The following is a 208,714-nucleotide window of genomic DNA, read 5'->3' on the forward strand; positions in this document are numbered from 1 at the left end:
CACGGCGGAACTTCAGGAGCGAGCCCCACAGCGAAATGTGATCGGGCACCTTGTCGGGCCAGCCGACCGCGCCGAAATAGATCGCGTCAAAACCCTTGAGCGTGGCGAACCAGTCGTCGGGCATCATCTTGCCGTGCTGCAGGTAGTAGTCGCAGCTTGCCCAGTCGAAATGGGTGATTTCGAGGTTCAGGCCGAACTTCGCGGCCGCCGCCTCGACGGCGCGCACGCCCTCGGGCATCACTTCCTGGCCGATACCGTCGCCGGCAATGGCGGCGATTTTTAATGTCTTGCTCATGTCGCGTTCTCCGTTTCTGTGCTGAATCTGTCCTGATGCGCCAGCATGCCTGAAAACCCGCCGGCGACCAGCCCCGCAGGCGTGGATAGATTCAACACGAAACGTGAATAATCGCACGAGGGCGCGCTACGGTCCATGGATGCGCCATATTCAGCGCCCGGCGATTTCCTGCCGATGCCCGATCTCGCCTACACTCCCGGTTGGCTCCACCGCGCCTTTCGCTGAAACGGCGTATATCCTGATCGACCGACTTATGTTCTCGCTTTCCGACACCCTTCCCTCCGACAAACCCGCCCTCTACGAATCGCTGGCGGCGCAGGCGCGCTCGCTGATCGAAGGCGAAACCGACGTCATCGCGAACGCCGCGAACTTCGCTTCGCTCGTGTTTCATTCGCTCGAAGGCCTGAACTGGGCGGGCTTCTATTCGTTCGACGGCACCGAGCTCGTGGTCGGTCCGTTCCAGGGCAAACCGGCGTGCGTGCGCATTCCCCTGGGCAAGGGCGTATGCGGCACGGCGGCGGCCACGCGGCAAACGCAGGTGGTGCCCGACGTGCATGCGTTCGCGGGCCACATTGCATGCGATTCGGCTTCGCAGTCGGAAATCGTCGTGCCCCTCGTCACGCCGGACGGCGAGCTGATCGGCGTATGGGACGTGGACAGCCCGCATCTCGCGCGCTTCGACGAAGAGGACGCGAAAGGCATGGAATTGCTGTGCCGCACGTTCATCGAGTACGGCATGAAGCGTCGCTAAGCGTTGGAAGGAGAAACGCCGCATCATCCTGAGTGGGCGACGTACATCGTTCGACACCTACTCAGGATGCCGAATCGTCTGACGCATTCGCCTTGACGAAGTCGACGAACGCGCGCAGCGGCGCCGGCAGGTGCCTCCGCCCAGGGTAGTAGAGAAACGGCCCCGGAAACGACACGTCCCAGTCGTCGAGCAGGCGCACGAGCGCGCCGCTGCGGATATGCGGCAGCAACATCTCTTCGAACAGATACACGATGCCGACGCCATCGAGCGCCATGTTGATCAGCAGGTCGAGTGCCGCGCCGGGACGCACGACGAGCGGCGTGGGCGGGTCGAGGCGCAGCACTTCGCCGTCGCGCTCGAAATGCCAGAGCGGCATCGCCCCGCCCGCGAACTGCACGCGCAGGCACGCGTGGTCGAGCAGCTCGCGTGGGTGGTCAGGCCGCCCGCGCGCCGCGAGATACGCGGGCGAAGCGACCGTCGCGAAGCGCTCCACGCGCGCACCGATGGGAATCGCGATCATGTCCTGCTCGAGCCGCTCGTCGTAGCGGATTCCGGCGTCGCAGCCGATCTGCAGCACGTCGACGAAGCCGTCCTCCACCACCACCTCGACGCGGATCTCGGGATACGCGCGGTGAAACGGCGCGAGCACGCGAGGCAGGATGGTGCGCGCCGCGCTCGCGGGCACGTTGAGCTTGAGCGTGCCCGCCGGCTTTTCGCGGTAGCCGTTGAGCACGTCGAGCGCCGCTTCCATCTCGCTGAAAAGCGGTGTGATCGATTCGAGCAGACGCTGCCCCGCCTCGGTCGGCGCGACGCTGCGCGTGGTGCGGTTCAACAGTCGCAGCCCGAGCTTCGCCTCCAGTCTGCGCACCGCGGCGCTCAGGCTCGACGCGGAAACGCCGCCCACGCGCGCCGCATCGCGAAAGCCGCCCGCGCGCGCCACCGAAACGAAAGCGGCCAGATCGTTCATTTCCATCGGCATGGTTAACCCCGCACTGTTCGATCAGATTGTTCGATTTTCCGCACAGCCTGTACTGATCAGATGGGATTATCGGACAATTCGAAGGCGCCCATACTGCGGGCATTCGTCAACCGAGGAGTACGCAATGCCGAACCGCAAGCCCACAAGCACCTATGAACTGGCCGGCCGCCAGGTAAGCCGCATGGGCTACGGCGCCATGCAACTGGCAGGCCCCGGCGTGTTCGGGCCCCCGAAGGACCGCGCGCAGGCCGTCGCGGTTTTGCGCGAGGCGCTGGAGCTGGGCGTCGATCACATCGACACGAGCGACTTCTACGGCCCGCACGTGACGAACCAGATCATCCGCGAGGCGCTGCATCCGTATGCGCCGAACCTCACGATCGTCACCAAGGTGGGCGCCGTGCGCGACGACAAGGGCGCCTGGCTGCCGGCACTGGAGCCCGCCGACATCGAGCGCGCCGTGCACGACAACCTGCGCAACCTGGGTCTCGACGCGCTCGATGTGGTCAACCTGCGCATCATGGGCGACGTCCACAAGCCGTCCGAAGGTCCCGTGGAAAAGCAGGTCGAGGCGCTCGCCCGCCTGCGCGAGCGCGGCCTCGTGCGCAACGTCGGCATGTCCAACGCCACCGCCGCGCAAATCGCGGCGGCGCAGCGCCTCGTGCCGATCGTGTGCGTGCAGAACCACTACAACCTCGTGCACCGCGACGACGACGCCCTGATCGACGCCCTGGCCGCGCAAGGCATTGCCTACGTGCCGTTCTTTCCGCTCGGCGGCTTTACGCCGATTCAGTCGTCGGCGCTTTCGTCGGTTGCCGCACGCCTCGAAGTCACGCCGATGGCGCTCGCGCTGGCGTGGCTCCTGCGGCGCTCGCCCAACATCCTGCTGATTCCGGGCACGTCCACGCTTTCGCATCTGCGCGAGAACGTGGCGGCCGCGCAGCTCGAGCTGGACGACGACGTGCTCGCCGAACTTGACGCCATCGGCAGCAGCGGCAGCAGCGGCAGCAACGGCGGCGGCGCCCACGCCTGAGCGCGAGGCACCGCGCCGTCATGCCACTTCGGCCATCTCCAGCTTGTTCGCCAGCGCGTCGCGGATCAGGGCGACCGGCCGCACGAGGCGCCCAGGCAGCGCCCCGTGCACGAGCCACACATTCAGGCCCGAGCGGAAATCGGTCGCGTCGATGATCTGCAGCTGGTCGCGCAGCGGGCTGCGTGCGAGCGCCTGCGGCGCGGCGAGCCCGACGCCCATGCCGCGCGCGACCAGCGAAAGCTGCAGTTCCGAGCCGAAGGCCTCGACCGCGACGTTGAACGGCAGACCCGCCATGCCCATCGCACGGCTCAGCGCCGAGCGCATCCCGCAGCCGTCCTGGTTCAGCACCCACGGATGGTGCGCGAGCGCAGCGAGCGTGGTGGGCTCGTCGGGCAAACCAAACGAGCGCGCCGCGACGACGAGGGTCGGCGTGTAGCCGAGCTGAGTCGCGACCACGCCCTGCGGCGGCGTGACCGCGGCGGGCAGCAGGATCACCGCCGCATCGAGTCGTGCGCGCTCGACCTCGTCGAGGAGCCCTGGCGACCAGCCCGCCCTCACGCGCAGCGTCAGCTTCGGAAACTCACCGCGCAATTGATCCACGGGCTGTTCGAGCGCAAGTTCCGAGAGAAACGGCGGCACGCCGAGCTTGAGTTCGCCGACCGGCTCGCTCTCCGGCGAGGCGACCGACATCAGGTCATCGACCGCACGCAGGACCGAGCGCGCGAGGCCATACACCTCGTTGCCCGCGGCCGTGGGCTTGAGGGGCTTGCTCTGACGGTCCAGAAGCTCGATGCCGAGCGTCGTCTCCAGGTTCTGCACGCGGCGCGTGAGGCCCGGCTGCGTCAGGAACAGCCGCTCCGACGCCCGCACTAGCGAGCCGCTTTCGACCACCGCCACGAAGGCTTCCAGATCTCGGGTGTTCACAATAACTCCGCATAAAGATTATCGCGATAATTCAATTGTCGCATAACGTGACGCTCCCTACGATACGTGAACCTGCCACGTTGCGGAGCCAATCGATGGAGCACCCTGCTGAAACCTGCACGCGCGTGATGGCGCGCGAAGCCACCCCCGCGAGCCACGCTAGTCACGCCACTCACGCCACGCTCACGCTGCCGATGACGCTGTTCTTCGCCGCCGCAGTCGGCGTGATCGTCGTCAATCTGTCCGCGGCCCAGCCGCTCGCCGGGCTCGTGAGCCAGTCACTGCAGTTGCGCCCGGAATTCGTCGGCGCGGTCGCCATGCTGCCGCAGCTCGGCTACGCAGCCGGCCTGCTGCTACTCGTGCCGCTCTGCGATCTGCTCGAAAACCGCCGCCTGATTTTCCGCACGCTGCTGGCGTGTTCTGTCTTTCTGGCCCTCGCGGCGCAGGCGCGCTCGGGCCCGCTCTTTCTCGCCGCGGCGTTCCTCGCGGGTGCGACCTCCAGCGTGATCCAGATGCTCGTGCCCATGGCCGCCTCGATGGCGCCCGAAAGCCAGCGCGGGCAGGCCGTAGGCAACGTGATGAGCGGCCTGATGCTGGGCATCCTGCTGTCACGGCCGCTCGCGAGCCTGATTGCGGGAACGCTGGGCTGGCGCGCCTTCTACGGTATCGAAGCGGTGGCGGATGCCCTGCTCGCGGTGATCCTCTTTCTGCGCACGCCGCGCCGCATGCCGAGCGTGACTGCGCGCTACGCCGATCTGCTTTATTCGCTCTGGACGTTGCTGCGCACCGAGCGCGTTCTGCGACGCAGCGCCCTCCTTGCGGCGCTAGCCCTGGGCGCCTTCTCGGCGTTCTGGACCGCGGTCGCCCTGCTGCTTTCGCAGCCGCCGTTTTCGCTCGGCATGCACGGCATTGCCGCGTTCGCGCTGGCGGGCGCGAGCGGCGCGATCGTCACGCCGCTCGCGGGCCGGCTGGGCGATCATGGCGCGGGGCGCGCGGTGCAATACGCCGCGCACGCGACGATGCCCGGCGCGGTCGTGCTCCTGGGCGTAGCGGGCGCGGGCTGGGGCGGCTTTTCGCCCGCCGCGCATCCCGCGCTGGCGCTCGGCCTGCTCGTTGTGGGCGCGGCTGCGCTCGATGCGGGCGTCATCGCCGACCAGACGCTCGGACGGCGCGCGATCAACCTGCTCAACCCAGCCGCGCGCGGCCGGCTCAACGCGATTTTCGTCGGGATGTTCTTCATCGGCGGCGCGGCCGGCGCGCTCATGGCCGGCGCGGCGTGGGCCACGGCACGCTGGAGCGGCGTGTGCCTGGTCGCCCTCGGCTTCACGGTAGCGGTCATCGCGCTCGGCTTCGTCTACCGCGCGTCGCCGGCTTCTAGCCGGTAACGCCCCGCCCGGCGAACCCATGAAAAAAGCCGCGGCTGATTCAGCCGCGGCTTTCCTGTATCTGCGTTGCCACTCGCGTATCGAACGATACGAAACGACACGAAGCCAAACGAAGCGAAGCGCGCCCGACTTCCCGGTCAACCTGTCATGCGCGCGTCGATGCGCTCACGTCTGCTGATCCGACCCTTCCGCGGGCTGCGCGGTGTTGTCGTCGGCGGGCTTTTCGTCTTCCTTCTTCTCGACTAGCTGCTCGACTTCCTTGGCGCCCTCGAAACCGGCAACCGCGGCGGCTGCCTTGGTCAGGAAGCCTGCATTCGGATCGAGCTTCTCGGCGCCTTCCACAGCAGCGACCGCACCGGCAATTTCACCCACCTTGTCCAGAATGCCCATTTCACCCCTCCAGTTGAAACCCGCTCCGGGCTGACGAGGCGATGTCTCGCCCCCCGTGCGCCGCACCTTCCATCCAGCGAGCGCGCCGCTTCATTGTGTGCCTGCTCGATGGCCGCATCAATCACTAACTCATTAATCTGACAATGATTAACGATGTTATATACGAACGCATATTGCGACGCGTCAATTGTTTGACTATAGTGAGGTTGTCTCCTCCATGTCTCCCTTGGCATGGTTCAAGCCCGCATTTGCTGCGGGCTTTTCTTTTTGCTGCCTCGCGTTTTCACCGGGCGCTGGCTCGCCCCTGGCCTGCGGGCCGCGGCCTGGCTCACGCCGTCCGCTGGCATAATCGTCCCTTCGCCGTTTTCCAGCCCTCTTTGATCTCGCCGCTGCAATGAATCTGCATACCTGGTGGCTGTTCCTCGTCACCGTCTTCGTCGTCTGCGCCATCCCCGGTCCTAACATGCTGCTCATCATGTCGCACGGCGCGCAGTACGGACTGCGCCGCACGAGCGCGACTATGGCCGGCTGCCTTTCCGCGCTGGTTCTGATGCTGGCCGTTTCGGCAGCCGGGCTCGGCGTGTTCCTGCAAGCGTGGCCGACCATGTTCAACGCGCTGCGCTTCATCGGCGCCGCGTACCTCGTGTACCTGGGCATCAAAGCCTGGGGCGCACCCGTGCCCGAGGCCGCCGCGGACGTTGCCGAACGTGTGGCCGCACGCCCCGTACGCTCGCCGCTCGCGCTCTATCGCAACGGCTTCTTCGTCGGTGGCAGCAACCCGAAGGCGATCCTTTTCGCGGCGGCGCTCCTGCCCCAGTTCATCGACGCGACCCGACCGGTGCTGCCGCAGTTCGGCGTGCTCGTTGCGACCTTCGCCGTGTGCGAAGTGAGCTGGTATCTCGTCTACGCGGGTTTCGGCACGCGCATCGGCGCGACGCTCAAGAGCCGCCGCGTGGCAAAAGCGTTCAACCGCGTGACGGGCGGGGTGTTCGTCGGGTTTGGCGCGATGATGGCTTTGATTCGGCAGTAAGGCTTGCCGGGCGGCGCGATGGACGTGGCACGGGAACCATAAAACTCTAACTTCAGAGTTCACTGCTTCCCTGTTTGCAGCCCAAGCGCCTGCCTGGGCCGGAATCGCAACATATCGGCGCGTAACGCCTTACCGATAGATTCCATTTCGCTCTCCCGGATGCACGCGCCAGGCCGGCCGGCCGGTAGTCGCCGGTCTGATCTGTGGAGATGAGAAATGCTTCCACCCACGCGCAAATTAATCTGGACTGCTACGGATATATCGTATCTGTGGCTACCCTGCTCCAGACCAAAGAGACTGGCATCGCACGTCGGCGAGACCAGGGTTTTCCCACGTTATGCGAGTCTCGCATAGGGACATGCCACCCCCGCATCGTCCTTTTTTTGACCGCTTCTACCATCCGGTCTGACTCTGGTGTGAGGTGTGAGGCGTGATCCATCCCGCAACCAATCGAATTCGGAGTCGAGGGATCGCCCGCTTTGTTCAGTTCATCAACGAGCCGGTGAGTTCGCCGTTCCTTCCGTCTAAGGTCTCTTCCATTTGCACACGATCATGAATAAATTCGCGCACCCCGTATCGGCTCATTTTCGTACGACCATTGCCGCCGCACTGGCCATATTCCTTGCCCTTCCGCTCTATTCCACGCCCGCCGCGGCCGCGGACACCAGCGCCGAACAACAAACGAATGCCTCCGGCCAGCCAAAACAACTTCCGCGCGTCATCGTGCTTGCAACCGGAGGCACGATCTCCGGAACGGCGGATGCCCGTTCCGCAATCGGATACAACTCGGGCGAGCGCACCGGGCAGCAGTTGATCAAGGATGTACCTGGCATCGAGAAATTCGCCACGATCTCGGCGGAGCAGATTTCGAATATCGGTTCGCAAGACATGAACGACAAGGTCTGGTTCCACCTCGCCAAACGCATCAATGAGGTTTTTGATCGCGGCGAGGCAGACGGTGTCGTGATCACGCATGGCACGGACACGATGGAGGAAACCGCGTTCTTTCTGAAGAACGTTATCCATTCCACCAAGCCTGTCGTGCTCGTAGGATCGATGCGACCGGGCGGTGTCACCAGTGCTGACGGCCCCAATAACCTCCTCGAAGCCGTTGAAGTTGCCGCAAGCCCTCAGTCGCAGGGGCGTGGTGTGATGGTGGTCATGAACGATACGATTCATGATCCGCGCTGGATCACCAAAACGAATACCACTTCCCTTCAGACGTTTCTGTCTCCCAACGCCGGGCCAATCGGCTACGTGGATCCGGCGTCGATCCGCTTCGTTGCGCCCGTCCTCGCGGCTCGCAAGTCCTCGTACACGCTGCCCGCTGACGGACAATTGCCCCGGGTCGAGATTGTCTTCGCGCACAGCAACATGGACGCGACACAAATCGACCATGCGATCGCAGACAAGGCGAAGGGGATCGTGATCGCGGGGGTCGGCGACGGCGACGTTTCCAACGCCGCCATGCTGGCCATGCAGCGCGCCGCAAAAATGGGCGTCGTTGTCGTTCGGTCTTCGCGGGTTGTGTCGGGTTTCGTGAACCGCAACGTCGAAGTCGACGATGACAAGAGCGGATTTGTCGCGTCCCTCGATCTCAATCCCGAGAAGGCCCGTTTGCTGACCCAACTGCTGATCGCCAATGGGATCACGTCCCCCGCGCAGGTCCAGGCCGCGTTTTCTGCGACTTACTGACCGAAGCCGGAGTGGATTGCGCCCGCAATGAGTCGGCGCGGGTGCAATTCGCATGGTTGCGATCACCGACTTTCAGCGGGTCAGTCGCGATAGCGAGCGTGACCTGGTGCAACGGTACCAGCGTAAGATCGGAGCTTCCTGAAAACGGTATTTCGCGTCTCGGAAGGCGGGCCATACATATGGAAATCAAGTGGGTCGAGGACTTCATCGCCCTTGCTCAATACCAGAGCTTTTCGCGCGCAGCGGAGTTCCGCAATGTCACGCAGTCTGGGTTCAGCCGGCGCATTCAATCGCTGGAGCAATGGGTCGGCGCGGAATTAATCGATCGCAGCAGCTTCCCTCCGGTGTTGACGCCCGCAGGTCAACTCTTCCGCGAAGTCGCTGAAGACATCCTGAATAAGCTCTTCGATACACGCGCCATCATCCGGACTGAAAAACGCATCGCAGGCAAGAGCCTCCAGATTGCCGCTGGCCACACGATCGCGCTGAATTTTCTGCCTGCGTGGCTCAAGGCGCTTTCCGCCCACTTCGGGGACGTGCGCGCGCGCGTGGTGCCGGCCAATGTGCACGACTCGATCCTGACGCTCGTGAACGGCAACTGCGAATTGATGTTCGCCTACCACCACCCTGAACTGCCCTTGCATCTCGATCCCGCGAAGTATGAGCATCTCACGGTGGGTATCGACACGCTCATGCCCGCCAGCCGGCCAAACCTGCGTTCCGCGCCGATGTATCGACTGCCAGGAACCGCAAAACAGCCGCTGCCTCACATTTCATACACGGAGACGAGCTATTTCGGCCGTTGCCTTGCAGTGCTGCTCGGTCGAGCCCCCTCTGCACCGTCCTTGTTGCTTCACTATGAATCGGACATGGCCGAGGTGCTCAAAAAAATGGTCATGGAAGGCGAAGGGATGGCGTGGCTGCCGAAGAGCGCGATAGCCGCGGAACTGGATGCGAGTGAACTGGTCCCCGCAGGGCCGACGCCCTGGAATCTGGATATCGAGCTTCGGGTCTACCGCGACGCATCGAATCGCAGTGAGTTTCTCGATACGCTCTGGCAGCATCTTCGCGCGGTTGTACAGTCTGGCGTCTAGGGTATTCCCGCGTTATGCAAAATTCGCATACGCGCATGCAACAACGGCATCATCGCTTCTTTTGGCACCCCTAATATGCCTCCCAACGCTTGGCCGAGGTCGCAGTCGATCTCGCTCCAGGCGTCTCTCAACGTACACCGGTCATGTCTTGACCACCTTGCGTCACTCAAGGACAGACGGAAATGAAAAATCGCCTCACCGTTTTTATTGCCGTTGGCATGATACTGGGCGTCATTGCGGGCTACGCATGTCACGCCAGCACATCCGACCCGGCGACACTCAAAGCCATTGCAGGATACTTCTCGATCATCACGGACATCTTCCTGCGTCTCATCAAGATGATCATCGCGCCACTGGTGTTCGTCACGCTGGTGTCGGGCCTCGCCGGCATGGACAGCGGCCAGGACGTCGGCCGCATCGGTTTGCGTTCGGTGGGCTGGTTCGTTTGCGCGTCGCTGATTTCGCTCACGGTGGGCCTCGTCTTCGCCAATCTCCTGCAGCCGGGGGCCGGCCTGCACATGGTGGCGGGTACCGGCGAGGTCGATACCGGCCTGAATACCTCGGCACTGAACTTCAGGGACGTCCTGACCCACGCCTTTCCGACCAGCCTGCTCGACGCCATGGCGCGTAACGACATCCTGCAGATCCTGGTCTTCTCCGTCTTCCTCGGCCTTGGACTGAGCGCAACGAAGCGCGACGCGCGCGTCAAGGTCGTGATCGAGATGATTGAAGGCATGGTGCCCGTCATGCTGCGGGTGACGAACTACGTCATGCGGGCGGCGCCCTTCGGCGTGTTCGGTGCGATCGCCTCGGCGGTGACGCTGCGCGGCCTCGACGTCATCTACACGTATGGCAAGTTGATTGGCTCCTTCTATCTGGGGCTGGTCGTGCTGTGGGCGATCCTGGTTTTCGTCGGCTATCTGTTCCTCGGCCGTCGCGTCGGCACCTTGCTCAAGGCGGTGCGCGAACCCGCCATGATCGCGTTTGCGACGGCGAGCAGCGAGGCGGCCTATCCGCGGCTGACCGAGCAGCTGGAGCGCTTTGGCGTCGACAAGAAAGTCGTCGGCTTCACGCTTCCGCTGGGCTATGCGTTCAATCTGGACGGCTCGATGATGTATCAGGCGTTCGCGGCCATCTTCATTGCCCAGGCGTTCGGGGTCAACATGCCGATCTCGCAGCAGTTCTTCATGCTGCTCGTGCTGATGCTAAGCAGCAAGGGCATCGCCAGCGTCCCGCGCGGCTCGGTGGTGGTGGTCGCGGCAGTGGCGCCGATGTTCCATTTGCCGGTCGAAGGCGTGGCCATGGTGCTTGCGATCGACCAGATCCTCGACATGGGCCGCACGATGACCAATGTGATCGGCAACAGCGTGGCGACCGCGGTGATCGCGAAGTGGGAAGGCGCGCGAGCGAGCAACGCCGCCGACTTCATCGAGGACGACGAACAGATTTTCGGCCCGGCGCATGGTGGAGCAAAATGACTTCCGATGTCGCCGGCCACAAGCGCAAGTTCGGTATTGTCGGCGGCCTGGGGCCGCTGGCAAGCGCAGATGTTTTCTTCAAACTGGTGAAGGCGACGCCCGCATCGACCGATGCCGAACACTTCGACGCAATCTTTCAGCAGTCGCCATTTCCCAACTCGGGCTCCGGAAGCACCGCGACGACGGAACGCAAGCTGTACATCTTCGAGATGATCCGGGACTTCGAGAAGCGCGGCGTGACCACGGTCGTGCTGCCGTGCTTTCTCAGTCACACCTTCATCGACGAACTGCGCGCGAACACGCGCTTGCAGATCGTGGACATGATCGAGGCGGTTCGCAGCCATGTGCGACGCAAGTTCCCGGGTGTAAGCCGCATCGGCATACTCGCCTCCGACTACACGCGGGAAAAGCGCCTGTTTGAACGGTACTTTGCGTCGCCCGAGTTCGAAATCATCCACCCTCGATGCGCTGAACGCTTCGATCCGGTTACGGAAGCGGTATATGGATCGGACGGCATCAAGAGCGGGAACCTGCGCGGGCGTCCGGTCGAGCTGTTGCGCGAGGCTTGCCGGGATCTGGTCGAGCAAGGTGCCCAGGTGATCGTGCCCGGCATGACAGAAATCGCCCTGGTTGCGGATGAAATCGGCCCGCTGGGCGTGCCGCTCGTCGATGCCAACCTCGCGTATGCGCAGTACGTCGTCTCTGGCGGCTACGGTTCGCCGTCTCACAACTTCAAGGTTGGGGTCGTGGGCGGTGTGGGGCCCGCGGCGACGGTCGATTTTCTGCAGAAGATTGTCCGCAATACGCCCGCCACGCGCGACCAGGATCACATCAAGCTGCTGGTCGAACAGAACCCGCAGATTCCGGACCGCACCGAGAATCTGATCGGCGACGGCGCGGACCCAACGGTCTCGCTGTACGCGACGTGCAAGCGGCTCGAAGACGGCGGCGCGGACATCATCGCCATTCCGTGCAACACTGCGCATGCATTCGTCGAGCGCATCCAGCCGTACCTCAACATCCCGATTGTGAACATGTTGACGGTCACGGTCGGCTATCTGCGCGAGACTTATCCGGCGCTTCGTGATGTCGGCGTGCTCGCGACATCGGGCACGATCGAGAGCGGGGTCTATCGAAAGGCGCTCGAATCGCAGGATCTTCATCAAGTCGTGCCCTCCCCGGCGCTACAGGAGCGCGTAATGGAAGCCATCTACGGCAAACATGGCGTCAAGGCGGGATTGACGACGGGGCAGTGTCAGGAAGACATCGCTGCCGCCATGGAAGGACTGATTGCCGAAGGCGTTGAAGTCGTCGTCCTTGGGTGCACCGAACTCCCGCTCCTTTTGACCGGGAGTGAATTCGTGGGCAGCGGCGGCGCGCGCGTCAGGCTGATTGATCCCACCGACGTTCTCGCTCGACAGTGCATCGCGTACGCATTGTCGGCAGACGCGACCCTCGGTTGACCCGAACACTCTCCAACGGAGCAAAGAGATGTCCAATCGTTCTGAACGCATCGAACACGATCTTCTTGGCGACCTCGCCGTGCCCAATGAAGCCTATTACGGAGTCCATACGCTTCGTGCGCTCGCCAATTTTCCGATTACCGGCATTCCGATCTCGACTTATCCGAATCTGGTCAACGCCCTGGCGTACGTGAAAGAGGCCGCGGCGATAGCGAACTACGAGTTGCGCCTGCTCCCCGAGCACAAGATGAAGGCCATCGTTCATGCGTGCCAGCAGATCCGTGAGGGGGTTGTCCACGACCAGTTCGTCGTCGACGTGATTCAGGGCGGGGCCGGCACGTCGACCAACATGAACGCGAACGAGGTGATTGCCAATCTCGCGCTCGAACATCTTGGTCACGAACGAGGGGACTACGCGGTACTGCACCCAAACGAAGATGTGAATCTGGGGCAAAGCACCAACGACGTTTATCCGACTGCGCTGAAAATCGCCACGTATATGGGCATTGCGCAACTGGTCGATGCGATGGGCGTCTTGCGCGAATCGTTCGAACGGAAGGCGGCGGAGTTTCGCGACGATCTGAAGATGGGGCGAACCCAGTTGCAGGACGCGGTCCCCATGACCCTGGGACAGGAGTTCAGCACCTTCGCAGTCATGCTCGAAGAAGATCAGGAACGTCTGCGGGAAGCGTCAAAACTGATTTGCGAAATCAACCTGGGCGCCACGGCGATCGGCACGGGCATCAACACGTCGCCCGACTATGCGCCGCTCGTCTGCCGCCATTTGGCCAGCGTCACGGGTATCCCGGTGACGACGTCGCCCAATCTCGTGGAGGCGACCCAGGACGTCGGCTCGTTCGTGCAACTGTCGGGCGTGCTCAAGCGCGTGGCGGTCAAGCTTTCAAAGACCTGCAATGACCTTCGCCTGCTATCGAGCGGCCCGCGCGCAGGCCTTGGCGAGATCAATCTGCCGCCGGTTCAGGCGGGCTCCAGCATCATGCCGGGCAAGGTCAACCCGGTCATTCCGGAGGTGGTGAACCAGATCGCTTTCGAAGTCATTGGCAATGACGTGACGGTAAGCTTTGCCGCGGAGGCCGGTCAATTGCAGTTGAATGCGTTCGAGCCGGTCATTGCGCACAGCCTGTTCAAGAGCGTGGCGCACCTGCGTGCGGGATGTCTCACCCTGGCGTCGAGGTGTGTCGACGGGATCACGGCCAATCGCGAGCGACTTCGTTCGCTCGTTGAAAATTCGATCGGCATCGTGACCGCACTGAATCCGTACATCGGCTATACGAATGCGACGCAGGTAGCCCAGGAAGCGCTCGTCTCGGGAAGGAGCGTCGCCGATATTGTCATTGAGAGAGGATTGCTCACGCGGGCGCAACTCGAGGACATTCTCAAGCCAACGATGCTGACGCAGCCGAGGCATCACCTGCCGCTTGCATAGTTGCCGTACGCCGCCAATCAAACACCGCCACATCCGGCTGAAGTCCAGCGCGTTCATGCAGCTGGACGGCCAGCCACCGTATGGCTAATTGCGACCTTGCATACGGTAGAGTTCGTTGGCGCGCGTAAGATGGGCGCGCATCGCCTCCTCGGCGGCGTCGCCGTCACGGGCGGCGATCGCATCGACGATGCGTTGATGCTCGGTGAGCGTCAGCTCCTCAACGCCTGGCGCGCGCACGAGCGGCTGGTAGTATTCGCCCGCCCACCGGAACAGCGACTCCACGATCGAGGGAAAAATCGGGTTGCCGCTGATCTTCGCAATTTCGCGGTGGAACGCCATGTCCCTCTCGATGAATTCCGCGAGATTGACCATGGACGCGCGATGCTGCGCCACGCTTAACTGAAGCCGTGCGACGTCCTCTTCAGTAGCCCGCTCGGCTGCCATGCGGGCAGTGCCGGTTTCCAGGAAGAGCCGCGCATGCTTGAGGTGCTCGAGCATGTCGGGCTGGGTGCGCAGCAGATGCAGCGCGCCACCGGCGATCTGGGCGATCAGGCGGTCGGCTGTCGGCACGACCACGCGGGCGCGCTCACCATGCACGATCTCGACGATGCCGGAACGCTCCAGCGCCTGCAGCGCTTCGCGCACCGCCGGCCGCCCGACGCCGTATATCTCCATCAGCTCGCGCTCGGACGGCAACTGTGCGCCGGGCGCGATCTCGCCCGCACGGATGCGTTCCATGAGCCGGTCGACGACTTCCTGGTATAGCTTGCGACGTGGAATGATCTCGCCCATTGCAGTGGTACTGTAAACGTCTGGTGTAATGACAATACCACACCGCGCCGCCGGCCACCACGTCACCGCCGGATCACTTCGTCTGCCCTTCGCGCACGGCGCCAAAGAAGTCGGCCTGGCCGATCTGTCCGCCCTTGAGCACGATTTCGAGGCCATCGCGCCCGGCAGCGCTCGACCACGCCCGGCACAGCGGCGCACCGGGCGCCACGCCCGCCGCCACACTCAGCGCGTCAATACCGAGCGCGCTGGCGACCTCGCCCGAACTGTCGCCGCCCGCAACGACCACACGCGAGACGCCGGTGCGATCGAGCATGCGCCGCATCAACTCAGCGAGCGCACGGCCCACCTCGCGGGCAGCGTCCTGGCGCGTGCGTCCGGAGCGCCGCGCAATCTCGTCGAAGCCGCGCACGACCGGGTCGTCCGGGCCTTCCGCGCTGTGGACCAAGGCGCTGCTTCCGCTGACGATGGCTTGCGTAGCCGCACCGGCCGCCCGTTCGATTTCAGCGGGTCCGGCCTGCGAATCGAGGGCACGCGCGAGGTCGAGCCGATCCACGTGAAAACCGTGCTGGCGTGCCCAGCCAATCTGTGCCGCGGTGACAGGCGAACAACTGCCGCTCACCACGCCAATCGCCTCGACCGGGCTCGCCGCGGGCAACGACGGCGCAGCAGGCAGCCAGCCTCGCGAGCGCCAGTACGCGGCAAGCGCGTACTGGAGGCCCGATGACGAGGCCGTGAACACCCCTTCTCCACGCGCTTCCCAAACGAGGCGGCCCGCTTCTGCCAACGTTTCGTCGTCGAGCACATCGATCAGCACGACGGGGGTATCGTCCGCGCATAGCATGCCCACGCGTGTGACGCCCTCCCCGGCGCGCAACTGAAGCATGTCGACGAGTTCGACGCGGCGCGCCGTCTGCCGCGCGAGATGGCGGCGCAGATCGGCTTCGTCCATCGGCGTCACGGGGTGGCGCGCCATCGTCGGATGACGGTCGAGGCGATAGCCGACGCCGTCGACGGCTGCGAAGAGATTGCCGAACACCTGGTAGCGTTTCAGGCGCGGTGCGCCGATCACCATGGGCGACCAGCGCCCCGGCATGTGCTGCGCGCCGATGTCGATCGCGGCGCCAATCGAACCGACCTCAGGCGACGAATCGAACGTGGAGCACACCTTGTACTGCAGCACCGGTGCGCCGAGCGCGGCGAGGCTCGAAAAAGCATGTGGCAGCGTCTCGCGCATCCACGCCGTGCTGCGCCCGCGCGACGATCCCGCAATGCCCACACAACGCGCCTCGGGAAAACGCGCGAGCGCCTCGGGTGTGGGCGTATCGAGAAAAAGGATGGTGGGGATGCCCGCGGCCGTCATGGCCTCCATCGCATCGGTCGACCCCGTGAAGTCGTCGCCGTAATACGCGAGCAGCAGGCCCTCGGGCAGGGACGCGTTGTTTGCTTCGGCCATCCCGCTGCTCACTTCCAGAAGCCGAGCGCCGCGCGCAAGGACGGATGCCTTTGCGCGTGCTGCTCCAGCGGTACGCCTTCGATGGCGGCGCACCAGGCTTCGCGCAATGCATCGACGCCCGCGGCCACGCCCTGCGGGTGTCCGAAGATGCCGCCGCCCGCCGTGTGGATGAGATCCGCGCAACCGAGTGCGGCGTAGGTATCGGCGGCCTGCAGGCCGGTCTGCCCCGAGCTGAAAACAGGCATGGCCGGCATTGGGGCGCTTGCCATCACGGGCGCGAGCACGGCGCGCGCAGCGGCGATCACGCTTTCGTCGGGCTCGCTGAACTTGTTGCGCAGGCCGTTCACGTGCACGTGGTCCGCTCCCGCGAGACGCCAGATCATCTGCCACGGCGCGTAGTCCCAACCGAGCGCCGGACTGCGCGAGAGGTAGCCCCACCCCGCCCGATGCGCGTGGATGGGCAACTGCGAATGCCGCCGCAACTCATGCAGTCCCACAATCCCTACCGAATTGAGCACGGCCATCACGCACGTCCCGCCATACGCGAGCACGAGATCGTGGCGCCGGCGCATCTGGTCGAGGTCGCCCGTGAGATTGAACGCCACCATCACCTTTTTACCGGTGCGTTCGGCGTGCTCGTCGACCACGCGCATCACCGCCTTCACGCGTTCGTCGAAAGGACAATGCGGGCCATCGGCCTGTAGTTCGTCATCCTTGATAAAGTCGATGCCGCCCTGCACGAGCTCGCGCACCTGCTGCGCGGTTTGCTCGGGCGAGAGCCCCACGCTCGGCTTGATGATCGTGCCGATCAGTGGACCTCGCGCCACGCCCGTGAGGCGACGCGTGCCTTCGATGCCGAACGCCGGCCCCGGATAGGCCGCCGCGAACGACTCTGGCAGTCGCAGCCCGGTGAGCCTCAGGCCCGACACCTGACGCAGCTCGAACAGGTTGCCCGCAATGGTCGACATCAGATTCGGCAGCGACGCGCCGAAATTCCCGATCGGCCACGAGAGTTCGAGCGTACAGCGCGTGTAGGTGTCTGAGCGCATGCCGCCGGGCAGGCTCGGCGCATCCGCGGTTTCGAGCACGTCGAGGCGCTCGACCCGCGCGCCCGAGCGCGCCTTCAGCTCGGGGGTTTCGTTTGGCAGTGCGACGAAGGTGCCGCTCGACTGCTCTCCGGCGATGACGTCGGCGGCACGCCGCGGATCATCGCCGGTTTCCAGCCAGTAAGTCGCGTGAATACGTTCGGTCACGGTGTGCTTCCTGTTTCGGGTCAGGTGATGCGGCGAATGCTCTCGGCGATCTCGGCGCGGTCGAACACGCCCTTCCAGTCGTCGCGCATGAGGCGCGGTTTGCCGAATTCGATCGCCTTGTTGCAGGCGTCGGAGAACGCGCCGGGTATCTCGTTGAAGATCACCGCGCTCAGGATGTTCATGTGGCCGAGCAGGAAGTCGCGCGCCGCTTCCTTGGGCACGCCGCGCTGGATGGTCTCGTCCATCGCTTCTCGCATCACGTACAGGAGCGTCGCGCAGACTGTTTCGGAGAGGCCCGGCTCGAGCATGGCCATCTGGTCCACACTCAGGCGATACGAGCGCAGGATCGGCGCGTAGATGGTTTTCGCCACGTCTTCGCCGAGATCGAACGCCTCATCCGGGCCCTGCATCAGCGCGCTCGTGATCGACTGCTTCGCGTATGCGCCACCGAAATGATCGTGAAGTGACTTTTCATCGACATCGTAGTTAAAGATGATCGGATGGCATGGATGCGCCACGAAGTACGTGAGATCGGGCCGCTCCGGCAGATGGCCCGCGAACGGCGCGGCGGCGTCGAGCGTCATCACCATCGTGCCGGCCTTCAGCATGGGCGAGATCTCGTGGCTCAGCTTGCCGATCAGCGTATCGGGCACGGCGAGGATGACGACGTGGGCGCTATCGAGCGCCGCTTCGACCGACACGCAGTCGATGTTCAGCTCGTCCTTGAGTCGCTTGCGGCCCGCCTCGCCGACTTCCACGTGCGCCACGCGGTAGTCCGACTTCTGCAGGTTGCCCGAAAGGCGAAAGCCCATCTTTCCGCCCGCGCCAAAGAGCGCGATTTTCTCTTTCATGCTCATCCTCCTTGCAAGGTCCGTGAGTCCAGGTTCGATCAGTTCGCGGCGAGCGTGCGTGCGCCCTCGCGTGCTGCGCGCGGTTCCCGGGCGAAAGCCAGCGCGAGCACCGCGCTCAGCAGCATCAGTGCGCCGACGACGAACATCGGCGCGTGGTAGGAGCCGGTTGCATCGTGCATGGCGCCCGTCACGTAAGGCGCGACGAAGCCCGCCACGTTGCCGACCGTGTTGATGAGCGCGATGCCAGCGGCGGCGCCCGCGCCCGAGAGCGAGCGGGCCGGCAGCGTCCAGAAGCACGGCAGCGCGGCGAACACGGCGCAGGCCGTCACCGTGATGACGGCAATGCTGGCGGCCGGCGACTTCATGTAGAGCGCGAGCGGAATGCTCAGCGCGCCGAGCACCGCGGGAATCCCGACGTGCCATCCGCGCACGCCGCGGCGCGTGGCGTCGCGGCTCCAGACGAAGAGTGCGATGGCGGCCGGCAGATACGGAATGGCCGTAATGAGCCCCTTCTGGAACACGTTGAAGTGCGTGCCGAACTGCCCTTCGAATCCGCCGATGATGGTCGGCAGGAAGAACGCGAGCGCATAGAGGCCATAGACGAGGCCAAAGTACATCAGCGAAAACATCCACACGCGCGGGCTCAGCAGGGCCGCGCCCGCATGCGCGCCGTGGCTCACGGCGTCCTGCTCTTTTGCGCGCGCCTCGGCTTCGATTTCCGCGGTGAGCCATGCCTGTTCGTCCCGTGTGAGCCAGCGCGCCTGCGAGGGACGGTCGCTCAGATAGAACCACGCGATCACGCCCACCACGATGGCGGGCAAGGCCACACCGATGAACATCACGCGCCACCCCGCCAGCCCGAACCACCCATGCGCCCCGATGAGCAGCGCGGCGAACGGCGCGCCGATCACGATGGTGAGCGGCTGCGCCAGATAAAACAGCGCAAGGATATGGCTGCGATGGCGCTGCGGCACCCAGTTGCTGAGGAAAAGGATCGCGCCGGGGAAAAAGCCCGCCTCCGCTACGCCCAGCAGGAAACGCAGCACATAGAGCGAGGTCGCGCTGTCGACCCACGCGAGCAGGAGCGCGACCACGCCCCACGTCACCATGATGCGCGCGAGCCAGCGGCGCGCGCCGTAGCGATGCAGCGCCAGGATGCTCGGCACTTCGAGAAAGATGTAGCCGATAGAGAACACGCCCGCCGCGAAACCGAACTGGGCCGCGTCGAGACCGAGGTCGTGCGCCATCCCGTTCGGGCCGGCAAACGAGATCGCGGTGCGGTCGAGGAAGTTGATGAAGAACATCAAGGCGACGAACGGCACGAGGCGCAGCGAGACCTTGCGGATCGTCGGACGTTCGAAAGCGGATTCGGCTTTTCCTGAAACGGCTTGCATGTATTTGCTCCCGCGAGATGATCTGCAACAGATCATATGTGCTGGTATGATGAGTAGACCATCATGACGGAACGACAACACCTGGTATTTCCACCGACATGCCAGCACGCCCCAGCGCTTATGAGCTGCGAACGCTGCGCCTACACCACGCGCGAAGACGCGAACACACAGGCAAACGGACGCAGCGTTACCGGAACACCGGGCGACAGCGTCCACGGCAGGGGCGCGTCGGGCCGTCCGCTCAACGTCCATTCGTCGAGGCTCGTCGCCTGCAGCGACGTGTGTACTGTTTCGTCGAATTCGAGCTGAACCTCGCGTGGCTCGCTCGTCAGATTGGCCAGCACGAGTTCGATCGCGCCGTCTGCGTGGCGTGCTGCGAGGCACGCGATACCGGCGGCAGCGCCGCTTCCCGTGACGCGCAGGCGCGCCGCTCCTGCCATGCGAGCCAATGCCTTCGCGACATCGAGAACCGGGTAGCGTGCGGGCGTGTTGCCGTCCACATCGGCAAGCCCGCGCGAGCCCGTCAAGGCGCCAAGCGTGAGCGTTTCGATTCCCGCGCCTTCGAGCGCAGCCGCGTATCCGGCGAGCCAGGTCGCGCCGAACAGGGCGCGCTGGCGCGGATCGTTGGCGGCCATGGCGACGCGTTCGCCTGCGGGATTCGGCATCACGCGCGAACCGTACGGGTTCTGCCGCATGCCGATCGAGACCGGCCCGATCGCGTAGGGCTGCCCGCCGATCAGCGCGCGGCACGAGCGCGTGATGTGGGGAATGGCTTCGAGCGTCTGCATCACACTGCGGTCGTCGGCAGCGTGCACGATGGGGCACGTCGCGTGGGTGACCCAGTCGACCATGTCGAGCGGCGGCCGCTTGCGGTTCAGTTCGGTGAAGTAGCTCAGCATGCCGCCGCCAAGGCGTAGCTTGGGGAACGCACGGCGCGCCTCGCGATAGACCTCATCGAGCGCGGGGCACGGCGGGCTCACGCTGCCCGGCGGGTTCGACTGCCGATGCACGGCCGGGCTCACGACGATGCCCGTCAAGGCGAGGCCCGCCTGGTCGATCTGGGCAGCGAGACGCGAGAGTTCCACAGGCGGCGCCTCGACACCGGGCAATGCAAACTCCAGCACGGCGGGCACGCCGCTTTCGCGCTGCAACTGCGCAAAGCGCTCAAGCTCGGCCATGCCAGCGCTCGCAAGCGGGTCGAAGCCGAGCGTCAATTGCTGCGGCCCGAGTTCTGCAAGCAACGCGAGATTCGCGAGCGCCGCCGCAGCATCGTGTGCGGCGATCGCTACGCCGATCGCAGGTATGGCTTCGGGCAGCGCGGAGTCAGCGCCCCCGATTTCGATCGTGAGTGCGCCAGGCTCGCGCGTCTTTTGCGCCGCCTTCGCCACATCGTCCGCCGCGCTCACGCTCAGCGTCACCGTCTGCGCGAACGCCGCGCCCTTTTCCAGCGTATAGGGCCAGGGTAGTTCAAGCGGTCGTGAGTAGGTCTTGAACGACGCATCGGACCAGTTGCGCTGGTCTTCCATCTCGAACACGTCGCCCGTGAAGGTGCAACGCACCGTCAATCCGTTCGGCAGATCGTGTTCGATTGCCGCGATGTCCTTGAAGGGCTGCCACGGATCGATCAACGCCGGGAAAGCCGCGCTTTCACGACTGCCATCGCCGTGCTCCACACGCGCAGGCGCGCCTGCTACGCCGTCGATGGGATGCAGCACGCAAAACCCGCAACGCGCCGCGAGAAAGTCAGAATACACGGTGACGTCGCTGCGAAACGAGAGCGCGCCATGGCCAGAGCCATCGATGGCAAGTGCAAAGCTGAGCGCATCTCCGTCCGGATTCGCGCAGCGCGCGTCATACGCGACGTGAAAGCCGCCCGCCGTCTCTTCGACATCGATGCGCTCGATCTCGGGACGGCAGGTGCCCCAGTCCTTGTCCCGCACGAGAAACGACACGGCGCGTATGACTTCGGTGCCTTGATAACGGATGTCGTGCAATGCGCCGTCGATCAGCCATGCCGACCACGGTCCCGCTTCGAGGCGGCGCGCCGGTGTCACCGGCTGCTCCGTGCCGTAGTAGACCGCGTTGTTGATACTCGCGCTCATGACGCCGCCTCTCCTGGCACGACGCTGCGCCCCTCGCGTGCCGAAAGATACGTGGCCTCCACAAGTTCCAGCGTACGCAGATTGTCGCGACCGCTCGTGGCAGGCTCGACGCCGCGCCGCAGGCAATCCAGCCAGTGCGACTGAATGCTGGACACGCTGCCCTGGATCGCCACCCAGGGCTCGCTCGTCCATGAGAGCGCACGCGGTGCGACGTTGCGCAACTCCGTACCTGTACGCGTATGGATCTGCAACTGGTAGTCGGCCAAGAGCCGCAGCGAACCCTCGGCGCCGTCGACTTCGATGAACGTCTGCGGAAAGAACTCGCGCGGCAACTGCGTCGCGTAGCTGCAATCCACCACGCTGCTCACGCCGTTTTCATGCGCGAGCAGGATCGTCGCGACGTCTTCGCCGCGAATCGAAGGGTTCACGCGCGCGGTCGTTGCGCTCACGCGCGCCACGTCGCCGAACAGGAAGCGCGCGATATCGAGAATGTGTATGCCGAGATCTTCGACGATAAAGCGCTCGCCCTGCGCCAGATAGGGTTGGCCGCTAAACACATCATAGGCAGAACGAAACGACACACGGCCCCAGAACGGTTGCCCGATCGCTCCCTCGCGCAGCGCCCTTCCGACGGCCTGGATCGCGCTCTGCCAGCGAAAGTTTTCGTGAACCATCAGCGGCACGCCGGCCTCGTGGCACGCTTGAACCATCGCGCGCGCATCGGTGAGCGTGGAGGCGAACGGCTTCTGGCAGATCGTGGCCACGCCGGCCGCCGCCGCAAGCTGCACGAGCGCTCGGTGACTCGGCACGGTGGTCGCGATATCGACGAAATCGAGCCGCTCTTCGCGCAGCATCGTCGCCGCATCCGTGTAACGCCGTTCGATGCCGAACCTGTCGCCGACCTCGTCGAGACGCGCGCGGTTGGCGTCGCACAGCGCGACGATCCGTGCGCCGTCGATGTCCTGCCACGCATGCAGATGATTGAACGAGAAGAATCCGCAGCCGATCAACGCGCCCTTCAATTGCGCCGGTGTTGCACTCATCGGTCACGCCCCCGTTGCGGCCTGCTTTTGCAGGGCAAAGCGCTGCTGCGCGCGCCGCTGAATCTGGTCCACGACCACCGCCGCCACGATGACGACGCCCTTGATCACCGTTTGCCAGAACGAACTCACGCCCATCATCACGAGGCCATCCGAAAGCATGCCGATCACGAACGCACCGACGATGGTGCCGCCGATCTTGCCGCGACCGCCCGACATCGACGTGCCGCCCAGCACGGCCGCCGCGATCGCGTTGAGTTCGAACGTCTCGCCGCTCATGGGGTGAGAAGCGACCAGTTCGGACGCAATGATCAACCCGACGATCGCCGCGCAGAAGCCGGAAAACATATAGACGAACATCTTCACGCGGTTCACGCGTACACCCGAGAGCTGGGCGGCGCGCTCGTTGGCGCCGACCGCGTAGATCTGCCGGCCGAGTGGCGTGCGCGCGGCGATGTACGCTGCAATCACGCCCACCACGACCAGCAGCCATACCGTGAGCGGGATGCCGAGTATCGTCGCGCTGCCGAGAACGGGAAAGCCGCCCGTGCCGTAGGCGGGATTGCCCGTGAGGTTCGGGAAGGTCTCGCCGCCCGAGGACAGCAACGCGGCGCCGCGCGCGATATAGAGCGTGCCGAGCGTCGCGATGAAGGGCGCCACATTCAGCCGCGTAATGAGCAGGCCGTTGATCGCGCCCACGAGTATTCCCGTGATGAGCGCCACGACGATCACGGCGGGCACGCTCAGAAACAATGTGTACTCGCTGCCGATCGGAATGCCCTTGAGGATGAGCCCGCCTGCCACCATGCCCGTCAGGCCCACGACCGAGCCCACCGAAAGGTCGATGCCGCCCGCGACGATCACGAAGGTCATGCCGATCGCGAGGAAGGCATTGAGCGCGACGTGCCGCGACATGATGAGCAGGTTCTCGATGCTCAGAAAGTTGTGGGCGGCGAACGAAAAGAAGACCACGACCGCGAACAATGCGATGAACGTGCGCAGCTTCAGCAGCAGGAGCAGCGGCGCCTCGCCGAAGCTCGCTCCGGGTGCCGTGCTCTTGATGGCCAGCGACATGAATGCTCTCCAGATGAATGCAGGCTAAATGTTGGAACCGTGACAACCGTTGAACGCGCTTGCTCAGGCCGCCTGTTCGTGCGCCGCATGGGCGGCATGCGCCGTCCTGTGCCCGACTGCGGAGGCGGCGACGAGCGCGTCCTGCGTCGCGTCGGCGGCATCGAATTCAGCGGTGACACGGCCGTTCGACATCACGAGAATGCGGTCGGACAAGGCCATCACCTCTTCCAGATCGGACGTCACGAACAGCACGCCCAGTCCGCGGCCGGCCAGGTCGCGCATGACCTTGAAAATGTCCGCCTTCGCGCCCACGTCGATGCCGCGGCTGGGCTCGTCCATCAGCAGGACTTTCGGCGTGGTCATCAGCGCACGGGCGATCACGACTTTCTGCTGGTTGCCGCCGGAGAGCGAGCTGACCGGCAGCCGCCAGTCGGCGACCTTGATCGCGAGGTCGCGAATGTAGTCGAGCACCGAGCGCTGCTCGCGCCGCGGATCGATGTGAAAACCTCGCGCATGGGCCGCGAGACTCGAGAGCGTCATGTTCTCGCCAATCGACATGATGGGCAGCAGCGCGTCGGCCTTGCGGTCCTCGGGAATGAGCGCAAGGCCCTGCGCGACGCGCCCCGCGATCGGCTTGCCGTCGAGCGCCTTGCCGTTCAGCACTACGCTGCCCGTTGCGTGAGGGTGCACGCCCAGAATGCACTCGAACAGCTCGGAGCGCCCCGCCCCCATCAGTCCGTAGATGCCGACGATCTCGCCCGCGTGCAGCGATAGTGAAACGTGATCCACGAGCAGGCCACTGCCCTTGCGCGGCAGCGTGACGTCCCGCAGCGTCAGCACCTCGGCGCCGCGTGTGTGGCCGACGGGGCGCGAAAAGTCCTTCGTTTCGCGGCCCACCATTTGCCGCACGATCCACGGCACGTCGATCTGCGCCATCGGTTGATGGCCCGTGATGAGGCCGTCGCGCAGCACCGTGATGTAGTCGCCGATCCTGACCAGTTCTTCGAGCCGGTGCGAGATGTAGACGATCGACACGCCCTGCGCCTTCAGCTCCGCAATCACGCGAAACAGCACGGCCACTTCCGCCGCGCTGAGCGCCGAGGTGGGTTCGTCGAGAATCAGCACGCGCGCGTCGTGGGCGAGTGCCTTCGCGATCTCCACGAGCTGCTGCTGCCCGATGCGCAGATCCTCGACCAGCGTGTCAGGGCTGAGGTCGAGTTCGAGCCGCTCGAGCAACTCGCGCACTTTCTCGCGCTGCGCGGCGGCGTCGATATCGATGCCGACGCGCGTGATTTCGTGCGCGATGAAGATGTTCTCGGCGATCGTGAGGTTCGGAAAGAGGTTGAGTTCCTGAAACACGATGCCGATGCCGTGGCGCAGTGCCTCCGCACTGCTGCCCGGTGCGACAGGCTTGCCGTCCAGAACGAGATTCCCGCTGGTCGGTTGCTCCGCGCCCGCGATGATTTTCATGAGCGTGGATTTTCCCGCGCCGTTCTCGCCCACAAGGACATTGACTGCGCCACGCCGCACCGAGAAGTTCACGCCCTTCAGTGCAACCGTGCCGGGATAGACCTTGGTGACGTCCTCGACCTGGAGGATCACGTCCGCATTGCAGGCATCGGTCATGACTTGCCCCCGACCGTGACCGCGAGCGGCACGATCTCCGGCTGGTCGCTCGACGAGTCGTACGAGAACGACCCCGTTACGGTAATCGGCTTGCCTTTCAGATCGTTGCGCGGCAGCGGCTTCATGACGTGATTCGCCGCGTACACATTGAGCGCCGTGCCAAACTGCGCATACTCGATCTGGTTGCGGAAATTGCTGAACGAAATGAAATCGAGCGAATCGCGCAGCGTGGTGCCGAGCACCGTCGGGCCGATGTCGACGATCACGCTCGCCTGCCCGCTGCCGTCGACGTCCACGCCCACGGTGCCCTGGCTCGACTGCGTGTCCACGTCCACGATGGTGCCGTGCAGCGTGGTGGGAAAATTCCACGGCGCGCCATCGTCCTTGCCGCGGTAGCCGTACTTGTGGCCGGCGGCGTCGGGGTCCGCCTTGATCGCGTCGCGCAGCGTGCGATAGTCCACCGCGCGCTTCTCGATGTCGGGCACGATCTTCGTACTCCACATCGACGCCACCATGGCGTTCGGGTCGTAGCCCGCCGACGCATAGTTGTCGTGCGATCCGCCCGAGCCCTGCAGGTCGCTGTTCTTCACGAGCTTGCAGCCGTGCAGCGCGCCGCTCGCCACAACGGCAATGACCGCGTACCGAAGCACTCCCATGCATAACCCCATCTGGTTACGGATGTCGTTGCGGAGCGCGCCGCGCTCCGCTCGTCCGATGCTTGTGCTGCCGATGCGCGCCCTAACGCAACGCGAACATGTCGAGCTTGCTGGCGTTCGTCTTCGTGATGAGCGAGCAGTTGATGAGCTGCTTTTCGGGCTTGCCCGTCGCGCCGGTCTTCAGATACTTGTCGGCCTGATCGACGGCGTCCGTGGCCGCCTCTGCCGCGGGCTGCAGCACCGTCGCGCGGATGTCGCCGCGCTTGATCGCGTCGCGCACGTCGTTGCTGCCATCGAAACCCACCACGATGATGTCGTTGCGTTTCGCAGCCTTCAGCGCGGCTGACGCGCCCATGGCCATGGTGTCGTTGCCGGCTATCACGCCCTTGATGTCGGGGTGGCTCTGCAGGATCGATTCCATCACCGTATAGGCTTCAGTCTGACTCCAGTTCGCCGACTGGCGCTCGACCATCTTCATGTTCGAAAACTGGTCGATCACATCGTGATAGCCCTTCGAGCGGATGCCCGCATTGATATCCGCCTCGCGGCCGACGAGTTCCACGTAGTTGCCTTTCTCGCCCATCGCCTTGACGAAGGCGCGCGCGCCGAGCTGCGCACCCTGGTAGTTGTTCGAAACGATTTGCGAAATGGCGATACCGGTTGCGTTGATTTCCCGGTCGATCAGAAACGCGGGAATTTTCGCGTCCTTGGCCTTCTGGACTGCGGCGATGGACGCCTCCGAACCGGCGTTGTCGAGAATGATCGCCTTCGCCCCGCGGGCGATGGCGGTGTCGACGAGTTGCGATTGCTTGTTGGCGTCGTCGTCGTGGACCAGCACGATGGTGTCGTAGCCAAGCGCCCTGGCGCGCGCGTTCGCCGTGTCGGCTTCCGCCTTGAAGAAGGGATTGTCGTGAGCGGGGGTGATGATGGCGATGAGACTGGCCGCTTGCGCGACCCCCGCCGTGCCGAGAACCGCAAATGACATCAACGTCGACGCAAGCCAACGCCTGGGTGCCTTCATGATGCTGTCTCCTGTCTGGTTAAACGCCTTTGCCTGACTACAACCAGCTGACGGTCGCGACTGCTCTGCAATACTCATCACTTATGCCGTCATGAGGTCATCATACCAGTAGCCGCGCGTTCCGCTATGTTTTTAGATCCAGGGTTTTCTCTCATCCGGAGAGATGGGGACGGGGCACTGCCAGCGCGCTTCACCCGGTGCGCGTGAAGACTCAGAATCTGGCCGAATCTGCCCCCTGCCCAAGTTAAAGATTTATAGTTCCCAGACCAAACCGGCGCGCAGCCCGCTCGCGCGCCCATCGTGCTTCTGCTCCGCTTTTTTAGTCCTCTTTCCGCTTCCAGCCTGCTATGAAGTCCCATCGGCATACCATCTTCACGGCGCTGCTTGCGGCCGCGCTGTTCGGCATCACCACACCGCTCGCCAAGGCGCTGCTCGGCAGCGTCTCGCCGTTCATGCTCGCGGGACTCTTCTATCTCGGCAGCGGTTCGGGGCTCGCGGCCGTGCTGCTGTTGCGCCGCCTCCCGGCGCGCCGCGACTCGGCCGCCGCGCAACAGCCCACGCACGACCCGTTGCGCATGGCCGAATTGCCATGGCTTGCCGGTGCGATCGCCGCGGGCGGCGTGGCGGCGCCCGCCCTGCTCATGCTCGGCCTGAACACCACGCCCGCCGCCACGAGCGCGCTGCTGCTGAACCTCGAAGGCGTCTTGACCGCGCTCATCGCATGGGTCTGCTTTCGGGAAAACTTCGATGCGCAGATCGCGCTAGGCATGCTGGCGATCGTGGCGGGCGGCGTGCTGCTCTCGTGGCCCGGCGCGCATGCCGGCGCCGTGTCCGGCATCGCGCCCGGCGCGCTGCTCGTCGCGCTCGCGTGCCTGTGCTGGGCCATCGACAACAACCTCACGCGCAAGGTCTCGACCAATGACGCGATGGTCGTGGCGTGCACCAAGGGGCTCGTGGCCGGCCCGGTGAATATCGGCATTGCGCTCGCGGCGGGCGCGCACTGGCCCGCCTGGCAGGCGGTCAGCGGCGCCATGGCCGTAGGTTTCGCGGGCTATGGCGTGAGCCTCGTGCTCTTCGTCGTCTCGCTGCGCCATCTCGGCACGGCGCGCACCGGCGCCTACTTCTCCGTGGCGCCGCTGTTCGGCGTGGCGCTTTCACTGCTGCTGTGGCCGGAGCGCCCGGCGCTCGCTTTCTGGCTCGCGCTCGCATTGATGGCGTTTGGCGTGTGGCTGCACGTGCGCGAACGTCACGACCACACGCACACGCACGAGCCGCTCGAGCACACCCATGCGCACCGGCACGACGAACACCATCAGCACGAGCACGATTTCGCGTGGGACGGCTCGGAGCCGCACGCGCATGCGCACCGTCACGCGCCGATCACGCATAGCCACGCGCACTACCCCGATGTGCACCATCGGCATGCGCATTGAGGCGGCACGAGTCGCAGCCGCTGCCGTCGCAAACGACGTCAAGATTTCCCAGGACTGCCGCGCGTTGCGCGCCCACGATGCACTCGTCACACAAAACGAAGGAGACAAGTGCGATGGCTACCGTCTACCGGGACATCCCCGTTGAAGCATCGGCGCAGGACGTCTGGGCCGCGTTGCGCGACCCCGCCAAGGTCGACCGTGTATTCGCCGGCGTGCTGACCGACGCGCGCATGGAAAACGACGTGCGATGCGTAACGTTCGCCGACGGCACCGTGATCGAGGAACGCGTGATCGGCGTCGACGACGTCCACATGCGCCTCGCCTACACCGTGTGCGGCGGACGCTTCGAGCATCATCACGCGACGCTTCAGGTGATGCCGGATTCACCCGATTCGCCCCAACGTTGCCGCGTGGTCTGGATTAGCGACTTCAAGCCCGATGAGCGGATCCAGATGGTCGAGCCGCTCACGGACGCGGGCTGCGCAGCGCTCAAGTGCAATCTCGCGCGGCGATAAGGGTGGCCGCGGGGCGGTCGTCGCCGGAAAAAGACCCGGCGCGTGCGCTCGGGCGTCTGCGCCGCACGCCCTGGAGACCGGTGTTATTCACGTCGATGGCTGGACTCCTTTGCGGTGGCGTTGGCCAAAATCGACTGCCGTGGTCGGGCTTGACAGTTAGTTGCACAACGATGCCACAGCCAGGCTGACAAAAGGCACGAACCAGCCGCCGTGCGGCCGCGAAACCCACTGTGCGACGGCGCCCATACCGGCACGCCAATTGCGACCACAATAGTGTCAGATGACTCGACACCGGGAGCCGCAATGCGGGTAGATAAATTAACGTTGGCCGTGCGCTGCATCGCTGTCTGCGCGACCCTTGCTGGAACACCCGCGGCGCACGCCGCCGGCACCTTCGATGGCGACTGGAACGTGACGCTCACGTGCCCCAAGGGCGCCGGCGACACACCGGGCTACCGGTATCAATTCCCCGCCGAAATCCAGCAAAACGTCCTGCACGGAGAACACGGCGAACGCGACGCCAGTGGCTGGCTCACGCTGGACGGCAAGCTCGAACCCGACGGGTCTGCCACGCTCGTCGCCCACGGTCTGACTGCCACATCGCCCCACGCCGACAATCGAGCGCCCTATTCGTATGAAGTCAGCGCGCAGTTCGACGCGACTTCAGGCAGCGGCTCGCGCACGACCACACGCAAATGCGACTTTGTGTTCGTAAAGGAATGACTGGCGAGGATGACTGGCGGCCTGAGCAATCCGGCGCCAGAAAAGAAAAAGCCCGCTGAGAGAGAGCGGGCTGAATCCATATCAGGAGGAGACATGGAGGAGACGGGTCAAGTATAGGGTTTTCCCTTAAGCTGTGCAACTGTTTTTTTCACGATCTTGCCGCGGCCTGCTTCGACCTCAATCGGCGCGCTTTTCCCGCTGAACCGCGCCGAAATGGAACGCAAGAAAAAGCCCCATGATGAGGCCGCCCGCCAGCAGCGCCACGACGTCCTCGCGCGTTGCAGGCTGCTGGAGACGCCCAGTGCCCAGCGCGATTGCGAGCGCAATATTCACGAAGCCCCAAACCACGTTCACGATGGGCGACGAGTCGCCCCGCCCTCGCGGACGGGCGAAGGGCGTGGGAAAAGGCAGCCCCTGCAGGCCGGAAGCCAGATGCGGGATCGCGTTGCAAAAGAACGCGCCAGCGAAAAAGAGCCACACGTACGGCATGTCGTAACCTCGAACGTTTAAACGGGAAAGGTAAGCGTGATGGCGGCAGCGGCGGCGATCGTCGCGCCGAAATGCGAGGATAACCTCGCAAATCATGGTAGAGAGTATCCTCGCATAAGTCAATTCATCGGCAAGCAGCCGGCGCACATCCATTTGCTTCCATGCGTTCTGGCGTCTGGCGGCGACAGGTGTTCCGCATGCTAATATGCGAGTAATTCCTCTCATATCCTCGCATTTGAAGATATCGCCATGACGTCCACCACGCCTGCTGCGGAAACCGCGCGCCCTACCGAGCCCAAACGCGAGAGGGGCCGCCAGCGCGTGGCCGCGATCATGGACGCCGCCGTCGCCGTGTTCACGGAGAAGGGTTACGACGCCGCCACCATGACCGAAATTGCGGCGCGCTCATCGACGGCAATCGGCTCGCTGTACCGCTTCTTTCCGACCAAGGAGGCGCTGGCCGAAGCGCTGTTGCTGCGTTACGCCCAGCAGGCAAAGAACGGACTCGCCGAGCTGGAGCAACAGGTTCCGGAGATGACACTCGGGGCCGTTGCCGACGCGCTCGTCGATTTCGTGCTGCTGTTGCAATCGCAGCGCAGCTTTGCCGTTGCACTCGTCGACACCCGCAGCGGCAGCGACGACCACCGCAAGCGCTTTCGCGAAGCGATGCGCGGCGGCGTTGCCGACATCCTGATCCGCGCGATCGCGCATCTCAGGCCGGCCAGGGCAAAAGTCATGGCGATCGTGCTGATTCACATGCTCAAGGGCGTCGCCAGCATCGCCAACGAAGAGCCATCGGCGCGCGCCGTGCTGATGGCCGAACTGCGCGATCTCGTGCGCCTGTATCTCGTTTCGGCTGCGGAACGCGCCGACGGCAAATAGCCTGGCGCCGGGAAAAAGTCGCTTCGGACGCGCATGATCTTTGTGCGCTACCATCGCTGCATGTCCGAACAACCGCTATCCGCACACGCGGCTGCCGCGGCGCAACCGCAGAGTCCCTACGCCACCGCGTTGGCGGGTGTCATCGCGCTGCTCGCGTGGGGAGCGCTCGCCGCGCAAACCGACATGACGATCGAGCGCATGGTGCTGCGCGGCTTCGACACGTTCGAGGCCATCGGCAGGCTGTCGGCCTACCTGACCAATCTCACGGTGCTGCTCGTCGCGCTCACCTTCACCTGCATCGCGCTGCGCGTGCGCACGTGGCCGGCACGCCTGCTCCGCGCTCCGGGCGCTGTGAGCGCAGTCACGGTGTATATCGTGTTCGTTGGCATTGCTTACAATCTGCTGCTGCGGCATCTCTGGACGCCGCACGGTTATCGCGCGCTGCTCAACGAGAGCCTGCATAGCCTGATCCCGCTGCTATGCGCGGCGTATTGGCTGCTGTTCGTGCCGCGCTTCAGCCTTACTGCTCGCGACCGCTTCGCCTGGCTACTGTACCCGCTTGGCTACCTTGCCATCACCTTCTGGCGCGGCAGCGAGACAGACTTCTACCCCTATCCGTTCATCGACGTCGCTCAACTCGGCTATGCACACGTGCTCGTCAACAGCGCCTTGCTGCTCGCCGGCTTCATGGTGCTGATGGCGGTCTTCGTGACGATCAACGCGCGCAGGCGCCCTGCCATCGTGGCAAACGAAGGCCTCGCCGCAACCGACTTGCGGCGCCCTGACTAACTCCTGGCTTCCCGATCGATCCCATGCCCGTCTATATCGCCCTGCTACGCGCCGTGAATGTCGGCGGAACCGGCAAGCTCCCCATGCCCGAACTTCGCGGCATGTGCGAAGCGCTCGGGTTCGCGCACGTGCGCACCTATATCGCGAGTGGCAACGTGGTGTTCGAGAGCCGGCTGGCCGAAGCATCGGTGAAAAAGAAGCTCGAGCAGAGCCTGGAGGCTTATGCGGGCAAACCCGTTGGCGTGGTGGTACGTACGGCCACCGAATTGGGCGCGGTGCTGCAGGGCAACCCGTTTCCCGCTGCCGCACCGGATCGCACTGTCGCGATCTTTCTCGACACGCCGCCGCCCGCGGACGCGTTCGACAACGTGAGCGGCCAGCAGGCGGAAGAATTCCGCCTGGGCGAGCGCGAGATCTTTGTGTTTTACAAGGACGGTATCGGGCGCTCGAAGCTCAAGATCGCGGCGGCGAAGGCTGGAACCGCGCGCAACATGAATACCGTGGCAAAGCTTCTGGAGATGGCGCAAGCGTGAGCTGCCCTTTGAAGGGCGGCCCAAGCCCTTACTTCAACAACCAAAAGAATGACCCCATGATTACCTGCTATCTGCGTTACGTCATCGATCCATACCAGCTCGTAGAATTCGAAACGTACGCCAAAATGTGGATTCCGCTCGTGGAAAAGTTTGGCGGCAAGCATCACGGCTACTTCCTGCCTTCCGAGGGCGCCAACAATATCGCGCTCGCGCTCTTTTCGTTTCCGAGCCTCGCGGCCTATGAAACTTATCGCGCCGATTCGATGAAAGACGCCGAATGCCAGGCCGCATTCCGCTATGCCGCCGATACGCGTTGTATCGTGAGTTACGAGCGGAGTTTTTTCAGGCCGGTGCTGGAATAGGGCAAATCAACCGCATGGCCCGCAGAGACGATTCGGCTAGCCGAAAACGCCGGCCTCGTTTTCAGACACCTCGCAAAGCAGCTTACGAAAGCGTTCCGCAGTGAGTGCGGCGAGGGCTGTTCAGGAGGCGTCGCCCCGCTACGCGTCACCCCCTGCCAGTCGCCGCCGCCAAAGCCCCCTGCCGCGCCTCCCCGCTCACCTGCGCCGGATCGACTTCGCTCGTATCGTGCAGGCGGTCCGGAATGAACAGCGCCATCACGCCGCTCAGGAGAAACACCGCGCCGACCAAAAGAAAGCCCATGCCGATCGAAAACTGCGTCGCGATATAGCCGATCACGACGGGCGCCGCGCCCGAGCAAAAGCGCCCCACGTTATACGAACCGCCCACCGCGGTGCCGCGAATGCGCGTTTCGAAACTCTCCGACATGAACGTGCCGATCGTGCCCAGCGGCACGCCATAGAGAAAGCCGAACACGAGCATCAGCCACGCAATGTTCTCGCGGGTGTGGAACAGCACGATCACGGGAAGAAAGACGGCCGCACCGATACAGCCCAGCACATACATGCCGCGCCGGCTCCAGCGGTCGCCCAGCCAGCCCGCCACGATCTTGCCGATGAACGCCACGACCCATGTCGCGGTCATGTACCCCGTCATCGAGCCGAATTTGATGTGCAGCTCGCTCTCCAGATACGTGGGTAACCAGTTGTTCAACCCATAGAACCCCGAAAGCGCAAACACGGAAGCGAGCGACCAGAAGATGAACATCCTGCGCGCTTCGCGGTCCGCGAAAATCAATGCGTAGCGGTTGCCGTGCCAGCGGCGACCGCTCGGGCGAGCCGCAGCCTCGCTCATGCGCCAGCTCGGTGGCTCGGGCACGAAGAAGTGAATCGCGACCGCAAGCAACACGGGCGCCGCCGCCACATAAAACAGCATGCGCCAGCTGTAGTGCGGCAGGATCCAGGTGCTGAGCGCGATCACCGTGATATAGCCGGCGGAAATCGCCGTTTGCAGCACGCCGAGTATCAGCGAGCGCCGCGCCATGGGCACGTATTCGGCCACGAGCGTGCTCACCAGCACCATGCAGCCAATGCCCATCGAGCTGACGAAGCGCACGACCGCGAATTCCAGGAAGCTGTGTGTGAAACCGAGCAGCCCCGCGCCCACCGAGAACAGCATCATCGCCCAGACCACCACACGCACGCGCCCGAACGAGTCGCTCGCCCAGCCGCCGAGAATCCCGCCAATCGCCATGCCGAGCAGCGTCAGGCTGCCGAGCGCGCCCGCCTCGACATTGGTCAAGCCGAATTCGCTCTTGATGCGCGAGAGTGTGAGGCCGTACATCATGACGTCCGCACCGTCGACCAGCAGCGCGAGATAGCCGAGCGCGAAGACGAGCAACCAGCGATTGGCGTTTCCTGCGGATGTCGTTGTCTTCATCAACATGGGTCCTGCGATCAGGGGCTTGAATGGGCTGCGCAAGACATGCCGTGCGCGACGAGCGCAGGCGCGAGAAACGCGCCGAGCAGCAGGCCCGTTTCCTCGTGTTGCGCGGTGTACCAGCCCTCCACGTGCGTAAGGTTCATCGTCCCGACACAACGGCCGTTGTAGGCAACCGGTATGTTCAGAATCGAGCCGAGCCCCATCGCCGTCATTACCGCGTGATCGTCGAAGGCTTCGCGCAGGCCCTGGGGCGTCGTGGCGCGAAACGGTTCGAGATCCGAAAGAATGCGCTGCGCCCAGGGCGTGCCGCTTTTTCGCTTGCGCCCGCCCGGCGGGTAGACGTCGGGCATATTCGTGAACATGCGCTCCACCTCCTGGTTCCCGGCGTCATAGGCCATGATCGTGAAGAGGTGAAAGCCGATGGCTTCGGCGGCGACGGCGCACACTTCGCGGAAAATCGCGTCCGGTTGCCCGGGCTGGCGAATGACGCGCGCAAGACGCGCGAGCGTGGCAAGTTCGCGTTGCAGCACGTAGGGTTCGTTCGCGAGGGAAAGGGGCGTTTGCATGGGACGTACGAGGAGTGAGAATGGCGCGTGCTCAGCCGCGCAGCCCGTCGCGCGCGAGCGGCTTGTGCGCATCGAAGTCCGCCTGCGCGCCGCTCGCCTCGATGTCTTCGAGCGAGCGATTGCGTGTTTCGATGCCGAGGAAGAACACGACGCAAGCGCCCGCCAGCAGCACGGCGGTCGTCATGGCGAACACGCCGAGAAAGCCGAACGCGGGATACACGAGACCGACCAGAATAGGCGCGCTCACCGAGCCGATGCGACCGAACGAAGACGAAGATCCCGTACCGGTCGTGCGTACGGCCGTCGGGAAAACCTCTGGCGTATAGGCATAGACGCCCGCAAACGCGCCATTCATGAAAAACGAGAGGCACACGCCCGCCACCGTGATCTGCAGGCCCGTATGCGAGAAAGCCAGCGCAATCGCGGCGAGCCCGCCAAGCGTCATGTAAGAGGCCACGACGCCCTTGCGCCCAATCCGCTCATTGAGCCAGGCCGCCGAGAAATAGCCGGGAATCTGCGCACCGTAGATGGCAATCGAATAGCCGAAGCTCTTCGTGAGCGTCAGGCCTTCCTTGACGAGCAGGCTCGGAATCCACGAGAAGAACGAGTAGTACGCGAAGGCCACGGAGAACCACATCAGCCAGCTCACCGCCGTCGTGCCCACGAGCCGGCGTGAAAACAGCGTCAGCACGTTCTGCAGCGCACTGCCGCTGCCCTGCGCCGCGGCGGGAAGCACGCCCAGCGAGCCCAGCGGCGCCAGCGCAATGCCCTCCTGCTCGTAGCGCGACTCGATCGCCCGCACGATGCTGTCGGCTTCGGCGGAGCGTCCGCGGCTTTCGAGCCAGCGCGGCGACTCGGGCAGCGTTCTGCGCCACCAGAGCAGCATCACCACCGGCAGCGAAGTCAGCACCGCGAGATAGCGCCAGCCGTCTGCGAAATTGCGCACGACGGTATAGCCAAGAATCGATGAACCTAGATATCCGAACGACATGAAGCCGACGAGCGCGCCGCAGAACATGCCGCGATAGCGCCGCGGCACAAATTCCGCGAGGAACGGCGCGATGACGACCGTTTCCGCACCCGAACCGAAGCCCGCGAGCATGCGCAGCGCGAAAAACGTGTGCCAGTCGTGCGCCGTGGCGCTCGCCATGGACGCCGCGCAATAGATGGCCAGTGCGCTCATCATGATGCGGCGGCGCCCCATCACGTCGGCCAGCACGCCCGAGAGAAATGCGCCGAAAAAGTAGCCGATATACGTGCTGCTGGCGACGAGTCCCGTTTCGGCGCTCGTCAAATGCCACAGCTTGCTCACGACCGGCAGCAGGAAGGCGAGCGACGACGAGTCCAGCCCGTCGAACATATAACCGAGACCGCCGATCAGCAGCAGTTTGCGATGGAAGCCCGCGAGCGGCAGTCTTTCGAGTCGGGCAGCGACGATGGACATGGTGGGTCGGTTCCGGTTGAGCGTGGCGCGCGTTCAGCGGCCGATCGCATAGGCCTGCATCTGGCGCGGCGTGGCCGCGCCGCGCATGAGCCCGTTGCGCATGCCCACCGCGCACACCCGCCCGAGCCCCCACGGCTCGGCCACGGTGAGATCGTGGCCGCGCGAGCGCAATTCGGCGAGCGTGGCTTCGGGAAAGCGCGACTCGGCCGACATCTTGCCGAGCTGCATCGAGCGCGGATAAAACGAGCCGGGGAAATGCGCGGTCTGGAACGAGGGTGCGTCCACGGCGGCCTGCAGGTTCATGCCCGCATGCACGTGCCGCAGGAACAGCTGCATCGACCATTGATCCTGCTGGTCGCCGCCCGGCGTGCCGAACGCCGCATAGGGCTTGCCCTCGCGCGTGACGAGCGTAGGCGAGAGCGTCGTGCGTGGACGCCGGCCCGGCCCGAGCGACGAAGGCAAGCCCTCTTCCATCCAGAACATCTGCGCGCGCGTGGTGACGTTGAAGCCGAGCCCGGGCACCGCGGGCGACGCCTGCAGCCACCCGCCCGATGGCGTGGCCGACACCATGTTGCCCCAGCGATCGACCACGTCGAGATGAACGGTATCGCCGCGCAATTCGGGCAGCGGCGCGAACGTCGGCTCGCCCTGCCCGAAGCCGCCCGGCTGCTGGCGCCCCGCGTTGGCGAGAATGCGCGCCGCGCGCGCTTCGCTGTCGAGCAGCGGCCCGGGGCGGAATTCGAACGAGGCCTTGTGCGGATCGACAAGACGGCGGCGCGCGTCGTTGTACGCGTCGCTCAGCAGCGTTTCCATCGGCACGTCGGCAAAGCGCGGATCGCCGTAGAACACGTCGCGGTCGGCAAACGCGAGCTTCGACGTTTCGATGACCGTGTGCACGAAATCCGCACCGAACGGATCCATCGCGCCCAGATCGAAGCCCTTGAGCAGCGCGAGTTGTTGCAGGAACATCGGCCCCTGGCCCCACGGTCCTGTCTTGTGCACACGCAGGCCCGCGTAGTCGTATGAGAGCGCTTCCTCGTAGGTGGGCTCCCAGCGCGCGAGATCGTCCGCGTTGAGCAGGCCGCGATTGCGAAGCCCCGAGGTGTCGAGCACGTCGGTCGAGCGGAAATACTGGTCGATCGCGTCGGCCACGAAGCCGCGGTAGAACGCCGTGCGCGCGAGTTCGCACTGCTCGGCGCGGTCGCTTTTCGCGCTCGCCTCCCGCAGGATGCGGCGGTACGTGGCGGCAATGGCGGGATTGGCGAACAGCGCGTTCGGGGCGGGGGCGTCGCCGTTGCGCAGCCATTGCTCGGCGGAGGTCGTCCATTCGCTGAGGAAGAAGTCCTTGATCGCGAGAATCGACGCACACATGCGCGGCAGCACCGGATAGCCGTTCTCTGCATAGCCGATCGCGTAGCTCAGCACGTCTTCGAGCGGCAGTTGCCCGTAGTCGCGCAGCATCGTCATCCAGGCGCCGAATGCGCCGGGCACCACAGCGGGCAGCAGGCCGGTGCCCGGCACGACTTCGAGCCCGAGCGCGCGCATGCGTTCGATCGTCATGGCCGCCGGCGTCACCCCCTGGCCGCACAGCACGCGCACGCGGTCTTCCCGCGCGCTGTAAAACACGACGGGCAACTCGCCACCGGGACCGTTGAGATGCGGCTCGACGATCTGCAGCACGAAACCGGCCGCCGCCGACGCGTCGAACGCGTTGCCGCCCTTCTCGAGCACCGCCATCGCCGACGCGCTGGCGAGCCAATGCGTGGACGCCACCATCCCGAAGGTCCCAATCAGCTCCGGACGCGTTGTAAACGGCATCTTCCACTCCCTGTGCGAAAGGTTCGACGGGTGGACGAACCATTTATGATTGGTTCCAAAACCTTTCACGATCAGCTTACGAAGGAAGATTTTTGGCCGCACCCGGTGTTAACCCTGAAATATCGACCAAATCCTACGGTTTTCGTCCATTCTGGAGACCGTGCGGTTGCGAGTCACCGCACGGCTGCTAGAATCGAACCAATTGATATTGGTTCACACGACACCATGGAAAAGTCCGCGCTCGACCACCTGCTTGCCTATATCGCACAACACCGCTTGAAAGACGGCGACGCGTTGCCTAGCGAGCGCAAGCTCGCCGGGGACCTCGGCGTGAGCCGCCGCGAACTGCGCGCGGCGCTTGCCTCGCTGGAGGCGTCGGGCCGGATCTGGCGCGGCGTGGGGCGCGGCACTTATCTGGGCGCGCGGCCGCTGAAGTTCGCGCCCACGCTGCGCGGCCTGCGCTCGCGTACGAGCCCGGCCGACATTGCGGAGATGCGCCTCATGTTCGAGCCGGCGTTAGCCGGTCTTGCCGCCGCCAAGGCCACGCCCGAGGATCTGACCGAACTGGAGAAGTGCGCAAAAAGAAACGCGTCGGCGAAAAACGATGAGGAGTGGCAACTATGGGACCAGCGCTTTCACCTGCTGATCGCCCAGGCCTCGCGCAATCCCGCGATCATCGCTCTGATGGAAGTGATCAACGGCATGCGGGTCAGGCCAACCCAGCGTGAAAAGACCACAGATCAGGCCACGCGCGATCATTTCGCACAGCAGCACCAGTCCATCGTCGATGCGATTCTCGCCCGCGACGGCGAAACCGCCGCGCGTTGCATGCGCGAGCATCTGCTGAAGGTGCAGGGATACGGCTCGCCGCATTGACTGAGGAAGCTACGGCGCTTCGCGCGTTCACTTCACGGTGGAGGCCGCTGCCTTGCACGTTACGGCATCCTGATCGCCCGTGCCGCCGCTGCAGCCGATCGCACCGATCACCTTGCCGTCCTCGACCAGCGGAAAGCCGCCGGGTGAAGCGACGAGGCCCGGCACGAGCGTGGCAACGTAGGCATGACCGCTCTCGAACTGGTTATAGAAAACGCGGGTCTCGCGGCGAAAGCGCGCGGACGTGCGCGCCTTGTTCTGCGAAACCTCGACAGAGGCGTATTGCGCGCCATCCATGCGCTCGAAGGCAACGAGATCGCCATGCGGATCGACCACGGCGATGTTCATTTTCCAGTCGTGCCTGCGCGCCTCGGCTTCAGCAAGCGCAAGCAGATGCTTCGCCGCATCGAGCCCGATAGGCGAACCGTAAGGAATGTCGTAAGGCATGCGCTCGGGCACAGCAGCCGCTGGCGGCGTGGAAGCTGACGTTTGAGCCTGCACGGAGGTTACAAAGACGAGACAGGCCACGCCTGCGATCTGAACAGAGTGATGCATTGCACACCCTCCTTCATCGGCGGGCCCAAGGCGTCACGCGCGTCCAGCCCTCGCCAGTCAACATACTCGCGTGATCCGCCGTGTGCAAGGCCGATGGATCAGCCCTCCTTACCATCGACACGCGGTGCAATGAGCCATCCGGCGTAGCGATAGCAGTAGGCCGCGAACGCAACGACCCAGCACGCGCCTGACGCTTCGATCCAGAACGTGAGCCACTGCGGCGCGAGCCAGGGTCCCACCACGCGAATCAGCGCGGCGACCACGAGCAACACATAACAGGCGATATCAAAGCCGCCCGCCACCAGCTTGCGGCCCGTATGTCCGCGCGCCGTGCGTGTGATCATCGCCGTGATCGCGCAGCCGATGGCGCCCACCGTGAACGCGTGAATGGCGAGCGTGTGCGCGACGAACCCCAATGCGGCCAACGCGAGCAGCACGAAGCCGACGGGTATCCAGGCATAGGCGATGTGCAGAATAGTCAGGATCGGCCGGTTGCCGACTCGCCACGAACGCCAACCCCAGATCCGTGCGCCTTGTGCGCACGCCGCCGCGAGCGCGGCGATCGCGACGAGCACACCGGAGCCGAGTGCGGCGTCGAGCACGAACGCCAGTGCGCTGAGCGGCATCACCGCGCGCTCGACCGCATTCCAGCGCTGCGCCGTGTAGCCGGGCACGGCGTTGGCCGTGAACGACGGGATGATGCGTCCGCCAATGATCGTGATGAACAGCACCAGCATGCCCACGGCGAGATGCGCGCTGTGCAGCGCCCAGTCCGCGCGGCCGGCCAGCATCGAAAGATGGAAGGCCACGTTCAGCGCGGCGAGCATGCCGAGCGCGACCGGCAAGAAGATGTTGTGGCTGTTTTTGGCGCCGATGAGCACGCGCAGCAGCACGAGCGCGCATGCGGGGAGAAAGAGGCTGTCGACCACGGCGGCGACGCCAGACGGTGCGTAGGCAACGGTGATGCGCCCCGCGAGCCACTGCAGCCATAGCGCAGCCAGCGACTTGCCCTGCGCCGGCGTGACCGATGTCCACGCGCGCACGGCGGTCAGCAAAAAACCCGCCACGATCGCTGCGCCGAAGCCGAATATCATCTCGTGCGCGTGCCAGAACATGCCCGGCAGGTACGAACTGAGACCCGGCAACGGATGGCCGGCATAGGCGGCCATCCAGGCCAGCAGCGCCGCGCCGCCAAAGAGCGCACCGCCAAGGTAGAAGGGCCGGAAGCCGAGCGCCCACAGCGCGAAACCACCGCGAGCGGTGGGGGTGGGTTCTTCGATTCGAAAGACGGTCATGATTGCTCTCGCCAATACATTCATTTTCAATGCATCTTATATGGACTGGCTGGGAAATGCCGCTGGGAAGCTGAAAGGTGCGGAGCAAAAGAGATTGAAAAGTCAGCAAAAAACCCGGAAAACCGGCGTGGAGCGTGGAAAACAGACATGAAAAACTGAAAGTGCGGTGTAATGTCGCCTCCTGCATTTCTCAACGACAACATAGGAAGTCCGGACGCCTGCGTGGGAATCGAACAGATCAGCGGCTGCAATTTAAGCATGGGATTGCTGCGACAACGCCGCTTATCGCGGGGAAACCAGTTTCACCTTGGCGGAAGTCAACGAAGGAACGCATAGACGTATTGCATAGCATCGTTGCCTCTCATTTTTTCTGAAGCAGGAAAACCTATCGAACATTGATGCACGTGTCCGCGACTCTCTATCTCCGTTAGATATGCTTAGCAAACTGCGAGAAATTCGGGGAGGTTCTGAGGCCAACAGCTTGGCCTTTACTGCTTTCGACACTCGTTACACAGATGAACCACCGTAGCCACAACGGCGAATCGGAACAGACGGTGCTCGGTCCGTTTCATCGTGCGGACATCTGCGAAACGGATTTCCTCGCACTCGAATATGACTTCGTGCTGCGGCAGGCAACTGTCGGCTGATCAAGTACTCGCTCGAAAATGTATTGGCAACCGGTATATTTAAATGCCCCACTCTCCCATCACGATCCTCATTTTTACGCAGGCACGCAGCCAGAACGGTTGGCTCGACCGTCCCGTCAGCGACGAACAGTTGGGCGCGCGTTACGAGCATCTGAAAGGGGGGCCAACCTCTGTGAACTGTTCACCTGCCCGCTTCGTGTTTCTGCGCACGTCAGCGGCAAAAGAGATACTGAAACCTGCGCTCGCGCCAGGCAATGTCGAGAAAACGCTGAGCGCGCCCGGCGTCCTAATAGATGGGCGATTGCTAGCTGGCCATGCAGCAGCGTGGCTGGTCGCTAGCAACACTTCGTTCACGCTGGCAGCATAGAACAATAATGAAAAGAATATCGAACTCACGACGTCAGGTCTTCGTGTGACATCGCAGTCGGGAGCTTGCTCATGAAAGTCCAAAGCGCGACACCATACCTGTCATTGCTTGCGAGGCACTCGTCCTATGCCGCACTATTGCTCGGCTGCCTGACAAATCCGTCCGCAGCGCAGGAGCCAGCAAGTAAGCCCGGCACACCCACAGCTGACGCGCCGAGCTACAAGGTCGGTGATACGTGGACCTTTATATGGGGGCGAACCGACTCCAGGCCCGGGACCCCTCTTGTTATGACGGTAGTCGCGGTAACAGAGACGCAGACGACCATGTCGTCCTCGTGGAACGGCGGCCCCCCAAAGGAGAACCACTACGACAATCAGGGAAACCTGACGCGGGATGGCAACGGAACAACGTATGAACCAAGCAATGGAACCCTGAGTTTCCCAATGGCTGTGGGAAAGACCTGGGACTTTCATCATGTCCGGCGTTTCACGGTCGGAAGCATTGACGTCAGTGGCCACGATGAGATCGTTGCATTCGAGCGGGTACAGGTACCCGCTGGTTCATTTGACGCCTACAAGATCGTCAGCCATGGGGTGAACGCCAGGCAGCTTGATCGCTTGTACGATGCGCCGTTCACCGAAACCTACTGGTATGCGCCAAGCGTTAAAAAGGTCATCAAGTCGGATTACGTGTTGTATCTCGATCACCAGGCGCTGCTGACCCGTACTTCCGAATTGAGTGCTTTTTCACTCGCTCCATGACGTTACCTGACGCGGGCACTGGCCGTCCCGGCGGTGTGCGCCGTCCATTCTCCGAACATCCATTAAGCGCCGAGTGACGTGCCCAGGCCCGGTCAGATAGCCGCGACGTACGGTCTGGTGACGGTCTGCGCCAGCCCCTGAGACGCGAGCGTATCGAACTATTCATAGGGCGAAGTTGGGGATTGCGGAGACCGATGGCCCACCATCGCCCGCAGGACCAGCATCTGGTTCAGGTTGAACAAGCGTCGAAGAATCGTGCAAGCAATCGAGAGTATTGTGCTAACACGTCTTCGACGCGTGTGCCATTCTAGGCAGCTAGCCATCACAGGAGGGCAATATGCTGAACACGCGCAAGCTTGGACGTGAAGGACTCGTCGTTTCGGAGATTGGGCTGGGGTGCATGGGGATGTCCTACGCGTACGGCACGCCCGATGACGCAGAGTCGATCGCCACGATTCATCGGGCGATCGAACTGGGTTGCACATTCCTCGATACCGCTGAGATCTATGGTCCTTTCGCCAACGAAGAACTGCTCGGACGCGCGCTAAAAGGACGTCGTCACGCGGTGACGATCGCGACGAAATTCGGCTTCAGGTTCGACAACGGGGTACGCGGCCTCGACAGCCGCCCCGAGCATATCAAGGAGGTGATCGACGCGTCGCTGGTCCGATTGCAGACCGATCACATCGATCTGCTCTATCAGCACCGCGTGGATCCCGCCGTGCCGATCGAGGACGTGGCAGGCGCGGTCAAGGACGCGATCGCCGCAGGCAAGGTTCGCTATTTCGGCTTGTCGGAAGCGAGCGTCGATACCATCCGGCGCGCCCATGCCGTGCAACCCGTCTCGGCCGTGCAAAGCGAGTATTCGCTGTTCGAGCGCGGCGTCGAAGACAAGGTGTTGCCGGCCCTGCGCGAACTGGGTATCGGCTTTGTACCCTACAGTCCGCTTGGCCGGGGCTTCCTGACCGGCAACGCCAGGCGGGCGGAGGAACTTCCCGCCGACGACTGGCGGGCAGCCAATGATCCGCGCCTACAGGGCAGCAACTTCGATACGAACGTCAAGCTCGCAGATTTCGTCAGGACCCTTGCCGACGAGAAGTCCGTGACACCGGGCCAGCTCGCGCTTGCCTGGCTGCTCAAGCAAGGTGACGATCTGGTGCCGATCCCCGGCACCAAACGGCGCCAATACCTCGAGGAAAACGTGAACGCAGCTTCAGTTCGTCTGACGCCAGCGGATCTGGATCGCATCCGCGGTTTCCTGGCTGAGCACCAGACCGCGGGCACACGTTACCTGCCGCCCATGCTGTCGCATCTTGACCGCTAGCGGACGCCAATAAGCATCGAGTTTTGCCCGCCCAGCGGTTCGACTCTAATCTCCCGAAAGCCCGCCTCGGTCATCCATTCACGGCACTGCCCGGCGGTATAGTCGAAACCGCCGGGCGTCTCGATCAGCATGTTCAGACTCATCAGCAAGCCAAACGCATTGTGCCTGCGCCCGTCGTCGATCATCGCGTCGTAGACGATCAGACATCCGCCAGCGGGCAACGCCTGATAACTCCTTGCGAGCAGTTCGCGCTTCTGTTCGAGATTCCAGTCGTGGAGAATGTGTCCCATCACCATGACGTCGGCTGAAGGCAAGGCGTCCTTGAAGAAGTCGCCCGGATGAAAGTGGATTCGATCCTGCAGCGCGTTCGCCTCGATGTAGTCGTTGAATACCGGAGCGACCGCGGGCAGATCGAACCCAATTCCCGCAAGATGCTCGTGTGCACGTGCAACTTCCGCCACCAGAGCACCCTGCGCGGTGCCGACGTCGACGACCGAGCGATAGTTCTGCCAGGGAAATTTTTGCGCAATCTCCTTTGCCAGATCCAGGCTGACACCCGTCATTGCGCCCAGAAACTCACGGAGCCCCCGTTCGTCACGATAGATTGCCTCGAACGGGTCACCGCCCTGCTTTGCTTCGTTCTGCGGCAGCCCCGTGCGCAGCGCTTCGGTCAGCGAACCCCAGAAGGGGTATAGGCGGTTGTTAGCCATGCCCAGCAATCCGGCGATACAACCCGGCTTGGTTCTGTCGAGAAATGCGCCGGCCTCAGCGGTATTGCGGTATAGGCCGTCGTCTCGATCCAGGACCCCCAGCGCAACCAGGGCATCGAGAAAATCGTATGCCGATCGCGGATGCAACTGCAGTTGCTCCATCAGTTGTGTTGCTGTGCGCGGGCCTCTGCCCAGAACGGTGAACAGGTCGAGCTCGACCGCGGATAGCAGCGCCTTCGAGGCCCAGAAACCCATGGCCAACTGAAGCAGCTTTTGCGGAGAAGCGGCGGATGCATTCCCGGTTTCAGACGTCAAGGTGCTCGATTGCGTTTCCATTGTCTCGTTTCCTTTCGCAGAGATACCAAGGTTCTCGATGGTTTTGCTTTGCTACGCGAATCTACTTTGCGTCAATAGAACACCCTGCGGGCGAAGACTATTCCGCGCTTGTTGCAGTTCCTGGGCGACCGTCTCTCCCCGCAGCAGCGAGACCACGATCAAGGAGCCATCGATTCCCGACGTCACGCCACCCGCGCTGATCAGTTGCCCGTCGATCACCACGCGCTCGCCACTGGGAATCGCGCCATAGAGCGGGAGGACGTCCATTGCCGTCCAGTGCGTCGTGGCATGCTTGCCATGCAGCAGGCCAGCCGCACCGCACAGCAGCGCGCCGGTACAGACCGAATAGAATGTGCAGAGGAACAGTCATACCCGTCTCCTTTGAGAATGCAGAACGTCAGGGGTGACCAGCGAGGAGGCGGACCGTCGACTGCCGCCCCTCACTGGGTACATCAGTACATATTGCGTGCTTAGGCCTGCCAGGCGTATTGCTGGAACATCTCCTCGAGCGGCGGGTTGGCGACGCTGCCGGTATAGTTCGTCATGGTCGACGCAGCAACAACCAGGATGACGTCCAGCACCAGAGCCGGGGCGAAACCGGCGGCGGTGAAGGACGCGACGTCCTGATCGTCGAGACGGCCACGCTTGTCGATCAACGTGCGTGCGAGACGCGAGAGCGCCGCGAGCTTCTGGTCGGCCGGCAGACGGCGGGCGCGAATGGCGTTCACATCGGCTTCGCTGAGCCCTTCCGTGAGTCCGAGGAAGGTGTGGAACGCGACGGCCCAGGTGCTGCCATTGGTGACGGCATTCGTGAGCAACAGGGTCTGAACCTGTGCCTCCGTAAAATTGCCGCCGTGGACCTGCTGAAACACGCCGGTCAGGCCGTTGATCAGTTTCGGCGAACCGGCAATTGCGCCTGCAATGTTGGGAACCATGCCGAACGCTTCAGCAAGACCTCGAAAGGCCGGTTTCGAACCTTCCGGTGCCGATTCGAGTGTATATACGGGGAAGTTAGCCATGATATTTCCTTGGGAGTTGGACGCATGCATCAAGGGGCGATGACATGACAAGCAAAGAGTAGTGATGCGCCGCAGCCTCGCCAATTACATGGCGTGTAATAGAAAACAGTCGTTCAGCATCCGGCGAAGACAACCGCGCCTGCACGCAAAAACGGAGAATCGAATAATGCACCATCTCGGCATTGCGGTCATTGTGTTTGCATGCGTGTTGAGTAGCGCCCTGCTCGGCCTGTATCTGCACACCATGCTGCCGGCGCACCATCTCAGCGACGAATCGGTCAGCGTCATTAAGCTGACGATTGGATTGATAGCCACCATGGCCGCATTGGTGCTCGGGCTGCTGATCTCGTCGGCGAAAAGCTCGTTCGATGCCGCGAACGCCGCGGTCGTACGCGACGCCACCGAGATCATTCTGCTCGATCGCACACTGGCCCAATATGGTCCAGACACGCAGGAGATCCGGGCCTTGCTGAAGCAGAGCGTCGCCACAGGCATCCAGAAGATCAGCTCCGGCGATTCGGGTCAGCTGGCAAGCATGCGTAGCCCCGAGGAACTTAAACGCGGGGAAAATATTCAACGCCGGCTGGCGGAACTGTCGCCGAACAGCGAAACGCAACGCCGGCTGCAGGCGCGCGCCATCCAGATCGCGGGCGAAGTGCTGGCGATGCGCGAGCTTGCGCTGCTGCAGGCGGCAGGCTCAACCCCGATGCCGCTACTGCTAACGCTCGTGTTGTGGCTATGCATCATCTTCGGCTCGTTTGGGCTGTTCACCTCACCCAACACGACGGTCGTCATCACGTTCTTTCTGGGCGCGATATCCACTTCCATCGCCATTTTTCTGATCCTGGAAATGAACACGCCGCTCGGCGGAATCGTCGCCGTCTCCCTCGCGCCCGTGCATGAGGCGCTCTCCATACTCGGACAGTAGTCGTAGCGGTGCCGCGTAGAAGTTTTGCCGCCGCGAACGACATCGGGCGCTAGTTCGTTCGATTAGGCATTCCGGTTACAGCCGGAAATGTTTTTTTCTCGAGAAAGCGCTTTGCAGCGCTTGCGAGCGTCCTGCCCCCTCTCCCTTCGAAGTGTCACGCAAAAAAAATCGATCGGTGTAACCGGCGTCCAGCCTCGCGCGAATTAGCTGGTGTATCCGCAATGGATACCTCTCATCTCAATCACTGGAGAACGTCCATGTCCGCCAAGACCACTGTTAGTTCCGCTCTGCTCGCAGGTGCCGTTGCCAGCCTGCTGGCTTCAGTCGCTCATGCCGCGCCGCTCACGAAGGAAGAAATGAGTGCCGCCGTCGCCGCTCACAAGGAAAAGTGCTTCGGGGTCGCGCTGAAGGGGCAAAACGACTGCGCCGCCGGTCCCGGCACGACCTGTCAGGGTACGTCGACGATGGACTTCCAGGGCAACTCGTGGAAGTTCGTTCAGGGTGGCACCTGCGCGAGCATCGTCGTGCCGGGCGGTGGACACGGCTCGCTCACGCCGATCAAGTCCTGATCGCGAGAACGACGAAAGAGCGGGGACGATCATGAACGCTTCCATCCGATCAGCGGCAAGGTCTGGCCGTCCCCTTCGCACGGCGCACGGCGGGGCCGCGCTCGCGGGCACGAGCTTCAAGCATGAGCATATCGCGGCGATCCTCGAACACGGACTGCAGGACGGATTTTTCGAGGTGCACGCCGAGAACTATATGGGCGCAGGCGGGCCGCCGCACCGCGCGTTGAGCGCGATCCGCGAGCGCTATCCAGTCTCGCTGCACGGTGTGTGCATGTCGATCGGCGGACCGGACAGGCTCGACGCCCGCCACCTCGCGCGCTTTAGCGAGCTGGTCGCGCGCTATGAACCCGCACTCGTTTCCGAACACCTCGCGTGGTCCTCGCACGGCGGCACGTTCTTTAACGATCTGCTGCCACTGCCTTACACGAAGGCGACGCTCGATAAGGTCTGCGAACACATCGATCAGATGCAGGAAGCCATTGGACGTCCGATGCTGCTCGAGAATCCGTCGACGTACGTGGCCTTCGCGGCGTCGACGATGAGCGAAACGGAATTCATCCGCGCGGTCGCGCAGCGCACTGGCTGCGGGCTGCTGCTCGACGTCAACAATGTGTTCGTTTCGGCGACCAATCACGGTTATCCGGCACGCGCTTATCTCGCGGATTATCCTCTCGAACACGTCGGCGAGATTCACCTGGCCGGCCACAGCGAGCAGCACGACGACGAGCACGCGCGACTGCTCATCGACAGCCACGACCGCGCCGTCGCCGATCCGGTATGGGCGCTCTACCGCGAAGTGATCGCGCGTACCGGGCCGATACCGACGCTGATCGAATGGGACAGCCAGTTGCCTGCGTGGCCCGAACTGCGCGCACAAGCATTGGCGGCCCGGCACATTGTCTCCGAACTTTCCAGCAACAATGCATCGGAGTCCGATATATATTACCCGGAGCGGGCCGCCCATGAAGCCTGAACAATTCACGAGCGACTACGCGACGGCCTTCGCGCCGGGACTGACGAACCCCGAACTCGCAGCGCCGAACGGTGTCGTGGCTGCGCACGGCAAGGGCGTCGTCAAGCGCTACAACGTCTATCGCAACAACGTCACCGTTAGCCTCATCGACGCGCTGGCCGCGATCTATCCCGCCGTGCAGCGCATCACGGGCGTCGAGTTCTTCCGCGCGATGGCACGCTTTCACGTGCGCGCCACGCCCCCGGCTTCGCCGCTACTGTTCGAGTACGGACGCGATTTTCCGTCGTTCATCGAAACGTGGGAGTACGCGCGTGACATGCCGTGGCTTGCGGATACGGCACGCATCGAGCGCGCGTGGCTCGACGCCTGGCATGCCGGGGACGCCGCACCGCTTGCGGCCGACGCATTCGCGGGCATCGATGCGGATTCGCTCGCGCAGGTGCGCTTTGTCCCGCATCCGGCCGCTCGCATCGTGCGCTCGCGCTACCCGGCCGTCGCGATCTTCGCGATGAACCGGGCGCCCGGCCCCGTCACCCCGCTGCATTCGAACGATGCAGAGGACGCGCTCGTCACGCGGCCCGATTACGACGTGATTGTTTCGCGCTTGCCCGCGGGCGGCGCTGCGTTTCTGCTCGCGCTCATCGAGGGCATGCCGCTCGGCGCCGCCGCGCAGGCAGCCTTCGAGGAGAGCGACACCTTCGACCTGCCGGCCAGCCTGGCCGCGATGATTTCGGCTGGCGTATTTGCCGCCGTTCAACCAGGAGCGTAACCATCATGCAAACTCGACAGGACTCCAGACCGTCTTTCGCGGGCAACGTCGCGCACGCGATCGGCTGCGCCCGGCGCTTCATCGAGCGGCTCGCACAACCTTCGTTCGTGCAGCTCGTGCTGCGCCTTGCGCTGGCCGTGCCTTTCTGGAAATCGGGCATTCTCAAGTGGCACGGTTTCCTGCAACTCAACGACACGGCCATCGATCTCTTCACCGACGAATTCAAGCTCCATCTGCCCGGCGGCCCGTATCCGTTTCCGGCGCCGGCCCTCTTCGCGTTCCTCTCCGCGTGCGGCGAGGTCGGCTTCCCGGTGCTGCTCGTGCTCGGTTTCGGCACGCGCTTCGCGGCCGCCGGATTGCTGCTGATGACCTGCATCATCGAGCTGACGGTGCCGGACGGCTGGCCGATCCACATCACGTGGGCCGCCATGGCGCTCGGCATCGCCGCCTGGGGCCCCGGCGTGATATCGATCGACTACCTGCTCGGAGACCGCGCGTACCGGTCATGAAAACGCGAGAGCTGGTCACCCGGCTCGCGAGCGACGCGTCGCCCGTCGAGCGCAACGCCGTCCCGAGGCTGCTCACGCGCGCGCTCCTGTGCGGCCTCGCCGGCAGCGCGGCCCTGCTGGTTGCGCTGTACGGCGTGCGCAGCGACATGCCCGAGCTGATCCTCACGACGATGTTCTGGATTCGCCTCGCGTTCCCGCTAGCGATCATCGCTGCGGCCATGGAGCTCGCCGGGCGGCTGGGCCGCCCCGGTGCACGCCTCAGGCTCGCCGGGCTCGCGGCGGCGCTGCCGGTGGCCTCCATGTTGCTCGCCGCGGGCAGCATCCTGCTGGCGACGCCGCCGGGCTACCGGCTCGAGTTGATGCTCGGCACCACATGGCGCACGACGACGGCGAACGTCGTACTGCTATCGCTCCCCTCGCTCGCTGCAATATTGCGCGCGATGAAGCAGCTCGCGCCGACACGGCTCGCCCTGGCCGGCGCGGGCGCGGGTCTTCTGGCCGGCGCGCAGGGATTGCTCGTCTACTCGCTCTATTGCTCGGAAATGGCGGTCCCGTTCTGGGGTGTCTGGTACGTGCTCGCAATCGTCATCACGACCGCGGTCGGCTCGGCTGCCGCGCCGCATTGTCTGCGCTGGTGAGATTCGCGTCGACGCCGCATGCGCCGTGATGGTTCGCTCGAAAGGGTGCCGTATGTTCTGGAACGCCTTCAAACCCCTGGTCCGCGTCGCGCCCAAAGTACGCGCGCTTTGCATGCCGTGGCTGCTTCTTGCCACACGCGTCTGGTTCGGGCAGGTCGTGCTCGTGCATCAGATCATGGCCATGGCGCAAGGCGATCAGGGCGGCTTAACCGGCGCCGGATTGCATGCTCCGTCCAGCGTGGAGGCAGCGCTGCACGGTATCGTGCCGCTCCTGCTCACCGCTGGCCTCTTGACCCGACCCATAGCGCTTGTTTTGCTGGTTGGCGGCTACGGATCGATCGCCCTCGGTCCGGGCGGCGCAACGCTTGTTTTGCTCGCGTGGCTGGTCGTGCTGGGTCCGGGAACGTTCTCCCTCGACGCGATGTTGGCGCGAGGCCTTGCGTGGGCTCCACTTGGCCCGGCCCGACAGGTCAGGAAATGCTACGAGCTGCTAGAACGATTTGTGTCCCCTGTGCTCCTGCTCTTCTCGCGCGCGGGCATAGCGGCGTCGCTCAGTCTCGCTTCCCCATTGACGCCTTCCCTTTTCGGGCAGGCTGCCCATCAAAGTCTGACGACACTGTTCGCCTACCCCTCATGGATCGCTGCGCTGCTCGCATTCTGCATCGCCTTCGGCTGCATGACGCGGCCGGCGATGTTCATCTATGCCGCCATGGTTCCACTCGCTGGCATCGCCATGGCCATGGACGACCGGCTGGCCATTCTTCTCTTGCTACTTATGTTTGTCGCCACGGGGCCCGGCGTCATCTCGGTGGATCATTGGCTCGCCCGCTGGGTGCTCGACAGCCCGGACAGAGAAAAAGGCACGTTGAATGCGTATCCACATGTCGTGGTGGTAGGCGGTGGCTTTGGCGGGATCGAGACCGTTCGCGGCCTACGCAATTCGCACTGCCGGATCACCCTCATCGACCAGCGGAATCATCATCTGTTTCAGCCGCTGCTCTACCAGATCGCGACAGCCGCGTTGTCGCCCGGAGAAATCGCAACGCCGATCCGAAGCCTCTTTCGTGGACAGCGAAACGTCCAGGTCCGTCTGGGAACCGTCACAGGCATCGACACCGCCACCCGCGAAGTGCTGATCGGCACAGCCAGCCTGAAATTCGACTATCTCGTTCTCGCGACCGGCGCACGTCACAGCTACTTCGGCAACGATCACTGGGCGCCGTACGCGCCCGGGCTAAAGAGCATAGAGGACGCGACCTCGATCAGGAGCCGTCTGCTGCGGGCCTTTGAAGAGGCGGAAACGGCCGCCGACGCAGCAGCCCGCGCCGCATGGCTGACGTTCATCATCGTCGGCGGAGGACCAACGGGTATCGAGCTGGCCGGCGCCATCGCCGAACTCGCGCACCATGGGATGGATCAGGAATATCGCGCAATCGATCCGTCGACATCGCGCGTCATTCTGGTTCATGCCGGACCCCGCGTTCTGCCGACATTCCCGCCGTCCCTGTCTGCCGCCGCGGAACGTTCCCTTCGCAAGCTGGGTGTCACGATCTACCTCGATACCAGGGTGCTGGGCGTCGATCAGGAGGGCGCCGACCTCGGCAAGGATCGAATTGCATCCCGCACCATCCTGTGGGCTGCCGGGGTGGCGGCGTCTCCGGTCGCCCGATGGCTAAAGCAGCCAGAGGACGCGTCTGGACGAATCAAGGTGAACGACGACCTCTCTGTTCCGGCAGCTGAAGGCATCTTTGCAATTGGCGATGCCGCTTCGAGTCTGGGCTGGAACGGAGTAGCGGTGCCGGGGTTGGCGCCAGCCGCCAAACAGCAGGGAAGATATGCCGCGCGGGTGATCAACGCACAGCTTGCGGGTCGCCGTCGTCCGCCGCCGTTTCGATACAGACATTTCGGCAGCCTGGCAACGATCGGGCGTCAGGCCGCGGTGGCGGAAATCGGCCCCATCCGCATGTGGGGTGCGCCAGCGTGGTGGTTCTGGGGCGCCGCACACATCGCGTTCCTCACCGGCGGGCCGAACAGGGTGAAGGTCATGCTGGATTGGTTCTGGGCCTATGTCACCTATCGACGCAGCGCGCGACTCATTACCGGCCCGGCTTCCGACAGGCAGCCGGATTGATGTTCGCAGTGCACAAACCGGTCGCTTGCCGCGCTCGGAGCGCCGCCAGCTGAAGCGCGCGACCCAGCCTCCCGGCAACCCGCTTGCGCCTGCTTACGCGCCATCCGGGGTCATCTGCTCCTCACGCGCGTACTGCGTCGGTGGCCGGCCGACGTGCCGCGTGAAGGCAACGCTGAACGTGCTGGCCGAGCTGTAGCCGACAAGTTGTGCAATCTCGGCGATACGGCCGTGATTGCGGCGCAACAGATCCTTCGCGAGCGCCATGCGCCAGGTCAGCAGGTATTCCATCGGCGCGACGCCGACTGCACGGCTGAAGCGCTCGAAAAAGGTCGAGCGTGAGAGCGCGGCCTCCTTCGCGAGCGCGGCAACCGTCCACGGCTTCGTCGGGTGCTCGTGCATCTCCCGGATCGCAGCCGCGAGGCGGCTGTCGGAGAGCCCGCGCACGAGACCCGGTGGCGCATACGTTCCCGCCGTGGATCGTAGTGCTTCGATGAGCAGCACTTCCAGCAGGCGGGAGAGCACGACTTCGCGCGCAGGCCGCTGCTCTCTCGATTCCTCGCGCACGAGTTTTACGAGCGTGGCCAGCCGTTCCTGGCCGCGCACATGCACGAGTTGCGGCAGCAGCGAAACCAGCAGGGACGAATCCGGCGACCCGAAGCTGCAGTGGCCCGCCACCATGCGCGAGTCGACCGCTTGGTCCGCAGCGCCGATTCTGAATTCATTGTTGCCCAGCGCGACGGGCGTCACTGGCTCGACGTCCTGCGGCGGAGGCTCGAGGCTGCTCATCCCGATGCCATAGGACGCAGGAATCAGGACGAAGTCACCGGCCACGAGTTCGAGCGGCGCGTGATCGTCGATCGTGATGCAGCACCCGCCATCGAGGATGACGCAATAGAAAGGCTCGCCCGCACCCGAACGACTGATGCGCCACGGGCCGGCGCCGAGGACGAGTTTGGAGTAGCGCGCACTCGGCTGCAGCAGCGTCACGACTTCAGCCAACGGATCGATCATGGCCGGACTCCTGCAAACGAAATTCGGACCTTTGATTGTAGCAAGTACGGTCTGCGCGATCTATCGTATGGACACACGCAAACCATGCCAAAGGAGATTCCATGCAAACCGTGCTGATCACCGGCTGCTCGTCCGGATTCGGGCTCGAGGTCGCCCGCTACTTCCTGGCCCGTGACTGGCGGGTCGTCGCCACGATGCGTACGCCGCGTGACGACGTGCTGCCGCCTTCGGAACACCTGCGCGTGCTGGCGCTCGACGTCACGAAGCCGGAGAGCATACGCGAGGCCGTCATGGCCGCGGGCCCGATCGACGTCCTCGTCAACAATGCGGGCTTCGGCGCGGCTTCCCCGGCTGAACTGGTTCCGATCGAGGCCGTGCGCGAGGTCTTCGAGACCAACACGTTCGGCACGATCGCGGTGATGCAAGCCGTGCTGCCCCAGTTCCGCGAGCGCAAGGCGGGCGTCATCGTGAACGTTACGTCGAGTGTGACGTTGAAGGCGCTGCCGCTGATCGGCGCGTACCGCGCGAGCAAGGCTGCGGTGAACGCGTTCACCGAATCGATGGCGCTGGAACTCGAGCCGTTCGGCGTGCGGGTGCGCCTCGTGCTGCCGGGCCGTTCGCTGGAGACACGCTTTGGAGAGAACGCGCGCGCCCACATCCACGGCTTCGACAACGAAGCCTACGCCGGTCTCGTCAAAGAAGTCCTCGCGCGTCTGGAGGACACGGCGTCCCCCCTCACCCACGCACAGGACGTCGCCGAGGCAGTGTGGCGCGCGGCAACCGACCCCTCGACTCCGATGCGCATTCCCGCCGGCGCCGATGCCGAAGCATGGGCAGCTGAGGTGAGCTAATCAACACCAGGAGATTTGCATGCAGGACACTGTCATCGCCCTCGTCACCGGGGCCAATCAGGGAATCGGTCTTCAGATCGCGAAGGATCTCGCGTCACACGGCCTCACGGTGCTCGTCGGGTCGCGCAATCTCGAACGCGGTGAGGCCGCGGCCAGGGAGGTTGGGCCGAACGCGCGTGCGCTCCAGCTCGACGTGACGGATCACGCTTCGATCGCAGCGGCCGCGCAGCGCATTCGCGACGAGCATGGCCGCCTCGACGTGCTCGTCAACAACGCCGCGATTTCGAGCACGAACCGGCAACCGGGCCAGTCGGTCGAGGACTTCGCCAAGACCACCCGCCCGAGCAATGTCTCCCTCGACGAAATGCGCGCGGTGTGGGACACCAACGTGTTCGGCGTGCTGGCCGTTTATCAGGCGATGCTGCCGCTCCTGCGCAAATCGACGGCCGCCTGCATCCTCAACGTGTCGAGTGGCGTTGGGTCGCTCACGACGAACTCGGACCCTGCGTTCCCGTGGCGCTCGATCTTCGGTCCCGTATACCCCGCGTCCAAGACGGCGCTCAACGCATTGACCGTTGCCATGGCGATCGAGCTGGAGCCGTTGGGAATCAGGGTCAACGCCGTCTCGCCGGGCTACACCCGCACGAACCTCAACGGCTATACGGGCACGGAGACCGTCGAGGAAGGGGCACGCGAAGCGGTGCGCGTCGTTTTGCTGGGACCGAACGGCCCGTCGGGGACATTCACCCGCTGGGAAAATCAGACGATTCCGTGGTGAGCGAGGGGCCGCTGAAGGCGAAAGGTTGACTTCACGCTCCTTACGCCGAATTCGCCGCTTGTGTGAGTTCGAAGCGAATCGTGCGGTTGGTGCATTCGACGCTCGATTCGCGGTGCGCTCGCAGCGGCCCGTCAAACGCTTCGAACAGGTTGTTGCCACAGACGTCTTCCAGCTCCGGCGCGACACGAATGGCGGGCCGCATCGCCGTCCAGGGCGAAGCCGGCGTAAAGGTCCAGCGTCTTTCGCCCCGTTCGATCGCGACGCGCCCTGATACCGGCAGTTCGTCGTCTCCCACGACCGTAATCGCACGCCCGAGCAACGCCCAATCCAGTGGCCTGGGAAACACGATTTTCAGAGGTTGATAGCTCTTCGCCGCAGGAGGCAAAACCGTCCAATGTGCGACCGCAACGGGCTCGCGAACCGCCTGGGCGACAACGAAAGACTTGTAGCAATTTCGCCATAGCGGACGACCGGACGAGTCGACCATCGCGGAGCCGATGGCCAGCGCGTAGCGTTGCCCCATCCTCAGCGGCGGACCCAGTTCCCGATTGGGACCTACCCAGCGTTTCAGCCTGCCGGGATCCAGCAGAACCGTCAGGCATCGCATGCTCCTGTCCCAAAGCTCCAGCGCAGGCCGATAGAGCACGTCGTGCGCAGGCCGTCCATCGGGGCCGATGAGACTGATCTGCGTCTCGGCACCGCCACGCCGCATCGGGCTGGAAAAGCAAACGTAGAATCGAAGCAGGTTTTCCGGCAGCACATCGGCGGAAGGAAAGACACCCGTCACGAAAGCCGGGGCGGCGCCGATCGGGCCCGGTAGCGAGAATTCGAGCGTCAGCACGTCCGCATGCCCGACCCGGCCGAGCGGCCGCGGATCGAAGCTTGCTCGATAGCGAACGCCCGGTTCGAACGGAAAACGCGGAATGAATCGCACCCCGGCCTCCAGAAGCTGATAGCGGCCAGCCACATCGGGAAGTTCGTCGCCGCCCCGCATCGCTGCATCGATAACGTTCACACGCAGCACGGATTGCAGGAGGCGGGCCGTCCCCTGGTGTTCGACGAGAAACGCAACGAGATCTGGATCGAGGTTGTGCACGCCGACGCTAGCCGCCCCGCTCCGCTGTGTCTCGTGCTCGACCCGCAGTGATGGCTGGAGTGTCATCGGCATTCTCAGGCAGTCTCGTTGCGCAATAGCCCGCGTCCGGTTGATCCTGCAACCGGCTATGCGTGGTCGATCTCGTTGCGATGTTCGCGGTAGTGGAACGGATCGGGACCATTCGGCCAGTTCATTTCCGCCATTCCCAATCTGCGGTCGAAGAAGTACGGAACCATCAGAGTGCCGATGTCCAGTCGCCAGGACGTCTTCGGATGCCGCCAGATGACGACTGCCCACCGTGGATCGAGAATCGCGATATGTTCCGCCCGGATCGGCAAATCGCGCTGCGTGCGCCCGAGGCCGCCCGGCCCAAAATCGATCGGGCCACCGGTCGGCTCAGGTTTCGCGGTCGTCAACTCCGCAGCTTCGATACGCGATGCGCTGCGTACGTCGATGGTTACCAGCAAGTAGTCCTTGTGGTCGGTCGGATCGGTATAAGTCAGCATATCCAGCGGATTCGACCCATAGCCCAGCTCGCCGATCGTGTCCCCGCGCACGTGCGCGCCATCCTTCAGATCTTCCAGGCGGAAGCGCACGAGCGGCGTGCAACCGTACACCGCAAACAGGTACGGTTTTCCGTCCATCTCCCGGATCAGTTGCCGCACGATCGGGGCGCGTGTTTCGAACTCTCCGTGCGTCGGGTGCCAGATTTCGACGGTGCTCGTCGACAGCCGGGAACTGAACGGATATGGGATGCGATACAGCGTCGATGCAAAGCGCTGATTCGAGATTCCCGTGACGAAAACCTCGCCGTTGTAGTACTTGACGTCCGTGATCGCATAGACCTGCTGGGGCTCGAACTCCAGCATCGCTTTCTGGTCCGGCTCGTTTGGAAGGGCCATTTTCGTGTGCGCAATCCCGTCGAGTTCGAGCAACTCGAGTTTGCCGTGATTGACCTTCACGATCGCAGCCATCGCGCCTGGCCCACTGCCGCGTTCGACCGACATGAAGATCTGCCGCGACGGCTGATGGATCGCCATATCGTTGATGACAATATTGCCGACCGTCGTGCCGAAGAGCGCAGCGAGCTTCTGGTCCACGCCCAGGACCAGATCGCGGCCTTCGAAGTTATGAAAATTCCCCATCTCCACGTCGGCCTGAGAGGTCACGTCCGATTCCTTCAGTGCAAACGCATGAACGGCCGCACCGGTGATATCGCCGACGAAGAGGACATTGCCGGGCCCGAACTCGAGGGCTCCCGCAGACTGGAGTGGGCCGCCCGGCCGCGGCGAGCCGGATCTCACCGCTTTAGCCTGGTTCGTTTCACCCGCGGCCAGCGCCGGGCCCGCCAAGGCAAGCATGAGCGCCGAGGCCGAGCCAGCCCGCAGAAATTCGCGCCGCGAGCGGGCATCGTCTGCCATACCGGATGTCGTCGTGTGGTCCATTGCGTTCCCTGGTTGTAGCATCAGCGTTCGGTGCTAGATGCCGGCGAATCCGCCGCCGGCAGCCGTCAATCCACCGCTGACCTCGAGCGCATCGATCGCGCCATGCAGTTCCAGCGGATTGACGCCTTCGCCATGCGTGATCAGGCCACCGGCGATCGCGATCTTGCGCGCCGATCCTCCGGGCTTGATGCTAAGCGCCGTCGCCGCAAGCCGGACAACGACGCCCTTGACTAGCGAGTCGCCCGTACCGCCCCACGTCTCGATGCCCCGGCGGACGGTGATCTCGCCGACGGGCTGGCTGATCTGGATGCCCACTGCGCCATCGGCATGCGTGACGACGCGCTCGAATTGCGCCGACCGCACGGTGCCTGTGTAGACATTGAAGCCGCGCGATCCCTGGCCGAACGTCTCGATCAACGCGTTGACTTCGAGCCGGTCGAGGGAGCCGAAATTTACGAAACCGATGCCGCTCGGCCCATAGGACGTGACTTTCCCGTCGACGATCCAGCGATCGACCGCTCCCCAGTTGTCGAGCACCATGTCATTCGGGCCGTAGGTCGTCACCGGGCCGTGATTGTGCACGCTGGCGACGTATGCGCCGGACACGACGAACACGCCGCCGGTGATGCGATCCGGCGTGCCGGGCGCGATGCCGCCATCGCTGTGGACGGCGCCCGTCTCCAGGCGATGCGCGACGACACGCCCACCCTTCTCTCCGGCGCCGCCAACGAAGATGCCGCTGCCGCGAACCGGCGCACCCGCACGTCCCGCCGAAAGCCCGCTGAGGTCCGCCGTGATGACCACGCCGCGGTCTTCGCGCTGATTCCAGAGCGTGAAAACACCAGCAACGACTTCGACGCCATACCCCTTCGGGCGCTCTTCATAGCCTCGGGCGTCCGCAGCCCAAATGTCGATATCGTGTGCTTCGACATGGCCGCCAGCCACGCTTTCGCGGGCCAGCAACCGCACGACGCCCGCAATGCTCAGATCGTGCAGCACGAGCCGACCGAATCCGTCGACACGGGTGTCGTTGAAAATGGCGCGCCGATCGGGGTCCGTGGAAAGCCGCAAGCCCTCGACCCGATTGTCTGCCGAAAGCTCCAGCCCGTCGCTGCCGGGCGCGAAGCGCAGGGCGGCTTGTGCGTCGATGCCGGTCAGCGCCAGACCGGGCCGCAGGCGAAGGGCCGCCACCCCATCGATCTGCGCTGCAACGACGATATGCAGAACCTGGTCGTCGTCGACCGCCGTCTGCAATTCGGCGAGCGTGGAGACGTTGCGCGTTTCGGTGTTCACGATGGGTCGTTCCTCCATGATCTGATGCACGGTGCGCACGCCGCTTAGACGAGCGACGCGGCCTTCCTGGCGCAGCCTGATCGCTCGCCCGGAACAATGTTCCCGCATCCACCCTTTGCGGCCGGGGCGATCGGGTTTGACGGGTCTACGACGACACGCTCACCGCAATTTTTCTCGATGGTAGCCAACCGCTCGGCTGACCGCTAACGGACATTCCGGAAATCGGATTTCCATTTCTGGAAAGCTCCCGCGAGCGGCCGCATTCGCATGCTTGAGCGTGTGCCCCTGATGAGGAGGAGCAAGCCCATGCTCACGCCACCCGAACCCTTCACGTCGCCACCGGCGGACTGCCGCCTTGCTGCCGCCTGGTTGCGGCGGTAATCTGCGTCAGACGATTGGAGGCCGCAGCTCGCCAGCAAGGTGCCGGTCGGACGGAGCGAAACGGTAATGAAAGATCTGAATACGCTGCTGATTTTCGCGAAGGTCGTCGAGGCAAGCAGCTTCTCGGAGGGCGCGCGGCGGCTCAAGATGCCTATCTCCTCTGTGAGCCGCCGTATCGCCGAACTCGAAAATCAGCTGGGCGTCCGTTTGCTCGATCGATCCACGCATCACCTGCGGCTCACTGACTTCGGCACCGAAGTATTCGAGCTCGCAAAACAGGCTACGGAGGTCAGTGAAGCCGTCGACAATGTCATCTCGAACCGCCTGCCCGAGGTGTCCGGCGCCGTGCGGCTCTGTGCGCCGCCGAACCTCTCCGACTCGCTCATCGTACCTGTCGTCGAAGCCTTTCAGCAGTCTTACCCGAACGTGGAAGTCAAGGCATTCATTACCGAACGCATCGTCGACCAGATTGCCGAGGACGTCGATATCGCGTTCAAGGTCGGAACCTTCACCGACGCGACGCTCGCAGCGCGCACGCTCCTGACCTACCGGCATCAGGTCGTTGCAAGTCCGAAGTACCTCGCCAGATGCCCTCCTCCGGAATCGCCGCGGGACCTTCCCGCGCACCGGCTTTTCGCGTTCTCTTTCTGGAAGCCGGACTATAGCTGGAGTTTCGTCCACGTCAACGGCCGGGACACCGAAACGGTTTCCTTCCAGCCGGCAATCGCCATGAACGATTACACGGGGCTCATCGTGGCGTTGCTCGAAGGCTGCGGCATCGGGGAACTGCCGCCCATCGTCCAGCCAGACCTCGTGCGCAGCGGGCAGCTCGTCGAGGTCTTGCCGGACTGGCATCTGCCGGTGTTCGACCTGACCATCGCCAACCTGCGCGACCGCTATCTGCCCCGGCAGGTTCGCATCTTCAGGGACTTCGCGTCGAAGATGGTGCCCGGCCTCTTTGGCACCTTACCATCCTGAAAGGCGGAAACAGGCGATACCACCGAACCCGTTTCAATCATTCGCAATCTTTAAGGAATTCGAATGTTCCGCACTACTCCGGAAGATCCGGAAACAACACGGGTGCCATTTCGATCGCGAATTCCTTGAAGAGCCTGCACGGTTTCGAAATGTGTCGGTTGCCCAGGTAGACGAGGGAGAGGTCGTATGTCGGGAGGCGCCACTGCGGCATCACCTCCACCAGCTTGCCCTCGCGGACGAGATCGGGCCGAACCACCGGAGGCAGCTCACCAATGCCGGAACCCGCCAGCAACATGGAAGCGAGGCCGGCAAAATCGTTCATGGCGAATAACGGCTGGAACGTGAGCGTCTGCTTTTCGCCTCCATTCTTGTGCACGAAGCACCAGCTGCAATCCGGCTTCCAGTGCGAAAACGCAAGCAGGCGATGCTCGAGCAGATCCTGCGGCTTTCGGATCGCCCCGCAACGCTCGAGGCAGGCGGGCGTTGCCACGATGCGATGACGATAGGCGAGGAGGCGCCGCGCGACCAGCGACGAATCGCGCAGCGTCCCAACGCGGAACACGAGGTCGACGCCGTCTGCGATATGTTCGACGTAGCGCTCGGTAACGAGAATCTGAAAACGCACGTTCGGATAGCGCTTCTGGAATTCCATGACGAGCGGCGTCAGCAAGGTATCCGAAACGCTCGGCGGCGCCGAAAGGCGCAAGAGCCCGGACATGTCCGAGAGATGGTTGGAAGCGACGCTGTCGATGGCCTCACCCAGCTCGACGCCTCGCACGGCTTGCTCGTACACCTCCTTGCCGAGGTCGGTGAGGGTGAGATTACGCGTGGATCGTTCGAGGAGGCGAACGCCGAGCGCCTGCTCGAACTCCGCGATGTGCCGGCTGACCGTGGAGACCGGCATGCCAAGCCGGCGTGCCGCCCCGGAAAGGCTGCCCGATTCGACCACCTTTGCGAATATCACCAGCGAGTTGAGGTTCGCCATCGCTTTTCCATCATTGGAAAACCATTGTGCGCCAATCGTCGGCGGCGTCGCAAGGAAGGGCGCCAACCGGAGCGCGAGCGCGCAAGTGACATGTCATGGCACGCCGATCTTCCCGGAACTGGAAAACGATTTTCTGCTTTGCCGCCTACCGGAAAATCGCACCTGCTCTATGGTTTTGCATATAGACCCGCGAGCCGCAAAGGAGGCGTCGATGACGACCATGAAAGCCGCAGTGATCCATGAGCCGGGCGGCCCTGAAGTGCTCAAGCTCGAACAGCGTCCGATCCCGACGCCGCAGCGCGGCGAGGTGCTGATCCGCGTGAAGGCATTCGGAATCAACCGGTCCGAAATGTTCACGCGCCAGGGATTTTCCCAGAGCGTGAAGTTTCCGCGCGTGCTGGGAATTGAGGCGGTCGGCATCGTGGAAGACGCACCGGGAATGGAGTTCGCCAAGGGCGATACGGTTGCCACCGCGATGGGAGGCCTGGGGCGTGAGTTCGACGGCAGTTATGCGGAGTACACCTGCGTACCTGCCCGGCAGGTGCAAAAACTGATCACTGGCTTGCCCTGGGAAACGCTCGGCGCAATGCCGGAAATGCTTCAAACCGCGTGGGGCTCGCTGTTCAAGGCCCTCGCGCTGCAGAAGCGGGACCGGCTGCTGGTTCGCGGCGGAACGACATCGGTTGGACTTGCCGCTGCGGCAATCGCCAAGGCACACGGTGCGTTTGTGATATCGACGACTCGCAATCCGCAGAAAGGCGACGCGCTGCGTGCTAACGGCGCCGACCGTGTCGTCATAGACTCGGGCGCAATCGCGCAGGAGATCGGCGAAGTGTCGCCCGGCGGCGTGGATAAAGTGCTGGAACTCATCGGCACCGCGACACTGAAGGATTCGTTGCGCTGCGCGAAACAGGGCGGCGTGGTGTGCATGACGGGCATTGTTGGCAACCAGTGGTCGTTCGATACCTTCAGCCCGATGGAAGTGATACCGAGCACGGTGAAACTGACCATTTACGACGGCGGAGTCAATGAATTCATGGCGACCCCGTACGACGAATTGCTGGAGCAGGTGAAGGCCGGAACACTTCGCATCCCCGTTGGGAAGGTTTTTCGGCTCGACGATATCGTAGAAGCACACCGGTGCATGGAAGAGAACAAGGCCGGAGGGAAGATCGTCGTGCTGCCATGAAGGCGACTTCCAGGCGATGCCACTGACCGATGGGAGCCCCGATCTCGCGATTCGCCATGCGCATTGACAACGGATGACCAGAAGGCACCCGCGCCCGGCCGCGGTGCCCGCCGAGCATCTTCGCCAAAGGCGACGCGCCCGATCTAGCCCAGACTGCAGTGCGCCGCAAGCTTCCCCAATTTTATTGTTGTGCAGTGCCGACACGACGCGCCGCTATTTTTGTCGGCTAGAAGAATGTCACGCGCCTTGCGTAATCTGGCGATGCGCCTGAACACGGAATAGCCCCCGTTAGGTGCACCCCTCGGCCGCGTCCCTGTATGCGGCTTTTTTTTATGCACTGCAAACATTTGAGGCCGCTTTGCCTTGCGCCCACGAACGGCCAATCGAGGTTCGCACCGCCGCGGCATTCGTGGCAGGGCGAACTGACATCGAACATCCAGCGTTGATACGCAGCCGCAAAGGCAGACCTGCCAGCAAGTGAAAACCTCGCTCCGGGTTCGGTGCACCGCTGCCCGAGCCGTCAGTCGAGCATCTTTTCCCCGGGGCGCAGCGTCAAGACCCGTACGCCGTTTCGGGTCACGGCTACGGTGTGCTCGAACTGAGCGGACAGTTGCCCGTCGCGTGTAACGACCGTCCAGCCATCCTCTTCGGTCCAAACGGCAGACCGCCCCTGGTTAAACATCGGTTCGATGGTGAACACCATTCCTTCGCGCAACATCAAACCTGTTTCCGGCTTTCCCCAATGCAGCACCTGAGGATCCTCGTGCATCTCCCGCCCAATGCCATGCCCACAGTATTCCCTTACGACCGAATAGCCATTTCTGCGGGCGTGCCGCTCAATAGCATGACCCACATCGCCAAGTCTGGCACCGGGACGAACGGCCCTGATTCCTTTCCACATCGCTTCGTAGGTCACTTGCACGAGCCGTTTGGCCACTGGCGACACCTCGCCAAGCAAATATGTTTTGCTGGAATCAGCGATATATCCATTCTTCTCCAACGTGATGTCGAAATTGACGATGTCCCCGCTCCGTAAAACGTCTGTCGTGGAAGGAACGCCGTGGCAAACCACGTTATTGCGGGAAGCGTTGAGCGCGTAGGCGTACCCGTACTGGCCTTTGCTTGCCGGGCGTGCCATGAAATCATTGACGATGAGGCTATCGACCATGTCATTCACTTGCATCGTCGACATGCCGATCAAGCTCAATGTATCCAGATAGCCAAATACGTCCGCCAGCAACTTGCCCGACTCCGCCAGCAATTCGATTTCTTCCGGCCGTTTGGTCATGGTGTAGCCACGTTGACGGCTTGCGCTACAACGCCAGCGGCTCTGAGTTCGCGGGCAACGATCTCATTGAACCCCATCGTCGGATTCATTTCGCTCAACATACCGATCTTGATCCAGAAGGCCGCTTGCGCATTGATTGACCGGCAGGAAACTGCGCTTGCCTTTCGTATCTGATCGTGCAGATCGTCGTCGATATTCACGATACCCATGTGCCACTCCATACATATATGATTCGTATATGGATCATATACGGAAACAGGACGACAGTGCAAGCGCCGTGGCGATGTCGCGTGGGGTTGAGCGGCGAGCGGGCAGAACGCGCCGCTCGCATCTCGCAAGCCAACCGGGCGCGAGGAAAGGGGTACCATGAGAAAGCTATCGAACGCCAGGCTGATCCGCGCCTGAGCGTGTAACGTGTCCGTACCCAGGGGGCCCGCCATGATCCAGTATCACTCCACTCCCGATTCGCCGATCGTCGAAATCACCGTCGAAGGCAAGATCACCGACCACGATCTGCGCGAAGCCATCGAGCGCATGCGTGGCGATCTTGAACTGAACGGGAAGACCCGTGTGCTCGAACGCATCGAGCACTTCAGCGGTATCGAGCCGAAGGCGCTGTGGACCGACATGACGCTCGGCGTCCCCCTCGCCCGCAAGGTCACACGCGCCGCGGTGGTGGCCGACGCGGGCTGGATTCGCGCCTCGATGCATTTGGCCCGATTCTTTACCAAGGCTGAAATCAAGGCGTTCCACACTAACGAACTGGAGCAGGCGCGAGCCTGGATCAACGCCTGAACGTCGCCTGCAGCCGCACGCTTCGGACGGCAGGCGGCGAGGAGCCGTCATTCGTTCCCCAACGTCGGTTTGACTGCTTTCGCAGTCAGGATGCGCTTTGCCTTCATGACAACTGGCAGCGCAGTCGCGAGCACAGAGAACACAATTATTCCGGCAGATCGATCCCGCGCGATTGCTTCAAATGCTGTTTCCACCGTGCCATCAGTGTTCTTCTCCGCACATCATGCGGCTCGTCAAGAAACGTGGCGTCGACAACCCGATCCGCCCTGAAGTGACGAAATTCCTGACGTAGTTCGCACCACGCAACAAGTAGCCGGACAGCATCAGCGTACCCAATGAGCAGCGGCCATATTGTGCGTTCGCTCGCGCGTCCGCGTTCGTCGCGGTAACGGATTCGAAGCTTGCGACCCACGCGAATCCACTCGCGAATCTGCGCGATGTTCAGCATTTCGGCCGGCGACGATTGTGGCCGCGGCGTGCTGACTGTCGGCTCCGCGATGAATGGCCTCAACTGGTCCGGCACCGCCGCCGTGATCTTGGCGATCAGATCCTGAGCGGCTCTTGCCAGCACCGGATCGCTTCGTTGGGCGACCCATTGTGCGCCGAGCACGGCGGCTTCCTTCGTATGCCTAATCTATTTTTAATCAGAATCGCCGAAGCGACACAGACGGCGCTTCCCTGGTGCAGGGATGCTTCCCAGCGCGTCCGACGGGGACAACGAGGGCGGGGAGCGCGACCTGGTCTACTCGGGGATGACCGTCAAGCAGATTGCGCACAGCCTGGGATTCGAGGACAGCGCGAATTCCAGAGCGCCGCTCATCACGATCTGGCATTGGGTATGTGACAGCGAGAGGGAGATACGGGGACTAAACGATGGCCATCGTATTGCGGCGGTTGCGTCAATAGACGCTCAACGGCTAAGAATATTTATGTAAGTTCTGACTGCATCCGATAGCACGCAAGGGCGTAGCGCACAGCACGCGCCATCGACTCCGCTAACGACGAAAGCACGCGTTGCCATGGCATTGACGGAACAGGTCAGCGCTACGCCCCGCGAGTTTTCCCGTGCTCAAGTGCATTGACGCATCTGCTACCATTCGAATCGACAGTCCTGCGCCATAACTTCTAGAAAAATATGGACTATGACATGGCGTTGCGTAGCACGCAGAAGCCGAATCTGGATCCATAAGCGACTCCTTCAGAGCATGTCATCTGAGACCCGGTCCAACTCGATTGCAGATAGCAGCCAGGTGTTATGGGAGGATGGCGACCGGGTCTTTTCCCGCGCATGGCGCTTGAGCCTGGATGGCGCGCAGACTTCGGTCATGGAGTTGCGGCCTTCCGCCGCCAGCCGCACGCCAGCGAGCCTCGAACGCCTCGCGCACGAGTACCAGCTGAAAGACGAGCTTTCCGGCGATTGGGCCGTGCGGCCGCTCGAACTCGTGCAGGAAGGCAGTCAAACCGTACTGGTGCTCGAGGATTCGGGCGCCGCTCCCCTCGACCGGCTGATTGGCTCGCCGCTTCCGCTAGAACGCTTCCTGCAACTCGCTATCGACATTGTCGCTGCCTTGGGCAAGGCTCATCAGTGCGGTCTCATCCACAAGGACATCAAGCCGGTGCATATCCTGGTGAACGACGCAACGGGTGAGGTCAGGCTCACCGGCTTCGGTATCGCATCGCGACTTCCGCGCGAACGCCAGAGCCCGGAACATCCCGAATTGATCGCCGGAACCCTCGCGTACATGGCGCCTGAGCAGACCGGCCGGATGAACCGGTCGATCGATTCGCGCAGCGATCTTTACGCGCTCGGTATCACGTTGTACGAGCTGTTGACCGGAACCCTTCCTTTCACTGCGCTGGACCCGCTGGAATGGGTGCATTGCCACATCGCGCGGCAGCCGGCTGCGCCGGACGAGCGCGCCAAAGGCATCCCTGCCCCGCTCTCGGCCATCGTCATGAAGCTGTTGTCGAAATCCGCCGAGGACCGCTATCAAACCGCGAGCGGCCTCGAGTGGGACCTCAGAAGGTGCCTGGCGGAATGGGAGGCCGCCCATCAAATCGCACCTTTCCCGCTTGGAACGCACGACACGACCCGACAGCTTCTGATTCCCGAAAAGCTCTATGGGCGCCGCAGGGAAATCGCGACGCTTCTGGATGCCTTCGAGCGCGTCGCCACGCAAGGCACGCGGGAACTGGTCCTCGTGTCCGGCTACCCGGGCATCGGCAAGTCGTCCGTCGTCAATGAATTGCACAAGGTTATCGTGCTGCCCCGCGGCATCTTCATTTCGGGAAAGGTCGACCTGCGCCTGAGGGATATTCCCTACTCCACCTTGGCCCAGGCATTCGCCGAATTGATCCGACAAATCCTGAACGGACAGAATGTCGACGTTGCGCGTTGGCGCGTGGCAATCGAAGAAGCTGTCGGCCAGCACGGGAGATTGCTAACCGATTTAATCCCCGAACTCGCCAGCTTGATCGGACCGCAGCCCCCGGTCCCCGCACTCGCGCCGCTCGAAACCCAGTTGCGGTTTCAATCCGTCTTTCAAAAGTTCGTTAGCGTGTTCGCGCGCGCAGAGCATCCGCTCGTCATATTCGTCGACGACCTCCAGTGGCTCGATCCGGCCACCTTAACCATGGTGGAATACCTGATCACGCATGCCCACACGCACCACCTGCTGTTAATCGGCGCATATCGCGACAACGAGGTCGCGCCCGGGCATCCCTTGACGAGTACGTTCCATTCGATTCGCAAGGCCGGAACGGCGGTGCACGAGATCGCACTTGGCCCGCTCTCGCGACGTGATTTCAGCGAGCTGCTTTGCGACGCTTTCAGATGCACGCGCGAGCAAGCCTTGCCTCTGGCAAAGCTGGTTCACCGGAAAACCGGCGGCAATCCATTCTTTGCAGGACAATTTCTGACGAATCTCGCCGAGGAAGGGCTCCTCGCGTTCGAGTCGAGTTCGGCCTCGTGGCGATGGAGTCTCGAACACATCGACGCAAAAGGCTTCACCGAAAACGTCGTGGATCTGATGATCCGCAGGCTACAGCGGCTTTCGTCCACCACACAGGACGCGTTGATGCTGCTCGCCTGCCTCGGCAGCCAGGCCGACTTCGGCACTCTCGCGAGCGTCTGGGGCGGCTCCGAGGCCAAGGTCCATGCCGATTTCGCCGACGCCGTCCGGGCCGGCGCGATCATCTCCATGGACCGCAGCTTCAAGTTCGTGCATGACCGGGTGCAAGAAGCCGCGTACGCGCTGATCCCGCCCGATTCGCGCGCCGAGCATCACTTGCGCATTGGCCGCCTGCTGTTGTCGCGGCTCGATGACGCGGACATTTCGGCCAGAATTTTCGATCTCGTGAACCAGCTGAATCCGGGATGCGAACTGATGGTCGAGCGGCCCGAACGACATCGCGCAGCCGCCCTCAATCTCGAAGCCGCAAAAAAGGCGAAAGCCTCCACCGCTTACCGTTCGGCCTGCAATTATCTGGCGACCGCTGCGTCGCTGCTATCGCAGCAAGGATGGGACGACTGTTACGAGCTAACCTTCAGCGTCTGGTTCGAGCGGGCTGACTGCGAGTTTCTTCTCTCCCACCTCGCCGAGGCTACCGAATGGATCGATGAAATATTGCGTCGAGCGCAATCGAAGATCCACCGCGCCGAAGCCTACCGGCTCAGGATGGTCCTGCAGTTGGTGACCGGCGACAATGCGTCCGCGGTCAGCACCGCCCGCGAATGCCTGGGCATGTTCGATATCGACTTGCCCGATCATCCTACGGATACCGAAATATCGGCAGAGTACGAAGCGGTCTGGGCGCATCTCGGCGCGCGCCCGATCGAAAGCCTTCTTGATCTCGCGATGATGGAAGACCCGGAGATGCGCGAGGTCATGAACATCTTCCACATGCTGGGGCAGACGGCCTATTTCACCGATATCAACCTCGCCCAGACGATTGCGTGCCGAATGGTCGCTGTGACGCTGCAATACGGCACAACCGATTCGGCTGTCATCGCCTATGCGTTCATTTCCATCCTTCTGGGGCCGTTCTTCCACCGCTACCAGGAGGGCGAAGCGTTCGCCCGGCTGGCGGTCGCAGTGGCGGAGAAGCACCGCTTCACCGCTCAACACGTGGCCGCACATTTCTTTATGCAAATGGCGGTTCTCTGGACGCAACCGATCGAAGTCGCATTAGGGTGCGTCGATACTGCCATTCGGTATGCGCAGGAGACAGGCGAGGTCATCTATGCCAGCTTCAGCCTCGAACATCGGCTAACGGATCTTCTGGCACGCGGGGTTCACCTCGACGAGGCGTGGCTCGAATCGATCAAGGCCATTGCGTTCGTCGAGCGAATCAGCTTCCGTCACGTGCACGATATTCTCACGTGCATCCAGCAATTCATTCAGAAACTTCGCGGGCGCGCCGGCGACCAGACAGTCGTCGAAGACGCGACGATTGAGGCGCAAATCACGGAAAGCGGTATTGCCGTGGTCAACTGCTTCTACTGGATTTTGCGGGTGCAGCGCCACTATCTGTTGGGCGAACACGAGAAGGCGCTCGAGTGCGCCGCCCGCGTCAAGCCGATTCTCTGGTCCGCACGCTGCCATATCCAGTTCTCCAACTACTGCCTTTACTATTCGCTTGCACTCGCAGCCGTTCACAACACCTCGTCGAGCGAGCGGCAAGCCGGGATCGAGACGGACATCGCCGCAAACATTCAGGCATTCGAAAGATGGGCACAAAGCGGCCCGGTCACGTTTGCGCACAAGCATCTGCTGCTGTGCGCTGAACTGGCCCGTCTGAACGCAGACGCAATGCAGGCCTTGCGGCTTTATGAGGATGCCGCGCGCCTGGCAGGCGCGCGAGGCTTCGTTCAGGATCAGGCACTGGCCAACGAGCTGGCTGGGCAGTGCTGCCTCGCCGCTGGCCTCGAGCGCGCGGCGAACACCTATTTGCGCGAGGCGCGGGCCTGCTACTCGCAATGGGGTGCACACGGCAAAATCGAACAACTGGAGCAGCGCTACTCCTTGAGCAAGCCCGAAGCGGCGTCTGTCTCGCGCGTGACTATCGAGGAGAACGCCGAGCAACTGGATGTGGCGACAATCGTGAAGACAGCTCAGGCAATTTCAGGCGAAATGGTGCTTGAAAATCTGATCAAATCCTTGATGGTGACCGCGGTCGAGCACGCTGGCGCCGAACGCGGTCTGTTGATCCTTCCACAGGGCGCCCACCTGCGCATCGAGGCCGAAGCCACGACTCAAGGCAGCCAGGTCGTCGTGCGATTGCCGCAACAGTCGCCGAGTTCGACCGCGTTGCCCGACTCGCTCTTGCACTATGTCGCAAACACGTGCGAGCCCGTCATCATCGACGACGCCTCTGCCGAAAACCGTTTTTCCGGCGATCCCTATATCCGCCAGCAAGGCGCGCGTTCCGTCCTTTGCTTGCCGTTACTCAAGCAGACCAGGCTGATCGGCGTCCTCTACCTCGAGAACAACCTCGCGTCCGGCGTTTTTGCTCCGAAGCGCATCGCCATGTTGAAGCTGCTCGCCTCGCAGGCGGCGATTGCACTGGAAAACGCCAGCCTGTACCGCGATCTCGCAGAACGTGAGGCGAAGATCCGGCGCCTCGTCGACGCCAACATCGTCGGCATCATGATTGGGGGCGTCGAGGGGCGGATCCTCGAAGCCAACGACGCGTTTCTCCGTATGCTGGGATACGACCGTGACGATCTGCAGCTTGGGAATCTCAGCTGGAGGGATCTCACACCGCCCGAGTGGGTCGAGCGCAGCAGACTGGTGTGGGAGAAGCTGGACGAGACCGGGATATTACAGCCCTACGAGAAAGAATACTTCAGGAAGGATGGCAGCCGCGTGCCGGTGCTGATCGGCATGGCCATGCTGGGCGAGAACGCGACTGAAGCTATCGCGTTTGTGCTCGATCTGAGCGAGCTGAAGCGGGCGGAAGCGCAGGCGCGCCAACTGCAGCTCGAGCTTGCGCATGCGAACCGTGTCACGGCCATTGGACAGCTCGCGGCGTCGATTAGCCACGAAATGAAGCAGCCGGTTGCGGCGACGGCCGTCAATGCGTCAACAGGTCTGCGTTGCCTCGAGCTCGATCCGCCCAACGTAGGAGAGGCCCGCCAGGCGTTCGATCGTATCGTTCGTGACACGAGGCGTGCAGGCGAAGTGATCAAGCGGATTCATGGCCTTGTCAACAAGGCCCCGACGATCAACGAGATCCTGCAGATCAACGAGGCAATTCGCGAGGTCCTGGCGCTCGCGTCCAGCGAAGCGAACCGGAACGGCGTTTCTGTGCGGCTGCAGCTTGCGGAAGCTTTACCGCCCATCAAAGGCGACCGGGTGCAAATCCAGCAGGTGATGCTGAACCTTATTATCAATGCCATCGACGCCATGAGCACGGTTGACGATGGGCCGCGAGAATTGACGATCAGCACCGCCGTCAACGAGCCGGGCGCCGTTCTTGTAGCAGTGCGCGATTGCGGCCCGGGTATCGCCCCGGAGAACACCGAGCGCCTGTTTGAGCCGTTTTATACGACGAAGGCTAGCGGGATGGGTATGGGGCTCTCGATATGCCACTCGATCGTCAAGGCGCATGGCGGCCGATTGTGGGCTAGCGCCAACGTCCCCCGTGGCGCGCTCTTTCAATTCACGTTGCCAGTCAACCCCGCTGTTTCTGGGTAAGCCGGCCCAAAACCGACACCAAGGTATATTGACTCCCCGTTCTCAAAAGCCGATTGTTGTATCGTCAGGCGCGCGGTAAAGGGACGGAGATGGACAACGAACTCAGTCGTACTGTGGATGCGCTTCCGGGGCTGGTATGGACTGCCTTTCCCGACGGCCGCATCGAGTTCGTCAATCGACGCTGGTGCGAATATACGGGGCTTTCCGTTGGTCAGGCGGCAGGCGAAGGCTGGCAAACGGCGTTCCACCCCGACGACCAGCCCGCGCTGCTCGAAGCATGGCGGGCCGTCGTCGCCTCCGGCGAGCAAGGCGAGGCCGAAGCGCGAATGCGCCGCTTCGATGGCACGTATCGCTGGTTCGCATGCCGAGCCAGTCCGATTACCGATGCTGCCGGTGCAGTCATAAAGTGGTGCGGGATCAACTCGGACATCGAGGACCGTAAGCAGACCGAAGCGGCACTGCGCGCGCAAGAGCAGCGCTTCGAGTTGATCGTCGATAGCCTCCCCACCCGGGTCGTCCTCTTTGCACCCGACGGTGACGTGTTGCACGCCAACCGCCATACGCTCGAATACGCCGGTGTGACCCTCGACGAGTTGCGAGCATGGAAGACCAATGGCCTGACCCACCCTGACGATCGGGACGCAGTGATCGCCCGGTTTCATGCGTCGATCAGCACCGGCGAGCCCTATGACGCGGAGTCACGCCATCGCGGTGCCGGTGGCGTCTACCGATGGTTTCGTGTGCAGGGCTTTCCGTTGCGTGACAACGAAAGGCGAATCGCGCTCTGGTATTTCCTTCAGACGGATATCGACGACCGCAAGCGTGCGGAGGCACTGCTTGCGGGCGAGAACCGCCTGCTCGAAATGATCGCCACGGGCCAGCCGTTGCCAACCGTGCTCGATGCGCTGTGCCGGCTCGTCGAAGAGATCGCGAGTGATTGCGTTTGCAGCGTCGCCTTTCAGGAGGCCCACGGCACGGCCTGCCGGCACCTGGGGTCTCCTGGCCTCCCGAAGCGCTTTCTCCCACATCCCGGTGCGCGTGCCGCCTCCCAGGACTCTGGTCCACTCGGCATGGCGGTGTCCCTCAAGGCTCAGGTGATCGTGCCCGATGTCGCATCAGACGTACGCTGGACCAGGGCGTGGCGGGAACGCAGCCTCGCGCACGGACTGCGCTCCTGCTGGGCGACACCGATCCTGTCGCGTACCAACGAAGTGCTCGGAACATTCACCCTGTTTCGGTCTGATACCGGCAATCCCACACCTCTGCAGCACGAGCTGATCGCACAGCTCACGCACATCGCGAGCATCGCCATCGAACGGGCGCACAGCATCGCAGCACGTCAACAAGCCGACGAGCGGTTACGGCAAAGCGCGGCGCTGATGGCCAAAGTGGAGCAGCTCAGCTCGAGCGGAAGCTTTTGCTGGTGCCCGCAGACCGGCTCGATCACGTGGTCGGAGCAGCTGTATGGCATCTTCGGCATCGAACCAGGCGTGCCGATTACGTTAGACATGATCGCAGCGCGCTTCCACCCTGGCGACCGTCTCATACTCGATGAAATGATCGAGCGGGCGCAAGCAGGCAAGGATCTGGAGTTCGAACACCGCCTGCTGCTGCCCGACGGATCGGTCAGGCACATTCACATCCAGGCACACCCCACGCGCGACTCGCAAGGCGGCCTCGACTACATCGGCGCCGCCCAGGACATGACGGAACGCCGGGAGTCCGAGGGGGCGCTCCTCGCGCTGCGCGCCGAATTGGCGCATCTGAGCCGGGTCAATAGCCAGGGCGCCTTGACGGCCTCGATCGCGCACGAAATCAACCAGCCGCTGGCTGGCATCGTGACCAACGCCAGCACCGGATTGCGCATGCTGAGTGCGCAGCCGCCCAATGTAGAAGGCGCGCTCGAGACGGTACGGCGTACGATCCGTGACGGGCACCGGGCGTCGGAGGTGATGGCACGCCTGCGTGCACTGTTCAGCAAGAAAGCCGTGACGACGGATGCGGTCGATCTGGTCGAAGCCACACACGAGGTGATCGAACTGCTGCAGTGCGAGATTCGCAACAAGCGGATCGTGCTCCATGTGAAGGCGGCCGACGACCTGCCGCCGGTCGTCGGGGACAGGATCCAGCTCCAGCAGGTGGTGCTGAGCCTGCTTCTCAACGCCGTGGAAGCGATGAGTGGCGTCGAAGAACGCCCACGGCAGATGCGGGTGAGCATCGAGCGCGACGATGGCGACTGCGTGCGCCTCGCCGTGACCGATTCCGGCGTGGGCATCGACCCGCAACACGCGGCCAAGCTCTTCGATCCGTTTTTTACGACCACGCGCGAAGACATGGGCATCGGCCTGTCTGTGAGCCGCCGCATCATCGAAAGTCACGGCGGCCGCCTGTGGGCCTCATCCAACGCAGACCCGGGCGCCACATTTACGTTTGCCCTCCCGCTTACGACGGACAGCGCCGCGGCTGCCGGCCAGCCCGTTCCGACGGGTCAGCCCGTGCGTTCAGACGCTGAGCAGGCCGAAAGGAACCTGTGATGGCCGAACGCCCGCTAATCGCAGTGGTAGACGATGACGAATCAGTGCGCGAATCGCTGCCCGACCTGCTGCGCGTGTTCGGTTTCGCAGCGCGGGCATTTGCGTCGGCAGAGGAGTTCCTGGCATCTGGATGTGCCGGCGAAGCGCGCTGCCTGATTCTCGACATCGCCATGCCCGGCATGTCCGGCCATGACCTGCAGCACGAGCTCAAGCAGCGCCGGCAAGCCGTTCCGATCGTCTTCATCACGGCGCATGGTGACGAGGCGCTACGCCCACACATGCTCGAACAGGGTGCCGTCGACTGTCTGCTCAAACCCTTCAGCGACACCGCCCTGCTCGGGGCGATCCAGGCCGCGCTCAAGGTCGAATGATTCCTTTCGGGGCCTGTGAATGGAGTTCGCAATGACACCCGCACATGCAGTTGAATTCGGATCGAAATCGTCGTCGCCGCAAGCCGCGCCGGTTGTCTTCGTCGTCGACGACGATGTCTCGGTGCGCGAGTCGCTCGAAGCCATGATCCGCTTTGCGGGTCTCAGGGCGGAGACGTACGCTTGCGCTCAGGACTTCCTCGGACGCCCGCGCGCGATGGTCCCGAACTGCCTGGTGCTGGACGTGAGCCTTCCCGATCTAAGCGGTCTCGACTTGCAGAATCTCATTGCATCCGAGCGCACCGACATGCCCATCATCTTCATCACCGGTTACGGCGACGTGCCGATGACGGTACGGGCCATGAAGGCCGGAGCGGCCGAATTTCTCACCAAGCCCTTTGACGACCAGGTTCTGCTCGATGCCATCCGGCACGCCATCGAGCGCAGCCGCGCGGCATTGAGCAAGGAAGCCGGGATGCAGTCGATCCGTGAGCGCTACACCTCGCTCAGCCGACGCGAGCGGGAGGTCATGGCACTAGTGGTTTCAGGATTGCTGAACAAGCAGGTGGGCGCAGAATTGGGCATCAGCGAGATTACAGTGAAGGTGCACCGCCGGCACGTCATGCGCAAAATGGACGCCCGCTCGCTCGCCGAACTGGTCAACCTTGCGGGAAAACTGCACGCTGAGGGCGCATCCGCGTGACGGCCGCGTCAGCGCACCCTCAGTTCGCCGGGCGCCGCCTCGCGATCCCCGCCTCAGAGCGCCTTCGACAGCGCGATCGACAGCCATGCCCGCCCCAGGGCGCTCGTCAGGCCCATTTTGGGTCGTTAGCCGACGCGATTGCGAACGCGACAACGCATGCAGTCTTGGCAACGCACTCAACCACCGAGACGAGCGCTATGGCAACGCTGTGCGCGTACTCGAGAGGCAACGCCGGCGCTACGGCCAGCACACTCGCCGCGCAAATGAAAGCGAAGACGTGACGGGCAACGCGCAGGCCGACCACGGCGGCAAAACCAGTGAGGCATATCAGTATCTTTGACGCCAACACAGCGAGCAGTGAGGTCGAACTGATTGATCCGCTGAGTTCCAGCGGCGCCTCGATCAGTACCCAGCAACAGACCGCAACGACAGATCCCTTGAACGGGCGCTCTGCTCTGGACACCAGGTCGTCGGCATCCGCCTGGATTCCCGGCAACACCTCGCGCCTGGCCCGAGCGCGCTTCGTCAGATTGCCAGAGCCGTAGTTCATCACGCGGTCCTCCACACGGACATAGCCGGCCGAGCTTGCGCGGGCGGATACACATTCCACGATCCGTCGTCGTGACGGAAGAAGAAGATCGACAGCAGACCGCTGGGGCGCACCGCCTCGATGCACACGCAGCGCCGATGCCTCCGGGTACGGTGGACCCGCACGACATACGCGGGCATTGCGGGCCTGGGCGCGAGCCACTTCTCGACGGCCCAGTGCAGCGTCATTTCGGTCGGGCTCATGGTGGCCTCCTTCGCGTCGTTGTCTACATCAAGGTTGAGTAATGGGATTCACGCTGCGTTGACCACTGCGTGACCCGTCTTGCTTCGGTTGCCGATGAAGGTGCTCACAAGACACAGCAGCGCACGAATGCCCGCGAGCGGATGTCTGAGGCATGCATGAACCTGTTCGCTGCGGCTTTCGCCGAGCAGGCACCATGTGCAGAAGTGCTCGCAGTTATTGGTCAACAAGCGATAGCGGTTTTCGCCGAGCCGCGAGCGGGCGCGCAGCACGGCTTGCGCGCCCGAGTACTTCGGAAGCTGACGCGAGCGCACAGAAACGGTGTGACCATCGGCGAACTGGTCGATTGGGACTTCTTCGACAGGGCCGCGATACACGGACTTCGCGAAACCCGCGTAGTGAATGACCCTGCCGCTACCGGCATAAATGCCGTGATGTTCGTAGCCGTGGCGTTTCGTGATCAGGTGGGCACCGAGCGCGAGTTCGCCATTCGATCCGTCAAGTGCGACATCCGCAGGCGCATAAGCGTCTGCGCATCGTGCGTCTCGTTCACTGACTGATTGGTGGCGGTCGCGGTCCATGGCTCTGCTCCAGCTCCGGGGGGTGTCGGTATGCGAATCAATTTAGGGTGTGCCCGGAGGAGCCGCAATTACACCTTGGGTTCACGTCAAGCCATTACAGGCATGCGCGGGTGTTGCTAACACCATCGTGCTATGGCGCCCTGCACCACCTTCGGCCTAACGTTCAATGGCGCTCGTAGCGAACTGCATGGTGCGGCGCACGATACGGCGGCTGCGTTACACCATCGTGCAATTGAGCCGCCCACCTCCAACGGCCTAAAGTTGCTCTGCACGGGCAACGTCTCCCAACGCTGGCGTCGCTCAAATGCAGCCATTCGCACACCGCAACGGGAAGGCCATCATGCTCACCGACGTACTCCATCTTTCGCGAGCCCAGTTCGCGATGACGACGATCTTCCACATCGTGTGGCCGATCCTCACCGTCAGTCTCGCTGCTTTCCTGCTGCTCATCGAAGCACTGTGGGTTCGTACTGGCGACGTGATGTACTACCGCCATGCGCGCTACTGGAGCAAGCTGCTCGCGCTCAACTTCGCGGTCGGCGTCGTCACCGGCATCCCACTGGAGTTTCAGTTCGGCACCAACTGGTCGCGTTTTGCGCAGTACAGTGGCCAGTTCGTCGGCAACATCCTGGGTTTTGAAGGCGCGATGGCGTTCATGCTCGAAGCCGGGTTCATCGGCGTAATGATGCTCGGCTGGGGACGCGTACCGCGCGGCGTCCACCTCTTTGCCACAGCGATGGTGTCGCTCGGGTCCAGCATTTCCGTATTCTGGATCGTGGTCGCCAATTCGTGGATGCAGACGCCCGCCGGTTTCGCCGTGGTCAACGGCAAGATCGTCGTCACGGACTATCTGGCGGCCATCTTCAACCCCGACATGGTATGGGGCGTCTCGCACATGTGGACGGCCGCGATCGAAACCGGCATGTTCGTGATCGCCGGCATCTCCGCGTACCACCTGTTCCACCAACGGCATGCGGAGTTCTTTGCGCGTTCGTTCAAGATCGCACTGGCCGTGCTCGTCTTCGTTGCACCGCTTCAGGTCTGGCTGGGAGACTCGAGCGGCACCAGCGTGTTCGCCACGCAACCCGCGAAAGGCGCCGCAATCGAAGGGCACTGGCAGACCAACAAGCCCGGCACGGGCGCCGCATGGTCGCTCGTCGCGTGGCCCGATCAACAAAAACAGCGCAACGACTGGTCAATCGAAGTGCCGGGACTCCTGAGCATCCTCGGCACGCACACGCTGCACGGACGCGTTTCGGGTCTCACAGACTTCCCCCGCGCCGACCAGCCGCCGATGGTCCCGCTTCTCTACTACGCGTTCCGCGTGATGGCCGGCATCGGCTTCGCGTTCATGCTGCTCGCGTTCTGGACCGCATACGCGCTCCATAAAGCGCGCGGCAGTCTCGAGCGCCTTGTCGCGCAACGCAAGCTGCTGCTCGCATGGGTGCTGTGCATCCCGCTGCCCTACGTAGCCGTCGAGGCCGGATGGATCGTGCGCGAGGTAGGGCGCCAGCCGTGGGTTGTATATGGCCTGCTGCGAACGAGTCAAGCCGTATCGACGGTGCCCGCTTCGTCCGTAACGGCCAGCATGGCGATGTTCTTCGTTTTCGACGTCGTGTTGCTCATCACCTTCTTCCTTCTCGCGCGACGTTGGCTCAAGAACGGCCCGGATCTCACGGCCACACCGCCCGCGACCACCCTCGTCCCGCCTCAAACGGCGGCGACCGAATACTGAATTTTCATTTTCCAACTGAAGGGAGATTGTTCGATGGACAGCACTACTCACACCCTGCTTACCCTCACCTGGTTCGGCCTGATCGGCCTGATGCTGGTCTTTTACGTCGTGACGGATGGATTCGATCTCGGCGTGGGCATGCTTACGCTGCTGAGCAGAAAGCGCGAAGACCACGACGTGATGATTCAGACCATCGGTCACGTATGGGACGCGAACGAGACATGGCTGGTCGTGGTCGGCGGCGGCCTGTTCGGCGCGTTTCCCGCTGCCTACGCGATCCTGATGCAAGCGCTTTATCTGCCCGTCATGGCGATGATTGCCGGACTGATCATGCGGGGCGCAGCCATCGAATTCCGTCACAGTTCGCAGCATGGAAGGCTATGGGACACCGTGTTCGGCGTGGGCAGCCTCGTCGCGGCCATCTCGCAGGGCATCGTACTCGGCAAGGTGATCACGGGCTTCCTGTCTGATGGCCCCAGCGCCGCGTTCATCACGGTGACAGCCATTGGGGTGGTAAGCGGCTATGCCCTGCTCGGCGCGACCTGGCTCGTGAGGAAGGCGGCGGGCCCGATCCAGCGTTGGGCGCGACGGCTGGCCGTGGTGAGCGCGCAGTTCACCGTGGCTGCCGCAATTGTCCTCACCGCCGCGACCTGCTTTGGCGGCGTAGCGGTCCATGCCCGCTGGTTCCAGCCTGGCGTGCTTGCCCCGCTTGAGGTACTTGGCGCGCTCGCGGTCCTGTCGTTCGTGTGGCTCCTCGCGTCGCTCTATCGGGGACGCGAACGCCAGCCCTTCCGGGCGGCGGTGATGCTCTTCATGGTGTCATTCGCCGGCCTTGCGATCAGCCTCTTTCCCGACTTCATCCCGGGCCGGCTGACGATCTGGCAAGCGGCGTCGGATACCCTGACCCTCGCGTTCATGTTGATCGGCATTGGCCTCGTGTTCCCCGTGATGATCGGCTACAACCTGTACCAGTACGCGGTTTTCCGCGGCAAGGTGATCGACACGACCCGCGCATGAGGGTAGGCGAATTCATCAAAACGGCTCGATTCCAGGAGCAGCCAATGAAGACGAGCGAGTACGCCGCGGTAGACGCCGCACGAGTCCAGATCGAAATTCTCGAACGGTCTGAAAACATACTCATCATTCGCTGGGTGGAGCCCGGACGATGCCATTATGGCGAGCAGCGCTGGCGTCGCCGTTGTGCGCGCGCGTCTGGCGTATGCGTTGTGTCTCGACGCGCAATCCGACGCGGCGATGCAGTCTTTCGTCCCGCCGAACGCCCCGCCCCTTCGAACGCATCGGCGATGATCGCCGTGGAAGCGTTCGGCTATTCAGGTCGCCGCTTCGGCGCCGATTCAACGGGATCCCGGCGTTGCGTGTAACCCGGATTCGTTTCCTCATAGGCGACGCTGCGCCTTAGCGTCGCTCCCCCAGACAACTTGCATCGAAGAATAAAAAGCCGCTCAACAGAGCGGCAAATATGCAGGGCTGTTGGGGCCACGAGATCCCGTCAAGCAAGCCGGATATCCGGTTGAGCCAGCCCGTTGATCTGCTCCGCCGTCCAGAGCAGCGTTGCCCGGCGAAAACCGTGCAGCGCCTGCTGATGGCGTCGGTACAACATCGCGTGGCTCAGCTGAGCGAGTTTGCCTCGAATGAGCCCCCCGGGAAACAAGCAAAAACGCCCCAAGGTGCCAAAGGAGTCGTACTCGCTCAGTGACACGAGCGAACCGAAATCCCGGAATGCAAAGCCCGGAAGTGGCTTGTTGTAACGAATCCAATCCGGCAGATGCCGCGCCAGGTACTCCGCCTGTTGAGCGGCGACTTGCGCAGTAGGAGGCAGCGGACGCTGCGCACCTTCTGGCGTGAGTGAAGCGCAATCGCCGAGCGCGAAAATATTTTCGTCGTGTAGCGCCTGCAGCGTGCCCGATACCACGATCTGGTTCGACCGGTTGGTCTCGAGGCCCGCTAGCTGGTTCATGAAATCAGGAGCCTTCACACCTGCAGCCCATACCATCAAATCCGCTTCGGCAAGCTTCCCGTCTCCGTAACGCAGGCCGCCCGCTTCAACGGCGGAGACGCCCGTCGAGGTCATGACGCGAAAACCGATCTTCTCGAGTCGCTGCTGGCTCGCTGACGAGATCTCCGGCGGGAAGGCCGGCAGCACACGCGGCCCGGCTTCGAGAAGCGTCAAGCACAGCCTTTCTCTGATCGCGGGATCGCCATAGCCGGCCGCAAGCTCGAAAAGATGACTGAGCTCGGCAGACAACTCAACCCCGGTCGCACCGGCGCCCACAATCGCCACCCTGAGTACCTCATCCTTGACCACAGAACGAAGCGAGCGCTCGCGCAACGCGACGTTGAACGCCTCTGCCTGCTGCTGGCTGTCGATTAGATGGCAATGCTCCATGACTCCAGGCACGCCAAAGTCGTTCGCATGGCTGCCTATGCACAGCAGCAGCACGTCGTATGGCACGGTTCGCGGCTCAAGCATCAAGCCGCCCTCGTGCGCCTCGATCGCGGCAAGCTGGACTTCACGCCGTTGGCGGTCCAGTCCGCACATCTCACCCGGCTGATACGTGAAGCCGTGTTCACGCGCATGAGACAGATAAATGACGCGCTGCTGATTCACATCGCGCGTCCCTGCCGCAATGGTGTGCAGCATCGGTTTCCAGATATGCGTGGGGCTTCGGTCGATCAACGTGACACTAGTCTCACCCGAACGGCCCAGCCTGTCGCCGAGCCTGGTTGCAAGCAGAACCCCGGCGATTCCCCCACCTACGATAACGATACGAGTTGGCGTTTTCATGGCAAGCACTCAATGAATGAAGGACGAATTCCAATACGCTTCGCCGATGGCAATGCACAGGTCGTGCAATAGCGCCCGCGCCAATGAGATCCATCGGTACTTTCGCAATTTAGGGTATGCAGCAAACAGCTGCAATTACACCTAGGGCGCAGGATTGAACGCGCCTTTCCACTTACACCAAGGTGTCGTTACACCATCGTGCAATTGAGTCGCACGCCGATGCCCCATAAAGTTGGTGTCCATGAGCATGGGTCTTCCGAAATCGACATTGCTCAAACCTGTTAAGGATGCCAAATGACTATGACTCGCACCATCTCAAGCAACGGTCCTCAGGGAACGATTGCCTCGGGACGATTGTTTCTCCTTGAATTGAGCAGCAACTCCATTCATTCGATGAATCCAGACGGCACCGACCGCAAGACGATCGTCACAGATTGTCGCCTCCCCGACGGCATCGCAGTGGATGCGAACGCCGGTCATATCTACTGGACCAACATGGGCAGCTCTCTGAGCGCCAATGACGGCTCGATCGAGCGCGCCGACCTCGACGGCAGCAACCGCGTGGTCATCGTCGCGCAAGGCGTCACGCATACGCCGAAGCAGCTTCAGCTCGACAAGGATGGCGCCAGGCTTTATTGGTGCGACCGCGAAGGCATGCGCGTGATGCGCGCCAACTGCGACGGCTCTCAAGTCGAAACGCTGGTCGAGTCCGGGCGAGGCGACAACGACCGGCACGACCAGAACAAGTGGTGCGTCGGCGTCGCCGTCGATCGCAAGGCAGGGAAGCTCTACTGGACGCAAAAGGGCCCGGACAACGGCGACCAGGGCCGTATCTTCCGCGCGAACCTGGAGATTCCGAATGGCGAAGATCCGGCCACCCGCTCCGACATCGAAGTGCTGTTCGACCATCTGCCGGAACCGATCGACCTCGAGTTCGACCGCGCGAACCGCGTCCTTTACTGGACGGACCGTGGCGATCCCCCGCGCGGCAACACGGTCAATCGCGCCCCGGTCGACACAGCGGCGACGCCCGAGATCGTGTTCACCCACCTGCTGGAAGGCATCGGCATCACGCTCGACGTGGCCGGTAACCGAATGTTCGTCACCGATCTGGGCGGCTCGGTCTATTCCGCGCAGCTCGACGGAAGCAACCTGCGCAACTTCCTCTATGCCCAAGGCAATCTCACTGGCGTTGCCTACGCCGAAGTCTGATCCGTACATTGGAGAAATTTCATGACTCACACCAAACCCATTCGCCGCGTCGCCATCATCGGCACGGGCGTGATCGGCGCGAGCTGGGCCGCGCTGTTTCTCGCCAAAGGATTGCATGTCGTGGCTACCGACATCGCACCGAACGCGGAGGCGTCTTTGCGAAAATTCGTGGAGTCCGCATGGTCGGCGCTCACGAGATTGGGCCTCTCGCCTGGAGCGTCGCTCACTAATCTCACGTTCACGCCCGTGCTCGAGCAAGCCCTCGTCGGCGCGGATCTGGTGCAGGAAAATGGGCCTGAGCGGATCGACTTCAAGCAAAACCTTTACGGGCGACTCGACGAGATGCTGCATTCCGACGTGATCATTGCATCCAGCTCGTCGGGGCTCACCATGAGCGAAATCCAGAAAGGTGCCGCGACACATCCCGAGCGCTGTGTCATCGCGCATCCGTTCAACCCGCCCCACTTGATCCCGCTAGTCGAGATCGTCGGCGGCGCAAAGACCTCGGAAGCGACCATCCAGCGCGTGGCGGATTTTTATACGTCGATCGGGCAGCGCACGGTGCGGGTCAACAAGGAGATGCCCGGCCACGTTGCAAACCGGCTGCAGGCCGCATTGGCGCGCGAGGTGTACTACCTCGTTGCCGAGGGCGTGGTGAGCGCCGCCGATGTGGACACGGCCCTCTCGTGGGGCCCGGGTCTGCGCTGGGGCGTAATGGGCAACATGATGCTCAATCATCTTGGCGGCGGCCCAGGCGGCATCGAGCACTTCTTCCAGCAGTTCAGCGGCCCGATGACGGCCTGGTGGAAGACCCTCGGCGCGCCAGTTTTGAGCCCCGACGTGCAAAAGAAGCTTATCGACAGTGTCCACGCCGAGACCGGGTCGCGCTCCATCGAGACGCTGGAGGCACAGCGCGATGAAGTTCTGCTCGGTCTAATCGAACTGCGCCGCAATGTTCGCAGTCCGCAGCAGATTGAATCGCTAGATTCGGCCGCGTGATCCCAGGTGCACACGACGAATCGGTCGCCCATCTAATACTTCATCTTTGGCTTTCAAGCCAGAGCAACAGGAATGGCAACATGTCGACTACAGTCGCAGAAAACAAGACTACCCCGAAGCAGCTACCGCCGCCGGACAGTGACTTCTATCACTTCGCGGAGACCTTGAGCGAAGACGAGCGAACGGTTCTCCAGCGGGTGCGCACGTTCATGGAGTCTAACGTCGCGCCGATCATCAACAAGTATTGGGTTGAAGACGCCTTTCCGTTCGAAGTGATTCCAGGGTTCAAGGAGCTGAATATCGGCGGACTCGGCATCGAAGGCTACGGCTGTGTGGGCGGGAGCCAATTGCTGTTCGGTCTCACGATGATGGAGCGGGGAGCGCCATGCCGTCACACTACCGATAAGGAAAGCTAATCATGTCTTCAACAACCATCGCGGATTCATCTTCACCCGGAGTAGTGCTTGAGACTTCGCCAACAGAAGTCATAACGCTCGCAACCGTCCTGTACGAGAAGCGCGACGCGATCGCTTACGTGACCGTGAATCGACCCAAAGTGCTCAATGCCCTGAGCACGCAGACATGGAAGGATCTGCGATTGGCTTTCGAGGATGCACGCGAGGACGCAGCCGTACGCGGCGTCATTCTCACCGGCGCGGGCGACAAGGCGTTCATTGCCGGCGCAGACATCAGCGAGCTGGCGCACGCGAGCGCGATCGAAGCGGAGCAGTCGAGCCGCTTTGGGCAAGCCGTGCTCGACTTGATCGAGAACCTTGGCAAGCCCGTGATCGCGGCGATCAACGGCTTTGCGCTCGGCGGCGGCTGCGAAACGGCCATGGCGTGCACCCTTCGAATTGCCGCGGCGCACGCGAAGCTTGGCCAGCCCGAGGTCAAGCTCGGCTTGCTGCCCGGCGGCGGCGGCACGCAGCGGCTCCCGCGCCTCGTCGGAAAGGGCCGCGCACTCCAGCTCATTCTGTCCGCGGAGCTGATCAGCGCGCAGGAAGCCTGGCGCATCGGGCTCGTCAACGAGGTCGTTCCGGCAGCCGATCTCCTCGGACGCGCTGAAGTCATTCTGAAGACGATCGCCTCGAACGCCCCCGTCGCCGTGAAGCTATCGCTCGAAGCCGTGAACAAGGGACTAGACGCGGCCCAGAGCGAGGGCCTCGCCCTCGAAGCCTCCTACTTCGGACTGTGCGCCGGGACAGAGGATAAAAGGGAGGGCACGTCCGCCTTCCTCGAAAAACGCGCCCCTCAGTTCCTGGGACGGTGAAACAAGGGCCACGCTTCAGGAGAGATTCAATGGCAAGCGATAACATTTTTGCTGGACTCAAAGTGGTTGACTTTTCCAGCTTCATCGCGGCGCCCGGCGCCGCCGTCATCCTGTCGGACTTCGGTGCCGACGTCATCAAAGTCGAACCGCCGGGCGGCGACCCGTGGAGACACGGGCACAAGATCGCGCCACAGCCCGCGGCGGATGAACCCTATCAATGGCATCTAGCCAACCGCAACAAGCGCAGCATGACGCTCAACCTGAAGTCGCCCGGCGCCCAGCAGGTCCTCCAGCAGCTTGTCGCGTGGGCGGATGTGTTCATCGTCAATACGCCTCACCCCGCGCGCGAAAAACTCAAGCTCGAATACGACGACGTGGCGCGCTGGAATCCGCGCCTGATCTACGCGGATCTCACCGGCTTCGGCGAAAGCGGGCCGGATGCGGAAATGCCCGGCTTCGATATCACCGCGTTCTGGGCGCGTAGCGGCCTGCTCTCCATGACGCGCGATGCCGGCGCACCGCCGACCTGGCCCGTGGCCGGCAGCGGCGACAATGCAACGGCGCTCGGAATCTACGCCGCGATCGTCACCGCGCTCTACCGGCGCGAGCGCACAGGTATCGGATCTTACGTCACGACCTCCCTCCTTGCCTCAGGTGTCTGGTCGGCAAGCGTCGCGATCCAGGCCGCTTTGGCCGGCGCGAAGTTCGCTCCGCCACACGATCGCAAGCATCCCGCGAATGCAGCGCTCAACGTGTACCGCGCGGCCGACGGCACCTGGTTCGTTCTCGTCGTGACACCCGACAAGCTGGCCGCAGTCGCGAACGCAATTGGCCGCGCGGATCTGCTGACCGATGAGCGTTTCTCCGATCCGGCGCAGCTGACGGCGAATATGCAGCAGCTCACAGCCATTCTCGACGAAGTCTTCGGCGCGCAACCCATGACGCACTGGCACGACGTGTTCAGTGGCGCACACGTCACGTACGGCGCGGTGCGCGGACCGCAGGAGGTGATCGACGATCCGCAGTTGCGCGCAAACGATGTCATCGTTCCACTCGAAGGTGCTGGCGGCAAGCTGACCTCGACGATCAGCAATCCGATTCAGGTGCATGGCGTCGCTAAAGTGCTGGCGCGGCGCGCGCCCGATCTTGGTGAGCATAACGAAGCGATCCTTCGCGAGTTGGGATTCGATGCGAAGGACATTGACAGCTTGCGCGAGACCGGCACGGTGCCGAGCGTCAAGGCGCAAGTCGCTTGACACAGGCGCGAACAGAAAGTTTGGAGCAAACCATGAGTGACATCATTACCGAATGTACTGACGACGGCGTTCTTCGTGTCGCATTCAATCGTCCCGAGAAGAAAAACGCCATGACGGGAGATATGTACTCGCGCCTCGCGGATATCCTCAACGAAGCCTCCGAAAACGACGAAGTCCGCGTTGTGCTCTGGCATGGCATCGGCCAGTCGTTCTGCGCGGGAAACGACATCGGGGACTTCCTCAATCGTCCTCCCAGGCCGGGCGATTTTCCACAGGGCCGTCTGATGGAGGCGCTTATCGCATTCGACAAGCCGATCGTCGCGGCGGTGCAAGGCGCGGCGGTCGGCAGTGGAACCACAATGCTGACTCACTGCGATTTCGCCTACGCGGGCGAGAGCGCAAAGTTTCTGATGCCGTTTATCAATCTTGGGCTGGTGCCGGAATTCGGATCGAGCTTTTCGATACCCGCTCGCGTGGGTCATCTCAGGGCGGCGGAGTTGTTCCTGCTGGGTGAACCCTTCACTGCCCAGCGAGCGGTGGAGTTGGGCCTCGCGACTCGTGTGGTGCCCGACGGCGATCTGCTCGCGACCGCCACGGCAACGGCCCAGAAACTCGCTGCAAAACCGTGCGGCGCGTTGCTGGCTAGCAAACGGCTGATCAAGCAGGCTTCTATCGATCCGCTCAACGACGCAGTGACCGCTGAAAACCAGGAGTTCATGGTGCGGGTTGGTTCAGCAGAGGCAAAGGAAGCGCTATCGGCTTTCCTCGAGAAACGTCCGCCTGATTTCACGAAGATTCCAAAGCAACCGGTGACCAAATAGTCCTTGCCTCCAACGACCCCACTTTTGAGCGAGATTCATATGTTGACCGACAGCCAACGCGACATCATCAAGGCCACCGTTCCGTTGCTGGAATCGGGTGGCGAAGCACTAACAAGATACTTCTACAAGCTCATGCTCGACGGGTATCCGCAAGTGCGCCCGCTGTTCGACCAGACTCACCAGGCCAGCGGCTCCCAGCAACGGGCGCTTGCCAACGCCGTCCTCACATACGCGCGCAACATCGACCGCCTTGAAGCGCTTGGCCCGCTTGCGACTCGTATCGTAAGCAAGCACGTTGCGCTACAAATCCAGCCCGTGCACTACCCGATCGTGGGCACCTGTCTGCTGCGCGCCGTTCGAGAGGTTACTGATCAGTGGCGGCGTCGGTATCACACCCACGCTAGCCATGGCGCAAGCGGCTTTGGACGGCAACAAGCGAGACGTCATTTTCATCCACTACGCGCGCAATGCGCTGGTGCATGCCTTCGCAGATGGACTCAAGGCGTGGCACGGCCGTTTTCCACGGCTGAAGTCTTACGTCGTCTATGAAGAGACTGAAGCACGGGGGACGCAAATTTTCGAAGGGCGGTTCCCCGACGGGCATGTTCCCGACGGAGTGGGTCGGCCGACCCTGGAGCAATTGCGAAAGTGGCTTCCGCCGGCCGACGACCTCGACGCCTACTTCCTGGGTCCAACACCGTTCATGGCTTTCATCAAGCGGTCACTGCGCGAACCGGGCGTACCCGAGGATAGAAGCCGATACGAGTTCTTCGGCCCCGCAGAAGCGCTGAATTGAGCTTCCATACGGTCGGCCACGTCGAGCCGGCGTCGGAATCCGCTAGCCGACGCCCGGCAGAGGGCGAGCAATTTCGCGCTATGGTGCGCGTTCCGCGCTGATGAAGCGCCAAAGGATATGGTTGCCGTGAGACTCCCTCATCTGATACGACACGCCGTTGTTGTTACGGCCTTCACCTCGAACGCAATTTACGCGCACGAGATTGGCGCAAGCCTGGATTGCCATGCTGGGCCGCACGAATTCATTCAACAGCTGCTTGCCAAAAAGGAAATAGATCCACGACCAATGAAAGTGTCGGCCAATTCAGTCAATGCGTATCGCCCCAGGCAGAAGCAGAGCCTGACTGCGCTCGGATTTAAAGTCCAGGCTGTATTTGGCTCCGTACCGGACGATGAGACGTTCCAGCAGACGGCCGATGGTAACGGAGCGCCGCGTCAAATCTATGGTGTCGCCGTAGTGGCAGGGGAAGACGCGGTCAGGGAGCGCCTTCGTCAAATCGGCAGCACCGCGACGGTGAAGGTCGTCATGCCGCTTGTCATCTCCGCCGTTGTTTGTGAGAAGTAGCCGGCTTTCAAACTCCCTGCGACTCGGCAGTCGCTCGAGCGTTGCAGCACATAGTGCATCTACACCTCGCGCCTGACAGGATGTATGGCGCTATTCGACTGTTATCCTTAAAATAGGCTTCATGGTCTTCGGCTAACTACTTCGTCATGCATCGAATTGGATTCTTCGTTTGCCGTGGCCACGATGCTCTTGATCTGGGTGGGCCACTTGCGGCTTTCAATCAGGTGGCGACAGCCGCTGGCCATACTCCGTATGATCTTCATGTAATCTCGCAGTCCGAAGGCCCGGTTCCTGGCAATACGGGCCTTTCGATCGAGACAAAGCCCTCCTTGACTTGAAACCGCCAGGGAACGTGCCTGCCTACCCCCTCTCTCAGTCCCATATCGATCCTCCGCCTGTGTAAAGCCTGTGTTCGGCGCGGAACGCAACGTCTACTCGACTCCAGGATCGCGCGTCGACGCCGCCTGGCTTCACAGGTCGCGCATTCAACGGATCGTGGATTTACGCGTGGCTGTCCGTCGCCTGGGCGGACAACATCCGCAAACCGACGTCGGCGAATGGCAAGGCGCTTCGTCGCAAGAAGCACCGCGGTCAGGTCATCGAGCAATTCGGCCGCGCGGCCGGTCTCCGCATACCGGACCGCGCGCCGCCAACTTCAGTCGAGCCCGCCCTGACACAAATACTTGATGCTGAGATAGTCGTCGAGGCCATACTTCGAGCCTTCGCGTCCATAGCCAGACTCCTTCACGCCGCCGAAAGGCGCCGCTTCGCTGGCCACGGCGCCTTCATTGATGCCGACGATACCGACTTCCAGTTTTCGCGCCACGCGATCGATTCGGCGTACGTCGTTTGTGTAGAAGTAAGCCGCGAGACCAAAAGGCGTATCGTTTGCAATCGCAATGACGTCATTCTCTTCCGCGAAACGGAACAGTGGCGCGACAGGACCGAACGTTTCCTCGCAGCACAGCACCATCGCGTCGGTCGCATCGGCGAGCACGGTGGGCGCGTAATAGTTCGGCCCCAGTTCGGCGAGCCGTTTGCCACCCGTGAGTACGCGTGCGCCATTCGCCACGGCGTCTTCGACGTGCTTCGCGATCTTGTCGATCGCACGCTCGTTGATCATCGGGCCGATCTGCGCCTTCGGGTCCGTTGCCGGTCCCACGTGAAGCGCAGCGACGCGTTGCGCCAGCAGATCACCAAATCGTTCGTACACCGATTCATGCACGTAGATGCGATTGGGGCACACGCAGGTCTGCCCGCCGTTGCGGAACTTGGCCGCCATCAGACCGTTGACGGCCGCGTCGAGGTCGGCGTCCTCGAACACGATAAACGGCGCGTTGCCGCCCAGTTCCAGCGAGAGCTTCTTGAGCGTGCCTGCCGATTCGCGCGCCAGATGCTTGCCCACTGCCGTCGAGCCCGTGAAGGTGATCTTGCGCACGCGATCGTCGGCGAGCCAATCGCCCACAGCGGCAATGCCTTCGTCCCGCGCAGCCGAGATCATGTTGAGCACGCCGTCGGGCAAGCCCGCTTCCTGCGCGAGCGTGGCCAGCGCGAGCGCCGTAAGCGGCGTGTCCTCGGCGGGCTTCGCCACGACGGTGCAGCCGGCTGCGAGCGCCGGGGCGATCTTGCGCGCGATCATCGCGAGCGGGAAATTCCACGGCGTGATCGCGGCGACCACGCCAATCGGCTCCTTGATCGCACTCATGCGCTTGCCGCGCTGCGTCTGCGGAATGATGTCGCCGTAGACCTTCGTCGCCTCTTCGGCGAACCACGCGACGTACGACGCACCGTATGCAACCTCGCCGCGCGCCTCCGCGAGCGGCTTGCCCTGCTCCATCGACATGAGGCGCGCCAGATCCTCGGTGTTCTCGATGATGAGCGCGTGCCAACGGTTGAGCACGTGCGCCCGCTCGCGGGCCAGCTTGTCGCGCCAGGCGGGCAAGGCGCGGCTCGCCGCGTCCGTCGCGGCGCGGGCGTCGGCGGCGCTGCTGTTGGCCACCTGCGCGAGCGTGTCCTGCGTCGCCGGATTCATCACGGCATAACGGTTGCCTCCGGCGGCGGCGATCCACTGGCCGTCGATGAAATTATCTTGTCGAAGCAGTTCGCCTCGCGTCAACTCCAAACTCACTGCGTGCTCCTTTCTACAGGGGATATCGTGAACCGCTAGACCGTCGCGACGGGCGTGACCGGCGAACCGACCGCGCGGGCCCTTAGTCCGCTGTGCGTACGTCCGCGAAATCGCGCGCGAGCTTGCGCGCCGCGTTCGCGAACAACAGGATGTCCACGCCCGTCGCGACGAACGTGCAGCCAAGCTCCAGGTAGTGGCGCGCGAGCGCCGGGTCGGACGTGAGTGTGCCCGCCGCCTTGCCCGACGCGACGATCGTGCGGATCGCGCCGTCGATCGCCTGCTGCACTTCGGGATGCGTGGCCTTGCCGCGATGGCCCATCGAAGCCGCGAGATCGGCCGGCCCGATGAACACGCCGTCCACGCCGTCCACCGCGCAGATCGATTCGAGGCTGCCCAGCGCCGTCGCCGTTTCGGCTTGCACGAGCAGGCACACTTCGTCATCCGAGATATCGAGGTAATCGGTACGCAGGCTCCAGCGCGACGCGCGGCCCACGGCGCTGCCCACGCCGCGAATGCCGTGCGGCGGATAGCGCACGGCGGCGACGAGCGCGCGCGCTTCGTCGGCGGTATCGACCATCGGCACGAGCAGGTTGCGCGCGCCGATATCGAGCAGACGCTTGAGCAGCGCCGGATCGCCGTTCACGGGGCGCACGACCGGCTCGCCCGGGTACGCCGCCACGGCCTGCAATTGCGAGAGGATCGTGCGCAACTCGTTGGGTGCGTGCTCGCTGTCGATGAGGAGCCAGTCGAAGCCCGCCGTCGCGCTCACTTCGGCGAGATACGGATCGGCCATGGAAAGCCAGAAGCCGACCTGCTTCCTGCGCGCGGCGAGCGCCGCCTTGAACGGATTAAGCCCGGAAGTCTGCGGGTTCATGAATGCGTGTCTCCTGTGAGGGGTCGCCGAATTGAATGGGTTCCACCTTCCCGAGGAGGAACAGATAGTTGACGATCGCAATGCCGATCAGCGCCGCCGAGAACAGCAGCGCGGCAACGAACGAGCCGGTCGCGCCGACGATGGCGCCCGTGACGATCGGGCCGACCACACCGCCGAGATTCGACACCGTGTTTTGCAGGCCCGCGATCATCGAAACCGCATTGGGCGGCGCGACGTCGCCGGGCAGCGCCCACACCTGCGAGGCCGCGACCGTAGTGCCGGACTTCGCGATGCACAGCAGCAGCACCGCCACGAGCGCCGAATGCGCGAACGCCGCGAAGCCGATGCTCGACGCCATCACGAGCCCGATCACGAGAAACAGCTTGCGCGTTGCCGTGAGCGACAGTCTGCCGCTCGCGAACACGCGATCCGAGGCCCAGCCCGCGAAAATCTCGACGACGATCGACACGAGCAGCGGCAACGAGGCCATCCAGCCCATTTGCAGCACGCTCATGCCGCGCTCCTTCATCAGATACGTGGGCAGCCACGTGATGAAGAAGTACGAGTTGTAATTGATCATGAAAAAGCCGATGCACATCGCCCACACGTTGCGGTGCACAAGCAGCTTGCGCCACGGCGGACGCACGGGCGGCTGCGCGCTTTGCAAGCCTTTATCGCTTTCAATGTACGCGAGTTCCGCCGCATTCACGCGCGGATGATCGGCGGGTGAATCGGTGAAGCTCACCCGCCATGCGACGAACCACACGATGCCGAGCAGGCCCGTGAGCACGAAGGTCATCTTCCAGTCGAACGCGGCCAGCATCCACGCGATCAGCGGCAAGGCGATCGCGCCGCCCAGCTTCGAGCCGCTGTCGAAAATACCCGCGACGGTCGCGCGTTCCTTGCGCGGAAACCAGCGCGTCGCGATACCGGCGTTGCTCGGGTACGCACCCGCCTCGCCCACGCCCAGCGCCACGCGCAAACCGACCAGCGAGCGAAAACCGCTCGCGAGGCCCGTCATCGCGGTCGCGAGCGACCACCAGAGCACCGCAAAACCCAGCACTTTCTTCTGGCCCAGGCGATCGGCGAGCAGGCCTGCGGGCAATTGCAGCAGCGCATACGACCAGAAGAACGCCGACATGACGATGCCCATCTGCATCGCGTCGAGATGAAACTCCGACTGAATTTTCGGCGCCGCCGCCGATAGCACCGTGCGATCGATATAGTTGATCGCGATCGCGGCCCACATGAGGCCCGCGACCCACCAGCGCATCTTCGAGCGGCCATGCCGTTGCGCAGATTTGAGCATCTGCTGTCTCCCTACCTGTTCTATTGATGTCGATTCAAGACGCGCATTACGCGCCTTCAGCTCACGATGCCCATGTGCCAGGGCACGAACTCGTTATCGCCGAGTCCGAGCAGCTCGCTCTTCGTGCGCTCGCCCGAAGCCGCGCGAACGATCAGATCGAAGATGTCCTGCCCCATTTCCTCGATCGTGCGTTCGCCGTCGATCACGAGACCGCAGTTGATGTCCATGTCCTCTTCGAGCCGCGTGAACATGGGCGTGTTGCTCGCGAGCTTGAGCGTCGGCGCGGGCTTCGAGCCGAACATCGAGCCGCGGCCCGTGGTGAAGCAGATCAGGTTTGCGCCGCTCGCGATCTGGCCTGTCACCGCGACGGGATCGTAGCCGGGCGAATCCATGAACACGAAGCCCGCGCAATCGATCGGCTCCGCATATTCGTACACGGCTTGCAGCGGCGTCGTGCCGCCCTTCATCGCGGAACCGAGCGACTTTTCGAAGATGTTGGCGAGACCGCCCTGCTGGTTGCCCGGCCCGACCACGCCGTTGAACTGGCCATTCTGGCCGCGCGTATAGCGTTCCCACCACGCGAGCCGGTCGAGCAGCTTCTGGCCGACTTCGGGCGACACAGCGCGGCGTGTGAGCATGTATTCGACGCCATGAATCTCGGGAGTTTCGGAGAGGATCGCGGTGCCGCCGTGCCGCACGAGCAGGTCCATCGCCGCGCCCAGCGCGGGATTCGCGGTGATGCCAGAGAAGCCGTCCGAGCCGCCGCATTCGAGACCGATCTTCAGATGGCTGACGGGCACCGGCGTGCGCACGATGTCGTTCGCGGCGGGCAGCATGGCCTCCACGGCCTGGATGCCGGCGTCGATCGTCGCGCGCGTGCCGCCCGTATCCTGCATCACCAGCGCGTGCACGGCTTTGCCCGTCTTCAATCCTTGCGAGTCGAGCAGATCGCCGACCTGGTTGCGCTCGCAACCCAACCCGACGATAAGCACGCCGCCCAGGTTAGGATGACGCGCGTAGCCCGCGATGGTACGGCGGAGCACGTCGAAGTGCTCGCTCGGCGAGGACATGCCGCAGCCGCTGGTTTGCGCGAACGCGACCACACCGTCGACATTGGGATAATCGCGCAGGCGCTCGGGTGTGAAGTAGTCGGCGATATGGCGAATGACCGTGGCCGAGCAGTTGACCGACGCGATGATGCCGACGAAATTGCGCGTGGCGACGCGTCCGTCGGGCCGCACGATGCCGCTGAACGTCGCGCGCTGTTCCGGCGCGACGTAGTCGACGGCCCTCACGTCGAGACCGAAGCCCGGATCGCGGTCGAAATCGACGAGCGTGATGTTGTGCGTGTGGACGTGGTCGCCGGGCTCGATGTCCCGCGCGGCCACGCCGATCACGGTGTCGTACTTGCGGATGGGCTCGCCTGACGCAATGCGCCGCGCCGCCACCTTGTGGCCTGCCGCGACCTGCGCGCGCAGGCGAATCGCCTGCCCGTCGATCGAGACTTGATGCCCGATCGTCAGCGGCTCGCGCGCGATCAGGACGTTGTCGTTCGGGTTGAGCCGGATCAACGGCCCGTGATAGGACTTGTTGGACTGGAGCATTCGCCTGTCTCCGCTGACGATCCAGAGGGCGCGCAGCGGCACCTGCTCCGGTCCCATGCGAGATGGTTGCTGGCCGCGCCGGGGAACGCGCAGCCTTTCGTTCTGGAACAAAGTTACCGGTTAATGTAACCGGTAACATAGGTGCCATCGTAGTACAGATTTGGGATAATTGCCAACACCTTTTTGCAGCAGGAGCGCCCGCGCCCGTGACCAAGACCTCGACAGAATTCGCCCCGCCCGCCGCCGGCACCGTGTCACGGCGTGCCCGCAGGAACACCGGCCGGGTCACGCTCAGCGATCTGGCCAGACTGACCGGGGTCACGAAGGTCACGGTTTCACGCGCCCTCAACAATCCCGAACTCGTTTCGGTCGAAACGCTGGAACGCGTGCGCGAAGCCGTGCGGCAAACGGGCTACACGCCCGACCTGATCGCGGGCTCGCTCGCCTCGAATCGCAGCCACCTTGTCGTCGCGCTGATCCCGGCGATGGCGGGCAGCGTGTTCCAGGAGACCGTCGCCGCCCTGACCGCGGAGCTGGAAACGGCCGGCTATCAGCTGCTGCTCGGCCAGAGCGGCTACGACGAATCGCGCGAAGAGGCGCTGCTCGACGCCATCATCGGCCGCCGTCCGGCAGGCATCGTGCTCACCGGCGTGATCCACTCGGAGGCATCGCGGCAGAAACTGCGCGCGGCCGGCATTCCCGTGGTCGAAACGTGGGACATCACGCGCTCGCCGCTCGACATGCTGATCGGCTTCTCGCACACGCGCGTGGGCGAAGCGGCGGCGCGCTACCTGCGCGAGCGCGGCGCGCGGCATCCGGCCATCGTCACGCCGGGCGATCGCCGGGCGAAGCTGCGTGCCGACGCCTTCATCGAAGCCTTCGGCAGCGAGCGCGAGATTCCCGTGGCCGCCGTGCCCTCGCCCGCGCATCTCGGCGACGGCCGGCGCGCGCTCGCGAAGCTGCTCGACGAACATCCGCAGATCGACGCGATCTTCTGCGGTGCCGACATCATGGCGCTCGGCGTGCTCATGGAGGCCCATGCGCGCAGGCTCGACGTGCCGGGGCGCCTCAAGGTGATTGGCTACGGCGACCAGAATTTCGCCGCCGACACGGACCCAGCGCTCACGACCATTCGCATCGACGGCACGAAGATCGGCAAGCTGGCAGCGTCCATGCTGATCGAGAAAATCGAGACCGGCACGAGCAAGCGCGCGAAAGTCGACGTCGGTTTCACGCTGATCGAACGCGGCTCGGCCTGAGATTCATCGCGTCGCGATGACCACGCAAAAAGGCCTCGCAAACATCGCGAGGCCTTTTGCTTTTAGCATGTGAAAGCACGCTCAGAACTTCGTGCGGATGCCCGTGAACACGTCGACCTGACGATTTGTGGACGACGCGCCGCCCGCATACGCGATCGCCGCGATCCGGCTGTAAGACGAACCCACGCGCGTCGATGCGTCGCCCGCCGCGAGCTGATACGTGCCCGAGAGATAGACGTCCGTACGCTTCGAGAGCGCGTAGTCCACGCCAAGCGTGAACTGATGCCACTTCGGCTTGAGCGTCGCGCCGCCCGTGCCCGGCAGGCCGTTCGCGCGGCCGTCCGTGAACGTGTACACGCCGATCAGCGTCGTGGCCGGCGTGAGCAGGTAGCGCAGGTTCGCGTCGTAGTTGTTGAACTTGCGCGTGGAACCGTCGTTGTAGTTGAGTTCCGTGTGGCTGAACGCGAAGCCCGCAATCGCACTGCCGATCTTGTAGTTCGTGCCGGCCACCGCGATCTGCTGACGGGCCACGCCGCCGTTGAGGTTGTAGAAGAATCCGCCGCTGTAGTCGTCGCCGCTCGTGCTCGATGCGCCGCCGATCGCGCCGCTCGTGTTGGCCGTCGTGTTCGGATGATCGAGCAGCACGTAGCCGCCACCGATCGAGAGCGGCCCGTTCACGTAGTTCGCAGCGACGCCCCATGCGCGATTGTTGCCGAAACCTTGCCCGGCCGAGCCGCTCGCCTGGTTGCTGAACGCGTACATGCCGTCGACGGTGAAGCCCGCGATGGTTTCGCTGCGGAACTTCACCGCGTTGTTGATACGGAAGGTCTGGTTCAGGTTGTCGTTGTCGCCCACGTGCGTGGACGGCGACCACGTGCCCGGACCTGCGTATTGCGCGACCAGATCCGCGAGCGGCTCATACTGGCGGCCGAGCGTGAACGTGCCGACGCCGCTCTTCGCAATGCCCACGAACGCGCTGCGGCCGAACAGACGCCCGCCTTGTGCGGCCGTGCCGTCGCTGGGCTTGAAACCGCCTTCGAGCGTGAACACCGCGCTCAGGCCGCCGCCGAGATCCTCGTTGCCTTTCAGGCCCCAGCGGCTGCCGCTCAAGCGGCCGCTCGTCAGCTGGAACGCCGAGCCGCCCTTGATGTTGTTGACGTAGCCGATACCGGCGTCGACGAGACCATACAACGTGACGGAGCTTTGGGCCTGCGCCACGACGGGTGCGACGGACAAAAGCCCGGCCGCTGCGAAAAGTGCTTTTTTCATACAGGTGATCTGTCTGGTTTTAATATTTACAGGAGTACTACGGATCCCGGCTTGAGGGGATCAGCGGGAATGCTTCCATCGACACAACGAAGGTCGATTCGGTGGAATTACGGGGCGTTGCTGTACTCGCGCGCCTGCGGCTGCGTCGAAGCACCGTCGAGACGAATCGGCTCGACCTTGCCCAGCAGGAACAGATAGTTGACGATCGCCACGCCGATCAGCGCCGACGACACTACGAGCGCGGGCACGAACGAACCCGTCGCGCCGACGATCGCGCCCGTAACGATCGGGCCAACCACGCCGCCGATGTTCGATACCGTGTTCTGCACGCCCGCCACCATCGACACGGCGTTGCGCGGCGCGACGTCGGCCGGCAGCGCCCAGACCTGCGAAGCTGCCACGGTCGTGCCCGACTTCGCGATGCACAGGAGCAGCACCGCAACGGCGGCCGAATCGGCGAACGCGGCGAAGCCAATGCTCGATGCCATCAGCAAGCCGATCACGAGAAAGAGCTTGCGCGTGGCGGTGAGCGAAAGCTTGCCCGAGGCGAACACGCGATCCGACGCCCAGCCCGCGAGAATCTCGACCACGATCGAGACGAGCAGCGGCAGCGACGCCATCCAGCCCATTTCCATCATCGTCATGCCACGCGCCTTCACGAGATACGTGGGCAGCCAGGTGATGAAGAAGTACGAGTTGTAGTTGATCATGAAGAAGCCGATACACATCGCCCAGATGTTGCGATGCGCGAGCAGCTTGCGCAGCGGTGGCCTCGCCTCCCTGTCGCTGCGCTCGGCCAGTGAATCGCTCTCGATGTGCGCGAGTTCCTCGGGATTAACCCGCTTGTGATCGCGCGGCGAATCACTGAACGTGAACTGCCACACCACGTACCAGATCAGACCGAGCAAACCGGTGAGCGCGAACGTGATCTTCCAGTCGAACGCCGTAAGCATCGCGGCGATGAGCGGCAGCGCGATCGCGCCACCGAGCTTCGAGCCGCTGTCGAAAATGCCCGCGACCGTCGCGCGCTCGCTGCGCGGAAACCACTTCGACGCAATGCCCGCGTTGCTCGGATACGCGCCCGCCTCGCCTACGCCAAGCGCCACGCGCAACGCGACGAGCGACTTGAAACCGTTCGCGACGCCCGTGGCCGCCGTCGCCAGCGACCACCAAAGCACGGCGAAACCCAGTACTTTCTTCTGGCCCAAACGATCGGCGAGAAAACCCGCGGGCAATTGCAGCAGCGCGTACGACCAGAAGAACGCCGACATGACGACACCCATTTCGACCGCGCTCAGATGGAATTGCGACTGGATGCGCGGCGCCGCCGCCGACAACACCGTGCGGTCGATGTAGTTGATCGCGATCGCTGCCCACATGAGGCCGGCAACCCACCAGCGAATCCTGGAACGGCTTCGCACGTTGGTGGCCAGATTCATCTCGTGTCTCCTGTTCTATTAATAATGGTCGCTTCCGGCCGCGCCGGGCTGGAGCGCGGTTTTTCTCACTCCAATGTTACCGTTTACTGTAACCGGTAACATTTGGCGCAATCGTAGTATGCCCGGCAGAGAAATGCCAGCGTCTTTTCCTTGGGGTAAGTGCGGATACCAACCTTTCAATTCGCAAGCATTGCCTGCGTTGGCGGGCTTGAAACAGCGCAGGACTGGCAACCGGCATTTCCAGTCCAGGGAGATAAAAGGCGTCTGGTCCCACGACGCCCGATCCAGCAAACGTGAATTGCACAACTTGCTGTGCCCGGAACAGGCTGATTGATATCCGCTCGGGCCTTCATGCAGACGCGTTCCCGACCTCGCGCGCCATGAACCCAGAAGTCGACGTCGATTTGTCCGCGTAAATGGTAGGAGTCTTAACTAATATGGCAATGCTCTCAGCGCGCATCGAATCTGTGGATGCTTTCAGATCCATGCGCGCCGTTGACCTCGTGACAAGCATTCGAGTTCTAGCCTAGCCGCCGCCCCTGACACGTTCCCAACCGTGCCTCACAGCCGTCTTGAAGCGCTCCCATCCGCTTTCCGGATATCGCGACTCCCAGTTCGCGCGCGCACTCGCCTCCACGCCCTGCCAGTCGGCCCCGCGAAACCGCTCGTCGCGTCCGAGCGTAGCTCCATGTGAGTAGGCACGTCGATACTCGTCGTATGACGCACCCGTATTCGCATAATGTGCGTCGTAGTCCTTTCTAAATTCGTTGTCGTACGGCTGTTGGTCGTCGTGCTGACTGCCGAGTCCCGGGTCGCCCATGAAGCCCGTCCCCGATGGACGCTGGGCGTTTGACGCAGCGGCGTTGCCGTCGTGCGCTTGCGCAGTGTGCGCCTTGACGCCGGCATCAGGATGCGTGCGCGCGAACCCGGCTTCAGACGCGCCCGCTGCGTGCGGCTGCTTCTCCACGCCAGCGGTCGCACCGCGCCCTGCAGGGGTGCCCGTGGAAGGCGTCGGCCGCGCCGCCGATGCGGCCCGCGTGTCGCCTTGCCATCCGTGTGTGGCTTCGTGCGGCCTGGCGCGTTCGCCAGTCATGGCGCTGCCCGGATGCGCCGCAGGTTCCGGGCTTTGGACCTTCGCAGAACCAGTACGCCACACGTTGGCGCGCTCCTCGATGTCGGCAGCGCCCATGCGGAGCATCGTTTCAATCGCCTGATCGACTTGCGATTCAGAAACATCGGCGCTAATTACCGTGCCACCGCGACGGAGGAACTCCCTGTAATCCTCCGCATCCGCTGGATACGCTCCTTTCGTGAAGATGCGCGCGAACAACTGCTCCAGTCGATCGAAGACTTTCTTGTGGTGGTGCGTATCGATCGCGCCCTGTAAATAGACACGTGGCCCCTTTTCGCGGGGAGCATCAACCGATATCGAGTAGATGGCAATATCCGCTTGCGCTATCCCAGCCTCGCCCAGTGCGCGCTGCGCCGAACACGCATTCGTGTAACTGTCGTACACGCCTAACACGGTTGGCCTCATGACTTTCCCTCCGCAATTGGCGGGCGGCGTCCTCGCCGCCGTATCGGCGCAAGGCGCAATTCGCATGCCCATATCCGTCGCAAAGGCCGCAGTGGCGATAAGGACCTGGCAATGAATCGAGCGCTTAAATCGCTGTCGTATCCCCCGAGTGCGCGAAGGCCGGTACGTCCGCTATAGGCGCGTAACATAGTACGCTGATTGCCACGGCAGTCGCCCATTTCCGTATGGAATTCATCCCGACGGACTTGAGTCGCACGTGACTGGCGGCTTGCGGGCATCTGGGACAGCCAACGCCCGCATCCTTAATCCCGGAGCGAGGGCGAGGCAATCAGAATCAAGACGAGAGATCGGGCAGCCTCGCACTGGGCTTGTTTATCGCAAGTGAGATCGCCAGAGCCCACCACGGTGCCATCGAAACGCGGTCGAATGAGACTGCGACCACCTTTTCGGTGTCGCTTCCGCGTGCGAAACCGTAACGTGGCCGTTCAAGCCCGGATATCCGGCGCTCCTGGTCAACCACCAGTTCGAAGACGTGCACAACGCGCTGATGCTGCCGATTCGCTGTTGCCGATGCCGCGCCCGTCTCGCCCACCCGGCACACGGCGTTATGCAACAGTGGAGCGCGCTTGCACTTCCAGACTTCTTGCGCCGTGAAAGGCTCGCAAGGGTGTCGAGAAGCACACCTGGGTCAAACGGTTTATGGAGAAAACCTTCGGCAGCAATACCTGCACCTGTGTCGTCTCCGGACATGAGAATGACTGAGACATCGCAAAACCGTGGGATAGCTCGCAACATGGAAATTGCGTCTGGCCCTTCGAGAATGGGCATGTGCACGTCTGAGACAATCACCTCCGGCGTGGCAGCAAGGGCCGCCGAAACCGCTTCCAGGCCATTCCCGGCGGTCGAGACTTCGTGCCCGGCGTCGTCCAGCAACGTCTCAAGCGCATCACGAAAGGCTGTATCGTCGTCAGCCAACAGCACGCGGCTCATCGCTATTTCCCATAGTTTGCTATTTCGGCGCATCGGCCGTTCCCACTGACAAAATGCTAGCAACTGATTTCGGAAACCACCGAGCGGTCGTGCCCCTAATCGCCTCGTTGCGTCGGTAATGCGTCGCCTGACTGGTAAACGATGCCAGGAATCTCGCGAGGTTGGCTGCACGGCGTCACTGCCAAATTTATTATTAGGAATGCAAATAAACAAGATATACAGAACCGCTTGCACCGTTATCCTGTTGCATAGCCCGCTTCCCCGTAAATGCCTGCTCTCCCCGCGCCACTTCCCGCCGCTCACGCCAGGAAACGCACCTTTCAAGTACGCTACATCCATCTGTAATGTATGGTAATAATCCGCGCATACAATCGTGTTCGTGACAGCTGTCCCGTCGACGGCTATAACGAAACGTGCTGACCAGATAGTCGCGCACCGGGAGCAGAGGTTACATGCAGGAAAGCAAAGATGACGCCGGCGTCGCGGAAGTTGGCATCGAACAGGTTTCCGTCTCCAATGGCGTGGCGCAGTTCGACGTGCCGCACCTTTGGGATCTGACCACGGGCAGCCAGCCGGCGGCGCCCGTCATTCCGTTGCCCCCGGAAGTACCGGGTACCCGCAAAGGCTTGCGGGCATTGGCGACTTCACGATTGTTCGTCGGGTTGCTTGCGCTCGCGCTCGTTTGCGCGTGGCTCCTGCCCGGCACGCTTGGCCACGATCCGTGGAAGCAGGACGAAACCTACACCTTCGGCATCATTGAACACATGCTCGACACCGGCGATCTGGTCGTCCCGACCAATGCCGGTCAGCCCTTCATGGAAAAGCCGCCCATCTACGATTGGGTGGCAGCCTCGCTCGCCTGGATGTTCGGCCGGTTTCTCCCGCTGCACGACGCGGCCCGTCTCGCGAGCGTCGTATTCGCAGCGCTCACCCTTGCCTGCACGGCACGTCTCGCCCGGCGCGCTACCGGCGCCGTGCGCTGGACCGACCTGCGAGTGCCCGGAATGCTCGCGCTCTTCGCCAGCACGCTGGTGGTCGTCAAGCATGTCCACGACATGATGACGGACGTCGCGCTGATGGCCGGCGCTGCGCTGGCATTCTGCGCGCTTTACGATCTTGTCTGCGCTCACTTGCAGATGGGCGGCGGGTTGCATCGTTATCCTAATGGAGACTGCAACGCTGCACCTGCATGGCCAGATTCCACAGCTTCACAGCAAGCGACCAGCGATTGCCAGGACACCCGCACGCAAGGCCCCGCTGCCCGGCATGCCGCGGCACTGTTCGGCGTTGGCGTCGGCATCGCCTTTTTGGCAAAGGGTCTGTTCGTGCCGCTGGTGTTCGGTGCGACTACCTGCGCGGCGATGCTGCTTTACCCTGCGTGCCGTAGCAGCTGTTTTGCGCGGTCACTGGCACGCTCGGCGCTGTACTTCGCTCCGTTCGCGCTGATCTGGCCGCTTTGCCTCTATCTGCGCTCCGAAACGCTGTTCAGGATCTGGCTGTGGGACAACAACATCGGCCGCTTCTTTGGCTTTTCGGTAGCGCAACTTGGCTCGGAAAATGTCGGGCACCTGTTTGTGCTGCGCACGGCGTTGACAGTCGGCTTTCCGGTGGTCCCGCTCGCCCTCGTGGCGCTTGCGGGCGGCGCATGGCGGCGTCTACGCGAGCCCGAAGTTGCGCTGCCGGTGCTGTTTTCGGGGATCGGCTTCACGGTACTGCAGGCATCGGCGACAGTGCGAGAACTCTACATCTTGCCGTTCATCGCCCCGCTCTCCCTGCTGGCCATGCAGGGAGTCCGCTATCTGCCGCAGCGGGTGCACCTCGCGTGGGACATGACGAGCCGTATCGTGTTCGGCTCGTTCGTGGTGCTGGCATGGGCGGTATGGTGGACGATGACGGCCTCCCCCGACACCCATGGTGTCCTGCATTTGCTTGGCCGTTGGCTGCCGCTCGAATGGGTGCTGCCAATTCAGCCGAAGCTGATCATCGCGGCGCTCGCCCTCACGCTCGGGTGGGTATTGCTGCTGCCCCTGCTCAGGTCAGCGGGCAATTGGCGCGGCGCATTCAGCTGGTGCCTGGGCGCCATCGTCGCGTGGGGGCTCGTCGGCACGCTGCTGCTCCCCTGGCTCGACGTCGCGAAGAGCTACCGCGCACCGTTCGAGGATCTGCGTGCCAAACTGAACAGCACCTGGAAAGCCGGCGACTGCATGGCGAGCAGCGGGCTGGGCGAATCCGAGGCGCCCATGCTCTACTACTTCGCCGGTGTCATGCACGTGCCCACCACGGACACTCAGGCCACGTCCTGCACCTGGCTTATCGAACAGGGTCGACCTACGCAGGCACAGGTGCCCGCCGGAGGCTGGCGACTGTACTGGGAGGGCAGCCGTCCGGGCGACAACGACGAGGTGCTGCGCGTCTATGTGCGCATGGCGACAACGACGGCTCCGGATCGACTTCAGCCGACCGCATTTCGCGGAAGCGATCGCTCCGGTCGCCGACGCCTCGATTGACTCGATACGCGCTCTAGTCAAAGGTTGAATTGCCCGGCAAGCGCGTCGACTACGCCACGGACCCGCGCCGTGTGCGCGAGGTCCGCGTGCAATACCATCCACGCCTCATACGGCGAATGCCTTCGCCGGTTCGGCCAGATCCGTACAAGCTCCGGATATCGCTGCGCCATATACGTCGGCAATTCACCCAGTGCGAGACCGGCCCGCACGAATGCCCCGAGCATCAGGCTGGAATCCAGCTCCGCGACGACACGTCCCTGCGCTCTCGACTCACCGACGAGTGTTTCCTGCTGACCCTTCGTGACCCCGGGCAGGTAGACCGCAAGGTCGTGTCCTGCATATTCGCCGCCCGGCTTAGGCTCGCCTCTTCGCGCGACATAGCTGCGCGATGCGTAAAGCCCAACCTCCCAGCTTCCTAGTCGCCGCACGATCAAGCCCTGCTGTTGCGGCCGTTCCGTGCGGATGGCGATGTCGGCCTCGCGGCGCGAAAGATCGAGCAGACGCGGGGTCGTGCTCAGAAGCACCCGGATACCGGGATGTCCTGTCTGGAGCCGCTCGATCGCCGGAATGACGAAATCGATGGCCAGGGTATCGGTCGTGGTGACGCGTACTTCCCCTTCCACCCGCTCGTCGGCGCCCTCGCTGCGGCGCTCGAACGACACCGCGAGGCGTTCCATTTCCATGGCGGTTTCCAGCACCTGCTCGCCGCTCACGGTCAGCACGAAGCCATCGGTGGTGCGCAGGAACAGGTGGCTGCCGAGCGCGCCTTCGAGGCCTCCGAGCCGGCGCCCGACTGTGGTCTGATCGATGCCCAGATGCTGCGCGGCTCCGCTCAGGGTGCCCGAGCGATGCACGGCCAGAAAGATTCGAACGTCGTCCCAGTTCATGTCGGAAATCGGCCTGCAAATTTGCAGATGCAGTATGCAATACCGTGCATTTTCACATGAAGCTCGACTCTCTAGCATGGCGGCTTCCACTGCCATAACCGCATGCCCTCTGGCGGCGTGCAACGGAGCGCACTTCATGCCACGCTTGTCTTTCATTCTTACCGTCGCGATGCTCAATGCGTTCGGCCTGATCGCATCGGACGTCTATCTGCCCGCCATGCCACACATGGCCGCCGGGTTCGGCGTCGCCGACTGGCAGATGCCGCAGACTGTCTCGGTGTATCTGTTCGTTCTCGCGATCGCGCAACTCGTCTACGGCCCGCTTTCGGACCGCCTCGGCCGCAAGCCCGTGCTGTTCGCCGGCATCGCGTTGTACTTCGTCGGCTCACTTGTTTGTGCGATGACTACACACTTTGGCGCATTCCTCGCATGGCGCATGGTGGAGGCCGCCGGTGCCGCAGCGGGCCTCGTCATTGGTCGAGCGTGCATCGCCGACACGTGCAGCAAGCAGGCGTCCGCCAAGGTCTACGCAGTCATCTATCCGCTGGTATCGTTGTCGCCGGCGCTGGCTCCGGCGGTCGGCGGCTATCTTGCATCGGCGTTCGGCTGGTACGCCGACTTTCTCTTCGTCGCGGGATTCGCACTCATAGCGCTGCTGATGGCGATCATGCTGCTGCCGGAGACGCTCCTGCCGCACGACAGGAAGCACCGTGCGCCACTCGCGGGCTTTGCGCAGGTGCTCCGCGACGGTACCTTTCGACGCTATACCGGCTTGATCGCTGGACATATGACCGGATCGTCACCGCCGGCGTCGCGTGTTTCGTATTGGGCGGACTGGCGTTCGCCATCGTCGCGACGCGCGGCGTCACAAGCGTCGCGGCAGTGATCCTCCCGATGTGCCTGGTCAGCCTCGCAAATGGCTCGTCGCTGTCACTTGCCGTATCGGGTGCCGTCACGGGCACGCACGGACATGCTGCGACCGCTTCTGGGCTCGTCGGGTTCTTTCAGGTCAGCAGTTCCGCATTGGCGGCCTCATTGATCAGTGCAGCATGCGGCACGGGGTTAGCCGTGCTGGCATCTTCGATTTTGCTTTTCGCGCTGCTCGCGGTGGCGGCGTGCATCTCGCCGCGGCTGGGGGGCGAGTGTATCGAGTGAGATTCGGGCGAATAGAGTCGGATGCCTCCCTGAGCGCGGTAGGCGGACATACTGCCTGCACGTTTGCTCTCAATATCGATGTCGTTGCCGATTGTCGCGCCAACCGTCATCGGCCTGGACACAGACACTCGCGGCAAAGCCCCTGCATGATCAACCGTGCCGGCGTGACAGCGCGTCACTTTGGTGGCTTCGACAGCTTCCTGAGCTCACGTCGGCCAGGTCCTGCCTGGACGATAGCCATCGGCAACTTCCATCGCGTTCAGGCCGAGCGCCTGGGCGACCTCCTTTTTCGTGGCGAACCGGGCGGTAACGTGAAATTTCGTGGTGCTCTGGCGCATTCGCCCGATACCATAGGCACCCTTCTCGTTTTCCTTGATGATGATGTCCGCGGGATGCGCCGCCTCCCCACGGAAGTCTGCCGACTCAAAATCGATATGCTGACGATTTTTGATGTTGGTTTCGGCAGTTTCGTCGAGATCGTAGGCCACTAACCAGGCATTACCGGAAATTGCCTGCCCTGGACGATAGGATTGTTCAAGGTCAAACACCCACAGCGCTGACCCGTTATGCGACATGAGCTTTTCCTCCACCGCGGTGGGTGCGTGCTGCTTGGGAATCCAGCGAAACACGCTCCACTTTTTTGCCGGCATGAAAGTCTCCACGAGTGTTGTCGGACTCAAAGCATCTGTCGCGACCGGGTATCAGGTGCTTATTACAACAGTTCGCTAGCCGGTTTATTCCGTGCCTCATGCGGCGGCTCATAGCCGGATGGCCTTCGGCGGGTATCCCGCGCTCAGCTCGGTCGACTGCACAGTCGGGTCGTAGAACAGCCTCTCTCGCGCGAGCGTGCGTTCGCCCGCAGCGAACCTCGCACGGATTGCTGTGGTTTACGTCTACGCTCAGACGAGAGTTAGCGAAATGGTGTGATCTCAGTCGAACGGTCGGCGGCGCGAAGTGCTCGCGAGCGAAGCAAGCGCGTAGTGGAATTGAGCGAGCCAGCTGACTATGACTGCGCCCTATCAAAAGCTGTCACTCGACGGATGTTGTTACGAATGACCGCAACGGGTCTGCTTCCGCCGACCGTATCGGGCGGTAGTCGGCCATCAAGGGATCGTCACCTGTGCGCAGTCAGCGACGTTCGAATGGCGCTACGCGTTTTGGCGGCGGTCATTCGAGATGTAAGGCATAGCTTGGCTCAATTTCAGCCTGTTCACCGCGTCGCGTTCGTCTCAGCCTGCTCCATCGAGCACCGCTCCGCTGAAGCGAGATGTATTCAAGTGTGCGGCCTAACCCTTTGTCGCTTCCGGTCATCCGTTTCAGTGACCAGGTGCTTGCCAAAATTGGCGCGCACAAAATCCACGAAGACGCGCACCTTTGGCGTCATTTTCCGATTGCTGGGCCACACCACGTGAATAGTGTTGGAGTCCGCCACATAGGTGTCCAGCACGGTTTTCAGGCGTCCACCAGCGACGGCATTCTTGACAGAGAAGTCAGGCACGCATGCGATCCCGCGCCCCGCCAGAGCTAAATAAAGCATGACGTCCAGGCTGTTGCACACCATCGTCAAAGGCAGCGACGAGCCTGCCGCCGTGAATGTTGAATGCCGCAGCGGCCATTGATACAGTTTTCCAGTAGGTGTCCAGCGATAGTGCAGACATGCGTGATTCAAAAGGTCATCCGGCTTCGTGGGAGTCCCCATTCTTTCCAGATACGCTGGTGCGGCCACCAGACAGGCGCGCCAGGGACCCAGCGGGCGAGACACCAGGCGCGAATCTCGAAGCGTGCTCCCACGAATGACTACGTCGAACCCTTCATCGATTACATCGACCAGTCGATCAGTGAAATCAAGATCGAGTTCAATCTCGGGATGGTGCTCCATGAACGCTGAAAGCACGGGCAGTGGTAGCCCCGCCGAAAGTGCCAGTCCCACCCTTAGCCTCCCTCGCGGGTGTTGTGCCATTGCGCTGAGCTCATCTTCCGCAGCCTGAACCTCCCCGAAGATTCGTCTGCACCTTTCCAGGAACACCTCGCCTTCGGTCGTAAGGCGCAGGCTCCTCGTGCTGCGTTGAAACAGCCGCACGCCAACGCGCTCTTCAAGTCGGGAAATGCTTTTGCTGATGGCTGATGGTGAGACCCCGAGACTTCGCCCCGCTGCGGCAAAGCTCCGGGTCTGCGCGGTCTGGACAAAGACCTCTAGCCCTCCCAGGGCGCTCAAACTCTCCACAATGGACTCCCAGATGTTGCACTAGTGACATTTTTGTCATGGTTGATGTGAACGCTACCCCCGTTAGTGACGCTGAGTCAATCGCATTACTATGGATTTAAGAGGCGGTTTGCCCCCCCGTAGGAGGTACCGGCCGCGCTTTTTCAAATGCTGGCGCATCTGTGTGGAGTAAGCGAACGCCACAGGCAACAGAGCTTCGGCAACCGAACGCGCTTCGCGCCGGTTCTATCAGGAGAGAATCTTTATGGCCACCACTGAACATCTCGACGCTTACCTCAAAGCCATGGGCAGACGCGACGTCGAAGGGACCAAGGTCCATCTGGCGGATAGCGTCGTCCTGCGCAGCCCAATCGCTCCCGCTCCCTTCGAAGGGAGGGAAAGTGTGGTGAAAGTGCTCACCCAGCTTCTTGGCGTTGTGGACGCCTTCGAGCCGAAGCTTCTCCTGCGCGACGGGGCTGACTTTGTTGCCGTTTTCACGATCAGACTCGGTGACAAAGTGATCGACGGCATGGATCACATGCATCTAAACGATGCGGGCCTCGTCGATAGCATGACCGTGGCATGGCGCCCGCTTCCAGCAGTGGTTGCAGTCCAGCAGAAGCTTGCGCCGAAATTGGGCGGTAAGGCGATGATGCTGGTTCCCGTGGATCAATCTCCCTGAATCATTGGCGATTGAGGTCAGCGGAGCGTGCGCTGTGACGCACCCCCGATCGGATCGCAGTGAGCGGTCAAAGATGGCATCTGAAACGTCTGAAGGCCACTTCGTAGCGGACGGTCGACAGGGACGCACATCGTCAACAATCTACGGTGGGTTCTCCACGGGACCTCCGCGCGCGGCTGATACGCGTCCTGCACCAACGTGGCTCGACGTCTCAAGCCGTTTCGACACGGCGGAGCAGCATCAGCAGGAACTCGAATGCGACCGCGAGCTGTACCAGGTCATCGCTCTCGATGCGAAGGGCGTTCCGCCAAGCCGCATCGCGGAACGCCATGCGGCGAGCCTGCTCGCGGAGGCATCGCAGATTGCGAAGGAACCCGTCGTCACCGCAGACGCCTAAGCCGGCGCCGCTTGCACCACCACGCCGTACCACCCCAGTCCACGATAGCTTTCATAACCTGGGGTGGCGGCGAACGATACAGTGCGGCCGTCCGTCAGTCGATAGAAACCGGTCGGCTTGCCGTCGGTCGTCAGGCGAAACTGTTCTTCGAGCACACCCTTATCGTCCGAACTCGCAATCACGCGATGCGACGCATTGACGATCATGCAGCGCGTGCGACGCCATTCCTCCTCTGTGAGCCGCACGCCCTTAACGACTGTCGACGCTTGCGGCGCCCAATCGAAAAAGATCACCAGCGCACCGAGCGGTTTGCCGTCGACCGCGCCGTTTTCGCGGATCGCTGTCGCATAGGTCGCGACGTGCGCATGCTTCAGATACGGCAACGCTTCGATATCGCCCGCAACAAAGTCCACGCCGGAAGGCGTTTTCATCGCGTCGCGAAACCAGCTGGCTTCAGCAACATTGCGGTCGTGCACCGCATAGGTATCGGGGCGGCCATTTGCGACCACATTGCCCGCCGCGTCGACGATCCATAAATCACGGTACACGGTATAGCTGTCGAGAATCACCGACAGACGCCGCGATGCATACGCCAGCGTTTCGGCACTCTGGTTGGCAAGGCAGTCGACCACTGCGGAATCAGTTGCCCACCAGCGCACGTCGCACGAGCGCTCGTACAGGTTGCGGTCGATCACGTCGATCATGTTCAGTGCGAGATCGGCGCAACGCTGGCCTTCGTGTGAGCTCAGCCGTTCGATCATGCTGTCGCCGAGGTCGGTCAGCTTGCTCAGTGAGCCGGCGAGTTCGCGGTTGAGCACCGTCGTGATTTCGCCGATGCGTGCCGACACGTGCTTGACCTGATTCGCGACCACGGCGAAGCCGCGACCCGCATTGCCCGCACGTGCCGCTTCAATCAATGCGTTGAGCGCGAGGAACGTGGTCTCGCGATTGATGTCGTTGATATCGGAGATCTTTCCTGTCGCGAGCTTCTTGACGTGGTGCGTGAGTTCGACGATTTCGCGCGGATTCGACATGGCCTGGTCCCGGTTGCCTGGAAATGTTGCGCCTACGTAAAAGCAAGTATCGGGCCGGGTTGATTCCGAGGACATTGTGACCGTTCTCATGCACGCCGCAAACGTTTGGTGGCGTATATCGCGGTGCAGGCAGAGGATGCGATTCCCGGCGACGCACCGGGCGCGTGCATCGCCGGGAATACCAGCGATCCCACCGGGATACAGCCACCCTTGTTACTCCCAGCGTTCGATTTCCATGGACAGTGGCCGGTCAGAGATACTGGCCGACTGGCCGCTTCGGGTCGGCTACAGCCGACCCAATCGGGCAATAGCCAGCCAGATGCAGTCATTCATACGCACGCTGGGAGTGTCGGCTTCGGACCCGATGGCGACCACAAGCACAGACCTGCGCGGGACTATACGGTCAGGCGCAGTCGGTGAAACGCCGCGGCGATATTCACCGGGTTGAGATGTGTCCGATCTCGTCGAGCATCGGCTCTGACCATGCGAACGACGCCTTCATCTGCTCGACTTCTTGCGTCGGCGCGCGTCCGAACAAACGCTTGAATTCGCGGCTGAATTGCGAGGGGCTCTCGTAGCCGACTCTTGCGGCGGCTGCGGCCGCCGTCACCCCGCTTCGAATCATCAGCAGACGCGCCTGGTGCAGCCGCGTGGACTTGAGGTATTGAATCGGCGTTGTATTCGTTACGGCCTTGAAATGGCGGTGAAACGTCGGGACACTCATCCCGCATTCATTGCCCAGCGTATCGACGTTGACGCGCTGAGCGTAGTCTGCATGAATGCGGCGCAACGCTCGCGCTATCTGCGAGAAGTGCCCGGTAGTGGCAAGCGACGCGCGCATCGCGTCTCCCTGCTCGCCAGTCACCACGTTTGCGCCCCTGGCAGACGAGAACGATGCTCGGCTCGTACAGGACGGGCGTGCGACCCAGTGCGCGATTCGAGCGCATGAAGCTGACTCCGGGCAGCATCGAAGCGGTGAATCCCTCGTTTGGCGCGAGCCGCTCGATCAACCCGATTGTTCGTTTTTGCCGCGCAAGCATGCTTTTTCCTGTGCCGTCGTTACGTAGTGGTAGTCAGAATAACCGATACGCGCATTCGCCTCCTTCATTTGATACTTTTAGGCAAGGGTGCGAGAACGGTAGCTATGTTTCCGCATGTCCGGCGCACGTACATTACCCCCTGTGGTTTCGAGCCGATCGTCAGCTTGACGAACAATCCAACTTTGAGGAAGTAGACATGTACGGTACTGAAGAAGTCGAAGGCAAGGTCGCCATCGTCACTGGCGCGGCAAGTGGCATTGGGCGCGCAATCACGGAACTGCTCGTGGCGCGTGGTGCGAAAGTGTTGGCAGAGGATATCGACCCCGCGGTCGAGTCGCTAGCTGGCCCCAACGTCGTGCCGCTCGTCGCGGACATCTCCGCGGATGGCAGTGCTGAGAAAGCCGTTGCGCTCGCCATCGAACGATTCTCGCAGCTAGACCTGCTTGTGAACAACGCGGGCATCATCATCAACAAGCTCGTGGTGGACATGTCGCGCGCCGATTGGGAGCGTATCATCGACGTCAATGTAACTGGTGCCTTCCTGCACTCACGCGAAGCCATGAAGGCAATGATTCCCCGGCGTTCAGGCGCTATCGTCAATGTGGCTTCCTATGCGTCGTACTTTGCATTCCCAACGATTGCGGCCTATGCCGCGTCGAAAGGTGCGCTTGCACAGCTCACGCGAACCCTTGCGCTAGAGGCGATAGTGCACGGAATCAGAGTGAACGCTGTCGGCTCCGGCGACGTACTCACGAATATCCTCAACACCGTGGCGGCGGATGGAAATGGCGTCGCCGCACTGGCCGCTCACGGGGAGAGCGCGCCTATCGGGCGCGCAGCCGATCCAAAAGAAATTGCGGAAGTTGTGCTGTTTCTTGCCTCCGCGCGAGCCAGCTTCATGGTTGGATCGGTCGTGATGGCAGACGGCGGGATGAGCGTGAAGGTCGGTTCATAGCGTAGACGTCGTAGAAAGGGGAAACGGCGAACGGCGGATTCGGGGCGGCCTCTCGCCTTCTCCTTAACATGCGCAGCCGGGACGATCGTCACGTTCAGCCATGGGGCGCTGGCCGGCCATGACCTGCCGTTCGCCACCTCCGTCACGTGGTCATTCGAGCGGCGGCCACGCTCAAACAGCGGACCTTCACCGTCGGATGGCACCAGGCCAGCCATCCGCCTTTGCCGACGCTCACGTGTCGGCGGGAGCGGGGGGCGCCGCTTCAGGTGCATGATGTCCTCTCTTCTTCGAACAAACGACACGACACGGCCGGAGGCCTAACGGCCAGCGAGCAATGCGATACAGAGGGCCACTCCGAACGCGTAGGTTCCCAACGCCCCGATAGCACGGGCCGGATTGGGCTTCGACATGGTGGGCCAGGCAAGTAGCGAAGCCACCAGGAGCAAGCGGCAGGCCGTTGCACCTGCCATGCACCCGAGCTGCCAGTGCGGCGGATTCTGAGAGCCGAAATACAGAATTAGCACCGCAAGGAACGGCGCGTACTCGGCGGTATTGCCGTGAGCGCGAACCAGTTTGGTTAGCAGCCGGTCAGGTTCAGGCGCATAGCCGCTCAGCGGCCCGACGCGAGAGCGAGTGACCGTGATGGTGAGTCCAAGTACGAACAGAAGCAAACCGAGGACACAGGTGCAGGCCAGAGCGATGCTGTTCATTCCATACTCCTTGCGTGACAGTCGAAATCAGTGTGAAGGTGGGACAGGAGGCCCTTCTCGTGCCAAAGGTGGGACTCAGCCGAACGTAAACGCGTAAGCCAGCACGCCAGGCTCAAGAAACGTGATTTCGAAGGTGCGTTCGCTGTCGCCGTTTGCCTGCCGCACGAGCTGGTAAAGGCGCTGTCCGGTGATCGTGCCGTAACCATCCGCATCGATGTCCGTGCCCCGGTCAGCGCCCGGCGCCTTGCCGTCGATCAGCACGCGAAAGCGCACCGGATGCCCGCCGCGGCCGGGCCCCAGCACCAGATGCAAGTCGCGGCCATGGAAGCGATAAACAATGCGTCCGTCAGGGCTGTCAAGCCGGGCGCTTTCGTCGCCCACCAACCAGCGGCCGTCGAGCGCCCACTGGTTGGCCGTCAGGGTCTGGGGCGCGTGATACGTGGCAGTCTCGTCCTGCGCCACCGGGCCACCGGCGAAGTTCTGTGCGCGTGCGTAGCCGACGTAGGTTTCCGGCGAGCGATTGGCATCGCCGGAGCCGGCGGCGGCCTGTGCGCCCTGCGCGACCGGTTGCACGTAGCCGCCAGGCAGGTCCGTCTGGCCGGCCTCGGCGAGCAGCCGGCGAATCACGTCCTCGCTTTGCTTGTAGTCGCCTTCGCCAAAGTGGTGGTGACGAATATGCCCCTGCGGGTCGACGAAGTAATGCGCGGGCCAGTACTCGTTGCTGAAGGCCTTCCAGATGGTGTAACCGTTGTCGATTGCGACCGGGTAGCCTACGCCAAGGTCCTTCACGGCGTGGGCGACGTTGCCCGGATCCTTCTCGAACGCGAACTCCGGCGCGTGCACGCCGATCACCACCAGGCCGTAATCCTTGTACTTGTCAGCCCAGCCCCGCACGTACGGCAGCGAACGGATGCAGTTGATGCACGAGTAGGTCCAGAAATCGACCAATACCACCTTGCCGCGCAGCGACTGCGCCGTGAGCGGTGGACTGTTGAGCCATTGGGTGGCGCCATCGAGCGCGGGCAAATCGCCTTCCACCGGCAGCGTATCGCCGGCCTTCACGGCGAGCTGCACGAGAGGCGCGGGACGCACCGCGTCAATCAGCTTCTGTTCGACGCCCCCCGTGCTGGCCAGCGACACGCGTGTCAGCAGCCCGGTATCTAGCCCCAGCGCGATGGTGGCCACACCCCCCAGCACCAGCACGCCCAGGGCGCGACGCACCCATTCTCCAGCGCCCAGCGAGCGCTTCATCACGGCGAAAACGCGCCCGCCAATCAGCAGCGCCAGCGCGAGCGAGGTCGCCGCGCCCGTCGCGTAGGCGAGCAGCAACAACGTTGTCCGTACGCTGGCGCCTTTGAGGGCCGCGCCCGTGAGCAGCAACCCCAGAATCGGGCCCGCACAGGGCGCCCAAAGCAGCCCCGTGGCCACACCCAGCCCAGCCGCCGAGAGTACCGAATCGTCCTGGCGCCCGGCGTGTTCGGTGAGCTTGTTGCCAAGCACTACGAACGGACGGGTGATCCGTTCGGCGACACGCTCCGAGAGCAAGGTCAGGCCAAGCACGGCGAGCACCGCCAGGGCGGCGAAGCGGCCATACTGGTTGGCGCGCACGGCCCAGCCGCCGCCGACGGCAGCCAGCGTGGCGACCACGGCAAAGGTTAGCGCCATGCCCACCAGCATCGGCAGTCCATTGCGCGCGAACGGGCGGTCTGCTCGCGAAAATACGAAAGGCAGCACCGGCAGGATGCACGGACTGAGGATGGTCAGTGCACCGCCGAGGTAGGCAAGAAGCAGTAATAGCATGGTGGCAACATCCGTGAAGGTTTACGGTTGTGTCCCGATCTGAGTGGCGTACACGCGCAATTGCCGCGATTTGACAGCCAGCGTGGGTATCCGCGATGGGGCGGCCCGACTCGCGACAGTGCCGGCCGTCGGCGCCAAGCCGACAGGCGCCCCCATCGAGACGATTACCGGTCAGTTCGTCGACTTCGCCGCAGCCTCGATCACTCGCACGACCGCGGCCGGCTGAGAGATAAAGACAGCGTGGCTTGCGCTCACCTCGGTCACGTTGGCACCCGAGCGTTGATACATCCAGCGCTGAAGCTGTGGGCTCACCATATGATCCTGGGTGGTTAAAATCGCGTAGCTGGGCTTGGTTCGCCATGCCGCCACAGAGACCGGCGCCCCCAACGCTTTCTCGGCAAGTTGGTCCTGCGAGTCCGCCAGGAATTGAGCGTCCTGGGGCGAGACGTCCGCTGCAAAGTTCTCACGAAATTTCGCAGGCGGGAGGAAGAAAAACTTGTCCGGTGTCGCCCGCATGGCATCGTTGGGCGCGGCAAACTTCTGCAACAGCTGACCGCTGGCTTCGCCGACGTCGGGTTGTAGTGCGGCCACATAGACGAGCGAGCTGACCTTCGGATCGGCACCGGCCTCCGTGATCACGGAGCCACCGTAGCTGTGGCCGACCAGCACCACCGGGCCCTGCTGCTGATCGATAACGCGCTTAGCGGTATCGACGTCTTCGGCGAGGCCCGTGAGCGGCTCTTGTACGATCGTCACGTGGTAACCATCCTTGACCAGGAGGTCGTGGACGGCCCGCCAGCCGGAGCCATCCACCAGTGCGCCGTGGACAATGACAACATCTTTCGCAGCCGCCTTTGCCTCAGCGTGAGCCATCGTGGCGCCAAGCGCAATCAGGGCGGCAATCGTCAGTTTCTTTCGCAATACGAACATTTTGTACTCCAAAATTGTTAGCAGTATCCCGTCGTTTCGTGCAATCGCGCTTGACGGGTGAGACTTGATCGGTGATAGCTAACCGTGAATTACGGCAGCCATGTTCTTCATGGCCAGAACGTCGATCGGCTCGACAGACGGAGGGCTGGCCAGCATCTCGTCGGCCCGCGCCATCAGGGCGCCGGCCATACTTCCGTGCAGGTGTGCCTGGCGGTCCTCTTCGCTCGCGAAGGCGTCAAAGACGCCGAACGTCGTCGGTGACAGCCTGAGGGCGAACCAGATCGGCGTGGTCGCCTCCCGATTCGTCAGTTCCAGGCCGGCGTCGAGGAAGTCTGCTACCGCCTGCTCCTTTCCCGGCTTGGCTTCGAGTCGTACGAATAGTGCTTTCTTGATCATCCTTGCTCTCCAGTTCCGCGTGATCCATTCACTCGGTGAGCCACACTTTACAAACGGAGCGCCAGGGAGAATACTGTCTCGATCGACAATTTTGGTATCGATTCTGCCATGCGAATTTATGTCCTCGCACTCGAGGGGGTGTTCGACACTGGCCTCGCCACGGTGCTCGACGCCTTGACGACGGCCAACGAACTGGCGCGCGCGACTGGGATGGCCACGCCGGGCTTCGAAATCACCGTTGTGGGGATGCGGCCAGAGGTGCGCACTGCGCTTGGGCTGCAGGTGCCCGTGCGCGACATGGCAGACGCCCCCGCCCCGGACTGGGTCGTCGTGCCGGCGCTCAACAGGACGACGACAGACCTGCTCGTGCCGTCGCTCGGCCGGGCTGATGTGGTCGATGCGCTAGACGCATTGCGCTTGTGGCACCGTGCCGGCGCCCGTCTGGGCGCCGCCTGCACCGGCACGTTCGTGCTGGCCGAAAGCGGCCTGCTCGACGGGGGCGAAGCCACCACCACCTGGTGGCTCTCACCGGTGTTCCGGCAGCGTTACCCCGACGTGCACCTCGATGTGCATCGCATCGTCGTTCCCAGCGGCGACACGGTGACGGCGGGGGCCGCTCTGAGCCATCTCGACCTGGCGCTCTGGTTGATCCGCAACAACAGCCCGGAGCTTGCGGCGCTCGTGGGCAAGTACCTCGTATTCGATTCGCGGCCGTCGCAGTCTGCCTTTGCGATCTCCGATCATCTGGCCCATTCGGACCCGCTCGTCGAGCGCTTCGACCGCTGGGTGCGTGAACACCTCGACACGGCCATCGCGCTCGACAACGCCGCCGAAGTATTGGCGACCAGCAAGCGAACGTTGACGCGACGTCTAAACGAGGTGCTCGGTAAAACGCCCGTCGAATACATACAGGATCTGCGGGTCGAGCGGGCCGTCCATCTGCTGAAGACGAGCAAGCTTAGCGTAGATCGCATCGCCGAGCAGGTCGGCTACGCGGACGGCGTGACGCTGCGCACGCTGCTGCGGCGGCGGATAGGTAAGGGGATCCGTGAGTTGCGGGCGTCGTGAATCTTATCGACTATTGGAGTATGCCGGTGGCCGTGCGCGACAGGTCCCACGGGAGGATTTGCCAACGGAGGCGGAGGTGCGAATGACGGCTTCACCCTGAAAACGGCTGCCATTCCGACGTGAGCAGGTAAGACCGCTTCGGGTCGGGTGATGCCTTTTGCATCAAACGTGCACGGGAGATCATCCTCGCGCTCGATCGTCGTCGGCGACCTGACTCCGCGCACCGATCTTGCCGTGTTGTCGGCGAGCGCGATCTGCCTGCGCGCAGGCACCCATCCCGAGAGCGTCACGACGCCGAGGCGCGCCCTGACCCGAATCCCAGAAGCATCCAGGCTTGGCGTCCGCCAAAGGGCGCTGCGGACGTCACGAATCACAGCACTATCCGGCCTGTTCTGAAACGCGACGTCGAGTATGCCACCCGATGCGCTGTCGCGCCAACACCCGTGTTCTCACCCGTGTGCCCGCCAGCATGGATTGAGCCACAACTCATGGGGACCATAACCAGGATCGCGCAGATTTTGACGCTCGCACCACTCACGTTCATGCTCCCGTTCAGCAAAAGCTGATAGACCCACAAGTCCGATCTTCGTGTAGGTTCGTCGTTATCGGTGAATGACTCAAGGGGCTTTGCCGTCTGCATGGAGTGAGCCGATTGCTGCGACCTCAGCTTGCCACCGGGGCGAGCGTGTTGGCGTCGCGGGCCAGAAGCCAGCGGCCGTCGGGCTGTTTGCGGTATATGGTGATCCGACGACCGGCCAACTCCGTTGCTTCTCCGCCAGCGCGCGGTGTCACAGATAACGAGTCCCGGCATAACGTGTAGGCGACTTCGCCGACGATCACGACCTCTTCCAACTCGCTGATGCAACGGATCCGGGATTGTTGGTGGGCGGCCAGGAAGCCGGCGGGGAATCCCTCCCGGCCGAGCGGCGCTCGCCCCGGATTCAAAAACACGACATCGTCCGCCATCAAGGTGAGCAAGCGGACAAGATCGCCCGCGTTGACTGCATCAATCCACGTTGTGTGCACCTCACGTATAGCTCGTTCATCGGATCCCATTTGCAACCTCCACTGCAAAAAGCAGTTCGATCGCACGACAATCAGGGCGTCGGTCAGCATCGATCGCCATCCAGGTCGGCGAGAGCATCTCGAAGGCTAGTTTACCCATGGGCGTAGGCGTCTGACAATCCACCCTTGCCCCGGCTTGCCCGCCTTGAGTGCGACATCGTCCGGCGACTCTCGTCGTCTGTCGAACTTTCTGGGCTAGGGATAAATGGTTTCGCCGCGATTCAGCATGCCGATGAACTTCTCGATCTTGCGCACCCGGGTTGCGGGCTTTTTGGCATTCTGTATTCGAAACAGGATAGCGTAGCGGTTTCGGCTGTTCAGCGTCGCAAAGAACGCGCTGGCCTCGGGATTGGCATCCAGTGCGGCCTGCAGGTCGTCCGGTACGACCGAGTTGCTGGCGGACGTATAGGCAGCTTCCCAGCGGCCATCCTCTTTGGCTTTCTCGATTTCTCGCATGCCCGAAGGAACCATTCTGCCCGCGGCGATCAGCGCTTCGGCCCGGTCTTTGTTGAGCCTGGACCAGATACTTTTTGCGGAGCGTCGAGTGAAGCGTTGCAACCAGTATTCCTCACTTTCAGTCTGTTTTTGACCATCGATCCAACCATGACAAAGGGCACTTTCCAGCGCCTGTTCGTAAGTCAAGGTTGGCTGCCCGGCGCCCTTTTTGGCAAGGCGCAGCCATATCCCGGTCGAGATACCGCCGTTTTGCATCAACCAGCTTTCCCATTCATTCTGGTCAAGGAATGTCAGACGAGGCTCAGTCATGGAGGATCCGAATGGTTGCATTCAGGCATCGAGGCTTTTTCGTTCACTGATACCTCGCAGATTACCAATTTGCGCGGATTTGCGTGAATTTGCGAATACTTGATTTATCGACAGTTCAGCGTGTATCTATCTGAGGGAAGATGGAGGCCAGATGCACTTTGCTGTAGCCAGCAAAGTCTTGCCTGCCGCGCGGCAACGCAACTGACACGCTGCGCTCACGAAACGACGATAGTAAACTCGACCCCTGATTCAAAGTCCAGCGTCGTGGTCGAAAAGCGTGGATCGTTGTCGAGGTAGTGCTTATATGGCCGAACAGCGTCCTCGGCTATGTACATGTTGTCCGCAAGAACAATAGATCCCGCGCGCAGCAAGCGCTCAGTTTGCTTGAATAGATTCAGATAGGTGTTGGCCCATACGTCGATGAAAACCATGTCGAAAGTGCCGTCCAGCTCAGAAATGGTCTGGAATACATCGCCTTCCCGCAGGTCAACATAAGCGTCTACGCCCGCCATTCTGACGTGGGACCAAAGATGCGCGCATTTGACAGCATCGAGTTCAGTCGCCACGACCATGCCGCTGTCTAACGTCCGAAGCGCTTCGGCGAAATACAGCGTGGACACGCCGCACGAGCTGCCGAGCTCGAGGATTCGAGCCGGTTTGTGCGCAAGCACCATGTTGTGTAGAAACCTTCCCGTTTCCTCCGAGACAGCCAACGATAGCGGTGTGCCTTGCGAGGATTCGAAATCTTCGCTGGATAGTCCTAGCGTTTCGAGAAACCTTCCGCGCAGTCGCGGCGCGAGCGCTTCGTATTCATCCGCGAGCGTCAGAAACTCCTCACTCGACCCATGGAACTGCGCGCGTGCGCGGGCTATCACTTCTCTCTGGCTCTGTTCGTGAAGCTGCCGCAGAAGAACTGTGGTTGATGAAGCCATGTGCGCTCCCTGACGAAATCGATAGTTCTGCTGACGCGTCTACCCGCCACCAGCAAAGCCGTGTATCGCTATGCCGTTCTGGCGAGCTTGATCGCGTGCTCGGGGCATGCCGTCACGCAAAGCCCGCACGAGCGGCAAGCGTGCGCGTTCGGTGTATAGGCGACTTTCATGCCATGCACGCGCAACTTGAAGCGATGCATCCAATCGAGGCTGCGGTAATCGACCTCATCGATGCACCGGATCTCAAACACATTCTCGGGGCAGACCTCCAGGCAATCGCCCTTGCCTTCGCAACGTTTCAGGTCGACAACCGGCGCAATCACGCCCGGTTGCTGCTTGCAGTCGCCGGCTGATTTCTCGCGCATGTTCAATCTCCCTCGCACCGATCGCGCCCCGATCGCCATGCCGTCTGGAAATGCTCCCGTTCTTCAGGCGTCATCGCTTCCCATTTGCGCCAGCGACGCCTTTCGCGCCAGCCACCGTGCCCGCGGAATCCGCCGAACAGGATGCGGCTTAATACGACCAAGCCCAAGGCATGCGCGAAGTCGATCGCACTGGCGCCCACGAATAGCGCCGGAATCACCCAATTCCAGAGGGTCATGACCACCCAGCCGAGCACGCCTATGGCGACCACCACAAGCAGCGCTTTCCCCGCGCATCTGATTCGAAATTTCATTAGTTAGCTTCTCTAAATATCCAGTTCGTCATACATGGCCTGCAGCCGGGCGCGCAGATGCAAGACGGCGTAGCGTTTGCGCGCGAGCAGCGTATTGAGCGTGGCGCCGCTTTCCGCCGCCATATCCTTGAAGGACCGCCCCTCCAGTTCGTGCGATAGACACTTCACGTTGATTCGGCGGAAATTCATCGAGCGCGTCCTGCAAGGCCTTGAGCAGCAGCGCGCGAGCGTAAATGGCCTCGGGACCCGCATCGTGCGCCGGTGGCGCCAGATCGAGGCGATATTCGCTGCCGGCCTCGTCGTCCCCCGGCAGATCCGGCAGCGGTTGTTGTTTCTTCTTGCTAAAGCGATCGATGATGCGGTTACGCGCGGCACGAAATAGCCACGCGCTCACCTGTTCGATCGGAGCCGGCAGCCGCTAGGCCTGCACAAATTCGGAGAACACATCCTGCAGGATGTCCTCGGCATTGTCCGGATTGCCTATTCGGCGCCGGATAAAATTGACGAGCCTGGTGCGCTCACGCACCACGGTCGCCGCGATGTCGCTGTCTCGGTCGGTCATCGAATGCGAGGGGGGTGGCGGTTCCATGCACCTGAAGACGTTTCAGGAACGCGAATATTGTGGCGAATGCAAAAAATCGCTCAGTGAACTGCCGGTTCGCTCGAAGCAGCGCGTAACAGGGTCGTGACCGTTACGCAAAGCGATGAAGTGGGGCCGTTTCTGTTGTGATGTCGTAGCATCCAGTCAACGCCTACGAGTCCTCTGCCCTTCGAGACATGGCCGCGTCAGTTTCGGCGAGACCAACATTGGCCGTTGTCAGCGTGCCTGGCCATTCGCTCTCCGCGCGATCGGTCGATCGGGCCTTGAACGGGCCAGAAACGGACTTTCGTACCGAGCGCGTTGATCGTTAGCAATCACGCGTGGGGCTTTGGGATCTGCCACTAACCCTGTCCGATTCACTCTTCTGTCACCTCGGCGCTCACCCGTTGGCTCATCTCTGCCCATTCGATGAGCGCTGCCATGGAGGGCCCGAGTGCCAAGCCAATTTCGCTAAGTGCGTATTCGACCTTCGGAGGCACTTGCGGGTAAAACGTACGCTCGACAATGCGGTCCTTTTCCAACTGCTTAAGCTGCTGGATGAGCATTTTTTGGCTTACGCCTTCGACCAGCCGCTCCAATTCAGAAAAGCGTAGCGGTCCTTTCGCGGCGAAAAGCTGACAAATGATGATGATCTTCCATTTCCCTTCCAGCACGCGCAGTGCCGCAGTAGTTGCGTTCGCCCACGCCAGGCGTTGCTGAGGGTCACCGCAATTCCACTCTCGCGTATCGGCCATACATCCCTCTTAGTAGGTTACTTACCTTTTGGTGTGTTCTTGTCGTAAGGTATGGTACTCCATAAAATGGTTGAACGTTATTGAACCGTTTTAAGATTAAGAGGGGCAAAGTATGGAAATAGGCGTCATAGGCATTGGCAACATTGGTGGCACTCTTTCACGCAAACTCAGCGCAGCGGGACACCGGGTCCGAGTTTCGAATTCCAGGGGTCCAGAAAGTGTGCAATCCTTCGCGACCGAGATTGGTGCAGTCGCAGTCGACACGCGCGGTGCCATCGCGGGGGCTGATTTAATCATCGTGTCGATCCCTTTTCCTGCTATTGCCACGCTTCCCCAGGGCCTGTTCGACAACGTCCCGCAGAACGTGCCGATCATCGATACGAGCAACTATTACCCTGGCCTGCGCGACCCGCATATTCCGGAGCTTGATGCTGGAGAGGTCGAGAGCCTGTGGGTCTCGAAGCATCTCGGTCGACCGGTGATCAAGGCGTTCAACAACATTCTTGCTCATTCGCTGGGCGAGCTTGGCCGCCCCGAAGGCTCTGCAGGGCGGCTGGCGGTCGCCGTCGCTGGCGACGCTCTCGCGTCAAAGAAGGTCGTGATGGACCTCGTGAACGTAATCGGGTTTGATCCAGTCGACTCAGGGACGCTAACAGACTCCTGGCGGCAGCAGCCGTCCACTCCGGGTTATTGCTGTGACTACGATGCCGAGACGATGCGAAGAGCTCTGGCGGCCGCTGTCGAGGGCGAGGCCCCGAAGAAACGCGATCAGCTCCCCGGCCTCTGGGCAACGTCACTTGGGGCCAACCCGAGCCATGCCGACATCGTTGCGTTGAACCGCTCCTTGAATCCGCTCGATTGATTAGAGCGATTCCGGCGACCCTGCGATACGCACCCCTCGGAGAGCAAACCAATGAAAGCTGTAAGACTTGTCGCTACGGGCCATCAAACAAGCCTGCGACTGCACGACGAATCTGTGCCAAACCCCGGTCGCCAAGAGGTGCTGATCAGGGTTTATGCCGCTTCGCTGAATTCCCGCGACCAGGCTGTATTGAACGGCCCGTATGACGCGGTGACAAAGAAAAACGGTATTCCCTTGTCGGATGGCGCTGGTGAGGTCGTGGCAATCGGGGAAGATGTCACACGAGTCAAGATTGGCGACCGCGTCGCCGCAAACTGCTCCGTACACTGGATCGGGGGTTCCTTTGTTCCAGACTATGCGTCGGGCAGCGTCGGATTCGCCTTGGACGGGATGCTGGCTGAATACGCGCTGCTGCATGAAAACGCATTCGTCCACCTCCCGGCCTACATGTCCTATGTAGAAGCCGCCTGCCTGCCGTGCGCGGCGGTCGCGGCCTGGTCGTCTCTCAATCTCAATACGCCGCTCCAGCCGGGTCAGACGGTGCTAACCCAAGGCACGGGGGGCGTTGCACTGTTTTCGCTCCAGATCGCGCGGATGTTTGGCGCCCGCGTTTTGGCGATCACCTCGTCGGACGAGAAGGCCGAGAAACTGAAGGCGTTAGGCGCTGAATCAGTTGTGAACTACACCAGATTCCCCGATTGGGAGCGCCAAATCCTGGCGCTCACCGACGGACGGGGCGTAGACAAGGTTATCGACGTCGTCGGGGGAGAGACTATCGTAAAGTCCGCCGCATCGACCAGGATCCGTGGGGAAATCGTCATGGCCGGGGCGCTAGGTGGCCTTGGTGGTGGCCTCCCGGTCGTTGACGTACTCTACCGATCACTCGTCATAGCCAGTGCGACCATCGGCCCCCGCGCGAATTTCGAAGCACTGCTCCAGGCGATGACCATGCATCAAGTACGGCCGGTTATCGATCGGATCTATCCACTGGCGGAATATGGTGAAGCATATCGACGGCTTGAGAGCAGGAAACATGTAGGGAAGGTGGTCATCGATGTCGTGAACTGACGTTTCTAGAACCCCGATCCGTCCGAGTCTCCGATCCTGCAGCGAGCCTATGCACTGGCAGCAAGCTGCCAGTGCAACCAGTATCAGCGAAAGCGGAACGGACCTCTATATCGGGTCGGCTAAGGCCGACCGCATCGGTGGCAGAGGTGGGGCCACGAACAGTCAGTAGCAACCGTTGCTTTGCTCACCTAGAGCGTCGGTTCCGCCCCCAACAAGAGACCCTCTCGGCACATACGCGATGACACATGCGGAGCCCACTTCAGTTGTGGAAAGCGAATCGGTCAAGTGGGACGTAGCGCGCGATTCAGGTCGTCGAGCAAGCGTTCGATCGCCACGCTATTGGGCTTGTAGTACACCCAGTTTTTGATTTTCTTCGAAGTCACCAGGTCTGCCGCTGCCAGCGCCTGCATATGCGTGGTGACAGTGGGCTGACTGAGACCCGCCTTCTCGGTGATGAAACTGACACACACTCCGTCCCTCACAAGGTCGGCGTCCCGCTGCGGCGGAAAGTGCTTTTCCGGCTCGGTGAGCCAGATGAGTATCGTCAGCCGGTGGCGATTCGAGAGTGCATGCAGCGCGTCCTGCAGCTGGCTCTCATCGAGGTTGTCCATTTTCGACATTGCTCAGATTTTCCTTGACGGGACCAATCTATATTGTACGCTAGCTATATAGCTATTTATCGATATAGGTCGACTATGGCGACGAACGCAATGACTTCCGCAAGAACTCAGTCGATCGTGCGCACGATCAGCGTTGCCGTCGTCTTCACGCTGTTCGTGGCGGTCGTGTTCGGTTTTGGGCTCTATCTTTTTGCGCTGGTCGTGCCAGTGATGCGGCAGAGTTTCGGGTTCGACTATACGGCGATTGGCATCGTAACTGGGGGAGCCCAGACTGCGTATCTTGTTGCGGCGCTAGTTTGTCCGCGCCTCGCAGCCCGCTTCGGCGAGGGACAGGTCATTGTGGGCGCTGTCACTGTGGCAGCCTTGCTTTTGCTACTGTTCGCGAGAGTCCAGAGCGTAATGTCGGTCGGACTCGTTCTCGCCGGACTTGGCGCGACGGCGGCTTTCATGATGGTCCCGAGCGTCGGTGCAATCGCCGGGACAGTCCCTTTCGGGTACCGGTCCCGCGTCAATGGTCTGGTTTCGAGCGGCACGGCCTATGGGCAATTCGCGAATGGCGCTCTGGTGTCGCGGATGCTACCAGGATACAGCTGGCACTCGATATGGATTGTGGCGGCGTCGGCCTCGCTCGTCATTGCGCTTGTGGGACTGCTTGCGCTTCGCCGCTTCGCTCCACAGGTTTTCAGCCGCAAGGCGCCAAAGCGCGCCGAAGGTCGCCACGCGTCCGGCGACCGGTGGCGATTGATGACTCGCCCCAACCTGACGGTCTGGATACTGCTCGCGTTGAGCGGAATGGCTTGCGGGCCGTGGCAAAACTACCTGTCGAGCTTTCTGGCCGATGAACAGGGGCATTCCCTGGAAACCATCGGACAAGTCTGGTCGACGATTGGCGTGGTTGGACTGTTCAGCGGATTTGCGGCGGGGATGGCTGCCGACAAGGCAGGGGTGCGGATCGCGCTCGCATTCTCCTTCACTGCACTCGCCGGCTCCGGTCTCCTGATCGCTTTCCATTCCGAAGCATGGCAATTGCGAGCGGCCGCCGTGTGTTTCGGTCTCTCGTTCTATGCGATTTACGGACTGATCCCCGCGTATATCAGCAAGACTATGGACCCTTGCTCGGCAACCACGGTGTTTGGTGTTGCCAACGTCTTTCTCGGTCTTGGAACGACATTGGGCAACGTGATGGGGGGCAACTTCGTAGGCTGGTTTGGTTCGCTCAAGGACGTTTTTATCACCGCGTCGGCGCTTGCATGCGTGGCGATGATACTCACGGCGACGCTCCGTGATGAACGAGCGGTTATCTCCTGATACACCGTTTGCACGGCCAATCTGCGCCCCGCCCGACGGATAAGCGGCCGTTGGTCCCCGGAAGTCGCCGTCCACCGAGCGCCTGCCTGCTGGACCCTCCGGCTCGCTTTCCGTCGATCGCACCGTGAAACGGCATGAGACGGTGGTCGGCCTTGAAGCGTCAGTCACAGAATGGTTCGGCCGGACATTCAAACGTCAGCGGCAGCCGGAAAGCGGTCACCCATTCGCCTTTGCAGAGCTGGTACGGAATAGTCCATCGGTCGCCCGCCGCACAAGACATTGCGCCTTTTTGTTACGTTTTTGCGACAGTCTTTTTTTTTCGTTTCTTGAGTTTGCGGGAGGTGCCGTATCCTCCGGCGCGCAGTAACGAGTAAACCAATCCAAAAGATACTCAGGGACACTAAATTACAGATGAAGAACAGCACCATCAAGGCAACGGTTATCGCTGTTGCCGCTTTCGCCGCATCCTCGGCAGCAATGGCACAGTCGTCGGTCACCCTGTACGGCATGCTGGACGCAGGTATCAGCTACACCTCGAACGTTAATGGCCACTCGGAAGTCGCCCTCGTTGGCGGTGCCTCGGGTTCGAACAAGTGGGGCCTCCAGGGTCAGGAAGACCTCGGCGGCGGCCTCAAGGCGGTCTTCAAGCTCGAAAATGGTTTCAACATCGCCAGCGGTGGCATCGGCGGCCAGGGCCCCATTGGCTCCTCGCGTTCGCTGTTCAACCGCCAGGCCTACGTAGGCCTCACGTCGGACCAGTACGGTACCCTGCGTATGGGTCGCCAGATCGACGCCGTGACGGAAATGGTTCAAGGCCTGACGGGCGACGCCGTTTCGGCTTCGACATTCTCGACCCCGGGCGACGTGGACAACAACGACAACACGACGAACCAGAACAACGCCGTAAAGTACATTTCGCCTATCTTCAAGGGCTTCCAGGCTGAAGGCGCGTACTCGTTCGGCGGCGTTGCCGGTGCTATGGGTTCGGGTCAATCGTGGTCGGTGGCTGCGGACTACGCTCAAGGTGGTCTGACGGTCGCTGGCGGCTACTTCCATGCCGCAAACCAGGGTGAGAACGGCTGGCAGAACGCAACGGCGCAACCGTCGTTCGGCGGTGCGCTGGGCTATCCGAGTTCGGGTTACTACGGTGGCAATGCGTTCAAGAGCGCGGGCATCGCTCAAATCGCTGGCCAATACCAGTTTGGTCCGTACACGGCTGGCCTGCGGTACTCGAACGCTCAATACGAAGGCAACGATGGCCAGGCATCGATCCACTTCAACGTAGTCGGTGCCCTTCTGCAGTACCAGGCAACCCCGGCGCTGTCGCTGGCTGCTGGATACACGTACGTCTACGGTTCGGCAGCCACGCCTGCGCAAGCCGCTGAGGGCCGCACGATGGCTTCGATCAACCAGGCGTCGCTGGGTGCTACGTACGCGCTGTCGAAGCTTACCTCGGTATACGTGATGGGTGCCTACGTTCACGCTCAGGGCGCTCAGGCTTCGGCTGCTGACTTCGGCAACACGGCATCGGGCGGCAACCAGGTTCAAGCCAACATTGGCATGTACCACAGGTTCTAATAGCAGGTTCAGAAGCCCGGGGTAGTGGACGCATTACCCCTGGCCAAGAAAAGCCGCGCTCGTCAATTGCACCCCAAAAGTTGGACATTGGTCCAGGTTTTGGGGTGTTTTTCGTGGCTATGCATCTCAAGCCGTTAAGCTTGCGAGGGATATTGCCGCGAGAGAATTGAATTTGTCGCGAGTGGAAGCAATTGTACGGCCTCCTAACATCGGATCGATGCGAGTTATGGAGCCGGACAGCTTCGTGGCGTTTGGCGAGCCAGCAGGGACATGCATTTTCATCGCGAGTGGCATGACGTCGCGTATTTCGAATGCCATCTCGACGAGCCGGGAGCGCCGCCTGCAACAGGTACTCACTTCACGCGGGCTCCGTAATCCATGAATTTAAGCGCAATATCCGGAGTGTTGAGCGCGGGCCACATCAGCCATAGTTGGGCTTCCTCACTCAGGAGTCGACATGCTGCGCTTATACGACTATCTGCCCTCCCAGAACGCCTGGAAGATCCGGGTTCTGTTTCGCCTTCTCGGCGTTCCCTACACGACCCAAGAGATCTCCATCTTCGAGGGAGCGGGGCAGACCGACGCCTTCCTCAAACTCAACCCCTCAGGCGCCGTGCCTGCGCTCGAACTGGAAGACGGCCGCGCTCTGTCCGAGTCGAATGCGATCCTTCAGTTTCTGGCTGACGGGACCGATTTCCTGCCATCTGACCGCTTCGGGCGCGCCAAGGTTGCTCAATGGCTCAGCTTCGAGCAGTACTACATCGAATCGGTCATCGGCTCCTTGCGTTTCTGGACATTGACGGGGCGGTTGAAGCGTAACGCTGCGATGGTCCCAGCCAAACAGGATACCGCCACGAAGGCGCTGCGAGCCCTCGATCGGTCTCTGGCGGACGCGACCTTCCTGGTCGGTGATCGCCTGTCCATTGCCGACATATCGGTCTACGCATACACGCACCTCGCAGGCGATGTCGGTATCGACCTGCCAGCCTATCCTGCGCTCGCTGCCTGGCTGTCGCGCGTCGCTGCCGAGATTGGTCCCAACAATCCCGTGCATCCTTACACCATCGATCCGCACGCCATCGTACGTGATTAAAAGGCGCTCGAAGTTACACCCGCGGTCGCGTGCATAGCAAACAATGCCTTTATATGCCATCGAAGCACCGGCGCCGACCCGCAAAACGCCGATCTGCGCAGAAGACGCTGCTTCTGGTGAAAACGGCACGACATCGCCTTGACTCGTGGGCGAACGTCCGCATTGGAGAATGTCGAGAGGCCGCAACGGATCGATATGCCCTATTCGCTTTCACACTGAGCCGACGTTCCCAGAGCGTCCGTTGGCTGCAGGCAGACCCCAATCAGCCGATAGTTTCGCTGCTTCTGGAACTACTGGCTATTCCAGGCGCATTTCCGCGGGCTCTACGAGGAACGCCGATATTGCCGAGCGCAGCTTCTGCGCCTGTTCATTCAGGCTTTCGGACGTTTGCGCAATCTTCTTCACATGATCGACGTTGCCTGCCAGCGCGGCGTCCATTTCATCGACGCCCCGGCTAAACTGATTGACGTCACCGCTCTGCGCATCGCTCGCGGAGCTTACCTGTTCGATCAATCTGGCCACGCTACCCACTGTTTCGACGACATGTTCCATGGCCTGGCCAGCGCGTCTGGCGAGCACCGCGCCTTGATAGACCTTCCCCAGCGAATCGACGATGAGGCGCCTGACGTCAGAGGCGGCATTGGCGCTCCTCTACGCAAGCGTACGCACTTCGGATGCCACCACAGCGAATCCGCGACCGCTCGTTCCCGCGCGCGCCGCTTCAACAGCCGCGTTGAGCGCGAGAATATTGGTCTGAAACGCGATGCCTTCTATGGTTGCGATCATGTCCCCCATGCGCTGAACGGCGGTTCGATCTCGCTCATATTGCTTACCACTTCGCTAACGGCTTTCCCGCTCTGATGAGCAACCGCCGAGCTCTCTCTCGCGAGACTATTTGCCGCAGCGGTGTAGAGCACCAGCGCCGACGCGGTAAGCACCGAGGGCAGCCCGATCCACGCGACTGCACCGCCGTGAAGGTATTCTCTGCCAGCAAACAGGAAATGACGAACAGCCCCAGATCACGACGATCATGAGTTTGTCGGCTCTGGCGTAAAGCGAACGTAATGACGCGCCCGTTGATTCCATGATGTCTCCCGATGCGTGTGCAGGAATATGGAAAAGGTCGTGCGCCGTGACTGCTTTGAGCCGCCCGCAACCACCATGGGCGGCCTGCGTTGCGATAACTGAGGCTATCGATCAGCGCGCATTGCATTCGCCGTGCCGCATTCGGCCGAGTCCGTTGAGGCCTATTCAATGGGCGAACCGCGACCACCTCTTCCATCCGGCTCGAGAACCCTCTGTTTTGTTGCGTACGCAACGACATCTAGGTTTTCTTTGAATGGAATATGTATGCCGCGGTCGAAGCCGCGCGAGCCGGCGAACAGGGCCGGGGATTCGCAGTGGTCGCAGCTGAAGTGCGCGCGTTGGCGCAGCGCAGCGCCAGTGCGGCGAAAGAGATCAAGGAGCTAATCGACGTGTCGGTCGAGCGGGTCAATGCCGGTGCGAAACAGGTTGGCGAGGCAGGGCTGACGATCGGAGAAGTCGTGCGTTCCGTGCAACGCGTAACTGACCTGATGGGCGAGATCGCGGCGGCATCACGCGAACAGCATACGGGTATCGAGCAGGTCAATCAGGCAGTAGTTCAAATGGAACCCGCCATCAGGAAACTCCCCCGACATCGCAAAATGAAAGGTAAATAAAGGGCTATAGAAAGGTACAGCGCGTCCTCGACGTAGCGCACCTTGAGCAACAACACCGGTAAAACTGCCCATTTTGCCAGCCTGCTTTCGACGCGCGGGTCAGCATGTGAGTAGAGAGCCATCTCATGTATCGAAGCATCTGCGTCGCACCTTGCTTGCAAACGCAACGAGACAATGGCGGCCCTTTACAACCTTCACCTATCTGTCATGCAAGACTCGTAATCTGTATAGCGAACTGGCGGCGTAACCCCACAGGCATTGAGTGCCACGATGCACCCGGCCCCGACTGCACACCATAACGGCCAGCAACACACACCGATTCCGAGTCCGATTTTCTGAGCGTTCCTGCCATGTCGAGACACATGATGAACGAGATCGAACACGGCGGCGGCAACCCATCAACACTGTGTCAGCACGCCCACCGCGCCTTCTTGTGTCATTTGGCCGGCATATCCGGTGCTTTGCCTGTCTTCGATAGATGCATTGATCCGGACTTCACGCGGCGTCGCTTCGCAAGCGTATGCCTGTGTCGCCCTCCGACTTGATCTTTGCTGTGACACAATCAATTAGTATGCCAAAGCAACTGTGATCGTCTTGTGAAAATAATTGACGACGTAACAAAGAACGATTCGTATTCTGAATATCCACGCTCAAAACATGTCATTCGATTGACATTCGAAACTGACTAAATGTTACCGGGCTGAAAGCGCCGGGATGGCGCCACTGCAATACATCCCACCTGGTCCAATCACTTGCACGTCTCCGCAATCAGGGGCAACAGACCTGACAAATGATTCCGTTTGAATCGAATTTGGCTTTTCTGTTTTGATTATCTGGAGAGAACCAAAATGAATCGTAACGTCGTTCAATCTGGCTTAGCATTAGGATTACTGACTAGCTGCCTTGCATTTGCAGCACCGCCGCAGGGCAACATGGAACTTCTGCCAACGGGCCAGTTCATCTCCCCGAGAGCCATTCCGGGTGCTGTGCAGCAGTTGCTCAACCCGCAACTCGCGGCAAAGCCGACCCAGGTCGTCAGCGGCGCCATCCGGTCGCAACTCAGCCCGGACGGTAACACGCTGGCCGTGATTACGGCAGGCTACAATACCGTCTACACGGGCGCCAGCAACAGCACGCTCGACAAAACTGCCTCGACTCAGTACATCTTCATCTACGACGTGTCGGGCGCCAACAAGGCCAACCCGAAGTTTGTCCAGGCCATTCACCAGAACAACGCGTTCGATGGTCTCGTCTGGAATGGAAACCAGACCCTGTACGGCACTGGCGGCGCTGACGACGCGGTCTACGTGTACAGCCGTCCGTCCGCTCTTGCGTCGGCCCAATGGTCGCAGACCGCAGCCATCGCCCTGAATCACAGCAAGGGTATCGGCAACGGTGTGAAGCCGAACGCCGGTGGTCTCGCCCTTTCCGGCAATGGCAGGATCCTCGTCGTTGCCAACAACTACAACGACTCGATCACCATCATCGACACGACGACGAACACGGTCACGTCGGAATATGATCTGCGTCCGTTCAACACGTCGGGCACGCAAGGCGTTGCAGGTGGCGAATACCCGTGGGCCGTTTCACTGAAATCCGACGACACCGCTTTCATCTCGTCGGTGCGGGACCGTGAAGTCGTGGTGCTGAACCTGTCGAACCCGGCCGCACCGCAATTCATCACCCGCATCCCGGTGAAAGGCAATGCTTATGGCATGACCCTCTCGCCGGATCAGTCGAAGCTCTACGTCGCGGTGGCGAACACCGACCAGGTCGCGGTCATCAATACCGCCAGCCACAGGGTCGAGAGGACGATCGACATCGCCAGCCAGTCCGGCGACGGCGACGATCAGGGCCACAGCAACAACAAGAAGTACAGCGGCCGTGACACGGTGAACGTAACCGTATCGCGCGACGGCAGAACCCTGTATGCGGTCAACAACGGCGACAACTCGATCGCCGTGATCTCGCTCGACGGCGACGAAGGCTACCACGTCACCGGCCTGATCCCGACCGCCTATGCGCCCAAGGACATCACGCTGAGCGCCGACGGGTCGCAGATGTACATCATCAACGGCAAGTCGAACACCGGCCCGAACCCGCTGTACACCTCGGGTACCTCGGCGCAGTACCAGTTTGGTCTCGAGCAGAGCAGCCTCGTGAGCGCACCGGTCCCGAGGGGCGACGCGCTTGCCCGGCTGACCAGCCAGGTCGCTGAAAACAATCACTACTCGGTGAGAGAGTCGGAAAGCGATCGCCAGACGATGCATTTCCTGCGTGATCACATCAAGCACGTGATCTATGTCGTCAAGGAAAATCGCACCTTCGACCAGATTCTCGGCGACCTTGGCAACGGCTCGAACGGCGATCCCTCGCTGACCATGTACGGCAAGTCGACCACGCCGAACTTCCACAATATCGCTGGGAACTTCGTCACGATCGACAACTTCGCCGATCCGGGCGACGGTTCGATGGACGGCTGGTCGTGGGTGCAGCATGCGCACGTCACGCCGACCGAGGAGGTTTCGCAGCAGGAGAACTACGCTGGCGTGAGTCGCGGCATGTCGTATGAATCCGAAGGCGCCAATCGCGGTCTGCCGGTTGGCCTCGCCACGACCGCCATGCGCGACGCCGCCTCGGGCGGCGCCTACTCCACGGTGACGTCGTCGTTGCCGGGCGGCACGGCCAACGCGCTGCCGGGGATCGCCGATATCTCGGTGCCGGATGCCCCGTTCGGCTACCAGAAAGCGAGCATCTACGATGCGGTGCTGCAAGCCGGCGGGACGGTCCGCAACTACGGCGGCATGGTCAACAACACCGGCTCGATCGGTACGATCGCCAGCCCCCTCCTCACCCCGTTTGCCTCCGGCAATATTCAGGTCTACCCGCTCAAGCCGTCGCTCGTCACCCTGACGGACCCGTACTACCGCGGTTTCGACCAGGCCTATCCGGACACGTTCCGCGAACTCGAATGGAACCGCGAGTTCCAGCAGTACGTCGCGAACGGCCATCTCCCGTCGTTTGAGTTCGTCCGCATGGGTTCCGATCACACCGGCAGCTATGCGCAGAACGTCGGCCAGATGGGCACGGCTGAACAGGAGCAAGCGGATAACGACTTCGCGGTCGGCAAGCTCATCGAGACGGTCGCGCACAGCCCGTACGCGAAGAGCACACTGATCGTGGTGGTCGAAGACGATTCGCAGGCCGGCTCCGATCACGTCGATTCGCACCGCGCTCCGGCCTATGTCGTCGGCGCGTATGTGAAGAAGAACGCCGTGGTCAGCACCGCATACAGCCAGGTCAACGCGGTCCGCACCATGGAAGACGTGCTCAGCACCCAGCACATCGACCTGAACACGGCGTACGCGCAACCGATGGCCGATGTCTTCGACACCGGGTCGGATGGTTCGTGGACCTACACCGCCGTTGCGTCGACGATTCTGAAGGGTACGAATGTGGGCAACGTGGCGACCGGCCCGACCTCGGGCGGCAACGATGGCAACCAGTATGCACAGGGCCCGGACATTCATCCGCTGCATGACGCGACCTACTGGGCGAACACGACGAAGGGCTTCGACTTCTCCAAGGAAGATCGCGTCCCGCCGGAGTTGTTCAACCGGGTACTGTGGGCGGGCGTAATGGGTAACAAGCCGTATCCGGCTCCGCACTCGGTCTATACGAAGCCCACGACCGATGGCGCGAAGACGGTCGCTGCTGCCGCCGACGATGACGATTGAGCGAATCATGTCGTCCGGGCGTTGCGTTGACGGGGTCGCAACGCCCGTTGCGCCAGGCACACATTAGCTGGCATCGGCGGGCGGCTGTCCACAGGGGCAGCCGCCCGCTGACATCGATGCTCTGCGCAGACGTTCGTTAAAGCGAACCGCTTGAACCGGATCTACCGCATGCAGATTTCGCTTCCTTTTATTGCCGATCGCGAGCCGGCATCGCCCGACAGACTGAATGTCCGCGCAACGAGCGCCAGTGTTGTCGTCGCTGCCATTCACGCGGTGCTACTCGCGGTGGTGCTGAGCGGCCGCAACGATCCTGTGCCGCCTCCCGCCGAGCCGCGCACGATCACGGCAGAACTGCTGAGTCCCGCACCGGTTACGGCACCCGCCGTCGTCCAGTCGCCTCCTCCTCAGCTCGAGCACCGTGCGACATCCGTCGACATTGCGAAGCCAAAGGCGCAGCCGCAAAATATAAGGAAAACAAATCATGTGACGACGCTGCATGAAACCATGGTCCCATCGCCGCGCAGGCTTACCGCAACCGAACCCGTCGCGGCACAGCCAGCCGCTCCTCCCTCCTCGAGACCAGCAGAGCCCGTGGCCGCGGCCGCCGCATCGTCGCCCGATGCCGTCTCCGCCCGCCCAACAATCGCACTGGCCGCTCCGCAGGACATCTCGCATCTGCACTGCAGCATTGCACAGCCGCCCTACCCGCCGCTCTCGCTACGACGAGGCGAAACAGGTTCTGTGATGGTGAAATTCATCGTGGGACTGACGGGCCAGCCTGAATCCGTGGAACTGAAAAGCGGCAGCGGCCACAGCCGCCTCGACGAAGCGGCACTTGCCGCCGTGCGCGACAGCACGTGCCAGCCGTATCTCGAGAACGGTACGCCGCGCCGTGTGCCGACGTCTGTTCCTTTCGTGTTCGCCCTGAACAACTAGCGCGGACGTTTATAGGGAACCCGCCATGCAAAACTATGGTATTTCGCACTTCCTGGCAGCCGGAGACTTCGTGACGCGCGGCATCGCGCTCGCACTGCTGGTCATGTCGGTGCTCTCGTGGAGCGTGATGATCGTCAAGGGCTGGAATGTCATCCGACTCAGGCGACTGGTCCGTGACATCGATCAAACAGTTGGACAACTCGACGATTTCACGGACTGGGCAATGCAATCGGAAAGCCGCACGACCACGGCGCGAGAGAACCCGTTTCTCGCACTCGCGCTGGCCGGCAAGGAGGCAGCCGATCATCATCGCAGCGCGCAACCGCTCTTGCGCGAACGCATGGACGTATCGGACTGGATAACGCGCTGCCTGAAAGACACGATGGACGAGAGCGTCGCCCGAATGCAGGGCGGCCTTTCCATCCTGGCATCGATTGGCAGCACCGCGCCGTTCGTCGGGTTGCTGGGTACGGTGTGGGGCATCTATCACGCCATGCTGGCGGTTGGCGCGACTGGCGAGTCGTCGATCGACCAGGTCGCGGGCCCCGTCGGCGAAGCGCTGATCATGACGGCGTTCGGCCTCTTCGTCGCCATTCCCGCTGTGCTGGGCTACAACGCGCTGACGCGCGCAAACAAGGCGCTCGCCGGAAAGCTGAGGCGGTTCGCGCATCGGCTTCACGCGTACTTCGTGACCGGCTCGAGCCTCTCGCCGGCGGTCCACGACAGCGGCCTGCGGCTCGCCACCGGTAGCGACTGACTTCGAGATACGGCAATGGCCATCACCCCATTTACTGACGACGAAGACGATGGTCTGATGGGCGAAATCAACATGACGCCGCTCGTCGACGTCATGCTCGTCTTGCTGATCGTCTTCATGGTGACGATCCCTGCGCTGCGCCATGCGGTGAAAATTGAACTGCCACACGCAAGCAGCCAGAAGGAGAACGTGAAGGCGGCGCAGGTCAATGTGTCGATCGAGGCCAATGGTACCGTGCTATGGGACGGACAGCCAGTAGGACCCAACGCGTTGCGCGCGAAGATCGCCGCGGCGGCACACGAGAATCCTCCGCCGGAGCTGCATCTTGGCGCAGATCGCAAAGTGGCCTACGAAGCGGTGGCACAGGTGATGTCTGCTGCCTATGCAGGTGGCCTGACGAAGATTGGCTTCGTCACCGAGCCAAAACAATAGACTGTTGCCTCGCTAACCTGCTTCGAGGTAGCGGGTGTGCCGTTCAGACAACGGCCCCCCGTTGTCTATTTGCTGCTTACATATGCAAGTCATTTGCATTCAAGACTATAGGGGGCGATGAATTATCTAAAATCCCCATAACAGGATGACGTTAATGAAATCGTCCCCATCCAGAATCGCAATCGCTGTATCGGTTGCGTTTTCGACGCTGTCGATTTCCAGCGCGGCGAAAGCTCAACAGGCCCAACAAACTCAAACGCCATCCACACTGGATACGGTCGTTGTCCGCGCAACCAGACCGGCGACCGCGCCCGACAACGTCAACGATCCTGACCAGACTGCAGACGTCAGCAAGACCGGAACCCCGATCGGCGACCTGCCCATGACCGTGCAGGAAATCCCCAGCGGGCTGCTCAAGGAGCAAGGCGCCACGAAGCTTCAGCAGAGCCTCAGCAACGCCACCGGTGTGAATTCAGGCGGACCGGATGCCAAGGGCTTCTTCGATCACTTCATGATCCGCGGCCTCCAGGCCCAGATTTACACCGACGGGTTTTCCGACGGAGATCAGGTCAACGGCGTTTCGCATTCGCTGAACGGCGTCGAACGCATCGAGGTTCTCGAAGGACCGGGTTCGTCACTCTTTGGCAGCGGGCCGCCGGGCGGCACGATCAATATCGTCCATTACACGCCGTCTCCCACGCTCCAATACGGAGGCAGCGTCCAGGCCGGTTCATTCGGCACGGTCTGGGGCAGCGCATATGTCACGGGGTCGACCGGCCTCTCCGGTTTGAACTATCGCGTCGACGCGACGGGTGCAAGATCGGACGGTTACCGCAGCTTGTCATACTGGGACAAGGAGATCCGTCCTGCAGTCGAGTGGAAACTCGGCGACCACAAGATCGACTTTTCGCTCGAGGCGCAAGACTCACGCTCGACGCCAGATTCATACGGCATCATTTATTACAACGGCAGCCCCATCCGGAACGTTCCGTTCGACGCAAAGTATTCGACGCCGTTCGCCTATGCGCGCGCAAGCTACGTTCGCCCGACCCTCACCGACGAGTGGAAGGTCAACGACGTGCTAACGATCAACAACCGGCTGTCGTTCCTGCACCACTCCCTGGAGTTCTTTGGCAATGGGGATAGTTCGAAGACGAAGGTGGTCGGCAACGAGGTCGTCAACCGGCAGTTGCGTCAGCAGAACGATTCGGACAATACGCTAGACTATCAGCTCGAACCGGTGTGGAAGTTCGCAACGGGCAGCGTCAAGCACACGCTGCTGACCGGCTTCGAGTACCAGCATCAGACTATCAATACCGATCGCTCCACGGCGGACCTTCCGAATATCGAAGATGTGTTCGCGCCAGTGCCGCCCGAAACTTCGATTGCGAGCCTGCATTTCCTTTGTGATGCGAAGCATTCCTGCGACAACGATCATCTGGTTGCGAACTTCTACAGCCTGTACGCCACCGATCAGGTGGATGCGACCAGCAAGCTGAAGATTCGCGCCGGTGTGCGAAAGGACTGGTGGCAAACTTCGCTGACACCGAATATCACAGTGCCTGGCCGGGTGGACAACGAAGGCGTACCGATACTCGCGGGCAATACCTACTCGCGCAATGATGCGCCGGTGAGCTGGAATATCGGCGCGCTTTACAAGCTCACGCCGTGGATGTCGCCGTATTTCGGCATCTCGAAGAGCTATCTGACGAACTTCAACTCGGAGAACACGCAGACGGGCATCGGCGCGCCTGAATCGGCGCTGCAGTACGAGGTAGGCGTCAAGTTTTCATTGCTCGACGGCCAATATGTGCTGAACACGGCGCTCTTCGACGTATCGCGCGACAACGTGGCGACACCGACGACCGTCAACAATATCGAAACCGTCGTGTACGACAGCCAGCGCACACAGGGTGGCGAGGCGTCTCTCGATGCGGGCATCACGGATAGCTGGCACGTGATCGCCAATTTCACGGCGCAGCACGCCTATGTCACGAGCAATCCCCAAGGGATAACGGCGGTCGGCCACCGCCCGCAGGACGTGCCCGCGTTCATGGCGAATCTGTGGTCTACCTACACATTCGCGATCGCGGGACATCCCGGATTTCATGTCGGAGCGGGCATCAATTACATGAGCAAGGTGTACAGCGACATCTCGAACATCAATTCGGTGCCGTCCTATGTCATCGCCAATGCGGCGATCGGCTATCAGGCGAATCACTGGGGCGTGGATCTCAATGTCCACAATCTGACTAACCGGCGCTACTTCATCGCTGCCAATGAGGCCGGCGCCTATCTTGGCGAGCCCCTTAGCGCGTACGTTACCCTGCACGCAGATTTTTGAGGGACATCTACGCCAGCGGCGGGGACCCATTACGACTGCCTCCTCGTACGATGGGTTAGCTGTTCACGCAGAAGCCCAAGCGCCGCCGACGCAGTTCGTAGTGCAAGTAGCAGGTACACGGCGTTCCGCCGCTATTGACTGGCTCCCTGCCCAATCCCCGCCTTTTTTTGCGCGTTCTGAAGATCCTGCGGATAGTTCTGATCATTGGCGCGGCCGGGTTGATAGCCCGCAGCCTCAAGCTTCTTCAATTCGGCGTTCTTTTTCGCCCGAGCTTCCTTTCGGGCCTGCTTGCGCTCGGCTTTGGTTGGCTTTGCAGACGACGCGCCCCCCATCGCTGCGGCATTTGCTGCACCCGAAGCGTCGTTCTGCGCGAAGCTTGGTGTGACTGCACCAATCCCGAACGATGCCGCGACGAGCAGCACCGATATTTGTCTGGCGATACGCATTTTCTCCCTCCTGTTCCCGGTTGATTGATGGAGTTGGCTCAATGGGAAATACCAAGTATAGGACAGTGAATATCGCGCGAGGCCGGGACGCATCCAGGGAATGCTTCGGACACGCGGCAGTGTTCATCACTTCTCCAATCCGGGCGAAGTCCCCGCTCGCGCGCTCGTGGTGTTTTCTCCCGCCAACATCGGACCTGACTATTTTCGCGAGGCGGCCGCGGCGTTGGGCGCGGGCGGCCCACCGAACATGGACATGATGAAGGCCGTGATGAAGCGCCACGGGATCGAACTGGCATCTTGAGTATTGCGAGGACGGCGCCGTGAACAGTTGCTTGCGCAACCAGCCATGCGCACGGAACGAGCACGCGATCGCCCGGCGCGATGGGATTAATCAGCACCGCGCCGGCCTGAACGCACGCTGTTCGGCTACTCACTCACGCACGTCCACCCATGCCTCGCATGCGCCTTGCGAAATGGGCTCGCTCCGCGTCGTCCATCAGCGCCAGAAACTGGTCCCCTTCCATATGAACCAGTTCTTCGTGATCGCCCGCCTCGAAGTAAACGTCCGGTTGGCCGGCCAGGTTCGTCTCGAGGTAGGTTTTCATTCCATACGCTGCGCAGATCGGTGGCAGCGCCCCTGCATCGCAGTCCTTGAACAGCTCGCGCAGTTCGTCTTCCGTAGCAAGACCGAGCCTGCGCCCTGTCTTGTTCCAAAGCTCGGACAATTGCACGGCATAGGTTGAGGGCAGCACGACGGCCACATAGCCGTGCTCGTCCTCGAGCAGCACCGTTTTTGCAAGACGGTCGCCGGGAATGTGCGCCGCAGCAGCGCTTTCCATGCTCGAATGACTGTACGGATGGCGCACGATTTCGTAACGCGAGCCCTTGCTGCGCAGGCGCTCCTGCAAAGTGGTCGACATCGACATGGCACACCTCCTGTCGAATGCGTAGAAAAAACCAGCCTTCACTAATCCTTTCAGAATAGTTCACTCGCGCGCAAATAGCACGCCGGCACCGCCGCCGTGAATCTGCTTTACAAAGATCCGGCAGCAGGACTCCACGTTGTCGCCGGGGAGTGGCGCGAACCCGCCTTTCTCACTGGGGTTGGGACTGGTGGCACTCCGTGTTGAACCAATAGTCGACCAGACGCTGCGCCGCCTGTAGATCGTCTGGGTAGTATGGGTCGTCGTACCAGGGTGACGGGTTGTAGCCCGCTTTCCTCAGGGCCGTCAGTTCGCTTTGGTGTTGCGCCATCGTCGGAGGCGCGTTGCTTCTGAGCGCGGCCAGGTCACGGCACTCCGTTGGGCTCAGATGTGGCCCGCTTTGTGGCGCGCCGCCGACGGCGCATCCAGCCAGCAGGAGCGCCAGCGCGGTCAGCGTCGGGGCGATTTTCAGGAGGCTCTTCATGGCGCATCTCCACGCGTCTGATCGGTGCAGCGCAACCCGGGCTTCTATCGCGCCGCAACTCCATGTTACGTCCATGCGAGCCACCGGGCAGGCGAAGCAGGAACACGAATCAATCGCGACCTATGCAGCCGCAACGCATGAAAAAACTGCGGTAGCATCAGTTTGCTGCTCGAGAGACTCTGGTACTTTCCTGTCTTGAGTACACGTATCTCCGGAGCCAGTGCAGTGCTGCCTGAGACGCCCGCTACCTCACGCATCCCCATACCCCGCGCGGTACGCATGCTGGGATACGTGAGCCTTTTCATGGACCTTTCTTCCGAACTCATTCACGCGCTGCTACCCCTCTTTCTCGTCACCACGATGGGCATGAGCGTGAGCGCGCTGGGCTTGCTCGAAGGGGCCGCCGAAGCGACGGCGATGATCGTCAGGATCTTCTCGGGCCCCGTGAGCGACTGGCTTGGCAAGCGCAAGGCGCTGTTGCTGCTCGGCTATGGACTAGGGGCGCTGTCCAAGCCGCTCTTTCCGCTGGCGCACACGCCCGCGCTGGTCGCCGCGGCGCGCCTCATCGATCGCGCCGGCAAGGGAATTCGCGGTGCGCCGCGTGACGCGCTCCTCGCAGATGTCGCACCACCGGAGATTCGCGGCGCGTGTTATGGGCTCAGACAGTCGATGGATACGATCGGCGCGTTCGCCGGGCCACTCGTGGCCATCGTGCTGATGCTCCGCTTCTCGGATCACATCCGCGCCGTCCTCTGGTTCGCTGTCGTGCCAGCCGTCATCGCGGTCGGCCTGATCGTGTTCGGCATCGAGGAGCCGGTCCATGAACACGAGACCCGCAGCTTCCGGTCACCGCTGCGCTGGGAGGCACTGCGGGAATTTCCGCGGCGCTACTGGTTCGTGGTCGCGATTGGCGCGACCTTCACCCTCACGCGCTTCAGCGAAGCATTCCTTGTATTGCGCGCGCAGCAGACGGGAATCGATATCGCGTGGATTCCCGGCGTCATGGTGGTGATGAGTCTCGCCTATGCGCTCAGCGCGTACCCCGCGGGCGCGCTGTCCGATCGAGCCGACCGCCGTGTTTTGCTTGCGCTCGGCATCGTCATACTGATCGCGGCGGATCTGGTGCTCGGCGCGAGTGCATCGATCACCACCGTGCTCATCGGTGTCGCACTGTGGGGCCTGCACATGGGGCTCACGCAAGGCATTCTCGCCGCGATGGTTGCCGAAACCGCGCCGCAGTCGCTCAGGGGCACGGCGTTCGGCGTCTTCAATCTCGCAAGCGGCATCTGCCTGCTGTTTGCAAGCGTCATCGCCGGCTGGTTGTGGGATCGGCACGGCGCGTCCGCCACATTCCTTGCCGGCGCCGTCCTCGCAATTCTCCCCCTCGTAATGTGCCGATTCGCACCGCGCCTCGCGAAGCTCAAATCCTGAGTTGGCCTTGTGGCGACCGCGACGCTTTAATCGAAGCGTTTATTTACGCGCGTGCCGTAGGCACTTCTTTTTCTGAGCCCCAACTGCGGGACGCGCGCTGAGAGGATTTCGTAATTGGGCCCCCATCCGGGCCGATGGACAGTCACCTTCAGCAACCCGCCGATCAACATGTTTGTTCCCGCAACGATCGTCGAATTTGACGCGCTAATGATCGACCTCGATGCAGACCCTTCCGTGAAGGTCGTAGTGTTCCAGTCGGCGAATCTGGATTTTTTCGTTGCCCATCTCGACGTAGCCAAGGCAGCCGAACAGCCGGAGGTGCTGGTTCTTTGGCGCGACTTCGTGCTGCACCTGGCGTCCGCACCTGTTGTGAGCATCGCCAGGATTCGGGGGCGCACGCGCGGCATCGGTAACGAGTTCGTGCTGGCCTGCGACATGCGTTTCGCCAGCCGGCAGAATGCAATATTCGGCAACCCGGAGGTCGGCGTTGGCCTGGTCCCGGCCGGCGGAGCGCTGGAATGGCTCCCGCGCCTGGTCGGCCGTTCGCGGGCACTGGAGTTTGTTCTCAGCGCCGACGATTTCGACGCCGACCTCGCCGAACGCTATGGCTGGGTGAACCGCACGCTGGATGACGACGCCCTCGACGCCTTTGTCGATACGCTTGCCCAACGTCTGGCCACGTTCGACCGCGAAACGCTCGGCGCGGCGAAGGCCCAGATCAATCGTTTCGGACTGCCGACTGCTGCCGAACTCCAGTCGAGCATCGACCTGTTCTTCCCGGCTCTGGCCTCGCCAGCTGGGCAGGCCCGCCGCGCCAAGCTCCGTGGCCTGGCCTACGGCGTTCCGAGCGACTTCGAAATGAACTTCGGCAGGTACCTGCCTACGCTAGGGCAAGCAGGCGACGATCACGCAGACCCGCCGCTCACCGGCGCGCACTATCCGGCGTGAGCGGGTCGTCGAGCGCATCGACGAGCGTCCGCCGGCCTGCGTCGAGGATTTCGTCGGCAAAGGCCGGATCTGTTTCTGCGACAGCACGCGACAGCACGAGCGCCCCCACCATCTGGTTGAACGCTGCAATCGCAGCGCGGCGGGTTTGTTGCGCCGTCGCGCCGTCCGTGGCGATCATGGCAACCAGCCGGTCGAGATACACGGCGAGGCCACGCGCATAGGTCGCACGCGCCGCGTCGGTCATGCGGGGAGCGTCGCCAGCGAAGCCGGACAGCGGGCATCCGGCCTCGACGTTGTCGCGGTGCGAGGTCGACAGGTAGCGCGCCGCCTGCTTCGCCACGCTGCCGGCGTTCGGCGAATCGGCAGAGTCCTGCATCGCCTTTTCCATCACCGCGGCGACCAGCGCGTCCTTCGACTTGAAGTGGTTGTAGAAGCCGCCCTGCGTGAAGCCGGCTTCCTTCATCAGTTCCGCCAGCCCGACGGCGTCGACGCCGCGCGCCCGGAACAGCCTCTCTGCAGCCGCGACGATCGCGCTCCGGTTCTCGGCGGCCTGCTGTCTTGAGACACCCATCGATCCCTCCCTTATACAGGCGATCGCATCGATTGAAAAACACAATGTCGATCACCATTGACATGCCCGTGTTACGTCGACACAATGCGCCATAAGACGATGGTGATCGACATTGAGATGAGTGTAGCCGACTTTCGCGCACAACGCGAAGCCACGTCGGCGCGGCACAGATGACAGTCGAGATCCATCGCGGCCGTTGATGCCGGCGGCCGGCGGATGCCGACGCCGTTCGGCGGCCCAACGGTTCGGTACGCAATGGCAGGTTTGTTTTCAGCGGATCTCACGCGCGCGGCGAAGCGGCGCACATGCGGTTCCTCATGCGAAAGGATGAAATATGAAGATCGAAGGTGCTGTTGTTTTCGTGACGGGCGCGAACCGTGGGCTTGGCCTTGAGTTCGCAAAACAGGCGCTCGAAAGAGGCGCGCGCAAGGTCTATGCTGGCGCGCGCGATCCGGCCAGCGTGACGCTGCCGGGCGTCGTGCCCGTGAAGCTCGACGTAACCGATCCGGCGGCCGTGGCCGCTGCCGCCGATGCGGCGCGCGACGTCACGCTTCTGATCAACAACGCGGGCATCGCGCGGCTCGGCAGCCTGACGGACGACGGCGCGCTCGACGCCTTGCGCGATCACTTCGAAACCAACGTGTTTGGGGTGCTGGCGATGTCGCGGGCGTTCGCGGGCAACCTCGCCGGCAACGGCGGCGGGACGATTCTGAACGTGCTGTCGGTTGCGAGCTGGATAAACCGGCCAATCCTCGCCGCTTACGGCGTGTCGAAGTCGGCCGCGTGGGCGGTAACCAACGGCCTGCGTCATTCGCTGCGCGATCAGCACACGCAGGTTGTCGGGCTGCATGCCGGGTTTATCGATACGGATTTGACGCGCGGACTGGAAGTCCCGAAGGCAACGCCGGCCGACGTCGTGCGTCAGGCATACGACGCGATCGAGGCAGGTGCGGAGGAAGTGTCCACTGACGAGTTCACGCGGGAAGTGAAGGCCGGGCTGTCGGCCGGCGTCTACCTCGACACGCCGCGCTGAAGGCGCTGGAGCGCCCGCCCGTCGTGCGCGTGCGCACGCGACGGGCGGGCCTGCCAGTCAGGCCATGAGCCCAACGATGCCGTAGATGCCCGTGCCGGCGGTTGCCAGCCGGGCAGCACGATCAGTATCACCCCAGTGCGTAAGGTAAGCCTGCATATGTCTACACTCTTCGACCCCATCCAGATTGGTGCGCTAAAGATGGCGAACCGCATCGTCATGTCACCGCTCACTCGCATGCGGGCGTTCGACGAGCGCAGCCCGGGTCCGCTCAACGCGCAACACTATGCGCTGCGCGCAAGTGCAGGCCTGATCATTACCGAAGCCACTTCGGTCACGCCTCAGGGTGTTGGCTACCCCCATACGCCGGGCATCTGGACGGAAAAACAGGTCGCGGGCTGGAAGCAGGTGACCTCGGCTGTTCACGCAGCCGGCGGCCTGATCGTCTCCCAGCTCTGGCACGTCGGGCGAGTCTCCGATCCCGTCTTCCACGACGGCGAGCCTCCCGTGGCGCCAAGCGCCGTGGCGGCGCAAGGCCACGTCTCCCGCCTGCGTCCGCAGCGGCCCTTCACCGTGCCACGCGCGCTAAGGACCGAGGAGATTCCCGGCATCGTCGAAGATTTTCGGGTGGGTGCGGCAAACGCCAGGCGCGCTGGCTTTGACGGAGTCGAACTGCACGCCGCGAATGGCTACCTGTTCGATCAATTTCTGCACGACGGATCGAACCAGCGTACCGACCGCTATGGCGGTTCGATCGAGAACCGCGCGCGCTTCCTTCTCGAAGCACTCGATGCCGTGCTGACCGTCTGGCCGGCCGACCGCGTCGGCGTGCATCTGAATCTGATGTCCAGCTCACACTCGATGCATGATTCGAATCCGCGTGCGCTGTTCCGATATGTCGCACAGGAATTCGGCGCGCGCAACATCGCGTTCATCTTCGCGCGAGAGGGCCTCGATCGCGGCGAAGAGCGAATTGGCCGCGACGTAAGGCAGATCTTCAAGGGGGCCTACATTCTCAATGAAGGGCTGACGAAGGAAAGCGCACAGGCCGCGATTGATCGCGGCGAAGCGGACGCCGCAGCGTTCGGGCGGGCCTTTATCGCCAATCCTGATCTCGTCGAGCGCTTTCGACGAGACGCGCCGCTCAATGCCGTCAACGCGGAGACCATCTATACGGACGACGCAACCGGATATAACGACTATCCGTTGCTTGACGACGCCACCGCGAGCCTATGACCGACTTGGGGAAAATCTCGGCCATCGGCAACACCGTGTACGCCAGCGTTGCGCGCGAGCCGCAGGAACGGCGTGAGCCGCTTGCCGTACGCAAGCTCGCAGGCGACGCGCGCTAGCGCTGCGGTACGCCGTTGCGCCACTCGCCCCAATGCGTGACGATGTCCTGCACTAGCGGATTGCCCGCGAGGAACAAATTGTCGATCGCGATCGTAAAGCCGCCTTGCGACGTGTAGTTGAGCAGATTGTCAGCGCTCGACTGGCCCGCGTACGGCCGGTCGAAATCCGAGCCGGCGCGCAGCACCGCCACACGGTTCAGGTCGACACGATGCACGTTCGCCGCACGCGTCAGCGCCTCGAAAGTGGCGTTGTCTTCCTGCTGCGTCGTGCAATAGGTGCCCTTGCCGTCGGTCAGGATCTTCGTCCATTGCCGCGCCCGCTCGCCGAGGTCGGTGCCCGACCACCAGGTATCGCCCGCCAGCGTATCGCACTGGATCACGGTCGGCGGACGGTTTGCGGGTGCATAGCTGTATTTGGCACGGGCGGCCTGCGCCTGGGCGTCGTCGGTCAGCGTCACGTTGCGAGACAGCGCGAACGCCGCGTTCGTGAGCGCCGGATTCAGCTGGAACACTTCGGTGCGATAGTCGAGCGGCGGCTTCTGGGTCGGGCCCGTCGTGTTGATGCCGAGATAGCCGGTGTTCCAGCCCGGCGGAATTTCGCGTCCGTCGATCTCCCACTGAATGCCGAAGTCGACGAGCCAGTTCGCCCAGGCAGCGGAACCGACGGTCCCCTGAAGCGGATCGATACCGGCGATGCCCGCCACCATGAAGTATGTATGGCGCAGGTCGAAACGCGGCGAGAACGTCAGCGCCATGATCGACGCGGCGGCGTTCGCGTGCCCCATGCCGGTCGTCATCACGCAGACATCCTGGCGGTTGCAGTGCACGGCCGGGTAATCAGGGGACAGACCCGCGACGGTGATGTCCTGCCACGGTCCGAGATGATCCAGCCACACCTGCCCTTCCGGACCGAACATCGAAATGATCATCACCTTGACCGCCCGGCCATGCGACGCGCCGTCGTCCTGCGCGAAGCTGTCGTCGGCATGCGCGATGGCTGGTGCTGCGGCCGCGCCGGCCACGAGCAACGATGAAATCACTGCGCCAAAAGCACGATTTAGCATGATAGGTCCCACCCGTTATGTAAGAACCGCGGTTGCGAAACGTGAATCGCGTGCCGTGTTGTCGACTGATGTCGTGGTTTTTTTCGGCGTGCAGCGTGGGACCTGGGCGTGAGCCACTCAGGCGACAGTGAGTATAAGCGGAGAAAAAAAATCGCCTGTTACGACCTGCAACGACTACGACTGAACCTCTCCTCCAAGCCACCGTCTCACCCGAGCATTCGGCAGGGACCACGTCGATCAAGCGCGGCCCCACTTTTTTATCCACGACTGGAGGAAATGGAACATGCCAAAGAAGCCCTCAGTTCGAACGTCAACCAGCAGTGGCAGCGGCCGCGTTCTCGCCGCCCCCGTCTTCTCGCAGCCGCAGCCTACGCCAGATCCGCAAACCTTCATCGTCAGGCACGCCTCCGATGTGGCGGCCTACAGGATGATCGACGAACTCAACCGCGAGCACAAACTCAAGGCCCTTGCGTTTCCTGCCCCGCGCGGCGGCGTCGAGCCCCGCCTGACACTCGCTGACGTGATCGACAACGATCAGACCATCCTCGACCAGATCAATGCGAACGGTCAGATCGTTTTTCACTCGACGGGCGATTGCGGCAGTACCCGCGGCCCGAAAACGCAGAACGAGGTGTCCGACAAGATGGTCAGTGACTTCGACGAAACCGATCCTGCCGAAGTGCCGCAATTCAATTTTCTGCTGGGCGACATCGTCTACAGCTTCGGCGAAGCGCAGTACTACTACGATCAGTTCTACGAGCCCTATCGCGACTATCACGCACCGATCCTCGCCGTCGCCGGCAATCATGACGGGATGATCTCGCCTTTGCAGCACGAAAAGAGTCTGCAGGCGTTTCTGCGAAACTTCTGCTCCGACTGCTTTCAGGTCTCGCCCGATGCGGGCAACCTTTCACGTACTGCGCAAATTCAACCTGGCGTTTTCTTTACATTCGAAGCGCCGTTCGTGCGCATCATCGCGTTGTATAGCAATACGCTCGAAGATCCAGGGGTGATTTCGAATAGCGACATTGGCAATAGCCAGCTGAAGTTTCTCAAGGCGGCGTTGACGCGGGTGAAAAAGGAAGGCTACACGGGCGCACTGCTGTTCGCGCATCATCATCCGCCGTATGTCGCGCGCGGACGTCACGGCTGGAGTGTCGAGATGCAGCAGCAGATCGATGCGATCTGCGAAGAGGTGGGCGTATGGCCCCATGCCGATCTTGCGGGACACGCGCACAACTATCAGCGCTTCACACGCACACGCCCGGACGGCACCCACATTCCGTACATCGTGTGCGGCAACGGCGGACACAACGTACAGCGACTGACCACCAACGGACAGCCGCCGCTTCGTGCACCGCAACTGATCCAGGCCGCAACGAAGAGCACCGATGCCGTGGTCATCGAGAACTACGACGACCAGAATTACGGCTATTTGCGCATTGTCGCGAACGACACCCAGTTGCGCATCGAATATCACGCTGCCGTCGATGGACCGTATACCAAGGCGCCCGACGATCAGGTGACCGTCGACCTGAGCACCCGCCAGCTTTCCCACTACGTGGCCCGCAATGCTGGCATACCCGCGCTGGCCACGCGCATCCGTGAATATGCGCAAAGCGGGAAGCCCTGGCGCTGATCGGGACGTCAGCACCGGTACGGTACAAATCAGGTGACGTGTTGAACCCTGAGGAATTCGGTGGCTCGCATCCACGAGTTCCTCTTCTCCCCTCTCTGGATTCTGCGCACGGATCATGCTTTGCCGGAAGTTGATAAAGACTCTTATTCAAGTCCGGCATTCGACATGGTTCCCACGCATGACGTGTGGTCGGATCCGTACGTGACGCCTGGAGACTTTGCCGATGCCAATTTTTCAAAATGCCGTCGGCGAAAAACGCGCAACCGTACAAGGGAACGCCGGGTCATCCCGCCTGCATCGGGCGCTGCATCGCGTTGTTCGTAGTTCTCCTTAGTAGAATCGATTCCCCCGCTCCCCGTGGCACATCGTATGCGCGAGGCGGCTGTTGGCGTACGCGCAGAATTTGAGCGCGGCACCGGCGCACTTTCGAAGCGGTTTGTACGAGGAAAGGGGCGGACGATGAACCGAGCGACGAAACACACGGCGACATGGGTGGTGATGTTAGCGCTGTCCGGTGCGGCTTATGCAGCAGCAGGCGGCAACGGTGGCGGTGGCAATGGTGGCGGTGGCGGCCACGGCGCGGGCGCGGGCGGCAATGGCAATGGCAATGGCAATGGCGGCCACGGTGCGGGCGTCGGTGCGGGTGTCGGTGCGGGTGTGGGTGGCAACGGCGCAGGAGTGGGTGCGGGCGTCGGCGCAGGTGTGGGTGGCAACGGAGCAGGCGTCGGTGCGGGTGTCGGCGCAGGTGTGGGTGGCAACGGAGCAGGCGTCGGTGCGGGTGTCGGCGCAGGTGTGGGTGGCAACGGAGCAGGCGTCGGTGCGGGTGTCGGCGCAGGTGTGGGTGGCAACGGAGCCGGTTCAGGCGGCAACGGCGCAGGCTCGGGGGGCAGCGGTTCCGGCTCCGGTAGCGCCGGTGCCGGTTCGGGTAGCGGCGGCGCAGGTTCGGGCGGCAGTGGCGCAGGTTCGGGCGGCAGTGGCGCAGGTTCGGGCGGCAGTGGTGCGGGTTCGGGAGGGAGCGGCCATGGTGCCGGTAGTTCCGGTGCCGGTAGTTCCGGTGCCGGTAGTTCCGGTGCCGGTAGCTCCGGTGCCGGTAGCTCCGGTGCCGGTAGTTCCGGCACAGGTAGCTCCGGCACAGGCAGTTCGGGCACGGGTAGCTCCGGCACAGGGAGTTCGGGCACGGGTAGCGCAGGTGCAGGCGCCGCCGGCGGAGGTAACGCGAGCGCAGGCGGCCCGGGCGTGGCATCGGCCAGCGCCCTGGGAAGCATGTTCGCCCGGTTGCGCATGAGGCAGAACGTGGTCGCGGTAATGCCCCAGACCGCGCCTGGTGGGAACTCCATAGCGCACGCCGCGCCGGCAACATACAGCCAACCGAGGGTAACGGGTGCGGGCGCCAGCACAAACGCCCCGGCGACGGCTACCTCGGATACCGGCTACGGCCCGCCAGGCGTCATCGGCACGGGGACCGGCTCTCGCGGTACGGCGGCCGCCATACCGGTCAGCAGCGAATACAGCCCGCCGGGTGACATCGGCCCGAGTGTCGGTTCGGGCCCCTGGGGCGGCTTCGCCGTGGATACGGGCGGCATTGAACCACCGATCCTGACCCCCAACGGGCCGGTCAGGTGATCAAGGGCGGTTGCCACGCGGAACTGCTACAGCAACGCGTTGGCACCCGTCCCGGCGCGGGTTTGCGAACCGTTTGCCCTGGTTCCTCGTTTTGATAAGGCAGAGGGTCACCTTCGCCCTACTCGCCCGGATCAACGCCGCGTGCACGACGGCCGTCACGCGCAAACGCGTCCATGATCGCAAGACGATCTGCGCTGTCGGGTGCGGCCCCCCGAGTCCAACGGCACATGACCAGAAGAAATGACGAAGACTTACTCGGACGGACCAGGGTGCGGATCGGGCCATCGCGCAGGCCGCCGCTATCGACGCCAGGAGCCTGCCTGCCGGATGCATTCAAACCTTGCTTCGCACTTGCAAGCGATACCGGCTGGGGCTCTGACCAAACATCCTTTTGAAAGTCGAACTAAACGTGGTCTCCGATGCGTAGCCAACGGCGGCGGCGATGCTCGCGAGATTATCGTTGCCCGTCTTCAAGGCATCCCTTGCGATCGTCATGCGCCAGCGGATCAGATATTCCAGTGGAGGCAATCCCACGAGGTCTTTAAAGCGCTCGATGAAGGCGGTGCGTGACATGCCGACTTTCGACGCCAGTTCGTCCACCTTCCACCGACGGGCCATGTCTTCATGCACCATCTTTAGCGCGGCGCCGATCCTTGGATCCGACAACGCGCCTAGCCAGCCGGTGGACCCCGAACTCGCGGCCAGATGCGCGCGCAGGATGTTCACGAGCACGATATTTGCGAGGCTGCCCGCCATCGCCGCCGCGCCAGGCCGGACTGATTCTGTCTCTGTCCTGATCAATTCGAGGGCCGCACGCAGCGATCTGGCATCCGGAGAATCCGCGGAAACGAGCACGAGCGGGGGCAAGATATTGAGCAGCAAGCCGCTCATGTCTCCGTCGAATTCGAACGTCCCCCCGACGCTTATCGTGCGCGTGCCTCCCCGTCCATAGCGAACGATCCCGTCCGCATCCAGGTGACTGGCAAACACCTTGTCTCCGTCCTGCATTTTCACGGCGGGGTCACTGGCAAAACAGTAGGGCGATCCGTCGGTGAACAGACAGAAGTCCCCCTCCTCCATCTTCGCGGGCGTGGTGACGCCTTCGATCCATACCCATCGGGCGCCCTTGATGACACCGCCGAATTTCACATGACGATAGGCGGGAAATCTCAGGGCCCACGGACCGGCTGCCTCAAAGCGGGCCGAGAGCACGCTTTTGACTTTCAGCAGCGAGAACACATCGGAAAGCGGGTCCATGTGAAATTTGTACGATGCAATAGGAAATCTGATCGATTGATTATGGAATGAACGTACATCATGAGCAAGAATGGCGGCTCCCATCCACTGCCGCCACCGATGCACACAGGAGCGAGGTCCAGAATGTCTCAGAGCCAATTCGCAACCACCCGGGACGAACTCGTCGCACGCTTTATCCCCTTGCTGCAGGAGATCAAGGACATGACCGCGGGCACCGAGGTCGAGCAATGGCTGAATTCGAAATATGGCGTTGAAAGCGCGTTGTACAGGGACCTGTCGCGACTGATTATCGCCGGCGTGAATGAAGGCTGGGCGGCCGACATCGAGGTCGCCGGTCCGCGCTATCGTCGCTCACGAGTCGTCGTGCCGAGCGCGGAGACGCTCTTCTTCAGCGCCACGGCGGTGCTGCTGGACAGCACGGACAATACCCAGAACAACCCGGAAGGCAGCTTGCGCGCCGACGACCATTTGCACCCCTATGGCGAGATCAATCTGGTGGTGCCGCTCAATGAAGGCGCAGCGCTCGCGGGTCCGAACGGCTGGTGTTATGGCGGCTGGACAGCACCCGCGCCGGGCAGCCATCACTTTCCTGAAGTCAAGGGCGGTGCCGTCGTCTCGCTCACTTTTCTACCGGCGGGACGGATTGCCTTCGACGTCGAGCCGCCGCAACTGGCGCGTCGGCCTTCTTCGTCTGCTGCTGGTGGGCGAACGGCCTCTGGGACAAGTGTCCCCGCTTCCGCGTAACCTCAGCCTTGCTTGCGCGGCGCCGAAGTCAGCGCAACCGCCGAGCGCTCGACGGCGTCGGCGATCCGCTTCGACAGCGCCGGATCCGGCACCGCCCGCGCCAGCGTGACTCCGCCCGACAACATCGCAAGCAGCGCGATCGCCTTGTCGTCGCGCGCCGCGCCGGCTTCGTCGGGCAGGCCCGCCGAGACCTCCTCGATCAAGCGGCGCAGCTCCGCCTCATAGGCTTCGCGAGTCTCGCCGTCGGCGCGAACCATCTCGGGCGAAAAGCTCGGCAGCGCGCAGCTTTCGCCGATGTCGCAAGTGCGCTTCGGGCCCAGATAGAAGCCAATGAACGTCTTGAGCCAGCGTTTGCCGCGGCTCGCTTTCAGATCGGCGACGGCGAGCCGCAACTGTTCCATGCCAGCCAGAACCACCGTGCGGAACGCCTCGCCCTTCGATTTGAAGTGCCCGTAGAACGCGCCGTTGGTGACGCCCGCCTCCTTCGTCAGGCCGTCGATGCCGGATCCGCCGTAGCCGTCGCGGCGGAACAGGCGGCTCGCTGCATCGACGATGCGTTTGCGGGTTTCGTTCTTGTGCTCGGCGGTATAACGCATCGGAATCTCACATTCGGAGCGATCGCTCTTTTTTCTTGCTTAAAGAGCAACCAGTGTCTATACATAGAGAGCAGTTGCTACATATATACCACTAACCGCAGTCACTGACACGTGAGGATCTGACATGCCTATCACGCTGACCGTATCCGAAGGAGTGCTGTCCACCGAGGCCGAAGCCCATACCTTCGCCGCCTTGACGCAGGCGTTGTTGAGCGTCGCGCAGCTCGAAGGCAACGCGTTTATGACGCCCAATGTGATCGGAACGCTGAACGTCATACCGGCCGCACGCGTGTTCTCGGCCGGCAAGCCTGCGGCCGCGGCGTTCGTCGAACTCACGCTGCCGCAGATCGCGCTCGCGACGTCCGAGGCCAAACAGGCTTTCACCGAAAAGGCGACCGCGATCCTCGAACGAGCCGCCGGCGGGCGCCTGACGCGGAATCACATCTGGACCAATATCGTCTATGCGGCGGACGGTTCCTGGGGAATCGCGGGCCGTGCCCACAGCAACGCGGAGCTCGTCGAAGCGATACAGGGAGCGGCGATCGAGTGAACCAGGCGCACGCGTTCCACTGGCTTCCGGCTTTCTTCACTTTCGAGTGCGCCTGTTCCGGCGACTGGCCTAAGGCAAAATAGACGCGGAAGTCACGCGCGACGGGCGGCATCGTACCGCTCGTCGCGCCAATCAGACGCGTGGAGATGCGCTATGGATAGCCGCCCGAAAAACCGCTCGACGCTGACTGCGCTGTCGCTCCTGCTGGCTGGATGTGCCGCCAGCGGCGTGCCGCAAAGCGGGTCACATCTGAGTCCAACGGAGTGCCGTGACCTGGCCGCGCTCAGGACCAATGCGCCTCCGACGATGGCACAACACCAAAGCGAAGTTGCGGCGCTAAGGAAAGCCGGCTACGACCCCTCACCATGGAACGACCCGTACTACCCCGAGGATCTTCAGGCGGCGCAGCGCCTGGTCGACCATTGGTTCGCAACGGAGTGCCAGCAGTTTCAAGCCGGGTGAGAAGCCCTGTCACGCCTGTGCTCCTCAGCCGTCAGTCGAGACTGTCACGCTCTCCCAGGCACGGATTTCGTCTTCCAACGTCGACAGCTTGTCCCTCACGAGCCCGAGTGCATCGCTACCGAGCAAAAGATGCGCGGGAGGGTGGTCCGCGGCGATTGCGGCAAGCATCGCGCGCGCTGCCTTTTGGGGATCGCCCAATTGCTTGCCGCTTTTCTCCTCGCGCGCTTTGCGGATGGGATCGAAGTTCGCGTCGTAATCCGGGATCGAACGGGGCGTTCGTCGCATCGAGCGACCGGCCCAGTCGGTGCGGAAGGAGCCAGGCGCAACGGCTGTCACGGCGATACCGAAAGGCTTGACCTCCTTACCAAGCGCCTCGGAGATGCCCTCCAGGGCGAACTTGCTACCGCAGTAATAGCTGATGCCCGGCATGGTGATATAGCCGCCCATCGACGTGATGTTCAGAATGTGGCCACGTCTGCGCGCACGCATGAACGGCAGGACCGCCTTCATCATGGCGACCGCGCCAAACACGTTGACGTCGAACTGTCTGCGCATTTCGGCCAGGGGCGATTCTTCCATGACGCCTTCGTGCCCGTAGCCAGCATTGTTGACCAACACGTCGACCGGCCCGACGCTCGCCTCGATTTCCTCGACGATACCGTCGATCGCGTCGAAGTCGGTCACATCGAGCACGCGTGCGAATGCGGCATTTGCAGAGAGAGACTCGAACTCGCGCTTCGCCTCGAGACTTCTCACGGTACCGACGACTCTGTGACCTGCCGCAACCGCCTCTTGCGCTAGCGCGCGACCAAAGCCGCTGCTCACGCCAGTGATGAGCAGGATTTTGCTGGACTCCATTGAAGCTTCTCCCGAATGTGGTCTGGTGAGTGCATACTAGTCTGAAGAGCGGGCCGAACCAAGCTAGATTCCGCTATTTTTCTTGCCTAAAACTATGAGCACGAAGCGGGCCTCCATCCACAATCCTGACCTCTCGTCGCGCAGCCGCAAGCGCATCATTGCCTTGCTTCGCGCGTTGGCGCCCGAGGAGGGCTACAACCTCACCGCGCTGCCGGGCGTCCGTATCCTGCGTTCGAACCGGCCGCTGTCACGCACGCCCGTGCTCTACGACCCCGGCATCGTGATCGTTTGCCAGGGGCGCAAGCGAGGTTATTTCGGCGACCGTCTCTACCTGTACGATGAACAGCACTATCTGGCCGTGTCCGTGCCAGTTCCGTTCAGCATGGAAACCGACGCAACCGCGGAGCGTCCGTTGCTTGCGCTCTACCTGCATCTCGATTTCACGCTGGCCGCCGAACTGGCTGTAGAGATCGATCGCGAAGGCGTAACGGAGCGCGTGCAAGCGCCCCAAAGCATGATGTCGACGCCGATGGATGACGCGATGCAGGTCTCGTTGCTGCGCTTGCTCGATGCGATGCATCGGCCCCTCGAAGCCGCCGTATTGGGCCCGTGCCTGCTGCGCGAACTCTATTTCCGGGTGCTCACCGGCGCACAAGGCAGCTCGATGCGCGAGGCTTTGGCGATGCGAGGTCAGTTCGGCCGGATAGGCAGATCGCTACGCCTGATCCATGCCGGCTACGCGCAGCCGCTGGACGTGATGCAGTTGGCGCAGGAAGCTGGGATGAGCGTGCCGAGCTTCCATAGCCACTTCAAGGCGATCACCCAGGTCTCGCCGATGCAGTACGTGAAGTCGACGCGTTTGCATCAGGCTCGCCTGTTGATGGTCCGCCAGGACCTGACCGCGGAGGCGGCGAGCCTCGCGGTGGGCTACACGAGTGCGTCCCAGTTCAGCAGGGAGTTCAAAAGACTCTTTGGCCTCACGCCTGCAGCGGAAACGAAGCGGATACGTGCAAGCTTTGCCATTCCGGAGCCGTTTGCGGATGCGATATATGTTTCCTCGCACTGAGTCTGGCGCACGCAGGTCGAGCACCGACTTAGGGACGTACCGCCGCGGGCCATCGGACTCTTTCGTTATCCTCACAGACGTCCATAGCTGTGCAACCCGGACAGGAACATGTTCACCCCCAGGAATGCGAAGGCGGTGACCAGCAAGCCCGTGAGCGCCCACCACGCAGCAACATGCCCCCGCAACCCCTTCATCAGCCGCATATGCAGCCAGGCCGCATAGTTCAGCCAGACGATCAGCGCCCACGTTTCCTTCGGATCCCAGCTCCAGTAACCGCCCCACGCCTCGGCGGCCCACAGCGCGCCGAGAATCGTCGCAATGGTGAAAAACCCAAAACCGACGGCGGTCGACTTGTACATCACGTCGTCAAGCACATCGAGCGCAGGCAGCCGGTCTGCCAGCACGCCCCGCTCCTTCAGCAGGTACGCCACGCCCACCATCGCCGACAGCGCAAAACTGCCGTAGCCGATGAAGTTGGCCGGGACGTGAATCTTCATCCACCAGCTTTGCAGCGCCGGCACCAGCGGCTGGATCTGCTGCGCGTCGCGCGCGATCGAGTACCACATCAGGAACCCGACCGCCGCGCCGATCACCAGCAACACGAAGGCGCCGAGCGAGCGCGTGTTGTAGTGCTCCTCGTAGTACAGGTAAAAGAGTGCCGTGATCACGCTGAACAGCACGAACACTTCATACAGATTCGAAATCGGAATATGGCCGACGTCCGTACCGATCAGGTACGACTCATACCAGCGCACCATCATCCCGACGAAACCCATCAGTACCGCGGCCCACGTCAGCTTCGAGCCGATTGCGCCGCCCGACGGCGAGCGCGACAGCGTGCCCAACCAGTAGAACAGCGTGGCCAGTACGAAAAGCACGCTCATCCAGAGAATGGCCGACTGGCTGGACAGGAAATACTTCAGGAAGAACGTGCTGTCGGCGCGCCCCAGGTCGCCCTGGTACATCTGGATCGCGAACAGCGATAGCGCTGCGATTGCGGCAATCAGCATCCGCGCGGGCTTCCATCGCCAGCCGAGCACGACGAAGACCGGCACCGAGCAGACCAGCACCAGTCGATCGTAGGCGCTCATGTACGCGTGGTAGCGCGACAAGGCGAAGCCGGTGCCTGCAAGCATCGCGAGGGCAAACAGCCAGTCGAATGCACCGAGGCGCCTCGCAAAGGAACGCTCCTCGGACAACAGACTCGTTCGATCCGCGCTCCACGTGGGCCGAGGCCGATGCATCGCCACTGAAGCCGTTACCGCTGCATCGGAAGACGATGAGGATGATTTCATGGCATTTAAAGTTCAAAGATGACGTCGACGGATCGGTGTCTGCGCGCCTGCTTGCTCATCGATCGCCAGGGGGACCGGCAGACGCCTCCCCTTCGGGCGGAAACACCTCGACGTACGCCGCGACGGCACGCATATCCCGATCCGACATGTTGGCGCACACCGCCTTCATGGCCGCGCCGCGAGGCCGGGTGTCGGTTCGCTGGAAGACCTGGAGCTGCTTCATGACGTAGTCCGCGTGCTGGCCCGCAAGCCGGGGAAACTGATTCATCCCTTCGCCATGCTGGCCATGGCACGCCATGCATGGCGTGACGCCCTTGTCCGGCAGGCCCAAATGATAAATCGCGTTGCCTTCATTGATGAGCGCGAGATCGCTCGCTTCACCGAGGACTGCGGGTTGACTCGAGAAGTACGTCGCAAGCTCGTCGATCTGCGCGTCAGTCAAATGGGTGAAACCCCACATAAAACGCTGCGCGTTCGGGTCAGCTCGCGAATGACTCTTGAAGTCCGTCAGTTGATCGACCAGGTATTCCTTGCGCTGCCCAGCGAGCTTCGGAAACGTAGGCGACACCGAAACGCCGTTCGCACCATGGCAGTTCGAGCACACCTGCAAGGCGATGGTCTTTCCGCGCACCTGCGGGTTGTCGACCTGCCGCGAATGCTCCAGGTCCTGACATGCCGTCCCGGCCAGCAGCATCCCGATGGAGACGATATGCGTCACTTTGCTCATGGCAACAACCTCCTTGCTGCATCCTTTACGGTCCTCTGCCACTCTCACGGTGCACGGGCCGTCACCACGAAGCAGCCCACAGATAGATGAAAAGCGTGTCGTTGTCTCTCGCGTTGCGCCCGGCGCCGTCGTAGTTTGACGTGGCTCCCAGAAACTTGGTGTAGTGCGTGTACTGAATGCCTATCCGGATGCGTTGATTCGGGATCCAGAATATTTCAGGCGTCCATCCCTGCGTGTTCGGGTGGAAGTTCGCGCTGGCCGCGTAGGCTGTGCTGTCTGGACTACCGGTCGTGTTGAAGAACGAAAGACTGAACCCGTACTTGGCCTGGTAGACATACGATGCCTTGATCCTCAGCGAGTCGAGATTCCCCGACGTGCTGTCGCTGAACACGAAATTGTTCGGATCATGGACGTTCTCACGCACATAGCGAGCTTGCGCAGTGATCGTGTGCGGCTCGAGCAGGTACTCGTACTGAGCGTCCATGCCGTAATCGCGGTAGCGCGTCACGCCCTGCGTAAAGATCGGGAACTGGTTGGCGTCGTTCGGATAGATGTTCACGTTCAGCATGAACGCGCCGACCATTGCGCTATGGGGTCCCCAGTCTCGCGTCAACGCGATGCGCGCGTACGGGTTGTAACCGCGCAGATAGGTTTGAGGGTGAGCCGAGTCGCCTGCCTTGTTGCCGTGACTCATGAACGACCAGATGCCGTCGGCCGTGCTGTACGCGGTCAGTTCGGCGTAGACCGTCTTGTTCCAGTACAGGTAGCCGCCGATGCCTGCCACCTGGGTCGCAAGACTTCCTTCGATGACCGGAAGATTGGGGATTTTGGCAACCGGACTGATCGTCGATGAAATGTACGGATAACCCCATGCCGGCGCGGAGTTCCAGACATCCTGCACGGTCGGATTGTTGTGCAGCGTTACACCGAGGATAAGGTCGTTCGCTTCGCCCATGATCCGGTCCACGAACCGGAAGTCTGTATTGTCGGATGCCCAGTGGCCTTCCCATTTGTTCGTTGCGCCATTCTGATGGTCGTAGTTCGTGTAGGTAAACTGCGTAAAGGCACCAATTTTGTCGGTGATCTTTCCGGCAAGGAAGATGCTCGCGAAGTCGAATATCGGGAGACCATTTTTGGTGTTGATGGTGTTGCCGCTCGCGTCAGTATTGACTCGCGTCTGGCTCAGATTGCCGATTGCCATCGCGGCAATCGGGATCGTGCGTTCACCTAGCGTATAGCCAGTGAGCTTGAACATGCGCCCATATGGCGTGAGTTCAGGAAATTGCCCCCCGGCGTGGCAAGCCACACAACTCTGGCCGGTTTGGCGCGCGAAGATCGGCAGCGCGTGTGCGACGGTCGCCGGCAACAATGCCAGCAACACGAATGCAAGTGCCCACCCACAGAACAGCCAATGATGAAATGCTGCATGGCTGACGAGTACCTTTCTCATGGCTGTCACTCCTGCGCCGCGTCGAGAAAATGCGTAGCATCGGCGGTAGGCGCTGAAGTCCGTACTCCGTGTGCCGCGGCGATCAAGGAGCGACAGGCTCCATCTGGTGAAACCGTTCACGATGAACCCTTTTCACGCACGCGACGTCTGCATTGTGCAAACGCGCAATCAGAATCGCGATGGGTCAACCTCCTCTATTTTTGGTAGGGGGCTCGCTAGCCGTCGCGGTGCATCGATACAGCGGTTCGCAACTCGCGCGTAACATCGAGCGACACGACTGTTAGGGACGAAGCCCTGCGCGCACGATCGACCTGATCGAGCATGACGGGTCGCGCCGCCACCGCGCGGCGTTGTGCGACTCGCGTTCTGCTTAAACGAGAAGGCGCCTCGAATATTCCCGAAGGGCTGCGCGGAAGACAATGGAAAGGTATCCGAAAGATCCGATAGCCGGCGCGAGGCCGTGGCACCGACGCCCGGCGCAACCGGTTGCCCGTATACGAGCGCATGGGGCGCGAATTGCCGGGCCAGGCGGCCCGAGATCGTGTCGAACCTTGCGGTATCGGAACTGGACGGATCGCGCCCGGTCGAATACGATTCACGGATCGAAAATGAACCGCGCAAGTACAACGCGCTCAGCGACATGAAGCGGTCGGACATTACTGCCTTGCCATGGCGCGCAGGGGCAGTGGTCGTTGCCAACACGACTATTCGCTTCGCCTTGCCTGATGTGGGCGACGGATGATATTTAATCCGTATTCCGAATCAATTGCCACGCAATCCATGTTTTTGCTTTGCGCTTCTATTCACGCGCCGACATTTCGCCGCCCTCCCCATTCTGATAGGTGTGGGCGGCCGCGGTAAGCGCTATAGTCTCCATTGAGGGTGCCCCCCGCGTCCTCTCTTTGTGTCTCCTCAAACCTCTTGCCCGCCTCGTGCGGGTATTTTTTTGCCTCGCTAACGCATTGCACCTCCCGCGCGCACGCAATACGTAATTGCCAGGCAATCCTCTCCATCCCATCGTGCGCAATCGGCCCATCGATGCAATACGCATAAAACCCTTTATCTGGGATGGCAGACGATCAGTGTTTACACGAATGGGTTAGAGCATCGCTCTTTTCATAATATCAACGCACTAAAAGCGGCGGTACGAGACTACTCCACAGGAGGCACCGTGACGGGCATCCGACTGAGCGGCGTAACGAAGCGGTATGGCGAAACCGAGGTGATCACCGGCCTCGACCTCGACATTCAATCCGGTGAGTTCCTTGTCTTTCTCGGCCCTTCGGGCTGCGGGAAATCTACCTTGCTGCGCATGATCGCCGGGCTCGAAACCGTGAGCGACGGCCAGATCAGCATTGGCGAGCGGCGCGTGAACGACCAGCCGCCGGGCAAGCGCGGCGTGGCGATGGTGTTCCAGCACTACGCGCTCTACCCGCACATGACCGTGTACGACAACATGGCGTTCGGCCTTCGCAATACGGGCGTAAGCGCGGGCGAAGTCGACCAGCGCATCAACGAGGCCGCGCGCATGCTCGAACTCGGCCCGCTGCTGCAGCGCCGTCCCGCCCAGCTTTCTGGCGGCCAGCGCCAGCGCGTCGCAATCGGCCGCGCCGTCGTCAAGGAACCCGAAGCCTTTCTCTTCGACGAGCCGCTCTCCAACCTCGACGCCGCGTTGCGCACCCGCACGCGCCTCGAGCTCGCGCGCATTCATCAGCGCCTGCATTCCACCATGGTGTTCGTCACGCACGATCAGGTGGAAGCCATGACGCTCGCCACGCGCATCGTCGTCATGAACCGCGGGCGCATCGAGCAGATCGGCGCACCGCTCGACATCTACAAGCGGCCCGCCACGCGCTTCGTCGCGGGTTTCATCGGCACGCCCGCCATGAACTTTATCGATGTCGAGCGCGTTGGCGACAACGGCGGCCGGCTGATCGTCGCCCTGCCGTTCGACGGCGTAGAGGCGCCCACCGCCATTGCCGCGGCGAGCTTGCCAGCGGGCAAGCTCACGCTGGGCGTGCGCGCCGAACACGTGCTGCCGGACCCGCAAGGGCCGCTGGTCGGCCGCGCCGAAGTCATCGAACGGCTAGGCGACCGCTCGCTCGCGCATGTGAGCATGCCCAACGGTCAATTGCTTGTGGCCGAGTTGCCGCGCGCACGCGAACTCGAAATCGAGACGGGCGACACCATCCGCATGAGTCTCGATGCAGCGCACCTGCATGTATTCGATGAAACCGGCAAGGCCTGGCATGGCCTCTAACCGCTCGCTCGCCATGCCGCTGCCGGAAACGCGCGAGGGCCGCCGGCGCAACCTGCGCGCGCCGTGGTCCAACGCGCTGTTCGTGCTGCCGTTCGTGATCGTCTACGTGCTGTTGCTGATCGTCCCGTTGTGCTTTGGCTGGTGGCTCAGCCTGCAACGCGTGGACCTGCTCGCCGGCACGAGCGAGTTCATCGGCATTCGCAACTATCTCGATCTCACCCTCGATCCGATTTTCCGAGGCGCCCTGCGCAACACGTTCTACTTCGTCATTCTCACGGTTCCTGTTTTCGTGCTGCTCGGCCTCGCGCTCGCGCTGGTACTGAACCGACCCGGGCGCTTCGGCGCCGCGCTGCGCGCGCTTTTTTTCGGCTCATCCGTGTTATCGGTCACAATCGTCACATTGGTCTGGAAGCTCGTGATGATGCCCGGCAACGGCCTGCTCGCCGACCTGAGCCACGCGCTCCATTTGCCGGAATTCGTTCCGCTGATGCACGAGGCCACCGCGCTGCCCGCCATCGCCGTCGTCACAGTCTGGTGGATCATGGGCCTGCCGATGATGCTGTTCCTGGCCGCGCTCCAGCAGATTCCGCAGGAGCTTTACGAGGCCGCGGCGCTCGACAACGCCTCGCGCTGGCGCACGTTCACGAAGATCACGCTGCCTTCCATCTGGCGCACCGTTGCGCTCGTGGCGGTGATCGAAGCGGTGCTGCAGTTTCAGTTGTTCGGCCAGGCACAGTTGCTCACGGACGGCGGCCCCAACAATTCCACGCGCCCGCTTGTGCAATTCATCTACGAGACCGGCTTCCGCCAATGGTCGTTCGGCTATTCCGCAGCGGCAGCGCAAATGCTGTTCGCGCTGATGCTGATCGGCGTAGTTGCGCAGGCCTGGCTTCTGCGCAAGAAGGAGAAGGCATGAGCACGTTCGCTTTCGAAACCCGCTCGCGCGGCTCGCTGACGGGCCGCATGGGCGACCGCCTGAGGCTGGGCGCCGTGGTCGTGCTCGCGCTTTTCTGGATCACACCGCTCGTCTGGGTGCTGTGCCTCTCGTTCAAGCCGAATGCGTTTCTCGAACAGCACACCGACGTGCTCTTTTCGCCGCCCTTCACGCTGCAGAACTACACGAACATCCTCAACACCTCGGCGGTGGGCGGGTGGCTCGTCAACAGCCTCATCGTTTCGATCGGCCAGACGCTGCTCACGCTCGTGATCGCCTCGCTCGCGGGCTATGGCTTTGCGCGCACCGAGTTTCCCGGCAAACGCTATATCTATGTGCTTTGCCTGTGCGGACTCGCCGTGCCGGAGCAGGCACTCGTGATTCCGCTGCACCACATCTTCGCCACGCTCGACTGGCACAACACCTACGGCGCGCTGATTCTGCCGCGCCTCGCCTCGCCGTTCGGCGTGTATCTGATGACGCAGTACTTCAAGGCCGTGCCCCTCGAGATCGAGGAGGCCGCCTTGCTCGACAATGCCTCGCGCTTCAAGGTGTTCTGGCGCGTCGTGCTGCCGCTTTCGCTGCCGGCGCAGGCTACGCTCGCCATCTTCACGTTTCTCAGTGCGTGGAACGACTATCTCTGGCCGCTCGTTTCCGCGTCGAAGCCCGAGATGTACACGCTGACGATCGGGCTCGCCTCCACGCAAGGCAATTTCGCGCAGTCCGAGGGCATCGGCTACCTCATGGCGCAGGCCGTCTTCGCCGGCTTGCCCATCTTCGTGCTGTATCTGTTCTTCCAGAAGTACATCGTGGCGGCCGTGGCCGGCACCGCAGTCCGGTAGGCGGCGACCCCGAACCACGCATCGGCCGGCTGCGCCTGATTTTCATTTGATTCGCAGTACAAACAAAATGATCCACTGGGAGCACGTGAACAGCGTGCCAGCGGGGTCTTGCACAGGAGAGAGACATGAGAAGATCGTTGATGCGCGGCGTACTCACGCTTGCTGCGCTCGGCCTTGCGGCACCCTTGACGGCGCCGGCCCAGGCCAAAACGGAAATCACGCTGTCACGCTTTTTCGGCGCCTGCGACGCCGAATACGGCAAGGTCAACGACGTGAGCCAGGCCTCGGGCGAGTGCGGCATCATCACGACGCTCGTCAACCAGTTCAACGCGACGAACAAGGAAGACATCGTCGTCAAGCCGCAGATCATCGAGTGGGCGCCCTACTATACGCAGCTCGACGCGCGCATTCTGAGCCGCGACGTGCCGACCATCTCGGTCATGCACGAGGCCGTACTGGGCGACTACGTGAAGCGCAATCTGGTCGAACCGCTCGACGACGGTTTCAAGTCGGTCGGCGTGGACAAGGGCGATTTCACGTCCCAGGCCCACCGCGCCGTAACGTTCGGCGACAAGACCTATGCGCTGCCGTTCGACACGCATTCGTGGCTCTGGCACATCAACGTGAACCTGTTCAAGAAGGCGGGACTCGTCGACGCGAGCGGCAAGCCCCTCCTGCCGAAGACGCCCGACGAACTGCTCGCTCAGGCGAAGCAGTTCAAGGACAAGACGGGCCTGCCCTACTTCGCTGTGCCGATCGCCAACGAATCGGCCGCGCAAACGCGCACGTTCGACACGTGGGTCTATCAGCAGAACGGCACGCTGTTCCCCAATGGCCCGTCGAAGATCGACATGGACACGCCGGCCGCCACCAATGCGCTCACGCTCTACGACAAGCTCATGAAGGCGGCCGCGATCACGCCGGGGCTCGACTACGGCGCGGCCAACCAGGCCTTCGAAAACGGCAAGGCGGGCGTGCTCATGTGCGGCACGTGGATGATCGAGGACTTCACAAATCTTGCGAAGAAGTCAGATTCTCCGCTTGCCAACGGCTACGACGTGGTGCCGTTCCCGAATCTGTATCAGAAGAAAGCGGTGTGGGCCGACGGCCACTCGTGGGTCATGCTCAAGGGCGGCGCAAAGGACGAAAAGACGCGCCACGCCGCACTCGTGTTCCTCAAGTTCCTCTACGACCACGACGGCGACTGGGCCCGCACCGGCCATCTGCCCGCGCGGCAGTCGATCATCACGAGCGCCACGTTCAACGCGCTGCCGCATCGCGCGGAAATCAAGGAGATCTCCACCACCGGTTACGCACTGCCGAACACCGTGCCGCGCCAGTTCGCGATCCAGCAGATCGTGGGCGAAGAGATCAGCAACATGCTCTCGACGGGCAAGTCGGTCGCCGACGTGCAGAAGGAAGCCGAACAACGCACCAACGCCCTGCTCGCGCGATAACGCCACCGGAGGTCCGCGCCCGCCCGGCGCGGCAGCCTCACTTCACACAGCTACAGGATGGATAGAGGAACACCATGATCGCTTCCCGCCTCATCGTCGATCGCGACTTCGTCATTTCTGAGCTCGACCGGCGCCTCTTTGGCGTCTTCGTCGAGCATATGGGCCGCTGCGTCTACACCGGCATTTTCGAGCCCGGCCATCCGGACGCCGACGAGCGCGGTTACCGCAAGGACGTAATGGCGCTCACGCGCGAGCTCGGCCCGACGATCGTGCGTTACCCGGGCGGCAATTTCCTCTCGGGCTACAACTGGGAAGACGGCGTGGGCCCGCGCGAAAAGCGCCCGCGCCGTCTCGATCTTGCGTGGTACTCCACCGAAACCAACCAGTTCGGCACGAATGAATTCATCGAATGGTGCCGCTCGCTCGACATCGAACCCATGTACGGCGTGAACCTCGGCACGCGTGGTCCCGACGAGGCGCGCCGCTTCGTCGAATATTGCAATCATCCGGGCGGCACGGCGCTCTCCGACCTGCGCCGCGAGCACGGCTATGAACAGCCCCACGACATCAAGTTCTGGTGTCTCGGCAATGAAATGGACGGCCCGTGGCAGATCTGCCGCAAGACTGCCGAAGAATACGGACGTGCCGCGCTCGAAACGGCCAAGCTCATGCGCTCGGTCGACCCCACCATCCAGCTCGCCGCGTGCGGCTCCTCCACGCATGAAATGCCCACCTATGGCGCGTGGGAGGACCGCGTGCTCGATCATTGCTTCGAGCAGGTCGATTTCATATCGCTGCATACTTACTTCGAGAACCGGCGCGACTCGACTGCGGAATTCTTCGGCAACATCGAAGTGATGGACCTGTTCATCAAGGAAATCGTCTCGGTGGCGGACAGCGTGGCCGCGCGCAAGCATTCCTCCAAACGCATCATGCTTTCGTTCGACGAATGGAATGTCTGGTACAAGGCGCGCACCATCAACGACCTGCGCAAGCCGGGCTGGCCCGAGGCGCCGCGGCTCATCGAGGAGGTCTACAACCACGAGGACGCGCTCGTGGCGGGCGGCGCGCTCATCACCATGATGAACAATTCGGACCGCGTGAAAACCGCCTGTCTCGCGCAACTCGTCAACGTGATCGGGCCGATCATGACGGAGCCAGGCGGCCGCGCGTGGCGGCAGACCATCTTCCATCCGTTCGCGCAGGCCTCGAAATTCGGCCATGGCCGCGTACTCAAGCCAGTGATCGATTCGCCCACCTATGAAGCGGAAACCTTTCCGGAGATCCCCTATCTTTGCGCAGCGGTGGTGGACGATCGCGCCACCGGCACGACGACCCTCTTCGCGCTCAACCGCCACCTGAGCGACGAAATGGAACTCGATGTCGAGCTGCGTGGACTCGGCAAGGAACGTACGCTCGATCACGCGCTCGAGTTGTATCATGCCAACATGAAAGCGGTGAACACGGTGGAGGCGCCAACGACGGTGGCGCCGGCAGTCAACAGCGCCGTGTCGGTCGAGGGGGAACGCGTGCGCGCGAAGCTCAAACCGGGCTCGTGGAACGTGATTGTGACGACCGCCCGATAACACAGCACGGACACGCTGTGCACGACGTCCATGAAGGGGAAGTGATGTTCGAGCGCGAACCGGTCGTTGGCAATATAACAACGCAGATCGCCAAGATTATCGGCATGCGCGTGGTCTCGGGCGAGTTTGCGCCCGGCGACGCGCTGCCGGTCGAAAGCGAACTGTGCAGCGCGTACGGCGTGAGCCGCACCACGCTGCGCGAAGCGGTCAAGCAGTTGGCGGGCAAACGGCTCATTGCCGTTTCGCCCAAGATCGGCACACGTGTCCTGCCCTTCTCCGACTGGAACCTGCTCGACCGCGATGTGCTCGCGTGGCGCCTCAATGCGCAGTTCGACTCGAAGATCGTCGAAGACATATTCGAAATGCGTATCTGCTTCGAGCCGCGCGCGAGCTTTCTCGCGGCGCGCCATGGCAAGGAAGAGACCTTCCAGATCATCGAGCGCCGCTACCTGGAACTGGCGAGCGCTTACGGCCAGTCTGCCCAGCATGGCGCCTCGGACATACGCGCGGCCGCCGACGCGAATCTCGAGTTCCATCTCGCCATCATCACGGCCTCGCAGAACGGCATGTTCATCACGATCGGCAACGCCATCAAGGCCGCGCTGCGCGTGTCGTCGGAAATGATGCAGCGCCAGGCCGCGAAGCCTAGCGAAGACCTCGAACTGCATGATGCCGTGCGCCGGCACATCGTCGCGCGCGAAGCCGACGCTGCGGCGGCTGCGATGACGCGCCTGCTCGAGCAGTCGCGCGACCGGATTCTGCGCTATACGATCGCGCCTTGACGAGCGCAGGCGCGCGTTGCCGCGCTGTGCCGATTGCACCACCCTCCACTACGCACGGCTTGCGCGCCGCCGCTACCCGTGCGCACCCTGGTCAGCGTCCCCTTCCGGCCACTATGCAGAAATCGTCACGAGTCGCACGCTAATCGACCAAGACGCGCCGATTTTCGCTACCTAGACTGCAATCGCCGATCCCGCCACGTTACGCGGCAACGCGAAACCCGCAGGCGTGCTCCGCAACAATCCCAAATCGCACTCGCCGGCACTGCAGCACGGAGCGTCCGGCATTGCCCAACATGCACCTGAGGGGAAGTGAAAAGTGAAATTGAAGGTTAAGCACTCCGCACTTGTAGTCGCCTGGGCATTTTCATGTGCCGCCGCGCACGCCGACGTCGTCAAGATTGGTTTTGCGGCGCCGCTCACGGGCGCGCAGTCGAACTATGGCACCGACATGCAAAAAGGCGTGCAACTCGCCATCAACGATTTCAACGCCACGCATCCCGCCATCGGCGGCAAGCCCGTTTCGTTCGAACTCGACTCGCAGGACGACCAGGCTGACCCGCACACGGGAACCGTGGTGGCGCAACGCCTGATCGACGACGGCGTCAGCGGCATCATCGGCCACTTCAACTCGGGCACCAGCATCCCCGCCTCGGATCTGTACAACCGCGCCGGCCTGCCGCAAATTTCGATGGCGACCTCGCCGGTGTACACGGCACGCGGCTACAAGACGACGTTTCGCCTGTTGACGAGCGACGCGCAGGCCGGCCGCATCGTCGGCTCTTATGTGGTGAAGACGCTGCACTACAAGCGCATTGCGATCATCGACGACCGCACCGCATACGGCCAGGGCATTGCCGACGAGTTCGCGAAGGCCGTCGAGGCCGCCGGCGGCACGGTGATCAAGCGCGACTACACGAACGACAAGGCACTGGACTTCTCTGCAATCCTGACCAACCTGAAGGGCCTCAATCCGGACGCCGTGTTCTACGGCGGCGGCGACGCGCAATCGTCGCCGATGATCCGCAAGATGCGCCAGCTTGGCATCAAGGCGGCGTTCGTGACCGGCGAAATGTCGCGCTCGCCCACCTTCCTCAAGATCGGCGGCAGCGCGGCCGAAGGCGCGATCGTGTACATGGGCGGCCTGCCGAAGGAAAAGATGCCCGGCTTCGCCAGCTACGCCACGCGCTACAAGGCGCGCTTCGGCGAAGATCCCATCACGTACTCGCCGTACTCGTACGACGGCACGATGGCGCTTCTCAACGCGATGAAGGACGCGAACTCGACCGATCCGAAGGTCTACGGCCCCTACCTCGACAAGCTGGCGATCAAGGGCGTGTCGGCTGCGACGATTTCGTATGATTCGACCGGCGACCTTAAGGATGCCCCCGTGACCATCTACAAGGTCCAGCACGGCGATTTCAAGCCGGTCGACACGATCGCGGGCAATTGATGTCGTTCGCGGGTCCAGCATGGACCCGCTGAATCCGCACTGATCGGCCTCGGCCATCGGTGCGGATGGGTGCGTCTCCCGCCTGGCCCCATACGCTTGCCCCCAGGTGCCAGATCGCCCCTATCGGGTGTTCCCGCAATCGGGCATGACCGTTGCGCCCACGCCTCGTACGCGGCGGCATCGCCGCCCGTCGAAAGCGAAGGGAGACAGTCATGAGACAAACCGTATTGGGCGTCTACGACAGCTATGGGAGCGCACGTTCCGCGCAAAAGGCACTTGGCGACGCCGGCGTCGCGCAAGCCGATATCGCCATTTACTCAATGTCGGTCGAGGCCCCAGAGGAAAAAGGGCCGCGTGTGTATGCAACGGGCTCGAGCGACACGGGACAACACACGCCGGTATTCGATCAACTCGAACGCTTGTTCGCGCGGCTCTTTACGCACGGCGCCTATCCGCCGGAGACCGAAGATTACCGCGAGTTCATCCGTCGCGGCGGAGCCGTCGTCAGTGCGGACGTTTCCGAAATGCAAGTGAATCTGGCGCGCGAGGTAATGCGCAGCGCGGGCGCAGCGGACATCGAGGAACGCAGCAGTGCCTGGCACAACGCTTCGTCGGGCATCGCGCCCTCCCGCAGCACGGCTCGGGTGGCCGGCAGTTCGCACGAGACATCGCCCGAGGCGGCAGCCGAAACACGGCATGCGGCATTTTCCTCTGCAGTGCCAACCGTAGTCAGCGGCATGCAGCAGGTCACAACGCACGCAACAACGGTGCCCGAGCGAGCCCCGAGCGCCGCCAAAGCGCAGCCGACATCGGCGAGAGGCCTGGTGGGCGATCCTGTCATGGGCACCCCGCTCGACGACGCATCCTACGAGACGGAAGTCCGCAAAGACTATGACGCAAACTACGCGGACTCAGGCATGTCCTATGAAGAATATTGCGCAGCTTACGAGCACGGCGCAACGCTAGGCCAGGACGAACGGTATCGCGGACACGACTGGCAAGGGATCGAGCCGAGTGCTCGCGAGGATTGGGAGTCGCGCTACCCGGAAAACGGCTGGGAAAGATTCAAGGCCGCCGTGCGCCACGGCTGGGAACGCATGAAGAGGGTTTGACGCCGCCTGCTTCCACCTGCCTTTACCTGTTCCCAGGCTGCTGACCCAGGCAGCCTGGGAACACGCGTTCGATTCACCGACTTCGTCTCCCCCTCCTCCTTCCCCTCCCAATACGCGGCGCGCGCCCATCGCGTTTGCGGATTTCCTTCCGTTCCAGCTTGGTTCATCGCCTCGTCAGCGGCCTCCGGCCGTACTCCCGCCGTTCAATCTTGCATATTCGTATACCCCTGGAAGGACTCGTAAGCGATTGGCCAAAGGCCACGCTGATTCCTGCTTCATGCAAGCGCTCTGGAAGCGAAGATTTGCCTCGCCGCACGCCGATTGCCCCCCGATCGGCGTAAGGCGGGGCGCGCTTCCCCCTTCTCGGCGCGCCCCTTTTTTGTTCCATTGCGCCAAGGAGGCCCATCATGACCAGCCCTATCGGTTCGAGCAGTATCGCGCACACGTCCTCGTTGACGACGCTGGGCGAAAACCGCAACACCAGAAACTCCAGCACGGGAGGCACCGCCGGTAACCCCTTTCCGCAGCAGGAAACCGTGAATCCGGCCACGCCGGTCGGTCCGCTCGGCCACAACATCAACACTTCGGCATGACCACTACGCCCTCACGGGAGCCGTCGACGCGGCGCTCGCCCATGTGCCTGACACCACGGTTGTCAACGCATCTGGGGCGCGCCGCGTCGGCCATTGCCCTCGCCTGCCTCGCGCTGCCGCTCGACGGCTGTGCCGTGGTGGCCTTTCCATGCCGGGTCGCATCGGCCACGCTGAAGATCGTGCCGCTGGTCGGTCACCCCGCAGCCGTGCCGTTCGACGCGTGCGCGGCGGCGGTCGACTGATCGAGGTCCAGCCGATGAAACGGGCGTCATTGATCGCTTTCGTTTTGAGCGCGGCATACCTGGCTGCGCCGCTCTCACCCGCGCACGCGGACACGCACTACGAAGGGCGAGTGCAAATCTACGTCGCGCCGAAGGCCCCCGCGCCAGCGAACCCGCCGAGCGAGGCGAGCGCAGTGAATACCGCGAGCGCGGCGCACGTGGCAAGCGCAGCGAAGCCGCCCGCACCGCCGGCGAAAAGGCGACGGTCGGCGCCCGTTGCACCGCCCACCCATCCGCGCGTTCCGGCGCCGGATGACTCGCCCTTTGCATTTCGCGGCATTGTGCTCGGCACGCCGCTGAGCGCGCTGCGGCAATCCGACATGGTGCGCGCGACGCCGCACGAGAGCGAACTGCTTTGCGAGACCGACATCGCGGGCAGCGACATCGGCATGATGGTCAAGAGTTACACGAGCCAAACGGTCGCTTGCCGGTGGGCGCACCACACGGCGCAAGGCTGGACGCCCTCGCGCGCCGTCGTGGACGGCGTGCCCGCGGTGGACCACATCCTGCGCTTTGCGCACGCATCGGCCGGCGACCCGCTGCGGCTCTATGAAATGTCGTTCGTCGTGGACTCGACAACGGCATTCGACCTGCGCAACCTGCTCGCCTCGCGCTACGGTGCGCCGCGCGTGCTTGGCGCGTCTTCGCTGCCGCTGCTCGTGTGGGAGAACGCATCGAGCACGATCACCATGTGCCTGCTGCCCTACAGCCAGCGCGCGACGCTCACATACCTGCTCAAGCCCGCCACGCCGCGCGCCAAAGGCAGCAAGAAGACGCTCAAGCTGAGCCAGTTCGGCGAAGGCTGAAACGGCGCACGCCAACCCGTCGCCGCCCGGACGAACTCGACGAAGCCGCTGAATTTGCTAAATCCGATGAATCACTCTTGCACCCGCTCCTCCGCCATGCCATTCGATCAATCGGAATCCTCAATTTCCAGCGCATGCCGCACGACTCGTTCGAAAGGCCTGCCGTACGTGTTGCTGTGCGCGTCGCTCGCCGCGGCGCTCGCTGGCTGCGCGACGCCGGAGTCGATCGTCAACACGCCCATGACGCCACCGCTCGCGGAACCGCTGCTGAACGTAAATACCAGCGGCGCGATCTATCAGTCGGGCACCGCCATCTCGCTGTACGAAACACCGCGTGCTCAGCGAATCGGCGACGTGCTCACGATCCGGCTGTCCGAAACCTATAGCGGCAACGATGTCGCGAATGCCGCCGCGAAGCGCGACAGCAACATTACAGCCACGGCTGCCGACCAGTCGACCGGCGCGGCGGCGCGACTCGCGCGCCTGTTCAATATCGGCTCGGCTTCGACCTCGTTCAACGGCAGCGGCAATCACTCGCTTTCGAGCGACATGACCGGCACACTGGCCGTCACGGTCATCAGCAAGACGCCTACGGGTAATCTGGTGGTATCCGGGGAGAAGATCATCGCGATGAGCGGTGAGCATCAACGGTTGCGGCTTTCCGGGATCGTTAATCCTAACGATGTGGAGGCCGATAATTACGTTGAGTCGGGGAAGATTGCTAATGCCCGGATCGAGCAGGTGGGGCGTGGGTTGCTCAATGATGCGACTACCGTCGGGTGGTTGCAGCGTATGTTTCTTAGTGTGCTTACGTTTTGAGTTTTTTTGTTGTCCTTGGACGCTTGGGTGTTTTCTTGTTTTCACGTCGGTATGCAAGTGCCGCCCCGCACAGGGGCAACACTTGCATACTGCCGCGAAAATAAGAAAATGCCAATGGTTTAAAAAACGAGCTCAAAGAGACGATCAGTCTTCCTCACCATCAGGTATTTCACCTTCAAACTCATCGCCATACTCACTGCCGGCTTCACCGGCCGGCTCCCGAGCAGCATGCTCACCAAACCGCTCGGCAAACCCCACCTCGCCATCCGGCACAAACACATACCCGTGCCCCCACACCGTCTGAAGATACCGCGGCTCAGAAGGATCGGTTTCTATGAGCCGCCGCAAACGCCAGATCGCGACATCGAGACTACGGTTCCGATACCGCCCAGCCTCCCCATACACGATTTCGATAATGCGCTCGCGCGAAAGAATCGTCATCGAATGATTGACGAACAGCTTGAGAAACGCGAATTCGCTCGAACGCAGCGGCATGCGAACTTCGTCGCGATACAGCTCCCGCGAACGAAAATCGAGTTCAAAAGGGCCAAAGCGAAACGATTCCCGGCTCTCCGGCGCGCCCGTGAGGTTCGATATGCTGCGCCGGCGCATGACTGAACGAATGCGCGCCACCAGCTCGCCCGGATCGAATGGCTTGCCCACGTAATCGTCGGCGCCGAATTCGAGGCCCAGCACGCGGTCGATCACTTCGTTGCGCGCAGTGAGCATGATGACCGGCAAGTCGTCGCCGCTTTCGCGCAAAGCGCGCAGCGCGCTGATGCCATCCACTTCCGGCATCATGATATCGAGCACGACAACCTGCGGCCGCTCGGAGCGCAGCCGCTCCTGCATCGCACGCACGGAGGGCAGCGTCGTGACAGTAAAGCCACGCATCTGCAGATATTCGGCCGTGACGTCGCGCACGACCGGATCGTCGTCGACGAGAAAGATATTATTTGCCATGCGTAAATCGTAAGGGACGAGAACGAGCCGGTACAGGCCCGCAGCCTTACCAATCCTTTCCCGCGCGTCGCGCGAGACACCGGTTTTACTGGTCGCACGAAGCGGACTGGAATGAATTGCCCAACTGCGTCTGGTCGATCACCATGCTGTCCACCAACCCCTTCAGCTTCACCGCCGCGCTCGAATACCGGTCCGTGCCAAGGCCGCGCACTTCGTAACGCCCCGTAATGGCAATATGGTTATGCATGAAGATCGTCAGATTGATCGTCGAAAGATAGGCCCGGCTTTCGTCGCTGAACGTCGGCTTGCCGAATTCGATCGATGCGTTGTACAGGAGGCGCCCTTCACAACTCACCGGCTCGGTTCCGGCGCCGTAGACATCCGAAGTCACGCCGCGCTGCGCGAGCACGAGCTGCAACGACGGCACGAAGTCTCCCGACGTGACCATGGGATTGTTCTCGATGCAGATCGAACTGAGATTGACCGGCCGCCCCGACACGAATTTAGGCGAGGAGTAATTTGACGCGACCGCGTATCCCGCCTGGATCACGGAGCCGGTCGCATCGGCCGCGGTGATGAGCGCCCATGCGCAGCCGTTTAGCGCGAGCGCCGCGGCACACGCGGCGCCGAGTTTCACCGTGCGTGCGCTCGCACGGCTGACGGATGACACGATTTCATGTGGCATGGGAGCGGATACCCGATGCGTTGATGGGCTGCGCGGAACATGACACGTTCCCGACAGGACTCGCCAAGCATGATCGGTGCAAAGCGATACGCGCGATGGCCGGGACATCGGTCAATGTTGAATGCCACTTTCCACTTCTTCAAAAACCTCCCGTTCGGTAAGGGGTTAAACGGCGCTCATAGGCGCCTTTTCAACGCAGAGGCGCGCACCACAAGCGCTCGACGACCTTCGGTGATTACGGCGCGCCGCTGCACGTGTAATGTTTCGTAAGCGCTCCTGCATTCTCCCCGCTGAGTGAGACATTGCGGATTCACCGCCGCGCTATTGTTCTCACTGCGGCGCCTCGCGCCTTTGCGACGCCGGACGAGCCACACGCTGCCCCTGTCTTTCCCCTGCTATTTCAACATCATCATGGCTGCCATGAACCGAGAACCGAAAATCCGTCGCGCCCCCTTCTTCAAGCGCGGCCTGAACGCTGCTGCGATCGCGCTGTTCGCGTCGCTCGCTGGCTCGCCGTTCGCGCACGCTGCAAGCTTTCACTGCCCGCATAACGCGTCCGCTTCTGAGCGGCTCGTGTGCAACGATCCGACGCTCTCCGCGCTCGACGACAAGCTGGCCGCGCTCTATCGCAGCGCATTCGATGCGAGCACCGATACGACCGCGCTCGAAGCCGACCGCGTGAGCCAGTGGCAATGGCGCCAGCACAACTGCAAGGACAAGGCGTGCGTGACGGACTGGTACGACCGACGCATCGCCGAACTCGAAGGCGATCTCAAGCATGGCAGGCAGGCTGCCGTGCGCCGCGTGAAGGAAGGCGTCGTCGAACAGCAACTGGCCCCGTCCGCACAGGAAGCCGTGCTCGAAATGCACGGCATCCCGCCCGCGCCGAAGACCGATGGCGCAGCGGCCGCCCCCTCTGCGGACAGCGCGAAAAGTGTGAAGAAAGCGGGCGCGAAGGTCGCGTCTGCCGAAGCCGATGCGTCGCTGCACCTGCAAAAGATGCCGAGCGGCGTGGCCGCCGACGCGCGCCAGACGAGGCTCGCGCAAGCGCAAGCGCAAGCACACGCGCATCGCCTGCCCGCGAAAGATGCCGCACCGTCCGGCGACGTCTCGGCGATGACCGCGAAAATGGCGGGCGCGAACTCGGCATTCGCCAAAGCGGCAGGCATGGCGTCCATCGACGCGCCGGCCGCGCAGCGCGCGAATCCCGCAGCCAACGAAGCAACCGCGAAGCCGGCGGCGGACCAGGCGAGCGCACAGCAGGGCGTGAGCGCACTCAACTGCGCATCCGTCGCGTCGACGCAATCCGCGCACGCGACGCAGGCATCCATCGAGCAAGGCGCCGTCGCCATGAAGTAAGGGGCCATGTAAGCTACAGCAAGAATTCTGCGGTCGCGCGCTGTTCTTCCGGTAGTCGATATCAAATAAAATACGGCGATGAGTCCACACGTTCTCATCGTCGACGACGATCCGGTCGTGCGCGATCTCCTCTCCAGCTTTCTTCGGGCCAACGGTTTCGAGGCCTCGGTGCTCCACGACGGCACGCATCTCGGCGCGCGGCTGGAACGCGAGCGGCCAGCGGTCGTCGTGCTCGACGTCATGATGCCCCGCACCGACGGCTTGCGCGCCCTTGCCGCCCTGCGCGCGCAAGGCGACGACATTCCGGTGATCTTCGCGTCCGCGCGCGGCACGGTGGGCGACCGCATTGCGGGTCTCACGCTGGGCGCGGACGACTACGTTGCCAAGCCCTTCGATCCCCAGGAATTGCTGCTGCGTATCCAGACCGTGCTGCGCAGGCGCGGCAACGGCCCCGCGGGCGCACCCGTGGCTCGCGAGCGCTATCGCTTCGGCGCATTCGAGCTCGATTTCATGGCGCGCACGCTCGAACGCGACGGCAAGCGCGTGCCGCTGCGCAGCAGTGAGTTCGTGCTCCTGAAGATTTTCACGGAGCATCCCTACCGCGTGCTTTCACGCGTGCTGATTCACGACCTGCTCCACGCAGACGGCCTGGAATTCAACGAGCGCAGTCTCGATGTACCGGTCTGGCGCCTGCGGCGCGTGATCGAAGACAATCCCGCGCAGCCGCGCTACGTACAGACCCTGCGTGGCAAGGGCTACGTGTTCGTGCCGCAGAGCGGGGTCGGCATCGAAGGCGACATCGACAATCTCCCAGCAGATGACAGCGGCCGCAGCCTGAACGCGTAATGGCATGAACAATCCGTTGAATACGCTGTTCGGGCGCATGGCGCTGATGTCCGCGCTCCTGCTGTTCGCCATTCAGGCATGCTGGTTCGTCGTGTTCGCGCCGCAGCCGCGCCGCCACGAAGTGGAAGGCTTCGAGCGCGGCCTGCTGCTCATGCTGCATGCTGCGACCAGCGCAGCGCCCGGTACGGCGACGAGCGCGGCACCCAGCACGCCCCCCAACGAAATGGACCTCGCGCCGGCGCTGCGCGTGCATCTCGTGCCCACCTGGAACATGCCCGCCGACGTGCAGCTCGAAGTGCCCATGCGCGAGCCGCTCGCCGACTTGCGCAAGCAACTCCTGCGCGACCTGCCGCCCGGCACCGAGATTCTCGCCGACCTGCGCCATCGCGAAGCCCTGTGGGTGCGTTTCGCGGGCCAACCCACGTGGATCGTCGCGCCCGTCGATCTGCCGCCCCCGCGCAACCTGCTGCCGCTGTTCGGCTCGATGCTCGCCATCTCGCTGCTTCTCGCGCTGCTCGCCATGTGGCAAATGCAGCGCCCGCTTTCGCTCGTGGCCCAGGCCGCGCGCGCGTTCGGCACCGGCCATCGTCCCGCGCCCGTCAAGCAGCATGGGCCGCGCGAATTGCGCGAACTGATCGGGTCGTTCAACGGCATGATGAAACAGCTCAACGAAGCCGACGACGATCAGGCCGTCATGCTCGCGGGCGTCGCTCACGATCTCAAGTCACCGCTCACGCGCCTGAAGCTGCGTGCGAGCATGATGGGCTCGGAGCGCGAGCGCGAACAGCTCATCCGCGAAGTCGATTCGCTGAACGATATCGTCCAGCAGTTTCTGGAATTCGCCCGCCAGCGGCCCGAATCGGGTCCCGAAGTGGAAGTCGATGCGCTGCTGCGCGAGCAGTTCTTTTCCGACGCCGGCGACGACGACGATGCGCTCTTCAGGCTCGATCTGCGCGCGGGCTCGGCGTTCCGGCTGCAGCGCTCGCTGCTCGACCGGCTCGTGTCGAATCTCGTCGACAATGCGCTCGAACACGGCGTGCCGCCCGTGGAAATCGCCACGCGCCGCGAAGGCGCGCAGTGGATCGTCGAAGTGCGCGATCATGGCCCCGGCATCCCGCCCGAGCGCGTGGCCGCGGCGCTCAAACCCTTCGTACGCCTTGACGAAGCGCGCGGCGGCGAAGGCCATTGCGGGCTGGGGCTCGCTATCGTGACGCGCCTCACGCGCAATCAGGGTGGCCGCTGCGAGTTGTCCAATCATCCCGAAGGCGGGCTGCGCGTGCGTATCGCGCTGCCGGCCGATGCACGGGCAGCTGTGTAAGTCCCTTGTTGCCCTCTGCTTACCCGTTGATTCGACGCTGCGCGCGGCTCAGACCACGAGCCGGCCACGCAGACGATTCACCGTTTCGGGCGCAAGGCCGAGACCCTCGGTGAGATAGCGGTTGAGGTCGCCGTAGCTGCCCTGCACTGCGTCGAACGCGGCCTGCAGATAGCTGGCCTGCACGGGCGGCGTCAGATTGGCCGAATCCACGCCCGTTGAGCGCCACGCATCCGTCAGCATGAAATCCTTCACGATGATTTCGAGCGGCACGTTTGCGATCAGCAGCAACAGCGCGCACGCCCAGCCCACCACGTCCACGCCGGTCCCACCCGTGATCAGCAGCGGCCCCGGCGCGTCCGCGATATGTTCGAGCAGCGCGCCGTAGATCGAACATTGCATGCGGCCTGTTACGAGCGTGCGCCAATGCATTTGCATCGCCGCATCGAGTTCGCCGGCCAGCATGCCCGCGAACGAAGGCGGCTCGAGTGTGCCCAGCACATTGAGCGCGAGGTAACTCGCGGTGCTGGGCGTCACGTCGGGCGCCGCGTCGATTTCCGCAGGCGTGCGCAGATCGTAGACATTGGAAAGCGCCATGCGCTCGAGCGTCGCGGCGTCGGCTGCGTTCGGGGCGAGCGCGTCGGAGCGGTAAATCAGGGCGCGGCGCACGTGCGCGCCGTCGCTCGTCGAGTAGCCCGGCGCCGCGCCGCCCAGATCGCGGAAGTTCGCGACGGAACCGATGACAGGCGTCGGCGCATCCTGCGCGCCGTCGCCTCCCGTGTATTCGCCGCCACACGCACTCAACAACGTGCTGGCGCAACCGCTCAGCGCCAGCAGGCTCACCGTGCCCTTGAGCAACGCGCGGCGCGGCGGGTTGGCGAGTGCGCCGCCACTTCGGTTGAAGTTGCCGGTCGCGGCCACATGCAAACGCTTACGCGCCTGCGCGAACGAAGAAGTGTAGGCGGAGAAAGGCAAATTCATCGGATGGCAGCTTATGTAGGGAGCCCGCCGTTCGAGCGGGCCGCTGCAACGTCGCGCGTCGCATGCGTTCGGAAAGGGCGCAGTTTACCGGCAGATGCGCCTGAAAAGGTAAAAGCGCAAAACGCCGTAATAATTTTTTCCGATTCACGGGGCATTGCGCACCGATATTCTTCGCCGGTTTTTACTTATATTCTTACCGGACCTTTCCATTTACGCAAACCAGGTAATTCCTGTGCTAATGCGCGGATATTTCCCGTTTCAATCCATGCCTGAATATCGGCCGCGCGGGGTATTTTCTTTATAGATCCTTCAAGTTCTTTCCAAATATTATTCTTGACGCTCTTTGTCGCGCTTTTATAATCGCCCCTGAATTCAGGCATTCGCCTGGGCCACCGTGGCAGTCGTCGACTGCCCCTGGGAGTACCACGTCATGTACAAAGGCAGTGTGACCGAAGAAGCGCGTGAAGTGCTGCGCGCAATCGAGCTGATCCAGCTGGGCGCACGCATGCCTGTGCTCGAAAAAGAACTGACGCTTTCGCGCAATCGTTTGATCAGGCTTTACCGGGAACTCAAGAACGCTTCGCCGCCCAAGGGCATGTTGCCGTTTTCGGCAGACTGGTATTTCACGTGGCTGCCGAACATTCATGCGTCGCTCTTCTACAACATCTATCTGTTCCTTGCGGATAGAGCGAAATGCAGCCGGCTCGACGCCCTCACGCGGGCGTACCGCCTTTATCTCGAGCACTGCGAGAGCGCCGAAACCGAACGCGTGCTGAGCTTCACACGGGCGTGGACGCTGCTGCGCTTCTTCGAAGGCGGCCTGCTCACGCTGTCGAGCTGCACCGTTTGCTCCGGCCGTTTCGTGCGCCACGTGCGCGACGCACACAAACCCACCGCCTGCTGCATTTGCATGCCGCCCGCGCGCGCCGGTATGACGCGCGCCGCACGCGCGAGCCGCACTACGGAAACCGACACCCCGGCGGCCACCTCCGCCACGCGAGGCCGTGCCGCAGCAACGCTGGGCGAGCTTTCGGGCACCATGCGCGAAACCATGCGCGACACGCTCGCCGAAGTCACGCGCGCCCTCGATCCCAAGCGTTCCGCGAACCGCTTGCGCCTTGTCGCTTCGGTTCCCGTCTAGGCGCAAGCGGCACGTTCCTTACGTCACATCCTCATCGCACTCTGCATCCGCCTGCAGAGCGCGAATATCGCATGCGCAAATCCGGCAGATTGCTTTGTGATCCTGATGAACGTGCTGATTCTGGCGAAGTTCGCATTGCTGCGCCGCAAGCTCAATGGCGTGTGAGTGGGCGGCCTGCCAGATCTCCCAGGCGATCTGCGCGCCGCTGTGCGAATAATCGTCGTTTTGATCGCGCTCGAGCGCATCGGGCAGACGCGTGTGGACTTGCAGATAGTGCGTGCGATAAAGCGCCTCGAAAATCTCGCGGCGTGACGGGCGCTTCAAGCTCGCCTCTTCGCGAACGTGACCGGATTTGTAAGGCGAAGAGACTTGATCCACATGCGACGTCGAGGCGTACTTCTTCTTGCGGGTGGGGAGGATCACGTATTCGTCGCGCGGCAATACCCACACGACGTTCCGGATATCGATATTGTCGCAGGCTGGGCAAAAAAATTGGCCGCGGAATATCGCGAATTTTTCTGCGTTATTCGTGAGTCGTTTCAGCACCGGACCTGCGATTATTGTGGGCATAAGAAAGTCGAAAGGAGTCGACCATGCAAATCGCGGCGGCGACACAGTTCGCCAACAGCAGCGCCAACACGAGCACACACCGTGCGGGCGCGGCTTCAGACCAGGCAGAACAGGACGGCACGCAGTCGAGCAACGATTCGACGACCGTCGCGTCGTCCACATCGCAGGGCGATGCCGTGCAGATTTCGCCGCAAGGCTATGCTGCCGCGTCAACTGACGATACCGCGGACAGCGACGACGCCGCGGCCGACGCGGCCGGCGCGAGCGATACCAGCGATGCCAGCGATGCCACTGACACGAGCGACACAACCGACGCAACGTCGACGCCGGCCAGCGCGCAGCCCCTGAAATCGCTCGTTTATGGCGCGTTAGGACTCGAGCGTCCCGACGCGCCCGCCGACCCGAACCACACGTATACGCTTGGGCGCTGGATCGCGGCGGGCATTACGCTCGGCGGCATCATTTCGCTGTTTATCTGAGCGCGCTGCGTCGCAATCCGGCGCGCATAATGGTTCGGAGACCCGATGATATGGGCGACAAGTCGGCTATCATCACTGCCGGCAAGACCATCAATCCATAACGGTCCACGAGGTCCACCCGTGGCTCTCAGCGCCTTTGCCACTTCGCAAGCCGTTGCGCTCGCCGCCATCGCTGCCGCGGCCGTCGCGCTCGTCAAGGGGGCTGCGGCAGGTAGGTGCGCCAGGCGAGCGACACACCGTCTCGCGCCGTATAACCTGCCGCATCGCCTGTCCAAATCCGCCAAACTGGCGGAATCCGCCGATTGATCTTCGCGGCGATGTGGCCCATATTCAAACAAGTGCAGGCACCGGTTTTGCGACAATTCGTCAATCGAAGCGAAAGCGCACTCCCCCATGCTCAACGCCCCTGGTCACGACGATTCCGATCCGTCGGAGTGCCCCTACTGCGGGACCAGGTTCAATGCGCCGCTCGCACTCTGCCCTCAATGCGGAGCGAATCAACAGGCCGCTGCCGCCCGCATCGCAGCCGCGAGCGAAGGCCTGCCGGACGAACGCGCACACGGGGTAGCCGAGCGCCTACGCGCGAACCTGGGCACGCTCCCGGGCGCCCTTGGCGGCAATCGGGCCTACGACGGCGAGTACCCTTCGATCGACGAGGAACACGTTGCCGAGCCCAAGCGGCTGGCGCGCTATGCGTGGGCGGGTCTCGGCGCGCTCGCGATCGCGCTCACCGGTTTTGCGTTCCTGCATCGCAGCGAATGGGAGCCGAAGTTCGGCGCACAGGTGGTCGTGGGGTCCGTGATCGGGTCGAAGGGCACACAAGGCGTACAGGGCACTAGTGGCACCCTCGCCGCGCTGCCTAACCGGCCGCCCACCGTCCTGCCGCGAGCGAACGCGGCGCAGCGCCACGTCGCCCAGGAAAATGCGCCGACCGTCTCACGCCCGGCCGCCGCGCCGCGCTATGCGAGTGCGCATCCCGAGGTCGCGAGCAATCTGGCCAGCGCGCGTCTGAATCTCGACAAGAACAACCTCTGGCCCGCACGCAGGGCGCTCACGAGTGCGCTCGCCGTCGAGCCCGGCAACCCTGACGCGCAGCAGTTGCAGGCCGACCTCGTCGCGCGCGAGCAGCAGCGCGACGCATTGATCAGCGAGGCTCGGCAATGCGAGCATGAGCGCCAATGGGCTTGTGTGCGGCAAAACGCAGGGCATGCGGTGGAAGTCGACGCATCGAGCCGCGAAGCGAGGCACCTGCTCACGCTCGCCAGCACCGAGCACCGGCCGCCCGCCGGCAAGCGCAATGGCCGGGCGTGGCCATGGGAAAGCCAGTATGCGCAGGCAGGCGACAGCCGCTCTCGCCAGGATCCCCTCTTCTGGCATCACTGATCGGCCCCTTAGGCAGTACTTGCAGTTGATTTGTGAACGATGAATAATATTGAACGACGTTCAATATTATTCATCGTTCACATGTCCACGCCCACGCCCGCTTCCCCAGGCCGCCGCGACCGTAAACGTCTGCAGACCCTGGAACATCTCGCGCGCACCGCCGCCGCGCTCTTCGAAGCTCGCGGTTACGAACCGGTGACCATGGAGCAGATCGCCGCCGCCGCGGACGTGGCCAAGGGCACGCTGTACAACCATTTCCCGGTGAAAGAGGCGGTGCTCGCCCATTGGCTGCATCTCGAATTGGCAGCGAATCTCGCAGCGCTGCACACCAGGCTCGAATACACACCGGGCTTCGCTGCGGGCGCGCGGCTCGTGCTCGATCATTGCGCGAGCTGGTGCGAGGCGCACCCGGACTATCTCGCGCCTTACCTGCGGTTTCGCTTTCTCGGCATCGGCACGGAGCCTTCGCCGTCGCGGGACAGCGAGCAGCTCAGCGACATCGCGGATACCTTTGCCTGGCTCGTCCGGCGCGCGCAGGCGCAAGGCGAACTGCGCGACGATCTCGACGCGGCGCGGCTCGCCCTCTCGTTCCACCACCTCTACCTCGGCGCCATGCTGCGCTGGCTGGCCGAACCGCGCCTGAAACTGCGCAAGGAGTTTGCCGCTGCGGTCGATTTGTTCCTGCACGGCGCGGCCCTGCCCGCGCAGGCGGCCCGGAAAACACCCGCTAAAGCCGCGCCGAAACCGAGGAAAAAGGCCCCATGAAGCTACTGATTGCGACCTACGGCACCGAAGGTGATGCGCGCCCGTTCGCCGCGCTTTGCCGCAGCTTGATGGACGCGGGCCACGAAGCGCGCCTGCTCGCCGACGCCGCCACGCTCGGCAGCGCCCACGCACTCGGCGTGCCGGCCACGGCGCTGGCCGGCGACATTCGCGGCATGCTTCGCCCGGACCACGCGATCGCTGGCGCCGTCGCGAGGGGAGGTGGCTTCAACGAGACCGCACGTGCGCTCGCGAAGATCGCCAACGAAAACGCGCAGTCATGGATGCGCACCATCGTCGAGGCGGGCGAGGGTTGCGATGCGATTCTGGTTGCCGGGCTGGCCGCGTTCGTGGGGCTTTCCGCGGCGGAGTATCTCGGCGCGAAAGGCATCGGCTCGGGCATGATCCCGATCACGCCGACTGCGGCCTTTCCCTCGCCGTTCTTGCCGCCCAGGTGGGTGCCTCGCGTGCTCAACCGCGCCAGCCACGCGCTGGTGAACGGCCTGCTCTGGAAGGCGTTCCGCGACAGGACCAACGCCGCGCGCGCGATGTTCGGCCTGCCGCCGCGCAAGGCGGTATGGAAGGACCACCCGATGGTGTATGGCGTCTCGCCAGGTCTGCTGGCCGCGCCTGCCGACTGGCCCGCCAACGCGCATCTATGCGGACAGTGGCTGGCGCCGAGCCCGGCATGGACGCCACCGGCTGCGCTGGCGCGCTTTCTCGCTGCGGGAGACGCGCCCGTCTACATCGGCTTTGGCAGCATGACGGGCTTCGACAATGCGCGGCTGCTCAATGCCCTGATCGAAGCGATGCAGGGCCGGCGCGCACTCTTCTACCCGGGCTGGAGCGGCATCTGTCCACAGGCGCTTCCCGAAAACTTTTTCGTCGTCGGCGACACGCCGCACGACTGGCTGCTCCCGCGCACCGCCGCCGTCATTCATCACGGCGGCTCCGGTACTTCGCACTCCGCAGCACGCGCAGGGGTGCCTTCCATCGTGACGCCGTTCGCGGGCGACCAGTTCTTCTGGGCGGAGCGTCTGCGCCAGGCTGGCGTCGCACCGCCAGCGGTCGACGGACGCCAGCCCAACGCCCGAGCGTTCGCGAACGCACTCGACTTTGCCGCCAGCGAAACGGTGCGAAGCCGCGCCCGCGCACTAGGCGAAACGATGCGTGCGGAAAACGGCGTGGCGAACGCGGTGGCCGCCCTCGAGCGCATCGTTGCGGTCGATGTGCGCGAGGGCGCCTGACGTCAACCGGTCAGTGAAGCCGCGATGGCCTTCCTGAACGGCATCAGTTTCGAAGCCGCGCGCAGCATGAAGTCGCGCGCCAGTTTCGCGGGCGCGCTGTTGTTCGTATAGACGTCGGTGATGAACCGGGTCGCGAGATAGAGCGGCTTCGTCGCGCGGCGGTGCTGTGTTTCATAGCGCTGCAAAACCGAGGCGGCCCCGAGATCGAAGCCGCTCTTATGCGCTTCGATGATTCGGTTACCTAAGGTTTCCACGCCGAGCAACCCGAAATTGAACCCATGCGCGGTCACCGGGTGCATGCCGACCGCGGCGTCGCCCACGGCCGCGAAGCGTTTGCCGACGAAGCGTTCCGGATAAACGGCCACGAGCGGATACACATGCCGGGTGCTCGCCAGCTTCATCGCGCCCAGCCTGTGCATGAAACGATCCTCGATATGCCGCGCGAATGCGTCGGGCGCAAGCGCGGCGATCTCGTTGACCTGGCCCACGGGCAGCGTGAGCACGACCGACGACTGATGCGCGTTCGTCGAGCGCTCCGCGTTCATGGGCAGCAACGCGAGCGTCTGATCGTAGCCGAACCATTCCCACGCGGCGTGCTCGTGAGGCGCTTCATGCGTCATGCGGCAAACCAGCATCGCTTTGCCGAAATCGTGCATGCTGGCGGCAATGCCCATCATCTTGCGCGTGGACGAGAAGCGGCTGTCCGCCGCGACGATCAGCTTCGCCGAGAGCGTTTCGCCGCTCTCCAATGTCACGCTCGCCAGAGCGTCATCGGCTTTCACAGCGCTGACCTTTTGGGCCGCGAGCAGCGTCACGTCGCCATGCTCCGCCGTGCTTTGCCGCAGCGCCTCGTAGGCAGCCTTGCGAATCAGGTGATTGGAGACCAGCCAGCCCAGCTCCGCGTGGCCGCTCAGGTCGTGCCCGATCTCGAGCGCCCCCGGCGAGGGACCATTGAACACCCTGGCGCTGCGAAGCGGAGCCCGCGCGTGCGGGTCGATGAGATCCCAAAGCCCGAACCTGCGCATCGCGCGCACCGACTTCTGGGTCAGCGCGATCTCGCGCCCGTCGAACTGCGGCTCGCCGATGTCGGCGAGGCTCTGCTGCTCGACCATGACGATCTTGAGGCCAACACCACTGAGCGAGCGCGCAAGACACAGCCCCACCGGCCCGGCGCCTACGATTACGATATCTGCTTGCATGAATCGAACGATTGGAATGTGACTCAGACGGCTTGATCGGCTTGATCGGCTTGATCGACCTTCGCGATGCCGCGTTCGCGCAGGGCTTCGACCATGAGCGCGTCCATCGACTTCACGTGCCAGGCGAACCATTCGCGCAGTTCGCCCACCAGTGGCCGACCCGTGTCGAAGCGCCCCTCGTCGGCAACTTGCTGCGCACCTCGCCGACCACGTTCAGGACGTGCCGATGCTGGCTGGCATGGCAATGGCGCGGACCGAAGTTCATTACCTCCATCCACGCTTCTTCCTGCGCGAAATGCTGTTTGGTGTGCGCCGCCCACGCGTCGAACGCGCCGAGCCATGTTCCGTCGCTCGCGCGCGCGAGCGCGTCGAGCAGCGCGACGAACTCGGCATGCATCGTATCGGTCATGGGTTCGCCCAGTTGCAGATCGGGCGCGAGTGTCGGCGAGGGGCGCGGCGCGGGTGAGGTCATGAAGGAAGGTGACGGCGTTCAGGAACGGTGCGAAAAGCCCTCTCGGGCAATTTTTCAAGATACCGAGGCGCATAGAATTGCGCGCTGATTTTTAGCAAACGTCGCACGATCGGTCACTGAGGCCGATGGACGCGGGCTGAGCGCATGCAAGAAGCGATCAGACGAAAAGAAACATCGATTCCGGCGCAGCGCGGGGGGCGCGGGCCGCAAACGTGGAAGGATGCGAGGAGAGGTGCCGCAGACGCGAAAATACGCAGCCGCGCGGCGCGCGGCTCAAACCAGTTCGGCGAGATTGACGAGGGCGCGGTCGCCGTCGGATTGTGCTTCGTTTTCGGCGCGGAACGTCTTCTCGCTGTATGCGATGACCTTGAACCCGCCGCCTGCCGAACGCTCTATGGTGATACCCCAGTGCCAGCCGCCTTCCTGTTCGAATACGTGCAGCCTCGGACTCGATGGTTGGCTCGGCGATTGAAAAATATTCATTTGAAGCCTCCCGTGGTGGGAATATCGTCTCGGACGATTGCCTGGATAAGAATCAGTCTAAAAACCTCCCTGCTGCGACGCAATACGGAATTACGTGGACGTGAGAACCCTGAGGCGTTGCGCATTATTCGAGAATTACCCTGGTTATTATTCGACGCCTGGCAAATGTAAATGCCGCCAGCTACGCTCCCATTCCAGACTGCCAGACAGCGAGAGCCCGATGACTACCGTAACGAATGCCGCAACCCATTCCGCGTCCCCGTATCAGCTCGATCTTTCGCGGCATGCTCGCCGCGCACTGCTGGAAGGACCCACGCCGATCCAGCCATTGCCTCGGCTAAGCGACGAACTTGGGGGCGTGAATGTTTATGTCAAGCGCGACGATCTCACTGGCCTCGGCGGCGGCGGCAACAAGCTGCGCAAGCTGGAGTTCCTGGTGGGCGAAGCGCTGGCTGCGGGCGCGGACACCATCATCACCGTGGGCGCGCGCCAGTCGAACCATGCGCGCTTGACGGCGGCTGCGGCGGCGCAAGCAGGCCTGCAGTGCGAACTCGTGCTCACGCGGGCCGTGCCGCGCGAGGACTTCGAGTATCTGGAGAACGGCAACATCCTGCTCGACGACCTGCTCGGCGCACGCGTGCACGACCTGCCCGGCACGGCCAACGCACTAGAGTTCGCCCAGGCGCGCGCCGACGAGTTGCGCGCCCAGGGCCGCAAGGTCTACGTGTGCCCGTTGGGCGGGTCGAGCCCGGTGGGATGTCTGGGGTACGCGGCCTGCGCCGCCGAAATCATGACGCAGGCCCATGCACAGGGATTGAGCTTCGCGCGCATCGTCGTGCCGAACGGCAGCGGCGGCATGCACGCCGGGCTCGCCGCCGGCTGTGCGGCGCTGGGCATCGACCCGAGCCTCGTGCTCGCGTACACCGTCCTGGCGAAGGCTGAGCGGGCCCAAGCCACCACGCTCGAAAAGGCCAGCAAGACGCTCGAGCTGATCGATCCGGCGCGGCGCATCGAGGGCCGCTCGATCGTGATCGACGAAGCACAGCTCGGCGACGGTTACGGCATTCCCACCGACGCCATGCGCGAGGCCGTGCGGCTCGTCGCTTCGAAAGAAGGCCTGCTGCTCGACCCCGTGTACAGCGGCAAGGCATTCGCCGGTCTCGTGCAAGCCGCGCGTTCGGGACGCCTGGCACGCGGCGAGAACGTCCTATTCGTCATGACCGGCGGCTTGCCGGGCCTGTTCGCGTATCGCAGTGCGTTTTGAGGCACCGCGCGGCGCACTCCAGCACTCCAGAACCGTTGAAATGAAACACGAGGGAACCCACGATGACCGACGACGAACGCGCCATTCGCGAACTGGTGCAAACCTGGATGGAAGCCAGCCGCGCCGGCGACACCGCCAGAGTGCTGAGCCTGATGACCGACGACGTGGTGTTCACGGTGCCTGGTCAGGAGCCGTTCGGCAAGGCCGAGTTTGCCGCGGCTTCGCGAGCGCAGCAGGACATGCGCATAGAAGGCACGGCTGAGATCGTGGAACTTCAGGTGCTGGGGGATTGGGCCTTTCTGCGCAACCGCATCGACATCTCCATTACGCCGCCGGGCGCAGCCCAACCCATGCGGCGTGCGGGCTACACGCTCACGCTGGTGCGCAAGGATGCGAGCGGACGCTGGCTGCTCGCGCGCGACGCCAATCTCGTGGCGCCGAAGGCGTAAATCCCCCGCCGCGAACGCGGCCGTCGGCGCTACAAACCACGATTCGGGCGCCGCTCGCCAGGCCGCCGCGGCGTGGGCGTGCCCGCTTGCTTTCACCGCTGAAAGAGAACAACCCCGCCCGACAGGCCTTGCGGCGTTACGCCCCTTTTTTGAATCAGAAAATCTTATCGATTCCTTCAGTTTATTGAGTTTCCCTTAATCGTGCGCTTGCGGCAAAGTGACGCTCATACGCTCGGAGCCACTCCTTGAACCAACGCATCGATCCCTCCCTACTCGCCGCGCCCGACCTGTCGTACGCCACGTTGCACTCGGGCATTGCCCTGCCGTTCCTCGAGCGCGGCGATGGCGAGCCGCTGCTGTTCGTCCACGGATCGCTCTGTGATTACCGCTACTGGATGCCGCAGCTCAACGGCCTGTCGGAGCATTTCCGCTGCATCGCGCCTAGCCTGAGCCACTACTGGCCCGCGGCGGACGCCTGCATCCAGGGCGATTTCGGCTGGGAGAGCCATGTCAGCGAGCTGGCCGATTTCATCGCCGCGCTCGGCGTTGAATCGGTCCACCTCGTGGGCCATTCGCGTGGCGGCTGCGTGGCGTGGCATCTGGCACGCCGCTATCCGCGTCTTGTGCGCACGCTGGTGCTGGCCGACCCGGGCGGCCCGCTCTCCCGCGTGGACGACGACGAAGCCGCGCTGCCTCCCGCCACCAACGCGTTGCGCACGCGCGCCGCCGACCTCATCCACGCCGGCGAAGTCGAAGCGGGACTCGAGTTGTTCGTTGACTCCGTGAGCGTGCCGGGCGCCTGGAAGAAAGGCTCGGCGGCGTTTCGCCAGATGGCCATCGCCAACGCCACGACGCTGCCCAAGCAGTTGCAGGACCCGCTGCCGCCGTATGCGCCGCGCGCCGCCGGCGAGATCAAGTGCCGCACGCTGCTGATCGACGGCCAGCGCAGCCCGCTCATGTTCCGCAACAACGTCGAAGCGCTGGACGAGTGGATCGCGTTCGCACGGCGTGTCACGATCAAGGGCGCCACGCACGGCATGAACGGCACGCACCCCGACCTCTTCAACACCCACGTCCATACCTTCATCACGCAAGGTTGAGACTTCAGTCACGGCCCGGCTGATTCGTTTGTGGTTGAAACGACTCAACCGTTGGCCGCAATGCCAGCCGCACCGGCATGCGGCTCGGCACCATCGCGAACGCCGTGATTTCCTCGATCGTCGAGGGATCGGCGGCCAGCTTCACCTTGAAGCGGTTCATCAGCGTGGAGAGCACGAGGCGCATTTCCATCGCCGCCAGATGCCGCCCCGGACACACACGCGGCCCCGCGCCAAACTGCACCCACGCGCGCGGATCGTGCACACGCGCATCGCCACCCGCATGGCCGCGTAGCCAGCTCTCGGGGTCGAACCGCCCGGGCTGCGAGTAGTGGCGCGCGGCGAGCATGGGCGGGCGGGTGAGGAAGAACATCTTCGAACCGGCGGGCAACGCGACGTCGCTCACCTGCACATTCTCGACGGGCTCGAACGCCATGATCGCGGCCACCGGACGAAAGCGCAGCGTTTCGCTGCACACGGCTTCGAACAGGTCGAGGTCTTTCACGAGGCCGTAGTCCGGACACACCGTGTGTACGCCCAGCACCGCGTGTGCTGCGCTGGCGAGGCGCTGCTGCAGCGGTTCGTCGGCGCATAGATAGTAGAGCGACCACGCCAGCGCATTGGCCGTGGTGTCCTCGCCCGCCAGCAGCAGCGTGAGGACGTTGGCGGCGATGATGTCGTCGGTCACGTCGGAGCCTGGCGCATCGCGCAGCGCGAGCATCGCTTCGAGCAGATGGCGCGGCGCATCGGACGGCTCGTCGCGCATGCGCTCGCGCGAGCGCGCCATCATGCCGCGTATCGTGCGATGCACTTCGGCGAGCGCCCGGTCCGTGCGGCGGTCGCGCGGCAAACGCACATAGCGCCAGTACGGAAACGGCGCGTTCACGCGGTGCATGAGCATCGGGAAGATCTGCGCGAGATGCTCCTGAATGACGCCGCGCTCCTGTTCGAGCGTGCGCGGGTCCTCGCCGAAGGCGATCTGGAAGCGATACGGCGTGCCGAGTTCCTCCGCCCACTGTTCGAGCACGCGATGCAGTTTCGGCGCGTTCAGCTGATGCAGATTGCCGATGAGCGGCAAGCCGCGCGGGCACGGCAGGTCGCGCACCTGGCGCAGGCGCTGGGCGGAGGATGCGGCGGCGTCCATGGCGCGACGGCGGGGTGACGGTACTCAGTCGAGCGACATGCCAAGTTCGGCGGCCATGCGCGCGACGAGCGTCTGCAGGCGCTCGACTTCGTCGGCGAGACGCTGCTGTTCGGCGCGCACCGCCTCGAAGTCCGCGAGCGACACGCTCTCGCCGGCTTCCTCGCGAGCGCCGGGCGCGATGGTCCCCGCGGCAACGAAACTCGCCGTGTTCACTTCGCCGCACAGCAGATGCATCCAGCGGCTTTCGCGCTCGCCCGGCGCGCGCGGCAGCTTCACGACGAGCGGCGGCTCGCGCTCGACCAGTTCTTCCAGGAAGCCTTCGACTGACGAGACATCGGCGAACCCGTGCAGGCGCGACGAGTTCAGGCGCAATTCCGCCGCCGTCTGCGCGCCGCGCAGCAGCAGCACGGTCAGGAGCGCCACGGCCTGGCTCGGCACGCCGAGCACGCGGTTCAGGTTGTGCTCGAAGCGCGGCACGCGGCTGCTGCTGCCTTCGAACACGAGGCTCAGCAGCTTGAGGTCTTCGATGGCGGCCAGCACTTCGGCTTCGCTCACGTTCATGACCGGGGTGCGCGCGGTCTTCTGGTTGCAGCCGAGCGTGAGCGCGTTGAGCGAGAGCGGATAGGTATCGGGCACCGTGTGCTGCTTTTCGACCAGCACGCCGACGATACGCGCCTCGATCGGCGAAAGCGCGCGCAAGGCGCGCGGCGAGGAAGCATCGGCAGGAGAATTCATGGGCAGATCAGTCCGCTGTGTTTCAGTTGGAATCAGGCGTTCGATCATACGCGCGCCGGGCTTCCCGCAGAAGTCACGTGTCGCTCAGCCTGCGATCAGCTTCAGCCCCGCCGGTAGCGCCTCGCCGAACACCCGGCCCGTGTCCGCGGTATCGAGCGCGACGACTTCGCGCACCATCGTGACCCACGCAGGCGGCGCGTTTGCCGACTCCATCCGGCGCACCACGGTCTCGCGCAACCCGGCGGGCAGGTCGCGCGAGCGGTCGCCCGTCATGCGCGCGATTTGCGCGGCGGCGAACATCGCCGGTTCGATCTTTTTCCAGTCGAGCGCGAGAATCGCGTCGAGCCAAAGCGCGGCGGTTTGCGGCGGCACCACGCCGTGCGCGCTGCCGTAGAACGGCTGGCGCGCGCCGATGCGGCCCACGGCCCACCACGTCTGATGATTCTCGGAAGGCTTCTGAAGCCGCTGCAACAGCCGCTCGCCGATCTCGATCTTGCGCTCGGCCGCAATCTGTTCGAGCGACGCGTAGAGCCGGATCATGTCCGGCACGCCGAGCTTCGCGGTGTCGAAGGGCAGCTTGTGGCGCTTCGAGCCGGCCGCCTCTTCGAGGTACGTCATCGCCTCCAGCACCTCGTGCTGCTGCGCCTCGTTCAGACCACCGGCCGCGCGCCGCCAGAGCGTCCACCACTCCGACCACACCTGGCCTTCGCCCACGAACTGGATGCCGTCGTCGAAGAGCGACCAGAGCTGCTCGACGCGCCATTCGTCCAGCGGATAGCCGAAGCCCGGACGTAGACAAAAGCCGGCGAGGTTCAGCCACAGGCGTTCGTGATCGGCGGAGCGCCGGCGCTTGCCCGCGCGTTCCCAGAGCGCGCCGAACAGCTCGCGCAGCAGCGGGCCGTCCCAATTCTGGCGCGGCCCGAGCCGCTCTTCGAGATGCGCGCGCAAGCGCCTCACTTCCTTCGCGTCGACCTTGACGGAGCGCGCGCCGAACACGCGTTCGATCGCGTCGATGGCTTCGCCCTGGCCCGCGTGGCGCGACTCGCCGTTCGCCGCGCCGGCACCGGCCTCGTGCTCCGCGCGGCGCAGCGCGAATTCGAGCAGCCAGCGCTGCGAGGCGTCGTCGGTGGCGATGCAGTGCATCTCCAGCGTGCCGACTTCGGTGAGCGCGGTCGTGAGCTTGACGGGACACTCGCGCGCCGTCTTTGCATCGCCGCCGCCTGCGGGCACCACGGTCGCGAGCGGCGGCAGGCGCACGAAGTCGCCCGCTGCGAGGTCGGCCAGCTCGCCGGGTTGCCACGCGGTGTCGGCCACCGTCGATGCGAGGTGGAACTGCACCGGCTGGCCCAGCTGCAATGCGAACGTGCGGTCGTCCAGATGCAGTTCGTGGCCTTCCTCTGTGCCGCGCGGCAGGACGCACACGCCGCGCGCAGCGGCATCGGCTGCCGCGCCTTCGTCGAGCACGAGAAAGTAGCTGCGCGGCGAGCCGCCGCCGATACGCGGCGCGTTGCCGGCCCGCGCGAGCGCATAGGCGACCGCGCCGCGTGCGACGGCCACGTCGGGCTGATCGTTCTGCAGCACGTTGAGCGGCTCGCCGCGCCACGTGCCGAGCGTATCGGCCAGACGCTGCGCGAGCGCGCGCGCGCGGAACACGCCGCCGTTGAGCAGCAGCGCGTCGGGCATGGGCAGCGCGGTTTCCGGTTCACCGGCCGCGCCCGAAGAACCCAGCGCCTCGCGCGACTGCGCGGCGAAGCGCTGCAAGAACGCCGCGATATGGCGCGTGATGGCCGGATCGGCGGCATAGGGCAAGCCGAACTCGACAATCGCCGCGCGCGAGCGGCGCGGCAGGTCGCCGGCAGCGCCCACGGGGAAGAAGCCGTCCACCACGATCTGCGCGACTTCCTCGCGGCCAAGCTGCGTGGTGCGCGCGCCGCCCACGAGACGCGCACCCGCGCCGAGCAGCGTGATCGGCACGGACTCGGGCGCACTCGCGTCGAGCAACTGCTCCTTCGCGACGCGGCAGCGCTCGACAAGCTGCGAAAGGCTCGCCGCGCTCAGGCGCGTTTGCGCGTTCGCGAGCCGGCCTTCGGCCAGATGCGCAAGCGCGAGATCCATGTTGTCGCCGCCGAGCATCAGATGATTGCCCACGCCGATGCGCGTGAGCTGCGGCTCGCCGCCCTCGAACTGCACCTTGATGAGCGTGAGGTCGGTCGTACCGCCGCCCACGTCGCACACGAGCACGAGGCGCGACGCGCCCAGCTCCGCATCGAGCGTCGCGCGATGGTGATACAGCCAGTCGTAGAACGCGGCCTGCGGTTCTTCGAGCAGGCGCAGCGCGGGCAATTTCGCCATGCGGGCCGCTTCGAGCGTGAGCGCGCGCGCGCCGTCATCGAACGAGGCGGGCACGGTGAGCACCACGTCCTGATCTTCGAGCGGCGCATGCGGGTAACGATGGTTCCACGCGGCGCGCACGTGCGCGAGATAGCTCGCGCTCGCGGTCACCGGCGAAACCTTGGCGACGTCGTCGGGCGCGCCCCACGGCAGGATCGGCGCGAGGCGATCCACCGCTGCATGCGAGAGCCAGCTTTTCGCGCTCGCCACGAGCCGGCCCGGCACCTGCGCGCCGAGCGTGCGCGCGAGGCGGCCGATGACGGCGTCGTCGCCGGGCGTCGGCGCGCGCCACGGCAAACGCAAATCGCCCGCCGCAAGCTCGCCTGCCGCCGGGTGATAACGCGCGGAAGGCAGCATCTTTTCCGCGCCCACTTCCCCGAGGCCGGTGAGTTGCTCGACGTCGAACACGCGGATGGCGTCGCCGCCCGCCTCCACGTACGCCACGACGGTATTGCTCGTCCCCAGGTCGATGCCGACGACGTATGGCTTCATCGGGCTCAGTCGCCTGCTCCGCCACGCACGTCGAACTCGACCTTCCAGCGCTCGTTCGTGCCGCTCGGCATGGCTTCAAGCTCCAGCGTACCCGCCTCCGTCACGCGCGCGTGCAGCTTCACGGGCACGACTTCGCCGGGCGTGCGGCCTTCGGTCGGCAGCGTGGCCTGAATTTCCTCCAGCTCCTGCAATTCTTCGGGCGTCCAGTAGTCGAGCATCGTGCCGACCTGGTCCAGGCGCCGCACCGACGAGCCGAAGAAACGGAAGTGCACCGGCTCGCCCACGACGAGGCCGAACTCCTGCGGCGGGAGCGCCGCCTCGGTGCCCTCTTCCATGCCGAACGGCGCGACGCAAAGCGCCGACACGGGCGGCTCGAGCCCCGGCACCGCCGGCATGGCCGATTCGACGGCCACGTAATACGCGCGCGCCGTGCCGCCGCGAATGCGCACGCCCTTGCCGCGCTTCACGTAGCCGTAATAGGCCGCGCCGCGCGCGACCGCGAGGTCGAGGTCCGCACCGCCGAGCAGACGCGCGCTCGCAGCGCCTTCGGCCGCGAGCCAGCCGTTGAGGATCTCGAGCACGCGTTGCGAAAGCAGCGCCGACTTGAACACGCCGCCGTTGAAAAGGACCGCCGTGGGGTGCAGGAAGGTCGCGCCTGCGGGCGGCGCGCCAAAGCCTTCGAGTTCCGCGAGCGCCTGCACCTGGCGGCCGAGGAAGGCCGCGAGATGGCGCGTGACCCCCGCGTCCTGCGCATACGGCAGGCCAAGCTGCGTGAGACCCACGCGCGTGCGCACGGCGGGGCGCGCAGCGGCGTCCACCTGCGGGAAGAAGCCTTCGAGAATGATCTGCGTGAGTTCGGCGCGCGTGAGTTCCGTGCGGATCGAACCGCCGATCAGCTTCGAGCCGCGGCTCGGCACGACGATCGGCACCGTATCGACGGAGGCGTCGCTCAGCAGCGTTTCCTTGGCCGACCGGCACGCATAGGTCAGCGCGCGCAGTTGCCACGGATCGGCCTGCGTGCCCTGGGCCGCGAGCTTGCGCGCGACCACGTGCGCGAGCGCGAGGTCCATGTTGTCGCCGCCGAGCAGAATGTGCTCGCCCACGGCCACGCGGTGCAGTTCGAGATTGCCTTCGCGCTCGACCACGGCGATCAGTGAAAGGTCGGTCGTGCCACCGCCCACGTCGACCACGAGGATGATGTCGCCGACCTTCACGTCCTTGCGCCACGCACCGCCGCTCTTCTGAATCCAGCTATAGAGGGCCGCCTGCGGCTCCTCCAGCAGCGTCATCTTCGCGTAGCCCGCCGCCTGCGCGGCCTCGGCCGTCAGCTCGCGCGCGGCAGGGTCGAACGAGGCCGGAATCGTGACGGTAATCTCCTGCTCGCCGAACGGCGCCTCGGGGTACGCGTGGTCCCAGGCCTCGCGCAGATGCGTGAGATAGCGCACCGAGCTTTCGAGCGGCGACACGCGCGTGACTTCGGGCGGCGCGTCGTTGGGCAGAATGGCCGCGCGGCGATCCACGCCGGGGTGGCACAACCAGCTCTTCGCGCTCGAGACGAGGCGGATCGGCGTGCCCGCGCCACGGCTGCGCGCAAGCTCGCCCACGGCGTACTCGCGCGTGGCGGTCCACGGCAGCGTGAGGTCGCCCGGCGTCAGCTCGCCCGCATGCGGCAAATAAAGAAACGAAGGCAGCAGGTCGGGCGATTCCAGCGTGCCCGGCGCCGTCAGCTGGGTCACGTTCAGCACGCCCTGCTGGGTCTTTTCGCCATCGCTGGCGCTGAGGTCGACGTAGGACAGCGCGCAATGCGTCGTGCCCAGGTCGACGCCAATCGAATAACGCGGATCGCTCACAGCTCCACCTCCGCCGGCGCGATGATGCGCGCGTCGTGCGTCTTGACGAGTTGCGGCAGCTTGACCTCCTCGACGCGCCAGCCGCGATGCGTGAGGCTGCCGCTGAACGGCGCCTCGCCCACCACGTTGCCGGTGAGGCGCACGGCGGCGGCGTCGAAGCCGGCCGGCAGCGTCACGCGCGAGCCTTCGGACTCGCTGCGCACCGGGCGGATCGCGAAGTGGTCGCGCAGCGTGGCGCGGCAGCCTTCGTGGACGATGCGGGCGGCGGCGCCGATATCCGCATCGGCATAGCCGGCAATGTCTTCCTCGACGAAATCGACGAAGCGCGCGTTGCGCTGGAGCAGGCCGAGCAGTTGGAGCGCGGCGTCGGGCGTGGCTTCCTTGATGACGGTGGGTGCAGGTGCGGGTGCCGGCTTCGCGACCGGAGCCGCGGCGGGCGCGGGCGCGGCGGCGGCGGGTGCAAGTCCGCCTTCACGCAGACGGCGCACGTTGGCGGCGAGCTCGCCATCGCCGAGGATCGCGAAGAACGATCCCAGCGCGACCGAAAGGCGGCCGAAGAAAGACAGATTCGATTCGGGCATATAGACGACTCCAATATCGCTTGAGGGCTCGCAGGCAAGGCGAGCCGACCTGCCGGGCTCACAACGAGGCCCGATCGATGCCTGGAAGGAGGCGGCCGGCAGGGGAAACTCGAGCCCGAACGGGCTCAAAACCCGTATTTTGCCTTGTCGCGGGCGCAAGCCGGTCAAAATGCGGATTTGGCGAGGAAATGGCGTGCCCGGCGGCGGGCTAGGGGCGTTGTTGGCGGGCGGCCGGCGCGGCTGAACCTCGGCGGTCAGACGTTGAACGCTGCGGCCCTAAAAAGGCGCGCCAAGGCAGAGAAATGGGGCGCGAATCGGACGACAGGCGGCGTGGGCAAACGCTCAAGCCTGCGCCGCCGCCGTGATTCGCTTTGAAGCCCCGGCGCTTTCAGGGAAAGATGGGCGTCGTCGCTTCCGCGCCTTCCACGTCGGCGCGCGGAACGTGCTGCGCGATGTTCGCCTCGATCTCCGCTTCGCGCGAGCCGGGCACATCGGCCATGACCAGCAGTTGGCCGTCCTCGATCGGCCCGTGAAAGCGCGAGAGCCGTGTGTTCGGTTCGTCCACGCCGATCATGCCGGCCACCCACGCGCCGAATATCGCGCCCGCGAGGGTCAGCACGACGACCACCCCGCCCGTGATATCGAAGTTCGCGGGCGGAAACATCAGCGCCACGAGACCGACGATTGCGCCAGTCGCCGCGCCGAACATCACGCCGCGCTCCAGCGCATGCACGACGTCGCTGCGCTGCAGCAGCGAGGCTTCGGGCAAGCGTTCGAGCCCCACGCTGTGATTGGCGAGCACGTGAATATGACGCCACGTGATGCGCGCGCGCAGCAGATCGTCGACGATCGCCTGCGCGGTGGTGGTGTCGGGAGCGAGGAAATAGAGGCGTCTCATGATGGCCCTCCTTCGGTCATGCGGCGACCCGCTTGCAACTGGCTAGCCACCGGCTCGCTGCCACATGACTACGATGCGATTCCGATCATCCTACGCCTGAGTTCCTGTCAGCGCGACAGCCTGGCGTGGGTCTACGCCACAATCCGCGCGCGCCCAGAACCCGTCAGCGCCACGCGCGTCGAGCCGCCTAAATCTCGACGCGCGCACCGACCTCGATCACGCGATTGGCCGGCAGCTTGAAGAACGCGGCGATATTGCCGACGTTGTGCAGCATCACCGCGAAAAGACGCTCACGCCAGAGCGCCATGCCATGGCCGCGCTTCGGCACCACCACGGCGCGGCTGAGGAACCACGACGTCTCGTCGAGATCGAACGTCAACTCCGCGGACTTATAGGCGGCGAGCGTGCATGGCAAGTCCACCTCGTCCTTGAATCCGTAGTTGACGACGGCGCAGTAGCAGCCCGGACATAGCAGTTCGACCATCACGCGCTCGCTCTCGGCCACCCACGGCACGCTCTTCGTCTTCACGCTCAGGAATACTACGCGTTCGTGCAACACACGGTTGTGCCGCAAGTTGTTGACGAGCGCGTGCGGTACGGCGTCGGCGTTCGGCGTGAGGAAAATCGCCGTGCCGCCCACGCGCACCGGCGAGCTTTCGAGCAGCGCCGCGAGATAGGGCTTGAGGGGCTTCCTGCCGGCGCGCGCGCGCGCCTCGGCCGCCATCATTTCCCAGCCCTTTCCCCAGGTCGCCATGACTGTGAACATCAGTGCGCCGATCACGAGCGGGAACCAGCCGCCGTCCACGATCTTGAGCAGGTTGGCCGAGAAGAACATGGCGTCGATCACGAAGAAGAACGCCGTGGCGAACACGCACAGCAGCCAGTTGTAGTGCCACGCGTAACGCACGACGAAGAACGTGAGGAACGTCGTGATGAGCATCGTGCCGGTCACGGCGATGCCGTAAGCGGAGCCGAGCGCCGTGGACGACCGGAAGCCCACCACCGCCGCGACCACGGCGACGAGCAGGATCCAGTTGATGCCGGGCACGTAGATCTGCCCGATTTCGCGCTCCGATGTGTGCACAATATTCATGCGCGGCAGGAAGGAAAGCTGCATGGCCTGCATTGCCATGGAATAGGTGCCCGAAATCACGGCCTGCGAGGCGATGACGGTGGCGACGGTCGCGAGCACGATCATCGGCACGATGGACCATTGCGGAAACAGCCGATAGAAGGGGTTTTGCATCGCGCCGGGGTTGGCCAGCAGCAGCGCGCCCTGCCCGAGGTAATTGAGCGCGAGCGAAGGAAACACAATGCCGAACCACGTGAGGCGAATAGGCTGCTTGCCGAAGTGACCCATGTCGGCATAGAGGGCTTCGGCGCCCGTGAGCGAGAGCACGACCGCGCCCAGCGCGACGAAGGCGAGCCAGCGGTGATGCAGACAAAACGCGATGCCCTCGCGCGGATCGAGCGCGAACAGCACGGCCGGCGCGGAGGCAATGTTGGCTACGCCCGCCACGCCGATCACGACGAACCACAGCACCATCACCGGCCCGAACACGGCACCGATGCCACCCGTGCCGTGCTTTTGCGTCACGAACAACACGATGATCGCCGTAAGCGTCACCGGAATCACGTAGGTCTTGAGCGCGGGCTCGGCCACTTCGAGGCCTTCCACGGCGCTCAGCACCGAGATGGCCGGCGTGATCACGCTGTCGCCGAAGAAGAGCGCCGCGCCCATCACGCCGATCACGAGCAGCGCAGCACGCAGATGCGGCCGCGATGCCACCGAGGAAGCCGCGAGCGCGAGCAGCGCCATGATGCCGCCTTCGCCGTGATTGTTCGCGCGCAGGATGAGCGCGACGTACTTGAGCGAGACGACGATCATGAGCGACCAGAAGATCAGCGAGACGATGCCTACGATATTGAAAGCATTGACCGCAAGGCCGTTGCTGGGATCGAACACGGTGGCGAGCGTGTAGAGCGGGCTCGTGCCGATGTCGCCGTAGACCACGCCGAGCGCGGCCAGCGCGAGCGCGGGAAGCGCCGGGCGATGCGGGCCGGAGTCGCCAAGGCGCCCGTGCGCGGGCGCCGCGGATGCGGATTGTCCCATGTCTCCCTCCTGGTAGTGCCGCATGCGGACCGGGGGGCCGCGCGGCCTTGTCGCTTCGTATTGGCGAGGCTGCCCCGTTGGGCGCGCTAGTCGAAGTATAGGAACTTGGCGCGAAAATGCGCTTCGCGTGGCACGCAAAGGCAACAGCGCCGCGTGAGGCGCGATGCCTTCGCAAAACTGTCATAGTCGAGCGTATTTTCCTGAACATTTGCCCGCTCTATCGAGTCGCCCGGTACGCGTACAACCATAAGGACATGCACAATGCGAACCCGCCTCACGCTCCTCTGCTCCGCGCTGGCGCTCGCTGCCTGCGCGGCGCAGCCTCCTTCAGCGCAACAGGACGCCGGAACGCTTTCTGCGCCAAACGCGGCCTTCGCGCAAAGCGGCGTCACCCCACACGGACGTCCGGTGAAAGTCATGATCGTGACGATGTTTGCGCCCGAAGCGAAGACATGGCTCGATCGCCTCGGTCCCTGGGAGTCCGTGACGATCGCGGGCCTCTCGCCCGACTACCCCAATGTGCAATGCAATGCCGCCGACGTCTGCGTGATGACGACCGGCATGGGCCACGCGAATGCCGCCGCCTCGACCATGGCCCTCGCCTTCGCGCCGCAGTTCGACCTGCGCAAGACTTACTTCCTCATCGCGGGCATCGCGGGTGTGAATCCCGAGCACGGCACGATCGGCTCGGCGGCCTGGTCGGACTGGCTCGTCGATTTCGGCCTGCAGTGGGAGATCGACGGCGATGGGCGCCCGCTCGGCTGGCGCACCGGCTATCTCGGCATCAACACGAAAAGCCCCAACGACAAGCCCGCGCTCGACTACCGCACCGAAGTGTTCCGCCTGAATCCGAGGCTCACCTCGGCCGCCTGGGCGATCTCGCGCGACGTGACGCTCGCCGATAGCACGCAGGCCCAGGCCGCGCGCGCGAAATATGCTTACGCACCCGCCAACCGGCCGCCCACGGTGATCCGTTGCGATTCGGTCGCCGACGATACCTGGTGGTCGGGCAAGGCGCTCGGCGCGAGGGCGAGCGAGTTCACGCGCCAGCTGACCGGCGGACAAGGCGTGTACTGCATGACGCAGCAGGAGGACAACGCCACGTTCGAAGCACTCAGCCGCGCGGCGCGTGCGCAACGCGTCGACCTCGATCGCGTGGCCGTGCTGCGCGCGGGCTCGGACTTCGATCGTCCGTATGCGGGCGAATCGAACGCGGCGAATCTGCTGAACTATGCGAGCCAGGGCGGCTTCGCCCCCGCGTTGGAAAACCTCTATCGCGCGGGCCGTCCGCTCGTGCAGACCATCGTCGCGCACTGGAGCGAATGGCAGGATGGCATTCCTGCAAATTTGTCTGCCGCATCGCCTCGATAGCCATATCACGCCCTGTCCCCGCTTTGCCTCGTTGAAGCGAAGCATCCTTGTGAGGAATACATACGATCGGTGCGTGCCGCTATCCGGCATGCATCGCCAATTCGCAAAGCAATTACAGCGCACGATCGTTCATACGCATTGCGCATCGGAATGCGGGATTTCCGCTACTGAAATCCTCCTTTGACCGGATAGCTTTATCGCGGCATCTATGCCAGATTAGGTCTCACGCATTTCGAGCGCAGCGCAGGGGTCGCGAAGCGATGCGCCATGATTCCACGGGGGACAGCATGCACGTTTACTTCTCTCCCCTTCATGCCGTCACGCACATCATGTTCGCGAGCGTGTACGCGTGTGTGCATTCGCGAGCGCACGCGTCATGAACGCCGCCAGCATCGTCGTGCTCGGCGCGGGGCCAGCGGGCGCAGCCGTTGCGCGCTCGCTCGCGGGGCTCGGTTATCGCGTGCAGGTGGTGAGCGACTGGCGCCGCTTCGATGCTGCTGAAGCCTTATCGGCACGCGCGATCGAAGCGCTGCGCCGCGCGGGCCTGCATCGCGCAGCCAGCTGCGGCGAAGGGCCGTGCGTGCGCACCACGCTCTGGAACGGCGCGCTGCAAACGCTCGACGCAGAATTCCTCGTGGACCGGCGTGTGTTCGATGCGGCCCTGCGCGAGGACCTGTGCAGCGCGGGCGTCGACATGATCGAGGCGAACGTGCGCTCGCTGCATTCCTCATCCGCGGGTCACGATCTCATGATCGAAACCGCCGATGGACCGCTCACGTTACGCGCGGACTTTCTGGTCGAAGCCCGCGGGCGCCTCGCGCCGCTGTTGCGCGACGCCACGCGCGGCCCGCAAACCGTGAGCCTGCTGAACGTATGGAAGGGCCGCGCGGGCGCAGCAGCCACCGCGGTGGAAAGCCTGCCGGCCGGATGGGCATGGATGGCGCGTCTGGGCGACGGCCGCCGTTACTGGCAATTGACGCTGGACGTCACGAACCCCGAACTGCCGAAGCGCGATGAACTGCTCGCGTTTTGCGAGCGCATGCGGCACTCGCCGCTTGCCAGCGACTTCTTCGCGGGCGACGCTGCGAACGATGCACGCCTCTATGCGCGCAGCAGCACCGCCACGCTGTGCGGGCGTACCGGCGGCCACAACTGGCTGCGCGTGGGCGACGCCGCCATGGCCGTCGATCCGCTCGCGGGCAATGGCGTGTTCCAGTCGCTCACCTCGGCGTTGCAGGCACCCGCGGTGATCCACACGCTGCTCGCGCGGCCCGAGCGTGCGCCGCTCGCGCTGCGCTTTCACCAGCAGCGCATCGAGCAGTTGTTCATGCGCTTCGCGCGCACCGGGCGCGATGTCTATGCGCTCGAACAGCGCTGGACGACGCAGCCGTTCTGGCAAGCGCGTGGTGCATGGCCTGATGACCGGCCCGCTCACGTTAGCGCCGATTTCAACGAACTGAATGTGGGACGCGCGCCCGTGATCGATGGCGGCATGATTGCCGAAGCGGACGTGGTCGCGAGCCCGGATCAGCCGCTCGGTATCTGGCACCTGTGCGATGCTGCGCTTGCGCCAGTAGTTGAGGCGCTGCGGCGCGAGCCCGCTGAGCAGGTGCTCAAGTCGCTCGATGCCGATCAGGCGCGGATGATTCGGCACTGGCTTGCTATGCAGGATTTTCCTTAGCGGCTGGCTCTTTTTTGGCCTTTCCTTGTTTTCGCGTCGGTATGCAAGTGTTGCCCCTGTGCGGGGCGGCACCTCCTTTCTTTGCGGCGGCAAAGAAAGGAGGCAAAGAAAGCCGCTCAAACCGCTAGCGCCTGCCACGGTTCACCTCGCGCCGTTGATGGTGAATGGCTCCGGAGCGTCTGTCACCTCGCACCACCATAGTTAGTGACAAGGCGCTCATTCATCCCGCTGCTCGCTTCGCGCGCTGCGGTTGGGGCTGCAAGGGAAACCGGGTGGCACGCCTGAGCACTCCCGAGAACTCATGTGCCCCGCTGGTTTTTGGTTATGCCCTTCGGTGCGCGGAGCGCCGCCGGACGGATGACTGCCTTGTCACTAACTTTGAAGGTGCGAGGTGACAGACGCTCCGGAGCCATTCACCATTAACGGCGCGAGGTGAACCGTGGCAGGCGCTAGCGGTTTGAGCGGCTTTCTTTGCCTCCTTTCTTTGCCGCGGCAAAGAAAGGAGGTGCCGCCCCGCACAGGGGCAACACTTGCATACCAACGCGAACACAAGGAAAGGCCAAAAAGACAACCCTGAGAAAAACAAAAACTCCATCGCACTCCTGATCACATTATCACCTGCGCCCCTGCGCAACCATCTCAAGCAACGCCCGCGTCCCTGCCGACCGATCATACGCCCGCGTAGCGATCACCACTTCGCTAAACTCATTCGCCATCGCAAGCGGTTTAAACACCGCACCTTCGAGCCCAAACCGCGCAAGCGTCCGCGGCACAATGCCAACCCCAAGCCCGGCAGGCGCGAAACTCACCACCCCCAACGCGACCCCAGGCGGATCGTCCATGACAATCAACCGCTCCCCGGCCACATCGCGCAACGTGAGACGACGCCGATTCGCGCAGCGATGATCACGAGAGACCACGACATCGAGTTGCGTACGCGAAAACGGCGGGATGCGGATCGAGGCCGGCTGCGGCCCGGGCGAACGCAGAAACGCCACGTCGATCCGCTCATCGGCGAGCGCGTTCATCTGCGCCTGCACGGAGATCGCGCGCAGCTCCAGTTCGACGTCGGGCCGCGCCTGCGCAAAGCGCCTGAGCAGCGCAGGCAGTTCCGGCTCGAGCGCGACCGAACTCGCATAGGCAATGCACAACTTGCCCACTTCGCCGCGGCTCGCCCGGCGCCCGGCCAGCACCGCCGTTTCGGCCTGCGCGAGCGCGGCGCGCGCAGGCTCGAGAAACGCCGCTGGACCTCATCCATCTGCGCAACATGACGACGGTGACCGAGGCCGGCGCGGTGGTATTCCCGCCGGTGCCCGCGTTCTACGCGGAGCCCGCGAGCCTGCAGGAAATGGTTGATCATTCGGTGAGCCGCGCTCTCGACCGGATCGGGCTCGATACAGAACGCATCGAGGCGTGGCGCGACGCGTGACGCCGCGCCGGCACGCGGCGGACAATCAGGGAACAAGCATCGCGGTATTAAGTTTCAGCGTAAAATGCGCGTTCGCCGCGATGTACCGGCGTAGAAGCCTCACGCCAGCGATGCACGTCGATCTACTTACCATCTACTTTCTCCTGATCGGGACCCTGCTAGCCAGTTCCCTGATGACGCTCTGGGAGCATCGTACGCATCCCGCGCGCAGCAAGGCATTGCGGATACTGGCCGGGGGCTACGCCACCCTCGCAACCGGCTGCGCCGCGGTGCTCGTGCGCGCCGATTTGCCCGGCGTATGGGGCTCCGCCCTGAGCAACCTCGTCATCATGGCCGGCTATCTGCTGGTTCTGCACGGCGTCGCGACGCTGAACGGGCGGCAATACCGGGCGGGCTCGATCGCCCTGCTCGCGTTGATCGCGCTGACATGGGCCACATGGGGCGCACGGCATCCGCAGGCCATGTGGTACTACGCGAGCGCGCTTCCCATTGCGCTGGTGAGCGCCATGACCTCGCGCGAGCTGCTGCGCGGCGACGGCATAAAAGGGGGGCAATCGCGCCACGTCGCGACGTTCGTCACGGGATTCCATGCGCTCTTTTACGTGTTCCGGACGTTTGTCCTCCCGTTGCTGGGGAGCCGCTATGGGGACGGCTTCGTCGCGCTCGTCAGCAAGATCACGATGTATGAAGGCGTGCTGTATTCGATCGTTCTGCCCATGGCCCTGATCAAGCTGATCCGCGAGGAAACGCATGGGCAGCTGTTGCGCGAGTCGCAGACCGACTACCTGACCCGCCTTGGCAACCGCCGCTGGTTCTTCGAAGAAGGCGAGCGCGTGATGAGCGAGATCGGGACGCGTCAGCCCGGGGCGCGTCAGCCCGGGGCGCGCCAGCCGGTTTCGCTGCTTGCCTTCGATCTCGACCACTTCAAGACCATCAACGATCGCTACGGCCACAAGACCGGCGACGAAGTCCTCAAGACGTTCGCGGAAATCGCCAGCAGCGCCATGGGACCCGAGGCGATCCTCGCGCGCATAGGCGGTGAAGAGTTCGCCGCCCTGCTGCCGGGCCATGACCGCGTGCGCGCCAAAGCGGTGGGCGAAGCGATCGCCAGGCGTTTCGCTCAAACCGCCATGAACAAGGTCGATGGCGTCGCCATACGCGCCACGGTGAGCATCGGCCTCGCGCAGCATGGTCACGAAGCATCCACCCTCTCCGACCTGCTGGCCGCCGCCGACGCCGCGCTCTACAGCGCGAAAGCGCTGGGCGGCAACCGGCTCGAAACGCTGGTTCTTTAACGCCTCACGCCATGTCCGGCATTCAAGTCAGCTATTTGTAGGCTACGCGCATTCTTTTTGCTAGCCCTCCTAGGCCCGCCCTATCCGGTCGCGGGCGCAATCGCGTCAAGCGGTAAGGGGGCACAATGGCAACGATCAATACCCGGATCCGGGTGGCAATTTCCGCCGGACTGATTTTCCTGCTCGCGGCTTGCGGCGGCGGTGGCGGAGGTGGTGGAGGAGGAGGCTCGAGCAGCGGCACCAGTACGCCGACGGGCGGCGTCAAGCTGCAGGTCGTGTCGTTCGGCGACAGCCTTTCCGATGTCGGAACCTTCGCGCCGCTTGCGGGCGCCGTGGGCGGCGGGCGGTTCACGACCAACCCCGGTCAGGTCTGGTCGCAGGATGTCGCGCAATATTATGGGGACAGCCTGAGCGCCGCGTACACCGTCGGCCTCGATCACAAGCTGAGCGCGCAAGGCGGCTTCGGCTACGCAGAGGGTGGCTCGACGGTCGCAACGCCGGCCAACCAGTACGACTTCCTCTCGGACGTGATCGGCAACATCGAAATGCCGCTCAATCAGCAGGTGTCGAGCTATATCTCCGCTCACGGCACCTTCAACTCCGGCCAGCTCGTGCTGGTCTGGGCAGGCGCAAACGATGTGCTGCGCGCCGGCAACCCGCCTACGGCCAATACGGTCGTGCAGACTGCCGCCACGACGCTCGCACAAATCGTCGGGCAGATCGTGCAGGCCGGCGCCACGCATGTCGTGGTGATCAACGTGCCGAACATCGGCCTGTCGCCCAAGGGCATCACCTCAGCCGACGGCGGCGCGAACCTGTCCCAGCTCTCGCAGCTCTTCAACTCGACGTTGAACGGCGCGTTGCAGACGGATGGCCTGCAAGGCAAGGTCATCGAAGTCGATTCTTACACCTGGATCACGCAGCTCGTCGCAAACTTCCAGACGAACGGATTTACTGTGTCCAACACGGCCCAGGCGTGCGACCCTTCGAAAACGCCTGACAACACCTCGCTGCTCTGCTCGCCCGCCACCTACGTCGCGGCCAATGCCGACCAGACCTATATGTTCGCCGACGACCTTCACCCGACCACGCACACGCATTCGCTGTTCGCGCAGTACGTCGAGCAGCAGATCGCCGCGAGCGGGCTGGGTCATTGAGTGCTGGATGCAAGCGGCCGCGCCGGGCATGGACGCGACCGCTTGCGCAGTCGTCAATACTCCTGATAATTCCCGGCGCCTGAGGTGGCACCAGCGCCAACAGGTCCGATATAGTTGGCCCGCGGCCGCAGCAGCGTGCCGCTGGTCATCTGCTCGATGGCGTGCGCCATCCAGCCCACGCTGCGCCCAATGGCGAATATCGCGAACACAGCGTCTTCCGGCAAGTGGCAATAGCTGCCAAGCGCGGTGAGCGCGATGTCGATCGTCGGCGCGAGACCGCGCGATACGCGAACGTACTCGATCAGCGCGCGCACCTCGTCCGGCACATCGAACGCCGCGAGCAGGTCCGCCGCGCGCGGATCGCCTTGCGGGTACAACTCGTGACCGAAACCCGGCAACGGCCCGTTCGCCTTCAACCAGCGCTCGACCGCGCCAGCCACCCCCGTCGCGCGCACATCACCGAGCAGCGCCTGCACGCGCAGCGCGGCGTCGCCATGCAAGGGCCCAGCGAACGCGGCCAGGCCCGCGAGCATGCACGAGCCGAGCGACGCCCCCGTCGACGCCGCCACGCGTGCCGCAAACGCCGATGTCGTCAATTCCTGGTCCGCGAGCAACGCGAGCGCACGCCGCAGCAAGTCCGCGTGCGCTTCGCATCGCCACGCACGCGCAAGACGCGCATGCAGCGCGCCGCTTTCGCCGAAGCGGGCGATCTCGCCCGGCCCGACGAAGGCGCTCGCGAAGCGGCCCACGAGGCAGGCCGCTTCGTCATTCAACCGTGCAGCGTCGAGCGCGCCGCTTGCACGCGGCTGCGCCGCGGCCAGCGCCATCGACGCATATACCCGCGCGCGCGGCGGCGCGCCATCGGGTACGCTCACGTCGTCGTGGAAGGTGGGGAAGACCGGCGCCGCGTCCGTTTCCCATAAGCATCGAGCCACGTCTTCGAGCGTCGCCCGGCTCGCGAGGTCGATCGCATCGTGGCCGCGGTAGTAAAGCCGCCCCCGTGTGATCGTGGAAATGCGCGTGTTGATGATGGGCTCACCCCACGCCATCGTGCTCGCCGCGATGCTCTTGTGGGCGCGGCCAAGGTCGCGCTTCTTCCTGAGCGCCGCGACGTCCGAAGCGCGGTACAGCTTGCGGCTTGCGTGCTCCGGGTCCCACCGGACTTCGATGCGCCCGCGGCTCACGTACGCGTACAACGTCTGCTTGCGCACGCCCAGCGCGTGACAGGCCTCCTCCTGTGTCATCCAGATTTCCACTAGTTTTCCTGGGTTTGCCTGGGTTTGCCTGGTTGATTCACTCAATCAAGATTGACGCGTACTGGCGGGGTGCGTCAAATACAGTCAATCTGCCCCGGCATTGAGACGATGCTTGCGGGTACGGATCGATAATGATACCCGCGGCTTCGAGCGCGGGACTGGAGACATCGATGTCAACGCAGAGGACCGCCGGCTTTGCCGCCACCAAAGCCACGGACGCCACCCGCGTCACCCGCACGCGCTTCACGATTCTGGCCGCCATCCTGCTGCTCGCGACGGTCGCCTACGCAGACCGCGCGATCCTCTCGATTGCCGGGCCCGGCATAGCAAAAGAATTCGGGCTCAACCATATTCAGCTCGGCTACGTGCTCTCGGCGTTCAGCTGGGCCTATGTGGTCGGCCAGATCCCCGGCGGCCTGCTGCTCGACCGCGTCGGCACGAAAGTCATGTACGCCGCCACGCTGATCCTGTGGTCGCTCGCCACGATTCTCGTCGGCTTCGTCGGCAGGGTCACGACCGATATGTCGGTGGCGCTGGGCCTGCTGTTCGCCTTGCGCTTCGCGCTCGGGCTGATCGAAGCGCCGAGTTTCCCCGCCAACAGCCGCGTGACGGTCATGTGGTTCCCGAAGGAAGAGCGCGGCTTCGCCACGTCGTTGTTTGCGTCCGCATCGTATTTCGCCGTGGCGATCTTCTCGCCGTTCGCGGGCTGGCTCACCGGCAAGTTCGGCTGGCCCGCGCCGTTCTTCGCGCTCGGCCTGATCGGCATTGCCAGCGCCGGAATCTGGGCGCTCGTGATGCACGAACCGCGCAAGCACCCGCGGGTCTCGCCCGCCGAACTCGACCGCCTCGTAGCGGGCGGCGCGATGATCGACATCGACTCGAAGCTCGAGCGCCAGTCGCGCCCCGCCGTATCCGGCAAGACGCTGCGTATGCTGCTCGGCAACCGCATGCTCTGGTGCTCGTATATCGGCCAGTATTGCGTCATCGCGCTGAGCTATTTTTTCATCACGTGGTTTCCGATCTACCTCGTGCAGGCGCGCGGCATGAACGTCATGCAGGCCGGTCTCGCGACGATGCTGCCCGCCATCGCGGGTTTTCTCGGCGGCATTGCCGGCGGCGCGATTTCGGACGCGCTGATCCGGCACGGCTGGAGCGTTTCGTGGGCGCGCAAGACGCCGTATATCGTCGGCATGGCCGTGGGCTGCTGCATCGTGTTCTCGGCGTTCACCGAGAGCAACACCGCGATCGTCCTGCTGATGACGTTCGCCTTCTTCGGCAAAGGCGCCGCGGCCGGCGCGGGCACCTGGGCCATTGCGTGCGATACCGCGCCGCGCGAAGCCGTGGGGCTTGCCGGCGCGATTTTCAACTGCATCGGCAATATCGGCGGTGTCGTCACGCCTATCGTGTTCGGCTATATCGTGCAGGCCACGGGCGGCTATAAGGCAGGTCTTTATTTTGTCGCGGCACACTGTGTGGTCGCGGCGCTCGTCTATCTCGTGTTCATGGGCCGCATCGAGCGCGTGAAAGTCAGCTGAGCACGTGAGCCCACGCATCAAACGAAGCAAGGATTCATCGATTCATCATGGCAAAACCCATCATTCTCAACGCAGCCGAATTGCCGGCACGCACCCAGGCGGAACTCGCGTCGCTCTTCACGATGCTCGATCTGCCGAAGGAGCCGCGCGAAGCCGCTGCGTTCCTCGCGCAGCATGGCGCGTCCATTCGCGGCATTGCGCTGCGCAAGACGAAGATCGACGCGGCGTTTCTCGACGCCCTGCCCGCGCTGGAGATCATTGCGAGCTACAGCGCCGGGCTCGACAACCTCGATGTGAAAAGCGCGCAGGCGCGCGGCATCCGCATCGAGAATGCCTCGCACGTGCTGGCCGAGGATGTCGCGAACACCGCGATCGGCCTCGCGCTCGCGCTCACGCGCGATATCGTGCAGGCAGACGCGTATGTGCGCTCCGGCAAGTGGCCCGAGCACGGCGCGCTGCCGCTCGGCCGCTCGGTCTCGCGCATGAAGGTCGGCATTGTCGGGCTCGGCATGATCGGCGCGGCCATCGCGAAGCGGCTCAAGGCGTTCGGCTCGCAAGTCGCGTATTACGGGCCGAACCGCAAGAGCGTCGATCTGCCGTACTACGACGACGTCACGCGTCTCGCGGTCGATAGCGACATGCTGATCCTCACCTGCCCGCTGACGCCGCAAACGCTTCATCTGGTAAATGCGGCCGTGCTCGACGCGCTCGGGCCGCAAGGCTTTCTCATCAACATTGCGCGCGGCCCCGTGGTCGATGAGAAGGCGCTGATCGCCGCGCTCGATGCGCAGCGGCTCGCAGGGGCGGCGCTCGACGTGTTCGAGCACGAGCCACACGTGCCGCAAGCACTGATCGACAACCCGCGCGTCGTGCTCACGCCGCATATTGGTTCGGCGACCGAAGAAACGCGCACGGGCATGGCGGACAACGTGGTCGATATGCTGGCGGCCCACTTTGGCCTTGCGACTCCGCGCAGTGCGCCTGTGCGGACACCGGAAAACGCCGCCGCAGCTTGAGGGCTACACGAGGCGACTCAAGCCGATTCGCGCGCGACGATCGTGAACCCCACGTCGAGCGCGCGAGGCTCGCTCACGCCGGTTTCGCCGCTCAGGCGGTCGAGCAGAAAACGCGCAGCGTTCACCCCAATGCGGGTGCCCTCCACGCGCACCGTCGTTAGCTGCGGTGTGGTTTCGGTCGCGAACTCCAGATCGCCGAAACCGCAGATCGCCAGTTGCGAGGGCACCTGCACGCCCATCTGGCGCGCAGCGCCAAGCGCGCCGATGGCGAGCAGATCCGAGCCGCAGAACACAGCGTCGATGTCTGGTGCACGTGCGAGCAAGGGCGGTAGCGCGCGCTTGCCGTGCGCGACCGAACTGGGCGGCGCGACCAATTCTTCGGGCACGTCCTCGATGCCTTCCCGCGCGAGC

198 protein-coding genes and 10 pseudogenes are annotated in these 208,714 nt (G+C 63.1%); 111 read left to right on the plus strand and 97 right to left on the minus strand.

Annotation, left to right across the window (positions count from 1 at the left end; translation table 11 throughout):
* On the minus strand, nt 1-295 hold a 295-nt coding region (locus M3A49_RS16145; protein WP_266229559.1), incomplete at its 3' end, for an isocitrate/isopropylmalate family dehydrogenase.
* Between the two features lie 253 nt (nt 296-548).
* Here M3A49_RS16145 and M3A49_RS16150 point away from each other — a divergent pair.
* Nucleotides 549-1,046 carry a GAF domain-containing protein gene (locus M3A49_RS16150; RefSeq protein ID WP_069268631.1) on the plus strand — a complete coding sequence of 166 codons (498 nt, stop codon included), beginning with the start codon at nt 549-551 and terminating at the stop codon, nt 1,044-1,046.
* A 61-nt stretch (nt 1,047-1,107) separates the two neighbouring features.
* Here the strand turns inward: M3A49_RS16150 and M3A49_RS16155 are convergent, their stop codons facing one another.
* The gene (locus M3A49_RS16155) at nt 1,108-2,019 is read right to left on the minus strand and encodes a LysR family transcriptional regulator (RefSeq protein ID WP_254354322.1); all 912 of its coding nucleotides are present in this window, start codon (nt 2,017-2,019) and stop codon (nt 1,108-1,110) included.
* Nucleotides 2,020-2,149: 130 nt separating this feature from the next.
* On the opposite strand from M3A49_RS16155, the gene M3A49_RS16160 reads away from it, so the two are divergent.
* Nucleotides 2,150-3,055, plus strand: a complete 906-nt coding sequence (locus tag M3A49_RS16160) for an aldo/keto reductase family oxidoreductase (protein ID WP_266229560.1) — start codon at nt 2,150-2,152, stop codon at nt 3,053-3,055.
* 18 nt (nt 3,056-3,073) lie between these two features.
* On the opposite strand, the gene M3A49_RS16165 is transcribed toward M3A49_RS16160, so the two are convergent.
* On the minus strand, nt 3,074-3,979 hold the full coding sequence (locus M3A49_RS16165) for a LysR family transcriptional regulator (protein WP_266229561.1): 906 nt from the start codon (nt 3,977-3,979) through the stop codon (nt 3,074-3,076).
* Nucleotides 3,980-4,074: 95 nt separating this feature from the next.
* On the opposite strand from M3A49_RS16165, the gene M3A49_RS16170 reads away from it, so the two are divergent.
* Entirely contained in the window at nt 4,075-5,364 is a 1,290-nt protein-coding gene (locus M3A49_RS16170) for an MFS transporter (protein ID WP_416338965.1), read from the plus strand.
* A gap of 165 nt (nt 5,365-5,529) precedes the next feature.
* Here M3A49_RS16170 and M3A49_RS16175 read toward each other — a convergent pair whose 3' ends face one another.
* A complete protein-coding gene (locus tag M3A49_RS16175) occupies nt 5,530-5,754 on the minus strand; it encodes a hypothetical protein (protein ID WP_266229563.1) in 225 nt (74 codons plus the stop codon).
* Between the two features lie 394 nt (nt 5,755-6,148).
* On the opposite strand from M3A49_RS16175, the gene M3A49_RS16180 reads away from it, so the two are divergent.
* The 6 genes from M3A49_RS16180 to aspA all read left to right on the plus strand — a co-directional run bounded on the left by M3A49_RS16180 (nt 6,149) and on the right by aspA (nt 13,961).
* Nucleotides 6,149-6,784: a LysE family translocator gene (locus M3A49_RS16180; protein WP_254354308.1), complete on the plus strand. Its 636-nt coding sequence runs from the start codon at nt 6,149-6,151 to the stop codon at nt 6,782-6,784.
* A 552-nt stretch (nt 6,785-7,336) separates the two neighbouring features.
* Nucleotides 7,337-8,479: an asparaginase gene (locus tag M3A49_RS16185; protein ID WP_266229564.1), complete on the plus strand. Its 1,143-nt coding sequence runs from the start codon at nt 7,337-7,339 to the stop codon at nt 8,477-8,479.
* Between the two features lie 179 nt (nt 8,480-8,658).
* Nucleotides 8,659-9,573, plus strand: coding sequence for a LysR substrate-binding domain-containing protein (locus tag M3A49_RS16190; RefSeq protein WP_266229565.1), 915 nt, complete (start codon nt 8,659-8,661; stop codon nt 9,571-9,573).
* 182 nt (nt 9,574-9,755) lie between these two features.
* Nucleotides 9,756-11,051: a dicarboxylate/amino acid:cation symporter gene (locus tag M3A49_RS16195; RefSeq protein ID WP_266229566.1), complete on the plus strand. Its 1,296-nt coding sequence runs from the start codon at nt 9,756-9,758 to the stop codon at nt 11,049-11,051.
* A complete protein-coding gene (locus M3A49_RS16200; RefSeq protein ID WP_266229763.1) occupies nt 11,048-12,514 on the plus strand; it encodes an aspartate/glutamate racemase family protein in 1,467 nt (488 codons plus the stop codon). The genes M3A49_RS16195 and M3A49_RS16200 overlap by 4 nt, the downstream gene beginning before the upstream one ends.
* Nucleotides 12,515-12,542: 28 nt before the next feature.
* Nucleotides 12,543-13,961 carry an aspartate ammonia-lyase gene (aspA, locus tag M3A49_RS16205; RefSeq protein ID WP_266229569.1) on the plus strand — a complete coding sequence of 473 codons (1,419 nt, stop codon included), beginning with the start codon at nt 12,543-12,545 and terminating at the stop codon, nt 13,959-13,961.
* An 84-nt stretch (nt 13,962-14,045) separates the two neighbouring features.
* Here the strand turns inward: aspA and M3A49_RS16210 are convergent, their stop codons facing one another.
* The 11 genes from M3A49_RS16210 to M3A49_RS16260 all read right to left on the minus strand — a co-directional run bounded on the left by M3A49_RS16210 (nt 14,046) and on the right by M3A49_RS16260 (nt 27,223).
* Entirely contained in the window at nt 14,046-14,753 is a 708-nt protein-coding gene (locus tag M3A49_RS16210; RefSeq protein ID WP_254354305.1) for a transcriptional regulator NanR, read from the minus strand.
* Nucleotides 14,754-14,826: 73 nt separating this feature from the next.
* Nucleotides 14,827-16,206 (minus strand): 3-oxo-isoapionate kinase OiaK, encoded by a 1,380-nt coding sequence (gene oiaK, locus M3A49_RS16215; protein ID WP_266229570.1) that lies wholly within the window; start codon nt 16,204-16,206, stop codon nt 14,827-14,829.
* An 8-nt stretch (nt 16,207-16,214) separates the two neighbouring features.
* The gene (locus M3A49_RS16220; protein ID WP_266229572.1) at nt 16,215-17,459 is read right to left on the minus strand and encodes a ribulose-bisphosphate carboxylase large subunit family protein; all 1,245 of its coding nucleotides are present in this window, start codon (nt 17,457-17,459) and stop codon (nt 16,215-16,217) included.
* A 20-nt stretch (nt 17,460-17,479) separates the two neighbouring features.
* The gene (locus M3A49_RS16225) at nt 17,480-18,310 is read right to left on the minus strand and encodes a phosphogluconate dehydrogenase C-terminal domain-containing protein (protein ID WP_266229573.1); all 831 of its coding nucleotides are present in this window, start codon (nt 18,308-18,310) and stop codon (nt 17,480-17,482) included.
* Nucleotides 18,311-18,348: 38 nt separating this feature from the next.
* Nucleotides 18,349-19,704 carry an MFS transporter gene (locus M3A49_RS16230; protein WP_266229575.1) on the minus strand — a complete coding sequence of 452 codons (1,356 nt, stop codon included), beginning with the start codon at nt 19,702-19,704 and terminating at the stop codon, nt 18,349-18,351.
* A gap of 140 nt (nt 19,705-19,844) precedes the next feature.
* Nucleotides 19,845-21,806, minus strand: a complete 1,962-nt coding sequence (locus M3A49_RS16235) for a hypothetical protein (RefSeq protein WP_266229576.1) — start codon at nt 21,804-21,806, stop codon at nt 19,845-19,847.
* Complete coding sequence (locus tag M3A49_RS16240; RefSeq protein ID WP_266229578.1) at nt 21,803-22,849, minus strand: Gfo/Idh/MocA family protein; 1,047 nt, start codon at nt 22,847-22,849, stop codon at nt 21,803-21,805. The genes M3A49_RS16235 and M3A49_RS16240 overlap by 4 nt, the downstream gene beginning before the upstream one ends.
* Nucleotides 22,850-22,852: 3 nt before the next feature.
* The gene (locus M3A49_RS16245) at nt 22,853-23,920 is read right to left on the minus strand and encodes an ABC transporter permease (protein WP_028205433.1); all 1,068 of its coding nucleotides are present in this window, start codon (nt 23,918-23,920) and stop codon (nt 22,853-22,855) included.
* A gap of 63 nt (nt 23,921-23,983) precedes the next feature.
* Complete coding sequence (locus M3A49_RS16250) at nt 23,984-25,546, minus strand: sugar ABC transporter ATP-binding protein (protein WP_266229579.1); 1,563 nt, start codon at nt 25,544-25,546, stop codon at nt 23,984-23,986.
* Nucleotides 25,543-26,202 (minus strand): DUF2291 family protein, encoded by a 660-nt coding sequence (locus M3A49_RS16255; protein WP_266229580.1) that lies wholly within the window; start codon nt 26,200-26,202, stop codon nt 25,543-25,545. Before M3A49_RS16255 ends, M3A49_RS16250 begins: the two co-directional genes overlap by 4 nt.
* 82 nt (nt 26,203-26,284) lie before the next feature.
* Complete coding sequence (locus M3A49_RS16260) at nt 26,285-27,223, minus strand: D-ribose ABC transporter substrate-binding protein (RefSeq protein WP_266229581.1); 939 nt, start codon at nt 27,221-27,223, stop codon at nt 26,285-26,287.
* A gap of 347 nt (nt 27,224-27,570) precedes the next feature.
* On the opposite strand from M3A49_RS16260, the gene M3A49_RS16265 reads away from it, so the two are divergent.
* From M3A49_RS16265 to M3A49_RS16275, 3 genes are all read left to right on the plus strand, one after another.
* Nucleotides 27,571-28,656 (plus strand): DMT family transporter, encoded by a 1,086-nt coding sequence (locus M3A49_RS16265; protein ID WP_266229583.1) that lies wholly within the window; start codon nt 27,571-27,573, stop codon nt 28,654-28,656.
* 113 nt (nt 28,657-28,769) lie between these two features.
* Entirely contained in the window at nt 28,770-29,171 is a 402-nt protein-coding gene (locus M3A49_RS16270) for an SRPBCC family protein (RefSeq protein WP_266229584.1), read from the plus strand.
* Between the two features lie 303 nt (nt 29,172-29,474).
* On the plus strand, nt 29,475-29,894 hold the full coding sequence (locus M3A49_RS16275; RefSeq protein ID WP_266229585.1) for a hypothetical protein: 420 nt from the start codon (nt 29,475-29,477) through the stop codon (nt 29,892-29,894).
* A 177-nt stretch (nt 29,895-30,071) separates the two neighbouring features.
* Here the strand turns inward: M3A49_RS16275 and M3A49_RS16280 are convergent, their stop codons facing one another.
* Complete coding sequence (locus tag M3A49_RS16280; RefSeq protein ID WP_323183157.1) at nt 30,072-30,536, minus strand: hypothetical protein; 465 nt, start codon at nt 30,534-30,536, stop codon at nt 30,072-30,074.
* A gap of 96 nt (nt 30,537-30,632) precedes the next feature.
* Here M3A49_RS16280 and M3A49_RS16285 point away from each other — a divergent pair, with 96 nt between their 5' ends.
* Genes M3A49_RS16285 through M3A49_RS16300 form a run of 4 tightly spaced genes read left to right on the plus strand, consistent with a single transcriptional unit; the run spans nt 30,633 to nt 32,949 of the window.
* Complete coding sequence (locus tag M3A49_RS16285; RefSeq protein ID WP_266229586.1) at nt 30,633-31,265, plus strand: TetR/AcrR family transcriptional regulator; 633 nt, start codon at nt 30,633-30,635, stop codon at nt 31,263-31,265.
* A gap of 60 nt (nt 31,266-31,325) precedes the next feature.
* Nucleotides 31,326-32,054: a Pr6Pr family membrane protein gene (locus tag M3A49_RS16290; protein WP_266229588.1), complete on the plus strand. Its 729-nt coding sequence runs from the start codon at nt 31,326-31,328 to the stop codon at nt 32,052-32,054.
* A gap of 23 nt (nt 32,055-32,077) precedes the next feature.
* The gene (locus M3A49_RS16295) at nt 32,078-32,587 is read left to right on the plus strand and encodes a DUF1697 domain-containing protein (protein WP_266229590.1); all 510 of its coding nucleotides are present in this window, start codon (nt 32,078-32,080) and stop codon (nt 32,585-32,587) included.
* Nucleotides 32,588-32,643: 56 nt separating this feature from the next.
* Entirely contained in the window at nt 32,644-32,949 is a 306-nt protein-coding gene (locus M3A49_RS16300; RefSeq protein ID WP_254354289.1) for an NIPSNAP family protein, read from the plus strand.
* A gap of 145 nt (nt 32,950-33,094) precedes the next feature.
* Here M3A49_RS16300 and M3A49_RS16305 read toward each other — a convergent pair whose 3' ends face one another.
* The 4 genes from M3A49_RS16305 to M3A49_RS16320 are packed head-to-tail and all read right to left on the minus strand — an operon-like array spanning nt 33,095 to nt 38,218.
* Nucleotides 33,095-34,387, minus strand: coding sequence for an MFS transporter (locus tag M3A49_RS16305; protein ID WP_266229591.1), 1,293 nt, complete (start codon nt 34,385-34,387; stop codon nt 33,095-33,097).
* Nucleotides 34,388-34,404: 17 nt separating this feature from the next.
* Nucleotides 34,405-34,956 carry a GAF domain-containing protein gene (locus M3A49_RS16310; RefSeq protein WP_266229592.1) on the minus strand — a complete coding sequence of 184 codons (552 nt, stop codon included), beginning with the start codon at nt 34,954-34,956 and terminating at the stop codon, nt 34,405-34,407.
* A gap of 31 nt (nt 34,957-34,987) precedes the next feature.
* A complete protein-coding gene (locus M3A49_RS16315) occupies nt 34,988-36,400 on the minus strand; it encodes an MFS transporter (protein ID WP_266229593.1) in 1,413 nt (470 codons plus the stop codon).
* Nucleotides 36,401-36,433: 33 nt separating this feature from the next.
* Complete coding sequence (locus M3A49_RS16320) at nt 36,434-38,218, minus strand: gamma-glutamyltransferase family protein (RefSeq protein WP_266229595.1); 1,785 nt, start codon at nt 38,216-38,218, stop codon at nt 36,434-36,436.
* 30 nt (nt 38,219-38,248) lie between these two features.
* On the opposite strand from M3A49_RS16320, the gene M3A49_RS16325 reads away from it, so the two are divergent.
* Complete coding sequence (locus M3A49_RS16325; RefSeq protein ID WP_266229596.1) at nt 38,249-39,094, plus strand: FadR/GntR family transcriptional regulator; 846 nt, start codon at nt 38,249-38,251, stop codon at nt 39,092-39,094.
* A gap of 27 nt (nt 39,095-39,121) precedes the next feature.
* Here M3A49_RS16325 and M3A49_RS16330 read toward each other — a convergent pair whose 3' ends face one another.
* A complete protein-coding gene (locus M3A49_RS16330; RefSeq protein ID WP_035513488.1) occupies nt 39,122-39,646 on the minus strand; it encodes a GlcG/HbpS family heme-binding protein in 525 nt (174 codons plus the stop codon).
* 98 nt (nt 39,647-39,744) lie between these two features.
* The gene (locus M3A49_RS16335; protein ID WP_266229597.1) at nt 39,745-40,941 is read right to left on the minus strand and encodes an NnrS family protein; all 1,197 of its coding nucleotides are present in this window, start codon (nt 40,939-40,941) and stop codon (nt 39,745-39,747) included.
* Here M3A49_RS16335 and M3A49_RS16340 point away from each other — a divergent pair.
* From M3A49_RS16340 to M3A49_RS16360, 5 genes are all read left to right on the plus strand, one after another.
* Nucleotides 40,940-41,092 carry a hypothetical protein gene (locus tag M3A49_RS16340; protein ID WP_266229598.1) on the plus strand — a complete coding sequence of 51 codons (153 nt, stop codon included), beginning with the start codon at nt 40,940-40,942 and terminating at the stop codon, nt 41,090-41,092. The two genes, M3A49_RS16335 and M3A49_RS16340, sit on opposite strands and share 2 nt — an antisense overlap.
* Nucleotides 41,093-41,456: 364 nt before the next feature.
* Nucleotides 41,457-41,588 carry a hypothetical protein gene (locus M3A49_RS16345; protein WP_266229599.1) on the plus strand — a complete coding sequence of 44 codons (132 nt, stop codon included), beginning with the start codon at nt 41,457-41,459 and terminating at the stop codon, nt 41,586-41,588.
* Between the two features lie 43 nt (nt 41,589-41,631).
* A complete protein-coding gene (locus M3A49_RS16350) occupies nt 41,632-41,955 on the plus strand; it encodes a hypothetical protein (RefSeq protein ID WP_323183158.1) in 324 nt (107 codons plus the stop codon).
* A gap of 71 nt (nt 41,956-42,026) precedes the next feature.
* Nucleotides 42,027-42,716: a hypothetical protein gene (locus M3A49_RS16355; RefSeq protein WP_266229601.1), complete on the plus strand. Its 690-nt coding sequence runs from the start codon at nt 42,027-42,029 to the stop codon at nt 42,714-42,716.
* A gap of 337 nt (nt 42,717-43,053) precedes the next feature.
* Nucleotides 43,054-44,040, plus strand: a complete 987-nt coding sequence (locus tag M3A49_RS16360) for an aldo/keto reductase (RefSeq protein WP_266229602.1) — start codon at nt 43,054-43,056, stop codon at nt 44,038-44,040.
* On the opposite strand, the gene M3A49_RS16365 is transcribed toward M3A49_RS16360, so the two are convergent.
* From M3A49_RS16365 to M3A49_RS16375, 3 genes are all read right to left on the minus strand, one after another.
* Nucleotides 44,037-45,086 (minus strand): methyltransferase, encoded by a 1,050-nt coding sequence (locus M3A49_RS16365; RefSeq protein WP_266229603.1) that lies wholly within the window; start codon nt 45,084-45,086, stop codon nt 44,037-44,039. The two genes, M3A49_RS16360 and M3A49_RS16365, sit on opposite strands and share 4 nt — an antisense overlap.
* Before the next feature lie 51 nt (nt 45,087-45,137).
* Nucleotides 45,138-45,452: a DJ-1/PfpI family protein gene (locus M3A49_RS16370; protein ID WP_266229765.1), complete on the minus strand. Its 315-nt coding sequence runs from the start codon at nt 45,450-45,452 to the stop codon at nt 45,138-45,140.
* A gap of 104 nt (nt 45,453-45,556) precedes the next feature.
* Nucleotides 45,557-46,105, minus strand: coding sequence for a carboxymuconolactone decarboxylase family protein (locus M3A49_RS16375; protein ID WP_266229766.1), 549 nt, complete (start codon nt 46,103-46,105; stop codon nt 45,557-45,559).
* 166 nt (nt 46,106-46,271) lie between these two features.
* Here M3A49_RS16375 and M3A49_RS16380 point away from each other — a divergent pair, with 166 nt between their 5' ends.
* The 7 genes from M3A49_RS16380 (at nt 46,272) to M3A49_RS16410 (ending at nt 52,622) form a co-directional block, all read left to right on the plus strand.
* Nucleotides 46,272-47,033: a hypothetical protein gene (locus M3A49_RS16380; RefSeq protein ID WP_266229604.1), complete on the plus strand. Its 762-nt coding sequence runs from the start codon at nt 46,272-46,274 to the stop codon at nt 47,031-47,033.
* Nucleotides 47,034-47,290: 257 nt separating this feature from the next.
* Nucleotides 47,291-47,602, plus strand: coding sequence for a DUF2282 domain-containing protein (locus tag M3A49_RS16385; RefSeq protein ID WP_254354275.1), 312 nt, complete (start codon nt 47,291-47,293; stop codon nt 47,600-47,602).
* A 31-nt stretch (nt 47,603-47,633) separates the two neighbouring features.
* Nucleotides 47,634-48,575: a DUF692 domain-containing protein gene (locus tag M3A49_RS16390; protein ID WP_266229607.1), complete on the plus strand. Its 942-nt coding sequence runs from the start codon at nt 47,634-47,636 to the stop codon at nt 48,573-48,575.
* Nucleotides 48,565-49,344, plus strand: coding sequence for a DNA-binding domain-containing protein (locus M3A49_RS16395; RefSeq protein WP_266229608.1), 780 nt, complete (start codon nt 48,565-48,567; stop codon nt 49,342-49,344). Before M3A49_RS16390 ends, M3A49_RS16395 begins: the two co-directional genes overlap by 11 nt.
* A gap of 5 nt (nt 49,345-49,349) precedes the next feature.
* On the plus strand, nt 49,350-49,853 hold the full coding sequence (locus M3A49_RS16400; protein WP_254344143.1) for a DoxX family protein: 504 nt from the start codon (nt 49,350-49,352) through the stop codon (nt 49,851-49,853).
* Entirely contained in the window at nt 49,850-50,491 is a 642-nt protein-coding gene (locus tag M3A49_RS16405) for a DUF1109 domain-containing protein (protein WP_266229610.1), read from the plus strand. Before M3A49_RS16400 ends, M3A49_RS16405 begins: the two co-directional genes overlap by 4 nt.
* 52 nt (nt 50,492-50,543) lie before the next feature.
* On the plus strand, nt 50,544-52,622 hold the full coding sequence (locus M3A49_RS16410; protein ID WP_266229612.1) for an NAD(P)/FAD-dependent oxidoreductase: 2,079 nt from the start codon (nt 50,544-50,546) through the stop codon (nt 52,620-52,622).
* A gap of 93 nt (nt 52,623-52,715) precedes the next feature.
* Here M3A49_RS16410 and M3A49_RS16415 read toward each other — a convergent pair whose 3' ends face one another.
* Complete coding sequence (locus tag M3A49_RS16415; RefSeq protein ID WP_254354270.1) at nt 52,716-53,633, minus strand: AraC family transcriptional regulator; 918 nt, start codon at nt 53,631-53,633, stop codon at nt 52,716-52,718.
* A gap of 101 nt (nt 53,634-53,734) precedes the next feature.
* Between M3A49_RS16415 and M3A49_RS16420 the strand changes: the two genes are divergently transcribed.
* Both M3A49_RS16420 and M3A49_RS16425 read left to right on the plus strand, forming a co-directional pair.
* A complete protein-coding gene (locus M3A49_RS16420) occupies nt 53,735-54,484 on the plus strand; it encodes an SDR family oxidoreductase (protein WP_254354269.1) in 750 nt (249 codons plus the stop codon).
* Between the two features lie 19 nt (nt 54,485-54,503).
* A complete protein-coding gene (locus M3A49_RS16425; protein WP_266229614.1) occupies nt 54,504-55,262 on the plus strand; it encodes an SDR family oxidoreductase in 759 nt (252 codons plus the stop codon).
* 40 nt (nt 55,263-55,302) lie between these two features.
* On the opposite strand, the gene M3A49_RS16430 is transcribed toward M3A49_RS16425, so the two are convergent.
* Genes M3A49_RS16430 through M3A49_RS16440 form a run of 3 tightly spaced genes read right to left on the minus strand, consistent with a single transcriptional unit; the run spans nt 55,303 to nt 59,057 of the window.
* A complete protein-coding gene (locus M3A49_RS16430; protein WP_266229615.1) occupies nt 55,303-56,430 on the minus strand; it encodes a hypothetical protein in 1,128 nt (375 codons plus the stop codon).
* Nucleotides 56,431-56,483: 53 nt separating this feature from the next.
* The gene (locus tag M3A49_RS16435; RefSeq protein ID WP_266229617.1) at nt 56,484-57,803 is read right to left on the minus strand and encodes a hypothetical protein; all 1,320 of its coding nucleotides are present in this window, start codon (nt 57,801-57,803) and stop codon (nt 56,484-56,486) included.
* 33 nt (nt 57,804-57,836) lie between these two features.
* Nucleotides 57,837-59,057: a hypothetical protein gene (locus M3A49_RS16440; protein WP_266229618.1), complete on the minus strand. Its 1,221-nt coding sequence runs from the start codon at nt 59,055-59,057 to the stop codon at nt 57,837-57,839.
* A gap of 486 nt (nt 59,058-59,543) precedes the next feature.
* Here M3A49_RS16440 and M3A49_RS16445 point away from each other — a divergent pair, with 486 nt between their 5' ends.
* Nucleotides 59,544-60,455, plus strand: coding sequence for a LysR family transcriptional regulator (locus tag M3A49_RS16445; protein ID WP_266229619.1), 912 nt, complete (start codon nt 59,544-59,546; stop codon nt 60,453-60,455).
* A gap of 73 nt (nt 60,456-60,528) precedes the next feature.
* Here M3A49_RS16445 and M3A49_RS16450 read toward each other — a convergent pair whose 3' ends face one another.
* Nucleotides 60,529-61,440, minus strand: coding sequence for a LysR family transcriptional regulator (locus M3A49_RS16450; protein ID WP_254354260.1), 912 nt, complete (start codon nt 61,438-61,440; stop codon nt 60,529-60,531).
* A gap of 211 nt (nt 61,441-61,651) precedes the next feature.
* On the opposite strand from M3A49_RS16450, the gene M3A49_RS16455 reads away from it, so the two are divergent.
* Entirely contained in the window at nt 61,652-62,629 is a 978-nt protein-coding gene (locus M3A49_RS16455; RefSeq protein ID WP_254354259.1) for a zinc-binding alcohol dehydrogenase family protein, read from the plus strand.
* A 520-nt stretch (nt 62,630-63,149) separates the two neighbouring features.
* On the opposite strand, the gene map is transcribed toward M3A49_RS16455, so the two are convergent.
* Together map and M3A49_RS16465 are read right to left on the minus strand one after the other, a co-directional pair.
* Nucleotides 63,150-63,917: a type I methionyl aminopeptidase gene (gene map / locus M3A49_RS16460; protein ID WP_266229620.1), complete on the minus strand. Its 768-nt coding sequence runs from the start codon at nt 63,915-63,917 to the stop codon at nt 63,150-63,152.
* Nucleotides 63,914-64,126, minus strand: coding sequence for a ParD-like family protein (locus tag M3A49_RS16465; RefSeq protein ID WP_266229622.1), 213 nt, complete (start codon nt 64,124-64,126; stop codon nt 63,914-63,916). Before M3A49_RS16465 ends, map begins: the two co-directional genes overlap by 4 nt.
* 229 nt (nt 64,127-64,355) lie before the next feature.
* Between M3A49_RS16465 and M3A49_RS16470 the strand changes: the two genes are divergently transcribed.
* Nucleotides 64,356-64,712, plus strand: coding sequence for an STAS/SEC14 domain-containing protein (locus M3A49_RS16470; RefSeq protein ID WP_266229623.1), 357 nt, complete (start codon nt 64,356-64,358; stop codon nt 64,710-64,712).
* Nucleotides 64,713-64,857: 145 nt separating this feature from the next.
* Here M3A49_RS16470 and M3A49_RS16475 read toward each other — a convergent pair whose 3' ends face one another.
* Nucleotides 64,858-65,322 (minus strand): helix-turn-helix transcriptional regulator, encoded by a 465-nt coding sequence (locus M3A49_RS16475; protein ID WP_266229624.1) that lies wholly within the window; start codon nt 65,320-65,322, stop codon nt 64,858-64,860.
* A gap of 595 nt (nt 65,323-65,917) precedes the next feature.
* Here M3A49_RS16475 and M3A49_RS16480 point away from each other — a divergent pair.
* From M3A49_RS16480 to M3A49_RS16495, 4 genes are all read left to right on the plus strand, one after another.
* Nucleotides 65,918-71,410 carry an AAA family ATPase gene (locus M3A49_RS16480; RefSeq protein WP_266229625.1) on the plus strand — a complete coding sequence of 1,831 codons (5,493 nt, stop codon included), beginning with the start codon at nt 65,918-65,920 and terminating at the stop codon, nt 71,408-71,410.
* A gap of 89 nt (nt 71,411-71,499) precedes the next feature.
* Complete coding sequence (locus tag M3A49_RS16485) at nt 71,500-73,944, plus strand: PAS domain-containing protein (protein ID WP_254354254.1); 2,445 nt, start codon at nt 71,500-71,502, stop codon at nt 73,942-73,944.
* Complete coding sequence (locus M3A49_RS16490; protein ID WP_266229627.1) at nt 73,944-74,315, plus strand: response regulator transcription factor; 372 nt, start codon at nt 73,944-73,946, stop codon at nt 74,313-74,315. The genes M3A49_RS16485 and M3A49_RS16490 overlap by 1 nt, the downstream gene beginning before the upstream one ends.
* 31 nt (nt 74,316-74,346) lie before the next feature.
* Nucleotides 74,347-75,015: a response regulator transcription factor gene (locus tag M3A49_RS16495; RefSeq protein WP_266229629.1), complete on the plus strand. Its 669-nt coding sequence runs from the start codon at nt 74,347-74,349 to the stop codon at nt 75,013-75,015.
* Between the two features lie 106 nt (nt 75,016-75,121).
* Here the strand turns inward: M3A49_RS16495 and M3A49_RS16500 are convergent, their stop codons facing one another.
* The 3 genes from M3A49_RS16500 to M3A49_RS16510 are packed head-to-tail and all read right to left on the minus strand — an operon-like array spanning nt 75,122 to nt 76,386.
* Nucleotides 75,122-75,565 carry a hypothetical protein gene (locus tag M3A49_RS16500; RefSeq protein WP_254354316.1) on the minus strand — a complete coding sequence of 148 codons (444 nt, stop codon included), beginning with the start codon at nt 75,563-75,565 and terminating at the stop codon, nt 75,122-75,124.
* A complete protein-coding gene (locus tag M3A49_RS16505; protein ID WP_254354252.1) occupies nt 75,565-75,807 on the minus strand; it encodes a hypothetical protein in 243 nt (80 codons plus the stop codon). Before M3A49_RS16505 ends, M3A49_RS16500 begins: the two co-directional genes overlap by 1 nt.
* Nucleotides 75,808-75,855: 48 nt before the next feature.
* Complete coding sequence (locus tag M3A49_RS16510) at nt 75,856-76,386, minus strand: lecithin retinol acyltransferase family protein (protein WP_266229631.1); 531 nt, start codon at nt 76,384-76,386, stop codon at nt 75,856-75,858.
* 340 nt (nt 76,387-76,726) lie between these two features.
* On the opposite strand from M3A49_RS16510, the gene M3A49_RS16515 reads away from it, so the two are divergent.
* Genes M3A49_RS16515 through M3A49_RS16525 form a run of 3 tightly spaced genes read left to right on the plus strand, consistent with a single transcriptional unit; the run spans nt 76,727 to nt 79,503 of the window.
* Nucleotides 76,727-78,121, plus strand: coding sequence for a cytochrome ubiquinol oxidase subunit I (locus M3A49_RS16515; RefSeq protein ID WP_266229768.1), 1,395 nt, complete (start codon nt 76,727-76,729; stop codon nt 78,119-78,121).
* Nucleotides 78,122-78,154: 33 nt separating this feature from the next.
* Complete coding sequence (gene cydB / locus M3A49_RS16520) at nt 78,155-79,138, plus strand: cytochrome d ubiquinol oxidase subunit II (protein WP_266229632.1); 984 nt, start codon at nt 78,155-78,157, stop codon at nt 79,136-79,138.
* Nucleotides 79,139-79,182: 44 nt separating this feature from the next.
* Nucleotides 79,183-79,503: a DUF3331 domain-containing protein gene (locus M3A49_RS16525; RefSeq protein WP_254354249.1), complete on the plus strand. Its 321-nt coding sequence runs from the start codon at nt 79,183-79,185 to the stop codon at nt 79,501-79,503.
* Between the two features lie 128 nt (nt 79,504-79,631).
* Here M3A49_RS16525 and M3A49_RS16530 read toward each other — a convergent pair whose 3' ends face one another.
* On the minus strand, nt 79,632-80,927 hold the full coding sequence (locus M3A49_RS16530; protein ID WP_266229633.1) for an NAD(P)/FAD-dependent oxidoreductase: 1,296 nt from the start codon (nt 80,925-80,927) through the stop codon (nt 79,632-79,634).
* A 393-nt stretch (nt 80,928-81,320) separates the two neighbouring features.
* On the opposite strand from M3A49_RS16530, the gene M3A49_RS16535 reads away from it, so the two are divergent.
* From M3A49_RS16535 to M3A49_RS16575, 9 genes and pseudogenes are all read left to right on the plus strand, one after another.
* Entirely contained in the window at nt 81,321-82,139 is an 819-nt protein-coding gene (locus M3A49_RS16535; RefSeq protein ID WP_266229635.1) for a 3-hydroxyacyl-CoA dehydrogenase, read from the plus strand.
* Nucleotides 82,140-82,160: 21 nt separating this feature from the next.
* Nucleotides 82,161-83,138, plus strand: a complete 978-nt coding sequence (locus M3A49_RS16540) for a 3-hydroxyacyl-CoA dehydrogenase NAD-binding domain-containing protein (RefSeq protein WP_266229636.1) — start codon at nt 82,161-82,163, stop codon at nt 83,136-83,138.
* Nucleotides 83,139-83,218: 80 nt separating this feature from the next.
* Nucleotides 83,219-83,554 carry an acyl-CoA dehydrogenase family protein gene (locus tag M3A49_RS16545; RefSeq protein WP_254354245.1) on the plus strand — a complete coding sequence of 112 codons (336 nt, stop codon included), beginning with the start codon at nt 83,219-83,221 and terminating at the stop codon, nt 83,552-83,554.
* Between the two features lie 2 nt (nt 83,555-83,556).
* On the plus strand, nt 83,557-84,408 hold the full coding sequence (locus M3A49_RS16550) for an enoyl-CoA hydratase-related protein (protein WP_266229637.1): 852 nt from the start codon (nt 83,557-83,559) through the stop codon (nt 84,406-84,408).
* 29 nt (nt 84,409-84,437) lie between these two features.
* Nucleotides 84,438-85,664 (plus strand): CaiB/BaiF CoA transferase family protein, encoded by a 1,227-nt coding sequence (locus M3A49_RS16555; RefSeq protein WP_266229638.1) that lies wholly within the window; start codon nt 84,438-84,440, stop codon nt 85,662-85,664.
* Between the two features lie 32 nt (nt 85,665-85,696).
* Nucleotides 85,697-86,485 (plus strand): enoyl-CoA hydratase, encoded by a 789-nt coding sequence (locus tag M3A49_RS16560; protein ID WP_266229639.1) that lies wholly within the window; start codon nt 85,697-85,699, stop codon nt 86,483-86,485.
* A 39-nt stretch (nt 86,486-86,524) separates the two neighbouring features.
* Nucleotides 86,525-87,281, plus strand: a pseudogene (locus M3A49_RS16565) (globin domain-containing protein).
* 117 nt (nt 87,282-87,398) lie between these two features.
* A complete protein-coding gene (locus tag M3A49_RS16570) occupies nt 87,399-87,845 on the plus strand; it encodes a hypothetical protein (RefSeq protein ID WP_266229640.1) in 447 nt (148 codons plus the stop codon).
* Between the two features lie 146 nt (nt 87,846-87,991).
* Nucleotides 87,992-88,171, plus strand: a pseudogene (locus M3A49_RS16575) (GlxA family transcriptional regulator); the annotation flags it as partial.
* 329 nt (nt 88,172-88,500) lie between these two features.
* Here the strand turns inward: M3A49_RS16575 and M3A49_RS16580 are convergent.
* From M3A49_RS16580 to M3A49_RS16595, 4 genes are all read right to left on the minus strand, one after another.
* On the minus strand, nt 88,501-89,973 hold the full coding sequence (locus tag M3A49_RS16580) for an NAD-dependent succinate-semialdehyde dehydrogenase (RefSeq protein WP_266229641.1): 1,473 nt from the start codon (nt 89,971-89,973) through the stop codon (nt 88,501-88,503).
* A gap of 82 nt (nt 89,974-90,055) precedes the next feature.
* On the minus strand, nt 90,056-90,847 hold the full coding sequence (hpaI, locus tag M3A49_RS16585) for a 4-hydroxy-2-oxoheptanedioate aldolase (RefSeq protein WP_266229642.1): 792 nt from the start codon (nt 90,845-90,847) through the stop codon (nt 90,056-90,058).
* The gene (locus tag M3A49_RS16590) at nt 90,822-92,156 is read right to left on the minus strand and encodes an MFS transporter (protein ID WP_266229643.1); all 1,335 of its coding nucleotides are present in this window, start codon (nt 92,154-92,156) and stop codon (nt 90,822-90,824) included. The genes hpaI and M3A49_RS16590 overlap by 26 nt, the downstream gene beginning before the upstream one ends.
* Nucleotides 92,157-92,212: 56 nt before the next feature.
* Nucleotides 92,213-93,760, minus strand: coding sequence for a UxaA family hydrolase (locus M3A49_RS16595; protein ID WP_266229644.1), 1,548 nt, complete (start codon nt 93,758-93,760; stop codon nt 92,213-92,215).
* A gap of 251 nt (nt 93,761-94,011) precedes the next feature.
* Between M3A49_RS16595 and M3A49_RS16600 the strand changes: the two genes are divergently transcribed.
* Nucleotides 94,012-95,019 (plus strand): LacI family DNA-binding transcriptional regulator, encoded by a 1,008-nt coding sequence (locus M3A49_RS16600; RefSeq protein ID WP_266229770.1) that lies wholly within the window; start codon nt 94,012-94,014, stop codon nt 95,017-95,019.
* 81 nt (nt 95,020-95,100) lie between these two features.
* Here the strand turns inward: M3A49_RS16600 and M3A49_RS16605 are convergent, their stop codons facing one another.
* From M3A49_RS16605 to M3A49_RS16615, 3 genes are all read right to left on the minus strand, one after another.
* The gene (locus M3A49_RS16605; protein WP_266229646.1) at nt 95,101-96,288 is read right to left on the minus strand and encodes a porin; all 1,188 of its coding nucleotides are present in this window, start codon (nt 96,286-96,288) and stop codon (nt 95,101-95,103) included.
* A gap of 107 nt (nt 96,289-96,395) precedes the next feature.
* Nucleotides 96,396-97,727, minus strand: coding sequence for an MFS transporter (locus M3A49_RS16610; RefSeq protein ID WP_266229648.1), 1,332 nt, complete (start codon nt 97,725-97,727; stop codon nt 96,396-96,398).
* Between the two features lie 526 nt (nt 97,728-98,253).
* Nucleotides 98,254-98,820, minus strand: coding sequence for a hypothetical protein (locus M3A49_RS16615; RefSeq protein ID WP_266229650.1), 567 nt, complete (start codon nt 98,818-98,820; stop codon nt 98,254-98,256).
* A gap of 12 nt (nt 98,821-98,832) precedes the next feature.
* On the opposite strand from M3A49_RS16615, the gene M3A49_RS16620 reads away from it, so the two are divergent.
* On the plus strand, nt 98,833-99,114 hold the full coding sequence (locus tag M3A49_RS16620; RefSeq protein WP_266229651.1) for a hypothetical protein: 282 nt from the start codon (nt 98,833-98,835) through the stop codon (nt 99,112-99,114).
* 522 nt (nt 99,115-99,636) lie between these two features.
* Here M3A49_RS16620 and M3A49_RS42685 read toward each other — a convergent pair.
* The gene (locus M3A49_RS42685; RefSeq protein WP_416338966.1) at nt 99,637-100,593 is read right to left on the minus strand and encodes a response regulator; all 957 of its coding nucleotides are present in this window, start codon (nt 100,591-100,593) and stop codon (nt 99,637-99,639) included.
* Between the two features lie 113 nt (nt 100,594-100,706).
* On the opposite strand from M3A49_RS42685, the gene M3A49_RS16625 reads away from it, so the two are divergent.
* Complete coding sequence (locus M3A49_RS16625) at nt 100,707-102,761, plus strand: ArnT family glycosyltransferase (protein ID WP_266229652.1); 2,055 nt, start codon at nt 100,707-100,709, stop codon at nt 102,759-102,761.
* 17 nt (nt 102,762-102,778) lie between these two features.
* Here M3A49_RS16625 and M3A49_RS16630 read toward each other — a convergent pair whose 3' ends face one another.
* Complete coding sequence (locus M3A49_RS16630) at nt 102,779-103,648, minus strand: LysR family transcriptional regulator (RefSeq protein WP_266229653.1); 870 nt, start codon at nt 103,646-103,648, stop codon at nt 102,779-102,781.
* Between M3A49_RS16630 and M3A49_RS16635 the strand changes: the two genes are divergently transcribed.
* Nucleotides 103,647-104,534 carry an MFS transporter gene (locus tag M3A49_RS16635; protein WP_266229654.1) on the plus strand — a complete coding sequence of 296 codons (888 nt, stop codon included), beginning with the start codon at nt 103,647-103,649 and terminating at the stop codon, nt 104,532-104,534. The two genes, M3A49_RS16630 and M3A49_RS16635, sit on opposite strands and share 2 nt — an antisense overlap.
* A 118-nt stretch (nt 104,535-104,652) precedes the next feature.
* On the opposite strand, the gene M3A49_RS16640 is transcribed toward M3A49_RS16635, so the two are convergent.
* The 3 genes from M3A49_RS16640 to M3A49_RS16650 all read right to left on the minus strand — a co-directional run bounded on the left by M3A49_RS16640 (nt 104,653) and on the right by M3A49_RS16650 (nt 107,018).
* Nucleotides 104,653-104,925, minus strand: a complete 273-nt coding sequence (locus tag M3A49_RS16640; protein WP_266229655.1) for a hypothetical protein — start codon at nt 104,923-104,925, stop codon at nt 104,653-104,655.
* An 84-nt stretch (nt 104,926-105,009) separates the two neighbouring features.
* A complete protein-coding gene (locus M3A49_RS16645; protein ID WP_266229656.1) occupies nt 105,010-105,453 on the minus strand; it encodes a hypothetical protein in 444 nt (147 codons plus the stop codon).
* Nucleotides 105,454-106,076: 623 nt separating this feature from the next.
* Complete coding sequence (locus M3A49_RS16650; protein WP_266229657.1) at nt 106,077-107,018, minus strand: LysR family transcriptional regulator; 942 nt, start codon at nt 107,016-107,018, stop codon at nt 106,077-106,079.
* Nucleotides 107,019-107,271: 253 nt separating this feature from the next.
* On the opposite strand from M3A49_RS16650, the gene M3A49_RS16655 reads away from it, so the two are divergent.
* Entirely contained in the window at nt 107,272-107,688 is a 417-nt protein-coding gene (locus tag M3A49_RS16655) for a nuclear transport factor 2 family protein (protein ID WP_028205488.1), read from the plus strand.
* Nucleotides 107,689-107,761: 73 nt separating this feature from the next.
* On the plus strand, nt 107,762-108,085 hold the full coding sequence (locus M3A49_RS16660) for a hypothetical protein (protein WP_266229776.1): 324 nt from the start codon (nt 107,762-107,764) through the stop codon (nt 108,083-108,085).
* Here M3A49_RS16660 and M3A49_RS16665 read toward each other — a convergent pair.
* Nucleotides 108,082-109,119, minus strand: coding sequence for a methyl-accepting chemotaxis protein (locus M3A49_RS16665; RefSeq protein ID WP_266229658.1), 1,038 nt, complete (start codon nt 109,117-109,119; stop codon nt 108,082-108,084). The two genes, M3A49_RS16660 and M3A49_RS16665, sit on opposite strands and share 4 nt — an antisense overlap.
* Before the next feature lie 436 nt (nt 109,120-109,555).
* A pseudogene (locus M3A49_RS16670) lies at nt 109,556-110,159 on the minus strand (helix-turn-helix domain-containing protein).
* A 196-nt stretch (nt 110,160-110,355) separates the two neighbouring features.
* Here M3A49_RS16670 and M3A49_RS16675 point away from each other — a divergent pair.
* A complete protein-coding gene (locus tag M3A49_RS16675) occupies nt 110,356-111,114 on the plus strand; it encodes an SDR family NAD(P)-dependent oxidoreductase (RefSeq protein ID WP_266229659.1) in 759 nt (252 codons plus the stop codon).
* Between the two features lie 317 nt (nt 111,115-111,431).
* On the opposite strand, the gene M3A49_RS16680 is transcribed toward M3A49_RS16675, so the two are convergent.
* From M3A49_RS16680 to M3A49_RS16695, 4 genes are all read right to left on the minus strand, one after another.
* Nucleotides 111,432-111,824: an MAPEG family protein gene (locus M3A49_RS16680; RefSeq protein ID WP_266229660.1), complete on the minus strand. Its 393-nt coding sequence runs from the start codon at nt 111,822-111,824 to the stop codon at nt 111,432-111,434.
* A gap of 75 nt (nt 111,825-111,899) precedes the next feature.
* Nucleotides 111,900-113,624 carry a cytochrome c biogenesis protein DipZ gene (locus M3A49_RS16685; protein ID WP_266229661.1) on the minus strand — a complete coding sequence of 575 codons (1,725 nt, stop codon included), beginning with the start codon at nt 113,622-113,624 and terminating at the stop codon, nt 111,900-111,902.
* Between the two features lie 171 nt (nt 113,625-113,795).
* On the minus strand, nt 113,796-114,554 hold the full coding sequence (locus M3A49_RS16690) for an alpha/beta fold hydrolase (protein ID WP_266229662.1): 759 nt from the start codon (nt 114,552-114,554) through the stop codon (nt 113,796-113,798).
* 78 nt (nt 114,555-114,632) lie between these two features.
* Nucleotides 114,633-114,950: a putative quinol monooxygenase gene (locus M3A49_RS16695; RefSeq protein WP_254354228.1), complete on the minus strand. Its 318-nt coding sequence runs from the start codon at nt 114,948-114,950 to the stop codon at nt 114,633-114,635.
* A 108-nt stretch (nt 114,951-115,058) separates the two neighbouring features.
* Here M3A49_RS16695 and M3A49_RS16700 point away from each other — a divergent pair, with 108 nt between their 5' ends.
* Nucleotides 115,059-116,018 (plus strand): GlxA family transcriptional regulator, encoded by a 960-nt coding sequence (locus M3A49_RS16700; protein ID WP_266229663.1) that lies wholly within the window; start codon nt 115,059-115,061, stop codon nt 116,016-116,018.
* Here the strand turns inward: M3A49_RS16700 and M3A49_RS16705 are convergent.
* The 8 genes and pseudogenes from M3A49_RS16705 to M3A49_RS16740 form a co-directional block, all read right to left on the minus strand.
* Nucleotides 115,940-116,392: a BON domain-containing protein gene (locus tag M3A49_RS16705; RefSeq protein ID WP_266229664.1), complete on the minus strand. Its 453-nt coding sequence runs from the start codon at nt 116,390-116,392 to the stop codon at nt 115,940-115,942. The two genes, M3A49_RS16700 and M3A49_RS16705, sit on opposite strands and share 79 nt — an antisense overlap.
* Nucleotides 116,393-116,681: 289 nt before the next feature.
* Nucleotides 116,682-117,134 carry a YybH family protein gene (locus M3A49_RS16710; protein ID WP_266229666.1) on the minus strand — a complete coding sequence of 151 codons (453 nt, stop codon included), beginning with the start codon at nt 117,132-117,134 and terminating at the stop codon, nt 116,682-116,684.
* A gap of 144 nt (nt 117,135-117,278) precedes the next feature.
* Complete coding sequence (locus M3A49_RS16715) at nt 117,279-117,848, minus strand: YdeI/OmpD-associated family protein (RefSeq protein ID WP_266229667.1); 570 nt, start codon at nt 117,846-117,848, stop codon at nt 117,279-117,281.
* A gap of 215 nt (nt 117,849-118,063) precedes the next feature.
* On the minus strand, nt 118,064-118,780 hold the full coding sequence (locus M3A49_RS16720) for an O-methyltransferase (protein WP_266229668.1): 717 nt from the start codon (nt 118,778-118,780) through the stop codon (nt 118,064-118,066).
* Nucleotides 118,781-118,848: 68 nt separating this feature from the next.
* A complete protein-coding gene (locus tag M3A49_RS16725; protein ID WP_266229771.1) occupies nt 118,849-119,145 on the minus strand; it encodes a 4Fe-4S binding protein in 297 nt (98 codons plus the stop codon).
* A gap of 2 nt (nt 119,146-119,147) precedes the next feature.
* Entirely contained in the window at nt 119,148-119,456 is a 309-nt protein-coding gene (locus M3A49_RS16730) for a hypothetical protein (protein WP_266229669.1), read from the minus strand.
* Between the two features lie 12 nt (nt 119,457-119,468).
* Nucleotides 119,469-120,045 (minus strand): annotated as a pseudogene (locus M3A49_RS16735) (sigma-70 family RNA polymerase sigma factor).
* Nucleotides 120,046-120,413: 368 nt separating this feature from the next.
* Nucleotides 120,414-120,791: a winged helix-turn-helix transcriptional regulator gene (locus M3A49_RS16740; RefSeq protein WP_266229670.1), complete on the minus strand. Its 378-nt coding sequence runs from the start codon at nt 120,789-120,791 to the stop codon at nt 120,414-120,416.
* 112 nt (nt 120,792-120,903) lie between these two features.
* On the opposite strand from M3A49_RS16740, the gene M3A49_RS16745 reads away from it, so the two are divergent.
* Both M3A49_RS16745 and M3A49_RS16750 read left to right on the plus strand, forming a co-directional pair.
* Complete coding sequence (locus M3A49_RS16745) at nt 120,904-121,653, plus strand: NADPH-dependent F420 reductase (RefSeq protein WP_266229671.1); 750 nt, start codon at nt 120,904-120,906, stop codon at nt 121,651-121,653.
* Between the two features lie 51 nt (nt 121,654-121,704).
* The gene (locus M3A49_RS16750) at nt 121,705-122,721 is read left to right on the plus strand and encodes a zinc-dependent alcohol dehydrogenase family protein (RefSeq protein WP_266229673.1); all 1,017 of its coding nucleotides are present in this window, start codon (nt 121,705-121,707) and stop codon (nt 122,719-122,721) included.
* Between the two features lie 281 nt (nt 122,722-123,002).
* On the opposite strand, the gene M3A49_RS16755 is transcribed toward M3A49_RS16750, so the two are convergent.
* Nucleotides 123,003-123,341 carry an ArsR/SmtB family transcription factor gene (locus tag M3A49_RS16755; protein ID WP_266229674.1) on the minus strand — a complete coding sequence of 113 codons (339 nt, stop codon included), beginning with the start codon at nt 123,339-123,341 and terminating at the stop codon, nt 123,003-123,005.
* 90 nt (nt 123,342-123,431) lie between these two features.
* On the opposite strand from M3A49_RS16755, the gene M3A49_RS16760 reads away from it, so the two are divergent.
* The 4 genes and pseudogenes from M3A49_RS16760 (at nt 123,432) to M3A49_RS16770 (ending at nt 127,320) form a co-directional block, all read left to right on the plus strand.
* Nucleotides 123,432-124,649 carry an MFS transporter gene (locus M3A49_RS16760; protein WP_266229675.1) on the plus strand — a complete coding sequence of 406 codons (1,218 nt, stop codon included), beginning with the start codon at nt 123,432-123,434 and terminating at the stop codon, nt 124,647-124,649.
* A 411-nt stretch (nt 124,650-125,060) separates the two neighbouring features.
* On the plus strand, nt 125,061-126,227 hold the full coding sequence (locus tag M3A49_RS16765; protein WP_028207443.1) for a porin: 1,167 nt from the start codon (nt 125,061-125,063) through the stop codon (nt 126,225-126,227).
* Nucleotides 126,228-126,330: 103 nt separating this feature from the next.
* Nucleotides 126,331-126,609, plus strand: a pseudogene (locus M3A49_RS42690) (GNAT family N-acetyltransferase); the annotation flags it as partial.
* Between the two features lie 75 nt (nt 126,610-126,684).
* Complete coding sequence (locus M3A49_RS16770; protein ID WP_266229676.1) at nt 126,685-127,320, plus strand: glutathione S-transferase family protein; 636 nt, start codon at nt 126,685-126,687, stop codon at nt 127,318-127,320.
* 297 nt (nt 127,321-127,617) lie between these two features.
* Here M3A49_RS16770 and M3A49_RS16775 read toward each other — a convergent pair whose 3' ends face one another.
* Both M3A49_RS16775 and M3A49_RS16780 read right to left on the minus strand, forming a co-directional pair.
* Nucleotides 127,618-127,872, minus strand: a complete 255-nt coding sequence (locus M3A49_RS16775) for a hypothetical protein (RefSeq protein WP_266229678.1) — start codon at nt 127,870-127,872, stop codon at nt 127,618-127,620.
* 102 nt (nt 127,873-127,974) lie between these two features.
* Nucleotides 127,975-128,094: pseudogene (locus M3A49_RS16780) on the minus strand (methyl-accepting chemotaxis protein); the annotation flags it as partial.
* A gap of 578 nt (nt 128,095-128,672) precedes the next feature.
* On the opposite strand from M3A49_RS16780, the pseudogene M3A49_RS16785 reads away from it, so the two are divergent.
* From M3A49_RS16785 to M3A49_RS16810, 6 genes and pseudogenes are all read left to right on the plus strand, one after another.
* Nucleotides 128,673-129,020: pseudogene (locus M3A49_RS16785) on the plus strand (methyl-accepting chemotaxis protein); the annotation flags it as partial.
* A 932-nt stretch (nt 129,021-129,952) separates the two neighbouring features.
* Complete coding sequence (locus tag M3A49_RS16790) at nt 129,953-132,757, plus strand: bifunctional YncE family protein/alkaline phosphatase family protein (protein ID WP_266229679.1); 2,805 nt, start codon at nt 129,953-129,955, stop codon at nt 132,755-132,757.
* A gap of 591 nt (nt 132,758-133,348) precedes the next feature.
* Entirely contained in the window at nt 133,349-133,693 is a 345-nt protein-coding gene (locus tag M3A49_RS42510; protein ID WP_323183160.1) for an energy transducer TonB, read from the plus strand.
* Between the two features lie 25 nt (nt 133,694-133,718).
* Nucleotides 133,719-134,450: a MotA/TolQ/ExbB proton channel family protein gene (locus M3A49_RS16800; RefSeq protein WP_266229681.1), complete on the plus strand. Its 732-nt coding sequence runs from the start codon at nt 133,719-133,721 to the stop codon at nt 134,448-134,450.
* Between the two features lie 15 nt (nt 134,451-134,465).
* Nucleotides 134,466-134,882, plus strand: coding sequence for an ExbD/TolR family protein (locus M3A49_RS16805; protein WP_266229683.1), 417 nt, complete (start codon nt 134,466-134,468; stop codon nt 134,880-134,882).
* Between the two features lie 382 nt (nt 134,883-135,264).
* A complete protein-coding gene (locus M3A49_RS16810; RefSeq protein WP_266229684.1) occupies nt 135,265-137,226 on the plus strand; it encodes a TonB-dependent receptor in 1,962 nt (653 codons plus the stop codon).
* A 131-nt stretch (nt 137,227-137,357) separates the two neighbouring features.
* On the opposite strand, the gene M3A49_RS16815 is transcribed toward M3A49_RS16810, so the two are convergent.
* On the minus strand, nt 137,358-137,672 hold the full coding sequence (locus tag M3A49_RS16815) for a DUF4148 domain-containing protein (protein WP_254354219.1): 315 nt from the start codon (nt 137,670-137,672) through the stop codon (nt 137,358-137,360).
* Nucleotides 137,673-137,772: 100 nt separating this feature from the next.
* Here M3A49_RS16815 and M3A49_RS16820 point away from each other — a divergent pair, with 100 nt between their 5' ends.
* Nucleotides 137,773-137,973, plus strand: coding sequence for a hypothetical protein (locus tag M3A49_RS16820; RefSeq protein ID WP_266229686.1), 201 nt, complete (start codon nt 137,773-137,775; stop codon nt 137,971-137,973).
* Nucleotides 137,974-138,106: 133 nt separating this feature from the next.
* Here M3A49_RS16820 and M3A49_RS16825 read toward each other — a convergent pair whose 3' ends face one another.
* On the minus strand, nt 138,107-138,598 hold the full coding sequence (locus M3A49_RS16825; RefSeq protein WP_028207434.1) for an aminoacyl-tRNA deacylase: 492 nt from the start codon (nt 138,596-138,598) through the stop codon (nt 138,107-138,109).
* Nucleotides 138,599-138,767: 169 nt separating this feature from the next.
* A complete protein-coding gene (locus tag M3A49_RS16830) occupies nt 138,768-139,079 on the minus strand; it encodes a DUF4148 domain-containing protein (RefSeq protein ID WP_266229687.1) in 312 nt (103 codons plus the stop codon).
* A 279-nt stretch (nt 139,080-139,358) separates the two neighbouring features.
* On the opposite strand from M3A49_RS16830, the gene M3A49_RS16835 reads away from it, so the two are divergent.
* Both M3A49_RS16835 and M3A49_RS16840 read left to right on the plus strand, forming a co-directional pair.
* Nucleotides 139,359-140,510, plus strand: coding sequence for an MFS transporter (locus M3A49_RS16835; RefSeq protein ID WP_266229688.1), 1,152 nt, complete (start codon nt 139,359-139,361; stop codon nt 140,508-140,510).
* 114 nt (nt 140,511-140,624) lie between these two features.
* Nucleotides 140,625-141,458 (plus strand): enoyl-CoA hydratase/isomerase family protein, encoded by an 834-nt coding sequence (locus M3A49_RS16840; RefSeq protein ID WP_266229690.1) that lies wholly within the window; start codon nt 140,625-140,627, stop codon nt 141,456-141,458.
* Here the strand turns inward: M3A49_RS16840 and M3A49_RS16845 are convergent.
* Nucleotides 141,433-142,029, minus strand: coding sequence for a TetR/AcrR family transcriptional regulator (locus tag M3A49_RS16845; RefSeq protein WP_266229773.1), 597 nt, complete (start codon nt 142,027-142,029; stop codon nt 141,433-141,435). The genes M3A49_RS16840 and M3A49_RS16845 overlap by 26 nt on opposite strands.
* 334 nt (nt 142,030-142,363) lie before the next feature.
* Here M3A49_RS16845 and M3A49_RS16850 point away from each other — a divergent pair, with 334 nt between their 5' ends.
* A complete protein-coding gene (locus tag M3A49_RS16850; protein ID WP_266229691.1) occupies nt 142,364-143,062 on the plus strand; it encodes an SDR family oxidoreductase in 699 nt (232 codons plus the stop codon).
* A 156-nt stretch (nt 143,063-143,218) separates the two neighbouring features.
* Entirely contained in the window at nt 143,219-144,295 is a 1,077-nt protein-coding gene (locus M3A49_RS16855) for an alkene reductase (protein ID WP_266229692.1), read from the plus strand.
* Nucleotides 144,296-144,315: 20 nt separating this feature from the next.
* Here M3A49_RS16855 and aroE read toward each other — a convergent pair.
* Together aroE and M3A49_RS16865 are read right to left on the minus strand one after the other, a co-directional pair.
* A pseudogene (gene aroE, locus M3A49_RS16860) lies at nt 144,316-144,399 on the minus strand (shikimate dehydrogenase); the annotation flags it as partial.
* 8 nt (nt 144,400-144,407) lie between these two features.
* Complete coding sequence (locus M3A49_RS16865; protein ID WP_266229694.1) at nt 144,408-145,475, minus strand: purine-nucleoside phosphorylase; 1,068 nt, start codon at nt 145,473-145,475, stop codon at nt 144,408-144,410.
* Nucleotides 145,476-145,758: 283 nt separating this feature from the next.
* Here M3A49_RS16865 and M3A49_RS16870 point away from each other — a divergent pair, with 283 nt between their 5' ends.
* Nucleotides 145,759-147,114, plus strand: coding sequence for a metallophosphoesterase family protein (locus M3A49_RS16870; RefSeq protein ID WP_266229696.1), 1,356 nt, complete (start codon nt 145,759-145,761; stop codon nt 147,112-147,114).
* A gap of 501 nt (nt 147,115-147,615) precedes the next feature.
* Here the strand turns inward: M3A49_RS16870 and M3A49_RS16875 are convergent.
* From M3A49_RS16875 to M3A49_RS16885, 3 genes are all read right to left on the minus strand, one after another.
* Entirely contained in the window at nt 147,616-147,738 is a 123-nt protein-coding gene (locus M3A49_RS16875; protein WP_266229697.1) for a hypothetical protein, read from the minus strand.
* A gap of 806 nt (nt 147,739-148,544) precedes the next feature.
* A complete protein-coding gene (locus tag M3A49_RS16880; protein ID WP_266229698.1) occupies nt 148,545-148,697 on the minus strand; it encodes a hypothetical protein in 153 nt (50 codons plus the stop codon).
* 373 nt (nt 148,698-149,070) lie between these two features.
* On the minus strand, nt 149,071-149,994 hold the full coding sequence (locus tag M3A49_RS16885) for an AraC family transcriptional regulator (protein ID WP_254354210.1): 924 nt from the start codon (nt 149,992-149,994) through the stop codon (nt 149,071-149,073).
* A 123-nt stretch (nt 149,995-150,117) separates the two neighbouring features.
* Here M3A49_RS16885 and M3A49_RS16890 point away from each other — a divergent pair.
* Nucleotides 150,118-150,660, plus strand: a pseudogene (locus M3A49_RS16890) (DUF4863 family protein); the annotation flags it as partial.
* Between the two features lie 80 nt (nt 150,661-150,740).
* Here M3A49_RS16890 and M3A49_RS16895 read toward each other — a convergent pair.
* Nucleotides 150,741-151,334 carry a TetR/AcrR family transcriptional regulator gene (locus M3A49_RS16895; RefSeq protein ID WP_028207410.1) on the minus strand — a complete coding sequence of 198 codons (594 nt, stop codon included), beginning with the start codon at nt 151,332-151,334 and terminating at the stop codon, nt 150,741-150,743.
* 124 nt (nt 151,335-151,458) lie between these two features.
* Between M3A49_RS16895 and M3A49_RS16900 the strand changes: the two genes are divergently transcribed.
* Both M3A49_RS16900 and M3A49_RS16905 read left to right on the plus strand, forming a co-directional pair.
* Nucleotides 151,459-151,884, plus strand: coding sequence for a Tautomerase enzyme (locus M3A49_RS16900; RefSeq protein WP_266229700.1), 426 nt, complete (start codon nt 151,459-151,461; stop codon nt 151,882-151,884).
* A 153-nt stretch (nt 151,885-152,037) separates the two neighbouring features.
* On the plus strand, nt 152,038-152,346 hold the full coding sequence (locus tag M3A49_RS16905; protein WP_254354206.1) for a DUF4148 domain-containing protein: 309 nt from the start codon (nt 152,038-152,040) through the stop codon (nt 152,344-152,346).
* Between the two features lie 24 nt (nt 152,347-152,370).
* On the opposite strand, the gene M3A49_RS16910 is transcribed toward M3A49_RS16905, so the two are convergent.
* Nucleotides 152,371-153,204, minus strand: coding sequence for an oxidoreductase (locus M3A49_RS16910; RefSeq protein ID WP_254354205.1), 834 nt, complete (start codon nt 153,202-153,204; stop codon nt 152,371-152,373).
* A 94-nt stretch (nt 153,205-153,298) separates the two neighbouring features.
* On the opposite strand from M3A49_RS16910, the gene M3A49_RS16915 reads away from it, so the two are divergent.
* The gene (locus M3A49_RS16915; protein WP_266229701.1) at nt 153,299-154,270 is read left to right on the plus strand and encodes an AraC family transcriptional regulator; all 972 of its coding nucleotides are present in this window, start codon (nt 153,299-153,301) and stop codon (nt 154,268-154,270) included.
* Nucleotides 154,271-154,341: 71 nt separating this feature from the next.
* On the opposite strand, the gene ccsB is transcribed toward M3A49_RS16915, so the two are convergent.
* The 3 genes from ccsB to M3A49_RS16930 all read right to left on the minus strand — a co-directional run bounded on the left by ccsB (nt 154,342) and on the right by M3A49_RS16930 (nt 157,862).
* Nucleotides 154,342-155,514, minus strand: coding sequence for a c-type cytochrome biogenesis protein CcsB (ccsB, locus tag M3A49_RS16920; RefSeq protein WP_254354313.1), 1,173 nt, complete (start codon nt 155,512-155,514; stop codon nt 154,342-154,344).
* A gap of 106 nt (nt 155,515-155,620) precedes the next feature.
* The gene (locus tag M3A49_RS16925; protein WP_254354203.1) at nt 155,621-156,292 is read right to left on the minus strand and encodes a c-type cytochrome; all 672 of its coding nucleotides are present in this window, start codon (nt 156,290-156,292) and stop codon (nt 155,621-155,623) included.
* Between the two features lie 61 nt (nt 156,293-156,353).
* Nucleotides 156,354-157,862, minus strand: coding sequence for a cytochrome C (locus M3A49_RS16930; protein WP_266229703.1), 1,509 nt, complete (start codon nt 157,860-157,862; stop codon nt 156,354-156,356).
* Nucleotides 157,863-158,283: 421 nt separating this feature from the next.
* On the opposite strand from M3A49_RS16930, the gene M3A49_RS16935 reads away from it, so the two are divergent.
* The 13 genes from M3A49_RS16935 (at nt 158,284) to M3A49_RS16995 (ending at nt 170,664) form a co-directional block, all read left to right on the plus strand.
* Nucleotides 158,284-158,484, plus strand: coding sequence for a hypothetical protein (locus M3A49_RS16935; protein ID WP_266229704.1), 201 nt, complete (start codon nt 158,284-158,286; stop codon nt 158,482-158,484).
* Between the two features lie 429 nt (nt 158,485-158,913).
* On the plus strand, nt 158,914-160,002 hold the full coding sequence (locus M3A49_RS16940) for an ABC transporter ATP-binding protein (RefSeq protein ID WP_266229705.1): 1,089 nt from the start codon (nt 158,914-158,916) through the stop codon (nt 160,000-160,002).
* Nucleotides 159,992-160,918, plus strand: a complete 927-nt coding sequence (locus tag M3A49_RS16945; protein ID WP_266229706.1) for a carbohydrate ABC transporter permease — start codon at nt 159,992-159,994, stop codon at nt 160,916-160,918. Before M3A49_RS16940 ends, M3A49_RS16945 begins: the two co-directional genes overlap by 11 nt.
* A complete protein-coding gene (locus M3A49_RS16950) occupies nt 160,915-161,778 on the plus strand; it encodes a carbohydrate ABC transporter permease (RefSeq protein WP_254354198.1) in 864 nt (287 codons plus the stop codon). Before M3A49_RS16945 ends, M3A49_RS16950 begins: the two co-directional genes overlap by 4 nt.
* 125 nt (nt 161,779-161,903) lie before the next feature.
* A complete protein-coding gene (locus M3A49_RS16955; RefSeq protein ID WP_266229707.1) occupies nt 161,904-163,235 on the plus strand; it encodes an extracellular solute-binding protein in 1,332 nt (443 codons plus the stop codon).
* A 74-nt stretch (nt 163,236-163,309) separates the two neighbouring features.
* Nucleotides 163,310-164,821: an alpha-N-arabinofuranosidase gene (locus tag M3A49_RS16960; RefSeq protein ID WP_266229708.1), complete on the plus strand. Its 1,512-nt coding sequence runs from the start codon at nt 163,310-163,312 to the stop codon at nt 164,819-164,821.
* A 17-nt stretch (nt 164,822-164,838) separates the two neighbouring features.
* Nucleotides 164,839-165,603 carry a FadR/GntR family transcriptional regulator gene (locus tag M3A49_RS16965; protein WP_266229710.1) on the plus strand — a complete coding sequence of 255 codons (765 nt, stop codon included), beginning with the start codon at nt 164,839-164,841 and terminating at the stop codon, nt 165,601-165,603.
* A gap of 316 nt (nt 165,604-165,919) precedes the next feature.
* Nucleotides 165,920-167,053, plus strand: a complete 1,134-nt coding sequence (locus M3A49_RS16970) for a branched-chain amino acid ABC transporter substrate-binding protein (protein ID WP_266229711.1) — start codon at nt 165,920-165,922, stop codon at nt 167,051-167,053.
* 212 nt (nt 167,054-167,265) lie between these two features.
* A complete protein-coding gene (locus M3A49_RS16975; RefSeq protein WP_266229713.1) occupies nt 167,266-168,165 on the plus strand; it encodes a hypothetical protein in 900 nt (299 codons plus the stop codon).
* A 407-nt stretch (nt 168,166-168,572) separates the two neighbouring features.
* Entirely contained in the window at nt 168,573-168,758 is a 186-nt protein-coding gene (locus tag M3A49_RS16980; protein ID WP_266229714.1) for a hypothetical protein, read from the plus strand.
* A 59-nt stretch (nt 168,759-168,817) separates the two neighbouring features.
* Nucleotides 168,818-169,000, plus strand: coding sequence for a DUF6726 family protein (locus M3A49_RS16985; protein WP_201696497.1), 183 nt, complete (start codon nt 168,818-168,820; stop codon nt 168,998-169,000).
* Nucleotides 169,001-169,029: 29 nt separating this feature from the next.
* Nucleotides 169,030-169,845 carry a hypothetical protein gene (locus M3A49_RS16990; RefSeq protein WP_266229715.1) on the plus strand — a complete coding sequence of 272 codons (816 nt, stop codon included), beginning with the start codon at nt 169,030-169,032 and terminating at the stop codon, nt 169,843-169,845.
* A gap of 54 nt (nt 169,846-169,899) precedes the next feature.
* Nucleotides 169,900-170,664 (plus strand): flagellar basal body L-ring protein FlgH, encoded by a 765-nt coding sequence (locus M3A49_RS16995; protein WP_266229716.1) that lies wholly within the window; start codon nt 169,900-169,902, stop codon nt 170,662-170,664.
* 144 nt (nt 170,665-170,808) lie between these two features.
* Here M3A49_RS16995 and M3A49_RS17000 read toward each other — a convergent pair whose 3' ends face one another.
* Nucleotides 170,809-171,627, minus strand: a complete 819-nt coding sequence (locus tag M3A49_RS17000; protein WP_266229718.1) for a response regulator — start codon at nt 171,625-171,627, stop codon at nt 170,809-170,811.
* An 85-nt stretch (nt 171,628-171,712) separates the two neighbouring features.
* Nucleotides 171,713-172,297, minus strand: a complete 585-nt coding sequence (locus tag M3A49_RS17005) for a hypothetical protein (protein ID WP_323183161.1) — start codon at nt 172,295-172,297, stop codon at nt 171,713-171,715.
* Nucleotides 172,298-172,732: 435 nt separating this feature from the next.
* Here M3A49_RS17005 and M3A49_RS17010 point away from each other — a divergent pair, with 435 nt between their 5' ends.
* The 3 genes from M3A49_RS17010 (at nt 172,733) to M3A49_RS17020 (ending at nt 175,835) form a co-directional block, all read left to right on the plus strand.
* Complete coding sequence (locus M3A49_RS17010) at nt 172,733-173,671, plus strand: lysozyme inhibitor LprI family protein (protein WP_266229719.1); 939 nt, start codon at nt 172,733-172,735, stop codon at nt 173,669-173,671.
* Nucleotides 173,672-173,749: 78 nt separating this feature from the next.
* A complete protein-coding gene (locus M3A49_RS17015; protein WP_266229721.1) occupies nt 173,750-174,517 on the plus strand; it encodes a response regulator in 768 nt (255 codons plus the stop codon).
* Between the two features lie 4 nt (nt 174,518-174,521).
* Nucleotides 174,522-175,835, plus strand: a complete 1,314-nt coding sequence (locus M3A49_RS17020) for an ATP-binding protein (RefSeq protein ID WP_266229723.1) — start codon at nt 174,522-174,524, stop codon at nt 175,833-175,835.
* Nucleotides 175,836-175,883: 48 nt separating this feature from the next.
* On the opposite strand, the gene M3A49_RS17025 is transcribed toward M3A49_RS17020, so the two are convergent.
* Nucleotides 175,884-176,813, minus strand: a complete 930-nt coding sequence (locus M3A49_RS17025; protein ID WP_266229725.1) for a tyrosine-protein phosphatase — start codon at nt 176,811-176,813, stop codon at nt 175,884-175,886.
* Nucleotides 176,814-177,243: 430 nt separating this feature from the next.
* Here M3A49_RS17025 and flhC point away from each other — a divergent pair, with 430 nt between their 5' ends.
* A complete protein-coding gene (flhC, locus tag M3A49_RS17030; RefSeq protein WP_266229726.1) occupies nt 177,244-177,954 on the plus strand; it encodes a flagellar transcriptional regulator FlhC in 711 nt (236 codons plus the stop codon).
* 18 nt (nt 177,955-177,972) lie between these two features.
* Here flhC and M3A49_RS17035 read toward each other — a convergent pair whose 3' ends face one another.
* Nucleotides 177,973-178,500, minus strand: coding sequence for a hypothetical protein (locus M3A49_RS17035; RefSeq protein WP_254354185.1), 528 nt, complete (start codon nt 178,498-178,500; stop codon nt 177,973-177,975).
* Nucleotides 178,501-178,547: 47 nt separating this feature from the next.
* On the opposite strand from M3A49_RS17035, the gene M3A49_RS17040 reads away from it, so the two are divergent.
* The 4 genes from M3A49_RS17040 (at nt 178,548) to M3A49_RS17055 (ending at nt 182,395) form a co-directional block, all read left to right on the plus strand.
* On the plus strand, nt 178,548-179,003 hold the full coding sequence (locus M3A49_RS17040) for a hypothetical protein (protein WP_266229727.1): 456 nt from the start codon (nt 178,548-178,550) through the stop codon (nt 179,001-179,003).
* 393 nt (nt 179,004-179,396) lie between these two features.
* Complete coding sequence (locus tag M3A49_RS17045) at nt 179,397-180,386, plus strand: hypothetical protein (protein WP_266229728.1); 990 nt, start codon at nt 179,397-179,399, stop codon at nt 180,384-180,386.
* A gap of 81 nt (nt 180,387-180,467) precedes the next feature.
* Nucleotides 180,468-181,151: a TetR/AcrR family transcriptional regulator gene (locus M3A49_RS17050; RefSeq protein WP_266229729.1), complete on the plus strand. Its 684-nt coding sequence runs from the start codon at nt 180,468-180,470 to the stop codon at nt 181,149-181,151.
* Entirely contained in the window at nt 181,148-182,395 is a 1,248-nt protein-coding gene (locus M3A49_RS17055; RefSeq protein ID WP_266229730.1) for a glycosyltransferase, read from the plus strand. The genes M3A49_RS17050 and M3A49_RS17055 overlap by 4 nt, the downstream gene beginning before the upstream one ends.
* A 2-nt stretch (nt 182,396-182,397) precedes the next feature.
* On the opposite strand, the gene ubiM is transcribed toward M3A49_RS17055, so the two are convergent.
* From ubiM to M3A49_RS17070, 3 genes are all read right to left on the minus strand, one after another.
* On the minus strand, nt 182,398-183,594 hold the full coding sequence (gene ubiM / locus M3A49_RS17060; protein WP_266229731.1) for a 5-demethoxyubiquinol-8 5-hydroxylase UbiM: 1,197 nt from the start codon (nt 183,592-183,594) through the stop codon (nt 182,398-182,400).
* 112 nt (nt 183,595-183,706) lie between these two features.
* Nucleotides 183,707-184,066 (minus strand): hemerythrin domain-containing protein, encoded by a 360-nt coding sequence (locus tag M3A49_RS17065; protein WP_266229732.1) that lies wholly within the window; start codon nt 184,064-184,066, stop codon nt 183,707-183,709.
* Between the two features lie 273 nt (nt 184,067-184,339).
* Nucleotides 184,340-184,549, minus strand: coding sequence for a hypothetical protein (locus M3A49_RS17070; protein ID WP_035514678.1), 210 nt, complete (start codon nt 184,547-184,549; stop codon nt 184,340-184,342).
* Between the two features lie 220 nt (nt 184,550-184,769).
* Between M3A49_RS17070 and M3A49_RS17075 the strand changes: the two genes are divergently transcribed.
* The 3 genes from M3A49_RS17075 to M3A49_RS17085 all read left to right on the plus strand — a co-directional run bounded on the left by M3A49_RS17075 (nt 184,770) and on the right by M3A49_RS17085 (nt 187,362).
* Entirely contained in the window at nt 184,770-185,813 is a 1,044-nt protein-coding gene (locus M3A49_RS17075) for a D-cysteine desulfhydrase family protein (RefSeq protein WP_266229733.1), read from the plus strand.
* A gap of 62 nt (nt 185,814-185,875) precedes the next feature.
* Entirely contained in the window at nt 185,876-186,262 is a 387-nt protein-coding gene (locus tag M3A49_RS17080; RefSeq protein ID WP_266229735.1) for an SgcJ/EcaC family oxidoreductase, read from the plus strand.
* Nucleotides 186,263-186,507: 245 nt separating this feature from the next.
* Nucleotides 186,508-187,362: an alpha/beta fold hydrolase gene (locus tag M3A49_RS17085; protein WP_266229736.1), complete on the plus strand. Its 855-nt coding sequence runs from the start codon at nt 186,508-186,510 to the stop codon at nt 187,360-187,362.
* A gap of 4 nt (nt 187,363-187,366) precedes the next feature.
* On the opposite strand, the gene M3A49_RS17090 is transcribed toward M3A49_RS17085, so the two are convergent.
* The 7 genes from M3A49_RS17090 to M3A49_RS17120 all read right to left on the minus strand — a co-directional run bounded on the left by M3A49_RS17090 (nt 187,367) and on the right by M3A49_RS17120 (nt 197,563).
* A complete protein-coding gene (locus M3A49_RS17090; RefSeq protein ID WP_266229737.1) occupies nt 187,367-188,503 on the minus strand; it encodes a cytochrome P450 in 1,137 nt (378 codons plus the stop codon).
* 24 nt (nt 188,504-188,527) lie between these two features.
* Nucleotides 188,528-189,238, minus strand: a complete 711-nt coding sequence (locus M3A49_RS17095; RefSeq protein ID WP_266229738.1) for a YceH family protein — start codon at nt 189,236-189,238, stop codon at nt 188,528-188,530.
* A gap of 84 nt (nt 189,239-189,322) precedes the next feature.
* The gene (locus M3A49_RS17100; protein ID WP_266229739.1) at nt 189,323-192,121 is read right to left on the minus strand and encodes an Hsp70 family protein; all 2,799 of its coding nucleotides are present in this window, start codon (nt 192,119-192,121) and stop codon (nt 189,323-189,325) included.
* A gap of 5 nt (nt 192,122-192,126) precedes the next feature.
* Nucleotides 192,127-193,971: an Hsp70 family protein gene (locus M3A49_RS17105; RefSeq protein ID WP_266229740.1), complete on the minus strand. Its 1,845-nt coding sequence runs from the start codon at nt 193,969-193,971 to the stop codon at nt 192,127-192,129.
* Entirely contained in the window at nt 193,968-194,552 is a 585-nt protein-coding gene (locus M3A49_RS17110; protein WP_266229741.1) for a DUF2760 domain-containing protein, read from the minus strand. The genes M3A49_RS17105 and M3A49_RS17110 overlap by 4 nt, the downstream gene beginning before the upstream one ends.
* Before the next feature lie 388 nt (nt 194,553-194,940).
* A complete protein-coding gene (locus M3A49_RS17115; RefSeq protein ID WP_028207377.1) occupies nt 194,941-195,450 on the minus strand; it encodes a hypothetical protein in 510 nt (169 codons plus the stop codon).
* 187 nt (nt 195,451-195,637) lie between these two features.
* The gene (locus M3A49_RS17120) at nt 195,638-197,563 is read right to left on the minus strand and encodes a potassium transporter Kup (protein WP_266229743.1); all 1,926 of its coding nucleotides are present in this window, start codon (nt 197,561-197,563) and stop codon (nt 195,638-195,640) included.
* Nucleotides 197,564-197,824: 261 nt separating this feature from the next.
* Here M3A49_RS17120 and M3A49_RS17125 point away from each other — a divergent pair, with 261 nt between their 5' ends.
* Nucleotides 197,825-198,934 carry a purine-nucleoside phosphorylase gene (locus M3A49_RS17125; protein ID WP_266229744.1) on the plus strand — a complete coding sequence of 370 codons (1,110 nt, stop codon included), beginning with the start codon at nt 197,825-197,827 and terminating at the stop codon, nt 198,932-198,934.
* Between the two features lie 376 nt (nt 198,935-199,310).
* Complete coding sequence (locus M3A49_RS17130) at nt 199,311-200,615, plus strand: NAD(P)/FAD-dependent oxidoreductase (RefSeq protein ID WP_266229746.1); 1,305 nt, start codon at nt 199,311-199,313, stop codon at nt 200,613-200,615.
* A gap of 614 nt (nt 200,616-201,229) precedes the next feature.
* On the opposite strand, the gene M3A49_RS17135 is transcribed toward M3A49_RS17130, so the two are convergent.
* On the minus strand, nt 201,230-201,808 hold the full coding sequence (locus tag M3A49_RS17135; protein ID WP_266229751.1) for a LysR family substrate-binding domain-containing protein: 579 nt from the start codon (nt 201,806-201,808) through the stop codon (nt 201,230-201,232).
* A gap of 47 nt (nt 201,809-201,855) precedes the next feature.
* Here M3A49_RS17135 and M3A49_RS17140 point away from each other — a divergent pair.
* The 3 genes and pseudogenes from M3A49_RS17140 to M3A49_RS17150 all read left to right on the plus strand — a co-directional run.
* Nucleotides 201,856-202,044, plus strand: a pseudogene (locus M3A49_RS17140) (flavoprotein); the annotation flags it as partial.
* Nucleotides 202,045-202,154: 110 nt separating this feature from the next.
* Nucleotides 202,155-203,339: a sensor domain-containing diguanylate cyclase gene (locus M3A49_RS17145; protein WP_266229752.1), complete on the plus strand. Its 1,185-nt coding sequence runs from the start codon at nt 202,155-202,157 to the stop codon at nt 203,337-203,339.
* Nucleotides 203,340-203,464: 125 nt separating this feature from the next.
* On the plus strand, nt 203,465-204,496 hold the full coding sequence (locus M3A49_RS17150; protein ID WP_266229753.1) for an SGNH/GDSL hydrolase family protein: 1,032 nt from the start codon (nt 203,465-203,467) through the stop codon (nt 204,494-204,496).
* Between the two features lie 53 nt (nt 204,497-204,549).
* Here M3A49_RS17150 and M3A49_RS17155 read toward each other — a convergent pair whose 3' ends face one another.
* A complete protein-coding gene (locus tag M3A49_RS17155; RefSeq protein WP_266229754.1) occupies nt 204,550-205,740 on the minus strand; it encodes a citrate synthase family protein in 1,191 nt (396 codons plus the stop codon).
* Between the two features lie 182 nt (nt 205,741-205,922).
* Between M3A49_RS17155 and M3A49_RS17160 the strand changes: the two genes are divergently transcribed.
* Nucleotides 205,923-207,287 carry an MFS transporter gene (locus tag M3A49_RS17160; protein ID WP_266229756.1) on the plus strand — a complete coding sequence of 455 codons (1,365 nt, stop codon included), beginning with the start codon at nt 205,923-205,925 and terminating at the stop codon, nt 207,285-207,287.
* Between the two features lie 47 nt (nt 207,288-207,334).
* A complete protein-coding gene (locus M3A49_RS17165; protein WP_266229757.1) occupies nt 207,335-208,303 on the plus strand; it encodes a 2-hydroxyacid dehydrogenase in 969 nt (322 codons plus the stop codon).
* Nucleotides 208,304-208,320: 17 nt separating this feature from the next.
* On the opposite strand, the gene M3A49_RS17170 is transcribed toward M3A49_RS17165, so the two are convergent.
* Nucleotides 208,321-208,714, minus strand: a 394-nt coding sequence (locus tag M3A49_RS17170; protein WP_266229759.1) for a substrate-binding domain-containing protein, incomplete at its 5' end; no start/stop codon positions are given.

The organism is Paraburkholderia sp. CNPSo 3076 (assembly GCF_026343935.1).
Classification (GTDB): Bacteria; Pseudomonadota; Gammaproteobacteria; order Burkholderiales; family Burkholderiaceae; genus Paraburkholderia; species Paraburkholderia nodosa.

Excerpts from the sequence above, each read along its gene's own strand:
- M3A49_RS16610 (WP_266229648.1), bottom strand. The coding sequence starts at position 97,727 with ATGAATCTGGCCACCAACGTGCGAAGCCGTTCCAGGATTCGCTGGTGG.
- M3A49_RS16455 (WP_254354259.1), top strand. The coding sequence starts at position 61,652 with ATGACGACCATGAAAGCCGCAGTGATCCATGAGCCGGGCGGCCCTGAA.
- M3A49_RS16500 (WP_254354316.1), bottom strand. The coding sequence starts at position 75,565 with ATGAACTACGGCTCTGGCAATCTGACGAAGCGCGCTCGGGCCAGGCGC.
- M3A49_RS16280 (WP_323183157.1), bottom strand. The coding sequence starts at position 30,536 with ATGGATGTGCGCCGGCTGCTTGCCGATGAATTGACTTATGCGAGGATA.
- M3A49_RS16870 (WP_266229696.1), top strand. The coding sequence starts at position 145,759 with ATGCCAAAGAAGCCCTCAGTTCGAACGTCAACCAGCAGTGGCAGCGGC.
- M3A49_RS16490 (WP_266229627.1), top strand. The coding sequence starts at position 73,944 with ATGGCCGAACGCCCGCTAATCGCAGTGGTAGACGATGACGAATCAGTG.
- M3A49_RS16390 (WP_266229607.1), top strand. The coding sequence starts at position 47,634 with ATGAACGCTTCCATCCGATCAGCGGCAAGGTCTGGCCGTCCCCTTCGC.
- M3A49_RS16195 (WP_266229566.1), top strand. The coding sequence starts at position 9,756 with ATGAAAAATCGCCTCACCGTTTTTATTGCCGTTGGCATGATACTGGGC.
- M3A49_RS16700 (WP_266229663.1), top strand. The coding sequence starts at position 115,059 with ATGCGAATTTATGTCCTCGCACTCGAGGGGGTGTTCGACACTGGCCTC.
- M3A49_RS17130 (WP_266229746.1), top strand. The coding sequence starts at position 199,311 with ATGAACGCCGCCAGCATCGTCGTGCTCGGCGCGGGGCCAGCGGGCGCA.
- hpaI (WP_266229642.1), bottom strand. The coding sequence starts at position 90,847 with ATGAACCCGCAGACTTCCGGGCTTAATCCGTTCAAGGCGGCGCTCGCC.
- M3A49_RS16345 (WP_266229599.1), top strand. The coding sequence starts at position 41,457 with ATGAACCACCGTAGCCACAACGGCGAATCGGAACAGACGGTGCTCGGT.
- M3A49_RS17025 (WP_266229725.1), bottom strand. The coding sequence starts at position 176,813 with ATGAATTTGCCTTTCTCCGCCTACACTTCTTCGTTCGCGCAGGCGCGT.
- M3A49_RS17015 (WP_266229721.1), top strand. The coding sequence starts at position 173,750 with ATGAGTCCACACGTTCTCATCGTCGACGACGATCCGGTCGTGCGCGAT.
- M3A49_RS17065 (WP_266229732.1), bottom strand. The coding sequence starts at position 184,066 with ATGACCTCACCCGCGCCGCGCCCCTCGCCGACACTCGCGCCCGATCTG.
- M3A49_RS17010 (WP_266229719.1), top strand. The coding sequence starts at position 172,733 with ATGAACCGAGAACCGAAAATCCGTCGCGCCCCCTTCTTCAAGCGCGGC.
- M3A49_RS16495 (WP_266229629.1), top strand. The coding sequence starts at position 74,347 with ATGACACCCGCACATGCAGTTGAATTCGGATCGAAATCGTCGTCGCCG.
- M3A49_RS16315 (WP_266229593.1), bottom strand. The coding sequence starts at position 36,400 with ATGTCCATCGTCGCTGCCCGACTCGAAAGACTGCCGCTCGCGGGCTTC.
- M3A49_RS17045 (WP_266229728.1), top strand. The coding sequence starts at position 179,397 with ATGCTCAACGCCCCTGGTCACGACGATTCCGATCCGTCGGAGTGCCCC.
- M3A49_RS16430 (WP_266229615.1), bottom strand. The coding sequence starts at position 56,430 with ATGCCGATGACACTCCAGCCATCACTGCGGGTCGAGCACGAGACACAG.
- M3A49_RS16175 (WP_266229563.1), bottom strand. The coding sequence starts at position 5,754 with ATGGGCATTCTGGACAAGGTGGGTGAAATTGCCGGTGCGGTCGCTGCT.
- M3A49_RS16825 (WP_028207434.1), bottom strand. The coding sequence starts at position 138,598 with ATGTCGATGTCGACCACTTTGCAGGAGCGCCTGCGCAGCAAGGGCTCG.
- M3A49_RS16350 (WP_323183158.1), top strand. The coding sequence starts at position 41,632 with ATGCCCCACTCTCCCATCACGATCCTCATTTTTACGCAGGCACGCAGC.
- M3A49_RS16915 (WP_266229701.1), top strand. The coding sequence starts at position 153,299 with ATGAGCACGAAGCGGGCCTCCATCCACAATCCTGACCTCTCGTCGCGC.
- M3A49_RS16675 (WP_266229659.1), top strand. The coding sequence starts at position 110,356 with ATGTACGGTACTGAAGAAGTCGAAGGCAAGGTCGCCATCGTCACTGGC.
- M3A49_RS17115 (WP_028207377.1), bottom strand. The coding sequence starts at position 195,450 with ATGAGACGCCTCTATTTCCTCGCTCCCGACACCACCACCGCGCAGGCG.
- M3A49_RS17125 (WP_266229744.1), top strand. The coding sequence starts at position 197,825 with ATGCGAACCCGCCTCACGCTCCTCTGCTCCGCGCTGGCGCTCGCTGCC.
- M3A49_RS42685 (WP_416338966.1), bottom strand. The coding sequence starts at position 100,593 with ATGGATGTAGCGTACTTGAAAGGTGCGTTTCCTGGCGTGAGCGGCGGG.
- M3A49_RS16340 (WP_266229598.1), top strand. The coding sequence starts at position 40,940 with ATGATTGCTCTCGCCAATACATTCATTTTCAATGCATCTTATATGGAC.
- M3A49_RS16470 (WP_266229623.1), top strand. The coding sequence starts at position 64,356 with ATGATCCAGTATCACTCCACTCCCGATTCGCCGATCGTCGAAATCACC.
- M3A49_RS16150 (WP_069268631.1), top strand. The coding sequence starts at position 549 with ATGTTCTCGCTTTCCGACACCCTTCCCTCCGACAAACCCGCCCTCTAC.
- M3A49_RS16510 (WP_266229631.1), bottom strand. The coding sequence starts at position 76,386 with ATGGACCGCGACCGCCACCAATCAGTCAGTGAACGAGACGCACGATGC.
- M3A49_RS16360 (WP_266229602.1), top strand. The coding sequence starts at position 43,054 with ATGCTGAACACGCGCAAGCTTGGACGTGAAGGACTCGTCGTTTCGGAG.
- M3A49_RS16255 (WP_266229580.1), bottom strand. The coding sequence starts at position 26,202 with ATGGGAGTGCTTCGGTACGCGGTCATTGCCGTTGTGGCGAGCGGCGCG.
- M3A49_RS17090 (WP_266229737.1), bottom strand. The coding sequence starts at position 188,503 with ATGGACGCCGCCGCATCCTCCGCCCAGCGCCTGCGCCAGGTGCGCGAC.
- M3A49_RS16450 (WP_254354260.1), bottom strand. The coding sequence starts at position 61,440 with ATGGCGAACCTCAACTCGCTGGTGATATTCGCAAAGGTGGTCGAATCG.
- M3A49_RS16570 (WP_266229640.1), top strand. The coding sequence starts at position 87,399 with ATGGTTGCCGTGAGACTCCCTCATCTGATACGACACGCCGTTGTTGTT.
- M3A49_RS16895 (WP_028207410.1), bottom strand. The coding sequence starts at position 151,334 with ATGCGTTATACCGCCGAGCACAAGAACGAAACCCGCAAACGCATCGTC.
- M3A49_RS16355 (WP_266229601.1), top strand. The coding sequence starts at position 42,027 with ATGAAAGTCCAAAGCGCGACACCATACCTGTCATTGCTTGCGAGGCAC.
- M3A49_RS16405 (WP_266229610.1), top strand. The coding sequence starts at position 49,850 with ATGAAAACGCGAGAGCTGGTCACCCGGCTCGCGAGCGACGCGTCGCCC.
- M3A49_RS16800 (WP_266229681.1), top strand. The coding sequence starts at position 133,719 with ATGCAAAACTATGGTATTTCGCACTTCCTGGCAGCCGGAGACTTCGTG.
- M3A49_RS16955 (WP_266229707.1), top strand. The coding sequence starts at position 161,904 with ATGAGAAGATCGTTGATGCGCGGCGTACTCACGCTTGCTGCGCTCGGC.
- M3A49_RS16960 (WP_266229708.1), top strand. The coding sequence starts at position 163,310 with ATGATCGCTTCCCGCCTCATCGTCGATCGCGACTTCGTCATTTCTGAG.
- M3A49_RS16380 (WP_266229604.1), top strand. The coding sequence starts at position 46,272 with ATGCACCATCTCGGCATTGCGGTCATTGTGTTTGCATGCGTGTTGAGT.
- M3A49_RS16625 (WP_266229652.1), top strand. The coding sequence starts at position 100,707 with ATGCAGGAAAGCAAAGATGACGCCGGCGTCGCGGAAGTTGGCATCGAA.
- M3A49_RS16465 (WP_266229622.1), bottom strand. The coding sequence starts at position 64,126 with ATGGGTATCGTGAATATCGACGACGATCTGCACGATCAGATACGAAAG.
- M3A49_RS16400 (WP_254344143.1), top strand. The coding sequence starts at position 49,350 with ATGCAAACTCGACAGGACTCCAGACCGTCTTTCGCGGGCAACGTCGCG.
- M3A49_RS17145 (WP_266229752.1), top strand. The coding sequence starts at position 202,155 with ATGCACGTCGATCTACTTACCATCTACTTTCTCCTGATCGGGACCCTG.
- M3A49_RS16615 (WP_266229650.1), bottom strand. The coding sequence starts at position 98,820 with ATGACTGGCGAACGCGCCAGGCCGCACGAAGCCACACACGGATGGCAA.
- M3A49_RS16665 (WP_266229658.1), bottom strand. The coding sequence starts at position 109,119 with ATGTCGAATCCGCGCGAAATCGTCGAACTCACGCACCACGTCAAGAAG.
- M3A49_RS16725 (WP_266229771.1), bottom strand. The coding sequence starts at position 119,145 with ATGCGCGAGAAATCAGCCGGCGACTGCAAGCAGCAACCGGGCGTGATT.
- M3A49_RS17055 (WP_266229730.1), top strand. The coding sequence starts at position 181,148 with ATGAAGCTACTGATTGCGACCTACGGCACCGAAGGTGATGCGCGCCCG.
- M3A49_RS16810 (WP_266229684.1), top strand. The coding sequence starts at position 135,265 with ATGACCGTGCAGGAAATCCCCAGCGGGCTGCTCAAGGAGCAAGGCGCC.
- M3A49_RS16950 (WP_254354198.1), top strand. The coding sequence starts at position 160,915 with ATGAGCACGTTCGCTTTCGAAACCCGCTCGCGCGGCTCGCTGACGGGC.
- M3A49_RS16320 (WP_266229595.1), bottom strand. The coding sequence starts at position 38,218 with ATGCCGTTTACAACGCGTCCGGAGCTGATTGGGACCTTCGGGATGGTG.
- M3A49_RS16695 (WP_254354228.1), bottom strand. The coding sequence starts at position 114,950 with ATGATCAAGAAAGCACTATTCGTACGACTCGAAGCCAAGCCGGGAAAG.
- M3A49_RS16240 (WP_266229578.1), bottom strand. The coding sequence starts at position 22,849 with ATGAGTGCAACACCGGCGCAATTGAAGGGCGCGTTGATCGGCTGCGGA.
- M3A49_RS16295 (WP_266229590.1), top strand. The coding sequence starts at position 32,078 with ATGCCCGTCTATATCGCCCTGCTACGCGCCGTGAATGTCGGCGGAACC.
- M3A49_RS16530 (WP_266229633.1), bottom strand. The coding sequence starts at position 80,927 with ATGAAAACGCCAACTCGTATCGTTATCGTAGGTGGGGGAATCGCCGGG.
- M3A49_RS16685 (WP_266229661.1), bottom strand. The coding sequence starts at position 113,624 with ATGCTATTACTGCTTCTTGCCTACCTCGGCGGTGCACTGACCATCCTC.
- M3A49_RS16275 (WP_266229585.1), top strand. The coding sequence starts at position 29,475 with ATGCGGGTAGATAAATTAACGTTGGCCGTGCGCTGCATCGCTGTCTGC.
- M3A49_RS16740 (WP_266229670.1), bottom strand. The coding sequence starts at position 120,791 with ATGGCCGATACGCGAGAGTGGAATTGCGGTGACCCTCAGCAACGCCTG.
- M3A49_RS17110 (WP_266229741.1), bottom strand. The coding sequence starts at position 194,552 with ATGCCCGAATCGAATCTGTCTTTCTTCGGCCGCCTTTCGGTCGCGCTG.
- M3A49_RS16620 (WP_266229651.1), top strand. The coding sequence starts at position 98,833 with ATGCGCCGCAGGTTCCGGGCTTTGGACCTTCGCAGAACCAGTACGCCA.
- M3A49_RS17075 (WP_266229733.1), top strand. The coding sequence starts at position 184,770 with ATGACTACCGTAACGAATGCCGCAACCCATTCCGCGTCCCCGTATCAG.
- M3A49_RS16855 (WP_266229692.1), top strand. The coding sequence starts at position 143,219 with ATGTCTACACTCTTCGACCCCATCCAGATTGGTGCGCTAAAGATGGCG.
- M3A49_RS16830 (WP_266229687.1), bottom strand. The coding sequence starts at position 139,079 with ATGAAGAGCCTCCTGAAAATCGCCCCGACGCTGACCGCGCTGGCGCTC.
- M3A49_RS16635 (WP_266229654.1), top strand. The coding sequence starts at position 103,647 with ATGTCGGAAATCGGCCTGCAAATTTGCAGATGCAGTATGCAATACCGT.
- map (WP_266229620.1), bottom strand. The coding sequence starts at position 63,917 with ATGACCAAACGGCCGGAAGAAATCGAATTGCTGGCGGAGTCGGGCAAG.
- M3A49_RS16770 (WP_266229676.1), top strand. The coding sequence starts at position 126,685 with ATGCTGCGCTTATACGACTATCTGCCCTCCCAGAACGCCTGGAAGATC.
- M3A49_RS16815 (WP_254354219.1), bottom strand. The coding sequence starts at position 137,672 with ATGCGTATCGCCAGACAAATATCGGTGCTGCTCGTCGCGGCATCGTTC.
- M3A49_RS16160 (WP_266229560.1), top strand. The coding sequence starts at position 2,150 with ATGCCGAACCGCAAGCCCACAAGCACCTATGAACTGGCCGGCCGCCAG.
- M3A49_RS17040 (WP_266229727.1), top strand. The coding sequence starts at position 178,548 with ATGCAAATCGCGGCGGCGACACAGTTCGCCAACAGCAGCGCCAACACG.
- M3A49_RS16185 (WP_266229564.1), top strand. The coding sequence starts at position 7,337 with ATGAATAAATTCGCGCACCCCGTATCGGCTCATTTTCGTACGACCATT.
- M3A49_RS16630 (WP_266229653.1), bottom strand. The coding sequence starts at position 103,648 with ATGAACTGGGACGACGTTCGAATCTTTCTGGCCGTGCATCGCTCGGGC.
- M3A49_RS17000 (WP_266229718.1), bottom strand. The coding sequence starts at position 171,627 with ATGGCAAATAATATCTTTCTCGTCGACGACGATCCGGTCGTGCGCGAC.
- M3A49_RS16425 (WP_266229614.1), top strand. The coding sequence starts at position 54,504 with ATGCAGGACACTGTCATCGCCCTCGTCACCGGGGCCAATCAGGGAATC.
- M3A49_RS16435 (WP_266229617.1), bottom strand. The coding sequence starts at position 57,803 with ATGGACCACACGACGACATCCGGTATGGCAGACGATGCCCGCTCGCGG.
- M3A49_RS17080 (WP_266229735.1), top strand. The coding sequence starts at position 185,876 with ATGACCGACGACGAACGCGCCATTCGCGAACTGGTGCAAACCTGGATG.
- M3A49_RS16680 (WP_266229660.1), bottom strand. The coding sequence starts at position 111,824 with ATGAACAGCATCGCTCTGGCCTGCACCTGTGTCCTCGGTTTGCTTCTG.
- M3A49_RS16235 (WP_266229576.1), bottom strand. The coding sequence starts at position 21,806 with ATGAGCGCGAGTATCAACAACGCGGTCTACTACGGCACGGAGCAGCCG.
- cydB (WP_266229632.1), top strand. The coding sequence starts at position 78,155 with ATGGACAGCACTACTCACACCCTGCTTACCCTCACCTGGTTCGGCCTG.
- M3A49_RS16750 (WP_266229673.1), top strand. The coding sequence starts at position 121,705 with ATGAAAGCTGTAAGACTTGTCGCTACGGGCCATCAAACAAGCCTGCGA.
- M3A49_RS16540 (WP_266229636.1), top strand. The coding sequence starts at position 82,161 with ATGACTCACACCAAACCCATTCGCCGCGTCGCCATCATCGGCACGGGC.
- M3A49_RS16980 (WP_266229714.1), top strand. The coding sequence starts at position 168,573 with ATGACCAGCCCTATCGGTTCGAGCAGTATCGCGCACACGTCCTCGTTG.
- M3A49_RS16590 (WP_266229643.1), bottom strand. The coding sequence starts at position 92,156 with ATGCTCAAATCTGCGCAACGGCATGGCCGCTCGAAGATGCGCTGGTGG.
- M3A49_RS16200 (WP_266229763.1), top strand. The coding sequence starts at position 11,048 with ATGACTTCCGATGTCGCCGGCCACAAGCGCAAGTTCGGTATTGTCGGC.
- M3A49_RS16560 (WP_266229639.1), top strand. The coding sequence starts at position 85,697 with ATGAGTGACATCATTACCGAATGTACTGACGACGGCGTTCTTCGTGTC.
- ubiM (WP_266229731.1), bottom strand. The coding sequence starts at position 183,594 with ATGCAAGCAGATATCGTAATCGTAGGCGCCGGGCCGGTGGGGCTGTGT.
- M3A49_RS17070 (WP_035514678.1), bottom strand. The coding sequence starts at position 184,549 with ATGAATATTTTTCAATCGCCGAGCCAACCATCGAGTCCGAGGCTGCAC.
- M3A49_RS16690 (WP_266229662.1), bottom strand. The coding sequence starts at position 114,554 with ATGTTCGTATTGCGAAAGAAACTGACGATTGCCGCCCTGATTGCGCTT.
- M3A49_RS16775 (WP_266229678.1), bottom strand. The coding sequence starts at position 127,872 with ATGGAACATGTCGTCGAAACAGTGGGTAGCGTGGCCAGATTGATCGAA.
- M3A49_RS16480 (WP_266229625.1), top strand. The coding sequence starts at position 65,918 with ATGTCATCTGAGACCCGGTCCAACTCGATTGCAGATAGCAGCCAGGTG.
- oiaK (WP_266229570.1), bottom strand. The coding sequence starts at position 16,206 with ATGGCCGAAGCAAACAACGCGTCCCTGCCCGAGGGCCTGCTGCTCGCG.
- M3A49_RS16190 (WP_266229565.1), top strand. The coding sequence starts at position 8,659 with ATGGAAATCAAGTGGGTCGAGGACTTCATCGCCCTTGCTCAATACCAG.
- M3A49_RS17095 (WP_266229738.1), bottom strand. The coding sequence starts at position 189,238 with ATGAATTCTCCTGCCGATGCTTCCTCGCCGCGCGCCTTGCGCGCGCTT.
- M3A49_RS16910 (WP_254354205.1), bottom strand. The coding sequence starts at position 153,204 with ATGGAGTCCAGCAAAATCCTGCTCATCACTGGCGTGAGCAGCGGCTTT.
- M3A49_RS16305 (WP_266229591.1), bottom strand. The coding sequence starts at position 34,387 with ATGAAGACAACGACATCCGCAGGAAACGCCAATCGCTGGTTGCTCGTC.
- M3A49_RS16820 (WP_266229686.1), top strand. The coding sequence starts at position 137,773 with ATGCTTCGGACACGCGGCAGTGTTCATCACTTCTCCAATCCGGGCGAA.
- M3A49_RS16790 (WP_266229679.1), top strand. The coding sequence starts at position 129,953 with ATGGAACTTCTGCCAACGGGCCAGTTCATCTCCCCGAGAGCCATTCCG.
- M3A49_RS16285 (WP_266229586.1), top strand. The coding sequence starts at position 30,633 with ATGACGTCCACCACGCCTGCTGCGGAAACCGCGCGCCCTACCGAGCCC.
- M3A49_RS16720 (WP_266229668.1), bottom strand. The coding sequence starts at position 118,780 with ATGGCTTCATCAACCACAGTTCTTCTGCGGCAGCTTCACGAACAGAGC.
- M3A49_RS16365 (WP_266229603.1), bottom strand. The coding sequence starts at position 45,086 with ATGGAAACGCAATCGAGCACCTTGACGTCTGAAACCGGGAATGCATCC.
- M3A49_RS16300 (WP_254354289.1), top strand. The coding sequence starts at position 32,644 with ATGATTACCTGCTATCTGCGTTACGTCATCGATCCATACCAGCTCGTA.
- M3A49_RS17100 (WP_266229739.1), bottom strand. The coding sequence starts at position 192,121 with ATGAAGCCATACGTCGTCGGCATCGACCTGGGGACGAGCAATACCGTC.
- M3A49_RS16420 (WP_254354269.1), top strand. The coding sequence starts at position 53,735 with ATGCAAACCGTGCTGATCACCGGCTGCTCGTCCGGATTCGGGCTCGAG.
- M3A49_RS16755 (WP_266229674.1), bottom strand. The coding sequence starts at position 123,341 with ATGTCGAAAATGGACAACCTCGATGAGAGCCAGCTGCAGGACGCGCTG.
- M3A49_RS16485 (WP_254354254.1), top strand. The coding sequence starts at position 71,500 with ATGGACAACGAACTCAGTCGTACTGTGGATGCGCTTCCGGGGCTGGTA.
- M3A49_RS16335 (WP_266229597.1), bottom strand. The coding sequence starts at position 40,941 with ATGACCGTCTTTCGAATCGAAGAACCCACCCCCACCGCTCGCGGTGGT.
- M3A49_RS17165 (WP_266229757.1), top strand. The coding sequence starts at position 207,335 with ATGGCAAAACCCATCATTCTCAACGCAGCCGAATTGCCGGCACGCACC.
- M3A49_RS16865 (WP_266229694.1), bottom strand. The coding sequence starts at position 145,475 with ATGCTAAATCGTGCTTTTGGCGCAGTGATTTCATCGTTGCTCGTGGCC.
- M3A49_RS16210 (WP_254354305.1), bottom strand. The coding sequence starts at position 14,753 with ATGGGCGAGATCATTCCACGTCGCAAGCTATACCAGGAAGTCGTCGAC.
- M3A49_RS16505 (WP_254354252.1), bottom strand. The coding sequence starts at position 75,807 with ATGAGCCCGACCGAAATGACGCTGCACTGGGCCGTCGAGAAGTGGCTC.
- M3A49_RS16395 (WP_266229608.1), top strand. The coding sequence starts at position 48,565 with ATGAAGCCTGAACAATTCACGAGCGACTACGCGACGGCCTTCGCGCCG.
- M3A49_RS16310 (WP_266229592.1), bottom strand. The coding sequence starts at position 34,956 with ATGCAAACGCCCCTTTCCCTCGCGAACGAACCCTACGTGCTGCAACGC.
- M3A49_RS16290 (WP_266229588.1), top strand. The coding sequence starts at position 31,326 with ATGTCCGAACAACCGCTATCCGCACACGCGGCTGCCGCGGCGCAACCG.
- M3A49_RS16745 (WP_266229671.1), top strand. The coding sequence starts at position 120,904 with ATGGAAATAGGCGTCATAGGCATTGGCAACATTGGTGGCACTCTTTCA.
- M3A49_RS16850 (WP_266229691.1), top strand. The coding sequence starts at position 142,364 with ATGAAGATCGAAGGTGCTGTTGTTTTCGTGACGGGCGCGAACCGTGGG.
- M3A49_RS16945 (WP_266229706.1), top strand. The coding sequence starts at position 159,992 with ATGGCCTCTAACCGCTCGCTCGCCATGCCGCTGCCGGAAACGCGCGAG.
- M3A49_RS16765 (WP_028207443.1), top strand. The coding sequence starts at position 125,061 with ATGAAGAACAGCACCATCAAGGCAACGGTTATCGCTGTTGCCGCTTTC.
- M3A49_RS16605 (WP_266229646.1), bottom strand. The coding sequence starts at position 96,288 with ATGAAAAAAGCACTTTTCGCAGCGGCCGGGCTTTTGTCCGTCGCACCC.
- M3A49_RS16180 (WP_254354308.1), top strand. The coding sequence starts at position 6,149 with ATGAATCTGCATACCTGGTGGCTGTTCCTCGTCACCGTCTTCGTCGTC.
- M3A49_RS16250 (WP_266229579.1), bottom strand. The coding sequence starts at position 25,546 with ATGACCGATGCCTGCAATGCGGACGTGATCCTCCAGGTCGAGGACGTC.
- M3A49_RS16595 (WP_266229644.1), bottom strand. The coding sequence starts at position 93,760 with ATGCTCCAGTCCAACAAGTCCTATCACGGGCCGTTGATCCGGCTCAAC.
- M3A49_RS17020 (WP_266229723.1), top strand. The coding sequence starts at position 174,522 with ATGAACAATCCGTTGAATACGCTGTTCGGGCGCATGGCGCTGATGTCC.
- M3A49_RS16170 (WP_416338965.1), top strand. The coding sequence starts at position 4,075 with ATGGAGCACCCTGCTGAAACCTGCACGCGCGTGATGGCGCGCGAAGCC.
- flhC (WP_266229726.1), top strand. The coding sequence starts at position 177,244 with ATGTACAAAGGCAGTGTGACCGAAGAAGCGCGTGAAGTGCTGCGCGCA.
- M3A49_RS16375 (WP_266229766.1), bottom strand. The coding sequence starts at position 46,105 with ATGGCTAACTTCCCCGTATATACACTCGAATCGGCACCGGAAGGTTCG.
- M3A49_RS16155 (WP_254354322.1), bottom strand. The coding sequence starts at position 2,019 with ATGGAAATGAACGATCTGGCCGCTTTCGTTTCGGTGGCGCGCGCGGGC.
- M3A49_RS16760 (WP_266229675.1), top strand. The coding sequence starts at position 123,432 with ATGACTTCCGCAAGAACTCAGTCGATCGTGCGCACGATCAGCGTTGCC.
- M3A49_RS17120 (WP_266229743.1), bottom strand. The coding sequence starts at position 197,563 with ATGGGACAATCCGCATCCGCGGCGCCCGCGCACGGGCGCCTTGGCGAC.
- M3A49_RS16545 (WP_254354245.1), top strand. The coding sequence starts at position 83,219 with ATGTCGACTACAGTCGCAGAAAACAAGACTACCCCGAAGCAGCTACCG.
- M3A49_RS16730 (WP_266229669.1), bottom strand. The coding sequence starts at position 119,456 with ATGAAATTTCGAATCAGATGCGCGGGGAAAGCGCTGCTTGTGGTGGTC.
- M3A49_RS16900 (WP_266229700.1), top strand. The coding sequence starts at position 151,459 with ATGCCTATCACGCTGACCGTATCCGAAGGAGTGCTGTCCACCGAGGCC.
- M3A49_RS17150 (WP_266229753.1), top strand. The coding sequence starts at position 203,465 with ATGGCAACGATCAATACCCGGATCCGGGTGGCAATTTCCGCCGGACTG.
- M3A49_RS16245 (WP_028205433.1), bottom strand. The coding sequence starts at position 23,920 with ATGTCGCTGGCCATCAAGAGCACGGCACCCGGAGCGAGCTTCGGCGAG.
- M3A49_RS17155 (WP_266229754.1), bottom strand. The coding sequence starts at position 205,740 with ATGACACAGGAGGAGGCCTGTCACGCGCTGGGCGTGCGCAAGCAGACG.
- M3A49_RS16515 (WP_266229768.1), top strand. The coding sequence starts at position 76,727 with ATGCTCACCGACGTACTCCATCTTTCGCGAGCCCAGTTCGCGATGACG.
- M3A49_RS17050 (WP_266229729.1), top strand. The coding sequence starts at position 180,468 with ATGTCCACGCCCACGCCCGCTTCCCCAGGCCGCCGCGACCGTAAACGT.
- M3A49_RS16260 (WP_266229581.1), bottom strand. The coding sequence starts at position 27,223 with ATGAAGGCACCCAGGCGTTGGCTTGCGTCGACGTTGATGTCATTTGCG.
- M3A49_RS16710 (WP_266229666.1), bottom strand. The coding sequence starts at position 117,134 with ATGCTGACCGACGCCCTGATTGTCGTGCGATCGAACTGCTTTTTGCAG.
- M3A49_RS16805 (WP_266229683.1), top strand. The coding sequence starts at position 134,466 with ATGGCCATCACCCCATTTACTGACGACGAAGACGATGGTCTGATGGGC.
- M3A49_RS16535 (WP_266229635.1), top strand. The coding sequence starts at position 81,321 with ATGAATCCAGACGGCACCGACCGCAAGACGATCGTCACAGATTGTCGC.
- M3A49_RS16555 (WP_266229638.1), top strand. The coding sequence starts at position 84,438 with ATGGCAAGCGATAACATTTTTGCTGGACTCAAAGTGGTTGACTTTTCC.
- M3A49_RS16905 (WP_254354206.1), top strand. The coding sequence starts at position 152,038 with ATGGATAGCCGCCCGAAAAACCGCTCGACGCTGACTGCGCTGTCGCTC.
- aspA (WP_266229569.1), top strand. The coding sequence starts at position 12,543 with ATGTCCAATCGTTCTGAACGCATCGAACACGATCTTCTTGGCGACCTC.
- M3A49_RS16715 (WP_266229667.1), bottom strand. The coding sequence starts at position 117,848 with ATGACTGAGCCTCGTCTGACATTCCTTGACCAGAATGAATGGGAAAGC.
- M3A49_RS16645 (WP_266229656.1), bottom strand. The coding sequence starts at position 105,453 with ATGCCGGCAAAAAAGTGGAGCGTGTTTCGCTGGATTCCCAAGCAGCAC.
- M3A49_RS16885 (WP_254354210.1), bottom strand. The coding sequence starts at position 149,994 with ATGGACCCGCTTTCCGATGTGTTCTCGCTGCTGAAAGTCAAAAGCGTG.
- M3A49_RS16880 (WP_266229698.1), bottom strand. The coding sequence starts at position 148,697 with ATGCCGCCCGTATCCACGGCGAAGCCGCCCCAGGGGCCCGAACCGACA.
- M3A49_RS17160 (WP_266229756.1), top strand. The coding sequence starts at position 205,923 with ATGTCAACGCAGAGGACCGCCGGCTTTGCCGCCACCAAAGCCACGGAC.
- M3A49_RS16445 (WP_266229619.1), top strand. The coding sequence starts at position 59,544 with ATGAAAGATCTGAATACGCTGCTGATTTTCGCGAAGGTCGTCGAGGCA.
- M3A49_RS16975 (WP_266229713.1), top strand. The coding sequence starts at position 167,266 with ATGAGACAAACCGTATTGGGCGTCTACGACAGCTATGGGAGCGCACGT.
- M3A49_RS16925 (WP_254354203.1), bottom strand. The coding sequence starts at position 156,292 with ATGAGCAAAGTGACGCATATCGTCTCCATCGGGATGCTGCTGGCCGGG.
- M3A49_RS16385 (WP_254354275.1), top strand. The coding sequence starts at position 47,291 with ATGTCCGCCAAGACCACTGTTAGTTCCGCTCTGCTCGCAGGTGCCGTT.
- M3A49_RS16410 (WP_266229612.1), top strand. The coding sequence starts at position 50,544 with ATGTTCTGGAACGCCTTCAAACCCCTGGTCCGCGTCGCGCCCAAAGTA.
- M3A49_RS16550 (WP_266229637.1), top strand. The coding sequence starts at position 83,557 with ATGTCTTCAACAACCATCGCGGATTCATCTTCACCCGGAGTAGTGCTT.
- M3A49_RS16265 (WP_266229583.1), top strand. The coding sequence starts at position 27,571 with ATGAAGTCCCATCGGCATACCATCTTCACGGCGCTGCTTGCGGCCGCG.
- M3A49_RS16330 (WP_035513488.1), bottom strand. The coding sequence starts at position 39,646 with ATGCATCACTCTGTTCAGATCGCAGGCGTGGCCTGTCTCGTCTTTGTA.
- M3A49_RS16230 (WP_266229575.1), bottom strand. The coding sequence starts at position 19,704 with ATGCAAGCCGTTTCAGGAAAAGCCGAATCCGCTTTCGAACGTCCGACG.
- M3A49_RS16655 (WP_028205488.1), top strand. The coding sequence starts at position 107,272 with ATGGCCACCACTGAACATCTCGACGCTTACCTCAAAGCCATGGGCAGA.
- M3A49_RS16845 (WP_266229773.1), bottom strand. The coding sequence starts at position 142,029 with ATGGGTGTCTCAAGACAGCAGGCCGCCGAGAACCGGAGCGCGATCGTC.
- M3A49_RS16525 (WP_254354249.1), top strand. The coding sequence starts at position 79,183 with ATGAAGACGAGCGAGTACGCCGCGGTAGACGCCGCACGAGTCCAGATC.
- M3A49_RS16415 (WP_254354270.1), bottom strand. The coding sequence starts at position 53,633 with ATGATCGATCCGTTGGCTGAAGTCGTGACGCTGCTGCAGCCGAGTGCG.
- M3A49_RS16660 (WP_266229776.1), top strand. The coding sequence starts at position 107,762 with ATGGCATCTGAAACGTCTGAAGGCCACTTCGTAGCGGACGGTCGACAG.
- M3A49_RS16225 (WP_266229573.1), bottom strand. The coding sequence starts at position 18,310 with ATGAAAGAGAAAATCGCGCTCTTTGGCGCGGGCGGAAAGATGGGCTTT.
- ccsB (WP_254354313.1), bottom strand. The coding sequence starts at position 155,514 with ATGCATCGGCCTCGGCCCACGTGGAGCGCGGATCGAACGAGTCTGTTG.
- M3A49_RS16270 (WP_266229584.1), top strand. The coding sequence starts at position 28,770 with ATGGCTACCGTCTACCGGGACATCCCCGTTGAAGCATCGGCGCAGGAC.
- M3A49_RS16835 (WP_266229688.1), top strand. The coding sequence starts at position 139,359 with ATGCTGGGATACGTGAGCCTTTTCATGGACCTTTCTTCCGAACTCATT.